The 227,627-nt window shown below is 67.4% G+C and carries 206 protein-coding genes, 4 tRNA genes, 1 pseudogene and 1 riboswitch (2 of these 212 only partly in view); of the genes and pseudogenes, 103 read left to right on the forward strand and 108 right to left on the reverse strand.

Translation table 11 applies throughout. The annotated features are described in order from the left end of the window. The 6 genes from astD to E4A53_RS00540 form a co-directional block, all read left to right on the forward strand. A protein-coding gene (gene astD, locus E4A53_RS00515; protein ID WP_136161157.1) for a succinylglutamate-semialdehyde dehydrogenase crosses the window boundary here: on the forward strand, positions 1 to 118 show its end. It extends 1,295 nt beyond the left edge of the window; 118 of the gene's 1,413 nt are visible here — the last part of the coding sequence; the start codon falls outside the window, past its left edge; its stop codon occupies positions 116 to 118. A 97-nt stretch (positions 119 to 215) separates the two neighbouring features. Then, entirely contained in the window at positions 216 to 974 is a 759-nt protein-coding gene (cobA, locus tag E4A53_RS00520) for a uroporphyrinogen-III C-methyltransferase (RefSeq protein WP_136161158.1), read from the forward strand. Beyond that, positions 971 to 1,267 carry a DUF2849 domain-containing protein gene (locus E4A53_RS00525; RefSeq protein WP_136161159.1) on the forward strand — a complete coding sequence of 99 codons (297 nt, stop codon included), beginning with the start codon at positions 971 to 973 and terminating at the stop codon, positions 1,265 to 1,267. The genes cobA and E4A53_RS00525 overlap by 4 nt, the downstream gene beginning before the upstream one ends. A gap of 24 nt (positions 1,268 to 1,291) precedes the next feature. Continuing rightward, the gene (locus tag E4A53_RS00530; RefSeq protein WP_136161160.1) at positions 1,292 to 2,935 is read left to right on the forward strand and encodes a nitrite/sulfite reductase; all 1,644 of its coding nucleotides are present in this window, start codon (positions 1,292 to 1,294) and stop codon (positions 2,933 to 2,935) included. Then, positions 2,928 to 3,353, forward strand: a complete 426-nt coding sequence (locus tag E4A53_RS00535) for a DUF934 domain-containing protein (RefSeq protein ID WP_136161161.1) — start codon at positions 2,928 to 2,930, stop codon at positions 3,351 to 3,353. The genes E4A53_RS00530 and E4A53_RS00535 overlap by 8 nt, the downstream gene beginning before the upstream one ends. Next, positions 3,346 to 4,101: a phosphoadenylyl-sulfate reductase gene (locus E4A53_RS00540; protein WP_136161162.1), complete on the forward strand. Its 756-nt coding sequence runs from the start codon at positions 3,346 to 3,348 to the stop codon at positions 4,099 to 4,101. Before E4A53_RS00535 ends, E4A53_RS00540 begins: the two co-directional genes overlap by 8 nt. A 232-nt stretch (positions 4,102 to 4,333) precedes the next feature. Here the strand turns inward: E4A53_RS00540 and E4A53_RS00545 are convergent, their stop codons facing one another. Beyond that, positions 4,334 to 5,845, reverse strand: a complete 1,512-nt coding sequence (locus tag E4A53_RS00545; protein WP_136161163.1) for a replicative DNA helicase — start codon at positions 5,843 to 5,845, stop codon at positions 4,334 to 4,336. Positions 5,846 to 5,981: 136 nt separating this feature from the next. Here E4A53_RS00545 and E4A53_RS00550 point away from each other — a divergent pair, with 136 nt between their 5' ends. Genes E4A53_RS00550 through dcd form a run of 3 tightly spaced genes read left to right on the forward strand, consistent with a single transcriptional unit; the run spans position 5,982 to position 7,520 of the window. Further along, a complete protein-coding gene (locus E4A53_RS00550) occupies positions 5,982 to 6,464 on the forward strand; it encodes a UPF0262 family protein (protein ID WP_136161164.1) in 483 nt (160 codons plus the stop codon). 1 nt (position 6,465) lies between these two features. Then, positions 6,466 to 6,966, forward strand: a complete 501-nt coding sequence (locus E4A53_RS00555; RefSeq protein ID WP_239018063.1) for a cytidine deaminase — start codon at positions 6,466 to 6,468, stop codon at positions 6,964 to 6,966. Next, entirely contained in the window at positions 6,966 to 7,520 is a 555-nt protein-coding gene (gene dcd, locus E4A53_RS00560; RefSeq protein ID WP_136161165.1) for a dCTP deaminase, read from the forward strand. The genes E4A53_RS00555 and dcd overlap by 1 nt, the downstream gene beginning before the upstream one ends. A gap of 13 nt (positions 7,521 to 7,533) precedes the next feature. Here the strand turns inward: dcd and E4A53_RS00565 are convergent, their stop codons facing one another. Next, positions 7,534 to 8,754: an LL-diaminopimelate aminotransferase gene (locus E4A53_RS00565; RefSeq protein WP_136161166.1), complete on the reverse strand. Its 1,221-nt coding sequence runs from the start codon at positions 8,752 to 8,754 to the stop codon at positions 7,534 to 7,536. A 274-nt stretch (positions 8,755 to 9,028) separates the two neighbouring features. Here E4A53_RS00565 and E4A53_RS00570 point away from each other — a divergent pair, with 274 nt between their 5' ends. Together E4A53_RS00570 and crcB are read left to right on the forward strand one after the other, a co-directional pair. After that, positions 9,029 to 10,777, forward strand: coding sequence for a PHA/PHB synthase family protein (locus tag E4A53_RS00570; protein WP_136161167.1), 1,749 nt, complete (start codon positions 9,029 to 9,031; stop codon positions 10,775 to 10,777). A 75-nt stretch (positions 10,778 to 10,852) separates the two neighbouring features. Further along, positions 10,853 to 10,926: riboswitch (Fluoride riboswitch) on the forward strand. 20 nt (positions 10,927 to 10,946) lie between these two features. Beyond that, positions 10,947 to 11,324, forward strand: coding sequence for a fluoride efflux transporter CrcB (gene crcB, locus E4A53_RS00575; protein WP_136161168.1), 378 nt, complete (start codon positions 10,947 to 10,949; stop codon positions 11,322 to 11,324). 280 nt (positions 11,325 to 11,604) lie between these two features. Here the strand turns inward: crcB and groL are convergent, their stop codons facing one another. From groL to E4A53_RS14825, 3 genes are all read right to left on the reverse strand, one after another. Continuing rightward, positions 11,605 to 13,248 (reverse strand): chaperonin GroEL, encoded by a 1,644-nt coding sequence (groL, locus tag E4A53_RS00580; RefSeq protein WP_136161169.1) that lies wholly within the window; start codon positions 13,246 to 13,248, stop codon positions 11,605 to 11,607. A 95-nt stretch (positions 13,249 to 13,343) separates the two neighbouring features. Next, a complete protein-coding gene (groES, locus tag E4A53_RS00585; RefSeq protein WP_275401783.1) occupies positions 13,344 to 13,640 on the reverse strand; it encodes a co-chaperone GroES in 297 nt (98 codons plus the stop codon). A 197-nt stretch (positions 13,641 to 13,837) separates the two neighbouring features. Beyond that, complete coding sequence (locus E4A53_RS14825) at positions 13,838 to 14,449, reverse strand: DVUA0089 family protein (protein ID WP_136161171.1); 612 nt, start codon at positions 14,447 to 14,449, stop codon at positions 13,838 to 13,840. 271 nt (positions 14,450 to 14,720) lie between these two features. Between E4A53_RS14825 and sppA the strand changes: the two genes are divergently transcribed. Both sppA and E4A53_RS00600 read left to right on the forward strand, forming a co-directional pair. Then, positions 14,721 to 16,607 carry a signal peptide peptidase SppA gene (gene sppA / locus E4A53_RS00595; protein WP_136161388.1) on the forward strand — a complete coding sequence of 629 codons (1,887 nt, stop codon included), beginning with the start codon at positions 14,721 to 14,723 and terminating at the stop codon, positions 16,605 to 16,607. Further along, entirely contained in the window at positions 16,604 to 17,164 is a 561-nt protein-coding gene (locus tag E4A53_RS00600; protein ID WP_136161172.1) for a GNAT family N-acetyltransferase, read from the forward strand. Before sppA ends, E4A53_RS00600 begins: the two co-directional genes overlap by 4 nt. Before the next feature lie 9 nt (positions 17,165 to 17,173). On the opposite strand, the gene E4A53_RS00605 is transcribed toward E4A53_RS00600, so the two are convergent. Beyond that, positions 17,174 to 17,794 (reverse strand): trimeric intracellular cation channel family protein, encoded by a 621-nt coding sequence (locus E4A53_RS00605; protein ID WP_136161173.1) that lies wholly within the window; start codon positions 17,792 to 17,794, stop codon positions 17,174 to 17,176. A 98-nt stretch (positions 17,795 to 17,892) separates the two neighbouring features. Between E4A53_RS00605 and E4A53_RS00610 the strand changes: the two genes are divergently transcribed. From E4A53_RS00610 to ada, 4 genes are all read left to right on the forward strand, one after another. Further along, a complete protein-coding gene (locus tag E4A53_RS00610) occupies positions 17,893 to 19,368 on the forward strand; it encodes a helicase HerA domain-containing protein (protein ID WP_136161174.1) in 1,476 nt (491 codons plus the stop codon). Positions 19,369 to 19,457: 89 nt separating this feature from the next. Further along, complete coding sequence (gene msrB, locus E4A53_RS00615; RefSeq protein WP_136161389.1) at positions 19,458 to 19,904, forward strand: peptide-methionine (R)-S-oxide reductase MsrB; 447 nt, start codon at positions 19,458 to 19,460, stop codon at positions 19,902 to 19,904. Further along, complete coding sequence (msrA, locus tag E4A53_RS00620) at positions 19,904 to 20,404, forward strand: peptide-methionine (S)-S-oxide reductase MsrA (RefSeq protein WP_136161175.1); 501 nt, start codon at positions 19,904 to 19,906, stop codon at positions 20,402 to 20,404. Before msrB ends, msrA begins: the two co-directional genes overlap by 1 nt. 87 nt (positions 20,405 to 20,491) lie before the next feature. Continuing rightward, positions 20,492 to 21,574 (forward strand): bifunctional DNA-binding transcriptional regulator/O6-methylguanine-DNA methyltransferase Ada, encoded by a 1,083-nt coding sequence (gene ada, locus E4A53_RS00625; protein WP_136161176.1) that lies wholly within the window; start codon positions 20,492 to 20,494, stop codon positions 21,572 to 21,574. 7 nt (positions 21,575 to 21,581) lie between these two features. On the opposite strand, the gene E4A53_RS00630 is transcribed toward ada, so the two are convergent. The 20 genes from E4A53_RS00630 to E4A53_RS00725 all read right to left on the reverse strand — a co-directional run bounded on the left by E4A53_RS00630 (position 21,582) and on the right by E4A53_RS00725 (position 44,209). Next, positions 21,582 to 22,748 carry a deoxyguanosinetriphosphate triphosphohydrolase gene (locus tag E4A53_RS00630; RefSeq protein WP_136161177.1) on the reverse strand — a complete coding sequence of 389 codons (1,167 nt, stop codon included), beginning with the start codon at positions 22,746 to 22,748 and terminating at the stop codon, positions 21,582 to 21,584. Next, entirely contained in the window at positions 22,745 to 24,187 is a 1,443-nt protein-coding gene (locus E4A53_RS00635; RefSeq protein WP_239018064.1) for an SPOR domain-containing protein, read from the reverse strand. The genes E4A53_RS00630 and E4A53_RS00635 overlap by 4 nt, the downstream gene beginning before the upstream one ends. 125 nt (positions 24,188 to 24,312) lie before the next feature. After that, positions 24,313 to 25,755 (reverse strand): cell division protein FtsZ, encoded by a 1,443-nt coding sequence (gene ftsZ, locus E4A53_RS00640; RefSeq protein ID WP_136161178.1) that lies wholly within the window; start codon positions 25,753 to 25,755, stop codon positions 24,313 to 24,315. 108 nt (positions 25,756 to 25,863) lie between these two features. Continuing rightward, the gene (ftsA, locus tag E4A53_RS00645; protein ID WP_136161179.1) at positions 25,864 to 27,147 is read right to left on the reverse strand and encodes a cell division protein FtsA; all 1,284 of its coding nucleotides are present in this window, start codon (positions 27,145 to 27,147) and stop codon (positions 25,864 to 25,866) included. Beyond that, positions 27,144 to 28,130, reverse strand: coding sequence for a cell division protein FtsQ/DivIB (locus tag E4A53_RS00650; protein ID WP_136161180.1), 987 nt, complete (start codon positions 28,128 to 28,130; stop codon positions 27,144 to 27,146). The genes ftsA and E4A53_RS00650 overlap by 4 nt, the downstream gene beginning before the upstream one ends. Then, complete coding sequence (locus tag E4A53_RS00655) at positions 28,127 to 29,047, reverse strand: D-alanine--D-alanine ligase (RefSeq protein ID WP_136161181.1); 921 nt, start codon at positions 29,045 to 29,047, stop codon at positions 28,127 to 28,129. The genes E4A53_RS00650 and E4A53_RS00655 overlap by 4 nt, the downstream gene beginning before the upstream one ends. Then, on the reverse strand, positions 29,040 to 29,978 hold the full coding sequence (gene murB / locus E4A53_RS00660) for a UDP-N-acetylmuramate dehydrogenase (RefSeq protein ID WP_136161182.1): 939 nt from the start codon (positions 29,976 to 29,978) through the stop codon (positions 29,040 to 29,042). Before murB ends, E4A53_RS00655 begins: the two co-directional genes overlap by 8 nt. Then, positions 29,975 to 31,375, reverse strand: coding sequence for a UDP-N-acetylmuramate--L-alanine ligase (gene murC, locus E4A53_RS00665; RefSeq protein ID WP_136161183.1), 1,401 nt, complete (start codon positions 31,373 to 31,375; stop codon positions 29,975 to 29,977). Before murC ends, murB begins: the two co-directional genes overlap by 4 nt. Next, the gene (gene murG / locus E4A53_RS00670; RefSeq protein WP_136161184.1) at positions 31,372 to 32,463 is read right to left on the reverse strand and encodes an undecaprenyldiphospho-muramoylpentapeptide beta-N-acetylglucosaminyltransferase; all 1,092 of its coding nucleotides are present in this window, start codon (positions 32,461 to 32,463) and stop codon (positions 31,372 to 31,374) included. Before murG ends, murC begins: the two co-directional genes overlap by 4 nt. Then, positions 32,460 to 33,671, reverse strand: a complete 1,212-nt coding sequence (locus tag E4A53_RS00675; protein ID WP_136161185.1) for a peptidoglycan glycosyltransferase FtsW — start codon at positions 33,669 to 33,671, stop codon at positions 32,460 to 32,462. The genes murG and E4A53_RS00675 overlap by 4 nt, the downstream gene beginning before the upstream one ends. Further along, on the reverse strand, positions 33,668 to 34,951 hold the full coding sequence (murD, locus tag E4A53_RS00680) for a UDP-N-acetylmuramoyl-L-alanine--D-glutamate ligase (protein WP_136161186.1): 1,284 nt from the start codon (positions 34,949 to 34,951) through the stop codon (positions 33,668 to 33,670). The genes E4A53_RS00675 and murD overlap by 4 nt, the downstream gene beginning before the upstream one ends. Beyond that, a complete protein-coding gene (gene mraY, locus E4A53_RS00685; RefSeq protein WP_136161187.1) occupies positions 34,948 to 36,018 on the reverse strand; it encodes a phospho-N-acetylmuramoyl-pentapeptide-transferase in 1,071 nt (356 codons plus the stop codon). Before mraY ends, murD begins: the two co-directional genes overlap by 4 nt. 6 nt (positions 36,019 to 36,024) lie before the next feature. Further along, entirely contained in the window at positions 36,025 to 37,395 is a 1,371-nt protein-coding gene (locus E4A53_RS00690; protein ID WP_136161188.1) for a UDP-N-acetylmuramoyl-tripeptide--D-alanyl-D-alanine ligase, read from the reverse strand. Then, a complete protein-coding gene (locus E4A53_RS00695) occupies positions 37,392 to 38,807 on the reverse strand; it encodes a UDP-N-acetylmuramoyl-L-alanyl-D-glutamate--2,6-diaminopimelate ligase (protein WP_136161189.1) in 1,416 nt (471 codons plus the stop codon). Before E4A53_RS00695 ends, E4A53_RS00690 begins: the two co-directional genes overlap by 4 nt. Positions 38,808 to 38,812: 5 nt before the next feature. Continuing rightward, complete coding sequence (locus tag E4A53_RS00700; RefSeq protein ID WP_239018065.1) at positions 38,813 to 40,504, reverse strand: peptidoglycan D,D-transpeptidase FtsI family protein; 1,692 nt, start codon at positions 40,502 to 40,504, stop codon at positions 38,813 to 38,815. Beyond that, positions 40,501 to 41,091 carry a colicin transporter gene (locus E4A53_RS00705; RefSeq protein WP_206366181.1) on the reverse strand — a complete coding sequence of 197 codons (591 nt, stop codon included), beginning with the start codon at positions 41,089 to 41,091 and terminating at the stop codon, positions 40,501 to 40,503. Before E4A53_RS00705 ends, E4A53_RS00700 begins: the two co-directional genes overlap by 4 nt. Further along, a complete protein-coding gene (gene rsmH / locus E4A53_RS00710; RefSeq protein ID WP_136161191.1) occupies positions 41,088 to 42,056 on the reverse strand; it encodes a 16S rRNA (cytosine(1402)-N(4))-methyltransferase RsmH in 969 nt (322 codons plus the stop codon). The genes E4A53_RS00705 and rsmH overlap by 4 nt, the downstream gene beginning before the upstream one ends. Continuing rightward, complete coding sequence (locus E4A53_RS00715; RefSeq protein ID WP_136161192.1) at positions 42,053 to 42,550, reverse strand: division/cell wall cluster transcriptional repressor MraZ; 498 nt, start codon at positions 42,548 to 42,550, stop codon at positions 42,053 to 42,055. Before E4A53_RS00715 ends, rsmH begins: the two co-directional genes overlap by 4 nt. A gap of 311 nt (positions 42,551 to 42,861) precedes the next feature. Next, on the reverse strand, positions 42,862 to 43,152 hold the full coding sequence (locus E4A53_RS00720) for a hypothetical protein (RefSeq protein WP_239018066.1): 291 nt from the start codon (positions 43,150 to 43,152) through the stop codon (positions 42,862 to 42,864). 67 nt (positions 43,153 to 43,219) lie between these two features. Beyond that, positions 43,220 to 44,209, reverse strand: a complete 990-nt coding sequence (locus tag E4A53_RS00725; RefSeq protein WP_136161193.1) for a cysteine synthase A — start codon at positions 44,207 to 44,209, stop codon at positions 43,220 to 43,222. Positions 44,210 to 44,340: 131 nt separating this feature from the next. Here E4A53_RS00725 and E4A53_RS00730 point away from each other — a divergent pair, with 131 nt between their 5' ends. Next, positions 44,341 to 44,715, forward strand: a complete 375-nt coding sequence (locus tag E4A53_RS00730) for a hypothetical protein (RefSeq protein ID WP_136161194.1) — start codon at positions 44,341 to 44,343, stop codon at positions 44,713 to 44,715. Positions 44,716 to 44,777: 62 nt separating this feature from the next. On the opposite strand, the gene E4A53_RS14565 is transcribed toward E4A53_RS00730, so the two are convergent. Then, positions 44,778 to 45,572 (reverse strand): acyl-homoserine-lactone synthase, encoded by a 795-nt coding sequence (locus E4A53_RS14565; RefSeq protein WP_168694264.1) that lies wholly within the window; start codon positions 45,570 to 45,572, stop codon positions 44,778 to 44,780. Between the two features lie 47 nt (positions 45,573 to 45,619). Next, on the reverse strand, positions 45,620 to 46,243 hold the full coding sequence (locus E4A53_RS14570) for a hypothetical protein (protein ID WP_168694265.1): 624 nt from the start codon (positions 46,241 to 46,243) through the stop codon (positions 45,620 to 45,622). A gap of 123 nt (positions 46,244 to 46,366) precedes the next feature. Between E4A53_RS14570 and E4A53_RS00740 the strand changes: the two genes are divergently transcribed. After that, a complete protein-coding gene (locus E4A53_RS00740) occupies positions 46,367 to 48,484 on the forward strand; it encodes a putative bifunctional diguanylate cyclase/phosphodiesterase (protein ID WP_136161196.1) in 2,118 nt (705 codons plus the stop codon). Between the two features lie 14 nt (positions 48,485 to 48,498). Here the strand turns inward: E4A53_RS00740 and E4A53_RS00745 are convergent, their stop codons facing one another. Beyond that, entirely contained in the window at positions 48,499 to 48,957 is a 459-nt protein-coding gene (locus E4A53_RS00745) for a VOC family protein (RefSeq protein ID WP_136161197.1), read from the reverse strand. A 103-nt stretch (positions 48,958 to 49,060) separates the two neighbouring features. On the opposite strand from E4A53_RS00745, the gene purL reads away from it, so the two are divergent. Further along, complete coding sequence (gene purL, locus E4A53_RS00750) at positions 49,061 to 51,262, forward strand: phosphoribosylformylglycinamidine synthase subunit PurL (RefSeq protein ID WP_136161198.1); 2,202 nt, start codon at positions 49,061 to 49,063, stop codon at positions 51,260 to 51,262. A gap of 168 nt (positions 51,263 to 51,430) precedes the next feature. Here purL and E4A53_RS00755 read toward each other — a convergent pair whose 3' ends face one another. From E4A53_RS00755 to lon, 4 genes are all read right to left on the reverse strand, one after another. Further along, entirely contained in the window at positions 51,431 to 52,960 is a 1,530-nt protein-coding gene (locus E4A53_RS00755) for a catalase (RefSeq protein WP_239018067.1), read from the reverse strand. 658 nt (positions 52,961 to 53,618) lie between these two features. After that, positions 53,619 to 53,693 (reverse strand) — tRNA-Val (locus E4A53_RS00760). A 193-nt stretch (positions 53,694 to 53,886) separates the two neighbouring features. Then, entirely contained in the window at positions 53,887 to 54,159 is a 273-nt protein-coding gene (locus E4A53_RS00765; RefSeq protein ID WP_136161200.1) for an HU family DNA-binding protein, read from the reverse strand. 152 nt (positions 54,160 to 54,311) lie between these two features. Continuing rightward, complete coding sequence (gene lon, locus E4A53_RS00770) at positions 54,312 to 56,717, reverse strand: endopeptidase La (RefSeq protein WP_136161201.1); 2,406 nt, start codon at positions 56,715 to 56,717, stop codon at positions 54,312 to 54,314. A 143-nt stretch (positions 56,718 to 56,860) separates the two neighbouring features. On the opposite strand from lon, the gene E4A53_RS00775 reads away from it, so the two are divergent. Both E4A53_RS00775 and E4A53_RS00780 read left to right on the forward strand, forming a co-directional pair. Beyond that, complete coding sequence (locus E4A53_RS00775; RefSeq protein WP_136161202.1) at positions 56,861 to 58,042, forward strand: glycosyltransferase family 4 protein; 1,182 nt, start codon at positions 56,861 to 56,863, stop codon at positions 58,040 to 58,042. Positions 58,043 to 58,240: 198 nt separating this feature from the next. Then, positions 58,241 to 58,651: a RidA family protein gene (locus E4A53_RS00780; protein WP_136161203.1), complete on the forward strand. Its 411-nt coding sequence runs from the start codon at positions 58,241 to 58,243 to the stop codon at positions 58,649 to 58,651. 39 nt (positions 58,652 to 58,690) lie between these two features. Here E4A53_RS00780 and E4A53_RS00785 read toward each other — a convergent pair whose 3' ends face one another. Beyond that, positions 58,691 to 59,314, reverse strand: a complete 624-nt coding sequence (locus E4A53_RS00785) for a TetR/AcrR family transcriptional regulator (protein ID WP_136161204.1) — start codon at positions 59,312 to 59,314, stop codon at positions 58,691 to 58,693. A gap of 118 nt (positions 59,315 to 59,432) precedes the next feature. Here E4A53_RS00785 and E4A53_RS00790 point away from each other — a divergent pair, with 118 nt between their 5' ends. Genes E4A53_RS00790 through E4A53_RS00800 form a run of 3 tightly spaced genes read left to right on the forward strand, consistent with a single transcriptional unit; the run spans position 59,433 to position 63,924 of the window. After that, positions 59,433 to 61,772 (forward strand): TonB-dependent receptor, encoded by a 2,340-nt coding sequence (locus E4A53_RS00790; protein ID WP_420822593.1) that lies wholly within the window; start codon positions 59,433 to 59,435, stop codon positions 61,770 to 61,772. Between the two features lie 33 nt (positions 61,773 to 61,805). After that, positions 61,806 to 62,669, forward strand: coding sequence for an alpha/beta fold hydrolase (locus tag E4A53_RS00795; RefSeq protein WP_136161206.1), 864 nt, complete (start codon positions 61,806 to 61,808; stop codon positions 62,667 to 62,669). Beyond that, positions 62,662 to 63,924 (forward strand): spinster family MFS transporter, encoded by a 1,263-nt coding sequence (locus E4A53_RS00800; protein ID WP_136161392.1) that lies wholly within the window; start codon positions 62,662 to 62,664, stop codon positions 63,922 to 63,924. Before E4A53_RS00795 ends, E4A53_RS00800 begins: the two co-directional genes overlap by 8 nt. A 116-nt stretch (positions 63,925 to 64,040) precedes the next feature. Here the strand turns inward: E4A53_RS00800 and E4A53_RS00805 are convergent, their stop codons facing one another. Continuing rightward, complete coding sequence (locus tag E4A53_RS00805) at positions 64,041 to 65,099, reverse strand: helix-turn-helix domain-containing protein (protein ID WP_168694266.1); 1,059 nt, start codon at positions 65,097 to 65,099, stop codon at positions 64,041 to 64,043. A gap of 167 nt (positions 65,100 to 65,266) precedes the next feature. Here E4A53_RS00805 and E4A53_RS00810 point away from each other — a divergent pair, with 167 nt between their 5' ends. The 3 genes from E4A53_RS00810 (at position 65,267) to E4A53_RS00820 (ending at position 70,256) form a co-directional block, all read left to right on the forward strand. Then, positions 65,267 to 66,337 (forward strand): carbon-nitrogen hydrolase family protein, encoded by a 1,071-nt coding sequence (locus E4A53_RS00810; RefSeq protein WP_136161208.1) that lies wholly within the window; start codon positions 65,267 to 65,269, stop codon positions 66,335 to 66,337. A gap of 130 nt (positions 66,338 to 66,467) precedes the next feature. Then, positions 66,468 to 67,376: a phenylacetaldoxime dehydratase family protein gene (locus tag E4A53_RS00815; protein ID WP_239018069.1), complete on the forward strand. Its 909-nt coding sequence runs from the start codon at positions 66,468 to 66,470 to the stop codon at positions 67,374 to 67,376. 168 nt (positions 67,377 to 67,544) lie between these two features. Further along, positions 67,545 to 70,256, forward strand: a complete 2,712-nt coding sequence (locus E4A53_RS00820; protein ID WP_168694267.1) for a TonB-dependent receptor plug domain-containing protein — start codon at positions 67,545 to 67,547, stop codon at positions 70,254 to 70,256. 69 nt (positions 70,257 to 70,325) lie between these two features. Here E4A53_RS00820 and E4A53_RS00825 read toward each other — a convergent pair whose 3' ends face one another. From E4A53_RS00825 to E4A53_RS00845, 5 genes are all read right to left on the reverse strand, one after another. Next, the gene (locus E4A53_RS00825; RefSeq protein ID WP_136161393.1) at positions 70,326 to 71,267 is read right to left on the reverse strand and encodes a formylglycine-generating enzyme family protein; all 942 of its coding nucleotides are present in this window, start codon (positions 71,265 to 71,267) and stop codon (positions 70,326 to 70,328) included. A 41-nt stretch (positions 71,268 to 71,308) separates the two neighbouring features. Beyond that, complete coding sequence (locus tag E4A53_RS00830) at positions 71,309 to 71,779, reverse strand: MarR family winged helix-turn-helix transcriptional regulator (protein WP_136161211.1); 471 nt, start codon at positions 71,777 to 71,779, stop codon at positions 71,309 to 71,311. An 88-nt stretch (positions 71,780 to 71,867) separates the two neighbouring features. Continuing rightward, on the reverse strand, positions 71,868 to 73,415 hold the full coding sequence (locus E4A53_RS00835; protein ID WP_168694268.1) for a sulfatase-like hydrolase/transferase: 1,548 nt from the start codon (positions 73,413 to 73,415) through the stop codon (positions 71,868 to 71,870). Positions 73,416 to 73,917: 502 nt separating this feature from the next. Then, positions 73,918 to 74,709: an SDR family oxidoreductase gene (locus tag E4A53_RS00840; protein ID WP_136161213.1), complete on the reverse strand. Its 792-nt coding sequence runs from the start codon at positions 74,707 to 74,709 to the stop codon at positions 73,918 to 73,920. 27 nt (positions 74,710 to 74,736) lie between these two features. Beyond that, positions 74,737 to 75,324, reverse strand: a complete 588-nt coding sequence (locus E4A53_RS00845; protein ID WP_136161214.1) for a TetR/AcrR family transcriptional regulator — start codon at positions 75,322 to 75,324, stop codon at positions 74,737 to 74,739. Positions 75,325 to 75,555: 231 nt separating this feature from the next. On the opposite strand from E4A53_RS00845, the gene E4A53_RS00850 reads away from it, so the two are divergent. The 6 genes from E4A53_RS00850 to E4A53_RS00875 are packed head-to-tail and all read left to right on the forward strand — an operon-like array spanning position 75,556 to position 81,564. Further along, the gene (locus E4A53_RS00850; protein ID WP_168694269.1) at positions 75,556 to 76,800 is read left to right on the forward strand and encodes an aromatic ring-hydroxylating oxygenase subunit alpha; all 1,245 of its coding nucleotides are present in this window, start codon (positions 75,556 to 75,558) and stop codon (positions 76,798 to 76,800) included. A 1-nt stretch (position 76,801) separates the two neighbouring features. Beyond that, on the forward strand, positions 76,802 to 77,128 hold the full coding sequence (locus E4A53_RS00855) for a hypothetical protein (protein WP_136161216.1): 327 nt from the start codon (positions 76,802 to 76,804) through the stop codon (positions 77,126 to 77,128). Positions 77,129 to 77,168: 40 nt separating this feature from the next. Further along, positions 77,169 to 79,451: a TonB-dependent receptor gene (locus tag E4A53_RS00860; RefSeq protein ID WP_136161217.1), complete on the forward strand. Its 2,283-nt coding sequence runs from the start codon at positions 77,169 to 77,171 to the stop codon at positions 79,449 to 79,451. A gap of 47 nt (positions 79,452 to 79,498) precedes the next feature. Beyond that, positions 79,499 to 80,041, forward strand: a complete 543-nt coding sequence (locus tag E4A53_RS00865) for an OsmC family protein (RefSeq protein WP_136161218.1) — start codon at positions 79,499 to 79,501, stop codon at positions 80,039 to 80,041. 26 nt (positions 80,042 to 80,067) lie between these two features. Beyond that, on the forward strand, positions 80,068 to 80,379 hold the full coding sequence (locus tag E4A53_RS00870) for a non-heme iron oxygenase ferredoxin subunit (protein ID WP_136161219.1): 312 nt from the start codon (positions 80,068 to 80,070) through the stop codon (positions 80,377 to 80,379). Positions 80,380 to 80,406: 27 nt separating this feature from the next. Continuing rightward, positions 80,407 to 81,564 (forward strand): MFS transporter, encoded by a 1,158-nt coding sequence (locus E4A53_RS00875; protein WP_168694270.1) that lies wholly within the window; start codon positions 80,407 to 80,409, stop codon positions 81,562 to 81,564. Between the two features lie 151 nt (positions 81,565 to 81,715). On the opposite strand, the gene E4A53_RS00880 is transcribed toward E4A53_RS00875, so the two are convergent. Together E4A53_RS00880 and E4A53_RS00885 are read right to left on the reverse strand one after the other, a co-directional pair. Then, a tRNA-Gln gene (locus tag E4A53_RS00880) sits at positions 81,716 to 81,790 on the reverse strand. 82 nt (positions 81,791 to 81,872) lie between these two features. After that, positions 81,873 to 82,967: a branched-chain amino acid aminotransferase gene (locus E4A53_RS00885; RefSeq protein WP_136161221.1), complete on the reverse strand. Its 1,095-nt coding sequence runs from the start codon at positions 82,965 to 82,967 to the stop codon at positions 81,873 to 81,875. A gap of 90 nt (positions 82,968 to 83,057) precedes the next feature. On the opposite strand from E4A53_RS00885, the gene E4A53_RS00890 reads away from it, so the two are divergent. Continuing rightward, entirely contained in the window at positions 83,058 to 83,540 is a 483-nt protein-coding gene (locus E4A53_RS00890) for a MarR family winged helix-turn-helix transcriptional regulator (RefSeq protein WP_136161222.1), read from the forward strand. Here the strand turns inward: E4A53_RS00890 and proC are convergent. Then, on the reverse strand, positions 83,530 to 84,357 hold the full coding sequence (gene proC / locus E4A53_RS00895; protein ID WP_239018070.1) for a pyrroline-5-carboxylate reductase: 828 nt from the start codon (positions 84,355 to 84,357) through the stop codon (positions 83,530 to 83,532). The two genes, E4A53_RS00890 and proC, sit on opposite strands and share 11 nt — an antisense overlap. Positions 84,358 to 84,549: 192 nt before the next feature. Between proC and E4A53_RS00900 the strand changes: the two genes are divergently transcribed. Next, positions 84,550 to 85,698, forward strand: coding sequence for a GGDEF domain-containing protein (locus E4A53_RS00900; protein ID WP_136161223.1), 1,149 nt, complete (start codon positions 84,550 to 84,552; stop codon positions 85,696 to 85,698). A 16-nt stretch (positions 85,699 to 85,714) separates the two neighbouring features. Here E4A53_RS00900 and E4A53_RS00905 read toward each other — a convergent pair whose 3' ends face one another. The 6 genes from E4A53_RS00905 to E4A53_RS00930 all read right to left on the reverse strand — a co-directional run bounded on the left by E4A53_RS00905 (position 85,715) and on the right by E4A53_RS00930 (position 89,011). Then, on the reverse strand, positions 85,715 to 86,227 hold the full coding sequence (locus E4A53_RS00905; RefSeq protein WP_136161224.1) for a type III secretion system chaperone family protein: 513 nt from the start codon (positions 86,225 to 86,227) through the stop codon (positions 85,715 to 85,717). Between the two features lie 151 nt (positions 86,228 to 86,378). Continuing rightward, entirely contained in the window at positions 86,379 to 86,666 is a 288-nt protein-coding gene (locus E4A53_RS00910) for an accessory factor UbiK family protein (protein WP_136161225.1), read from the reverse strand. A gap of 11 nt (positions 86,667 to 86,677) precedes the next feature. Continuing rightward, positions 86,678 to 87,232, reverse strand: coding sequence for a TspO/MBR family protein (locus E4A53_RS00915; RefSeq protein ID WP_136161226.1), 555 nt, complete (start codon positions 87,230 to 87,232; stop codon positions 86,678 to 86,680). A gap of 199 nt (positions 87,233 to 87,431) precedes the next feature. Next, complete coding sequence (locus tag E4A53_RS00920) at positions 87,432 to 87,917, reverse strand: TlpA disulfide reductase family protein (protein ID WP_136161227.1); 486 nt, start codon at positions 87,915 to 87,917, stop codon at positions 87,432 to 87,434. A gap of 28 nt (positions 87,918 to 87,945) precedes the next feature. Further along, the gene (locus E4A53_RS00925; protein ID WP_136161228.1) at positions 87,946 to 88,248 is read right to left on the reverse strand and encodes a hypothetical protein; all 303 of its coding nucleotides are present in this window, start codon (positions 88,246 to 88,248) and stop codon (positions 87,946 to 87,948) included. 106 nt (positions 88,249 to 88,354) lie between these two features. After that, complete coding sequence (locus E4A53_RS00930) at positions 88,355 to 89,011, reverse strand: epoxyqueuosine reductase QueH (RefSeq protein WP_136161229.1); 657 nt, start codon at positions 89,009 to 89,011, stop codon at positions 88,355 to 88,357. Between the two features lie 131 nt (positions 89,012 to 89,142). Here E4A53_RS00930 and E4A53_RS00935 point away from each other — a divergent pair. After that, positions 89,143 to 89,219 (forward strand) — tRNA-Met (locus E4A53_RS00935). A 59-nt stretch (positions 89,220 to 89,278) separates the two neighbouring features. Here the strand turns inward: E4A53_RS00935 and E4A53_RS00940 are convergent. Then, on the reverse strand, positions 89,279 to 90,007 hold the full coding sequence (locus E4A53_RS00940; RefSeq protein ID WP_136161230.1) for a Crp/Fnr family transcriptional regulator: 729 nt from the start codon (positions 90,005 to 90,007) through the stop codon (positions 89,279 to 89,281). 150 nt (positions 90,008 to 90,157) lie between these two features. Here E4A53_RS00940 and ccoN point away from each other — a divergent pair, with 150 nt between their 5' ends. From ccoN to ccoS, 8 genes are read left to right on the forward strand one after another with little or no spacing between them, the layout of a single operon-like run. Continuing rightward, positions 90,158 to 91,813 (forward strand): cytochrome-c oxidase, cbb3-type subunit I, encoded by a 1,656-nt coding sequence (gene ccoN / locus E4A53_RS00945; RefSeq protein ID WP_136161231.1) that lies wholly within the window; start codon positions 90,158 to 90,160, stop codon positions 91,811 to 91,813. A 6-nt stretch (positions 91,814 to 91,819) separates the two neighbouring features. Next, entirely contained in the window at positions 91,820 to 92,563 is a 744-nt protein-coding gene (gene ccoO / locus E4A53_RS00950; RefSeq protein WP_136161232.1) for a cytochrome-c oxidase, cbb3-type subunit II, read from the forward strand. Beyond that, complete coding sequence (locus E4A53_RS00955) at positions 92,560 to 92,733, forward strand: cbb3-type cytochrome c oxidase subunit 3 (RefSeq protein WP_136161233.1); 174 nt, start codon at positions 92,560 to 92,562, stop codon at positions 92,731 to 92,733. The genes ccoO and E4A53_RS00955 overlap by 4 nt, the downstream gene beginning before the upstream one ends. Further along, positions 92,724 to 93,599 carry a cytochrome-c oxidase, cbb3-type subunit III gene (ccoP, locus tag E4A53_RS00960; protein ID WP_136161234.1) on the forward strand — a complete coding sequence of 292 codons (876 nt, stop codon included), beginning with the start codon at positions 92,724 to 92,726 and terminating at the stop codon, positions 93,597 to 93,599. Before E4A53_RS00955 ends, ccoP begins: the two co-directional genes overlap by 10 nt. Continuing rightward, complete coding sequence (locus E4A53_RS00965; RefSeq protein ID WP_136161235.1) at positions 93,596 to 93,778, forward strand: hypothetical protein; 183 nt, start codon at positions 93,596 to 93,598, stop codon at positions 93,776 to 93,778. The genes ccoP and E4A53_RS00965 overlap by 4 nt, the downstream gene beginning before the upstream one ends. Positions 93,779 to 93,800: 22 nt before the next feature. Further along, entirely contained in the window at positions 93,801 to 94,586 is a 786-nt protein-coding gene (locus tag E4A53_RS00970) for a DUF2189 domain-containing protein (protein WP_239018071.1), read from the forward strand. Next, complete coding sequence (locus E4A53_RS00975) at positions 94,583 to 96,802, forward strand: cation-translocating P-type ATPase (protein ID WP_136161236.1); 2,220 nt, start codon at positions 94,583 to 94,585, stop codon at positions 96,800 to 96,802. The genes E4A53_RS00970 and E4A53_RS00975 overlap by 4 nt, the downstream gene beginning before the upstream one ends. Then, entirely contained in the window at positions 96,799 to 96,948 is a 150-nt protein-coding gene (gene ccoS / locus E4A53_RS00980) for a cbb3-type cytochrome oxidase assembly protein CcoS (protein ID WP_136161237.1), read from the forward strand. The genes E4A53_RS00975 and ccoS overlap by 4 nt, the downstream gene beginning before the upstream one ends. 6 nt (positions 96,949 to 96,954) lie before the next feature. On the opposite strand, the gene E4A53_RS00985 is transcribed toward ccoS, so the two are convergent. The 5 genes from E4A53_RS00985 to E4A53_RS01005 all read right to left on the reverse strand — a co-directional run bounded on the left by E4A53_RS00985 (position 96,955) and on the right by E4A53_RS01005 (position 105,017). Continuing rightward, the gene (locus tag E4A53_RS00985; RefSeq protein WP_136161396.1) at positions 96,955 to 99,132 is read right to left on the reverse strand and encodes a TonB-dependent receptor; all 2,178 of its coding nucleotides are present in this window, start codon (positions 99,130 to 99,132) and stop codon (positions 96,955 to 96,957) included. Positions 99,133 to 99,134: 2 nt separating this feature from the next. Beyond that, on the reverse strand, positions 99,135 to 99,368 hold the full coding sequence (locus E4A53_RS00990) for a hypothetical protein (protein ID WP_136161238.1): 234 nt from the start codon (positions 99,366 to 99,368) through the stop codon (positions 99,135 to 99,137). Then, complete coding sequence (locus E4A53_RS00995; RefSeq protein ID WP_136161239.1) at positions 99,365 to 100,525, reverse strand: PepSY-associated TM helix domain-containing protein; 1,161 nt, start codon at positions 100,523 to 100,525, stop codon at positions 99,365 to 99,367. Before E4A53_RS00995 ends, E4A53_RS00990 begins: the two co-directional genes overlap by 4 nt. Before the next feature lie 134 nt (positions 100,526 to 100,659). Continuing rightward, on the reverse strand, positions 100,660 to 102,210 hold the full coding sequence (locus tag E4A53_RS01000; protein WP_136161240.1) for a hypothetical protein: 1,551 nt from the start codon (positions 102,208 to 102,210) through the stop codon (positions 100,660 to 100,662). Between the two features lie 20 nt (positions 102,211 to 102,230). Then, entirely contained in the window at positions 102,231 to 105,017 is a 2,787-nt protein-coding gene (locus E4A53_RS01005; RefSeq protein ID WP_168694271.1) for a TonB-dependent receptor, read from the reverse strand. Positions 105,018 to 105,200: 183 nt separating this feature from the next. Between E4A53_RS01005 and agaR the strand changes: the two genes are divergently transcribed. Further along, complete coding sequence (gene agaR / locus E4A53_RS01010; RefSeq protein ID WP_136161242.1) at positions 105,201 to 105,986, forward strand: transcriptional repressor AgaR; 786 nt, start codon at positions 105,201 to 105,203, stop codon at positions 105,984 to 105,986. Between the two features lie 18 nt (positions 105,987 to 106,004). Here agaR and E4A53_RS01015 read toward each other — a convergent pair whose 3' ends face one another. After that, positions 106,005 to 107,123, reverse strand: coding sequence for an amidohydrolase family protein (locus tag E4A53_RS01015; RefSeq protein ID WP_136161243.1), 1,119 nt, complete (start codon positions 107,121 to 107,123; stop codon positions 106,005 to 106,007). A gap of 126 nt (positions 107,124 to 107,249) precedes the next feature. Here E4A53_RS01015 and E4A53_RS01020 point away from each other — a divergent pair, with 126 nt between their 5' ends. The 6 genes from E4A53_RS01020 (at position 107,250) to rpmB (ending at position 114,002) form a co-directional block, all read left to right on the forward strand. Continuing rightward, complete coding sequence (locus E4A53_RS01020; protein ID WP_136161244.1) at positions 107,250 to 109,358, forward strand: glycoside hydrolase family 36 protein; 2,109 nt, start codon at positions 107,250 to 107,252, stop codon at positions 109,356 to 109,358. After that, positions 109,355 to 110,287 (forward strand): DMT family transporter, encoded by a 933-nt coding sequence (locus tag E4A53_RS01025; protein WP_136161245.1) that lies wholly within the window; start codon positions 109,355 to 109,357, stop codon positions 110,285 to 110,287. Before E4A53_RS01020 ends, E4A53_RS01025 begins: the two co-directional genes overlap by 4 nt. Then, positions 110,284 to 111,570 carry a D-tagatose-bisphosphate aldolase, class II, non-catalytic subunit gene (locus tag E4A53_RS01030; protein ID WP_239018072.1) on the forward strand — a complete coding sequence of 429 codons (1,287 nt, stop codon included), beginning with the start codon at positions 110,284 to 110,286 and terminating at the stop codon, positions 111,568 to 111,570. Before E4A53_RS01025 ends, E4A53_RS01030 begins: the two co-directional genes overlap by 4 nt. Beyond that, on the forward strand, positions 111,563 to 112,705 hold the full coding sequence (locus E4A53_RS01035) for an SIS domain-containing protein (protein ID WP_136161246.1): 1,143 nt from the start codon (positions 111,563 to 111,565) through the stop codon (positions 112,703 to 112,705). Before E4A53_RS01030 ends, E4A53_RS01035 begins: the two co-directional genes overlap by 8 nt. Next, positions 112,702 to 113,652, forward strand: coding sequence for an N-acetylglucosamine kinase (locus E4A53_RS01040; RefSeq protein ID WP_136161247.1), 951 nt, complete (start codon positions 112,702 to 112,704; stop codon positions 113,650 to 113,652). The genes E4A53_RS01035 and E4A53_RS01040 overlap by 4 nt, the downstream gene beginning before the upstream one ends. Positions 113,653 to 113,717: 65 nt before the next feature. Further along, a complete protein-coding gene (gene rpmB, locus E4A53_RS01045) occupies positions 113,718 to 114,002 on the forward strand; it encodes a 50S ribosomal protein L28 (protein WP_136161248.1) in 285 nt (94 codons plus the stop codon). Here the strand turns inward: rpmB and E4A53_RS01050 are convergent. Next, entirely contained in the window at positions 113,947 to 115,035 is a 1,089-nt protein-coding gene (locus E4A53_RS01050) for an esterase-like activity of phytase family protein (RefSeq protein WP_136161249.1), read from the reverse strand. The two genes, rpmB and E4A53_RS01050, sit on opposite strands and share 56 nt — an antisense overlap. A 150-nt stretch (positions 115,036 to 115,185) precedes the next feature. Here E4A53_RS01050 and E4A53_RS01055 point away from each other — a divergent pair, with 150 nt between their 5' ends. Beyond that, positions 115,186 to 115,572, forward strand: coding sequence for a glycine zipper 2TM domain-containing protein (locus E4A53_RS01055; RefSeq protein WP_136161250.1), 387 nt, complete (start codon positions 115,186 to 115,188; stop codon positions 115,570 to 115,572). A gap of 143 nt (positions 115,573 to 115,715) precedes the next feature. Here the strand turns inward: E4A53_RS01055 and cobT are convergent, their stop codons facing one another. Together cobT and cobS are read right to left on the reverse strand one after the other, a co-directional pair. Further along, complete coding sequence (cobT, locus tag E4A53_RS01060) at positions 115,716 to 117,545, reverse strand: cobaltochelatase subunit CobT (protein ID WP_136161251.1); 1,830 nt, start codon at positions 117,543 to 117,545, stop codon at positions 115,716 to 115,718. Between the two features lie 8 nt (positions 117,546 to 117,553). Next, the gene (cobS, locus tag E4A53_RS01065; RefSeq protein WP_136161252.1) at positions 117,554 to 118,561 is read right to left on the reverse strand and encodes a cobaltochelatase subunit CobS; all 1,008 of its coding nucleotides are present in this window, start codon (positions 118,559 to 118,561) and stop codon (positions 117,554 to 117,556) included. A 168-nt stretch (positions 118,562 to 118,729) separates the two neighbouring features. Here cobS and E4A53_RS01070 point away from each other — a divergent pair, with 168 nt between their 5' ends. Together E4A53_RS01070 and E4A53_RS01075 are read left to right on the forward strand one after the other, a co-directional pair. Further along, the gene (locus E4A53_RS01070; RefSeq protein WP_136161253.1) at positions 118,730 to 119,092 is read left to right on the forward strand and encodes a DUF1428 domain-containing protein; all 363 of its coding nucleotides are present in this window, start codon (positions 118,730 to 118,732) and stop codon (positions 119,090 to 119,092) included. 27 nt (positions 119,093 to 119,119) lie between these two features. Further along, on the forward strand, positions 119,120 to 119,599 hold the full coding sequence (locus E4A53_RS01075) for a VOC family protein (RefSeq protein ID WP_136161254.1): 480 nt from the start codon (positions 119,120 to 119,122) through the stop codon (positions 119,597 to 119,599). 15 nt (positions 119,600 to 119,614) lie between these two features. On the opposite strand, the gene E4A53_RS01080 is transcribed toward E4A53_RS01075, so the two are convergent. Continuing rightward, complete coding sequence (locus E4A53_RS01080) at positions 119,615 to 120,217, reverse strand: J domain-containing protein (RefSeq protein ID WP_136161255.1); 603 nt, start codon at positions 120,215 to 120,217, stop codon at positions 119,615 to 119,617. Between the two features lie 40 nt (positions 120,218 to 120,257). Between E4A53_RS01080 and E4A53_RS01085 the strand changes: the two genes are divergently transcribed. The 10 genes from E4A53_RS01085 (at position 120,258) to E4A53_RS01130 (ending at position 130,650) form a co-directional block, all read left to right on the forward strand. Then, positions 120,258 to 120,551 carry a BolA family protein gene (locus E4A53_RS01085; RefSeq protein WP_136161256.1) on the forward strand — a complete coding sequence of 98 codons (294 nt, stop codon included), beginning with the start codon at positions 120,258 to 120,260 and terminating at the stop codon, positions 120,549 to 120,551. Further along, positions 120,548 to 121,030 carry an NUDIX hydrolase gene (locus E4A53_RS01090; protein ID WP_206366183.1) on the forward strand — a complete coding sequence of 161 codons (483 nt, stop codon included), beginning with the start codon at positions 120,548 to 120,550 and terminating at the stop codon, positions 121,028 to 121,030. Before E4A53_RS01085 ends, E4A53_RS01090 begins: the two co-directional genes overlap by 4 nt. Continuing rightward, a complete protein-coding gene (locus E4A53_RS01095; protein WP_136161257.1) occupies positions 121,023 to 121,922 on the forward strand; it encodes a pirin family protein in 900 nt (299 codons plus the stop codon). Before E4A53_RS01090 ends, E4A53_RS01095 begins: the two co-directional genes overlap by 8 nt. Positions 121,923 to 121,986: 64 nt before the next feature. Then, positions 121,987 to 122,889 carry an alpha/beta fold hydrolase gene (locus tag E4A53_RS01100; RefSeq protein WP_136161258.1) on the forward strand — a complete coding sequence of 301 codons (903 nt, stop codon included), beginning with the start codon at positions 121,987 to 121,989 and terminating at the stop codon, positions 122,887 to 122,889. A 57-nt stretch (positions 122,890 to 122,946) separates the two neighbouring features. After that, positions 122,947 to 123,594, forward strand: coding sequence for an ATP phosphoribosyltransferase (hisG, locus tag E4A53_RS01105; RefSeq protein ID WP_136161259.1), 648 nt, complete (start codon positions 122,947 to 122,949; stop codon positions 123,592 to 123,594). A gap of 289 nt (positions 123,595 to 123,883) precedes the next feature. Beyond that, entirely contained in the window at positions 123,884 to 125,176 is a 1,293-nt protein-coding gene (hisD, locus tag E4A53_RS01110) for a histidinol dehydrogenase (protein ID WP_136161260.1), read from the forward strand. A 109-nt stretch (positions 125,177 to 125,285) separates the two neighbouring features. Continuing rightward, positions 125,286 to 125,738, forward strand: a complete 453-nt coding sequence (gene nusB, locus E4A53_RS01115) for a transcription antitermination factor NusB (protein WP_136161261.1) — start codon at positions 125,286 to 125,288, stop codon at positions 125,736 to 125,738. Between the two features lie 16 nt (positions 125,739 to 125,754). Next, on the forward strand, positions 125,755 to 126,645 hold the full coding sequence (thiL, locus tag E4A53_RS01120; protein ID WP_136161262.1) for a thiamine-phosphate kinase: 891 nt from the start codon (positions 125,755 to 125,757) through the stop codon (positions 126,643 to 126,645). Positions 126,646 to 126,776: 131 nt separating this feature from the next. Next, entirely contained in the window at positions 126,777 to 128,948 is a 2,172-nt protein-coding gene (locus E4A53_RS01125) for a sodium-translocating pyrophosphatase (RefSeq protein WP_136161263.1), read from the forward strand. A 196-nt stretch (positions 128,949 to 129,144) separates the two neighbouring features. Next, complete coding sequence (locus tag E4A53_RS01130; protein ID WP_136161264.1) at positions 129,145 to 130,650, forward strand: M20/M25/M40 family metallo-hydrolase; 1,506 nt, start codon at positions 129,145 to 129,147, stop codon at positions 130,648 to 130,650. 17 nt (positions 130,651 to 130,667) lie between these two features. Here the strand turns inward: E4A53_RS01130 and E4A53_RS01135 are convergent, their stop codons facing one another. Further along, complete coding sequence (locus E4A53_RS01135; RefSeq protein WP_239018073.1) at positions 130,668 to 131,294, reverse strand: flavin reductase family protein; 627 nt, start codon at positions 131,292 to 131,294, stop codon at positions 130,668 to 130,670. 16 nt (positions 131,295 to 131,310) lie between these two features. Further along, positions 131,311 to 132,240, reverse strand: a complete 930-nt coding sequence (locus tag E4A53_RS01140; RefSeq protein ID WP_136161266.1) for a carbon-nitrogen hydrolase family protein — start codon at positions 132,238 to 132,240, stop codon at positions 131,311 to 131,313. 98 nt (positions 132,241 to 132,338) lie between these two features. Between E4A53_RS01140 and E4A53_RS01145 the strand changes: the two genes are divergently transcribed. Both E4A53_RS01145 and E4A53_RS01150 read left to right on the forward strand, forming a co-directional pair. Further along, positions 132,339 to 133,466 (forward strand): cupin domain-containing protein, encoded by a 1,128-nt coding sequence (locus tag E4A53_RS01145; protein WP_136161267.1) that lies wholly within the window; start codon positions 132,339 to 132,341, stop codon positions 133,464 to 133,466. Between the two features lie 26 nt (positions 133,467 to 133,492). Continuing rightward, positions 133,493 to 134,404, forward strand: a complete 912-nt coding sequence (locus tag E4A53_RS01150) for a fumarylacetoacetate hydrolase family protein (protein ID WP_136161268.1) — start codon at positions 133,493 to 133,495, stop codon at positions 134,402 to 134,404. Between the two features lie 23 nt (positions 134,405 to 134,427). On the opposite strand, the gene E4A53_RS01155 is transcribed toward E4A53_RS01150, so the two are convergent. The 21 genes and pseudogenes from E4A53_RS01155 to infA all read right to left on the reverse strand — a co-directional run bounded on the left by E4A53_RS01155 (position 134,428) and on the right by infA (position 157,136). Beyond that, positions 134,428 to 135,678, reverse strand: a complete 1,251-nt coding sequence (locus E4A53_RS01155; protein WP_136161269.1) for a TolC family protein — start codon at positions 135,676 to 135,678, stop codon at positions 134,428 to 134,430. After that, entirely contained in the window at positions 135,675 to 135,974 is a 300-nt protein-coding gene (locus E4A53_RS01160) for a DUF3240 family protein (protein ID WP_136161270.1), read from the reverse strand. The genes E4A53_RS01155 and E4A53_RS01160 overlap by 4 nt, the downstream gene beginning before the upstream one ends. Further along, a complete protein-coding gene (locus E4A53_RS01165) occupies positions 135,967 to 139,044 on the reverse strand; it encodes an efflux RND transporter permease subunit (RefSeq protein WP_136161271.1) in 3,078 nt (1,025 codons plus the stop codon). Before E4A53_RS01165 ends, E4A53_RS01160 begins: the two co-directional genes overlap by 8 nt. Positions 139,045 to 139,051: 7 nt before the next feature. Further along, on the reverse strand, positions 139,052 to 140,152 hold the full coding sequence (locus E4A53_RS01170) for an efflux RND transporter periplasmic adaptor subunit (protein WP_239018074.1): 1,101 nt from the start codon (positions 140,150 to 140,152) through the stop codon (positions 139,052 to 139,054). 69 nt (positions 140,153 to 140,221) lie between these two features. Continuing rightward, positions 140,222 to 141,235 carry a sensor histidine kinase gene (locus E4A53_RS01175; RefSeq protein ID WP_136161273.1) on the reverse strand — a complete coding sequence of 338 codons (1,014 nt, stop codon included), beginning with the start codon at positions 141,233 to 141,235 and terminating at the stop codon, positions 140,222 to 140,224. Then, positions 141,232 to 141,906 carry a winged helix-turn-helix domain-containing protein gene (locus tag E4A53_RS01180; RefSeq protein WP_136161274.1) on the reverse strand — a complete coding sequence of 225 codons (675 nt, stop codon included), beginning with the start codon at positions 141,904 to 141,906 and terminating at the stop codon, positions 141,232 to 141,234. The genes E4A53_RS01175 and E4A53_RS01180 overlap by 4 nt, the downstream gene beginning before the upstream one ends. 375 nt (positions 141,907 to 142,281) lie before the next feature. Continuing rightward, positions 142,282 to 143,616, reverse strand: coding sequence for a spinster family MFS transporter (locus E4A53_RS01185; protein ID WP_239018083.1), 1,335 nt, complete (start codon positions 143,614 to 143,616; stop codon positions 142,282 to 142,284). Then, complete coding sequence (locus E4A53_RS01190) at positions 143,616 to 144,764, reverse strand: M20 aminoacylase family protein (protein WP_136161276.1); 1,149 nt, start codon at positions 144,762 to 144,764, stop codon at positions 143,616 to 143,618. The genes E4A53_RS01185 and E4A53_RS01190 overlap by 1 nt, the downstream gene beginning before the upstream one ends. Before the next feature lie 77 nt (positions 144,765 to 144,841). Further along, on the reverse strand, positions 144,842 to 145,270 hold the full coding sequence (locus E4A53_RS01195; protein WP_168694272.1) for a PaaI family thioesterase: 429 nt from the start codon (positions 145,268 to 145,270) through the stop codon (positions 144,842 to 144,844). Between the two features lies 1 nt (position 145,271). Then, a complete protein-coding gene (locus tag E4A53_RS01200) occupies positions 145,272 to 146,192 on the reverse strand; it encodes a beta-keto acid cleavage family enzyme (RefSeq protein ID WP_136161278.1) in 921 nt (306 codons plus the stop codon). Between the two features lie 180 nt (positions 146,193 to 146,372). Next, complete coding sequence (locus E4A53_RS01205) at positions 146,373 to 147,344, reverse strand: helix-turn-helix transcriptional regulator (protein ID WP_136161279.1); 972 nt, start codon at positions 147,342 to 147,344, stop codon at positions 146,373 to 146,375. A 182-nt stretch (positions 147,345 to 147,526) separates the two neighbouring features. After that, the gene (locus E4A53_RS01210) at positions 147,527 to 150,436 is read right to left on the reverse strand and encodes a TonB-dependent receptor plug domain-containing protein (RefSeq protein WP_239018076.1); all 2,910 of its coding nucleotides are present in this window, start codon (positions 150,434 to 150,436) and stop codon (positions 147,527 to 147,529) included. A 262-nt stretch (positions 150,437 to 150,698) separates the two neighbouring features. Then, positions 150,699 to 152,333 carry a carboxylesterase/lipase family protein gene (locus tag E4A53_RS01215; RefSeq protein ID WP_136161280.1) on the reverse strand — a complete coding sequence of 545 codons (1,635 nt, stop codon included), beginning with the start codon at positions 152,331 to 152,333 and terminating at the stop codon, positions 150,699 to 150,701. A 104-nt stretch (positions 152,334 to 152,437) separates the two neighbouring features. Then, entirely contained in the window at positions 152,438 to 153,406 is a 969-nt protein-coding gene (locus E4A53_RS01220; RefSeq protein WP_136161281.1) for a 3-hydroxyacyl-CoA dehydrogenase NAD-binding domain-containing protein, read from the reverse strand. Between the two features lie 426 nt (positions 153,407 to 153,832). Continuing rightward, positions 153,833 to 154,470, reverse strand: a pseudogene (locus E4A53_RS01225) (IS5 family transposase); the annotation flags it as partial. Next, positions 154,353 to 154,895, reverse strand: coding sequence for an Arm DNA-binding domain-containing protein (locus tag E4A53_RS01230; RefSeq protein ID WP_136161282.1), 543 nt, complete (start codon positions 154,893 to 154,895; stop codon positions 154,353 to 154,355). The pseudogene E4A53_RS01225 and the gene E4A53_RS01230, both read right to left, overlap by 118 nt. Before the next feature lie 153 nt (positions 154,896 to 155,048). Beyond that, a tRNA-Phe gene (locus tag E4A53_RS01235) sits at positions 155,049 to 155,124 on the reverse strand. Positions 155,125 to 155,150: 26 nt separating this feature from the next. Then, the gene (locus E4A53_RS01240) at positions 155,151 to 155,339 is read right to left on the reverse strand and encodes a DNA gyrase inhibitor YacG (RefSeq protein WP_136161283.1); all 189 of its coding nucleotides are present in this window, start codon (positions 155,337 to 155,339) and stop codon (positions 155,151 to 155,153) included. Next, a complete protein-coding gene (locus E4A53_RS01245; protein ID WP_136161284.1) occupies positions 155,317 to 156,318 on the reverse strand; it encodes a ribonuclease in 1,002 nt (333 codons plus the stop codon). Before E4A53_RS01245 ends, E4A53_RS01240 begins: the two co-directional genes overlap by 23 nt. After that, positions 156,305 to 156,877: a Maf family protein gene (locus tag E4A53_RS01250; protein ID WP_136161285.1), complete on the reverse strand. Its 573-nt coding sequence runs from the start codon at positions 156,875 to 156,877 to the stop codon at positions 156,305 to 156,307. Before E4A53_RS01250 ends, E4A53_RS01245 begins: the two co-directional genes overlap by 14 nt. Before the next feature lie 40 nt (positions 156,878 to 156,917). Further along, complete coding sequence (gene infA, locus E4A53_RS01255) at positions 156,918 to 157,136, reverse strand: translation initiation factor IF-1 (RefSeq protein WP_010162480.1); 219 nt, start codon at positions 157,134 to 157,136, stop codon at positions 156,918 to 156,920. Positions 157,137 to 157,438: 302 nt separating this feature from the next. On the opposite strand from infA, the gene E4A53_RS01260 reads away from it, so the two are divergent. Beyond that, positions 157,439 to 158,779, forward strand: a complete 1,341-nt coding sequence (locus E4A53_RS01260; protein ID WP_136161286.1) for an MFS transporter — start codon at positions 157,439 to 157,441, stop codon at positions 158,777 to 158,779. Between the two features lie 211 nt (positions 158,780 to 158,990). Here E4A53_RS01260 and E4A53_RS01265 read toward each other — a convergent pair whose 3' ends face one another. From E4A53_RS01265 to E4A53_RS01285, 5 genes are read right to left on the reverse strand one after another with little or no spacing between them, the layout of a single operon-like run. After that, the gene (locus tag E4A53_RS01265) at positions 158,991 to 159,386 is read right to left on the reverse strand and encodes a RidA family protein (RefSeq protein ID WP_136161287.1); all 396 of its coding nucleotides are present in this window, start codon (positions 159,384 to 159,386) and stop codon (positions 158,991 to 158,993) included. Beyond that, the gene (locus E4A53_RS01270; RefSeq protein ID WP_136161288.1) at positions 159,386 to 160,567 is read right to left on the reverse strand and encodes an acyl-CoA dehydrogenase family protein; all 1,182 of its coding nucleotides are present in this window, start codon (positions 160,565 to 160,567) and stop codon (positions 159,386 to 159,388) included. Before E4A53_RS01270 ends, E4A53_RS01265 begins: the two co-directional genes overlap by 1 nt. Position 160,568: 1 nt before the next feature. After that, the gene (locus tag E4A53_RS01275; RefSeq protein WP_136161289.1) at positions 160,569 to 161,387 is read right to left on the reverse strand and encodes an enoyl-CoA hydratase family protein; all 819 of its coding nucleotides are present in this window, start codon (positions 161,385 to 161,387) and stop codon (positions 160,569 to 160,571) included. Between the two features lie 11 nt (positions 161,388 to 161,398). Beyond that, positions 161,399 to 162,154, reverse strand: coding sequence for an SDR family NAD(P)-dependent oxidoreductase (locus tag E4A53_RS01280; RefSeq protein WP_136161290.1), 756 nt, complete (start codon positions 162,152 to 162,154; stop codon positions 161,399 to 161,401). Continuing rightward, a complete protein-coding gene (locus tag E4A53_RS01285; protein WP_136161291.1) occupies positions 162,151 to 164,469 on the reverse strand; it encodes a bifunctional salicylyl-CoA 5-hydroxylase/oxidoreductase in 2,319 nt (772 codons plus the stop codon). The genes E4A53_RS01280 and E4A53_RS01285 overlap by 4 nt, the downstream gene beginning before the upstream one ends. A 98-nt stretch (positions 164,470 to 164,567) precedes the next feature. Between E4A53_RS01285 and E4A53_RS01290 the strand changes: the two genes are divergently transcribed. After that, positions 164,568 to 165,761, forward strand: a complete 1,194-nt coding sequence (locus E4A53_RS01290) for an acyl-CoA dehydrogenase (protein ID WP_136161292.1) — start codon at positions 164,568 to 164,570, stop codon at positions 165,759 to 165,761. On the opposite strand, the gene E4A53_RS01295 is transcribed toward E4A53_RS01290, so the two are convergent. Genes E4A53_RS01295 through E4A53_RS01305 form a run of 3 tightly spaced genes read right to left on the reverse strand, consistent with a single transcriptional unit; the run spans position 165,746 to position 170,197 of the window. Further along, positions 165,746 to 167,275, reverse strand: coding sequence for an indolepyruvate oxidoreductase subunit beta family protein (locus E4A53_RS01295; protein WP_136161293.1), 1,530 nt, complete (start codon positions 167,273 to 167,275; stop codon positions 165,746 to 165,748). The two genes, E4A53_RS01290 and E4A53_RS01295, sit on opposite strands and share 16 nt — an antisense overlap. After that, the gene (locus E4A53_RS01300) at positions 167,275 to 169,413 is read right to left on the reverse strand and encodes an indolepyruvate ferredoxin oxidoreductase subunit alpha (protein WP_136161294.1); all 2,139 of its coding nucleotides are present in this window, start codon (positions 169,411 to 169,413) and stop codon (positions 167,275 to 167,277) included. The genes E4A53_RS01295 and E4A53_RS01300 overlap by 1 nt, the downstream gene beginning before the upstream one ends. Before the next feature lie 4 nt (positions 169,414 to 169,417). Then, positions 169,418 to 170,197, reverse strand: coding sequence for a cyclase family protein (locus tag E4A53_RS01305; protein WP_136161295.1), 780 nt, complete (start codon positions 170,195 to 170,197; stop codon positions 169,418 to 169,420). A gap of 188 nt (positions 170,198 to 170,385) precedes the next feature. On the opposite strand from E4A53_RS01305, the gene E4A53_RS01310 reads away from it, so the two are divergent. From E4A53_RS01310 to E4A53_RS14975, 4 genes are all read left to right on the forward strand, one after another. Beyond that, positions 170,386 to 170,853 (forward strand): MarR family winged helix-turn-helix transcriptional regulator, encoded by a 468-nt coding sequence (locus E4A53_RS01310; protein ID WP_239018078.1) that lies wholly within the window; start codon positions 170,386 to 170,388, stop codon positions 170,851 to 170,853. Between the two features lie 96 nt (positions 170,854 to 170,949). Beyond that, the gene (locus E4A53_RS01315) at positions 170,950 to 172,332 is read left to right on the forward strand and encodes a TroA family protein (RefSeq protein WP_136161297.1); all 1,383 of its coding nucleotides are present in this window, start codon (positions 170,950 to 170,952) and stop codon (positions 172,330 to 172,332) included. 37 nt (positions 172,333 to 172,369) lie between these two features. Further along, on the forward strand, positions 172,370 to 173,227 hold the full coding sequence (locus E4A53_RS01320) for a DNA adenine methylase (RefSeq protein ID WP_136161298.1): 858 nt from the start codon (positions 172,370 to 172,372) through the stop codon (positions 173,225 to 173,227). Between the two features lie 9 nt (positions 173,228 to 173,236). Then, positions 173,237 to 173,365: a hypothetical protein gene (locus E4A53_RS14975; protein WP_275401785.1), complete on the forward strand. Its 129-nt coding sequence runs from the start codon at positions 173,237 to 173,239 to the stop codon at positions 173,363 to 173,365. 11 nt (positions 173,366 to 173,376) lie between these two features. On the opposite strand, the gene E4A53_RS01325 is transcribed toward E4A53_RS14975, so the two are convergent. Continuing rightward, entirely contained in the window at positions 173,377 to 174,312 is a 936-nt protein-coding gene (locus E4A53_RS01325; RefSeq protein WP_136161299.1) for an IS1595 family transposase, read from the reverse strand. 158 nt (positions 174,313 to 174,470) lie between these two features. Between E4A53_RS01325 and E4A53_RS01330 the strand changes: the two genes are divergently transcribed. Continuing rightward, positions 174,471 to 174,965 (forward strand): MarR family winged helix-turn-helix transcriptional regulator, encoded by a 495-nt coding sequence (locus tag E4A53_RS01330; RefSeq protein WP_239018079.1) that lies wholly within the window; start codon positions 174,471 to 174,473, stop codon positions 174,963 to 174,965. After that, the gene (locus tag E4A53_RS01335; protein WP_136161300.1) at positions 174,962 to 175,354 is read left to right on the forward strand and encodes an acyl-CoA thioesterase; all 393 of its coding nucleotides are present in this window, start codon (positions 174,962 to 174,964) and stop codon (positions 175,352 to 175,354) included. Before E4A53_RS01330 ends, E4A53_RS01335 begins: the two co-directional genes overlap by 4 nt. A 186-nt stretch (positions 175,355 to 175,540) precedes the next feature. Here the strand turns inward: E4A53_RS01335 and E4A53_RS01340 are convergent, their stop codons facing one another. The 5 genes from E4A53_RS01340 to E4A53_RS01360 all read right to left on the reverse strand — a co-directional run bounded on the left by E4A53_RS01340 (position 175,541) and on the right by E4A53_RS01360 (position 183,719). Continuing rightward, positions 175,541 to 176,014, reverse strand: coding sequence for a VOC family protein (locus E4A53_RS01340; RefSeq protein WP_239018080.1), 474 nt, complete (start codon positions 176,012 to 176,014; stop codon positions 175,541 to 175,543). A 66-nt stretch (positions 176,015 to 176,080) separates the two neighbouring features. Continuing rightward, entirely contained in the window at positions 176,081 to 176,602 is a 522-nt protein-coding gene (locus E4A53_RS01345) for a VOC family protein (protein WP_136161301.1), read from the reverse strand. 227 nt (positions 176,603 to 176,829) lie between these two features. Continuing rightward, the gene (locus tag E4A53_RS01350) at positions 176,830 to 178,242 is read right to left on the reverse strand and encodes a spinster family MFS transporter (RefSeq protein ID WP_136161302.1); all 1,413 of its coding nucleotides are present in this window, start codon (positions 178,240 to 178,242) and stop codon (positions 176,830 to 176,832) included. 25 nt (positions 178,243 to 178,267) lie between these two features. Then, positions 178,268 to 180,496, reverse strand: coding sequence for a S9 family peptidase (locus tag E4A53_RS01355; RefSeq protein WP_206366185.1), 2,229 nt, complete (start codon positions 180,494 to 180,496; stop codon positions 178,268 to 178,270). Between the two features lie 133 nt (positions 180,497 to 180,629). Further along, positions 180,630 to 183,719 carry a TonB-dependent receptor domain-containing protein gene (locus tag E4A53_RS01360; RefSeq protein WP_168694274.1) on the reverse strand — a complete coding sequence of 1,030 codons (3,090 nt, stop codon included), beginning with the start codon at positions 183,717 to 183,719 and terminating at the stop codon, positions 180,630 to 180,632. Between the two features lie 447 nt (positions 183,720 to 184,166). Here E4A53_RS01360 and E4A53_RS01365 point away from each other — a divergent pair, with 447 nt between their 5' ends. The 5 genes from E4A53_RS01365 to E4A53_RS01385 all read left to right on the forward strand — a co-directional run bounded on the left by E4A53_RS01365 (position 184,167) and on the right by E4A53_RS01385 (position 189,118). Next, the gene (locus E4A53_RS01365; protein ID WP_168694275.1) at positions 184,167 to 185,465 is read left to right on the forward strand and encodes an NAD(P)/FAD-dependent oxidoreductase; all 1,299 of its coding nucleotides are present in this window, start codon (positions 184,167 to 184,169) and stop codon (positions 185,463 to 185,465) included. A gap of 11 nt (positions 185,466 to 185,476) precedes the next feature. After that, positions 185,477 to 186,364, forward strand: a complete 888-nt coding sequence (locus E4A53_RS01370) for a bile acid:sodium symporter family protein (RefSeq protein WP_168694276.1) — start codon at positions 185,477 to 185,479, stop codon at positions 186,362 to 186,364. Between the two features lie 229 nt (positions 186,365 to 186,593). Further along, on the forward strand, positions 186,594 to 187,781 hold the full coding sequence (locus E4A53_RS01375; RefSeq protein ID WP_136161307.1) for a pyridoxal phosphate-dependent aminotransferase: 1,188 nt from the start codon (positions 186,594 to 186,596) through the stop codon (positions 187,779 to 187,781). Beyond that, on the forward strand, positions 187,778 to 188,269 hold the full coding sequence (locus tag E4A53_RS01380; protein WP_168694277.1) for a DUF3830 family protein: 492 nt from the start codon (positions 187,778 to 187,780) through the stop codon (positions 188,267 to 188,269). Before E4A53_RS01375 ends, E4A53_RS01380 begins: the two co-directional genes overlap by 4 nt. A 141-nt stretch (positions 188,270 to 188,410) precedes the next feature. Next, positions 188,411 to 189,118 carry a GntR family transcriptional regulator gene (locus tag E4A53_RS01385; RefSeq protein ID WP_136161309.1) on the forward strand — a complete coding sequence of 236 codons (708 nt, stop codon included), beginning with the start codon at positions 188,411 to 188,413 and terminating at the stop codon, positions 189,116 to 189,118. A 168-nt stretch (positions 189,119 to 189,286) separates the two neighbouring features. Here E4A53_RS01385 and E4A53_RS01390 read toward each other — a convergent pair whose 3' ends face one another. Further along, complete coding sequence (locus tag E4A53_RS01390) at positions 189,287 to 190,714, reverse strand: amidohydrolase family protein (RefSeq protein ID WP_136161310.1); 1,428 nt, start codon at positions 190,712 to 190,714, stop codon at positions 189,287 to 189,289. Positions 190,715 to 190,999: 285 nt separating this feature from the next. Between E4A53_RS01390 and E4A53_RS01395 the strand changes: the two genes are divergently transcribed. Together E4A53_RS01395 and E4A53_RS01400 are read left to right on the forward strand one after the other, a co-directional pair. After that, on the forward strand, positions 191,000 to 192,523 hold the full coding sequence (locus E4A53_RS01395; protein WP_136161311.1) for an amidohydrolase family protein: 1,524 nt from the start codon (positions 191,000 to 191,002) through the stop codon (positions 192,521 to 192,523). Then, the gene (locus E4A53_RS01400; protein WP_136161312.1) at positions 192,520 to 193,875 is read left to right on the forward strand and encodes an amidohydrolase family protein; all 1,356 of its coding nucleotides are present in this window, start codon (positions 192,520 to 192,522) and stop codon (positions 193,873 to 193,875) included. Before E4A53_RS01395 ends, E4A53_RS01400 begins: the two co-directional genes overlap by 4 nt. 13 nt (positions 193,876 to 193,888) lie before the next feature. Here the strand turns inward: E4A53_RS01400 and E4A53_RS01405 are convergent, their stop codons facing one another. Beyond that, positions 193,889 to 194,200, reverse strand: coding sequence for a putative quinol monooxygenase (locus tag E4A53_RS01405; RefSeq protein WP_136161313.1), 312 nt, complete (start codon positions 194,198 to 194,200; stop codon positions 193,889 to 193,891). 269 nt (positions 194,201 to 194,469) lie between these two features. Here E4A53_RS01405 and E4A53_RS01410 point away from each other — a divergent pair, with 269 nt between their 5' ends. Genes E4A53_RS01410 through E4A53_RS01430 form a run of 5 tightly spaced genes read left to right on the forward strand, consistent with a single transcriptional unit; the run spans position 194,470 to position 198,579 of the window. Beyond that, positions 194,470 to 195,609, forward strand: coding sequence for an acyl-CoA dehydrogenase family protein (locus E4A53_RS01410; protein ID WP_136161314.1), 1,140 nt, complete (start codon positions 194,470 to 194,472; stop codon positions 195,607 to 195,609). Then, positions 195,606 to 196,649: an enoyl-CoA hydratase/isomerase family protein gene (locus tag E4A53_RS01415; RefSeq protein ID WP_136161315.1), complete on the forward strand. Its 1,044-nt coding sequence runs from the start codon at positions 195,606 to 195,608 to the stop codon at positions 196,647 to 196,649. The genes E4A53_RS01410 and E4A53_RS01415 overlap by 4 nt, the downstream gene beginning before the upstream one ends. Before the next feature lie 16 nt (positions 196,650 to 196,665). Further along, positions 196,666 to 197,442, forward strand: coding sequence for an enoyl-CoA hydratase-related protein (locus tag E4A53_RS01420; protein WP_136161316.1), 777 nt, complete (start codon positions 196,666 to 196,668; stop codon positions 197,440 to 197,442). A 38-nt stretch (positions 197,443 to 197,480) separates the two neighbouring features. Then, entirely contained in the window at positions 197,481 to 198,362 is an 882-nt protein-coding gene (gene mmsB, locus E4A53_RS01425; protein WP_136161317.1) for a 3-hydroxyisobutyrate dehydrogenase, read from the forward strand. A gap of 16 nt (positions 198,363 to 198,378) precedes the next feature. Next, complete coding sequence (locus E4A53_RS01430) at positions 198,379 to 198,579, forward strand: hypothetical protein (protein ID WP_136161318.1); 201 nt, start codon at positions 198,379 to 198,381, stop codon at positions 198,577 to 198,579. Between the two features lies 1 nt (position 198,580). Here the strand turns inward: E4A53_RS01430 and E4A53_RS01435 are convergent, their stop codons facing one another. Beyond that, complete coding sequence (locus E4A53_RS01435; protein ID WP_136161319.1) at positions 198,581 to 199,594, reverse strand: copper resistance protein B; 1,014 nt, start codon at positions 199,592 to 199,594, stop codon at positions 198,581 to 198,583. Further along, positions 199,591 to 201,393 carry a copper resistance system multicopper oxidase gene (locus tag E4A53_RS01440; protein ID WP_136161320.1) on the reverse strand — a complete coding sequence of 601 codons (1,803 nt, stop codon included), beginning with the start codon at positions 201,391 to 201,393 and terminating at the stop codon, positions 199,591 to 199,593. Before E4A53_RS01440 ends, E4A53_RS01435 begins: the two co-directional genes overlap by 4 nt. A gap of 103 nt (positions 201,394 to 201,496) precedes the next feature. On the opposite strand from E4A53_RS01440, the gene E4A53_RS01445 reads away from it, so the two are divergent. Further along, on the forward strand, positions 201,497 to 203,866 hold the full coding sequence (locus tag E4A53_RS01445) for a heavy metal translocating P-type ATPase (RefSeq protein ID WP_136161321.1): 2,370 nt from the start codon (positions 201,497 to 201,499) through the stop codon (positions 203,864 to 203,866). Then, positions 203,863 to 204,255 carry a Cu(I)-responsive transcriptional regulator gene (locus tag E4A53_RS01450; protein WP_136161322.1) on the forward strand — a complete coding sequence of 131 codons (393 nt, stop codon included), beginning with the start codon at positions 203,863 to 203,865 and terminating at the stop codon, positions 204,253 to 204,255. Before E4A53_RS01445 ends, E4A53_RS01450 begins: the two co-directional genes overlap by 4 nt. Before the next feature lie 126 nt (positions 204,256 to 204,381). On the opposite strand, the gene E4A53_RS01455 is transcribed toward E4A53_RS01450, so the two are convergent. After that, positions 204,382 to 205,971, reverse strand: coding sequence for an amidohydrolase family protein (locus E4A53_RS01455; protein ID WP_136161323.1), 1,590 nt, complete (start codon positions 205,969 to 205,971; stop codon positions 204,382 to 204,384). Between the two features lie 278 nt (positions 205,972 to 206,249). Between E4A53_RS01455 and E4A53_RS01460 the strand changes: the two genes are divergently transcribed. From E4A53_RS01460 to E4A53_RS01470, 3 genes are all read left to right on the forward strand, one after another. Beyond that, positions 206,250 to 207,581, forward strand: a complete 1,332-nt coding sequence (locus E4A53_RS01460) for a dicarboxylate/amino acid:cation symporter (RefSeq protein ID WP_136161324.1) — start codon at positions 206,250 to 206,252, stop codon at positions 207,579 to 207,581. Between the two features lie 125 nt (positions 207,582 to 207,706). After that, positions 207,707 to 207,982 carry an HU family DNA-binding protein gene (locus E4A53_RS01465; RefSeq protein WP_136161325.1) on the forward strand — a complete coding sequence of 92 codons (276 nt, stop codon included), beginning with the start codon at positions 207,707 to 207,709 and terminating at the stop codon, positions 207,980 to 207,982. Between the two features lie 3 nt (positions 207,983 to 207,985). Further along, the gene (locus tag E4A53_RS01470; protein WP_136161326.1) at positions 207,986 to 208,465 is read left to right on the forward strand and encodes a YbaK/EbsC family protein; all 480 of its coding nucleotides are present in this window, start codon (positions 207,986 to 207,988) and stop codon (positions 208,463 to 208,465) included. Between the two features lie 63 nt (positions 208,466 to 208,528). Here E4A53_RS01470 and E4A53_RS01475 read toward each other — a convergent pair whose 3' ends face one another. After that, positions 208,529 to 209,323 carry a DUF3011 domain-containing protein gene (locus tag E4A53_RS01475; protein ID WP_136161327.1) on the reverse strand — a complete coding sequence of 265 codons (795 nt, stop codon included), beginning with the start codon at positions 209,321 to 209,323 and terminating at the stop codon, positions 208,529 to 208,531. Between the two features lie 159 nt (positions 209,324 to 209,482). Here E4A53_RS01475 and E4A53_RS01480 point away from each other — a divergent pair, with 159 nt between their 5' ends. Further along, positions 209,483 to 210,976 (forward strand): pyridoxal phosphate-dependent decarboxylase family protein, encoded by a 1,494-nt coding sequence (locus tag E4A53_RS01480; RefSeq protein ID WP_136161328.1) that lies wholly within the window; start codon positions 209,483 to 209,485, stop codon positions 210,974 to 210,976. Here the strand turns inward: E4A53_RS01480 and E4A53_RS01485 are convergent. Beyond that, positions 210,953 to 211,894 carry a LysR substrate-binding domain-containing protein gene (locus E4A53_RS01485; RefSeq protein ID WP_136161329.1) on the reverse strand — a complete coding sequence of 314 codons (942 nt, stop codon included), beginning with the start codon at positions 211,892 to 211,894 and terminating at the stop codon, positions 210,953 to 210,955. The genes E4A53_RS01480 and E4A53_RS01485 overlap by 24 nt on opposite strands. Positions 211,895 to 212,007: 113 nt before the next feature. Here E4A53_RS01485 and E4A53_RS01490 point away from each other — a divergent pair, with 113 nt between their 5' ends. The 3 genes from E4A53_RS01490 to E4A53_RS14980 all read left to right on the forward strand — a co-directional run bounded on the left by E4A53_RS01490 (position 212,008) and on the right by E4A53_RS14980 (position 214,948). Then, on the forward strand, positions 212,008 to 212,874 hold the full coding sequence (locus E4A53_RS01490) for a pirin family protein (RefSeq protein WP_136161330.1): 867 nt from the start codon (positions 212,008 to 212,010) through the stop codon (positions 212,872 to 212,874). A 153-nt stretch (positions 212,875 to 213,027) separates the two neighbouring features. Then, the gene (locus tag E4A53_RS01495) at positions 213,028 to 214,692 is read left to right on the forward strand and encodes an alkaline phosphatase (RefSeq protein ID WP_239018081.1); all 1,665 of its coding nucleotides are present in this window, start codon (positions 213,028 to 213,030) and stop codon (positions 214,690 to 214,692) included. A 127-nt stretch (positions 214,693 to 214,819) separates the two neighbouring features. Continuing rightward, positions 214,820 to 214,948, forward strand: a complete 129-nt coding sequence (locus tag E4A53_RS14980) for a hypothetical protein (RefSeq protein WP_275401787.1) — start codon at positions 214,820 to 214,822, stop codon at positions 214,946 to 214,948. 35 nt (positions 214,949 to 214,983) lie between these two features. Here E4A53_RS14980 and iolG (E4A53_RS01500) read toward each other — a convergent pair whose 3' ends face one another. Together iolG (E4A53_RS01500) and iolG (E4A53_RS01505) are read right to left on the reverse strand one after the other, a co-directional pair. After that, the gene (iolG, locus tag E4A53_RS01500; RefSeq protein WP_136161331.1) at positions 214,984 to 215,967 is read right to left on the reverse strand and encodes an inositol 2-dehydrogenase; all 984 of its coding nucleotides are present in this window, start codon (positions 215,965 to 215,967) and stop codon (positions 214,984 to 214,986) included. A gap of 2 nt (positions 215,968 to 215,969) precedes the next feature. After that, positions 215,970 to 216,968 carry an inositol 2-dehydrogenase gene (iolG, locus tag E4A53_RS01505; protein ID WP_136161332.1) on the reverse strand — a complete coding sequence of 333 codons (999 nt, stop codon included), beginning with the start codon at positions 216,966 to 216,968 and terminating at the stop codon, positions 215,970 to 215,972. A 142-nt stretch (positions 216,969 to 217,110) separates the two neighbouring features. Between iolG (E4A53_RS01505) and E4A53_RS01510 the strand changes: the two genes are divergently transcribed. The 7 genes from E4A53_RS01510 (at position 217,111) to E4A53_RS01540 (ending at position 225,870) form a co-directional block, all read left to right on the forward strand. Then, complete coding sequence (locus E4A53_RS01510) at positions 217,111 to 217,959, forward strand: MurR/RpiR family transcriptional regulator (RefSeq protein WP_136161333.1); 849 nt, start codon at positions 217,111 to 217,113, stop codon at positions 217,957 to 217,959. Positions 217,960 to 218,065: 106 nt separating this feature from the next. Beyond that, entirely contained in the window at positions 218,066 to 219,991 is a 1,926-nt protein-coding gene (locus tag E4A53_RS01515; protein WP_206366189.1) for a bifunctional 5-dehydro-2-deoxygluconokinase/5-dehydro-2-deoxyphosphogluconate aldolase, read from the forward strand. Further along, on the forward strand, positions 219,988 to 221,832 hold the full coding sequence (gene iolD, locus E4A53_RS01520) for a 3D-(3,5/4)-trihydroxycyclohexane-1,2-dione acylhydrolase (decyclizing) (RefSeq protein WP_136161335.1): 1,845 nt from the start codon (positions 219,988 to 219,990) through the stop codon (positions 221,830 to 221,832). The genes E4A53_RS01515 and iolD overlap by 4 nt, the downstream gene beginning before the upstream one ends. A 7-nt stretch (positions 221,833 to 221,839) precedes the next feature. After that, positions 221,840 to 222,745 (forward strand): myo-inosose-2 dehydratase, encoded by a 906-nt coding sequence (gene iolE / locus E4A53_RS01525; protein ID WP_136161336.1) that lies wholly within the window; start codon positions 221,840 to 221,842, stop codon positions 222,743 to 222,745. After that, positions 222,742 to 223,545, forward strand: a complete 804-nt coding sequence (iolB, locus tag E4A53_RS01530; protein WP_136161337.1) for a 5-deoxy-glucuronate isomerase — start codon at positions 222,742 to 222,744, stop codon at positions 223,543 to 223,545. The genes iolE and iolB overlap by 4 nt, the downstream gene beginning before the upstream one ends. Positions 223,546 to 223,573: 28 nt before the next feature. Then, on the forward strand, positions 223,574 to 225,070 hold the full coding sequence (locus E4A53_RS01535) for a CoA-acylating methylmalonate-semialdehyde dehydrogenase (RefSeq protein ID WP_136161338.1): 1,497 nt from the start codon (positions 223,574 to 223,576) through the stop codon (positions 225,068 to 225,070). A gap of 5 nt (positions 225,071 to 225,075) precedes the next feature. Next, positions 225,076 to 225,870 carry an inositol monophosphatase family protein gene (locus E4A53_RS01540; protein WP_136161339.1) on the forward strand — a complete coding sequence of 265 codons (795 nt, stop codon included), beginning with the start codon at positions 225,076 to 225,078 and terminating at the stop codon, positions 225,868 to 225,870. 38 nt (positions 225,871 to 225,908) lie between these two features. Here E4A53_RS01540 and E4A53_RS01545 read toward each other — a convergent pair whose 3' ends face one another. Beyond that, complete coding sequence (locus tag E4A53_RS01545) at positions 225,909 to 227,237, reverse strand: sensor histidine kinase (RefSeq protein ID WP_206366191.1); 1,329 nt, start codon at positions 227,235 to 227,237, stop codon at positions 225,909 to 225,911. Next, positions 227,234 to 227,627 carry the 3' portion of a response regulator transcription factor gene (locus E4A53_RS01550; RefSeq protein WP_136161340.1) on the reverse strand. Its footprint extends 269 nt past the window's final position, so the window shows 394 of its 663 coding nt (coding positions 270-663); its start codon lies off the right edge, out of view — the gene reads right to left on this strand; its stop codon occupies positions 227,234 to 227,236. The genes E4A53_RS01545 and E4A53_RS01550 overlap by 4 nt, the downstream gene beginning before the upstream one ends.

The following is a 227,627-nucleotide window of genomic DNA, read 5'->3' on the forward strand; positions in this document are numbered from 1 at the left end:
GTCCGGCAACCACCGGCCAAGCGCCTATTACGCCGCCGATTATTGCGCCTATCCGGTCGTGTCGTCGGAGGCGGAACAGCCGCGCGCGTCGCTCGGCATCGGCCTGCGAGACGGCTGAGCCGCATTCTCTTTCTCTTGGCTTGAGAAAGAGCAGCTAAACCCCCCGCAAACAAATGCGGTTTGAGCTTTTGCGCCGGTCGCAGCATTGCCCGGCCATGAGTGGAACTGTTCATCTGGTCGGGGCCGGCCCCGGCGATCCGGACCTGCTGACGCTGCGGGCGGCGCGCCTGCTCGGCGAAGCGGATGTCGTCGTCCATGACGGGCTGGTCGATCCGCGCATCCTGGCGCTGAGCGCGGCGCAGCTGGTGTCGGTCGCCAAGGCGCGCAGTCGCCACACCATGACGCAGGAGGCGATCAACGCCCTGCTGGTGGCGGAGGCGCGGGCCGGGCGGCGTGTCGTCCGGCTGAAGGGCGGCGATCCGTTCATCTTCGGCCGCGGCGGCGAGGAGGTCGAGGCCTGCCGCGCCGCCGGCGTGCCGGTAGAGGTCGTCCCCGGCATCTCGGCGGCGCTCGGCTGCGCGGCGGAGGCGCTGCTGCCGCTGACCCACCGCGACGCGGCGAGCGCGGTCAGCTTCGTCGCCGGCCAGTGCAAGGGCCTGTCGGAACAGAACTGGGCGGGGCTTGCCGGCCGCGGCCGCACCCTGGTCATCTACATGGGGGTCGCCACCGCCGCCGCCATCGCCGACAAGCTGATGATGGACGGCGTGGCGCCGGCGATGCCGGTCGTCGTCCTCGAAAAGGGCGGCCGGCCGGATTTCCGGGCGCTGCGCACCCTGCTCGCCGACCTGGGCGGCATGGTCGCGCGCGAACGGGTGGTCAGCCCGGCGATCATCGTCGTCGGCCAGGTCGCGGCCCGCGCCGATGCCGATGATCGGCTGCGCTCGCTCGCCCGCCGGGCGGAGGCGCTGGCATGAAGCTGCTGACCGGCAACGACCTGAAAAGCGGCGCGGTCACCTGGTGGACCGGGCAGGACTGGTCGCTCCATGTCGAGGATGCGGTCGACGTCGGCGAGCACGGCGAACCGATCCTGGCGCGCGAGGAAGCGCTGCGCCGGGTCAACACGCCGGCGATCATCGACGCGGTGGCGACGCCGGACGGCCCGCGCCCCGCCCATATCAAACACCGTATCCGCGCGCTCGGCCCGACCGTGCGCCCCGACCTGACCCTGAAGCCAGCCGATCCCGACGCCGGCGGCTGGGTGATCTGATGGCCGCGTAGCAGGAGCCGTATCGTGTACAAATATGACCGCTTCGACCAGGAGATCGTCGATGCCCGCGTCGACGAGTTCCGCGACCAGACCCGCCGCCGCATCGCCGGCGAACTGAGCGAGGACCAGTTCAAGCCGCTCAGGCTGAAGAACGGCCTCTATCTGCAGCTCCACGCCTATATGCTGCGCGTCGCCGTGCCCTATGGCATGATGTCCGGGCGGCAGCTCCGCATGCTCGGCCATATCGCGCGCACCTACAGCCGCGACTACGGCCATTTCACCACCCGCCAGAACATGCAGTTCCACTGGATCAAGCTGGAACAGGCGCCGGACATCCTGGCGGAACTGGCGACGGTGGAAATGCACGCCATCCAGACCAGCGGCGAGAGCATCCGCAACATCTCGTCGGATCATTTCGCCGGTGCCGCCGCCGACGAGATCGCCGATCCCCGGCCCTGGGCGGAACTGATCCGCCAGTGGACGACCTTCCACCCGGAATTCAGCTACTTCCCGCGCAAGTTCAAGATCGCGCTGACCGCGTCGGACAACGACCGCGTCGCCGCGCTGTCGCACGACATCGCGCTGAAACTGGTGCCGGGGCCGGACGGCGAAATCGGCTTTTGCGTGCATGTCGGCGGCGGCATGGGCCGCACCCCGTTCATTGCCAAGCTGGTCCGCCCCTATCTGCCGCCGCAGCACCTGCTCAGCTACATCGCGGCGATCATGCGGGTGTGGAACCGCTACGGCCGGCGCGACAACATCCACAAGGCGCGGATCAAGATCCTCGTCCACGATCTCGGCGCGGAGGAATTCACCCGCCAGGTCGAGGAGGAATGGCAGTTGATGCTGCCGACCGAGCCGCCCTTCCCGCAGGCGGAGCTTGACCGTATCGCCGTCCAGTTCGCGCCGCCGCCGTTCGAAACCGGCCTTGCCGACACGATCGACCCGGCGGCGGCCGCCGATCCGGCCTTCGCCCGCTGGCTGACGCATAACGTCCACGCCCACCGCCAGCCCGGCTATGCGATCGTCACCGTCAGCCTGAAGCCGCCCGGCGGCATCCCCGGCGACATCACCGCCGACCAGCTCGAGCTGCTCGCCGACCTCGCCGAACGCTATGCGTTCGACGAACTGCGCTCGACCCACGCGCAGAATGTCGTGCTGCCGCATGTCCGCAAGGCCGATCTCCACGCGCTGTGGCAGGCGCTCGACGCGGCCGGCCTCGCCACCGCCAATGTCGATCTGGTCAGCGACATCATCGTCTGCCCCGGTCTCGACTATTGCAGCCTCGCCAACGCCCGCTCGATCCCGGTCGCGCAGAAGATCGCCGACCGCTTCGCCGACTATGACCGGCAAAAGGACCTGGGCGAGCTGAAGATCAAGATCAGCGGCTGCATCAACGCCTGCGGCCACCACCATGTCGGCCATATCGGCATTCTCGGCGTCGACCGGAAGGGGACGGAGAACTACCAGCTTCTGCTCGGCGGGTCGGGCGCGGAGGATGCGGCGCTCGCCAAGATCACCGGCCCCGGCTTCGACGAGGACGGTGTCGTCGATGCGGTCGAACGGACGATCGAGCGCTACCGCCAGTTGCGGACGGAGGGCGAACGCTTCCTCGACACCTACCGCCGCGTCGGCTTCGAACCGTTCAAGGAGGCGATCTATGGATAATCTCCTGCGCTTCCGCGACGACGAGCCGCACGAGGAGCCGGCGGTCACCCTCGACGCGTTCCTCGAGCAGAGCGACGCCACCGCCGTCCGGCTGGAGGCGGGGGAGGATGCGCGGCTGCTGATCCCGCATTTCGGCCGGCTGGCGCTGGTCGAGGTGTCCTTCCCCCGCTTCCGCGACGGGCGCGGCTATTCCTCCGCCCGCATCCTGCGCGAGGCCGGCTACACCGGCGAACTGCGCGCCGAAGGCGACGTGCTGGTCGACCAGCTACTGTTCATGCGCCGCTGCGGCTTCGACAGCTTCGCGCCGGCCCAGCCGCTCGACCTGGACGTGGTGAAGGCGTCGCTCGAACGCTATCCCAACGTCTACCAGACCGCCGCCGACCGCTCGGTGCCGGTGTGGAATCTGCGCCATGGGTGAGCCGGCCCGCCGGCTCGACACGATCGACGTCGCGCCCAGCTTCACTCAGGCTGACGCCGACCGGCTGAACGCGCGCTTCGCCGGCGTCGGCAGCGCGGCGATGCTGGCGGAGCTGCTGACCGGCGAACTGGCCGGGCAGGTGGCGCTGGTCTCGTCCTTCGGAGCGGAGTCGGCGGTGCTGCTCCACCTCGTCGCCCAGGTCGACCGGGCGGTGCCGCTGATCTTCGTCAACACCCAGAAGATCTTCGGCGAAACCCTCGCCTATCGCGACGAACTGGCCGAACGGCTGGGTTTCGTCGACCTGCGCGTCTACCGGCCGGACCCGCGCATCCTGGCGGCGCGCGACGAGACCGGCCTGCGCTGGTCCTACGACCCGGACGGCTGCTGCGGCATCCGCAAGGTCGAGCCGCTGCGCCGCGCGCTGCTGCCGTTCACCGCGTGGATTTCCGGCCGCAAGGGCTTCCAGAGCGGCACCCGTACCGCCCTGCCCCGCTTCGAGATCGACGAGGGCCGGCTGAAGCTCAACCCGCTCGCCGACTGGAGCAAGGCCGACCTCGACGCTTATTTCGCCGAACACGCCCTCCCCCGCCACCCGCTGGAGGCGCAGGGTTATCCGTCGATCGGCTGCGCCCCGTGCACCAGCAAGGTCCGCCCCGGCGAAGACCCCCGCGCCGGCCGCTGGCGCGGCTGGGACAAGGTCGAATGCGGCATCCACGGCGTCAACGACGGCGACGAACCGGTCTTCTGACCCCGGAGGCGGCGCCGCGCCACCCCCCACGCCCCATATCCGCCCATCCCGAGCGCAGTCGAGGGACGCACCAGCACCCCATGCCCCAACTCCGTCCATCCCGAGCGTAGTCAAGGGACGCGCCAGCCACCATGCGTCCCTCGACTACGCTCGGGATGGACGGGATCGGGCCGGGCTCGAGCGACGGGAGCGGTGGGACACGGACGCGGGGCCAGCACCCGGAAACCGCCCCTCAGCGGGTCTGCATCGCCGTATAGCCGTCATGCGCCAGGTCGGAGAATTTGGTGATCTCGCTCTCGAAGCGCAGGTTGACGTTGCCGGTGGCGCCGTGGCGCTGCTTGGCGACGAACACGGTCGCCCGGCCGACCACCTCCAGATGGCGGGCCTGCCAGTTGCTGTACTTGTCGCGGTCCTCGGCGGAACTGTGGTCGGTCGGTTCGTCCGGCCGCTTCATGTCGTGATAATATTCCTCGCGGTAGACGAACATCACGATGTCGGCGTCCTGCTCGATCGAGCCGGATTCGCGCAGGTCCGACAGCTGCGGGCGTCTGTCCTCGCGCTGCTCGACCGCGCGGCTGAGCTGCGACAGCGCCAGCACCGGCACGTTCAGCTCCTTGGCCAGCGTCTTCAGCCCGCGGCTGATCTCCGAAATCTCCTGCACCCGGTTCTCGTTCGAACTGCGGCCGGACCCTTGCAGCAGCTGGAGGTAGTCGACGACAACCAGGCCGATGTCGTGCCGTCGCTTCAGCCGCCGGGCGCGGGTGCGCAGCGCGGCGATGGTCAGGCCCGGCGTGTCGTCGATGAACAGCGGCAGTTCTTCCAGCGTTGCCGCCGCCCGCGCGAATTCGCGGAATTCCTGGGTGCTGAGCGCGCCGGACCGAATCTTGTGGGCGACCACACCGGATTCTTCCGCCAGAATGCGCGTCGCCAGCTGGTCGGCCGACATTTCCAGGCTGAAGAACGCCACCCGCGCGCCGAGCGAGCGTTCCGGCGGGATGCCGTCGGCGCGGTCGCGCACCCAGCGGGTGGCGGCGTTGAACGCGATATTGGTGGCGAGCGACGTCTTGCCCATGCCCGGCCGCCCGGCAAGGATCAGCAGGTCGCTGCGCTGCAGACCGCCGGTCTGCGCGTTCAGGTCGCTCAGCCCGGTGGTGATGCCGGAAATCTTGCCGCCGGCGTTCTGCGCCCGCTCCGCCGCCTCGACCGCAGAGCGCGCCGCCTGCAGGAAGCTCTTGACTCCGCCGCTCTCGTCGCCGCCCTCGGCGACCTTGTAGAGCGACACTTCCGCCGCCTCGATCTGCCCCTTGGGGTCGACCGCCTCGGACGTGTCCATCGCATTCTCGACCATCGTCCGGCCGACGTCGATCAGCGCCCGCAGCATCGCCAGGTCATAGATCTGCGCCGCGAAGTCGCGCGCGCCGATCAGAGCCGCGCCGCTGCCGGTCAGCTGGGCGAGATAGGCCGGCCCGCCGACCTCCCTCATGCCCTCGTCGCCGTCGAACAGCGGCTTCAGCGTCACCGGATTGGCAACCATGTTGCGGTCGAGCAGCTTCAGGATCGCTTCGTAGATGCGCCCGTGGATCGGTTCGAAGAAATGCTCGGGCCGCAGCTTCAGCTGCACGTCCTCGGCCAGCCGGTTGTCGATCATCAGCGCGCCGAGCAGCGCCGCTTCCGCCTCGATATTCTGCGGCAGGGCGGTGGCTTCACCCTCCACGGGCGGCATAATCGACACGATATTTCCCATCCCCGCCTTCTCCCCTTTTCCGCTTCCCCCGGCAAGACAGGATAAGTCGGCGCAGGCCCTGTTGGCGGCCTGTGGATAACCGCCGGGCGCCCCGCGGGGGCTTTGCTGCGCCGCACTTCCCTTCTACAGGCCGGGCATGGGCGATCCGCGGATCATCGACGTCGAACTGGACGAGCGCACGATTTTGTGGCGCAACGCCGATGTCGAGCAGGAACGGCGGATCGCGATCTTCGACCTGATCGAGGGCAATTACTTCAAGCCGCTGCGCGCCGCGACGGACGATTATGCCGGGCCGTACCGCCTCCGCCTCAGCGTCGAGGAAGGCCGGCTGGTCGTCGCCCTGTCGCGGGAAGACGGCACCCCGCTCGACACGCTGATCCTCGCCCTCGGCCGCTTCCAGCGCCCGATCCGCGAATATTTCGCGATCTGCGACAGCTATTATCAGGCGATCCGCCAGGCCAGCGCGCAGCAGATCGAAACGATCGACATGGCCCGGCGCGGCATCCACGACAGCGCGGCCGAATTGCTGATCGAACGGTTCGGCGGCAAGATCGAGGTCGACTTCCCCACCGCCCGGCGGCTGTTCACGCTGATCTGCGTGCTCCATATCAAGGGGTGAGATGACCATGCCCGCCGCTCCAGCCCCCGCCACCAGCCCCGCCGCGCTCGTCGCCGCCGCCCGCGCCGCGGCCGTCCATGCCCATGCCCCCTATTCGCGCTTCGGCGTCGGCGCGGCGGTGCTGCTCGCCGACGGCGGCATCGTCACCGGCGCCAATTTTGAAAACGCCAGCTACGGCCTGTCGCTCTGCGCCGAAACGGTGGCGCTGGCGACGGCGAACAGCGCCGGCCGGCTCGCCGATATCGTCGCGATCGCCGTCGCCGGCGGCGCGCTTGGCGACGGCGCGATCACCGGCACCGCGCCGGTCACCCCCTGCGGCCGCTGCCGTCAAGTGCTGAACGAGGCGGCGCAGACCGGCGGGCGCGACATCCTCGTCCACTGCGCGGCGGCACAGGGCGACGCCATCGTCACCCACGCGCTGTCGGCGCTGTTGCCGCATGCCTTCGGCCCGGCAGATCTGGGCCTGGGACCTGCCACCGACACACGAGAAGAGAGGCGCTGATGGCGATATTGTCCGACCGCTGGATCCGCGAACAGGCGCTGGCCCACGGCATGATCGAACCGTTCGTCGAAAGCCAGAAGCGCGACGGCTGCATCAGCTTCGGGCTCAGCTCCTACGGCTATGACGCGCGGGTGGCGGACGAATTCAAGATCTTCACCAATGTCGACAGCGCCATCGTCGACCCGAAGGATTTCGCCGCCAACAGCTTCGTCGACCGCAAGACCGACGTCTGCGTCATCCCACCGAACAGCTTCGCCCTCGCCCGCACCGTCGAATATTTCCGGGTGCCGCGTGACGTGCTGGTCATCTGCCTCGGCAAGTCGACCTATGCGCGCTGCGGCATCATCGTCAACGTCACCCCGCTGGAACCGGGCTGGGAAGGCCATGTGACCCTGGAATTCTCCAACACCACCCCGCTCCCGGCGCGGATCTACGCCAACGAAGGGGCGTGCCAGTTCCTGTTCCTGCAGGGCAACGAACCCTGCGAAGTCAGCTACGCCGACCGCGCCGGCAAATATATGGGCCAGCGCGGCGTTACCCTGCCGAAGCTGTAGGGCCGAGGGTGGCCTAGCACCGCTCAGCCCGCGCGCCGCGCGCCGGGGTGTTGACGCCCATGCTGCTCAGGTAGCGCTTCACGTTGCGCGCCGCCTGGCGGATCCGCTGCTCGTTCTCGACCATCGCGATGCGGACGAAGCCTTCGCCATCCTCGCCATAGCCGACGCCCGGCGCCACCGCGACGCCGGCATGGGTCAGCAACTGCTTCGAGAATTCAAGGCTGCCGAGATGGGCGAGCGCCGGCGGCAGCGGCGCCCACGCGAACATGCTGGCGCGGGGCGGTGGAATGTCCCAGCCCGCCCGGCCAAAGCTTTCGACCATCACGTCGCGCCGCCGCTTGTAGAGCTGGCGGTTGTTCTCGACGATGTCCTGCGGCCCGTTGATCGCGGCGACGGCGGCCGCCTGGATCGGGGTGAACGCGCCATAATCGAGGTAGGATTTGACCCGGGTCAGCGCCGCGATCAGCGTCTTGTTGCCGACGGCGAACCCCATCCGCCAGCCGGCCATGCTGTAGGTCTTGGACATCGAGGTGAATTCGACGGCGACGTCCCTGGCCCCCGGCGCCTGCAGGATCGACGGCGTCGGCTGGCCGTCGAAATAGATTTCCGAATAGGCGAGGTCGGACAGCACCCACAGGCCGTGTTCCTTCGCGAAGGCGACCAGCCGGGTGTAGAAGGCCAAGTCGACGACCTCCGCCGTCGGGTTGGACGGATAGCCGACGACCAGCACCGACGGCTTCGGCACGGTGAACCGCACCGCCCGCTCCAGCGCCTCGAAATAGCGCTCGTCCGGCGTCGTCGGCACCGAACGGATCGATGCGCCGGCGATGATGAAGCCGAAGGTGTGGATCGGGTAGCTGGGGTTGGGCGCCAGCACGACGTCGCCGGGCGCGGTGATCGCCTGCGCCAGGTTGGCCAGCCCTTCCTTCGAGCCAAGCGTGACGACAACTTCGCTGTCCGGGTCCAACTCGACGCCGAAACGGCGCTGATAGTAGTTGGCCTGGGCGCGACGCAGGCCGGGGATGCCCTTGGACGCGGAATAGCCGTGGGCGTCCGGTTTGCGCGCGACCTCGCACAGCTTGTCGATCACGTGCGGCGGCGGCGGCAGGTCCGGATTGCCCATGCCGAGATCGATGATGTCCTCGCCCGCCGCGCGTGCCGCTGCCCGCATCGCGTTGACTTCGGCGATGACATAGGGCGGCAGGCGGCGGATGCGATAGAACTCGTCGGTCATAACTCCGGTCCGATCATTGGGGTGGAGCCCCGTTGATACCGCGCGAACAGGTGCTTGTCGAAGCCTGTTTGGCGCCGGGCCAGCCGTGCATGGTCGCTATTCCGCTCCGCCCGCTTCCAGCCTAGAGTCGGTCCGCTTCAGGCGGCGCCAGCCCGCTCCCCCACCCGGCCTCCCACAAGATACTGCCGTTGGAAGGCCGGGTGGGGGAGCGGGTCGGTGCCGATTCCGCTTGAAGCGGACAAACCCTAGCTCTTGCCCCCGGAGGAGCCCGCCCATGACCGACACCGCCGCGCCGCCCCCGCCGCCCAGCCTGGAGGATATGCAGCGCTGGACCTGGGTGATCGGCCGCGCCCAGCAGATGCTGCTCGAACATGGTTTCGACCAGATGGCGAAAGCGGCGGAGATACCGGCGCCCGCCGGCCCGCCCGGCGTGCTTCCCGGTCTCGGCAGTGGCGCCTCGCTCGCCCAGGCCCAGGTCGATTTCTGGACCGAGAGCATGGCGCTTTGGCAGCGCTTCCTGAACCCGGCGGTCGCCCCGGCCGATCCGCCGACGGTCAAGGACCGCCGCTTCGCCTCGCCGCTGTGGCAGGAAAACCCGCTGTTCGACCTGATCCGCCAATCCTATCTGCTGATCGCCGACCATATGCTGCGCGGGGTCGAGGCGCTCGACGGCATCCCCGCCGAACAGAAGGACAAGCTGCGCTTCGCGACGAAGGCGGTGGTCGATGCGATGAGCCCGTCCAACTTCGCCTTCACCAATCCCGAGGTGATGGCAAAGACGGTGGAAACGCGCGGCGAGAACCTGCTCAAGGGGCTGGAGCATATGCTGCGCGACCTGGGCAAGGGCCAGCTGACCCACACCGACCCCGACGCGTTCGAGGTCGGGCGCAACATCGCGACGACGCCGGGCAAGGTCGTCCACGAAACCCCGCTCTACCAGCTGATCCACTACGCCCCGGCGACGGAAAGGGTGCTGGCGGTGCCGCTGCTGATCTTCCCGCCGTGGATCAACCGCTTCTACATCCTCGATCTGAACCCGGAGAAAAGCTTTATCCGCTGGGCGGTCGAACAGGGCGTGTCGGTGTTCGTCGTGTCGTGGAAATCGGCCGACGCATCAATGAAGGACGTCACCTGGGACGATTACATCGCCGCCCAGATCGACGCGATCGACACGGTGCGCGCGCTGCTCGACGTGCCCGCCGTCCACAGCATCGGCTATTGCGTCGCCGGCACCACGCTGGCGGCGACGCTGGCGGTGCTCGCCGCGCGCGGCGAGGCGACGAAGGTCGCCAGTGCCACCTTCTTCACCGCCCAGGTCGATTTCTCCCGCGCCGGGGAGCTGCGCCATTTCATCGACGACGAGCAGTTGAAACTGATCGAGAGCCTGTCGGGCGACGGCTATCTCGACGGGCGCTACATGGCGGTGACGTTCAACCTGCTGCGCGGGCGCGACCTGATCTGGAACTACGTCGTCAACAACTACCTGCTCGGGCAGGATTATCCGCCGTTCGACCTGCTCCACTGGAACGGCGACACCACCAACCTGCCGGCGAAATGGCACCGCGCCTATCTCTGCGACCTGTACCGCGACAACAAGCTCGTCCAGCCCGGCGCGCTCAGCGCCGCCGGCACGCCGATCGACCTGACCAGGGTGACCACGCCCGCCTATGTCCAGGCCGGCCGCGAGGACCATATCGCGCCGCCCGACAGCGTCTGGAAGATCACCGAGCATTTCGCCGGCCCGATCCGCTTCGTCCTTGCCGGCTCCGGCCATATCGCCGGCGTCGTCAACCCACCAAGCGCCGGCAAGTATCAGTACTGGACCAATGCCGGGCGCGCGCCCAGCCTTGACGCGTTCATCGCCGGCGCGACCGAGACGAAAGGCAGCTGGTGGCCCGATTGGCTCGCCTGGCTGCACGACCTGGATGCCGGCACCGTCAAGGCCAAGGGCGCCCGCATCCCCGGCAAGGGCAAGCTGAAAGCCATAGAAGACGCCCCCGGCCGCTACGTAAAAACCCGGTAGCTTTGCTTCGTCAGGGCGGGCCTCGGTCGGGCGGGTTCCAAGGCAGGTTGACCGCGCCGAAGCGCGTCCCCTATTGAGCGTCACGGCAATGGATTTCTGCCGGGCCTTCGGGCCGAACCGCCGAAAAGGCTGATGATTCCTGCCTGATGCCTCGCGGCAAGGAGGAATCGTGCGCTCGACCCTGATTGTTTTCATCGGCTCCGGGATCGGCGGGGCGCTCCGCCATCTGGTGGGACTCGCGTCGCTCCGGCTGCTAGGACCGAATTTTCCTTACGGCACGTTGGCGGTCAATATCTTCGGCTCGGCGCTGATGGGCCTCGTCGCCGGCCTGTTCGCCAGCTTCGCCCTGGGGAATTACGACCTGCGCCTGTTCCTCGCGACCGGGCTCATCGGCGGCTTCACCACCTGGTCGACCTTCACCCTCGACACGATGACGTTGTGGCAGCGCGGACAGCCGGCGGCGGCAGTCGGCTATGTCCTGGCAAGCTTCGTCATATCGCTGCTGGCCATGATCGCCGTGCTCCACATCACGCGGCGCTTGGGCTGAACTCCACGCGCACGCCCCGTCGCAACAAAGGGCCGGATGCGCAGGGGGCAGGGATGTACAGGGGCCGGCATCCCGCCGCCGCCCTCCCCACACCCGTCCATCCCGAGCGTAGTCGAGGGACGCACGGTGGCTGGGTGCGTCCCTCGACTACGCTCGGGATGGACGGGTAGGAGCCGCACCTTGGGCGTCCTTGCCCACCCGCTCCGCTCTCACAAAAGCAAAGGGCCGGGGATCGCTCCCCGGCCCTTCCTGTTCCAGCCGAGCGGCCGGGCGGGGGGACTTAGAAGTCCATGCCGCCCATGCCACCCATGCCGCCGCCGCCCATCGGCATGGCGGGCTTGTCTTCCGGCAGCTCGGACACGGCGGCTTCCGTCGTGATGAGCAGGCCGGCGACCGACGCCGCGTCCTGGAGGGCGGTGCGAACGACCTTGGTCGGGTCGATCACGCCGGCGCTGACCAGGTTCTCGTACTTGTCGGTCTGGGCGTTGAAGCCGACCGCGGTGTCGCTGCCTTCCAGCAGCTTGCCGGAAATCACCGCGCCGTCATGACCGGCGTTCTGCGCGATCTGGCGGACCGGCGCGTAGAGCGCCTTGCGGACGATGTCGATGCCGCGGGTCTGGTCGTCGTTGGCGCCCTTCAGCCCCTCGATCGCCTTGGTCGAATAGAGGAGAGCGGTGCCGCCGCCGGCGATGATGCCTTCCTCAACCGCCGCGCGGGTGGCGTGGAGGGCGTCGTCGACGCGGTCCTTGCGCTCCTTGACCTCGACCTCGGTCGAACCGCCGACCTTGATCACCGCGACGCCGCCGGCCAGCTTGGCCAGCCGCTCCTGCAGCTTCTCGCGGTCATAGTCGCTGGTCGTGAGCTCGATCTGCTGGCGGATCGCCTCGACGCGGCCCTTGATCGCCGCCTCGTCGCCGGCACCGTCGACGATGGTGGTGTTGTCCTTGTCGATGGTCACGCGCTTGGCCTGGCCGAGCATGCCGAGGGTGACGTTCTCCAGCTTGATGCCGAGATCCTCGGAGATCATCTCGCCCTTGGTCAGGATCGCGATGTCCTCCAGCATCGCCTTGCGGCGATCGCCGAAGCCCGGCGCCTTGACCGCGGCGACCTTCAGGCCGCCGCGCAGCTTGTTGACGACCAGCGTCGCCAGCGCCTCGCCTTCGATGTCCTCGGCGATGATCAGCAGCGGACGGCCGCTCTGCACCACGGATTCGAGGATCGGCAGCATCGCCTGCAGGTTCGACAGCTTCTTCTCGTGGATCAGGATGTAGGGGTCCTGAAGCTCGACCTGCATCTTTTCCGGGTTGGTGATGAAATAGGGCGACAGATAGCCGCGGTCGAACTGCATGCCTTCGACGACATCCAGCTCGAACTCCAGGCCCTTGGCCTCCTCGACGGTGATGACGCCTTCCTTGCCGACCTTCTCCATCGCCTCGGCGATCTTCTCGCCGACGACGGTGTCGCCATTGGCGGAAATCACGCCGACCTGGGCGATCTCGTTCGAGCCGGCGACCGGCTTCGAGCGCTTCTGGATGTCCTCGACCACCTTGGCGACGGCCAGGTCGATGCCGCGCTTCAGGTCCATCGGATTCATGCCGGCGGCGACCGACTTCATGCCCTCGCGGACGATCGCCTGGGCGAGCACGGTCGCGGTCGTGGTGCCGTCACCGGCCTTGTCGTTGGTCTTCGACGCCACCTCGCGCAGCATCTGCGCGCCCATGTTCTCGAACTTGTCCTTCAGCTCGATTTCCTTGGCGACGGTCACGCCGTCCTTGGTGATGCGCGGCGCGCCGAAGCTCTTGTCGATGACGACGTTGCGGCCCTTCGGCCCCAGGGTCACCTTCACCGCATCGGCGAGGATGTCCACGCCGCGGAGGATGCGCTCGCGCGCGTCACGCGAAAACTTGACGTCTTTCGCTGCCATGTTCGTTGTTCCTTCCTTTGCGGGCGCCCGGATGACCGGGGCCCATAGTCATGCGATCGCTCTTTGCCCCGCCGCCGGGCGGCAGGGCCGGGAAGTCAGCCGACGATCCCCAGGATGTCGCTTTCCTTCATGATGATCAGGTCCTCGCCGTCGACCTTGACCTCGGTGCCGGACCACTTGCCGAACAGGATGCGGTCGCCGGCCTTGACGTCGAGCGCGATGCGGTCGCCGTCATCGTCACGCGTGCCCTCGCCAACGGCCACGACCTCGCCTTCCTGCGGCTTTTCCTTGGCGGTGTCGGGAATGATGATCCCGCCGGCGGTCTTTTCCTCGGCCTCGACCCGGCGAACCAGCACACGGTCGTGAAGCGGACGAAATTTCATTTCGGCCATCCCTTTAGCTTGTCGAAGGCACAATGCCCCCGGTGTTGAACAGGATTAGCACTCACCCACGGAGAGTGCTAACAGCGGACCATATGTGGAGCGCCGCCCGGCCTGTCAACGGGGGCGAAGGAATATCGGACCGAAAAACGAAAGCCGCCGCCGGCACGGGCCAGCGGCGGCATCGATGGTGATCGACGAGGGTGGCCTCAGGCGAAGCGGACGGTGCCGCGACGGCGGCGGAACGCATAGCCGGCAAGGCCGAATCCGGCAATCATCAGCGCCCATGCCGCGGGTTCCGGCACCGCGACCGGCGCGGTATTGGCGCGGATCGCCGGCGCGACCAGCGTGTCGCCCGAAATATCGAGCGCCCAGTTGCCGGAACGCCCGAAGAACAGGCCGAAATCGGTGAAGCCATACGCCAGGTTCGGCCCCATCGAGAAATTGGTGAAGGACGACAGGGCGGCGGTATAGCTGCCGGCCGCGAGATTCAGCGTCAGCAACGGGTCATAGGCGATGGCGCCCCACCCGTTGCGGTCGTCGTTCTGGGCGATGCGCGCGCCGGTCGTCTTGTCGAACAGCGTCAGGATGCTGTCGAAACCGCCGGCAGCGATCGTCTGCCCCGCAGCATTGGTGCCGCCGGCATAGCCGTAGCTGGCAAGCGTCACCGAGCCCGCCGCGTTCAGCGAGAAATCGATGAACGCCACGCCGTTTTCGGCCGGCAGGGTGCCGACGAACGACAGGTCGACGGCGGCGGCCGGCGTGGCGGCGAAGGCGGCGGTGGCGAGCAGAGCGGCGAAACGAGCCTTGATACGCGACATGAACGGACCCCCTATCAACACGGCGTCCCCCGATCTCAAAACACCGGACGCCAACGAATTCCCGCACAGCAATCGCCGTGCCATTTATGCATTCCGGGCGAAACGACGGTAAAAACACGCGGTTAATGTCAGCTTTGCCGACACTGTCCGCTTTCGGCACAGCCGCCCCTGCCGGAATTTCGCCGCTTCCGAATCGGGCGGATTTCCCTTTTTACCGATCAAACCGTAAACAAACCTGGCCACCGCGTTCCGCGGCGGCGGAGATTGCATGATGAAATTGCTCAAGGGTGCGTGGACGGTGCTGGTCGGCGTCAAGGACGCGCTGGTGCTGGTGTTCATGCTGTTGTTCTTCGCGCTGCTCTACGCGGCGCTGTCGATGCGCCCCGCCGCCTCCACCACCGGCGACGGCGCCTTGCTGCTGGACCTGACCGGCACGATCGTCGAACAGCCGGCGGAGGTCAGCGGCCTGACCGCGCTCACCGGCCAGGAAAAGCGGCTGCGCGAGTTCCGGCTGCGCGATCTGGTCCGCGCGCTCGATACCGCCGCCACGGACGATCAGGTCAAGGCGGTGGTGCTCGATCTCGACGGCTTCGTCGGCGGCGGCGCGGTCGCGCTGGAAACGGTCGGCGACGCGCTCGGCCGCGTGCGCAAGGCCGGCAAGCCGGTGCTGGCCTATGCCACCGGCTATACCGACGACAGCTACACCCTTGCCGCCCATGCCTCCGAAATCTGGCTCAACCCGATGGGGCTGGCGGTGTTCACCGGCCCCGGCGGCTCGCGGCTCTACTACAAGGGGCTGATCGACCGGCTCGGTGTGACCACGCACGTCTACCGCGTCGGCGCGTTCAAGTCGGCGGTGGAGCCGTACACCCGCGCCGATCAGTCGCCGGAAGCGCGCGCGGCGAACCAGGCGCTGGCCAATGCGCTGTGGGAAGGCTGGCAGAAGCATGTCGCGACCGCCCGGCCGCAGGCGAAGCTCGCCGGTTTCGTCGGCGATCCGTCGGCGGCGCTCGCCGCGGCGGGCGGCGATATGGCGAAGGCCGTGCTCGCCGCCGGCATCGTCGATCGGCTCGGCGACCGCACCGCCTTTGGCGCCCGTGTCGCCGCCATCGCCGGCGGCGACACGACAAAGCCCGCCGGCTGGTTCAAGCGGATCGCCCTCGACGACTGGATCGCCGGCAACCCGCCGCCGTCCAGCGGCTCGATCGGCGTCGTCACCGTCGCCGGCACGATAGTCGATGGAGAGGCCGGTCCCGGCACCGCCGGCGGCGCCACCATCGCCCGCTTCATCCACAAGGGCCTGGCGGAGAAATCGCTGAAGGCGCTGGTGCTGCGCGTCGATTCGCCGGGCGGTTCCGCTCTCGCCTCCGAACAGATCCGTTCCGCCCTGCTCGACGCCAGGAAGCAGGGGCTGCCGGTCGTCGTGTCGATGGGCTCGGTCGCCGCATCGGGCGGCTATTGGGTGACCACCGCCGCCGACCGGATCTTTGCCGAGCCGACGACGATCACCGGCTCGATCGGCGTGTTCGGCGTGCTGCCGACGGCGGAGAACGCGCTCGCCAAGGTCGGGGTGACCAGCGACGGGGTGAAGACCACCCCGCTCAGCGGCCAGCCGGACCTGATCGGCGGCACGACCCCGGAATTCGACCGGATAATGCAGGTCGGGGTGGAGGACATCTACCGCCGCTTCCTGCGTCTCGTCGCCGACGCGCGCGGCCTGCCGGTCGAGCGGGTGAACGAGATCGGCCAGGGCCGGGTGTGGGACGGCGGCACCGCGCGCCAGCTTGGCCTGGTCGACGCGTTCGGCTCGCTCGACGACGCGGTCGCCGACGCCGCCCGCCGCGCACGGATCGATCCGGCAACGGCCAGGACCGTCTACCTCGAAAAAGCGCCGGACACCTGGTCGACGCTGGTTCAGGCCTGGGCGCGCAAGAATGACGACGATGCCGCCGGGCAGGACGGCGCATCCGACCTGCTGACCCAGTTGGCGCGGCGCAACCGGGCGCTGCTGCTCGGCGCGCTCACCGACGCGGCGGCCATGGTGCGCGGCCCGGCGCTGCAGGTGCGCTGCCTTGAATGCGCGCGCTACGCGGTTGCGCCACCCGTGACGGGGGACGCGACCCTGCTCGGCTGGCTGGCGGGGAGGCTGGCACGATGATCCTGATCCGCGCCGCGCGGCCGGAGGACGCCGCCCAGATCGCCGCCATCTATTCCACCCACGTGCTGGCCAGCGCGGTGTCGTTCGAAACCGAACCGCCGTCGACCCGGACAATGCGCAGCCGGATGGAAGGGGAAGACGGCCTCTACCCCTGGCTGGTCGCCACCGGCGAGGATACCGACGCGCTGCTCGGCTACGCCAGCGCGATGCGGTTCCGCGAACGCGCCGCCTACCGCTTCTGTGTCGAGACGTCGGTCTATGTCGCGAGCGGCGCGGCGCGGCAGGGCGTCGGCCGGCTGCTCTACGAAGCGCTGATCGATACGCTGCGCGCCCAGAATTTCACGCAGGCGATCGCGGTCATCACCCTGCCCAACGACGCATCGATCGGCCTGCACGAATCGGTCGGCTTCCGCCGCGCCGGGGTCTATCGCGAGGTCGGCTGGAAGCAGGGCCGCTGGCACGATGTCGGCATCTGGCAGGCCAGCCTGGCGGACCCGAACGGCCCGCCGGAGGAACCGCTGCGCTTCGCCGATGTCGGCGTCCGGCGCGACCCTTAACCGGCCCGCTCACCCCCTGTAGACGGGCAGCGCCAGCCCGCGCACGATCGCCAGCGCGCGCAGCAGGAACCCGGCCAGCGCGGCGAGGATCGCCGCGACCGGCACCGCCATCCCCGCCAGCACCAGCAGCACGAACAGCGCCGCCGCCAGCACCGCGGCGGTCACATAAAGTTCAGGCCGCAGGATGATCGACGGCTGGCCGGCGAGCACGTCGCGGATGATGCCGCCCATGCACGCCGTCACCACCCCCATCATCGCCGCCGGCAACGGCGCGATGCCGGCGCTCAGCGCCTTGGCCGCGCCATAGACCGCATAGGCGGCAAGGCCGATCGCGTCGAACCAGTCGAGCGCCCGGTCCTTCCACCAGGCGCGCGGCGTCATCCAGACGAGCAGCGCCGTCACCAGGCAGATCAGCGGATAGCGGCTGTCGACCACCCAGAACACCGGCGCGCCGATCAGCATGTCGCGCACGGTGCCGCCGCCGGTGCCGGTGACCAGCGCGAAAAAGGCGAAGGTGACCAGCGTTTGCCGCTGCTGCGCCGCCTGCAGCGCGCCAGATGCGGCGAACACGGCGATACCAAGCAGGTCGATTACCGACAGGATTGGTCCAAGATACTGCGTCGGCTCCATGCCCACGGCCTTAGCCGCCGATTCGAAAAAAGGGAATCACGCCGGCGCGCCGGATCGCGCCTTGCACCCGGTCGCGCGGATGGGGCACTGGCAGGCGCATGACGATCCGCATTCCGATGGGCCTTGATTCCGCCGGCGCCACGGCGAACCTCGATCTGGAAGAACTGCTCGCCACCCGCCTGCTGGTTCAGGGCAATTCCGGGTCGGGCAAGTCCCACCTGCTCCGTCGCCTGCTGGAAGCAAGCGCCGAATGGGTGCAGCATGTCGTCATCGACCCGGAAGGCGATTTCGTCGGGCTGGCCGACCGTTATGGCCACATGGTCGTCGAGGCGGCCGACTACAGCGAAGCGGAAGTCGCCGGCATCGCCGCCCGCGTCCGCGAACACCGCGTCTCCGTCGTCCTCAACCTGGAGGGGCTGGACGTCGACGCCCAGTTGCGCTGCGCCGGCACCTTCCTCAACCGGCTGTTCGACGCGCCGCGCGGCCATTGGTACCCGGTGCTGGTCGTCGTCGACGAAGCGCAGCTCTTCGCCCCGGCCGCCGCCGGCGATGTCGGGGAGGACGCGCGCAAGGCGGCGCTCGGCGCGATGACCAACCTGATGTGCCGGGGCCGCAAGCGCGGCCTCGCCGGGGTTATCGCCACCCAGCGGCTGGCCAAGCTGGCCAAGAATGTCGCGGCCGAGGCGTCGAATTTCCTGATGGGCCGCACCTTCCTCGACATCGACATGGCCCGCGCCGCCGACCTGCTCGGCATGGAACGGCGGCAAGCGGAGCAGATCCGCGATCTGGAGCGCGGGCAGTTCCTGGCGCTCGGCCCCGCCCTCGCCCGCCGCCCGCGCCTGATCCGCATCGGTGCGGTTGAGACGGCGGGGCGCGGCGGCGGCCCGGCGCTGGCGCCGCTGCCCACCCTGTCCGACGACGATCGCCGCGCCCTGCTGTTCGAAGCGGTCGAGGCGGAACCACCCGCCACGCCACCGCCGCCCGCGCCGGTGCCGGTGCCGGTGCCGGTCGAGGCGCTGTTCCGCGCAATCGACGACAAGGCGCAGCCGGCCGCGTCCGCCGCCGCGCCGGATGACGGCGAGGATGACACCGCCGCCATCGCCGAAGCAGTGCTGCGCGACATCGTCGCCGACGCCGACGCCGCCTACCGCGCGCCGCCCGAACTCTATCAGGATTTCATCGTCCGCTGCCGGATGCGCGGCTGCCCGCGCCCGGCGCTGGCGCCCATCGCCTTCACCCGGCGGCTGGCGATGGCCCGCGCCGGCCTGTTCGGCGAACCGGCGCCGGACGACGCGATGGCGCAGGCGCTGGCGATCGCCGACCGGCTGCCGGAGGACATGCTCAGCATCTTCCTGCTGATCGCCCGGGCCGCGCGGGACGGCGCCCCCTGCCCGTCGGACGAGGCGCTGGCGCGGGCCTACGGCACCCACTCGCTCAGCCGGATCCGCCGGCTGGTCGGCTTCATTGAGGGGCAGGACGTCGTCGTCTCGCGCACCGACCTGCGCGGCCGGCGGACCCTCACCATCCCCCAGCTCGGCTGGTCGACCGCCGCCGACAGCCCGGTCGAGGCGTGATCCGTCGCCGATTGCGGCGGATGGGCGACCCCCGGCCTCGACAAACCGCCGTCGAGCAACCACTTGAGGACGGACACGGAGAATCGATGATGGCCGATTATCGCAAGACGCCGGAGGCTCTGGCCCGGCTGACGCCAGAGCAGTTTCACATCACCCAGGAAAGCGGCACGGAGCGCCCCGGCAGCGGCGCCTATCTGCACAACAAGGCGCCGGGCATCTATGTCGACGTCGTGTCGGGTGAACCGCTGTTCGCTTCATCTGACAAGTTCGAATCCGGCTGCGGCTGGCCAAGCTTCACGAAGCCGATCGAACCCGCCCACGTCAACGAGTTGCGCGACGCAACCCACGGCATGGTCCGCACCGAGGTCCGCTCCGCCCATGGCGACAGCCATCTCGGCCATGTCTTTCCAGACGGGCCGCGCGACCGCGGCGGCCTGCGCTACTGCATCAATTCCGCCGCGCTGCGCTTCGTGCCCCGCGACGCGATGGCCGCCGAGGGCTACGGCGCCTATCTGGATCAGGTGGAGACACTGTAATGACCGAAGAACGCGCAATCCTCGCCGGCGGCTGCTTCTGGGGCATGCAGGACCTGATCCGGCGCTATGACGGCGTGATCCGCACCCGCGTCGGCTATTCGGGCGGCGACGTGCCGAACGCCACCTACCGCAACCACGGCACCCATGCCGAGGCGATCGAGATTATCTTCGATCCCGCCCGGATCAGCTATCGCAAGCTGCTGGAATTCTTCTTCCAGATCCACGATCCCTCGACGCTGAACCGCCAGGGCAACGACCGGGGGATGAGCTACCGCTCCGCCATTTTCTACACCAGCGACGAACAGAAACGGGTTGCCGAACAGACGATCGCCGATGTCGACGCCTCCGGCCTGTGGCCCGGCAAGGCGGTGACGGAAATCGCCCCCGCCGGCCCGTTCTGGGAAGCCGAGCCGGAACATCAGGATTATCTGGAACGGATTCCCGACGGCTACACCTGTCACTTCATCCGCCCCGGCTGGGTGCTGCCGGCGGCCGGCTGAAGCTTTTTCGGATTCGACAGCAAGGAACGGAGCGCGCGCCGTCCCGCCCCGTGCGACAGCACAGGCGAACGGACAAGGAAGCAGACGATGCGCACCGACAGGACCGAAACGCCGATCGCCACCGCCGAAGACCCGCGCTGGGCGCGGATCGTCGCGCGCGACCAAAGTGCCGATGGCGCTTTCTGGTATTCGGTTGCGACGACTGGCGTCTATTGCCGGCCGTCCTGCCCGTCGCGCGGCGCCCGGCCGGAAAACGTCACCATCCATGCGACGCTGGCCGCCGCGCGGGCGACCGGCGCCCGCCCCTGCCGCCGCTGCAATCCCGACGGCGCGTCGACGCGGGAACAGAGCGCCGCACGCGTCGCCGCCGCCTGCCGCACGATCGCGGCGGCGGAGCGACCGCCCAGCCTCGCCGCGCTGGCCGCCGCCGCCGGGCTCAGCCCCGGCTATTTCCACCGGCTGTTCAAGGCGGAGACCGGGCTGACCCCGCGCGCCTATGCCGCCGCCCACCGCGCCGGCCGGGTCCGCAACCAGTTGGCGGAAGGCGCCAGCGTGACCGAGGCGATCTACGGCGCCGGCTACGGCTCCAACGGCCGCTTCTATGCGGAGGCGACCGGCCTGCTCGGCATGACGCCCGGCCGCTACCGTGCCGGCGGCACCGACGAGACACTGCGCTTCGCGATCGCCCAATCCTCGCTCGGCGCCATCCTCGTCGCGTCGAGCGACACCGGCGTCGCCGCGATCCTGCTCGGCGACGATCCCGACGCGCTGGCCCGCGACCTGCAGGATCGCTTTCCCCGCGCCCGGCTGGTCGGCGGCGATGCCGCTTACGAAGCGCTGGTCGCCACCGTCGTCGGCTTCGTCGAGGCGCCGGGCACCGGCCTCGCCCTGCCGCTCGACATACGCGGCACCGCCTTCCAGCAGCGGGTTTGGCAGGCGTTGCGGGCGATCCCGGCCGGCCGGACCGCCAGCTATACCGAAATCGCCGCGCGGATCGGCGCGCCGAATGCGGTACGCGCCGTCGCCGGCGCCTGCGCCGCCAACGCGCTGGCGGTCGCCATCCCCTGCCACCGCGTCGTCCGCAACGACGGCGGCCTGTCCGGCTATCGCTGGGGCGTGGCGCGCAAGCGGGCGCTACTCGATCGCGAAGCGCAACAGGCCGAGGGTTGAGCCGGACTCAGAATCCGTCGGGCAGGGCGATCGGCCCGACGCATTCGCGGTAGCGGGCAATCGCGTAGCGGTCGGTCATCCCGGCGATGAAATCGGCGATATGCCGGCTGTGCGCGGGCTCGCCGTCGGGCAGCGTTTCGCGCCAGGATTCGGGCAGCAGCGCCGGATCGGCGGCATAGGCGCCGAACAGCCCGCCGATTACCGTCCGCGCCGCCGTCGCCGCCTCCATCTGGTGCGGGTGGTGGTAGAGGTTCGCGTACATGAACCGCTTCAGCTCGCGCTCCTCGGCGCACAGCGCCCGGCTGAAGCCGACAAGCTGCCGCCCCGCCGCCCGCGCGTCGTCGACCGTCTCGATCCGGCTGTCGCGCAGCCGCCTGCGGGTCTCGGCGATCAGGTCGTTGACCATCAGGCCGATCTGCGACCGGATCAGTTCGGGTAGCAGCCGCGTGTCGGCGGTGTCCGGGTAGCGCGCCTTCGCCGCCTTCCATCCGCGCGCGACCAGCGGCACGCCCATGATCTGGCGGATGTCGAGCAGCCCGGCACGCACCCCGTCGTCGATGTCGTGGTTGTCATAGGCGATGTCGTCGGCAATCGCCGCGACCTGCGCCTCCAGCGACGGCCATGTCGCCAGCTCCAGCGGGAAGGTTGCATCGGCCTCGGCCAGCGCCCAGGCAGGCGCGTCGATCGGCCCGTTATGCTTGGCCAGCCCCTCCAGCATCTCCCAGGTCAGGTTCAGCCCGTCCCACAGCGGATAGGGTTTGTCGATCCGCATCAGCGTGCGCAGCGTATGCGCGTTGTGGTCGAACCCGCCCGCCCCGGCCATCGCCGCGCGCAGCGCATCCTCGCCGGCATGGCCGAACGGCGGGTGGCCGATGTCGTGGGCCAGGCACAGCGCCTCGGTCAGGTCCTCGTTCAGGCCCAGCGTGCGGGCGATCGCCCGGCCGATCTGCGCCACTTCCAGGCTGTGGGTCAGCCGCACGCGGAAATGGTCGCCGTCCGGCGCCATGAACACCTGGGTCTTGTGGCGCAGCCGGCGGAACGCGATCGAGTGGATGATCCGGTCGCGGTCGCGCTGGAACGCGTCGCGCGGCCCGCGCAGCGCGCCGGCGGCCTCGTCGTGCAGGCGGCCGCGACTCTTCGCCGGGTCGGATGCCCAGGGTGCGACCGTCCTCATTTCGCGCCGATCTTCTCGACCTCCTGCCCGGCCGAGCTGGTAAAGACGAAGGTCTTGACCCCCTGCCGGTTCAGCTTGTTGACGAAGGCCTGCGCCTCGGCGGAGGTCTTGAACGGGCCGACCAGCAACCGGTTGGTCGCCCCCGCCTTCGCCGTATGCGCGCTGCGGTTCTTCAGCTCGGCGGCCTTGCCCTTCACCGCGTTCCACGCCTTCGGCAGGTCGCTGCGATTGGCGCCGCTCGCCACCTGCACCCAGACGCGCGACGGCGCCTTCTTCGCTGCCGCTTTCTGCGCCGCGGCCTTCTTCGCCGCCGCCTGCTTCGCCAGTTCGGCCTTGGTCGGCTTCGGCTTGGCCGGCGCCTTGGGCGGCGGTGCCTCCGCCCTGGCCGGGGCCGGCCGGGCCGGCGCCGGGCCGCTCGCCTTGGCGGCGGAGGCAATCACCTCATTCTCGGGAATGCGCAGGCCGCTGATGATCTCGGCCAGCGCGCCACGCCGCGCCTCCGCCGTCATCCGCACCGGCGCCTCCTGTGTCGGCGCCGGCTTCGGTGCCGGCGCGGCGACGGCTGGCTGCGCCCCGCCGGTCGCCGGCTGGTTGCGCCCCGCCCGCCGGGTGCGTGGTGGCGTCGATTCAGCGCGGTCCGCTGCGGCCAGCCGGGTCGGCTTGTCGGCCGGGAACTGGCCCAGGTGGACGGCAAGCGCCTTCTGCGTCGGCTTCAACCCACCCAACCGGACCAGGAACGGCTGCATCGCACCGGCCATCGGCGCCGGCATCATCGCCTCGACGATCTTGCCCGCCCCGGCCGGGTCGCCGGTCAGCGCCAGCACGAACGCCCGCGCCCGCCACGCCGCCTGATCGCGCTTGTGGAGCAGCGGGTCGAGCAGCGCCAGCGCCTGCTCGCGGTCGCCGGATATCGCCAGCGACAGCGCATAGCGCCGCGTCACCTCGTCGTCCGGCCCGCGGGTCAGCGCCAGCGCATAATCCTTCTGCGCCTTGCGCGGCTCACCGCGCAGGTCGTGCGCCAGCCCGCGATCGCCGGCGATCGCGGCGGCGGGCACGCCCAGGTCGGTGGCGTCATCGAACAGCCGCAGCGCGTCGCGCGGATTTTCCGCCTTCAGCATCGCGCGAGCGAGGCCGGCCTTGATCGCCCCGTCGCGCGGTGCCAGCCGCTCGGCCCGGGCATAGAAAGCCAGCGCGGCATTGGCATCGCCGATATCGAGCGCGGCGTCGCCTGCCCCTTTCAGCGCGACCAGATTTTCAGGGTCGCGCGCCAGCTCGCGCAAATGCGCGGTCAGCCGGTCGGCGCTGGACGGCGGCGGCGCCCCGGCGGGAAGCACGCCGCCCGGCGTTACGATCTGCGCGGCCAATGGCGATATGGCGGTGATCAGCAGGCCGACAGCGAATGTGCCGGCCGAGCGCCCGAAAGAAAATCGCGAATTCATCGTGCGCCACGCTTATCCGCAGAATGCGTCGCTCCGCAATGCGCGGGGGCCGGGCCGGCGCCGAAGCGGGCCGAACCCGCGTTCGCCCTTTCCCGGCCGTCGCCGGGAAAGGATAGAACACTGGATCAGGGGTTGTTCTGGCGGTTCAGGAAGCGCGGAATGTCGAGCGGGCTTTCGCGGTCGGCGTCGTCGCCCGGCGTCTTGGCGTTGCCGCGCGCAATGCTCGACATCCGCTCGAACAGCGTGCCGCCGGCAACCCGCGCCGGCTTCGCTTCCGGTTCTCCGCCGCTCAGCCAGCGCCGACCGGCCTCCAGATCGGCATCGCTCGGCTCGGCCGCCGGCTCGTCGAGCAGCAGCTCGTCGGCGCCACTGTCTTCGGCGACCGGCTGATCCAGGGTCAGCGGCGCTTCCTCGGCCGCCACCGCTTCCGCCACCGGCTCCTCGGCTGCTGGTTCCGGCGGGGTCAGGGTGATCTCCGCCGCCGGCGCCTCTTCGGCCCGCGCGACGAGCCCGGTCAGCCGCTCGACCGGAGACGGCGCCGTCTCTGCCTTGCGCCCGGCCGGGAAGGCGAGGACGCGGGCCGGTTCCGGCGCCGCGACCGCTTCCGCCTCTATGCCGGTGGCGACGACCGACACGCGGATCTTGCCGTCCAGATTGTCGTTGAACGCCGAACCCCAGATGATGTTGGCGTCCGGGTCGACCAGTTCCTTGATGTGGTTGGCGGCCTCGTCGACCTCCATCAGGCGCATGTCCTCGCCGCCGGTGATCGAGATGATGACGCCCTTGGCGCCCTTCATCGACACGCCGTCGAGCAGCGGGTTGGCGATCGCCTTCTCCGCCGCCTCGATCGCGCGATTGTCGCCGTCGGCCTCGCCGGTGCCCATCATCGCCTTGCCCATCTCGCCCATCACCGAACGGACGTCGGCGAAGTCGAGGTTGATCAGGCCGGGCATGACCATCAGGTCGGTAATGCCGCGCACGCCCTGCTGCAGCACCTCGTCCGCCATCTTGAACGCTTCCTTGAAGGTCGTGTTCGGGTTGGCGATCAGGAACAGGTTCTGGTTGGGGATGACGATCAGCGTGTCGACATGCTTCTGCAGTTCGGCGATGCCGGCTTCCGCCGCCTTCATCCGCCGGTTGCCCTCGAAGCTGAACGGCTTGGTCACCACGCCGACGGTCAGGATGCCGCGTTCGCGCGCCGCCTTGGCGATCACCGGCGCCGCGCCGGTGCCGGTGCCGCCGCCCATGCCGGCGGCGATGAAGCACATATGCGCGCCTTCCAGCGCCTTTTCGACCGTCTCCAGCGCTTCCTCGGCGGCGGCGCGGCCGATTTCCGGCCGGGCGCCAGCGCCCAGGCCCTGGGTGATCTTCAGGCCCAGCTGGATGCGCCGCTCCGCCGACGAGGCGTTCAGCGCCTGCGCGTCGGTGTTGCAGACGATGAAGTCAACGCCCTGCACGGCGCTGGCGATCATGTTGGCGATCGCGTTGCCGCCGGCGCCGCCGACGCCGATCACGCTGATCCGGGGCCGCAGCTCGTCGACTTCGGGCGGAATGAATTCGATGCTCATGCGTAAATCTCCCCTTGTCCCGCGCGGCGCGAAACACCTGTCCGCCGCCACTCTTGCACAATCCGATTCACCGTTTCATCCAAAAAGTTAATCCTGTGGACTTTTCTGTTAGTAACTTGTGCGGAACGCCGAGATCAGCCGCGACAGCAACGCAGAACCCGGTGCCTTTACAATGGTTTGGTCGGTAGACGACAGCGCGCGCAGGTCCACCGGGTCCGACGCGGCGAAATGGATCAGCCCGGCCAGCGTGGCAAAGGCCGGGCCGCTATGTGCGTCCGGTATGCCGGCCAGCCCGCGCGGCCGGCCGACCCGCACCGCGCGGCCCAGATTGCCCTGCGCATAGTCGGCGATGCCCTTCAACTCGGCGCCGCCGCCGGTCAGCACCACCTGCCGCCCGACCGGGCCGCCGAAACCCAGCTCCTTCAGCGCCTTGGCGATCTCGCCCATCAGGTGCTCCAGCCGCTGGCGGATGACGGCGATCAACTGCGCGCGGGTGATCCGCGTCGTCTCCGCCGCGTCCTCCTCGGCGGAAATCGGCGCGACCTCGATCATTTCGTGATTGTCGCGCGGGCTGGCGGTCGCCGAGCCGAAGAAGCACTTCATCCGCTCCGCCTGGCTGCGCCGCGTGCCGAAGGCAGAGGCGATGTCGTCGGTGATGTCCGCCGCCCCGAACGGGATCGACGCCAGGCCGACGAGCAGCCCGCCGCAGAACAGCGAGACATTGGTGACGCCGGCGCCCAGTTCCACCAGCGCGACGCCCAGTTCGCGCTCCTCGTCGGACAGGCAGGCCATGCCGGTCGCCACCGGCGAGGCGACGATCGACTTGACCTCCAGATGCGCGCTCCTGACGCATAGGTCGAGGTTGCGCACCGGCGATCCGTCAGCGGCGACGACATGGATGTCGACGCCCAACCGGTCGGCGTGCAGGCCGAGCGGCTTCTTCACCCCCTGTAGCCCGTCGAGCGTGTAGAGCGTCGGCTGGGCGTGGAGGACCATGCGGCCATGCGGGTCGATGGAGCTTTTGCCGGCGGCAAGCAGTTCGTCGATATCCTCCTGCTCGATCCGGTGGCCGCCCAGTTCGACCTCGACCGAGGCCAGGTCGCTGACCAGCCCGCCGGCGGAAAAGCTTACCCAGACGTCCTCGATGTTGGTGCCGGCGATCCGTTCCGCCTGTTCCACCGCCTCGCGCACCGCGATCTCGGTCGCCGCCATGTCGGCGATATAGCCGCGGCGCACCCCCCGGCTCTCGCGCTGGCCGGTGCCGAGCACGGTCATCTCGCCGCCCTCGCTCTGCGACGCGATCAGCGCGGACACTTTCCACGACCCGATGTCGAGCGCGGTGATCAGCTTCTCGCCGCGCGGCTGCACGCGCCTGTCCTGCCCTGCTCTCATGTCGTCTGGCTCGTCCTCAACAACTGGCCGCCGTCCGGCGGCGCTGGGGCTTCACGCGGCGCCTGCATCGGTGCCGGCACCGGCGCCGTCGTCCCGTCGGTCTGCACGGCGTCGATCGGCTTTGGGTTGCGGTCGACGCGGACGACCAGCCGCGTCGGATCGCGCATGTCGAAGCGCAGGAAACCGCGCCCCAGCAAACGGTCGCTGCCATCCAGCGTCGCGAAGCGGTCGAGCGCCTTCTTCGCCGCCAGGTCGCCCTCCGGCAGGGCCAGCGTCTCCCCGGACTGGAAACGCAGGTCCCAGCGCCGCCCGCCGATCCATGTCGCGCCGGCCAGCACCGGGCGGATGCGGGGCACCGCCTCCAGCAGCGATTCCAGCGACGCGACCTGCCCGTTCGCCCCCGGCCCGACGACCAGCGGCAGGTCGGGCAGTGCCGACAGCGACACGTCCTCCAGCACCACGCCGCCACGATCGATCAGCGCCAACCGCCCCTGGTTCTGCCACACCGCCGCCGGCGAGCGCTCGACCACGTCGACGACCAGCGTATCGGGCAGGCGGCGCGACACCCGCGCATCGGCGATCCAGCCATATTGCATCAATTCGCCGCGCACCCGCTGCAGGTCGACCAGCGGCATCGCCCGCGATTTCTGGTCGAGGGCGATCGCGTAGACGGTCAGCCGGTCCATCCGCTTGATACCGGTCACCTCGACCCGGTCGACCTCGAAGCCGGCCTTGCCGGTCGCCTCGGCCAGCGCGGTGCCGGCCATGCCCGGCAGGCCGAGCGCAAAGGCGGTGGCGATGCCGGCACATGTCACGGCGGTGACGACGATCCACGTCGTCGCCCGCTGCACCGTCTCCGGCGCGACCGGGACCAGCGCCGCCGTCCGGCTGAGCAGCGACGGCTTGCGCGCCTGCCGCCGCCGCTTCGGCTGCACCGAGCCGCGCGGCCGCTTGCCCCGGCGGATGGTCGCGTGGCCGCTCACAACGCCTCCCGCACGATGCGCTCGACAAGATCGTTATAGGACATGCCCAGGTATCTCGCCTGTTCCGGCACCAGGCTCAAGGGGGTCATCCCCGGCTGGGTATTGACCTCCAGCAGGTACAGCCCGTCCATGCCCCGCGTGTCGTCCCAGCGGTAATCGGCGCGCGACGTGCCCTTGCAGCCCAGGATGCGGTGGGCGGCCAGCGCCATCGCCTTCGCCGCCTCGGCGATGTCGGCCGGGATGTCGGCGGGGCAGATATGGTCGGTCATCCCGTCGGTGTACTTGGCGTCATAATCGTAGAAGCCGCTCTTGGGGCGCAACTCGGTGACCGCCAGCGCGCTGTCGCCAAGCACCGCCGTGGTCAGTTCGCGCCCGCGGATGAACGGCTCGGCCAGCAGTTCATCGAAATACCGCCACGGCCCCTCGGCGTCGCGGGCGATCGGGCTGCCGTAATTGCCGTCCGCGGTGACGATGGCAACGCCGACGGACGATCCCTCGTTGACCGGCTTCAGCACATAGGGGCGCGGCAGCGGGTCGCCGGCGTACAGGCTCTCGCTGGCGACGACGACGCCTTCGGGCATGCGGATGCCGTGGGGGACCAGCGCCGCCTTGGTCAGTTGCTTGTCGATCGCGATGACCGAGGTGACAAGGCCGCTATGGGTGTATTTCAGCCCCATGATGTCGAGCATGCCCTGCACCGCCCCGTCCTCGCCCGGCGTGCCGTGGAGGGCGTTGAACACGACGTCGGGCTTCGCCTCGGCCAGCCGCGCGGCGACATCGCGGTCCATGTCGATGCGGGTGACGCGGTGACCGTTCGCCTCCAGCGCGTCGGCCACCCCCTTGCCGGAGGTCAGCGACACCTCCCGCTCGGCCGACCAGCCGCCCATCAGCACCGCGATATGAAGACGCTCACCCACCGCTTACTCCGTTACCCTGGCCGATACGCTGGATTTCCCATTCGAGCATCACCCCCGAGTGCGCCTTGACCCGTTCGCGGACCATCTCGCCCAAAGCCTCGATATCGGCGGCGGTCGCGTCGCCCAGGTTGAGCAGGAAGTTGCAGTGCTTCTCCGACACCTGCGCGCCGCCGTGGCGCAGCCCGCGGCAGCCGGCGGCGTCGATCAGCCGCCACGCCTTGTCGCCGGGCGGGTTCTTGAACGTCGACCCGCCGGTGCGCGAACGCAGCGGCTGGGACGCCTCGCGCTCGGCGGCGATCCGGTCCATCTCCGCGCCGATCGCCGCCTTGTCCCCCGGCACCCCGGCGAACAGCGCCTCGACGACGACGGCGCCCTCCGGCACCGCCGAATGGCGGTAGCTGTAGCCCAGCCGCTCGGCCGGCCAGGTCTCGACCCGCCCGTCGCGCAGCACCAGCGTCGCCTCGACCAGGATGTCGGCCGTCTCGCGGCCGTAGGCGCCGGCGTTCATGCGGACCGCGCCGCCCGCCGTCCCCGGTATCCCGCGCAGGAATTCCAGCCCGGCGATACCGGCGTCGCGCGCCGCGCTGGCGACGGTGATGCCCATCGCCCCGCCGCCGGCCCGGACACGCTCGCCCGGCTCGATCGCGATCCGCGCGAAGCTCTTGGGCAGGCGGACGACGACGCCCGGCACCCCGCCGTCGCGAACGATCAGGTTCGATCCGACGCCGACCGGCAGCACCGGCACCGCCGGGTCGAGCGCGCCCAGAAAGGCGGACAGGTCGGCGACGTCCCTCGGCCTGACCAGCCATTCCGCCGGCCCGCCGGTGCGGAACCAGATGAAATCGGCCAGGCTGCCGCCCGGCGCGATCGTTCCGGCCAGCGCCGGCAGCACGGCGGTGATGGCGGGGGCGGGGGCAGCGGCGGCGGTCATGCCCGCTCCATCGCCCCGGCCAGCCCGGCCGCCCATTTGGTGATGTCCCCCGCCCCCAGGCAGACGACCAGATCGCCCGGCCGGACGGTATCGCGCAGCGCCCCGGCCAGCGCCCCGGCGTCGGCGATCGGCGCCGCCGCGCGGTGGCCGCGCCGCTTCAGCCCGGCGACCAGCGCCTCGGCATCGACCCCTTCGACCGGCGCCTCGCCGGCCGCATAGACCGGCGCGACATAGACCATGTCGGCATCGTTGAACGCTGACTCGAACTCCTCCATCAGCGCGCCGAGCCGCGAATAGCGGTGCGGCTGGACGACGGCGATCACCCGCCCTTCGGCGCTTTCCCGCGCGGCGGCGAGCACGGCGCGGATCTCGACCGGATGGTGGCCGTAATCGTCGATGATCGTCGCGCCCAGCGCCTCGCCAACCTTGGTGAAGCGCCGCTTGACCCCGCCGAACTGGGCGAAGCCGCCGATGATCCGTTCATCGGGAATGCCCATCTCGACCGCCACCGCCACCGCCGCCAGCGCGTTCTGGACGTTGTGGCGCCCCGGCATCGGCAGCGCGATGCCGGCGATCGTCCGCGTCTCGCCATCGCGATTGCGGACCAGCACGTCGAAACGGTTGCCGCCGGGGATCTGGACGACCTGCTCGCCGCGCACGTCGGCCTGCGCCGAAAAACCATAAGTGACGATCCGCCGGTCGCGCACCCGGGGCAGGATGCCCTGCACCTCGGCATGGTCGAGGCACAACACGGCCGCGCCATAGAAAGGCACATTCTCGACGAACTCCACATAGGCGTCCTTCACCCGCTCGAACGAGCCGTAATGGTCGAGATGCTCCGGGTCGATGTTGGTGACGACGGCGATCGTCCCGTCCAGCCGCAGGAAGCTGCCGTCGCTCTCGTCGGCCTCGACGACCATCCAGTCGCTGGCGCCCAGCCGGGCGTTGGAGCCATAGCGGTTGATGATCCCGCCGTTGATGACGGTCGCGTCGACCCCGCCGGCGTCGAGCATCGCCGCGATCATCGACGTCGTCGTCGTCTTGCCGTGGGTGCCGGCGACGGCGATCGTCGACTTCAGCCGCATCAGTTCGGCCAGCATCTCGGCGCGGCGGACCACCGGCACGCGGTGTTCCAGCGCATAGTCGACTTCCGGGTTGCCGCGCTTGATCGCGGTCGAGGTGACGACCACCGCCGCGTCGACGACATTGGCCGCGTCGTGGCCGATCATCACCGTGATGCCGCGCTTGCGCAGCCCTTCGACGACATAGCTTTCGGCGATGTCCGATCCCTGCACCTTGTAGCCCAGGTTGTGCATCACCTCGGCGATGCCGGACATGCCGATGCCGCCGATGCCGATGAAGTGGATGACGCCGATGTCGAGCGCGACGCCCTTCATGCCAGGCTCTCCACCAGGTCGGCCAGGTCGCTCGCCGCCTGCGGCCGGCCGCAGGCATGGGCGCGGCGCGCGGCATTCTCCAGCGCGCCGGGCTCCAGCGCCAGCTTCTGCATCTGCTTGGCCAGCTCGACCGCGGTGAAGCGCGGCTGGGGGATCGCCCGCGCACCGCCCGCCTTCGCCATTTCCCGCGCGTTGTAGGTCTGATGGTCGTCGGTCGCCGACGGCAGCGGCACCAGGATCGCCGGCCGCCCGGCGGCGGTCAGCTCGGCGATCGTCGATGCCCCCGCCCGCGCGATCACCAGATGCGCCAGCGCCAGCCGCCCCGGCATGTCCGCGATATAGGTTGCCAGTTCCGCCGGGATGCCGAGCGCGGCGTAATCGGCGCGGACCTGTTCGATATCCTCGACCCGGCATTGCTGCACCACCTGCAGCCGCCGGCGCAGGTTCAGCGGCAACATGCCGAGCGCCGCCGGCACCACCTGCGACAGCACCGACGCGCCCTGGCTGCCACCGGTGACGAGCAGCCGGAACACTCCGACATGGTCGAGCGCGGGATAGGGCAGGTCGCGCAGCGCCAGCACGCTGTCGCGCACCGGGTTGCCGACCAGATGGGTCTTGCCGAACCACGCCGGCTTCAGCCGCCTGACCTCGGGATAGGCGGTGGCGATCGCGTCGACCCGCCGGCCGAGCAGGCGGTTGACCCGGCCGAGCACGGCATTCTGTTCGTGGACGACGGTCGGCACCTTGTCCTTCAGCGCGGCGAGCAGCGCCGGCAGCGCCGGATAGCCGCCGAAGCCGACGACCGCCGCCGGCGCGAACGCCTCGTACAGCCGCCCGGCCATCGCCCGCCCTTCCAGGATCGCGCGGCCGCCGCGCAGCCAGCCCAGCGGCCCGCCGGCCAGCCGCCCGGCCGGCAGGACATGGGTCTGCACCCCGTCGAACAGGCCGGGGATGCGCGCGCCGCGCTCGTCGGTGATCAGCGCGACATGGTGGCCGCGCCGGCCCAGTTCCTCGGCCAGCGCATGGGCCGGGATCATGTGCCCGCCGGTCCCGCCGGCGGCGAGGACGAAATGACGCGCCTCGGTCATTTGCCGCTCCATTTCACGACATAGGGCGAACGCGTCAGATACGGGTTGCGCCGGGTGAAGGCGAGCAGCAGCCCCATGCCGATCGCCAGCGCCAGCATCGACGATCCGCCATAGCTGATGAACGGCAATGTCATGCCCTTGGACGGCGCCAGGTGCAGGTTGACCGCCATGTTGATCAGCGCCTGCACGCCAAACTGGGTGACCAGCCCGGCGGCGGCGAGCAGGGTGAAGCTGTCCTCCTCGTCGAGCAGGCGGACGAAGACGCGGACGACGATCGCCAGATAGAGCAGCGCGATCACCGCGCAGGCGACCAGCCCGAACTCCTCGCCGATCACCGAGAAGATATAGTCGGTATGCGCTTCCGGCAGCCGGTATTTGGCGACGCCGCCGCCCGGCCCGGTGCCGAACAGCCCGCCGCCGGTCAACGTCGCATAGGCGCTGTCGACCTGATAGGTATCGCCCTCGGAAAACAGGAAATTGTTGATCCGCTGGGTCGCGACCGGATAAAAGAGATAGGCGCCGACGATCGCGGCGAAGCCGCCGCCGACCAGCCCGCCGATCCACCGCACCGACACGCCGGACAGCATCAGCAGCGCCATCCAGATCGCGCCGAACATCACCGTCTGGCCGAAATCCGGCTGCTTCATCAGCAGCCCGGCGATCAGCAGCAGCGCGGCGGCGGAAATCGGCACCACCGGCAGCGTGTCATCCTGCGCCTTCAGCGCCAGCAGCCAGGCGAGGGTGACGACGAAGAACGGCTTCAGGAATTCGGACGGCTGGAACTGCGCGACGCCGACGCCGATCCAGCGCATCGCGCCGTTCACCTCGATGCCGATCACCGGCACCAGCGCCAATGCCAGGGTGAACACACCCGCGCCGATCATCGCGAAGCGCCGCGCCGCCACCTTGGGCAGCATCGACACGCCGATCATCACCGGAAAGCTGATGACCACCCAGGCGAGCTGGCGCCAGAAATAATGCAGCGGCGCGAACACGGTGCCGCCGCCGGAATAGCGGTGGGCCGCCGCCGGCGATGCCGCCGCGACGGCGATCAGGCCGATCGAGATCAGCACCATCACCATCATCAGCAGCACGCGGTCCATTTCCCAGAACAGCGTGCCGATCGCCGACCGGTCGGACCGGCCGAGCCGGGCGGCCATGCGCGGGCGGCGCTTGCGTTCGGTCCTGATCGTCGCCTCCGCCGTCATGCCAGCGCCTCCACCGCCGCGCGGAACGCGGCGCCGCGCGCCTCATAGTCGCTATACTGGTCGAACGACGCGCAGGCCGGCGACAGCAGCACGACGTCGCCGCTCTCGGCATCGCTGGCCGCCGCCTCGACCGCCGCCTCCAACACCCCGCTTTCGACGACCGGCATGTGCGGCGCCAGCAGCCGGGCATACAGCGCCCCGGCCTCGCCGATGGTGTAGGCGGACCGGACATGGCCGAAATGCGGCGCGCAGGCGTCCAGCTCGTCCGTCTTGGGCTTGCCGCCGACGATCCAGCGGATCTTCGGATAAGCGGCCAGCGCCGGCGCCGTCGATGTCGGGTTGGTCGCCTTGCTGTCGTTGACGAACAGCACGCCGTGGCGCGTCGCCACCCGCTCCATCCGGTGCGGCAGGCCGGGATAGCTGGCCAGCCCCGCCTCGATCGCCGCCTTGTCCAGCCCCAGCGCGACGCAGGCGGCAATCGCCGCCGCGACGTTCTGGGCATTATGCGGCCCCTGCAACGCCGGCCAGCGGGACTGGTCGCCGACGGAAGTCGAAGACACGATAGTCGGCACCGGCAGCGTGGCGGCGATCTCCCGCGTCGGCTCGTCCTCCGTCGCGATCACCGCCGCCTGCCCCGGCCGCTGCATCGCGAACAGCCGCGCCTTCGACGCCGCATAGCCGGCAAAGCCGTCATAGCGGTCGAGATGATCGGGCGTGATGTTGAGCAGCACCGCGACGTCGCAGGCGAGCGAGAAAGTCAGGTCGATCTGGTAGCTCGACAGTTCCAGCACATAGACGCCGCCCGCCGGCAGCGGCTGCTGCGCCAGGATCGGCAGGCCGATATTGCCACCCATCAGGCTCGGCACCCCGGCGGCCGTCAGGATATGGTGGATCAGCGCCGTCGTCGTCGACTTGCCGTTGGTGCCGGTGATGCCGACGACCTTGTGCGCCGGCAACTCGGCGCGCGCCTGCGCGAACAATTCGATATCGCCGATCAGCGGCACCCCCGCATCGCGCGCCTTGGCGGCGATCGGGTGGCGATTGATCGGCACCCCCGGCGACACGACGACACCGGCAAAGCCGGTCAGGTCGATCGCCAGCGGATCGGCCAGCGTCACCTCCCCCGTATTTGCCGCCACCTTCGCCCGCGCATCCGCATTGCCGTCCCACGCGACCACCTCGGCCCCGCTCGCGAGCAACGCGTCGACCGTCGCCAGCCCGGAGCGGGCAAGGCCAAGCACCGCATAGCGCTTGCCGGCAAAGGCGCGCGCCGTAATCACCTGAGCTTCAACGTCGACAGGCCGGCCAGCGCCAGCACGAAGGCGATGATCCAGAACCGGATGACCACCGTCGGCTCGCTCCAGCCGAGCTGCTCGAAATGATGGTGGATCGGCGCCATCCTGAACACGCGCTTGCCCGTCCGCTTGAAGAAATAGACCTGGATGATGACCGACAGCGCCTCGACGACGAACAGCCCGCCGATGATCGCCAGCACGATCTCATGGTGCGCGGTGACCGCGATCGCGCCGAGCGCGCCGCCCAGCGCCAGGCTGCCGGTATCGCCCATGAACACCGCCGCCGGCGGCGCGTTGAACCACAGGAAGGCAAGGCCGGCGCCGACCATCGCCCCGCATAATATCGCCAGGTCGCCCGCCCCCGGCACGTGCGGGATGCCCAGATAGGTCGCGAATTTCGCGTTGCCGGCCAGATAGGCGATGATCATGAAGGCGACGGCGGCGATGATCACCGGCATCGTCGCCAGCCCGTCCAGCCCGTCGGTCAGGTTGACGGCGTTGCCGGCGCCGACGATCACGAAGGCGGCGAAGACGATGTAGAACCAGCCAAGGTCGATCGCGATATTGGAAAAGAACGGCACGTGCAGCAGCGTGCCGGTCTGGCGCAGGATGATCCAGCTCGCCACCGCCGCGATGGCGAATTCGAACAGCAGCCGGGTGCGCCCGGAAATGCCCTTGGCGCTCGATTTCCGCACCTTGTCCCAATCGTCCATGAAGCCGATCGCGCCGAACCCCAGCGTCACGCACAGGCAGGCCCAGACGAACGGGTTGCGCGGGTCCATCCAGATCAGCAGCGACACGCTGAGCGCGGTCAGGATCATCAGCCCGCCCATCGTCGGCGTGCCGCGCTTGGCGAGGTGGCTCTGCGGCCCATCGCTGCGGATCGGCTGGCCCTTGCCCTGCCGAACGCGCAGCCAGCCGATGAACCTCGGGCCGATCAGCAGCCCCAGGAACAGCGCCGTCGCCACCGCGCCGCCGGTGCGAAAGCTCAGATAGCGGATCAGGTTCAGGACGCCGGGGAAGCCCAGTTGCTCGGCAATCAGATACAGCATCAGTCCCTAATCCCCCGCCAACGCCGTCACGGTGCGGGCAAGCCCGATTGCGTTCGACCCCTTGATGAGCACCGCGTCGCCGGGCTTCAGGACATCGCGAAGGATGGCCAGCGCGGCGGCGGCATCGGGCGCCTGACAGATTTTCGTCCGCCCCTCAAGCGCCTGGGCGAGCGGCGCCATCTCCGTGCCGACGAGCAGCGCGAAATCCACGCCGGCCGCCATCACCGGCCCGGCCAGCCCGGCGTGGAGCGCGTCGCTTTCCGCGCCCAGTTCGCGCATCGCGCCGAGCACGGCGATCCGGCGCGCCGCCGGCTCGGCGCCGAGCACCGCCAGCGTCGCCGCCATCGACGCCGGGTTGGCGTTGTAGCTTTCGTCGATCAGCAGCGCCTCGCCGTCGCCGACCCGGATGCTGTGGCGCGCGCCCCGCCCGGCCAGCCCGCCAAGCCCGGCCAGCGCCAGCCCGGCCGCGGCGATGTCGCCGCCCGCCGCCTCGACCGCCGCCAGCACCGCCAGCGCGTTCGATACCCAGTGCGCGCCGGGCTGGCCGACGGTGAAGGTCAGCTGCGCGTCGGGCATCGTCATCGACACGGTGGTGCCGCCGTTCGCCGCCGGCGCGGTCGCCACCGCCCGCACGTCGGCGCCCTCGCCGAAGCCGAAGGTCCACACTCTGGCGGCATAGGGCCGGGCGGCGGCGGCCAGCCGGTCGCGGTGCGGGCTGTCATGGGGGACGATGGCGGTGCCGCCCGGCTCCAGCCCCTCGAAGATCTCCGCCTTGGCGTCGGCGATCGCTTCCTCGCTGGCGAAATGGGCGCGGTGCGCCGGGGCGATCGCGGTGATGACGGCAATGTCGGGGCGGACCAGCCGGGTCAGCGCCGCCAGCTCGCCTTCATGGTTCATGCCCATCTCGAACACGCCGTAGCGCGTCTCCGCCGGCATCCGCGCCAGGCTGAGCGGCACGCCGACATGGTTGTTGTAACTCTTGACGGACCGGTGGGCCTGGCCGGGCGCGATGCGGTCGAACGCCGCGAACAACGCCTCTTTCGTGCCGGTCTTGCCCACCGACCCTGTTACGCCGACGATTTTCCCCGTCGTGCGCGCCCTTGCTGCGACCCCAAGGGCATCCAGCGCGGCCGCCGTATCCGGAACCCGGACGTGCGGCCACGGAACCGTGCGATCGACGATGGCGCCGGCGGCCCCGGCCGCGAACGCCCCGTCGAGGAAATTATGGCCGTCGCTCTGCTCGCCGGCGAGCGCGACGAACAGGTCGCCGGGGCCAACCTCGCGGCTGTCATAGGCGACGTCGGCCGCCGCGAAGTCCGCGCTCGCCATGCCGCCGGTCGCCGCCGCGATCGCGTCTGCTGTCCACAGCGCGCTCATCCCGCGACCTCGCGCGCCACCGCGACGTCGTCGAACGGCAATACCCGGTCGCCGACCAGCTGACCCTGCTCGTGCCCCTTGCCGGCGATCAGCACGATGTCGTCCGGCCCGGCCTCGGCAATCGCGGCGGCGATGGCGGCGCGGCGATCGCCGATCTCGTCGGCGCCGACCGCGCCTTCCAGCACGTCGCGGCGGATCGCCGCCGGGTCCTCGGTGCGCGGATTGTCGTCGGTGACGATCGCATGGTCGGCCAGCGCCACCGCGATCTTGCCCATCTCCGCCCGCTTGCCGGTGTCGCGGTCGCCGCCGGCGCCGAACACCAGGATCAGCCGCCCCTTCGCGTGCGGCTTCAACGCCGCGATCGCCGCCTCCAGCGCGTCGGCGGTATGGGCATAGTCGACATAGACCGGCGCGCCGGCGCGGGTGATCAGCGCCCGTTCCAGCCGCCCGCGCACCGGCTGCAGCCGCGCCATATCGTCCAGCGTCGCCGCCGCATCCCCGCCGGTCGCGATCACCAGCCCGGCGGCGACCAACGCGTTCGCCGCCTGATAGGCACCGATCATCGGCAGCGTCACCTTGTGCTGCCGCCCGTCCACCTCGACGACCAGCGCCTGGCCCAGCCGCGTCGGTGTCCGGCTCAGCAGCCGCAGCTCCTCGCCATGCTCGCCGACGCGCAGCAGCTTCAGCCCGCGCTCGCGCGCCAGGTCGATCACCCGCGCCGCCTCCGGGTCGTCGGCCCAGATCACCGCGCTACCGTCGCCGTCGACCACTTCGGAGAACAGCCGCAGCTTGGCGGTGAAATAGGCCGCCATGTCGCCGTGATAGTCGAGGTGGTCGCGCGACAGGTTGGTGAACGCGGCGGCGCGGACCGGCAGCCCCTCGGTCCGGTACTGGTGCAGACCGTGGCTCGACGCCTCGAACGCCAGGTGGGTCACCCCCTCGCGCGCCAGCCCGGCGACGTTGGACAGGAAGGTGACGATGTCGGGCGTGGTCAACCCGGTCACCGCCCGGTCGACGGAGGTGGTGACGCCGAGCGTGCCGATCGAGGCGGCATGGTGGCCCTGCATCCGCCACAGCTGGCGGGTCATCTCGACGGTCGACGTCTTGCCGTTGGTGCCGGTCACCGCCACCGTCGTCGCCGGGAACGGCGCGAAGAATCTGGCGGCGAGCAGGGCGAAGTCGCGGCGCGGGTCGTCGGACGCGACATGGACGGCGCCGGTCACCTCCGCCTCCGGCCGGGCGACGACGGCGATCGCCCCGGCGGCCACCGCCTGGGGGATATAGTCCTCGCCGTTGACGCGGCTGCCGCGGAACGCGCCGAACACGGTGCCGGGGGCCACCTTGCGGTGGTCGATCGCGAATCCGGTCACCTCCGGCCCGCCTTGTCCTCCGATCAGCGCGCCGAGCTTCATCCCTCTCAATCTTCCTTTTTCGCGACGAGCGCGTTCATTTCGGCCGTGTCGATGTCGCGGCCGAAATCGGGGTTGACGCCCAGCATCGGCCCGGTGCGCTCGATCACCCGCTTGACCACCGGCGCCGCTGTCCAGGCGGCGGTGGTGAAGCCGAAGGTGTCGGCCGTGCCCCTGGGCGAGTCGAGCATCGCGATCACAACATAGCGCGGCGCGTCCATCGGAAACACCGCCGCGAAGGTGGATACGTTGTTGCGCCGGTTATAGCCGCCGTTCGACGGCTTCTCGGCCGTGCCGGTCTTGCCGCCGACGCGAAAGCCCGGCGCGTCGCCCTTGCGGCCGGTGCCGTCCTCGACGATCAGCCGCAGCAACTGGCGGAGGCGGAAACTGGTCGCCTCGCTGTAGACGCGGTGGCCGGCGGGGATCTTGTCCGCATCGCGGCGCAGCAGCGTCGTCGGCCGCCAGATGCCGCCGTTGACCAGCGTCGCATAGGCATTGGCGAGCTGCAGCGGGGTCACGGCGATGCCGTGGCCATAGGCGGTGGTCATCACCGTCGTCCGCGCCCAGAAGGACGGGACGATCGACGCGCCCTTCTCACGCAGCTCGATGTCGGGCGGGCCGTAGAAGCCGAGCGCGCGGAAATTCTTCTCCATCATCGCCGCGCCCATTTCGTCGGCGATGCGGGCGGTGCCGATGTTGGACGAATGGACGAGGATCTCGGGCACGGTGAAAGAGCCCTTGGCCGGGTGGTCGTCGCGGATGCGGAACCGGCCGACCTGCAACGGCGCCGACACGTCGTAACGCTGGGCCATCGACGTGATGACGCCATTGTCCATCGCCGCGGCGATGGTCAGCGGCTTGAAGGTCGAGCCAAGCTCGTAGACGCTCTGGGTCACGCCGTTGCGGCGGGCGTCCTCCGGTGACGCGCCGACCCGGTTGGGGTTGAACACCGGCAGCGACGCCATCGCGATCACCTCGCCGGTTTCCACGTCCAGCACGACGCCGGTGCCGCCCAGCGCGCTGTGCTTGACCATCGCGGCGTACAGCTCGCTTTCCATCGCCGCCTGCACCCGGCTGTCGATCGACAGCGCCACCGGCTTGCCGCGGGTCAGCGGGTCGGTCAGCCGCTTGTCGAGCACCCGCTCCATGCCCTGCCGGCCATGCCCGTCGATGTCGAGATAGCCAAGGACATGCGCCGCCAGCGTCGCCTGCGGATAGACGCGCTCCGGCTCGCGCGCGAAGGCGATGCCCGGCTCGCCCAGCGCGTTGACCGCCGCCACCAGCTCAGGCAGCGCGCGGCGGCGCAGATAGGTGAAGGTCAGGTCGGATCGCAGCAGCCGGTAATAGGCGTCGGCGTCGCGTTCCGGCATCAGCCGCGCCAGCGTCGCCGCCAGCTTGCGCTTGTCGCCGATCACCTTCGCCGGGTGGATGCCGATCGACCAGGCGTCGATCATCCGCGCCAGCGGCACGCCGTTGCGGTCGACGATGTCGCCGCGCGGCGGAATGCCGGCGACAATGCCGCTGCGCGCGGCGGCGCCGTCGCTGAACACCGCCAGCCACGCCAGCCGGGTCGCGACCGCGACCGTGCCGCCGATGAACAGCAGCATCAGCAGCATCAGCCGGAAATGCGAAAGCGCGACACTCTGGCCGCGCTGACTTGCCTGGCGGAATCGGCGCGGTGACGCGACCAGCGCGGTCACCGCCCCCCCGCCTCATGCGCTTCACGCGCGGCGCGGCGCGACAGGTCGTCCAGCGTGCCGGCATCCAGCATCGCGACGCGCTGGAGCCGCGCCTGCGGCACCGCATCCGGCCGGGCGGGGACGACCTGCGCGGCGGCGCGCAGCATGTCGGGGCGGCCGCCGGACGGATCGGCCGGCCCGGCATTGCCGGCCCTGCGCGTCTCGACCGCATGGGCGACGACCGGCATTGCCGCGCGCACCGCCGGCTCGGCGCTGACCAGCGCGACCTGCACGACATTCGGCGTCTTGGCGGCGGGGCCGATCTGCAGCGAAGCGAGCTGGACCTCGTTGCGATACTGGTCGGCGCTCGGCGCCGACAGCGCCAGCACCTCGCCGTTCCACCGCTCGAGCTGGCGCAGGCTGCCGCGCGCCGCCAGTTCGGTCTGCAAATGGCGGATATCGCTGTTCACCCGGCTGATCTCGGCGTTGACCGCATCCAGCCGCCCGCGCTCCGCCGCGACCCGCGACGAGATCAGGTAGAGGACCAACGCCGCGACGGCGACGGCCAGGATCCAGCCGATCGGGCGAAGGCGGTGGGCGATCATCATGCGTCTCCTGCGGTGGGCCAGGCGGGGGCGGCGGTGCGGCTGGCGACGCGCAACGTCGCCGAGCGCGCGCGCGGATTGGCGGCCAGCTCGGCCGCATTCGGGCGGACCGGCTTGGCGACCGCGTCGAAGGTCGGGGCGCGGCCGGCGGGCGCCGCCGGCAGATGGCGCGAGCCGGCCGGGGTGGCGCCGCTGCGGATCCGCAGGAAGCTTTTCACCATCCGGTCCTCAAGGCTGTGGAAGGTGATGACCGCCAGCCGGCCGCCGGGCTTCAGCACCCGTTCCGCCGCCGCCAGCCCGTCCTCAAGCTCGCCCAACTCGCGGTTGACGTGGATGCGGATCGCCTGGAAGGCGCGGGTCGCCGGGTCCTTCTTCTCGCCGGGGCGGTGGCCGACCGCGCGGCGCACCACCGCCGCCAGTTCGCCGGTGCGCGCGATCGGCCGCGCCGCGACGATCGCGCGGGCGATGCGGCGGGCGCGCGGCTCCTCGCCGTAGCGATAGAGGATGTCGGCGATCAGGCTCTCGTCGGCCTCGTTGACGAAATCGGCGGCGCTCGGCCCGGCCTGGTCCATCCGCATGTCGAGCGGTCCGTCGGCCTGGAACGAAAAGCCGCGCGGCGCCTGGTCGATCTGCATCGACGATACGCCGATATCCAGGCCGACGCCGTCGACCGGGCCGTCGACGGCCGCGTCCATCCGCGAGAAACGCTCGTGGACCAGGGTCAGCGCGCCGCCGGCCTCGGCGACCAGCGCCTGCCCGGCGGCGACGGCGTCCGGGTCGCGGTCGAGCGCGATCACCGTCGCCCCGCGCGCCAGCAGCGCGCGGCTGTGGCCGCCGGCGCCGAACGTGCCGTCGACGACGCGCTTGCCGGGGGCGGGCGCAAGGGCGTCGACGAACGGGTCGCGCATCACCGGGACGTGCGGCTGGCCGGCGCCGGCCTGAAGGGCGGCGGGCTGCGGGGCGGTCATCCCTTGCCTCCCTTCTTCCACTGGCTGAGGCAGAACAGCGCGCGTTCCTTGAACGCCGGGTGGACGTTGGCGTCCGCCTCCAGCAGGTCCGGGTTCCAGATCTCGAACGTGTCGCCCAGCCCGGCGAACAGCACCGGGCCGGTCTTGTCGAGGCCGGCCTTCATCGCCGGGAACGGCGGCAGCACGAAGCGGCCGCTCGAATCGTAGCTGGCGATATCGTTCAGCGCGAAGGCGAGACGGGCGATGTTGGTGTCGACGGCTTCGCCGGCGTCCAGCCGGGCGTCGGCGCGGCTGCCGTATTTGGCGCGATTGGCTTCGAGGTAGGCGGGGTCGAAGCCGATCAGGCACGGCGCATTGGCGCTTTCGGCGATGATGACGCGGGATTCCGCGCCATTGCGGTCAAGCGCGGCACGCAGGAAGGCGGGGATGGCGGCGCGACCCTTCGCGTCGATCCCGGTCACCGCCATGCCTGAATATGCCTGCCTGTCGCTCACCTGCTGCCCTTCGCGGGCGGGTGCACAGCTCTCCCGATCCGAAAAGCGGCGAATGCCGGCTTTTCGGTGTCGTGCATGACACAGGGAAATCTCCCGCCCTGCTCCAATTCATACTTGGAGCAGGTGCGGGATACAACGGGATTTTACGGGATTTTACGGGAATCTATGGAGACGCTTCTCCAACCCGTTGGAATCCGGGCGGTTTCACGGGCGCCAAAATCGGCGTTCGCGGGATGTTCCGCCCGATTTTAACCATGGTTACAGGCGCTTGGCGCGGAAAGCTGAGGCGCTGGCGCGGCGAATCGGTCATCTCAGCGTTCCGGCGCGTTGGCGGGGGGGGCGAGCTTGCGGTCGCTGTTGGTCGCCTCGGCCGCCTTTTCGACGTCGGTCATCCCGGCACCCGGCGCGACGCCGATCTCGGCGAGCGGCTCCTTCGGCGCGTCGGCGACGTTGGCGGCGCCGCCCGGCACGGCCGCCGCGATCGCCGCATTGCCGCTCGCCGCGCCCTCGTCCGTGTTCGCCGATTGCAGAATAGCCGCCGTTGCCGCCGCGATCAGCAGGACGACGGCAAGGCCGGTGAGGCCGACCCGCACACGCTGCATCCGGAACTGCCTTTCGTCCACGCGCATCGCGCCTAGGCTAGCGTGTTCCGCCGCCGCTGTCGAACGCTCAGCGCGCCGCCAGCCAGCCCGGCACCGGCAGCCCCTTCGCCGCCAGCCATTCCGGGTTGTAAAGCGTTGACAGGTAACGGAAACCGGTATCGCACAGGATCGTCGCGATCCGCTTGCCCGGCCCAAGCTGGCGGGCCAGCGCCATCGCCCCGGCGACGTTGATCCCGCTCGACAGGCCGACGCACAGCCCCTCGTCGCGGAGCAGCGCGAACACCTGCGCCAGCCCGTCCTCGTCGGAAATGCGGAACTGGGTGTCGATCGGCGCGCCGTCCAGATTGCCGGTGATCCGCCCCTGGCCGATCCCTTCCGCCACCGAATTGCCCTCGGCCTTCAGCTCGCCGCAGGCGAAATAGCTGTAGAGCGCGGCGCCGTGCGGGTCGGTCAGCGCGATGGTGACGTCCGGGTCCTTCGCCTTCAGGCCCAGGCCGACGCCGGCGATGGTGCCGCCGGTCCCCGCCGCGCAGGTGAAGCCGTCGACCCGCCCGTCCATCTGCGTCCAGATTTCCTCGGCGGTGCCGCGGATATGGGCGCGGCGATTGGCGATATTGTCGAACTGGTCGGCCCAGAGCGCGTTTTCCGTCTCCTCCGCGATCCGGCGGGAGGTGTGGACGAAATGGCCGGGGTTCGAATAGGGCGCCGCCGGCACCAGCACCAGTTCGGCGCCGAGCGCGCGCAGCGTGTCCATCTTCTCCCGGCTCTGCGTCTCCGGCATGACGATGATCGTGCGATAGCCCTTGGCGTTGGCGACCAGCGCCAGGCCGATGCCGGTATTGCCCGCCGTCCCCTCGACGATGGTGCCGCCGGGGGCGAGGACGCCGCGCGCCTCGGCATCCTCGACGATGTACAGCGCGGCGCGGTCCTTCACCGATGCGCCGGGGTTGGCATATTCGCATTTAGCGAAGATTTCGCAGCCGGTTGCCGCACTTGGGCCGTTGAGGCGAACGAGCGGTGTGTTACCGATCAGCGCGAGCGTGTCGGAAGCGATCATGCTTGGTCGATAGCCGAGCGGGCGCCGGTCCGGCAAGCAGGCAGTGCTTGCAATCCGCAAAGGAAAAATGCGGGCGGACGGCCATCAACCCTTGACGGATACCCATACGCCCGCGAAAGGGTGCCCCCGCCATGAAGCATACCCTCCCCCTCGCCGCCGTAGCGGCCCTCCTCACCCTCGCCGCCTGTGACAGCAAGCCCGAGGTCCTCGACACCAACCCCGATCCGATGGCGACCGAACTCGCCAACGCGCCGCCCGTCGAGCTGCCGCCGTCAGTCCAGCACAGCGTCAGCTATCGCTGCAAGGACAACCGCGTCGTTTATGTCGACTTCATGTCGGACGACAAATCGGCCAACCTGCGCCTGAACCGCAACGACCTGCCCGCGCACGTCACCGCGGAGGCCAAGGGCGAGCTGATGTCCGGCAACGGCTGGTCGCTTTCCGGCACCGGAGAGACGGTTCAGATCGGCATCGACGGCGGCGCCCCGCAGAGCTGCAAGAGCTGAGCTTAGCCAGCCTTTCCAGACCGACGGCCGGCGGAGCGATCCGCCGGCCTTTTTCATGGCGTTCAGCCGGCGGCGTACTGGTTCTGGCGGGTCCAGGCGACGGCGCGGCGGCGCAGCACCGCCTCGTCGATCGGCCGGGTGCCGTTATGGGCGACATAGGGCCGGTCGTCGGGCTGCGGCATCATCCGCGCATAGGCCGGGTTGCGCTCGGCGATCTCGCGCGCCCGCTCGTGGACGCTGCGTGTATCGCTCGGGTCGGGCAGCAGGTGGATGTGCGCCGGCGCCGGCAGGCCATAGCTTTCGCGCATCTCGCGCACCGCTTCCTCCGACACCTCGACGCGATAGCCGATGCCCTCGCCCTCGCCGTAGGACACCGGGTCGCCGAGCAGTTGCACCCGCCAGCCCATGCTGATGAACAGCGGCAGCAGCCGCACCTCCGAAAAGGCAACATAGCTCTTGATGCCACGGGCCAGCGCCACCTCCAGCGGCGTCAGCATCAACATCGCGCGCCGCCGGCGGTTATGGTCGCGCCCACCGGTCTCCAGGCAGAATCCGCGGCTGAATTCCCACACGTCCGGGCCGTTCAGCCCGTCCGGCCCCTCGGCCAGCGCCTCGGGAAACACGTCGACCAGCATCGATCGGTCGGCGGTCGGGCGATAGCGGCCGGACATCGTCACCCGGCCGGCATTGTCGAAACCGATGCCGTAGATCGCCTGGTCGTCGTCATATTCGTCGATTTCGCGGCCGTCGGCGGTGACCGAAAGGTGCCAGCCCAGCTCATCGACGAAAACCGTCTTGCGGCGACGAAACAGATCGTCCAGTTCGCGCTCGTAGAGCGAGCGGTTCTCCCTCGTCACCAAATGCAGCACTAGACCCGCCCTCCAACCGCCTATGCGTGGCGGCTTCAGGAATAATAGCCAATATTTCGGGGGGATAAAGCGGGAAATCCAGTCTCTGTGGTAAGAAGCAGCCCGCGTCGGGCCGCGATCGCCACCGCCTGCTGGTGGGTTTCGGCGCCCAGAATCGCCGCCGCGCGGCGCATTGCGTCGCGGATGCCGGCAACGCTCGCCCCGCTTGCCGCGGCGATTTCGTCGGGGCAGTCGCCCAACAGCAACCGTCCCAGAATGAAACGCTGGCGCGTCGTCAGGCCGCACGCCGTCGCCGGCTGCGACGCGATCGCGTGCAGTTCCACGCCCCGCGCGGCGTAGAGCACGGCATAGCCGCGCACCCGTGCCCGCGCTGCGGCGGAGGGGCGCGCGGACAGGCGCAGGATCAACCCGTCGTCGTCGCAGGCGATGTCGGCATCGTCATTCAAAAGGATGAGTTCGGGCATGTCGCCGAACAGCGCCTCCGCCAACCCGTCGTCGACGCCGACACGCGCGCAAACATGGCCGGCGATGCCGTCCTCACGCAGCGCAGCGGCAAAGGCGCCGACCAGCGCCTCTAGGCTGTTTTCCGTGATAACCGCCGTGCGCAGGCGGGAATATCCCGATGGCGGCGAACCGCCGACCGCGGCGTGTACGGCCATCTGCCAGGCCTCCCAGAAGCAATGGCGTTCCGGGATAAACGCGCCGGGTTAACAGCCGGTTTGCACCCCGCCGGTAAGCCTCCCTTAAATCTTGTTCACTAAACCGCCCGGACGAGCGCACCATTGAACAACGATCCGCCCTCCTCGGCCGACTGGCTCGGCTCCGGCACTGCCGTCCCGGCGGCGCAAGACGCCTTGGCAACCGCGCTGGCGCTGGCCGGCGTCGGGCAATGCCGGCTGGCCGGCATCGACGGTCCGGCGCGGCTCGATCCGGTCGCCGCCGCCCTGCTGAGGACCGGGCAGGCGCCACCGCTGCGGGCGCTGCTCCGGCTGGTCGCGCCGGCCGGCCGCGCCGCGCTGTTCGCCGCCGTTCGCCAGGCGCTGGCCGGGAAGGGCGGGCGGCTGGACGTCGACTGGCGGGTCGACGATGCCGTCGTCCACAGCGACATCACCTTGAGCCTTGGCGGCGATGCTGGCAGCCGGGCGCTGCTTGCGACGATCGTCGACCGCACCGCCGAGCGCGAGGAAATCGCCCAGTTGCGCCGCCGCAACAAGCATCTGTGGCAGACGGTCGACCTGAACCCGCAGTTGCCCTGGCTCGCCGAACAGGACAAGGGCGTCACCGCCGTCACCGAACGCTATCTGAAGCTGGTCGGGCTGAAGGAGGAAGAGGCGCTCGGCTTCCTCGGCTGGATGAAGGTCATCCACCCCGACGACCTCGAAAAGATGCAGGCGACGGTCGGCCGCGCGATGATGCTCGGCGAGGCGACCGACGTGCGCCTGCGCTTCCGCGTCGCCAGCGGCGAATATCGCTGGATGCGCTCGCAATGCTTCCCGCTGCGCGACGAAAGCGGCACCGTCCTCCAGTGGTACGGCTATACGGAGGACATCCACGAGATCGTCCTGCAGGAAATCGAGACGCGCTGGGCGGCGGAGCACGACTCGCTGACCGCGCTGCCCAACCGCTCGCTGTTCAACCGCCGGCTGGACGAGGTGATCGCCCATGCCGCGCTCGACATGAGCCGGGTCGGGCTGATGGTCCTCGACCTCGACCATTTCAAGGACGTCAACGACCTGTTCGGCCATGACGCCGGCGACCGGCTGCTGATGCAGTTCGCCAAGGTGCTGCAGAACAGCGTGTTCGTCGAAGGAACGATCGCGCGGCTCGGCGGCGACGAATTCGCGGTGCTGCTGCCCAACCTCGAAAGCCCGAAGGTCATGGAGGACCTGATCGAGGCGATCTTCGCCGGGCTGAAGACCCCGATCAAGCTCGACGGCCGCGACTTCGACTGCCGGGCCAGCGCCGGCTGGGCGATCTTCCCGACCCAGGCGAACAACGCCTCGGAACTGTTCAAGCACGCCGACATCGCGCTCTACGAGGCGAAGAACACCGGCCGCGGCCGCTACCTCGCCTTCGAACCGAAGATGAAGAACGCGATGCAGCGCCGGGTCGCGATGATCAACCTCGGCCGCGAAGCCGTCGAGAACGGCCGGCTGCTACCCTATTACCAGCCGCAATATTCGCTGGAGACCGGCGCCGTCCTCGGCTTCGAGGCGCTACTGCGCCGGCGCGACCGCAGCGGCGCGATCTGCCTGCCCGGCACGATCTACGAGGCGTTTCAGGATTTCGAGGTCGCCGAGGCGATCGGCATCGAAATGCTGAACATGATCGTCCGCGACATGACGATCTGGCGCGACCAGGGCCTCGATTTCGGCGTGATGTCGATCAACGCCTCGACCGCCGAGTTCCGCAACCGCGATTTCATCCAGCGGCTGATCGGCCATGCCGACGGCGCCGGCATCCCGCGCGACCGCTTCTGCATCGAGGTCAACGAGGACGTGTTCGTCGGCCGCACCGCGCCGCTGGTCAGCCAGATGATCCTCGAATTGAAGCAGGAAGGCTTCGGCATCTCGCTGGACGATTTCGGCACCGGCTACGCCTCGCTCACCCACCTGCGCGAGATTCCGGTCGATGCGCTGAAGATCGACCGCAGCTTCATCATGGACCTGTTCGGCGAAACCGGCAGCGGCACCGACAGCGGCGCGATCGTCTCGGCGATCATCAAGCTCGGCCACTCGCTCGGCATGACCGTCGTCGCCGAAGGGGTGGAGACGCGCCGCCAGGCCGCGTTCCTGAAACGCCACGGCTGCACCGTCGGCCAGGGCTTCCTGTTCGGCTATCCGTCGCCGGCGGAGGTGGTGACCGAACTGCTCACCGGCGCGCGGCGCATCGCCTCCTGATCAGCCCGCCGCGATCAGCACTCCGGCGCCATGCCCGCCATGCGCCGCTCCATTTCCTCCGGCGACACGTCCTCGACATGGGTGGCGAGCATCCATTCATGGCCGAACGGGTCGCGCAGGCGGCCGGCGCGGTCGCCGTAGAACTGGTCCTCGACCGGCCGCAACGCGGTCGCCCCGGCGGCGATCGCCCGGGCGAACACCGCATCGACATCCTCGACATACAGCAGCAGCGCGCCCGTCGTCGCGCCCAGCCCCCGCGGGCTGCGCGTGTCGCTCTCCGGCGACTCGTCGGCCAGCATCACGTGCGAATCGCCGATACGGATCTCGGCATGGCCGACCTTGTCGCCCCACGGCAGCCGGAACAGTTCGACCGCGCCGAACGTCTCGCCGTACCAGCGGATCGCGCCGTCGGCGTCGTCAACGGTCAGATAGGGGGTGACGTTGTGGAAGCCCTCGGGGATCGGCCGCGCCATCGTCGTTCTCCAGCGATTCGGGACAGGCCGGATCATCGCCGCTTTTCGCCACGGCCGCAATTCAGGCTGACACGGCGGTCGCAGCAGGCTACCGGATCGCCGCATGACCGAGATCACGCCAGACATCGTCGCCGAACACGGGCTTTCGCCGGAAGAATATGATCGCGTCCTTGCCGCGCTGGGCCGCACGCCCAACCTGACCGAGCTGGGCATCTTCTCGGTGATGTGGTCGGAACATTGTTCCTACAAGTCGTCGCGCCTGCACCTGAAGAAGCTGCCGACCACCGGTCCGCAGGTCATCTGCGGCCCCGGCGAGAATGCCGGCGTCGTCGACATCGGCGACGGGCAGGCGGCGATCTTCAAGATGGAGAGCCACAACCACCCGTCCTACATCGAGCCGTATCAGGGCGCGGCGACCGGTGTCGGCGGCATCCTGCGCGACGTGTTCACGATGGGCGCGCGCCCGGTCGCCAACATGAACGCGCTGCGCTTCGGCCGCCCGGATCACCCGAAGATGCGCCATCTGATCGCCGGCGTCGTCCACGGCATCGGTGGCTACGGCAATTGCGTCGGGGTGCCGACGGTCGGCGGCGAGGTCAATTTCCACCGCGCCTATGACGGCAACATCCTGGTCAACGCGATGACCGTCGGCGTCGCCGAAACCGCGAAGATCTTCTATTCCGCCGCCTCCGGCCCCGGCAACCCGATCGTCTATGTCGGCTCAAAGACCGGCCGCGACGGCATCCACGGCGCGACGATGGCGTCGGCCGAATTTTCCGAGGATTCGGAGGAAAAACGCCCGACCGTGCAGGTCGGCGACCCGTTCACCGAAAAGCTGCTGATTGAGGCGTGCCTGGAGCTGATGGCCTCCGACGCGATCGTCGCGATCCAGGACATGGGCGCCGCCGGCCTGACCTCGTCCAGCGTCGAGATGGCGTCGAAGGGCGGCGTCGGCATCGTCCTCGACATGGACGCCGTCCCCTGCCGCGAAGAGGGGATGACGCCTTACGAGATGATGTTGTCCGAATCGCAGGAACGGATGCTGATGGTCCTACAGCCCGGCCGCGAGGCAGAGGCGGAAGCGATCTTTCGTAAGTGGGAACTTGATTTTGCCGTGATAGGCCAGGTGACAACCTCCGGCCGCATGGTCCTCAACTGGCGGGGCGAGACCGTCTGCGACATCCCGCTCGCCCCGCTCGCCGATTCCGCCCCGCTCTACGACCGCCCCCACGTCCCGACGCCGAAGCCGGCGCCGCTCGCCGACGTGCCGGCCTCGGCCGACATCGCCGCCGACCTGCTGAAACTGATGGGCTCCCCCGACCTCGCCAGCCGCCGCTGGATCTGGGAGCAGTACGATCACATGGTCGGCGCCGACACCGTCCAGCGCCCCGGCGGCGACGCGGCGGTCGTCCGCGTCCACGGCACGCAAAAAGGGCTGGCGATCAGCACCGACTGTACCCCGCGCTATTGCTACGCCGACCCCTATGAAGGCGGCAAGCAGGCGATCGCCGAATGCTGGCGCAACCTGACCGCGGTCGGCGCGACCCCGCTCGCCACCACCGACTGCATGAATTTCGGCAACCCGCAGCGGCCGGAGGTGATGGGCCAGTTCGTCGGCTGCATCGAGGGCATGGCCGAAGCGTGCGCCGCCCTCGCCTTTCCGATCGTCAGCGGCAATGTCAGCCTCTACAACGAGACGCGCAACGACGACGGCACGACCAGCGCCATCCTGCCGACCCCGGCGATCGGCGGCGTCGGCCTGCTCGCCGACTGGACCCGCTCGGCCACCATCGCGTTCAAGGCGGAAGGGGAGGCGATCGTGCTGATCGGCGCCACCGCCGGCCATCTCGGTCAGTCGCTGTGGCTGCGCGAGATCGCCGGGCGGGAGGATGGCCCCCCGCCGCCGGTCGACCTGACCGCCGAGCGGCGCAACGGCGATTTTGTCCGCGACCGCATCGCCGATGGTACGCTTACCGCCGTGCATGACCTGTCGGATGGCGGCCTGCTCGTCGCGCTCGCCGAAATGGCGCTCGCTGGCAATCTCGGCGCCAAGCTCACCGCCCCGCCCGCCGGCATCGCTCCCCGCGACTGGTATTTCGGTGAGGATCAGGCCCGCTATCTGGTGACGACCGCCGACGCCGACGCGCTCGTCGGCGCGGCCGGCGCCGCCGGCATGGAAGCACGGCCGATCGGCCAGGTCGCTGCCGACGCCATCATCACCGACCCGATAAATGCCATCACCCTGCCCCTCACCACCCTCCGTACCGCCCATGAAAGCTTCTTCACGGATCTGATGGGCAATTGAGAGTCTTGAGGCTGTCGCTGCTCGGCAGCCCGGCACCCAGCGCGCAGTACGCGCAACGCTTCGCCAGCCCCCTGAGGATGATGGGCGCGGGTACAGCTTCGACCGCGCGGCATCCGGTTCCGTTTCGCGCGAACCGCGCCCCTCCCTCGAAAGGGAGGGGCGCATGGATCAGCGCCGCGAATTCTGCGGCGGCGTTTCCGGCTCGGCGGGCAGATCGGCCGCGGGGCGGGCGCTCATCCCAAGCGCGGCGGCGACCCCGGCGCCATAAGCGGAGTCGCAGCGGGTACAATTGTCAATATGCCGCTGCTTGATGAAGGCCGGCGCATCGCCCATCGCCCGTGCGGTATTGTCGAACAGCACCTGCTGCTGCTCCGGGCGCATCTGCTGGAACAGCTTGCGCGGCTGGGTGAAATAATCGTCGTCATCCTCGCGATAGTTCCAGTGCTTGGCATCGCCCGAAATTCGCAACGGCGGCTCGCCATAGTCGGGCTGCTGCTGCCACTGGCCGAAGCTGTTCGGCTCGTAATGCGGGCGGCTGCCGTAATTGCCGTCGGCCCGCCCCGCGCCGTCACGATGGTTGCTCATCACCGGGCAGCGCGCGGCGTTGACCGGAATCTGGTGATAGTTGACCCCGAGCCGGTAGCGCTGGGCGTCGGCATAGTTGAACAGGCGCGCCTGGAGCATGCGGTCGGGCGACACGCCGATCCCAGGCACCAGGTTCGACGGCGCGAAGGCGCTCTGCTCGACATCCGCGAAGAAATTGTCCGGGTTGCGGTTGAGCTCGAACTCGCCGACCTCGATCAGCGGATAGTCCGCCTTGTACCACACCTTGGTCAGGTCGAAGGGGTGGAAACGATAAGTCTCGGCGTCCGCCTCCGGCATGATCTGGACATACATCGTCCATTTCGGGAAGTCGCCGCGCTCGATCGCCTCATACAGGTCGCGCTGGTGCGATTCGCGGTCGCCGCCGACCAGCGCCGCCGCCTCCGCATCGCTCAGATTGTCGATGCCCTGCTGCGTCCTGAAGTGGAACTTGACCCAGAAGCGCTCACCCGCCTCGTTCCAGAAGCTGTAGGTGTGGCTGCCGAAACCATGCATGTGGCGATAGCTTTTGGGCAGGCCGCGATCGGACATCACGATCGTTACCTGATGAAAGGCTTCGGGCAGCAGCGTCCAGAAATCCCAGTTGTTGGTGGCGCTGCGCATATTGGTGCGCGGGTCGCGCTTCACCGCCTTGTTGAGGTCGGGGAATTTGCGCGGGTCGCGCAGGAAAAAGACCGGGGTGTTGTTCCCCACCATGTCCCAATTGCCTTCGTCGGTGTAGAATTTCAGCGCAAAGCCGCGAATGTCGCGCTCGGCATCGGCCGCGCCGCGCTCGCCGGCGACGGTGGTAAAGCGCGCGAACATCTCGGTCTTCTTGCCCACTTCGCTGAAGATTTTCGCGCGGGTGTAGCGACTGATGTCATGGGTCACGGTGAAGGTACCGAAAGCGCCCGAACCCTTGGCGTGCATGCGTCGCTCCGGGATCACCTCGCGCACGAAATTGGCGAGTTTCTCGTTGAGCCACACGTCCTGGGCCAGCAATGGCCCGCGCGCGCCGGCGGTCAGGCTGTCCTGATTATCAGGCACGGGCGCACCGAATGCCGTCGTCAGATGGGAAACCGGACACTGGCCGGCGTCGGGATGCGTCTTGGTCACGGCAGCTTCTCCTTCCGAAATGATGACGGTCTTTGTTAGCCGCATGGCGCCAATTCGCCAGCGTCATAAAAACTGTCACTCTCATCGAAAAAGCCGATGACTATTCGGTGGTGCGCGGTTTCGGGCAGGTTTCTATCCCGCCTAAGGCCTGTGGGGATTCACCTGGGTTGTTCCCGGATGTTCGCCAACGTTCGACCGGATGCGGCGAAGCAGTTCGACCCGGCGACGCAGTATGATGATCGGTTCGGGCTAATCAATCTACAGCCCGGCGCGCACCTCGGACAAAGAAGCGCGATGCCACACAATTCCGGCGATCCGACCGCTGCGCGCCGTGCTCCGCGCGGGGGCGCGAGACGGCTATCACCCGGTCAGATCCAACACGACCGCGTGGCGTCCGCGCCGCAATGCATTGGGGCTGTCGGACGACGTTTTTCCGAAAACGATCCGAGCGTTCCCGAGCGCCAGATTGCCGAGGTATTGAGCCACGAGGGCAACCCGAACCGCACGACCAAATGCCATGCCAAGTACGTCCCCCAAGAGGCGCTGTCCAAATTCTGGATGCGGATCAGCCGCCTTGCACGGACATATAGCGCTGACCATTTGCTGACCATTGATGACAAATGGCCGCCGAGAAAGGACTTGCAAAAGCGCAAGAAAGTGGTGGGCGCGGCAAGGATTGAACTTGCGACCCCACCCGTGTGAAGGGTGTGCTCTACCACTGAGCTACGCGCCCACATATCGGGTCTGGAGGCGGGGGAACCCGCATCTGGCGCGTGGTGGCGCCCTCCGCACCCGGAAAGGCCAGACAAGGCCGACCGCTCCGGTCGCGGCGAAATAGCATCCGCCGCGTGATTGTCCAGCCCGTATCGCGCGGGAGGAACGGTGCCGGCGCGAAGGCAGGGATTGCCCCCGCGCCGGCCTGTTGATCAGTTGACCGAGTCTTTCAGGCCCTTGCCCGCCTTGAACTTCGGCTGGCTCGACGCCTTGATGGTCATCGGCTCGCCGGTCCGCGGATTGCGGCCGGTGGATGCCTTGCGCTTGCTGACCGAGAAGGTCCCGAAGCCGACGAGGCGCACTTCGTCACCTTTCTTCAGAGCGGCGGCGATCGAGTCGAACACGGCCTCGACGGCCTTGCCGGCATCCGCCTTGCTCAGGCCCGAACCGTCCGCGACGGCACCGATCAGCTCTTGCTTATTCATGCCCTGGGAACCCCCTAAATTGAGCTAAATATTGGATCATGGCTTACAGCCGGGCGGCAGTAAGGCGCGTGTTGCCGTGCCTGTCAAAGCAAAAGCGGCAAAAAACACCGTATGGCGGGCGGCAACCTTATTTTTTCCGCCGCCGCCCTCCCTCAATGCGTGCGCCCGGCCGTGCCGTCACCGACCACGGGAGACAACGCGCTGGGCGGCTGGGCGGCCAGCTCATCCGCCTCGGTCCAATCGATCGGGGTCAACGGTTCGGTCAGCGCCAGCTTCAACACCTCATCGACATGGGCGACCGGTACGATGGTCAGTCCATCGAGGATATTCGCAGGAATCTCGACCAAGTCCTTTTCATTGTCTTTCGGAATCAACACGGTAGTTATCCCACCGCGCAGCGCCGCGAGCAGCTTTTCCTTCAACCCACCGATCGGCAGGACCCGGCCGCGCAGGGTGACCTCCCCGGTCATCGCCACGTCGCGGCGCACCGCGACGCCGGTCAGCGTCGACACGATCGAGGTCACGATGCCGATACCGGCCGACGGCCCATCCTTGGGCACCGCCCCTTCGGGCAGATGGATGTGGATGTCCTTGCGGGCGAACAGGCTGGGCTTGATGCCATAGCTCGGGCTGCGCGCCTTGACGAAACTCAGCGCCGCCTGGATCGACTCGGTCATCACCTCGCCCAGCTTGCCGGTGGTGCGGGCGCCACCCTTGCCCGGCACCGTCACCGACTCGATGGTCAGCAACTCGCCGCCGACCTCGGTCCACGCCAGGCCGGTCACCGCGCCGATCTGATGCTCCTCCTCGCCGATGCCGTGGCGGAATTTGCGCACGCCGGCATAGTCGGCAAGATTGTCCGGGCCGATCTCGACTTTCTCGATCTTGCCTTCCAGGATACGCCGGAGCGCCTTGCGGGCCAGCCGGGCGATCTCGCGCTCCAGCGTACGCACGCCCGCCTCGCGGGTATAATAGCGGATCAGGTCGCGCAGCCCGGCATTGGTCAGCACGAACTCGCCCGGCTTCAACCCGCTCGCCTCAATCTGCTTGGCGATAAGGTGCCGTTCGGCGATCTCGACCTTCTCGTCCTCGGTATAGCCTTCGAGCCGAATGATCTCCATCCGGTCGAGCAGCGGCTGCGGCAGGTTCAGCGAGTTGGCGGTGGTAACGAACATCACGTCCGACAGGTCGATGTCGATTTCCAGATAGTGGTCCTGGAACTTGTTGTTTTGTTCCGGGTCGAGCACTTCGAGCAGCGCCGACGCCGGATCGCCGCGGAAATCCTGCCCGAGCTTGTCGATCTCGTCGAGCAGGAACAGCGGGTTGGACGTGCCCGCCTTCTTCAGGTTGGTGACGATCTTGCCGGGCAGCGAACCGATATAGGTGCGCCGGTGACCGCGGATTTCCGCTTCATCACGCACACCGCCCAGAGATTGGCGGACAAATTCGCGCCCGGTCGCCTTGGCGATGCTGCGGCCAAGCGAAGTCTTGCCCACGCCCGGCGGGCCGACAAGGCACAGGATCGGCCCCTTCAGCTTGTTGGTCCGCGCCTGCACCGCCAGATATTCGATGATCCGGTCCTTGACCTTCTCCAGCGCATAATGATCCTCGTCGAGCGTGCGCTGCGCCTCGGCGATGTCGCGCTTCAGCTTCGATTTTTTGCCCCAGGGCAGGCCGAGCAGCACGTCGAGATAGTTGCGGACGACCGTCGCCTCGGCCGACATCGGCGCCATCGTCTTCAGCTTCTTCAGCTCCGACGTCGCCTTGGCCCGCGCCTCCTTGGACAGTTTCAGCTTGGCGATCCGGGCAGCCAGCTCGGCAACCTCATTACCGTCGTCGTCGCCTTCGCTGCCCAGTTCGCGCTGGATCGCCTTCAACTGCTCGTTCAGATAATATTCGCGCTGGGTTTTCTCCATCTGCCGCTTGACGCGGCTGCGGATCTTCTTCTCGACCTGCAGCACGCCAAGCTCGCCCTCCATGAAGGCGAAGCTCATCTCCAGCCGCCGGGCCGGATCTCTTTCCGCCAGCAGCGCCTGCTTGTCGGACACCTTGATCGAGATATTGGCGGCAACCGCGTCGGCCAGCTTCGAGGCGTCCTCGATCTCGGCAAGCTGAACGGCGGTTTCGGCCGGCAGCTTCTTGTTGAGCTTGGCGTAATTCTCGAACTGCTCGACGACCGAGCGCATCAGCGCCTTGATCTCGTTGCCCTCGACCGTCGCTTCCTCGACCTCGGCGATCGTCGCGACCAGATAGGCGCCTTCCTCCTCCAGGCTCTGCAGGGTCGCGCGGTGGCGCCCCTCGACCAGCACGCGCACCGTACCGTCGGGCAGCTTCAGCAACTGCAGCACCGTCGCCAGCACGCCGAGATCGTACAGGTCCTCGCGGCGCGGGTCGTCCTCCGCCGGGTCGAGTTGCGAGACGAGGAAAATCTCCTTGTCGGTCGCCATCGCCTGCTCAAGCGCGGCAACCGACTTCTCGCGGCCGACGAACAGCGGCACGATCATCTGCGGGAACACCACGATGTCGCGAAGCGGAAGGATCGGATAAACTGTTTTCATGCAAACTCCGGCGGCACCTGCGCGGTGCGGTTCGGGCCTTATATGGTGCGCGGGCGCGCGGCATCAATCACGCGGATGATTGGTGGAGATAAAGGCATGGCGGCAGTGGCGTTTTGCGCACGATCCGCCTAACAAGCCGGCAGATGGACGTCACCCACCTTCGCGTCGCGCTGTTCAGCGGCAACTACAACTATGTGCGCGACGGTGCGAACCAGGCCCTCAACCGGCTGGTCGGCTATCTGCTCGGGCAGGGGGCGGCTGTCCGTATCTATTCGCCGGTCGTGTCCAACCCGGCTTTTCCCCCGACCGGCGACGTGGTCGCCGTACCCGCCCTGCCTTTTCCCGGCCGCGCGGAATACCGGGCGCCGCTACTGATTCCGCCCAGCGTCCGGCGCGACATCGTCGCCTTCGCTCCCAACCTGGTCCACGTCGCCAGCCCGGAAATACTCGGCCATCGCGCGGTCAGCCTGGGACGACGACGCAACATTCCGGTCGTCGCATCGGTCCACACCCGGTTCGAGACCTATCCGCGCTATTACGGCCTCGCCTTCATGGAGCCGCTGGTCGAGGCGATGCTGCGGCGCTTCTACCGGCGCTGCGACGCAATCGTCGCCCCGTCGGAATCGATGGCGCAGCTGCTGCGCGAACAGCGGATGAGCTTCGACGTCGGCATCTGGAGCCGGGGCGTAGACCGCAGCGTCTTCAACTCCGGCCGCCGCGATCTGGACTGGCGTCGGTCGCTCGGCATCGCCGACGATGCGGTAACGATCGGCTTTGTCGGGCGGCTGGTGATGGAAAAGGGGCTGGACGTGTTCTCCGACGCGATCGACCAACTGGAGCGGCGCGGCGTCGCCCACCGGGTCCTCGTCGTCGGCGACGGGCCGGCGCGGGACTGGTTCCAGCGCCGGCTGCCGCAGGCGGTGTTCGCCGGCTTCCAGGGTGGCAGCGACCTTGGCCGCGCGGTCGCGTCCATGGATATGCTGTTCAACCCGTCGGTCACCGAGACGTTCGGTAACGTGACGCTGGAGGCGATGGCCGCCGGGCTGCCGGTCGTCGCCGCCGTCGCCACCGGCAGCCAAAGCCTGGTGCTCGACGGGGTCAATGGGCGGCTAATCCGCCCCGGCGCGATCGAGGCCTTTGCCGAAGCACTGCAATATTATTGCGAGAAGCCGCAGGCCCGCGCTGCATCCGGCCATGCCGGCGAGCGGATCAGCGAGCGTTTCGGCTGGGATCAGGTCAACCAGACGCTGGTCGACACCTATCTGCGCCTGGTCCGCCAGCGCGCCGCCGGCGGCACCCCGCCCCGCGCCAGCCCGGTGCCTTGACGGCGCAGAGCGGGATGACTGGCTGAACAGCGTTACGGCGAGCGGCGTGCCCGGCCACTCTTGCGGGAGGGAGCGGTATCGGCTTCACTATGAGAAGCGTGTCTGCGCCGATCGGGCGGCTGGCGTGACCAAACTGAGCGACGCAAGGCGGGGCCGCGATGCTCGCCTGGGACACACCAACAGGATGGGGAGGCAGATATGGAAGACCGTCGGGCACAGCGGATAAAGACTAGCCCCGATCCGTTCGAACCCTTCTGCCTGTCGCAGGGGTTCCGGATCGGCGACCTGATCGTCCTGTCGGGTCAGGCGGCGATGACGGACGAGGGCGGCATCGTCGGCATCGGCGATTTCGACGCGCAGGCGGAGCAGGTGTTCCGCAACATCGAGCGGCTGTTGGCGACGGCTGGCGCCAGCCTGGCCGACGTCGTCAAGGTCACGATCTTCCTGACCGATATGCAGTATTTTCCGAAGGTGGTCGATCTGCGCCGCAAATGGTTCACCGCGCCCTACCCGGCCGACAGCATCGTCGAGGTCCGGGCGCTGGCGCTGCCCGAACTGATGATCGAGATCGAGGCGACCGCGATCGCCGGCGTCCGCAAGATCGATTGAAGCGCGGCGGGGCCTCGCACCGCGCCGCCACGCCAACCGTCAGTCCCGCCGGGTAAGACCGTCGCGCAGCACCGCGTTGGCGATCCGGGCGATGTCTTCGACCGCGCGTTCGTCCGACCAGATGCTGTAGCGCAGGCCGAGAAACACGTTCATGCCCATGATCGCCCAGGCATGGGCTTCGTCGATGTCGGGGCGAATCTCTCCCTTCTCCGCGCCACTGCGGAGACGCTGGAGGATGCGCGCCGCAGCACTTTCGTAATGGGTGCGATAGCTTTGCGGATCAACGAACTCGGCTTCGTCGATGATCCGGTAGATTTCTTTGTGGTCGCGCGCGAAGGCGAGAAAGGCGGCCAACGCCTCGCGCTCAGTATCGACGGCGTTGCATTCGGGCGCGACGACGTCGGCGGCACGCTCCCTGACCCGATCGCTCAGGTCGTGGACCAGCGCGCTGAAAATCTCATCCTTCGAGGTGAAATAGGTGTAGAAACTGCCGAGCGCGGTGCCGGCGCGCTTGGTAATACCGCTGATCGACGCGTCGTGAAACCCCTTCTCACCGAACTCCGCCGCCGCCGCGTCGATCAGCCGGCGGCGCGTTTGCCGACCCCGTTCGGTGCGGGGTTTCCGGGCGGCCGGCGATTGGGAAGCGGTAAACGGCGTGTCCATTCGGCAACAGCTAACGGCACATCGCACCCCGCGCAATCATTCAAACTTGAAAGGTGATTCATGTTTCATTAAAGGCAGCAATCATCGAAGCCGCATAATGCGTTCGGGAGAGGACATGATGACCGTTTTCCGCCTTGCCATGCCCGGTGCCAGCACGTTCGCCCTCGGCCTTGCCCTTGCGACGGGCATGCCGGCGACGACTCCGCTCCACGCCCAGGCGGTGCCGGCCGCGAACGAGGCGGGCGGCGGCGACGAGATCATCGTCACCGCACGTCGCCGCGACGAGCGGCTGATCGACGTGCCGATCGCGGTCACCGCGCTTTCGGGCGACGCGCTGGCCAAAGCGGGCGCGATCGACATCACCGACGTCGCCAACATGGCGCCGAACACGACGCTCGAAAATTCGCGCGGCACCAATTCGACGCTAACCGCCTTCATCCGCGGCGTCGGCCAGCAGGATCCGGTTCCGGGGTTCGAGGCGGGGATCGGCATCTATCTCGACGACGTCTATCTGAACCGGCCACAGGCGGCGGTGCTCGACATCTACGACGTCGAGCGGATCGAGGTGCTCCGCGGCCCGCAGGGCACGCTCTATGGCCGCAACACGATCGGCGGCGCCGTCAAATATGTGACGCGCGCGCTCAACCCTGATTCACCCGAACTGCGCATCCGCGGCACGCTGGGCACCTACAAGCAGGCCGACCTCGTCGTCACCGCGAGCGCGCCGATCAGCGACATCGTCCGCGTCGGCGCCTCGGTCGCGCGCCTGTCGCGCGGCGGCTTCGGCGACAATCTGAACATCAAGGGGCTGGAAAACTACAACAAGGACGTCTGGGCCGGCCGCGCGACGGTCGAAATGGGCGGCAACGGCGCGCCGGTGTTCATCCGCATCTCGGGCGACTACACGCGCGACAAGTCCGATCCGCGCAACGGCCACCGCCTGATTCCCGGGCTCGCCTCGGGCGCGCCGGTGCTCGACAATGTCTACGACACGCGCGCCGGGCTCAACGATCCCAAGCAGGACGTGAAGGCCTATGGCCTCGCCATGAACATCTCGGCCGAACTCAGCAATTCGTTGACGTTGCGCTCGATCAGCGCCTGGCGCAAGGACACCAGCTTCACGCCGATCGACTTCGACGCGCTGCCTTCGGTCGACGTCGACGTTCCCGCCGTCTATCGCAACGAGCAGCTCAGCCAGGAGCTCCAGCTTCTCTATGAAAGCAACCGGCTGCACGGCCTCGTCGGTTTCTACTATCTCGACGCCAAGGCGGCGACCTCGTTCGACGTGCTGCTGGGGCTGTCGGGCAACCGCCTCTATGGGCTTCCCGGCCTCAACGGCTACACCGCAGGCGACGTGCGGACGAACACCTGGTCGGTGTTCGGCGACGCCACCATCGACTTCACCGACCAGCTCAGCCTGTCGGTCGGCGGCCGCTATACGAACGACAAGCGCAACGCCTTCATCTACAAGGCGAACCGGATCACCGGCCTGTCGCCCGAATTCGGCGGCACGCTCGACCCGATCGCGATCGCGGTCGCGACCGATTTCCGGGGCGAGCGCACGTTCAAGGAATTCACCCCGCGCGCCTCGCTGAGCTTCAAGCCCAATGCCGACAACCTGATCTACGCCTCCTATTCGAAGGGCTTCAAGGGCGGCGGCTTCGACCCGCGCGGATCGGGCACGTCGGCGCCTATCAGCAATGTTTCGGCGGGCCGCACCTATGAGGATATCTACAACTTCCTCGCCTTCGATCCCGAAAAGGTCGACAGCTACGAAATCGGCTACAAGGGCTCGCTGCTCGACCGCCGCCTGACGCTCAGCCTTGCCGGATTCTACATGGATTACAAGGATGTGCAGATTCCCGGCTCGGTAGGCTGCACCGTCGGCGGGGTACAGACCTTCTGCGGCATCACCACCAATGCCGCGAAGGCGCGGCTTCAGGGCATCGAGGCCGAAGCGAACGCCATCCTTGCGCGCGATTTCGCGGGTGCCGGCTCGACCTTCCGCTTCAACGGCGGGTTCGGCTATATTGACGCCAAGTACAAGCGCTTCATCGGCCCCACCGGCGACGATGTCGCCAACCAGCGCACGTTCCAGAACACGCCCAAATGGACGGCGATGGGCTCGCTCGCGGCGGGCATCCCCGCGATGGGCGGCATGGTCGATGCCTCGACCGGCCTCACCTATCGCAGCAAGACGCATCAGTTCGAGGTACCGATCGCGGCGCTCGACCAGCCCGGTTATGTGCTGTGGGACGCGAGCCTGGTGTGGACCGCCGACAGCGGCGATTATTCGATCGGGCTGCACGGCAAGAACCTGACCAACAAACGTTATATCACCTCGGGCTACAATTATCAGAACGCCGCCGGCGTCTCGACGCTGGGCGACGAAGGCGTGCTGACCGCTTTCTACGGCAACCCGCGTCAGGTCTTCGTCACCGGCACGCTGAAATTCTGAGGCGTGGCCGGCCCGGCGCGGCGGCGACCAGCGATGACCCCGTCCTATCGAAGCCACCGCTACCGCAGCGCCGACGGGCGGCTGACCCTGTTCGCCCGCGACTACCCGGGCGACGGAGCGCCGCTGCTGCTGATGCACGGCCTGACCCGCAACAGCGCGGATTTCGAACCGCTGGCGCGGCGGCTGGCCGGCCCCCACCGTCTGATTGTGCCCGACCAGCGCGGGCGCGGCCTGTCCGACCCCGATCCGCAGCCGGCCAACTACCGGCCGGATATCTACACGCTCGACATGTGGGCGCTGCTCGACGGGCTCGGCATCGACCGCGTCGGGCTGATCGGCACGTCGATGGGCGGGCTGATGGCGATGATCATGACTGCCGTCCATAGCGACCGCGTATCGCTGATCGTCCTGAACGATATCGGCCCCGAATTGATGCCGGAGGGGCTGGAACGCATCCGCGGCTATGCCGGCGGCAGCGATCCGGCCGCCGACTGGGACGAAGCAGCCGGCCGCTGCGCCGCGATCAACGGCGCAGCCTTTCCCGATTTCACCGCGGCGGACTGGGCCGCCTTTGCCCGACGCGCCTGCACGGAGCTACCGGACGGGCGGGTCGCCCTCGCCTACGACCCGGCGATCGGCGAAGCGATACAGGGCGAGACGCCTGCGGTGGCGCCGCCCAATCTGTGGCCGCTGTGGGACAGCCTGAGCATCGTCCCGATCCTGCTGCTGCGCGGCGCGCTGAGCGACGTGCTGTCCACCGCCACCGCCGAGAACATGGGCAGGCGCCATGCGGGGGTATTCAGCCGGGTCGACATCGCCGGGCGCGGTCATGCGCCGATCCTCGACGAACCGGACGCCGTCGCCGCGATCGAGGCCTTCCTTGACCGCCATGCCTGACGTCACCGGCCGGCATAGGCAGCGGCGCGGCATCGTGCTGGCGATGCTGCTCCTCGTCTACATCTTCAATTTCGTCGACCGGCAGATCCTCGCCATTCTCGCCGCGCCGATCCAGGCCGATCTCGGCCTTGACGACGCGCAGATGGGGCTGCTCGGCGGCCTTGCCTTCGCGCTGCTCTATTCAACGCTGGCGGTGCCGCTCGCCTGGCTGGCCGACCGGACCAGCCGAAGCTGGGTGATCGCCACCTCGCTGCTGCTGTGGAGCGGCTTTACCGCGCTGTGCGGGCTGGCGCACAGTTTCTGGCACATCTTTCTCGCGCGGCTTGGCGTCGGCATCGGCGAGGCGGGCGGCGTCGCCCCTTCCTACGCGCTGATCGGCGACTATTTCCCCAGCGAGCGGCGCGCCTTCGCGCTGTCGATCTACTCGCTCGGCATTCCGCTCGGCTCGGCGGCCGGGGCGCTGACCGGCGGCTATATCGCGGCGACGGTCGACTGGCGGCTGGCCTTCTTCGCCGTCGGCCTCGCCGGCGTCGCGATCGCGCCACTGTTCAAATGGCTCGTCCGCGACCCGCCGAAGCCAACGGCCGCCCGGCCGGACACCCAGGGGCTGCTCGCCGCGACCGCGCGCAGTCTGGCCGGCAAGCGGGCGTTCTGGCTGCTGGCGTTCGGCGCCGCCTCCAGCTCGATGCTCGGCTATGGCATCGCTTTCTGGCTGCCCAGCCTGCTGCAGCGCAGTTTTGGGCTGGGCCTGGTGCAAACTTCGCAGTTCTTCGGCGCCGTGCTGTTGATCGGCGGCACCGCCGGTGTGCTCGCCGGCGGCTGGCTGGGCGATTGGCTGGGGCGGCGCGACCGCGCCTATTACGGCTATCTGCCCGGTCTCGCCTTCATCATCGGCGCCCCACTGTTTGCCGGCGGCGTGCTGAGCAGCAGCGCCACCGCCGCCTTCCTGCTGTTCCTGATTCCGCAGGCGCTGGCTTATATCTGGCTTGGCCCGGTGCTGTCCGCGGTGCAGCATCTGGTCCGCCCGGCGGCGCGGTCGATGGCGTCGGCGCTGTTCCTGCTGATCAACAACCTGATCGGGTTGGGCGGCGGCATCTATGCACTCGGCGCCCTGTCCCGCCTGCTGACACCGATCCACGGACCCGAGGCGCTGCGCTATTCGATGCTCTACGCCCTTTCCCTCTACGCCCTCGCCGCCGTGCTGATGGCGGCGGCCGGCCCCGCGCTGCGCCGGGAATGGGTCGAGGAACGCTGATCCCGATGCGAACCGCCCGACACGTGGCCGTTCTATGCACTTGCCAAGTATGTCCATGTCGGCAGCCGGCGTACGGCGCTGTCCGCCCATCTCTGCGAAGATTATCGGTCCAACGGTTACGCCGGGATCGCGCCCCTCGCCATTTTATAGCGCCTTGGCGACACGCCGAATTTCTGTCGGAAGACCCGCGAAAAGTGGGACGCATCGGTGAAACCAGAATCATAACCGACGGCACTGACGCGATCACACGACGAGGCGGTAGCCAACGCCTGCGCCGCGGCCTTCAAACGCGTATCCATCAGCAAGCGACCAAAGGTCGTTGCATTACTGTTGCATACCTTATGAACGTAGCGCACCGAGCAACCGAGTGCCTGCGCCGCCAAAGCAGGGGTAAGCGTCTCGTCCCGAAAATTCTCGCTGACGAACTGACGCAGCCGTGCAAAAAACGCCTGTTCCATCTGCCTTAAAGGCTGTCGTTGCTCTGTCTGCGCGGTAATACGCAACATTCGCGCCATCGCGTCGCCGAACAATTCGACGAGTTCGAGACTGGCCCCGGCGCCATCACCGGGTAGATCAATGATCGCTTCAAGCGCGGCGCGCAGCACGGCGCCCCCCTCGCGCTGCATGCTGATCGGCATCCCCATGACCTGCGCCGGCGCCATGCGCAGCCTTTCACACAGCCACCAGTCGGGTAGCTGGATGCAAAGCTGCCGAAAGCGGGATTCGAATTCCAGCACATAGGATTCGTTCGGGTCGACCAGAACGCACTCGCCAACCGATATCCGGGTCTCGCCCCGGTCGCTATGGACCGCACCGGTGCCTTCCAGCTGTACGTTCAGGAAGAAACGTTCCAGCGTTTCGGTATCGCCCTCGACATGGCGGACGCGCTGCGCGTCCGCCGCGATATGCGAAACCAGCAGGTCGCCGCGATGGATCGTCTCGATCATGCCGCCGAAAGTGTCCGGCTCCAGCGCTTCGAACTTCAGATCGGTGAACAGCTCCGAAATGCCGCGGCTCCATTCATGGACGCGGTGATCCGCCCTGGCCGGCGACAGCGCAAGAAGCGTTCCCGGCGTTTGCGGCGTGACGACTGGTGCGCTGTCAGACCAGGATTTGTGCACGGGCAGCCAGGACCCTGGCAGATATTCCCTATATGCCCGATCCCTGACGATCATTGCGACAGATCCCACGCTTGTGCCACGGATCACCGCAGCATCGGTGCAATATAATGCGCTGAATATCGCAGGCGTTTCCAGCGAAATTTGGCCACAAAACAGGTTTCGTGTTCCTCGGCCGACCAACATCGATCGATGAATGCATTCAGGAGGCGATAGAGAAGCCAATGCGTGAGGCGAATTCAGCGACCCAGCAAGTATTTACCGCCGCTGCCGTGCAGGCGGCGCCGGAATATCTCGATCTCGGCAAGGGCGTCGATAAGGCGATCGCCCTGATCGAGGAGGCGGCGCTAAAGGGCGCCCGGCTGATCGGCTTCCCCGAATGCTGGATCCCAGGATACCCGTTCTGGGCGTGGCTGGATTCCCCGGCCGCTACCATGCGCTATGTCGGCATTCACGCCGCCAACTGCATGACCGTCGACGGGCCGGAGGTGCAGCGGATCGCCGCGGCGGCGAAGGCGAACCGGATATGGGTGGTGCTCGGCTTCAGCGAGCGCAGCGGTGGGTCGCTCTATATCGCCCAGCTCGTCATTGCCGACGACGGTACCGTCGTCGCCGCGCGCCGGAAGCTGAAAGCGACGCTGATCGAGCGCACTATCTTCGGCGAAGGCGACGGCAGCGACATCAAGGTGCACGATACTGCGCTCGGCAAGCTTGGCGCACTGTGCTGCTGGGAACATGTCAACCCGCTGACCAAATATGCGATGTTCGCCCAGCACGAACAGGTGCATGTCGGCTCATGGCCCAGTTTCTCGCTTTATCCCGGCCAGGCCTACGCCCTTGGCCCGGAAGTCAACAGCGCGCTCAGCCGCGTCTACGCCGTCGAAGGCCAGTGCTTCGTGATCGCGCCCTGCGCGGTGATCTCCCCTGCCATGATCGAGCAGCTGTGCGACACGCCGGCCAAGGCCGAACTGCTCCGCGCCGGCGGCGGTCACGCGATGATCTGGGGGCCAGACGGACAGCCGCTCGCCACGCCGCTGGCGCCCGACAAGGAAGGGCTGGTACTGGCGGAGATCGACCTCAGTATGATTCCGTTCGCCAAGGCCGGCGGCGACCCCGTCGGACATTATTCGCGCCCCGACGTCATGCGGCTTCTGTTCAATCCGGCGCCGACCGCCTGCGTGGAATGGACCGAGACGGCGGGTCCGGCCGGGCGGACACCGAACCGGCAGACCGATACCGGCGCGTCCGAGCAGCCGGTATTCCCCGCGCCCGAAATGCTGGAAGGGAGCGAATAGCGCGATGAAATCTGCCATCCCTCTCGAGATGCAAAGGCCACGGTCCTGTCCGCGTCGCTGCCCCGAAGGGTTCACCCCGCCCTATGGCGCCTGGGTGGCGCGGGACCATGCGGCGCGGGCGCAGCTGGTGATGGCCTATTTCGGCGTGCAGTATGACGGACCGGCGATGCGCGCGCCCGCCGAAGCCGCGTTCGACAGAATATGCACGATGCTGGGCGGCGACCACGCCGCCGGCCATGTCGACCGGGCCGGTTTCCGGGATACCGCCGGCTGCGACACACTGGTCGCCATCGCCTATTGGAACGACCCGGCCCTGTTCGACCGCTGGCGCCAGCGCGCCGATGTCGTCGGCTGGTGGGAAAGCGACGCGCGCCTTGCCGACGGCCCCGGCTATTTCCGAGAAGTGTTCCTGCCCTCCAACGACCGGTTTGAGACATTGTTTTCCAGCCTCGACCAGCCGGAGGGCGTGGCGATCGTCATGGGCGGGCTGGACCCGGAGGACGTCCAGGAACATTCCTATTGGGGGTCGATGCGGGACCGGATTCCCGCCGCGCAGGGCGATCCGCTCGCCGGAGCCTTAACCCGGCCCGCGCCGCCCGCCGAAACCCTGGGGCGGCGTGTCCGGGTGGAGGGCATCCACAATCTTGCCGTCATCCGGTCGGGGCAGGACTGGGGCGCCACCCGCGACGCGGAACGGGCGATGTATCTGAACGACATCGAGCCGGTGCTTGATGCCGGGATGCGGTTCCTGACCACCGAAGGGGCAAGCATCGGTTGCTGGTCCAACCGCTACATGCGGCATCGCGACCAGGAGAAAAGTTTCGGGCTCAGCTACTGGCGTTCGTTAGGCGACATGGAAGCGTGGGCAGAAAGTCACGCGACCCACATCGCGATTTTTGACGGTTTTCTCCAGATGGCCGGAAAGCTGAATTTTCAGTTGGATCTTCGATTATACCACGAAGTGTTGGTAGTCAGAAGTGACCAGCAATTCCTGGAATATATAAACTGCCATCGAAAAACGGGGCTTATCCCGGAATAATATAAGAAATAATTCTATATTATTATCAAAATCAAAGCGCCTGCCGCATGATTGATATTGTGCGGATGTGCGGTGGCCTATGCGCCTTTGGGAGGGAAAATGACAAGCAATATTGGCGTCCTTAAATTGTCCGCAGCGTTAGCCGCGATATTTAGCGTCTCGCCGGCAATGGCCCAGATCAATGATGCACCGGCTGAGGCGCGGAGCGCCGATCTGCCGGAAGGCGGCGACGGGGCTGAAATCGTCGTCACGGCAACGCGGACGAACCGCACCGGCTATACCGCGCCGACGCCGACAACGGTACTCTCGATCGAGCAGATGAACCAGGCGGCGCCCGCCAATCTGGCGGATTTCGTCAACCAGTTGCCGGTCCTGTCCGGGTCGGTCAGCCCGCGCAACAACAACGGAACGACCAACGGCGGCACCGCCGGTGCCAACCTGCTCAACCTGCGCAACCTTGGCGTCAACCGCACCCTGGCACTACTCGATGGCCGCCGCGTCGTCGCATCGACCTTGACCGGCGCGGTCGACGTCAACCTGCTGCCGAGCGCGCTGGTCAGCCGGGTCGATGTGGTCACCGGCGGCGCATCCGCCGCCTGGGGCTCGGACGCGGTCGCCGGCGTGGTCAATTTCGTGCTCGACGACCGCTACGAAGGCGTGAAGGGCAAGATTTCTCGCGGCATCACGCAGGAAGGGGACGGGGATACATTCCAGGCCGAACTGAGCGGTGGCGTTGCCTTCGCCGGCGGGCGCGGGCACATTGTCGTTTCCGGCCAGTACAGCGATTCCGGCCGTACCCGCGCGCAGGACCGCAGCTGGTATGACGGATCGAAACTGATCCTCAACCCCGACTACACGCCGACCAACGGCGCCCCGCAATATATGGTGGCGAGGCATGTCGGCCTGGCCAGCGCGACGGATAACGGATTGATCACGGCAGGGCCGCTGCGCGGTACGCAATTCGGCGCCGACGGCCTTGCCCTGCCGACGCTGTTCGATTTCGGCTATGTCGCCGGCCTGCAGTCGCTCGGCGGATCCGCCGAGGACCAGGGCGGGCGCATCGAGGTGTCGATACCGACGAAGAATTACAGCTTGTTCGGCCATATCTCTTACGACCTGACCGATGCGCTGCAGATTTTCGCCGAAGCCGGGTACGGCCGGTCGGAAGCCAATTACCTGTCGGTGTCGTATAACCGTTTCGGCAATCTCGTCCTGTCCACGGAAAACGCCTATCTGGACCCGTCCGTGCGCAGCGCGCTGGTCGCGGCCGGCGAAACCAGTTTCCGTTACGGCACCAGCAACATCAAGTTCGGCCAGCTCGCCGCGCGCAACATCCGCGATATGCAGCGCTATCTGGCCGGCATCAAGGGCGACATCGGCGGGTGGACGCTGAACGCCTATTACCAGCACGGCATGTCCCGCATCGTCTCGGAAGTCGGCAACAACCCTATTGCGGCGCGGTATGAAAAGGCGGCCAATGCCACCAGGCTGGGTGACGGGACGATCGTCTGTTCGGTCAACGCGGATGCGACGGCTGCGAACGACGATGCAGCATGTTCGCCATTCAATCCGTTCGGCGCGGCCCCCGCGTCCGACCAGTCGCGCGCTTATGTGTTCGGCACGGCGAAACAGGTGATAGACATCAAGCAGGATGTGGTCGCGGCGACCATTTCGGGCGAGCCGGGTTCCACCTGGGCGGGGCCGATTTCGTTCGTTGCCGGCGCCGAGTACCGGCGTGAGACCTTCAAGGCGGTGGCCGATGCCGTTTCGCTGACCAACGGCTTCTTCACCGGCAATTTCAAGCCGTCATCGGGTCAGATATCGGTCAAGGAGGTGTTTGGCGAAATCGTCCTGCCGCTGTTGAAAGATGCGCCTTTTGCCAAGGACGTCAGTTTCAACGGCGCCGTGCGCTATACCGACTACAGCATGAGCGGCAGCGTCACGACGTGGAAAGCGGGTCTGACCTGGGAAGCGAGCCACGAATGGCGCCTGCGCGGCGTGCGTTCACGTGACATCCGCGCACCCAATCTGAACGACCTGTTTCAGGGCGGTCAGGCCTTTCCGCTGGCGATAGCCGATCCGGTCACCAGTTCGTCCTACACCACCTTCGTGACCGTGGTCGGCAACAGTTCGCTCCGCCCGGAACGCGCCGACACCCTGTCGGTCGGGATCGGTTATCGCCCGGACTGGCTGCCTGGCCTTGCCCTGTCGGTGGATTATTATGACATCAAGATCAAACAGGCGATCGTCAGCCTGCCGGCGCAGAATTTGATCGACGGCTGCTATGGCGCCAGTCCGGGGCTGTGCCAGTATATCACTCGATCTGCGGCCACGAACCTGATCACCGAAGTGCTCACGCCGGGCATCAATTTCAGCCGCGAGCGCGCTACGGGGATTGATTTTGAAGTCAATTACCGCACCCGCCTCGGCGCCGGCACGCTGGACCTGTCCGCGCTGGCCAACCATGTCCGCCGCCGGACGGTGGACACCGGATTCCGGGTTTATGAATATGCCGGGACGATGTCGGAAAATACCGCGGTGCCGAAATGGCGTGGCGTGGCCAACATCAGCTACCGTCAGGGCGGAACGACACTGAATCTGCGGGAACGCTTTATCAGTGCGGGCAAGTATACCAAGGAAATCACCGTCAAGGATAATCATGTAAAGGCGGCTTATTATACCGACCTGACGCTGACCCAGGATTTCCACGATTTCGCCGGCAAGCCGTCGCTGTTCTTCGCTGTCGACAATGTGTTCAACCAGTCGCCGCGGGTCAGCCCGCTCATTCTGGGGCCCGTGCATATCAATGTCGGGACCAACGGCTCGCTGTACGACGTGCTTGGCCGCACCTTCCGCGCGGGGCTTCGCTTTAATCTGTGACATGCGGCGGCCGGGTGCCGGCCCCGCGCGCCCGGCTGGCGCGCGGGGCTTTGGCGTAAAGGTCGCGCCTTACCGGTCGGCGTCGCGGACGATGCAGCGAAACCCGATATGCGAGGTCGATGTGTCGATCATCTGGGGGTGCCGGGCGGCGGGGCGATAGCGCTGGCAGTAATTCTCCGCGCAGAGGTGGGAGCCGCCCTTGAGCACTTTGCGCCCGATCGGGATGTCCGGCATCAGCGGATCCAAGCTGCCGCGCAACGTGCCGCCGCGCGGGTCCGGCAACGCGCAGCATGCCCCCGGCTTCTTCTTCCGGCTGCCGCCACCAGCCCGCTTATGGGGAAGCGACCACCAGTCGTCGGTCCATTCCCAGACATTGCCGATCATGTCGTACAGGCCATAATCATTGGCGGGATAGTTGCGCACCGGCGAGGTCCGTTCCCAGCCGTCCTCGCGGGTGTTCGAGAACGGAAATATGCCCTGCCAGTAATTCGCGAGCATCGCGCCGCCCGGGCTGAGGCTGTCGCCCCAGGCATAGGCGCGTCCGTCATGCCCGCCGCGTGCGGCGAATTCCCATTCCGCCTCCGACGGCAATTGCTTGCCCGCCCATTCGGCATAGGCCGCCGCGTCGCCATGGCTGACATGGACGACGGGGTGATCCTCCAGCCCGGCCAGGCTGCTCTCCGGGCCAAGCGGGTGCCGCCAATCGGCACCGTGGCAGAAACGCCACCACTGCGCCGGGTCGTCGAGATCGACCGGGCCGCGCGCCTTGCGGAAAACCAGGGAGCCGGGCTGGAGCAATGCGGCGTCCGCACCGGGATAGTCCCCTGCCTCCGGCGGGATCTCGGCAGTGGTATGATAGCCTGTGGCGGCAACGAAGCGCGCGAATTCGCGATTGGTGACCGGCGTGGTGTCTATCCAGAACGGCCCGACCCTGACCCGGCGCACCGGCGCCTCTTCGGGGTAGAAACTGTCCGCGCCCATCAGGAAGGCGCCGCCTTCGACCCGCACCATGCCGGCCAGATCGGCGGAACCGCCCACAGGCAATGCGCGCGTCACGCCGGCCGGTGGGCCTGACGAACGACCAGGGCGTCGATGATGCGGTTGATGTCGAGGATCAGGGCGTCCTGCTCCGCGCCGGTCAGCGGGAAGGTCTGGCGCAATCGCGTCGTCACCACGTCGATCGCTTCCGACAGCCTGGCCAGCCCGTTCGCCGTGATCAGGATATGAAGGTGCCGCCGGTCGCTGGCGAAACGCTCGATCGAAACCAGGCCCATCCGGCCAAGCTTCGCGACGGAGCGGCTGAGCGTCGATTGCTGAAGCACGGTAAACGTCGCGATCGAGCTGAGATCGCTTGGCCCCAACTGGGTCAGGCAGTGCAGGACACGCCAGTGCGCCACGGTCAGGCCGAGATCGTTCAGCGCCCCGGCCAGCACATCCTGGGTCAGATCGTTCAGGCGCGCGATACGGTGCGGCAGGAACCGCTCAAGATTGAATTGCGAAGGGTCCGGCGATTCGCGAGTCATGGCGCCTGCTTACCCTCGATCGGCCTGACGAAGCATGTAAAATGGCGCAGCACGCCGGCGCCCGGCCGGGCGCCGGGGCGGCGCGCGCCTATTCGCCCGAGCGTGTGGTCCGTGCCGCCTTTGCTTTGGGCGCCGGATACTGATTCAGGTCCGCCCAGGCCGGCGGCGGCAGGGTGGCGTTCCATGTTGCATACCGCGCCTGCATGTCGGACTTCACCTGCGGGAATTGATCGCTCAGGTCGCGAGTTTCCGCCACGTCGGCGTCAAGATCATAGAGCGCGCTTTCGCCGGTGGCGTTGTTCAGCCACAGCTTCCACTTGCCCATGCGCACCGCGGATTCGCCAACCAGTTTCCAGAACAATATTTCATGCGGCGTGCCCGCATTCTGCGTTTCGATATAGGGCAGCAGGTTTACGCCATCGAGGGGCAGGGCGGCCTTTGTCGAAACCCCGGCGGCGGCGGCGACGGTCGGCAGGATGTCGAGGCTGATCACCGGCTGCTCATAAACCGAACCCGCCGGAATGCGGCCCGGCCAACGGATCATGAACGGAACCCGGATGCCCCCCTCATAAGTCGAATTCTTGCCGCCGGAATAGGGGGCGTTGTTCGCCGGGCGGCTCATCGCCCCGCCATTGTCGCTGAGAAAGACGACGATCGTGTTCTTGTCCAGGCCGGTGCTCTTCAGCTTGTCCAGCACCGCGCCTACTGCCTGATCCTGCGCCAGCAGCAGCGCGTTGTAGGCGCGGGCATTGATGTTCGGCACGGTTTTGCGCAGGGCCTCGAAATAGCCGATCGGCACCTGTAGCGGCGGCACCGGCGCATTCATCGGCAGATAGAGCATGAACGGCCGGTCCTTGTTCCGTTCGATGAATTCGATCGCCCGATCGCGGAAGTGGTCCAGCAGATATTCGTCGACGTGAATCAGGCGCCCATTTTCGCGCACGCCGTTGAGGCCGCCACGTGTCCAGGCGGTCAGCGGCGATTCGTCGTGAAAATCGATCTTCTGGCTAATGTAGTCCGGGTCGGACAGGTTCGCGTACTGGATGCTGGTGTTCCCGTAGAACACGTTCGAATAATCGAAGCCGCGGTTCTGCGGCGTGAATTGCGCCCCGTGCCCCAGGTGCCACTTGCCGACGACACCGGTCGCATAGCCCGCGGCCTTGAACAGTTCGCCAATGTTGCGTTCACTGGTCGGCACCCCGCGGCGGACGAATTCGGCATCGCCTTGCAACGCAGCCAGGCTGCCGTCCGGCATGCGGACCTCGCTCAGTTCCGGGAAGGCACCGGTCGAGACCTGATATTCGAACCCGAAGCGCTGCTGATACCGCCCGGTGACCAGCCCGGCGCGTGACGGGCTGCACAGCGGCGCGCTGACATAGCCACTGGTAAATTTCACCCCATCCCGGCCAATGCTGTCGATATTACTGGTTTCGATCCACGGGTTGCCGTTGGACGAAACGTCGCGATTACCCATGTCGTCGGCAAGGATGACGATAACATTGGGCCGGGCGCCGGCCTGCGTCCGTGCCGGCGTCGCCCGGTCCGGGGCGGCCTGCACCGCAAAGGCTGGCAGCGATGCCGAAAAGGCCAGAGCCGATGTTAGAAGAAGCGCGGATCGGCGCAGCAAATTTTCCATGAGCTCTCTCCCCTTCTGAGCGGCCCGCCCGCCAGGCACCCCCCGCGCCCACCGCCGCATTTCGCGCGACTCCGGACATTTGGATCATGCGCGGCAAATTATATGCACATGCATCTGCATGTGCAATCGATAAATTCGAGCAGGCGCTCTTACGGCCGCCGATGGGGTGATATCCGCGCCAAGAGGGGCTTCGGCCGTAGCTTGTCCGGGGCAAAGATTGGGCGGCGATGAGACACGCGCCAACCGGCGCACAGGTCAACGGAGAAAGCACATGCGCTTGTAGAACAGGCGTCTGCGGCTACGCTGGGCGGCGCGAGCGGTGAGAAAATACATGCAACAAGTGCGTACTCGCTGACTTGCTCGTTGCGAGCCCAATCTGCAGCAAATCGTCCACTCTATAAATTGTCCTTGGCAGCGGAGGCACCTCTATCTGACCGCCGCCGCCCGCGCAGCCCGATAGCGCGTCGCTGCCGCGGTCAAGCGGTGCAGGCAGTGCGGTCCATCAATCCCCTTCAGCCAGCTTCGAGACCGCGTCGGTCTGCTGCTCCGGTCCGATCGCGGTATAGCCGCCGTCGACCGCCAGATCGGTGCCGGTGATGAACGAGGCGTCGTCAGAGCACAGGAACAGCACGGCGCGGGCCACTTCCTCCGGGTCGCCGACGCGGCCGAGCAGGTGGAACGGGGCGGCGACGCGGTCGGCCTTCTCGCGCCGGTCGCCGGTCAGTTCGACCATCACGTTGGACCATGTCCAGCCGGGCGACACCGAATTGACCCGGATATGGTCGCCGGCCAGTGCCATCGCCGCGGCGCGGGTCATGTGGAGGATGCCGGCCTTCGACGTGGCATAGAGCATGCGGTCCGGCTGGGCGCGCTTGCCGCTGATGCTGGCGATGTTGACGACGGCGCCACGCGCCGCCTTCAGATGCGGCCGCGCCTTCTGGATTAACAGCGCGCCGCTGACCAGATTGACGTCGAGCGCGCGCAGCCACTGCGTCCGCGTCGAATCGATGCCGTTGTCGTCATAGGTGCAGGCCAGGTTGACCAGCATGTCGACGCCGCCGAACCGTTCGGCTGCCGTCGCGAGGCAGTGGTCGATCACCGCATCGTCGGTCACGTCACCGTGCAGGAACACGGCGCGCGACCCGAGTTCGACGGCAAGCGCGGCGCCGGCGGCGGCGGCGATGTCGAGCATCACCACGTTGGCGCCGGCGGCGTGGAACGCCTCGACGATTTTGCGCCCCATCAATGTCGAGGCGCCGGTGACGATCGCGGTTTTTTCGGTGAAGTTCGGCATCCGCTTCTCCCTTGTCCAGTTATACGATTATTTTGAAAAATCGATGATATTCAGTAGGTTGTTCATAACCGCCTTATATCCGCCAAGGTCACGGTTGGCGCGGGATATGATCATTGCACCCTCGATCGCCGAGAAGATCATGTGCGCGGTTTCCGACGCCGCCGTGTCGCCGATGGCGTCGTCGTCAGTGTCCGGGGCGGCGAGGATCGTGCGGATCGACTGGATGTTGCGGCTGTAAAAATCGCGGACGATGTCGCAGGTCTGATCGTCGAGGCTGTGGATTTCGGCGCCGAGCATGCCGAACAGGCAGATCGAGCCGCCCTTGCCGTCGTTGAACGCCTTTTCGAACAGACCAAAATAGCGGTGCATCTTTGTCCGCGCGTCGGCGCCGCCGTCCTCGACGATGGCGTGGACCTCATCAAGGAAGATCTGGCTCTGATAGGCGACGAGTTCCCGGATCAGGTCGTCCTTGGTCGGGAAATAGTAGTGGATGCTGGCCTTGCGGATGTTCACCCGGGAGCTGATGTGCGCGTAACTGATTCCGTTCATGCCAAGCTCGCGAATCAGGCTGTTCGCCTCATCCAGAATCCTGACCTTCGTCACGTTGTCCGTCATCGTCCGCCGTTTCCGTTGGTGGGCCGCCGGCGGGCCGGCTGCCGCCTATCCTGCTGATACCCGTACAGGAGCGGCGGGTTTTTTCAATCTATCATTTAGTAGGTAGACAGATATTTTTTTACTGATACTCTTGCAGGCGATCCGGCGGCAGACCGGGATTCGGTGACCGTTTTCGCCACGGCGGGAGCAGGCGCCGCGCCTTTTATGAATGGCAATGCAGGGAGAGACGTGGTGGGAGACGACCGCGCGTTCCGCCTGGGGGCGGGACTGGACAGTGTGGCCGGCGGGCCGATCAGCGTCGCGCCGTTCGTGTCGGACGCGTATTTCGAACGCGAGAAGGCGCTATGGCGCCAGTCCTGGCTGGCCGTCGGCCGCGAGGCGGACGTCGCCAAGCCGAACAGCTATTTCACCGCCGACATCGATGTCGTCCATGCTTCGGTCATCGTCGTGCGCGGCAAGGACGGCGCGTTGCGCGCGTTCCACAATGTCTGCACCCACCGCGCCGGCCGCATCCTGTGCGACACCGCGAAGAAGGGGCGGGCGGCCTTCCTGACCTGCCCGTTCCACGGCTGGGTGTTCGACACCGACGGGGAATTGCGCAACATCCCGAAGGAAGGGATCTTCACCCAGGGCTGCGACAAGGCGGCGCTGGCGCTGAAACCGGTGCATGTCGCGACCTGGGGCGGTTTCGTCTTCATCAACCTGGCGGAAACGCCGGCGCATTCGCTGGAACAGCACATGGCGGGGGTGCCCGCCAATCTGGAGCCCTATCTGCGCGACCGGCCGTGGACCTGGTACGCCGGGTACCGGCATGTGTTCGATGCCAACTGGAAGGACCTGATGAACATCCAGCACGAAGGCTATCATGCCAGCGTGCTGCATGCCGATACGCTCGCGGTCGACTTCGCGCCGCAGGATTGCGCCAACACCCTGTTCCCCGACAGCCCCGGCGTCAGCTCGCTGCTGACCGTGTCACGCCCGGTGCCGCCGCCCGGCGTCACCTGGACGCCGACGCCGATCCAGGACGTGGCGCAGCGTAACGGCCGCACCTCCAATTGGGTGGACAACGACACCTCGGTCGCGTCGCGCGACTTCCCCGGTGCGGTCAACCACGAACAGTCGGACCGCTGGGTATTCGATTGCTATACGATCTTTCCCAACCTGCTGATCTTCGCCGGTGCGTCGGTGGTCAGCGTGATGCGGGTGCTGCCGATTTCGGCGCACCAGACCATCTGGGACTGGGACTGGTATTTCGATCATGCGCCGGAGACATTCGGCGAGAAATTCAACCTGGAACACGGCCGGATCGCGACCCGCAACGCGCTGGCGCAGGACTGGGGGATCATCGACCTCGTCCACGCCAACATGCGGGCCGGCGTCGTCGACACCATCCACATCGCCAACGAGATGGAAGCGACGGTGGCGGCGCTCTACGAACGCGTCGTCAAGGCGGTTCCGCTACAGGAGGGCCGCTGACATGGCGCCGGAAGATTTCGACGCGATCGCCGATCTGGTTGCCGAATGGGGGCTGCCGACCCCGCACGAACGCTTCGTCAAGCGGGCCCGCAGTTCAATGGCGGAGATACAGGCATTCCACCGGCGCATCGAGCCGCAGGTCGGCGCGATCGTCGCATTCCTCAATCAGTATCCGCTCGACCGGATACCGGACGAGCATCTACCGCTGGCTTACACGGCCCTGGCGGCGATCGAAGTCGATGATGCGGTGAATATCTGGAAGAACACGTCGCCGAGATACGCTGACGACATCGCGAAGTGGGAAACGAAGTCCAGTTTTTACGCGTAGAAAACACAGAAACTATTCGGTCAATATCAGGGAGGATGTGGTGCGCCATTATACCGATGGCGGCAAACGGTGCCGCTTTGCCTATTTCCTTGCCTCCTGCGCGCTGGTCGCCGCCGGGGGTCTCACAACCGAAGGCGCGCTGGCGCAGGGCGGGGCGCCGGTGGCCGATGCCCCCGCCATCGCGTCGGACGACATCGTCGTCACCGCGCGCAAGCGGGCGGAATCGCTGCAGGACGTGCCGATCTCGATCTCGGCTTTCAGCGGGCAGGACCTGGAGGACCGGCAGGTCGGCTCGATCGACCGCATCGCCGCCTTCACGCCCAACCTGTCGTTCAACCCGTCGGCGTCCGTTTCGGGCAGCAACTCGGCGGCGGCGATCTTCATTCGCGGGATCGGACAGGGGGACTTCTCGTTGAACGCGGACCCCGGCGTTGGCGTCTATGTCGACGGCGTGTTCTATGCGCGCTCGATCGGGTCGGTCATCGATGCGCTCGATCTGGAACGGGTGGAGGTGCTGCGCGGGCCGCAGGGCACCTTGTTCGGCCGCAACACCATCGGCGGCGCGATCAACCTGACCACCCAGCGCCCCGGCACCAGCTTCGGCGGCAAGGTGGAAGCGGCGACCGGCACCGATAATCTGGTCCGGCTGCGCGGGTCGGTCGACCTGCCGCTGGGCGAGGGGCTGCTGACCCGCATTTCCGCCATGTATGCCAATCAGGACGGCTATGTCCGCAAGGTGCTGACCGGCGACCGGCTTGGCGATACCAATTCGTTCAACATCCGCGGCCGGCTGGTCGCGACGCTGTCCGACAATGTCGAACTCGACATTTCCGCCGATTACGCGCGCGAACGGGAAAATGGCGCGCCGCTGACGCTGGTCGACAATAACGAGAATGGCAGCTTCCCGGCCTTCCACAACGCCGGGGTCGGCGCGCCCTGCTTCCCGGCGCCGGGCAGCCTGCAGGACCCGCGCTGCTACAACGGCCAGTGGCTGCCGTCGAACCCGTTCGTCACCTACGCGACCGGCCGCACCAAGTCCGACCTCGACGCGTTCGGGATCAGCGGCACGCTGAGCGTCGACCTGGGCGACTATCTGATCAAGGCGATCACCGCCTACCGCAAGATCGATGCGCAGTTCGGCCGCGACGAGGACCATTCGCCGATCATGATCGCGGAAACGTTCAATTCGCCGTTCAAGCACCGCCAGTTCTCGCAGGAAATCCAGTTCAACGGCTCCGCCTTCGACGATGCGCTGAGCTGGGTCACCGGCCTCTATTATTTCGAGGAGAGCGGCCGCGATAACGACAATGTGACGTTCAACCTCGTCGCGCTGCAAAGCGGCGGGCGGATCGACAACAAGAGCTATGCGGCGTTCGGCGAGTTCGACTATCGCCTCGCGCCGGGCCTGACCGCGACCCTCGGTCTGCGCTATTCCAAGGACATCAAGCGCTGGGCGCCGGACCAGTTCGTCAAGACCTCGGCGATCGGCATTCCGTCCGGCACTCTGGTCCAGCCACTGACCGTCGCGCGGATCTCGACCGGGGAAGCGACGCCGCATGCGGTGCTGAAATACGAGGCGGCGAGCAATTTCACCACCTATGTCAGCTATGCGCGCGGCTTCAAGAGCGGCGGATTCTCGCAGCGCATCTTCCCGCCGCGCCCCGATATTCCGTCGTTCCAGCCGGAATATGCGACCGTCTATGAAGGCGGGCTCAAATTCCACACCCTCGACAATGTGTTCCGGCTGAACGCGGCGCTGTTCCACACCGACTACAAGGACATGCAGGTGTTCGTCAGCCCGCCGGGCACGCCGGGCACGATCACCGCCAACGCCGCGCGCGCGACGATCGACGGGGCGGAGGTGGAGCTGTTCCTGCGCCCGACGCCGGGCCTGACGTTGCAGGGCGGCATCGGCTATCTCGATGCCGGCTACAAGACGCTCGGTGCGTTCGTCATCGGTATCACCCCCGACTCGCGGTTGCCTTATACGCCGGAATGGGCGCTGAATGCCGCGCTGTCCTATGAGCATGACGCCTGGTCGGCGGGTAGCCTCAACGCCCGTATCGACTGGTCCTATACCAGCGCAACCTACACCGACGCGGCCAACACCGCGGCGCTGCGCCAGGCCGGCTATCATGTCGTCAACGCCAATATCGCCTTCCGCCCGGCGGGCAGCACCGTCGAACTCTACGCCGCCGTGCAGAACCTGTTCGACCAGACCTATTTCACCGGCGGCTATGCCGACCTGAACGATCTGGGCATCGCCGAAGCCGCCTTCGCGCGCCCGCGCAACTGGACGGTCGGTGTCAAGATGCAGTTCTGAACCCGCCGCCCCATGCATTCCATTGTAGAAGAGAGAGATTTCAGGACATGATCAACGGTATCAACGTCGCCGCGCTGCACAAGATGGTCGGCGACGTCGCCGCCGACCCGGCAAGGGGCGAGGTGGAGTTCGAGGTATGCTCGCGCTGGGCGGGCGGCACCCGGTCGGAGGCGCGGGTCGACCGCTGGCGGCTGGGCGGAACGGAGGGCGCCCGCGACTTCACCATCGTCGTCGACGAGCCGGCGGAACTGCTCGGCGAGAACAACGCGCCGAACCCGCAGGAAATGCTGATGGCGGCGTTCAACGCCTGCATGATGGTCGGCTATGTCGCCGGCTGCTCAATCCGCGGCATCGCGCTGGAGAAGGTGGAGATCCACACCCGCGGCATGCTCGACCTGCGCGGCTTCCTCGGCCTCGATAAGACGGTGAAGCCGGGGTATGACGAGATCGAATATACCGTGGTGATCAAGGGCGACGGCACACAAGACCAGTTCGAGGACGTGCACCGCACGGTGATCGAGACATCGCCAAACCGGTGGAACATCGCCAACCCGATCCGGCTGGTCTCCAGCCTGGTGGTCGAAGGCTGAGGGCAGGAAAAAGGGGGCAGCGGGCGATGCGAACGGAAAGGCTGTTTGCGGCCGAAAGCCTTGAGGACGGCGAAATCCGCCGCCACGAGATCGACGGCTACGGCCCGGTATCGGTCTGTCGCATCGGGGCGGAGTATTTCTGCTTCGACGACACCTGCACGCACGAGGACGCGTCGCTGGCCGACGGCGAGATCGACGGAGACGAGGTGGTCTGCCCGTTTCACATGGGCTCGTTCAACATCCGCACCGGCGATGCCGTCCGCGCCCCCTGTTTCCACCCGCTGAAGGTCCACGAAACCGCCGTCGTCGGCGGCGACCTCGTCATCACCCTGCGCTGACGCCGGACACCAATGATGCGCAAAGCCATGGCGGTCACGCGCATTGCGCTGGCGCTGACGCTGGTCATGGCGTTGTGGTTCAGCGCCGCCGCCGGCCGTGTCTCGCTGGAACGCGATTATGGCTGGACCGGCGCACAGGCCGCACTGACGGCCAGCGCCATCGCGCTCGGCTTCGTCGCCGGCTGCCTGATCAGCGCTCTGCTCGGCCTGGCAGATCGTCATGTTCCGCAACGGACATTCCTGGCCTGTGCCTGGGCGGCGGCAGCGGCGAACCTGCTGCTGCTTGCCATGCCTCCCGGCGGAGCCGGCTGGTTCGCCTGCCTGTTCTTCGTCGGCCTGTTCCTTGCCGGGGTCTATCCGGTGGCGATCGCGCTGGTCGCGTCGTGGGACGAAGGCGATATCGGCCTGCTGCTCGGCCTGATCATTGCGGCGTTGACACTGGGTTCAGCCAGCCCGCACCTGGTCGGCAGCTTCGTCGCGCTCGATTGGCGGCTGATCATCGGGGTGACCAGCGTGCTGGCATTGATGGGCGGCGCGGTCGCAGCGACCGCCGCCAGCGGCCCGGCAGCGGTGCCGCCACGGACGATCGACCGGCGGTACCTGCGCCTTGCCTTCACCGACCGCCGCATCCGCTACGCCAACCTCGGCTATCTCGGCCATATGTGGGAACTCTACCCGATGTGGGCGTGGGTGCCCGCCTATCTGGCGGCAAGCGTGGCGGCGTCCGGCGCCGGGCCTCTGACGCCGGCGACGCTGGGCGTGTCAGCCTTCGCGGTGATCGGCGCGGGCGCGGTGGGGTGCATCCTCGCCGGCTGGGCCGCCGGGCGCGTCGGTAGCGGCCGCGCCGCGCTGTGGGCGCTGGCGGGGAGCGGCAGTTGTGCGCTGCTCGCCGCGCTGGCCTATGGTGGGCCGCCAGCGCTGGTCCTCGGCATCGCGCTGCTGTGGGGCGTGACGATCATCGCGGATTCCGCCCAGTTTTCCGCCTGCGTCGTCCGCCTCGCGCCGCCGGAAGCGCGCGGCACGCTGGTCACGCTTCAAGTCTGCATCGGCTTCCTGCTGACCACCGCCAACATTGCGCTGATGCCGCTGGTGATCGATGCCGCCGGCTGGCGTGTCGCGTGTCTCTACCTGGCGATCGGCCCATGGTTCGGCGCCTGGGCAATGCGTCGACTTCAACAAAGCTAAAGAATGGGTCGTTGCCCCGCGCCTGTCACGGATTGCATTCGACCAGACCCCACCCGCGCCGGCCGGGCTGGCTGGCAATTGTTCCCGATAATCCGCAGAGCCGAGCCGCTTTCCACGTGGTCCGCGAATTGGCGCGCGCTCACGGACTTACTGGCTGGGGCGGCAGGATTCGAACCTGCGCATGGCGGTACCAAAAACCGCTGCCTTACCGCTTGGCTACGCCCCAGCAGGGCCGGGCGCATCGGCCCGGGCGAACGCGTCTAGCCGCGCCGGCGCCCGGTGAAAAGGGCGCGCGTCGCAAAAGCGCGTCAGAACAGCCGGCGGGTCCAGCCGTGCGGGTCGGGCGCGGTGCCGCGCTGGATCGACACCAGGGCGTCATGCAGCTTGCCGGTGACCATGCCCGGCCCGCCATTGCCGATGACGAAGCCGAAATCCGGCCCCTTCACCTGGCCGATCGGGGTGACGACAGCGGCGGTCCCGCAGGCGAAGCATTCGCGCAGCCGCCCGCTCTCCGCATCAGCGCGCCACTGGTCGATGCCGTACAGCTCCTCGCGCACACTCAGTCCCTCCGCCCGCGCCAGCGTGATCAACGAGTCGCGGGTGATACCGGCAAGGATGGTGCCGCCGAGCGGCGGGGTCAGCAGCGATCCGTCGTCGAAGACGAAGAAGATGTTCATGCCGCCCAGTTCCTCAACCCAGCGATGCTCCTTGGTATCAAGGAACACCACCTGGTCGCAGCCGTTGCGGGTGGCCTCCGCCTGAGCAATCAGGCTGGACGCGTAATTGCCGCCGCACTTGGCGTCGCCGGTGCCGCCCGGCCCAGCCCGACTGTAGGTTGGCGTCGCCCACAGGCTGATCGCCTTGGCACCGCCCTTGAAATAGGCGCCGACGGCGGAGGCGATGACCATGTAGAGATAGTCGGAGGACGGCTTCACCCCCAGGAACACCTCGCTCGCGATCATGAACGGGCGCAGATAGAGCGCGGCGCCGTCGGCCTGCGGAATCCATTCACGGTCGACATCGATCAGTCGCTCGATCGATTCGACGAACAGCGCTTCCGGCATTTCCGGCATCGCCAGCCGCCGCGCCGAATGGCGGAAGCGGCGGGCATTTGCCTCCGGGCGGAACAGCTGAGCGCCGCCGTCGGGCAGACGATAGGCTTTCAGCCCCTCGAAAATCTCCTGCGCATAATGGAGCACGGATGAGGCCGGATCCATTTCCAGCGGCGCGCGCGCGGTGACCCGGGCGTCGTGCCAGCCCTTCGCGTCGGAATAGCGGACGATCGCCATATGGTCGGTGAAGACCCGGCCGAAACCGGGATCGGCGATCAGGCGGGCGCGCTCCTCCGCCGACGCCGCACCGGCATTGGGTTCGAAAGTGAATTGCGGCGGCGTATCGCCCATCTGCTGCTCCCGGCTGGCCTGTCGCCGACGCCCGGCTGCGGCCAGGTCGCGGCTTGCCCGGACCTAGGCGCGGCCGCTAGAGGCGTCAACATGGTCAGCCAGAGTCCCGCGGCGTCGGCGCTGTTCCTCCGCGAGGCGGAGGTCAGGCGCGGCATCGAACTGATGCATTTCGGGCAGGCAGCGCTGCACCGCGCGCTGGAGCCGGCGCTCGCCGCTGCCGGGCTAGGCCGGGCGCACCAGCGCGCGCTCTATTTCATCGCCCGCCAGCCGGACCTGAGCGTCACCGACCTGCTGCGCCTGCTGGCGATCACCAAGCAATCCCTCGGCCGGGTCCTGGGCGACCTGTCCGCGCAGGGACTGGTCGAGACGCGCCAGGGCCGCAACGACCGGCGCCAGCGGCTGCTCAGGCTGACCGATGCCGGCCGGACGCTGGAAGCGCAACTGTACGAGGCGATGCGCAGCCGCCTTGCCGCCGCCTATGCGGAAGCGGGGCAGGATGCGGTGACCGGCTACTGGCGGGTTCTGGAAGGGCTGATCCCGGAGAGCGAGCGCGCCCGGCTGCTCAGGCCCTGACCGCTTCCGCCGCCATTTCGGCATTGCGGCGGGTGGCGGCAGCCAGCGTTTCGCGCAGCAACAGCAACAGCCCGCCTTCGGCGTCGAGCACCTCAAGCCCCTTACGGGTCGACCCGCCGGGGCTGGCGACCCGTTCGGCCAGCTTACCCGGCGTCTCGTCCGACGCGGCGGCGAGCAGGGCGGCGCCCTCGACCGTGGCGAGCGCCAGCCGGGCGGCCTGGTCCGCCGGCAGGCCCAGATCCGCACCGGCGGTGGCGAGCGCGTCGACGAAGCGGAACAGGAAAGCCGGCCCGCTGCCGGACAACGCCGTGATCAGGTCGAACTGATCCTCGTCGGCGATCCATTCGACCAGCCCGAGCGGCGCCATCAGCGCCACTGCTGCATCACGCGCGTCGGCATCTGCTTCGTCGCCCGCATGCAGCCCGACCACGCCCTTGCCGATCGCGACCGGCGTATTGGGCAATGCGCGGACGATCGCCCCCGCATTCGGGAAATAACCGCGCAGCCCCGCGACGCGCACACCGGCGAGGATCGACACAATCAGGCTGTCCGGCCCCAGCACCGATGCGACGTCGGCGGCGACGCTGGCCAGCTTCTGTGGTTTGACCGCCAGGATCAGCGTGCGCGGCGGCGTTTCGTCGGCGGGGATCGCGGAGACTACCCGTATTCCCGGCGCGACCGGTCGGCCGCTCGGCCGCACAACTGTCACCGCCGCCGGGTCCAGTCCGGCCGCGATCCAGCGCGTCAGCATCGCGCCGCCCATGTTGCCGCAGCCGATCATCCACAACGGCGTCATCGATTCATCCAGTGTCGTCATACCATCCCCTTAGAAGCTGTCGGCCGGGATTTCACCGAGAATTCGGCTTGCCGCGCTGAACGGATGACGGTGCGTCCGGCGGCCGCGCAAAAAAATTCCGTCCGAAGCGGCGCAATCTCGGCCCGCCATCGGCAGCGCCTAGCAAAATATTACGAAATTCGCCGTTAAACATGTCGAGACGGAGATACAGTGATGGCGATGCGCGAGAGAGGCGACACCGTGACGACAGGCGTGCCCGGCGACCGACGTACCAACAGGCTGATCCACGCGGTCCGCTCCATGCTGGGTGGCGAGGACACCGACGCGGCAGCGCCGCCGGACCGCAGCGGTCGCGATCTGTTCGAACGGATCGGCGTGTTCCTGTTCACCAATCAGCTGGAGCCGCTGCCCAGCCACTATGAGCTTGCCCATGCCTATTGCCTCGGCTCCAACAGCCGGCTGCGCTTTGCCGTTGACCGGGCGATCGAGCGTGATGGCCGGCTGACCGACGAGGTCGCCGAGGCGATCCTGGCCGAAACTCGCAGCGAATTGTCGGCCGAGGCGCTGTCGAAGCTGATCGACGAAGCGCAGCTCGGCCTTGCCAGCATCGCGGGCGTGGTCAAACAGTCGGGTGCCGACGCCCAGGCCTATGGCGAAGCGTTGGAGGACAAGGTCGCCGGCCTGGCCCGCCGGGATGGCGAGGAAGGCAGTGACCAGAGCCTCGCCGCGCTCGTCTTCCTGACCCGTGCGATGATCGAGAAGACGCGCGAGGCGGAGCGCCAGTTGCGCCAGACCGGCAAGCGAATTTCCACCCTGCGCAGCAGCCTGGTCGAAGCCAAGCGCGTCGCCGAGAGCGACCCGCTGACCGGCCTCGCCAACCGGCGCGCGTTCGAAAGCCAGCTTGCCCGCGCCGTCCACGAAGCGCGCGGCAACGGCAGTCCTCTGGCGCTGGCGTTCTGCGACATCGACAATTTCAAGAAGCTCAACGACACCCACGGCCACGAGGTCGGCGACCGGGTGCTGAAATATGTCGCACGACTGCTGTCGGACATCTCGAACGACGCCTGTCACGTCTCGCGCCACGGCGGCGAGGAGTTCGTTATCCTGTTCGAAGGCAAGACCGCCGACCAGGCATTCGAGATAATCGACGATGCCCGCCGCACCCTCGCCGCGCGCCGCCTGGGCCTCAAGGATTCGGGCGATCCGATTGGCCAGGTTACCTTCTCCGCCGGCGTCGCCGAACTCCATGACGACGAGAACGGCCGCACCATGTTGCGAAACGCCGACACCGCGCTCTACCGCGCCAAGCGCCACGGCCGGAATCAGGTGCTGATGGCGGAAGGGTCCGGCACCGGCAGATGACGGCGCCGGCGCTAGTTCAGGCTTCGCCCTGCGTCTCGATCAGCGCGGCGTCGATCGCCTCGCGCGGGCTCTTGCCGCCCCACAGCACGAACTGGAACACCGGGTAGAAGCGCTCGCATTCGTCGATCGCCGCCTCGACCAGTGTTTCCGCTTGGTCGAGACCAAGCGTCGCGCCGTCATTGCCAGCGAGCAGGGCGGCATGGCGGAACAGCAGGATGCCGCTGTTCACCCACAGCTCGAAATGGCCCAGCCACAGCTGCTCGTTGACCAGCCCGATCGCTTCGTACAGCGTCGCGCGCTTGTCGTCGGGGACGCGGATGTCGGGCATCGCCAGGAACTGGAGGACATGGTCCTCCTCCCGCCACACGCCGCGCAGCTCGTACTTGCCCCAGCTGCCCTGGACATGGGCGACGATCTCGTCGTCGCCGCCGCGCTCGCAGCTCCAGCCACGCGCGTCGAAATAATCCTCGAGCATGTCGATCGGGGCGGCTTCGTCGCCCGGCGTGTCCTCGAATTCGTCCAGTGTCATCCGGCGTCAGCCGCCTCATTTCGCGCCTGCCGCATAGCTGGCCCGATCGCCGCCGCCGGGCAAGCCTGCCGCAGAAAAAGCTGTGGATAAACGGTGGGGCGTCTGTGCATGAACAGGTGCCGGCCCGCGCCTGCCGTGGCAGGCGGGACGGTCAGCTTGCCTTGCGCGGTGCCCGCTTCGACGCCGGTTTCCTCCCGTCTGCCGCCGCTTCCAACGCGTCAAGCCGCACGCGAAGCGCATCCGCCTCGTCGCGGGCAGCGGCGGCCATCGCCTTCACCGCCTCGAACTCGTCGCGGCTGACGAAATCCAACCCGCCGATCCATTCGCGCGCGCGCTCGCGCGCCGCCGCCTCAGCCTCACGGCCGACGCCGGCGATCGTCCCGGCGAAACCGTTCACAACTTTGCTCAGGTCGTCGAACAAGCGATTCTCGGATTGCATCGCGATCTCCTTCAGACCCGTATGTTGGTAGAGGCGGCCGGCTCGACAAGCTCTCCCGCCCCCGGATTCATCCGATCGATGCTGAAATTCAGCGCGGCAGCGAAGGCCAGCCAGGCGACATAGGGCAGGAACAGCCAGCCGGCGAGCGCCCGCACCCGGCTGAACTGAGCACCGGTGGCAATGGCGGCGGCGAGCAGCGCAACGATCAGCCAGAAGGCGGCGCCTACCTGATGCAGACGGAAGAACAGCGGCGACCAGGCCAGATTCAGCGCCAGCTGGACGACGAACAGCGCGATCGCCAGCCCGCGCCCGGCCGCGCCCCGCGCGTTCAGCACCACCGCCAGCGCGACACCGATCAGCGCGTAAAGGATGGTCCAGGCGACCGGGAACAGCCAGTCCGGCGGCATGAACGCCGGCAGCGCCAGTTGCTGGAACCAGTAGCTGCTGGTGCCCGATCCGGAGAATTGCGCCGATGCGAAGCCAAGCAGCACCACCCCCGGCACCGTCACCAGTGCCCGGCGCAGCAACGCCATGCGTATCTGCGACTGTGACGCGATTTCCCCCATATGGCCCCTCCGCTTGCACAACTGCTGCACAAATGCGCGACGCCAAGGCGCCACCCCTGCCGACGGGGCTACCGGCGGCAAACGGCCTTGGCAAGCAGTGAGCGCGCGCCGGGCTGTCCCGTTTTTACGACGGGGGCGGGGACTAAATCTGATCGGCCCAAGCTGAATCAAGCGCGGCGCCGACTCCACGGCATGCGGTTCAGCCGGCGTCGCGCTCGGCGATCAGCGCCATGATCTCGGCGCCCAACTGCAGATCTGGCATGTGGCCAAACGCCTGGCGGCGCAGCCGGCCCTGCCGATCGACCAGAATCAGCGTCGGCGTCCCTTCCATGCGATAGGCTGCCATCGTCACCGGCATGCCGCGCCCCTGCGGCGACGGCCGGTCGATGCCGACCGGGAAAGTATAGCGATATTCGCGCAGGAACGCCTCCAGCGCCGAACGCGGGCCCTGCGTCTCGTGATGCTCGAACACCGTGTGCAGGCCAAGCACCGCCACACCCGTCCGGCCGAACTGCTCCTGCACCCGCGCCAGTTGCGGCAGCGCCATCTGGGCACAGCCGGGACACAGCATCTGGAACGCCTCGATCACCACCACCCGGCCGCGCAGCTTGGAAAGGCTAAGCGGCTCCGGTGTATTCAGCCATTCGGTGACGTCCAGTTCCGGCGCGGGGCGAAAATCCGCCATGTCCCTCTCCCTGCCCGGCAGCGGGCGTTCACGGCTCGACGGCGAACACCGTGGTCTCGACATAACGCTCGGCAGCCGGGTCGAATAGCGCCTCCGGCTGGAATGTCTGGGCGGTCAGCGCCAGTTCGCTCAACCCGGCGAGTTTGAATGCGCCAAGCTTTATCTCGCGCGGGCGACGCCCGTCACGCTCCAGCGTCACCGCGTCGACGAACAGGTCGTCGTGGCGAGTATAGAGGATGTGCGGCGCCAGCTTGAAGGCGGTGCGGTTGTACGTCGCCATAATGCATTTGCGCAGCGCTATCGCCTCGAGCAGGAGCTTGTTCGGTTGCATGAGTCGAGAATGGCCGATCGCCGCCGCCGGATCAACGGTTTTTGTGCATCGCAACATTGCGCCGCGATGGGTTGCGGGTTGGCAAAGGGGATGGTGCCGGTGCCGCTCAGGCGCCATCGTCCCCGTAATACAGCTCGCCGATGCGGATTTCGTCGCGGCCCTGCGCCACCCGGTGGGCGTTGGTGTCGCGCAGCGAATAGACGCAGCCGCAATATTCCTGCTGGTAGAAATGCTCGCGCTTGGAAATCTCGATCATTCGGCTGGCGCCGCCGCCCTTGCGCCAGTTGAATGTCCAGTAGGTGATGCCGGGGTAGTGCGCCGCCGCCCGCTCGCCGCAGTCGTTGATCTGCGCCATGTTCTTCCAGCGTGAGATGCCGAGCGAACTGGTGATGACCGGAAAGCCGTGCTCGTGCGCGTAAAGCGCGGTGCGCTCGAACCGCATGTCGAAGCACATCGTGCAGCGGGCGCCGCGTTCCGGCTCCCACTCCATGCCCTTGGCGCGCTTGAACCAGTTGGCGGTATCGTAATCGGCGTCGACGAACGGGATGCCGTGCTTCTCGGCGAAGCGGACATTCTCCTCCTTGCGGAGGATATATTCCTCCTTCGGGTGGATGTTCGGATTGTAGAAGAAGATCGTGTAGTCGATGCCGCTTGCCGTCATCGCCTCCATCACCTCGCCGGAACAAGGTGCGCAGCAGCTGTGTAGCAGCACCTTGGCGGCGCCGTCTGGCGGGGTCAGGACCGGGCGCTGGATGTCGTTCATCGCGCCGCTTTAGCGGCGGCGGCGAGCAGGCGAAAGCCCCGGCGGCAACCCCGCCGCAGACCGACTGCGCCGGACGCTGTTGACCGTCGTTGGCGCGGTGCCTATAGGCCGCCTCCGCACAAGCCCGACGGGGCGGAGTAGCTCAGCTGGTTAGAGCAGCGGAATCATAATCCGCGTGTCGGGGGTTCAAGTCCCTCCTCCGCTACCAACGTCCTCATTGACAGGCATATCGCCCCCGGGGGCAGCCCTCTCGCATCCAGCGCGGGTTCAGGCGCCGGCGGTGCTGGCGAGGCGTTTGAGGCGGGCTGGTTCGCGGATGGCGACGGTGCGCCGGCCGCTCAGGGCAATCACGCCGCTGGTCCTCAGCCGGGTCAACTGGCGGCTGACGGTTTCGATGGTCAGGCCAAGCACGTCAGCGATCTGGGCGCGGCCGAGCGGCAGGTCGAAGACATAGCCGGCAGCGGGGCCGCTGCCCGGACGGCGTGGCAGGCGGTGCCCCAACTCCAGCAGGAAGCCGGCGACTTTTTCGCTCGCGCTGCGTCGGCCGAGCGTCAACATCCGCGAACGCGCATCGTCGAGCGCGGCCATCGTCCGCTGGAGCAGCAGCCGTTCCAGTGCCGGGTGATCGGCCAGCACCTCCACGAAGCCCTCACGCGGGTAGACGCACAGACTGGCATCGGTCAGCGCGGCGAAGGTCAGGCTTGCTTCTTCGGCAAAGGGCTGCCCGACGAAATCGCCGGGGAACAGCAGGCCGACGATCTGCTCGCGTCCGTCGGCGGTAGCGGTCGCCATCTTCAGCACCCCGGAGACCAGGTTGGCGCAGACGGAACTGCTGTCGCCGGCCCAGATCAGCGTCTGGCCGCGCGCTAGCGGCCGGGTCCGGCCGATCGCGCTAAGCGCCGACAATTCGTCGTCAGCCAGGCTGGCACACAACGCCTGATCCCGCACCAGGCAGGCCGCGCAACGCTCGTCCAGATGAGGTTCGACATAGACCATACCGCTTCATGCCAGATCGCCTATGGCTTGTCAGCGCCCGCCCGGCTAATGATTTGACCTAGGTCAAATACACCGCTGTTGGCTTGGGCTAGGCGTCGGCCGCCCAGCCACCTGAAACGATGCGCAATTGGGCACCGGAGCGATGACGAGATGGTCTCTGAACTGACAGTCGCCGAGCGCGAGCGCGCGATGGGGATAACGGGTCTGCTTGCCCTGTGCGGCATGATCATGGCCATTGGCGGCAGCAATGACCCGCTCGGTGTCCACGGCTTCATCGTGCTGCTGTTCGCGGTCGCGATGCTGTTCGTGGTCGCGTCCGGCTATTTCGCGCCGGAGCCGCCCGAATCGCGGCTGCAATCCTATTACGACAGCCCGACCAAGGCCGGCATCGTAATCGCCATGGTCTGGGCGGTGTTCGGCATGTTCATCGGCGACTGGGTCGCCTGGCTGCTCGCCTATCCCGAACTGACCTTCGACGCGGCCTGGGCCAGTTTCGGCCGCCTGCGCCCGGTCCACACCACAGGCGTCATCTTCGCGTTCGGCGGCAATGCGCTGATCGCCACATCTTTCCACGTCATGCAGCGCACCTCGCGGGCGCGGATGCCGGATCAGTTCAGCCCCTGGTTCGTGCTGATGGGCTATAACCTGTTCTGCATTCTTGCTATTTCCGGCTACTTCATCGGCATCACCCAGTCGAAGGAATACGCCGAGCCGGAATGGTACGCCGACGTCTGGCTGGTCATCGTCTGGGTCACCTATTTCATCCTCTACATCCGCACGCTGATGCGTCGCAAAGAGCCGCATATCTACGTCGCCAACTGGTATTATCTGGCGTTCATCCTGGTCGTCGCCATCCTCCACATCGTCAACGGGCTGGCGGTGCCGGTGTCGTTCCTCAGCGCCAAGAGTTATTCGCTGTTCTCCGGCGTGCAGGATGCGATGACCCAGTGGTGGTACGGCCACAACGCCGTCGCCTTCTTCCTGACCGCCGGCTTCCTCGGCATGCTCTATTACTACCTGCCAAAGCGGGCGGAGCGGCCGATCTACTCCTATCGCATGTCGATCGTCGGCTTTTGGGGCATTACCTTCTTCTACATGTGGGCCGGATCGCACCACCTGCACTTCACCGCACTGCCGCAATGGGTGCAGACGCTGGGCATGACCTTCTCGCTTACCCTGCTGGTCCCATCGTGGATCGCGGCGGCGAACGCGCTGCTCACCCTGAACGGCGCGTGGGACAAGGTGCGTGACGACGCAACGCTGCGTTTCATGATGATCGCGGCGGTGTTCTATGGCCTGTCGACTTTCGAAGGGTCGTTCATGGCGATCCGCGCCGTCAATTCGCTGTCGCACTATACCGACTGGACGGTCGGTCACGTCCATGCCGGCGCGCTCGGCTGGGTGGCGATGATCATCTTCGGCGCCTTCTACGCGACGGTTCCGTCGCTGTGGAAACGCAAGCGGATGTATTCGCCGGCGCTGGTCGAGGTCCACTTCTGGCTCGCGCTGGCCGGGACGCTGGTCTACGTCTTCGCGATGTGGAACTCAGGCATCATCCAGGGCCTGATGTGGCGCACCTATACCGAAAGCGGGACCCTCGCCTATTCGTTCACCGACACGCTGGTCGCGATGCATCCATACTATATCGCGCGCGCGGTCGGCGGCCTGCTGTTCCTGCTCGGCGCGATCGTCGGCTGCTACAATATCTGGATGACGATCCGCCACGACGCCGAGGCGCCCCGCGCCACCGGGCAGGAAACCCCATTGCCGGCGGCGCCGGCGCCCAGCCTCCAGCCGGCGGAATAAGGCCCCATGTTCTCCACCCACTACAAGCTCGAACGCAAGTCGATCGGCCTCGCCCTCGGCATCATGCTGGTCGCCAGCATCGGCGGCCTGGTCGAAATCGCGCCGCTGTTCACCATCGACGAAACGGTCGAGGCGGCACCGGACATGCGAACCTACACGCCGCTCGAACTGGCCGGCCGTAACATCTACATCCGTGAAGGCTGCTATGCCTGCCACTCGCAGATGATCCGCACGCTGCAAGACGATGTCGAGCGCTACGGCCCCTATTCGCTGGCGGTCGAATCCAAATACGACCATCCAATGCTGTGGGGGTCGAAGCGGACGGGGCCGGACCTCGCCCGTCTCGGCGGCAAATATTCGGATGCCTGGCAGGTCGCTCACCTGATCAATCCGCGCGATGTCGTGCCGGAATCGGTGATGCCGGCCTATGGCTGGCTGGCCCGCAACCGGCTGCGCACCGACGATCTCGGCAAGCATCTGGCAACCCAGCGCACGGTCGGCGTGCCCTATACCGACGCCCAGATCGCCAATGCCGAGGCCGATGCGCTGGCTCAAGCCAATCCGGACGGCGACGGCGTTGACGGCCTGACCGAGCGTTACGGCAAGGCGACCAACGTCCGCAGCTTCGACGGCGACAAGCAGGTGGTGACCGAAATGGACGCGCTGGTCGCCTATCTCCAAATCCTCGGCAAACTGACCGACGCCGCGCACAAGCCGGCGCCGGCAACAGCGGAGGCGTCCACGAAATGATCTTCGACCACCATACCCTGGTCGGCTTCGCCAAGTCGGTCGGCCTGTTCTACCTGATCGGCCTGTCGCTGGCGGCGCTGGCCTATGCGCTGTGGCCGTCGAACCGGGAAAGGTTCGACCGCGCCGCCAAGGCCATTCTCGAGGATAGTGAGGACACACCGTGTCTGTAGGCGAGCGCGATCCGCTGACTGGCCATATGACCACCGGTCACGAATGGAACGGCATCAAGGAACTGAACACCCCGGTGCCCTGGCCGGTCTGGTTCTTCCTGATCGCGACGGCGCTGTTCGGCATCGTCTACTGGGTGTTGATGCCAGCCTGGCCGACGGGGCGCAGCTATACCAAGGGGCTGCTCGGCGCCGACGCGCGCAGCGCCGTCACCGAAAAGGTCAAGCAGGCCCAGCTCGAACGCTCCGAATGGACGCGCCGGATCGCCGGGCTGGATTATGCCGCGATCCAGGCCGATCCGCAGCTGATGCAGGCGGTGCGCGAGCGCGGCCACGTGCTGTTCGGCGACAATTGCGCCGCCTGTCACGGCGCCAACGCGAAAGGCGGGCCGGGCTATCCCGACCTGGCTGACACGGACTGGCTGTGGGGCGGCACGCCGGACGCTATCGCGCACACTATCGCCTACGGCGTCAACAGCGGCCATCCGGAAGGCCGGGTCAGCCAGATGCTGGCCTTCGGCCGCGATCAGATCCTGACCAATGATCAGGTACTCGCGGTCACCGACTATGTCCGTTCACTGTCCGATCCGGCGGTAGCCAAGCGCGCAGCCCGCTCGGTTGCAGCGGGCAAGGCGGTGTTCGACGCCAACTGCACCGTCTGCCACGGCGACGACGGTCGCGGCAGCCAGGCGCTCGGTGCGCCGAATCTGACCGACAAGGCGTGGATCTTCGGTGGCGACATCAGCGCCATCTACACCAGCATCCACAACGGTCGTCAGGGCCAGATGCCGGCATGGAACGAGCGGCTGAGCGACACCGATCGCAAGATCCTGACGCTCTATGTGCTAGACCGGGCGGTGGCCAAATGAGCCTGTCACGGCCCGTGGTGCTAGCCGTGCTGGCTGTAGCGGGTCTGGTCCTGCTCGCCGCCAACGGTCATCTGATCTATGTTGCACTGACCACGCAGCCGGATTGCGTCGCCCATGTTCGCGCCGACAGCGCGGGGCCGACGCCGGGCCGCTTCGCCGCGGCCAAGCCGTCCTGCTGAGGGCCGGTCAGAACGGGAGAGCATGATGGTTGTTATTCCGCCTACCGTCCCCCCGCTGCCGCGGGAACGCAGCCACGACCGCAATCTGCGGCCGGGCGATGCATTCGGCTGGCTTGGTGCCGGCTGGCGGGATCTATGGGCCAATCCGGGGCCCAGCCTCGCCTACGGCCTGTTCGTTTTCCTGCTGTCGCTGGCGATCACCCTCGGCCTGGTGTTGCTGCAATGGGATTACATCCTGTTCCCGGCGCTGGCCGGCTTCATGGTGGTCGGTCCGTTCCTCGCGCTCGGCCTGTACGACAAGAGCCGGCGGCTGGCACGCGACGAACCGGTGTCGCTGGCTGGCATGATCACGCCGCAGATCGCGTCCGGCGGGCAGATCCTGTTCACCGGCGCGCTGCTCTGCCTGCTGATGATGCTGTGGATGCGGGCGGCGGTGCTGCTGTACGCGCTGTTCTTCGGCGTCCGGCCCTTCCCCGGTCTCGATCATATCGCCCAGATGCTGTTCACCACGCCGGTGGGCGGGGCGATGTTGATCGTCGGCAGCCTGATCGGCGGCCTGTTCGCGGCCTTCTCCTTCGCAATCTCCGCCTTTTCGATCCCGATGATGCTTGACCGGCAGATCGACGCGCTGACCGCGATGGGCACCAGTTGGATGATGGTGTGGCACAATCTGCCGGTGATGCTGGCTTGGGGCGCGATCGTCCTCGCGCTGTTCCTGTTCAGCCTCGCTACCGGCCTGGTCGGGCTGGTTCTGGTGTTCCCGCTGCTCGGGCACGCGACATGGCATGCCTATGAAGCGGTGCGATGAGCCGCGGCGGCGATGAGCTGCTGCTCGCCAGCCGCACCCTTTCCGACGGTCTGCGGCAGAACGAGTTGGCCGTCCCCGGCATTCATTGCGGCGGCTGCATCCAGCGGATCGAGCGGGCGCTGACCGCCCTACCCGGTGTCGCCCACGCCCGCGTCAACCTGTCGACCAAGCGCGTCACCGTGCGCTGGCGCGCCGCCGACGGCCCGCCGGCCGTGCGCGAGACGCTGGAGGGGATGGGGTATGATGCCCACCTCCAGCACAGCGCGGAGGACCGGCCCGACGCAACGCTCGCCGCACTGATCCGCGCCCTCGCCGTCGCCGGATTTGCGGCGATGAACATCATGGGGCTGTCGGTGTCGGTCTGGTCGGGCGCCGCTGGCGAGACGCGCGACCTGTTCCATTGGATATCGGCGGCGATCGCGCTGCCCGCCCTCGCCTATTCCGGTCGGATTTTCTTCGCCTCCGCCTGGCGCGCCCTGCGCCGGGGGCAGACCAACATGGACGTGCCGATCTCGATCGGCGTGCTGCTCGCCTTCGGGATGAGCCTGTACGATACGCTGCACCACCAGCCGCACGCCTATTTCGACGCGTCGATCTCGCTGTTGTTCTTCCTGCTGATCGGCCGCACGCTCGACCACGTAATGCGAGAACGGGCGCGCACCGCGGTCAAGGGGCTGAGCCGGCTCGCCGCCTATGGCGCGATGGTCGTGGGAGAGGACGGCAGCCAGCGCTACACCCCGACCGAAGACATCGCGCCGGGCATGACGATCCTGCTCGCCGCCGGAGAACGGGTGCCTGTCGACGCGACGGTGCTGTCCGGCCGGTCCGACCTCGACTGCGCGCTGCTGACCGGCGAAAGCGCGCCGCAAGCGGTCACCGCCGGATCAGTGCTGCGCGCCGGCACCCTCAACCTGACCGGGCCGCTGACCATCCGCGCCGACGCGATCGCTGACGATTCCTTCCTGGCGGAAATGATGCGGCTGATGGAAGCGGCGGAATCGGGCCGGTCCGGCTATCGCCGGCTGGCCGACCGGGCAGCGCGGCTCTACGCGCCGGTGGTGCACAGCGCAGCGCTGCTCAGCTTCATCGGCTGGATGCTGGCGACCGGCGACGTCCACCGCGCCATCACCGTCGCCGTCGCGGTGCTGATCATCACCTGCCCATGCGCGCTTGGCCTGGCCGTGCCGATGGTCCAGGTCATCGCAGCGCGGCGCCTCTACGAACGCGGGATCATGATGAAGGACGGTTCGGCGCTGGAACGGCTGAGCGAGGTCGACACCGTGCTGTTCGACAAGACCGGCACGCTGACGCTCGGCAAACCGACCTTGCGCCACGACGGCGTCGCGCCGGAGCACCTGGCGGTCGCCGCCGCGCTGGGCGCCCATTCGCGCCACCCCTATTCGCGCGCGCTCGCCGCCTTCGCCGGCGGCCTGTCCCCCGGCTTCCACAGCATCGTCGAGAAACCCGGCCTCGGCCTGGAAGCGATGGCCGACGGCGGCGCATGGCGGCTCGGCCGGGCCGGATGGGCAGTAGGCGGCGAAGGCGAAGGCCATGACGCCGGCGACGCAGCTGAAACGCTGCTGACCCTGAACGGTCGTTTCGTCGCCGCCTTCCGCTTCGACGACGATAGCCGCCCCGGCGCCGCCGACGCGGTGGCGGCGCTGCGCGACGCCGGCCTGTCGCTGGCGGTGCTGTCCGGCGACCGCGCGGCACCGGTCGCGCGGCTGGCCGGGTCGCTCGGCATCGCCACCGTCCACGCGGAGATGCTGCCCGGCGAGAAGACCGCCCATATCCAGGCGCTCGCCGGGCGGGGCCATAAGGCGCTGATGGTCGGCGACGGGCTGAACGATGCGCCCGCCCTCGCCGCCGCCCACGTCTCGATGACTCCGGCGACCGCCGCCGATGTCGGGCGGCAAGCCGCCGATTTCGTGTTCCTGCGCCCGGATCTGGATGCAGTGCCTTTCGCCTTCGCCGTATCCGTCGCCGCGCGGCGGCTGGTGCGGGAGAATTTCGCGCTGGCGGTGGCCTACAACCTGATCGCGCTGCCGGTCGCGATCGCCGGCTTCGTCACGCCGCTGATCGCCGCGCTGGCGATGTCCGGCTCCTCGATCCTGGTCGTCGCCAACGCGCTGCGCCTGCGGCCGCGCGCGCCGCGCGCCGGTCGGGCGCGACCCGAAACCGCCGGACAGCATCGCTTTGCGGCGGCCGCGCGATGAACATGCTGTGGCTGCTGCTGCCGATCTCGATCGGCCTCGGCGGCCTCGGCCTCGCCGCTTTCTTCTGGTCGCTGCGCTCCGGCCAGTACGACGACCTGGACGGCGCGGCCGAGCGCATTTTGTTCGACGACAGTGATCCGGAATAGCCGGGATCAGAAGTCGATCGACGCCGACGCCTTGAAGGTGCGCGGCGCGCCCTGCAGCAGGTCGGGCCGGAACGTATCGAACGCCGACGCCCAATAACGCTTGTTCGCGACGTTATCGACGCTGAACCGCAAGGTCAGCGGCTTGTCGGCAACCAGCGCGACATAGCGGGCGCCAAGGTCGAACCGCGTCCACGACGGCAGCGTCAGCGTATTCGCCTCATTCGCCGCCTGCTCGCCGGTATGGACGACGCGGCCGGTCAAGGTGAAGCCGCGGGCGAAGGGCAGGTCCCATTCGACGTTGGCGTTGACCAGATATTCGGGCACGCCCGGCGCGTCATTGCCTTGATTGACGCCGCCGAGGGTCCGGCGCAGCTTGGCATCGACCAGCGACGCGCCGGCGATCAGGCGTAGCCCCTCCGCCAGTTCGCCGTCCAGGCTGAGTTCGATGCCCTTGTTCCGCTGTTCGCCGAACAGGCCGTAGATCGCCCTGGTCGGATCGGCCAGGTCGGTCACCGCCGACGGGCGCGGCCGGTCGATCTGGAACAGCGCGATCGATGCGTTGAACCGGCCGGTGCCGTATTTGGCGCCCAGTTCATATTGCTTGGTCTTGACCGGGGCGAACAGCGCGCCGGAATTGCTGACCGCCAGGCCGCCAATGCTGGCGGGCGCGGCATCCGGCTTCTCAAAGCCCTGCATCCGGTTGGCGTAGAAGGACAGACCGTCGACCGGCTTGACGACCAGGCCGAAGGCCGGAGTTACCGCATCCTCGTTATATTCGCTGATCAGGTCGCCGGCGCTGAACGGCACCGGATCGAAGATCGTGCTGTCGTTGGCCGCATAGCCCTTCGCCCGGATCGCCTGCAGACGCAGGCCGACGGTGATCAGGATACGGCCGTCCCACAGGCCGATCGTGTCCGACGCGAACAGGCTGGTCAGGCGGGTGCGACTGATCGGGAACGGATCGTCGAGATCGCCGCCGACCAGCGCGGAACTCGGGATCGCGACCGGCGTCGCATTATAGAGGTTGGTGTCGAAGCCCGCAAAGCCGGGACCATACAGGAAATCATAGGCGTTGCGATTGACCTGCCAGTTGATCGCCCCGCCGAAATTGATCTCATGGGTGATCCGTTCGCCCAGCTTGACGCGCAGCCCGGCCTGCGCCGCTTCGTTATTGTCCGTCCGCGGCACATACAGGGCATTGCCGTTGGCCGCGCCGGTCACCGCGTCCAATATGGTGATCCCGCCGTAAATGCCGTCTTCCGCCCCGTCCCGCGCGCCGAACGAAGCATAGAGCATCGCATTGTCGGCGATGTCATATTCCGCCTTCGCGATGCCGAAGACGTCGCGCAGCGTCGTGTAGGTCCACGGCTGCGCGTAATTGCTGTCGGCGCCGGGCACGCGGGGAATGACCGTCGTGCCGAGGGTGACTTTGGGCCGTAACCCCCTGACCTTCACCCGCTGATAGCCCAGGTCGAGCGACAGCCGCAGCGGGCCGCCGTCGTAATCGAGCGCCCCGCCCAGCGTGTAGACGCTGCGGAATTCATCATCAACCGAGACGTCGCCGGACCGCGCCACGCCGTTCACCCGTACGCCGACGGCGCCCGCCCGGCGCGCGACGTCGAAACTGCCGCCGATATGCGCGTCCGAGGCGTAGTTGGCGGTCAGGCGGGTCAGCGGCCGCACGCCGGCGCGCTTGGGCATCAGGTTGACGCTGCCGCCAAGCCCGGAGCCGGACGGCGCGGCACCGTTCAGAAAGGCGCTGGCGCCGTTCAGCACCTGCACCGAGTCATAGAGTTCAGGCGCGATCAGCTGGCGTGGCGCGATACCGTAAAGGCCGTCGAGGCCGACATCGTCGCCGAACAAGGCGAAACCACGAATGATGAACTGCTCCGCCGCGTTGCCGAAGCCGTAGGACGTGCGGATCGACGGGTCGTTCTCCAGCACCTGGCCCAATGTCTGCGGCTGCTGGTTCAGAATCAGCGCGCTGTTGTAGCTCTTGACCGCGAACGGCACGTCCTCCGCCGCCTTGTCGCCCAGTATGCCGAGGCTGCCGCCGCGCACGACCTCCGTCTGATTGCCACGTTGCGCGGTGACGATGATGTCGTCCTGCGCGACGGCGGGGGCGACGAGCGCCAGCGCTCCGGCGGCGGCGGTCAGCCCGGTCACGGCGTGTCGGCGAAACATGGTCACGATAGAGTCCCCTTTTTTCTGGTTGCGCGGCGTTGCGCGCTGTCTGGTTCCGATGGTCCGGCCCGGTGACGTGCCCAGGCGACGGCCGCGGCCGGCACGGCCAGCCCGACCCACGACGCCATGTCGCGCAGGCCGTCGCCGGTCAGCGCCGCGACCAGCCCAAACAGGCTGACCGCCGCGATGACGGTCGGCACGGCGAAGATCGCGCGTTTGGACTGGCGCCGCTTCATTCGGCCGGCACCGCCAGGCCGCCGGTCTCGACTTCCAGCACCCGCGTCTCCAGCGGCGCACGATGGCGGCCGAGCCAGAGGTAAAGGCCGGAGCCGAGCACGACGATCGTGAACAGGGTCAGCGCCGCCCACAGCATCTTCAGCGGCAGGCCGCCGTAATCGCCGAAATGCAGCGGCTGCGAATAGGTCAGCGCCAGCGTGTACCAGGGCATCGGCCGCACGTCGGTCAGCTGTCCGGTCTCCGCGTCGATCAGCGCCGGGGTCAGCGCGCGCTCGGTCAGCGGCGTCGTCCCCTGGAAGAAGACGGCGTAATGATGCTTGCTGCTGAACGCGCCGCCGGGAAAGGCGATGAATTGCGGGTTGTTGCCGGGAATGGCCTTGCGCGCCGACGCCATCGCGGTGTCAAGCGAGCCGTAGCGCGCCGGCGGCAACGCCGAGCGCCCTTGATAGGCGCGGGTCATCTCGGCCAGTTCGTTCATCTGCCAGAGCTGGATGATCGGCGTCGCCAGCGCGTTGATCACGCCGGTCAGTCCGACGACGGTCATCCACGCCAACGCAACGATGCCGAGCAGGTTATGATAGTCGAGCCATTTGAGCCGGGTGCTGCGCGTCCGCCGCAATGTACCGAAGCGGAGCTTGCGCATGAACGGCGCGTAGAGGACGACACCGGAAACGATCGCCGCGACAAACAGGAGCCCCATCGCGCCCAGGAACAGCATGCCCGGCAGGCCCAGGAACATGTCGGTATGAAGCTGCAGCAGGAACGGCATCACGCCCTGTTCGTCGACCTTCCCCGCCGGCGTCCCGGTTGCCCGGTTGAAAAGCTGGATGGTCATGTCGCTGGCCGGCGAATCCGGGCGCGGCGCGGTGGTGACGGTCAGCACCGGCGATTCATTGTCGAACGCCATGAACACCGGTACCTCGCCGGGCCGGGCGGTGAGTGCCTTCGCCAGCATCGTGTCGAGCGGCAACAGCCCCGGCCCCTCGCCCGACGAGGGGAGGCCGGCCATCTTTACCTGCTCGCCGGTCAGCGCATCGATCTCGTCGTGGAAGATCAGCGGCAGGCCGGTGACGCACAGCATCAGCAGGAACAGCGTGCAGACCAGGCTGGTCCATTTATGGACCAGGTACCAGGCACGGATCGAACGCGTGTTCACGGGGGTGGAGCATCTCTGCTATTGCGAGTAATTCTCACCGCGCTCTATACCCCCGCGCCGGGGTTGGCAATGACGCTGCACTGCGAAGCAGAATTCGTGCACCGCCGACGGTCACACGGCGCCGGGCGTCGGCGTCAGCCGCGGATATTGCGGCGCAGGCTAAGCGTGCCGTCGGGGTTCAGCGCCTGCCGGCACGCCCAGGCAAGCGGATGACGGACGCCCTTCACCTCAAGCTCCGCCTTCAGCCGCAGGCCCTGCCAGTCCCTGCCTTCAGGCAGCATCAACAGCGCCTGCCGGATACCGGTCGGCCGCGGATAGCCGGGGTCGACGCAGCCGCTTATCAGCACCGCTCCGGTGCCGTCGAGCACACTCAGCCGGACGATGCCGGGCACCGCCGCGACCCCGTCATTCGCCAGGCCGACGACCAGCCCGGTTGCCCCGCTCCAGTCGAAGGTCCAGACGAAGGCGGGATAGACCCGATAGCCGATCCGCCGGGCCATTCGGTCGATCGGCTCGGGATAGGCCTCGTAATAGCTGAGCACGTTCGCCGCCGCGATGTCGTGCCAGTTCCAGACTGACCAGTAATTGGCACCGACGGCAAGGACATGGGCGATGATCTGCTCGTTGAGCGCAACCCCCTCGTCGATACCTAACCGGTCCGGCGTGCCCCGCGTCATGCCGACTTCGCTGACCGCGGCGATCCACGGCGGGCGGTTGCTCAGCGCCTCGATCTGCGTGTTCTCGATGAAGATCGTGTCGCTGCGAATCCAGTCGTGGCCGCGAACGGTGCGATCGAGCATCCCCGCATTGCCGACATGGTTGAAGTCCGGCTGGGTGTTGGTGACGAGCGGTGTCCGGGTCCAGCAAGCGCGCTGGACTTCCAGCATCGCCAGCCACGTCTGCTCGGCCACCCGGTCGCTGGGGAAAACATGGCCCTCATACGGCCAGCTATGCCCTTCACCCCAGAAGCCGTACATCATCGTGTCCATGTATTCGACGTCAGGGCTGCCGTTCAGTTCGTCGGCGAGCAGTGCGTTCAGCTCCCGGAACGCCGTCTGATAGGCGGGGTGGTCGTAGCGCGGCAGCGCGTGGCGCTTGCGGTGGCGGATCTGCGACCGGTCACCTGGCCAACGTCCGGCCAGCGGCACATAGGGCACCTTGTCCATCAGAAAGGCCGGCATCCCCGGCTCGGCGAAATCCGGGTTCTCCAGCATGATCCGGAAACCGATGCGCTTGCCGTACTGGCGGGCGAGCGCGAAGGTGATCCGCCACCAGTCGGGAAAGTCGAGCCGGCCGGGCCGCTGCTGGATGTCGCGCCAGTTGGGGCGAATATAGACCTTCTGGGTGAAGGGCAGGCGGATGATGTCCTCGATTGCCCGTTCCAGCGACTGGCCGGGCAGGCGCGGCGGCCCGATGTCGCCGGAGACATAGGCGGTCAGCCCCATGCCGAAATTGGGTACGGCGCCACGCGCCGGGGTGGTCGCCATCACCACCTCGCCGCCCGGCGCGACCGCATCGGCGCCGTAGTTGGAGAACGGCCCCTGATAGAGACGGTCGGCCACCGCCGGCGCCGCTCCCCAGTCGTAGCTTTCCCACAGATGCTCCGGTATCGCGGCGCGGCCGGGCGCGGTGAGTGCCACCCCGGCCGCTCCGGCGCCGGCGCGAAAGAAGCCCCTGCGGTCCATCGCGCCGGGCCGCCCGCCGATCAGAACCGGCCGCGCACGCCGAAGAAGATGGTGCGGCCCGAATATTCGTACAGATCCGGGACGTTCCGGTAGGTATTGAAGCGCTTGATCGCCGAGCCGAGCAGATTCGATCCTTCGACATAGACCTGGAAATGCTCGGTCAGATCGTAAGCCAGGCTGGCCGACATTTCATGATACGGATCTTCCTTGATCGGCAGGTAATCGATCAGGTTCGCCTGCGCCTGGGTATAGCGCGACGCGTAGTTGTACGAGACCTGGGCGTGGACGCCGTGATTTTCGTAGAACAGCTTCAGGTTGGCGGAAAACGGGATGGCGCCGGGCAGGTCGGTGGTGATCGTTCCACTCTTTGCGCGCGACCGGTTGTAGGTCGCGTTGGCCTGGATGCCGAAGCCATTGTCGAGGAAATACTGGCCGCCGACCTCGACGCCGAACACGTTTGCCGAATCGCCGTTCATCACCTCCACCCGGGTAAAGTCGAAAGTCGGCGGTGCGCCCGCCGGCTGATTGGTCGGCGTGATCGTCACGGCAACCGGCGCGCTGGTCACGAAATCCCGGATCTTCTTGTAGAAGACCGCACCGGTCAGTGCGAAGCGGCTGCCGGCGTAATATTCGAGCGACAGGTCGAGCTGATCGGCGGTAGTCGGTTTCAGATTGGGGTTACCGGCGTCGAAGATGATGAAGGTGCCAGACGACGCGTTGGTCGCGTCGCTGGCCGGGGACAGCTCGCCGAAGGTCGGGCGGGCGATCGCCTTCGACGCGGCGAAGCGCAGGCGCAGCCTGTCGGTCAGGTCATAGGCGAAGTTCAGCGCCGGCAGCAGCTTGGTGTAGTTGCCGCCGCCGTCGACCAGCACCGAATCGTTGAACTCGACGGCATAGTCGGCGGTATTGCCGGGGCGCTTGACGATGCTCTTCAGTGTCGTCGACCAGCCTTGCGAGCTGACATGGGTGTTGACGATGCGCAGGCCGATGTCGCCGCGCCAGCGCTCGCCGCTCAGGTTCATCTGCAGGTAACCCGCCCAGGTCCGCTCCGAAATACGGAAGGATTGCGGCAAGTCCGGCGCGATGATCTGCTCGGAATAACCGGGCGGGTAAGGCAGGCCGGTATTGATGTCGATCACCGCCGGGTTGGCGTCGGCGCGGGGCAGTGCGGCCAGATAGGTGTCGATATCGAAAATCGCAAAGTTGCGCGGGAAGTTTCCGGCCCGCTTGCTGAGCAGCCGGCGGACCGGAAACGGCCGGACGACCTGGGCGCCGATATCGCCGAAACTGAACGGATAGCCGCAATAGTTGCACTCGGTCGCCAGGTTGTCGATCACCGTGTCGTTCTTCTTGCGATCGGTCCACGACCCGCCGAACGCGATCGACTGCAGGATCCCGGCGTCGGTGGTCCAGGTCGCGTCGAACTTGGCGCCGCTGGTCCTGTCCTTCAGATTGTCCCCGCTGATCCCGATATAATGGGTGCGGTAATCGTCGTCGGTCGCCTGATCGAGGCTGCGGTCGCCCGGAATGGTGATCGCCAGGTCGGGCAGCCCGCCGCTGCGGGTAGCGAACACGCCGCGCGAATCGAGGATACCGGCGACGACGAAGCGGCTCTTGCCGCCCGAATTGCGCGTTGCCTCGCCAGTATAGCCGTCGATCGCCACCTTCAGCCGGTCGGTCGCCTCCCAGTCGATATGCCCGCCGAACTGGTACGTATTGACGGTGCGCGGTTCGTCGGTGGTCAGCACCTCCGCCACCAGGTCGTGCAGCGCAAAGTCGGTGACGACATTGTTGGCGTCGACCTTCACCGACCCCGCTTCCCATTTGACCGGCGAATCGGGGTCGTTGCGCGGCGCCAGGAAGTTCGACTGGCGGTAATTGTGCTCGATGTCGGAATAACGGCTGTACAACCCGTCCAGCGTCACCGTGATCCGCTCGCTCGGCCGCCATTGGTAGGAGCCGGAAACGCCCAGCCGTTTGCGTTCGCCGAGCACGACGCCGTTCGAATAGAAATCCGGCCGGATATACTGGGTGCCGTCGGTGTCGATGACGCCGTTGTCGTTATAGTCGAAATCGGCGTCCTCCTCAGTCTCGCTCGCCGGGGAGTATTCACCCAGATTGTCGGTGCGCAGCTTGTAGCGCGAATAGGTGACGGACAGCAGCAGGCCCATCGTGTCGTCGGCGAAGGTGGTGCTGATCACGCCGCTCGCCTTGTAGCCGGCCTTACGCGACAGGTCGTTATACTGCCCCTCGATCGAACCGGACATGTGCAGCCCCGGCCGGTCGAGCGGCCGGGCAGTGCGCAGGTCGACATTGCCGCCGATGCTGCCCTCCAGCGATGCCGCCTGCACCGCCTTGATCACCTCCGCCCCGGAAATCATCTCGGACGGCAAAACGTCGAACGCGAAGGAGCGGTCGGTCGAATCGGTCGGCAGGATGCGGCCGTTCAGGGTCGTGATGGCAAACCCTTCGCCCAGCCCGCGCACCGTGATGTTGCGTCCCTCGCCGCGCCCGTCGCGGCCGACGGTGACGCCGGGGATGTTGCCCAGCGCCTCGGCGACATTGCGGTCGGGGAACTTGCCCAGTTCCTCGGCGGAGATCGCATCGACGATCGTTGCGGCATTGCGCTTCGCCTCGATCGAGCGCAGCAGGCTGCCGCGCACGCCACGCACGACGATATCCGGCTCGTCCGCGCCAGGCGGCGTGTCGGGCGGAGCGGCCTGGGCCATCGCGGTCGACGACAGCAGCAGTGCAACACCGCTGATTCCCGTCAGCATGGAGATATGCTTCAAGCCAGCCAGGTTCATGCCCCACTCCCTCTGTCCTTGCGACAAGCGGCGCATCGCAAGGCATTGTTTCGATTTACATCTATATTGCTAATACGTCGATTTACCTGATGTCAAATCGAAATTAAACGAAACTTATGACTGTAGATTGATTGCGGTTTGGCGAACTGATAGGGCTTGGCGCCAGCCGGAGGATGAATGCGCGTGCCGAGAACACGGGATACCAGCGAGAGACGTCAGCAGATCAGCGCCATGGTCCGCCAGCGCGGCAGCGTGCAGGTTGCGCCGCTCGCCCGCCAGTTCGGCGTGTCGATGCAGACCATCCGCAAGGACCTGCTGTTCCTTGGCCAGCTCGGCATCACCGAGCGCTCCTACGGTGGCGCGATCCTCGCCAGCGCGGTCAACGTGACCAGCGAACCGGCGCTCGACGCGAAACGCGCCGTTCACACTGATGAAAAGGCGCGGATCGGCGCGCTGGCGGCGGCGATGGTGGCGTCGGGGGATTCGATCGTGCTCGATTCCGGTACCACCGCCCTGCAGATCGCCCGCCACCTGCCCGATGACGAGGAGATCACCGTCGTCACCAACGATTTCGACATACTGGCGGCACTGACCCAGAAGAACCGGCTGAACGTCGTCATGCTCGGCGGGGCACTGCGGCGCAAGAACATGGCCTTCTACGGCGCACAGACGATGCGCGCACTCGACGACCTGCATGTCGACAAGCTGTTCCTCGGCGTCGACGGTTTCGACGTCGAACGCGGGATCACCACCCATTACGAGCCGGAGGCTATGTTGAACCGCAAGATGGTGGAGGCGGCGCGCCAGGTTATCGTCGTCACCGATGGGTCGAAATTCGGCCAGGTCTGCCTGCATCGGATCATCAACCTCGACGGTGTCGACGATCTGGTGACCGACGGCGATACCCTGCCCGAAGGGATCCGCGCCGCCGCCGATCGTTTCGGCTTCCGCATCCACTGCCCGAACTGAGGCCGGCGCGCCCCGCGCCTATTTGCGGCTGAGGAAGATGCGGCGTGCATTGCCGTAATAGATCTTGTCGATCACCGCGCGCGGCAACGCCAGCCCCTTCACCTCCGCGTCGATGTCGGCGATCCGCTGGGTGAGCGGCGTCGCCAGATAGCGCCAGTCGGACCGCCAGGCATGATCCGCCTCGCCGGCCAGGCCGTCGTCGCCGATCGGCGGATTCTGCGCCGGCGCGCCTGGCTCCGGCGGGTTGTCGGCGATGTCGGTGCCGTAGAGCAGCCGGTCCTGATATTTGACGAAGAAGGCGCGGACCTTCTCGTAATCGGCATTGGATTGATACTGCACCTGCGTCATTCGCGCCGCGAGGTCGACATTGGCGTTGGGAAAGCGGTCGAGGAACTGGGCCAGCCGGTCGACGCTCCATTCCAGGCTCGCCATATGCGCGCCGACGAACGACAGCTTCGGGTGGAAGGCGACAAAGCGGTCGCGCGCCGCCATCAGCATCTCGTATCCCGGCTCCTCCGGGTGCAGGTACATGTAATATTGCGGGTGATCGCGGAAATAGCTGCGGTCGTTGTCGGTCGTCATCTGGTCCAACGGCAGCCAGCAATTCTTCGGCTCGCCCTGGTGGGCGATCAGCGGCAGACCGATCTTCTCCAGGTGGGCGATCACTCCGTCGAAGCGCGGATCGTCGAGAAAGATCGGCCGGCCTTCGTCATCCTTCGCGACCATGCCGATATTCTTCCAGACCTTGACCGCCACCGCGCCCTTGGCGACGGCGGCGTCGATCGTCGCGATCGCCCGCTCCGTCCAGCCCGGCTCGCCGAAACCGGCCATCGAGAAGGCGGTGGCGAAATGGAAATGCGCCGGGTCGGCGGCATGATGCCCCTCGACCGCCTGCGCCTGCACCGACAACGGCGGAAAATCGGGGTAGTCGACGTTGATCGACAGCAGTTCGAACCCGTCCTTGCGCGCGACGTTGCGAAACGTCGTCCGTGCGACATTGTCGTGAACATGGGCATCGAGCTTGGCGACCCGCACGAAATCCGCCTCGGTATAGCTGCTCTGCGCCTGTGCCGTCGCCCCCGACAGCATCAGCACCGCCGCGGCCGACAACATGACGGAAACCGATAGGTGCGCCATCACCATCCTCCCCTGTTATAAAACGCAACTTAACGCGCTATGATTTCGAAAACTATCTTGCGTTAGTGCGCTATTTCATGCAACTGGATTCTCGTCGGGCTCTCAGCGCCCGTGGAAAGGATTGGGATGCCGGCTCTGCCCCACCATCGCCTGACACGACGCGGCGCACTCAGCCGCCTGCTCGCCAGCGGCGCGGCGGTGACGGTCGGCGCCGGTCCGCTGCGCGCGATGGCCGCAGAACCGCCGCTGGTCGAGGCGGCCGATTCCGTCCTGACCATCGCCTTCGATTCCGGCATGGCATCGCGGCTCACCCGCGCCGGCACCGTCCTGACCGGCTTCGACGCGGCCGACGCGCTGTGGCTGGGCGGCGGCGAGATCATTGACCGCTTCCTGCTGCTCGACCACGACCGGGCGCCGCTGCCGAGTGGCCCGCACGGTCCCGGCACCCGCCACACCCTGCGCGGCGTCGCCAACGACCGGATCGAAAAGACCGTCACGATCGCCTTCCACGATCGCTATCCCGGCGTCGCGCTGATCGACATCCGTTTCCGCAACATCGGCAAGCAGCCGCTGACCGTCGCCGGCTGGCGGGCGGCGGCCCATGACCTGCTCGCCCATCCCGCCGGGGCCTGGTCCTATGCCGGCGCCTCCTATCCCGATCGGCGTGACTGGGTGCAGCCGGTCGCCCCCGGTTTCGATCAACGCAACTTCATGGGCATGAACGGGTCCGACTATGGCGGCGGCACGCCGGTCGCCGCCGTCTGGCGGCCGGACGCCGGGCTGGCCGTGGGCCATGTCGAAACGGCACCGAAATTGATCGCGTTGCCCGTATCGCACCAGCCCGGCGGCACCCGCATCGGCATGGAGGGCGACACCGCGGCGCTGCTCGGCCCCGGCGAGACGCTGGAGCTGCCGCGCCTGTTCCTGATGGCGCATCGCGGCGACCATTTCGCCCCGCTAGACGCCTATCGTCGGATCATGGCCGAGCGCGGCATCGCCGCGCCGCCGATCCCCGATTCGAGCTACGCGCCAATCTGGTGCGGCTGGGGCTACGGCCATGATTTTACCGTCGACCAGATCATCGGCACCCTGCCCAAGGCGAAAGCGCTCGGGCTGGACTGGGTGGTGCTCGACGACGGCTGGCAGACATCGGAAGGCGACTGGAAGGTCGACCGCACGAAATTCCCCCGCGACGGCGCCGACATGAAGGCGTTCGCCGATCGGGTGAAGGCCGCCGGTATGCGCCCGCGCCTGTGGTTCGCCCCGCTCACCGTCGACCCGGGCACCGACCTGATGCGCGACCATCCGGAGATGCTGCTGCTCGACCGGAGCGGCGCGGCGCAGAACGTCACCTGGTGGGACGGCTTCACCCTCTGTCCGGCTCATCCGCCGGTCGTTGCCTATTTCCAAGAGCATATCCGCCGGATTATCGGCGACTGGGGCTTCGAGGGGATCAAGTTCGACGGCCAGCATTTGAACGGCGTCGCCCCCTGCTACAACCCCGCCCACCACCATGCGCGGCCGGAAGAATCGGTCGAGAAGCTGCAGGATTTCTGGAAGGCGCTCTACGACACGGCGATGGCGATCAACCCGCAGGCGGTGATCGAGCTGTGCCCGTGCGGCGACGCCTTCGCCTTCTACAACATTCCGGCGATGAACCACACCCCGGCGTCCGACCCGGAATCGTCCTGGCAGGTCCGGTTGAAGGGCAAGAGCCTGAAGGCGCTGATCGGGCCGTCCGCGCCCTTTGCCGGCGATCATGTCGAATTAAGCGACGGCCACGCCGATTTCGCCTCCAGCTACGGCGTCGGTGCGGTGCCTTCGACCAAATTCACCTGGCCCAAGGATTCCGCCAGCCCGTCCGACAATCCGCCGCTCGGCGGCTATGTGCTGACCCCGCAGAAGGAGGCGGTGTGGCGCCAGTGGATCGCGCTCTACCGGCAAACGATGCCGGCGCGCGGTATCTATCGCGGCGAGCTTTACGACATCGGCTTCGACAAGCCGGAAGGCCACGCGATCGCCACCGCCGATGGCACGATGCACTACGCCTTCTTCGCCAAGGCATGGGACGGGCCGGTGCGGCTACGCGGTCTCGGCCCCGGCCGCTACCGGCTGACCGATCCGTTGTCGGGCCGAGCCCTCGGCACCGCCACCGCCGCCGAAAACAGCCTTCAGGCCAGTTTCACCCATGCGCTGATCGTCGCGGCGACGCCGATGGACACGGGCGCCGCATGACCGCCGCGCCCGCAGGCCGCGCCTGGCTGCTCTATGCGCTGACCACCGTCCTGCTCTGGGGAGTGTGGGGCGCCTTTTCCAGCGTGTCGCCCGAACGCGGTTTTCCCGAAACGCTGGTCTATTGCGTCTGGGCGCTGACAATGATCCCGCCGGCGCTGATCGTCCTCGCCCAAAGCGGCTGGCGGCTGGACCGCAGCCCCCGCGCGATGCTCTATGGCCTCGCGATCGGCCTGCTCGGCGCCGGCGGGCAACTGGTGCTGTTCTACGCGATCACCCGCGGCCCGGCCTGGCTGATCTTCCCGATCATCTCGCTGTCGCCGGTCGTCACCATCGCCCTGTCCTTCTTCCTGCTCGGCGAACGGACCGGGCGGCTCGGCGCCGTCGGCATCGCCCTTGCGCTGTTGGCGCTGCCGTTGTTCGATTTTCTGCCGCAGGCCGGTGGCGGTGACCATGGCGCAAGCTGGTTCCTGCTGGCGCTGATCGTCATGGCCTGCTGGGGCGTACAGGCCTATTTCATGAAGGCGGCCAACCACGTCATGGCCGCCGAAAGCATCTTCTTCTACATGATGCTGACCGGGCTGGCACTCGCCCCGGTCGCCTATGCGATGACCGACTTCTCGCGGCCGATCAACATGGGCGCCGACGGTCCGCTGCTCGCCGCCGGCATCCAGTTGCTGAACGCGATCGGCGCGCTGACTCTGGTCTTTGCCTTCCGCCACGGCAAGGCGATCGTCGTCGCGCCGCTCAGCAACGCCGGCGCCCCCCTCGTCACCGCGGTTATCGCGCTGGCGGTTGCCGGCATCGTGCCCGGGCCGTTGAAAGCGACCGGCCTCGTCCTGGCGCTGGTCGCCTCCGTCCTGCTGGCGATCGAGCCGGACGCCGCCGACACCGAAGCCGAAGCCGACACTCCCCGGCCGGAGACGGCATGATGCATCCGATCCAGCAACTGATCCGCCGCCACAAGGCGGGCGAGCCGGTCGGCGTTACCTCCGTGTGCTCCGCCCATCCGCTGGTGATCGAGGCGGTCTTCGCCCACGCGCTCCGCCATGGCGCACCGTTCGTGCTGATTGAGGCGACGTCGAACCAGGTCAACCAGGACGGTGGCTACACCGGCATGACCCCGGATGCTTTCCGCACCTTCGTCCACGCCATCGCCGACCGCGCCGGCTTCGCTCACGACCGGATCGTGCTCGGCGGCGACCATCTCGGCCCCAATGCATGGACCGCCCTGCCCGCCGCCGACGCGCTGGCGAAAGCGGAGGTGATGGTCGCCGCCTATGTCCGCGCCGGCTTCCGCAAGATCCACCTCGACTGCTCGATGAGCTGCGCCGACGACCCGTCGCCACTGCCGGAACGGACGATCGCGGAGCGTGCCGCCCGCCTGTGTCACGCCGCCGAGGCCGCCTTCGCTGGCACGCCGGGCGACGCGCCGGTCTATGTCATCGGCACCGAGGTGCCGGTGCCCGGCGGCGCGGCGGAGGATCTGGACGATCTGGCGGTAACTGCGCCGGACGCGGCGCTGGCGACGATCGCGATGCACCGCACGCTTTTCGCCGAACAGGGGCTGGCCGACGCCTGGACGCGAGTGATCGCCACCGTCGTCCAGCCCGGCGTCGAGTTCGACCACGACAAGGTGGTCGATTACCGGCCGGAACGCGCCCGCGCGCTGAGTGCCGCGATCGAGCCGGTCGACGGCGTCGTGTTCGAGGCGCATTCGACCGATTACCAGACGGCCGCGGCACTCGCCGCGCTGGTCCGCGACCATTTCGCGATCCTGAAAGTCGGCCCCGGAGTCACCTTCGCGCTGCGCGAGGCGCTGTGGGGGCTGGACGCGATCGAGCGGGAATGGATCGCGCCGGACCAGCAGGCGCGGCTGCGCGTGACGGCAATGGACAGGCTGCGCGCCGAGCCGGCGCACTGGCGCAAATATTACCACGCAACCGGCCACGCCCTCGATATCCAACTGCAATACAGCCTCAGCGACCGTATCCGCTATTATTGGCCCGGTCCGGCGATCGGCGCGGCGCAGGCGCGGCTGTTCGCCAATCTGCGGGCCGCGCCGCCGCCGCCGGGGCTGGTCAGCCAGTATCTGCCCGTCGCTTTCGCCGCCCTCCGCCGCGACCATCGGAGCATCGACCCAGCCGCTCTCACCCTCGCCCATATCGGCGCCGTGCTCGACGCCTATCACGGAGCCTGCCACCCCGATGCCTGATCTGCCCCTCCCCTCTTCCAGTGCCAACGGGGCGGATTGCTGGACGCGGCGCGAAATCGCGCAGCAGCCGCAAACCCTGCGCGAGACGCAACGCCTGCTCACGGCCGGCCGGCTGGCGATCGAGCGCTTCCTGGCGCCGCTGCTCGCCCGGCCGGACCTGCGGGTGGTGATGACCGGGGCCGGCACCTCCGCTTTCATCGGCCAGTGCCTGGCCCCCTGGCTCAGCCGCATCCTCGCCCGCCGGGTCGACGCGGTCGCAACCACCGACATCGTCAGCGCGCCCGATCTGCATTTCGAACGCGACACGCCGACTCTGCTCGTCTCGTTCGGCCGCTCCGGTAGCAGCCCGGAAAGCGTCGCCGCCGTCGCGATCGCCGATGCCCGCGTCGTCGACGTCCATCATCTGATCATCACCTGCAACACGAACGGTGCGCTGGCGACCCGCGCCACAGCCAACACCCACGTCGTCGTGCTGCCGGAGGCGACGCACGATCGCGGCTTCGCCATGACGTCCAGCTTCACCGCAATGATGCTGGCGGCGCTGTCGGTCTTCTCCGGCATCGGCAGGATGGATGCCCGCGTCGCCGCCATCAGCGCTGCGGTCGCGGATACCTTGGCCGTCGCCGACGGCACGATGCACGCGCTCGCCGCGCGCGGCTTCACTCGCACCGTCTATCTCGGCAGCGGGGTGTTCAAGGGGCTGGCCTGCGAAGCGGCGCTGAAGCTGCTGGAGCTGACCGACGGGCGGATGGTGACGGCGTTCGACACGCCGATGGGTTTCCGCCATGGTCCCAAGACCATCGTCAACGCCGAAACGCTGGTGGTGATCTTCGTGTCCAACGATCCGCTGACCGCCCGCTACGACCGCGACCTGATCGCGGAACTGCGCGCCGACCAGGTTGCCGGTGGGGTCGTCACCATCGCCGCGGGCAATGCGGCGGATGACGACACGATCGGGGTGCCCGGTCTCACCGCCGCGAGCGACGTCGACCTGCTGTTCCCCTATATCGTCCCGGCCCAGTTGTTCGCGCTGTACGCGTCGCTGGCGCACGGGGTGACGCCCGACGCGCCCAATGCCGCCGGCACGGTCAACCGCGTCGTCCAGGGGGTCCGCATCCACGACGGCGCCATATGAGCGGCCCGCTCTATTATCTCGGCGTCGACGGCGGCGGTACCAAGACCGAATTTCTGTGCATCGACGCTACCGGCGCGATCGTCGCCCGCCACCGGGGGCCGACCGCCTATCACCTTCAGGTCGGCGTCGACGGCGCGACTGCGGCGATCGGTGCCGGCGTCACCGCCATCTGCCAGACGCTGGCCATCACCCCGGCCGATATCGCTTTCGCCTTCTTCGGACTGCCTGCCTATGGCGAGGACAGCGTGATCGACCCGACGCTGGAACGCGCATGCGGCGTCGCCCTCGGCCATCAGCGCTATCATTGCGGCAACGACATGGTCTGCGGCTGGGCCGGCTCGCTCGATTGCGCCGACGGCCTCAACCTCGTCGCCGGCACCGGCTCGATCGGCTATGGCGAGCGCCAGGGGAAAAGCGCCCGCATCGGCGGCTGGGGAGAGGTATTCAGCGACGAAGGCTCCGCCTACTGGATCGCGGTGCAGGGCCTGAACGCCTTCACCCGGATGAGCGATGGCCGCCTGCCCGGGGGGCCGCTCCACGCCGGTTTCGTCGCTGCGCTCAGCCTGCGCAGCGACCTCGACATCTGCGCGCGGATCATGGGGCCGAACGGCCTGCCGCGCGATGCGATCGCGGCGCTGGCGCCAGTCGTCGCCCAAGCTGCGGCGGACGGCGACCGGGTGGCGATCGCCATTCACCAGCGCGCCGCGGACGAGTTGGCGGCGATGGCCGACGCTTTGCGTAACACGCTCGGTTTCGCGCCTGGCGAGGAGGCGTTGATTTCCTGGTCCGGCGGCGTACTGACCAATGTCGCGGCGGTCAGGGACGCACTGGAAGAGCGACTGGCGGCGCGCGGCGGCTATCGGATGGTGGCGCCGCGCCATTCCCCGGCCTATGGCGCGGCACGCTATGCTGCCCGCCTTGCCGGCCCGGCCCCACCATCCGGTTGACCGCGCGGCCCTTCTCCGGTATCGGCCAGCGCTTTCCGGGCAACCCGAAATTCAGGACGAATGACATGGCGCGTATCTGCGAACTGACCGGCAAGGGCCGGCAGGTGGGGCACAATGTTTCCCACGCCAACAACAAGACCAAGCGGACTTTCCTGCCGAATCTGCAGAATGTGACGCTGATGTCGGACACGCTGTCGCGCAGCGTGCGGCTGCGCGTGTCGACGCACGGCCTGCGTTCGGTCGAGCATGTCGGCGGCCTCGACAACTGGCTGCTCAAGACCAACGACGAAAAGCTCAGCCCCCGCGCCCGGAAGCTGAAGCGCGAAGTGGCGAAGGCGAAGGCCGCCTGACCCGCGCCGCCCGGCCCGGCACCGCCGGGTCGAGCGCGAATTGCATCAGCAAGGTTCGCTGGTACCAGGCGAAATTGTCGTCCGAGGCGATCCACAGCATCGTTCGGCCGCCTTCCTGCGTCACCGCCATCGCCTCGTAATTCTCCGCATTGAGCGGCGGGCCGATTCGCGCCACCTCCGTCGGCACCACCCGGGCGCCCGGCGCGATCGCGTCCGCGTCGATCGCCGTCACCAGCGTCGATATCCCGGCGACCAGCTTCAGCCGTCCGTCCCGCCAGCCGAAACGGGCGCGACGCGGGTTGACGTTGCGGTGGAGGATCAGCAGCCGCCCGTCGGGCAGTTCCGCCATGTCGGTCACCCGGAACCAGCGTGGCGCGGCATAGCGGAAGCGAACCGGCCGCTCTCCCCGGGTCGGGTCGCCGGCGAACAACAGCCCGGCATGGGTGCCGTCCGCCCCCGGCGCCTCCGCGATGACGACGAATCGGCCGGAGCGCAGCCGCACCATCGCCTCCGCGCCGGAATTGGTCGGCCAGTCCGCCATCGCGGGCGGGGCCGCCGTCGCCTCCGCTCGTGCGAAGCCGGGGGCGTAGCGCCAGATCTGGTTGAATCTCTCATAGCCGATCCAGGCGCGGCCGCTGGCCGGGTCCATCGCCAGCGATTCAGTGTCCCTGTCGTCCTTCGACCAGCCGACCCCCGGCCCGTCCCGCAGGTCGACAAAGCGGATGCGCCCGGCCCGCCCCTTCTCGTCCAGGTCGAACTGCATGACCCCGCCGGCATCGCTGAGCAAGGTGAAGCGGCGCCCGGCGACCGCAATGCCGGACACGCTGCCGAACGCCGGGTCGGCGCTGGTCAACTGCCAGCCGGCGACGAAGGTCAGCGCCCCCACCCGTCTGACCGTCGGGTCGCTGGGGGCAAGCGGCACCGCGACCGAGCGGATCGGCGCGCCGGAGGTGATCAGCGGCCGCGCTGGCTCCCCGGCGTAGTCGCCGATGCCGACGAGCAGCAGCAGGATCGAGGGCAGGAAACGGGCCACGCCCGCTTCTAGCGCCGACGGCCCGGCGGGGAAGTGCGTTTACCAAGCTGAACGGCAGCTAACACCCATGTTCAGGACCCACTCAAGCGAATCGGTCCATCAAGGCCCTGTCGACGGGCAGTCGTCGACGCAGACTGGAGGAGTTGGAAGATGATCAAGCAGCTGAGCATGATCGGCGCGGCCATCGCGATGACGGCCGGCGCTGTGATCCCCACCTCCGCGGAGGCTCGTCCCCAGTATCGCGGTTACGACCGGGGTTATGACCGCGGCTACTACAACGGGAATTACTACAACAGCGGCAACCACTACCGCGGTTACCGCTATCAGGACCGCCGCCCGTATCGCGGCTACCGCAACAACTATCGTTGCGACAGCGGCACCGGCGGCACGATCATCGGCGCGATCGCCGGCGGCCTGCTCGGCAACGAGGTGGTCGGGCGGCATGGCGACAAGACCGCGGGCGCGATCATTGGCGCTGGCGTCGGCGCCCTGGCGGGCCGCGCCATCGACCGGGCGGACAGCCCGCGCCGCTGCTGAACCGCCGCATTTCATCCCTCGGGTCGCGTATCGAGGGTAGCTTTCCTCCCAGTTGCGTAGCCGGGGGAAAGGGGGCCGGGGTCTTCGGACCTCGGCCCTTTGTTTGTTGGGAAACGGCAGGAGCCGATAGCGCGCAGGAACCCTTAGCGCGGCTCGGCGTCAAACAGCGCTGCCAACTGCTCAACCATCGTCCCACCCAGTTGCTCGGCATCCATGATCGTCACCGCCCGCGCGTAATAGCGGGTGACGTCGTGGCCAATGCCGATCGCGCACAGCTCCACCGGCGACCGGTTCTCGATCCAGTGGATCACCTGGCGCAGATGCTTTTCCAGATAGGTGCCGGAATTGACCGACAGCGTCGAATCGTCGACCGGCGCGCCGTCGGAGATCACCATCAGGATTCGCCGCTCCTCCGGCCGGGCGATCAGCCGGCTGTGCGCCCATAGCAGCGCCTCACCGTCGATATTTTCCTTCAGCAAACCTTCGCGCATCATAAGGCCCAGCGCCTTGCGCGCCCGCCGCCACGGCTCCTCCGCCTTCTTGTATATGATGTGGCGCAGGTCGTTCAGCCGGCCCGGCTGCGGCGGCCGCCCGGCGGCCAGCCATTCCTCGCGCGATTGCCCGCCCTTCCACGCGCGGGTGGTGAAGCCCAGAATCTCGGTGCGGACGCCGCACCGCTCCAGCGTGCGCGCCAATATGTCGGCGCTGATCGCGGCGATCGAGATCGGCCGGCCGCGCATCGACCCGCTGTTGTCGATCAGCAGCGTCACCACCGTATCGCGGAAATCGGTATCCCGCTCCATCTTGTAGCTTAGCGAATGCGTGGGGTTGACGACGACTCGGGCCAGCCTGGCGGCATCCAGCAGACCTTCCTCCTGGTCGAAATCCCAGCTACGGTTCTGCTGCGCCATCAGCCGCCGTTGCAGCCGGTTGGCCAGCTTGGTCACCGCGCCCTGCAAATGGACCAGCTGCTGGTCGAGATAGGCACGCAGCCGCACCAGCTCATCCTCGTCGCACAGGTCGGTGGCGACGACAATCTCGTCGAAACGCGTGGTGTAGGGCCGGTAGTCGAAATCGGGGGTGAAGTCGGCCGGCGGGCGGTTCGGCCGCACCGGCAACATCCCTTCCTCGCCGTCCCCGCCCAGGTCGCCTTCTTCGCCGCCTTCCTCGCCGGGGTCGTCGCCCTCCGCATCGCTGTCGGCGGTATCGTCGGTGTCGGCGCGGGCGTCGACGTCGCCGGCGGCTGCGTTGGCGGATTCGTCGCCCTCGTCGCCCTCCTCGCCTTCGTCCTGATCCTCGCCGTCGCTTTCGTCATTCTCGTCGGTCGTGTCGTCGGGCGAAATCTCACCGTCGACCAGTTCGAGGTCCTGCAGCAATTGGTTGGCCAGCGTTGCGAATGCGCGCTGATCATCCAGCGCCAGCGCCAGCGAATCGAGTCCCTTGCCCGCCTTTTCCTCGATCCAGTCGCGCACCATCGCCAGGCCGGATGCCGCCGCCGCCGGCACCGGCCGCCCGGTCAGCCGCTCGCGGACCAGCAGGCTGACGGCGGTCGACAACGGCACTTCGTCCCGGCTGCGGGCGCGGGTAATCGGGTCGGCGCGCAGCCGCACCGCCAGCGCCGAATCGAGATTATCCGCCACCCCCGCCATCGCGCGGGTGCCGAGTGCCTCGACCCGCGCCGTTTCCGCCGCATCGAACACCGCGCGCGCCACCGCTTCGGCCGGCAGCGCGCGGGCGTGCAGCGCCGGGTCATGGTGCTTCAGCCGCAGCGCGAAGCCGTCGGCAAAGCCACGCGCCTCCGCCACCTGCTCCGGCGGCAGGCCGCGCGCGGGCATCGGCACCTTGATATGCTTGCCCGCGGCGCTCGGCGCGTCGGCGGTGAAGGCCAGCTCGACCTCCGGCTCGCCGGATACAGCGCGGGCGGCGCCGCCCAGCACCTGGCGGAACTGATCAAGGGGGGTCTGCTCCGCCATCGGCGCGGTCAGCTCGCCTTCTTCACCACGCTTTCGGGCAGATCCTCGCCGAACACGCGCTGGTAATATTCGGCGACCAGCGGCCGCTCCGCCTCGTCGCACTTGTTGAGGAAGGACAGACGGAAGGCGAAGCCGACATCCTTGAAGATCAGCGCGTTCTGCGCCCAGGTGATGACCGTGCGCGGGCTCATCACCGTCGATATGTCACCGGCGATGAAGCCGGCACGGCTCAGCTCGGCGACCTTCACCATGTCCTCGACCAGCTTTTTGCCGTCGGGCGAATCATACTCGCCGGACTTGGCGAGGACGATCTGCGACTCGACCGCCGCCGGCAGATAGTTCAGCGTGACGACGATGTTCCAGCGGTCCATCTGGCCCTGGTTGATCTGCTGGGTGCCATGATACAGGCCGGTGGTGTCGCCCAGCCCGACGGTGTTGGACGTGGCGAACAGGCGGAACCACGGGTTCGGCCGGATTACCCGGTTCTGGTCGAGCAGGGTCAGCTTGCCCTCGGCTTCCAGCACCCGCTGGATGACGAACATCACGTCCGGGCGCCCGGCGTCATATTCGTCGAATACCAGCGCGGTCGGCGTCTGCAGCGCCCAGGGCAGCAGCCCCTCGCGGAATTCCGTCACCTGCTGGCCGTCTTTCAGCACGATCGCGTCGCGCCCGACCAGGTCGATGCGGCTGATATGGGCGTCCAGGTTGATGCGGATGCACGGCCAGTTCAGCCGCGCCGCCACCTGTTCGATATGGGTCGACTTGCCGGTGCCGTGATAGCCCTGGATCATCACCCGCCGGTTGAAGGCGAAGCCGGCAAGCACCGCCAGCGTCGTATCGGGATCAAAGACATAAGCGGGGTCCAGGTCCGGCACCCGCTCGTCCGCCTCGCTGAACGCCGGCACCGTCATGTCGATGTCGATGCCGAACATCTCGCGCACGTCGATGGTCTTGTCCGGGGCGGCAAGCACCGTCTCGGCGCGGCTGTCGGGCTGGGTGTTGGAAATCTCGGTCATGCTCGGTCTTTCTTCCGCCCGCGCCGCGGGCCAGTCGATTGCCCTTTCACCCCAAACGCCACAAAAATGAAGGGGGTTGCGCACGAACGGCGACAATAGTCGCTAAAATCCCGGATCGCGGCGGGCATCCGCGCGTTAGGCGGCGACATAACCTGCAGGAGAGATGCCATGAGTTATATCGACGGCTTCGTCATACCCGTGCCGGAAGACAAACGCGACGCCTATCGCGAGATGGCGGCGATGGCGGCACCAATCTTCATCGAACACGGCGCCACGCGCGTCGTCGAATGCTGGGGCGACGACGTACCGGACGGCAAGGTCACCGATTTCCGGCGCGCGGTGCAGGCGGAAGCGGGGGAGAATGTCGTTTTTTCGTGGATCGTCTGGCCGTCGAAGGCGGCGCGCGACGCCGGCAACGCCAAGGTGATGGCCGACCCGCGCCTGAAGGACGGGCCGCAGGAGATGCCGTTCGACGGCAAGCGCCTGGTGTTCGGCGGCTTCTCGCTCCTGCTTGACACCGGCGCCGACTGAGCGATCACCCGACGGGAGACACGAGTCATGTCCGACAAGATCACCCCCTGCCTGTGGTTCGACGGCAATGCGGAGGAAGCGGCCGAATTCTATGCCGGGCTGCTGCCCGATTCGCATATCGGCCGGATCACCCGTTCCCCGGCGGACAATCCGTCCGGAAAGGCCGGATCGGTGCTGACCGTCGAATTCACCGTCGCCGGGCAGTCGTTCGTCGGCCTGAACGGCGGGCCGCTTTTCAAGTTCAACGAGTCGGTTTCGTTCCAGATCCATTGCGAAGACCAGGCGGAGGCCGACCGGCTGGCCGATGCGCTGTCGGCGGTGCCGGAGGCGGAACAGTGCGGCTGGGTCAAGGACCGCTTCGGCCTGTCCTGGCAGATCGTGCCGCGCCGGATGATCGCGCTGCTCGCCGACCCCGATCCTGGCCGCGCCCGCCGAGCGATGGAGGCAATGATGCAGATGAAACGGATCGACATCGCCGCGGTCGAGCGGGCGGCCGACGGCGGCTGAACGCCGCCGCTCCGTTCACGCGAACGCCGGCGCCGCCTTCAACCGGTCATAGGCGGCGATCACCTCGCGCAGCTTGTGCTCGTGGCTGCGGTCGCCGCCGTTACGGTCCGGGTGATAGAGCCGGACCAGCTCGGTGTAACGGCGGCGCAGCGCCTGCCGGTCGGCGTCGGTTGCAAGGCCGAGCACCTTCATCGCCCGGCGGTCGTCACCGGACAGCGGCCGGCCGTCCTTGCGTCCTGCTGCTGCCGGCTGGCCGAATCGCGCGCCGATCGCATCGAGGGGGTCGGCGAAATCGGCCCAGCGCGGGCCGGGTGAGCCGTTGGCGGCAAAGGCGCGCGTCTCGCGCTCCCACCCGGCATAGGGCCGCTGCTCCGCCTCGATCTCGTCGGGGCTCATTCCGGCGAAATAGTTATATTTCGCATTGAACGCGCGGACATGCTCCAGGCACAGCCAGCGCCATGCGCGCGGCGCATCGCCACCCGCCGCGCCCCCCTCCGGCGGCGCGCGGAACTCGCCGGGTGCCTCGCACCCCGGTACCGCGCAATGGGGGGCGGCGCCCTCCACCCGGCCGTGGAAGCGCGTCGCCGTCCTGTCCCTGCTGTCGCCGCTGCGCGCCAAACCGGCTCCCCGTATTCGAAAAACCTCCTATATATGGCCGATGCCCGATCAATCGAGAGGGCCGGTCGCGACCGAGATCGTCGCCCGGCTGACCACGGCCTTTGCTCCCGTCCGCCTCGTCGTCACCGACGACAGCGCCAGGCATCACGGCCATGCCGGGCACGACCCGCGTGGCGAATCGCATTTCTCGGTAGAACTGGTCAGCACCGCCTTCGCCGGCCTCGGCCGGGTCGAACGGCAGCGCATGGTCAATCGCGCCCTTGCCGACCTGCTCGCCGATCGCGTCCACGCGCTGACCATGACCGTCCGCACCCCGGCGGAAGCGGGATTGTGACCGCGCCGCTGCGCGAACGGCCGGCGGCCCGGATCCTGATGATCGATCCGGCCGGGTCGGTGCTGCTGTTCCGTTTCGTGCCGGAAATCGCGATGGCACCGTTCTGGGCGACGCCGGGCGGCGCGCTCGATCCGGGCGAGGACCACGCCACCGCCGCCCGCCGCGAACTGTTCGAGGAAACCGGCCTCAGCCTCGATCCGGGGCCGGAAGTGGCGCGCCGCCGCGCCCGCTTCACCACCGTCGAAGGCGAACCGGTGGTCGCCGACGAACGCTACTATCTGCTGCACGTGGCTGACCGGGCGATCAGCCGGGCGGCGTTGACGCCGCTGGAGCTTCGGGTGATGACCGGACTTCACTGGTGGACCCGCGCCGAACTGGCCGCCCCCGCCGAGCCGGTCTTCCCGGCCGACATCGTCGCCATGCTCGACGCCGTGGCGCCGGGATGGGACGCACGACAATGGAGTTCCGATCGTGGCTGAAGACATCGTCATCCAGACCATCACGCCTTCCACCCACGACCTGGGCGGGTTCAAGGTCCACCGCACCTTGCCGTCGCGGCCGCGCACGATGGTCGGCCCGTTCGTGTTCTTCGACCAGATGGGTCCGGCCAGCTTCCCGGTCGGCGAGGGCATCGACGTCCGCCCCCATCCGCACATCAACCTTGCGACCGTCACCTATCTGTTCGACGGCGCGATCGACCACCGCGATTCGCTCGGTACCTTCGCGACGATCACGCCGGGCGCGGTCAACCTGATGACCGCCGGCACCGGCATCGTCCATTCCGAGCGCTCGCCGTCCGCCGAGCGCGCCGCCGGGTCGCGGCTTTCGGGCATCCAGACCTGGCTCGCCCTGCCCGACGGCAAGGAAGAGATCGCTCCTGCCTTCGAGCATGTCGCGGCGGAGGAGCTGCCGCTGATCGAGGATGACGGCGTCTCGGCGCGGGTCATCATGGGCACGCTATGGGGGGAAACGGCGGCGACCACCTGCCATGCGGAGACGATCTACGCCGACATTCTGCTCGCCGCCGGCGGCACGATGCCGATCGACGCCGGGGCCGACGAGCGCGCCGTCTACGTCGCACTAGGCGACGCCAGCCTCGACGGCCAGCCGCTGGAGCCGCAGACGATGTACGTGCTGCGCCCCGGCACCCCCGCGACGCTGCGCTCCGAGCAGGGCGGCCGGGTCATGCTGTGCGGCGGCGAGGCGTTCACCACCTCGCGCCACGTCTGGTGGAATTTCGTCTCGTCGGATCGCGACCGCATCAACCAGGCGAAGGACGACTGGAAAGCCGGCCGATTCCCGAAGGTGCCGGGCGACGACAAGGAATTCATCCCGATCCCGGAAGTGCCGAAAACCGTCAGCTATCCCTGACTTGCCGTTTGCGTAAGCCGGTAGCATGATCGGGCAGGCCAGCCGCCGGGGAAGGACCGTCCGCATGATCGACCTCGAACGCAGGCGCATCCCCCTCCCCACCGGCGTGACGCTGGACGTCACCCTCGGCGGGCCGGAGGACGGCGACGCGCTGATCTTCCTGCACGGCTTTCCCGAATCCGCGCGCACCTGGCGCCACCAGCTGACGGAGCTGGCGCGCGACCATTTCGTCGTCGCGCCGGACCAGCGCGGCTTCGCCGGCTCGTCGAAGCCCGAAGGCGTCGACGCCTATCGCACCGCCCAGCCGATCGCCGACCTGCTTGCCCTCGCCGACACGCTCGATGTCGACCGCTTCACCCTCATCGGCCATGACTGGGGCGGTGCGGTCGCATGGGCGGCGGCGCTCGCCCGGCCGGACCGGGTCGCCCGCCTCGTCATCCTCAATGCTCCGCACCCGCTGATCTTCCAGCGCACGCTGATCGACGATCCGGCCCAGCGCGCCGCCAGCCAGTACATCCGCGCCTTCCGCGATCCCGGCATGGAAGCGGCGATCACCGCGATGGGCCTCGGCACCTTCTTCGACGCCAGCTTCCGCAACCATGCCGACCTCAGCCGCATCCCCGCCGACGAACGCGCCGCCTACCTCGCCGAATGGGGCCAACCGGGGGCGTTGACCGGCATGCTCAACTGGTACCGCGCGGCCAGCGTCGTCGTGCCGGCGCCAAACGAAATGGTCGAGCGCCCGGCGTTCATCGACGCGCCGTTCCCGCCGGTGACAGTGCCGACGCTGGTCGTCTGGGGCACCCGCGACGCCGCGCTGCTGCCCTGCCAGCTGGAGGGGCTGGACGGGCTGATCGACGACCTGACGCTGGTCCGCGTCGACGCCGGCCATTTCCTGACCTGGGAAGCGCCGGAGCCGGTCAACCGCGCGATCCGCGCCTTCCTTGCGGCCCGCCCCGCCGCCTGACCCGGCTGCGCGCGCCCGGTTGCCCTCGCCCCACGCTACCCGTAAAGCCGCGCAGCCATGTCCGCGCCACTCATCATCGCCGTGCCGAAGGGCCGCATCCTCGACGAGGCGCTGCCGCTGCTCGCCCAGGTCGGAATAGAGCCGGAGGCCGCTTTCGCCGACCCGGACAGCCGGGCCCTGCGCTTTTCCACCAATCATCCAGCGATCTCGCTGATCCGCGTCCGCGCGTTCGACGTCGCAACCTTCGTCGCCCATGGCGCGGCGCAGATCGGCATCGTCGGCTCGGACGTGCTGCTGGAATTCGACTATTCGGAACTCTACGCCCCGGTCGACCTCGGCATCGGCCGCTGCCGCATTTCGATCGCCGAGCCGGTCGGTCTCGCCGCCGGGGAGCAGCGCGAACGCAGCCACGTCCGCATCGCCACCAAATACCCGCACCTGACCGCCCGCCACTTCGAGGCGCAGGGCATCCAGGCCGAATGTGTCAAGCTGAACGGCGCGATGGAACTCGCCCCCACCCTCGGCCTCGCCAGCCGCATCGTCGACCTCGTCTCGTCCGGCCGGACGCTGAAGGAAAACGGACTGGTCGAAGTGGAAGTGATCGCCCAAGTCTCCGCCCGCCTGATCGTCAACCGCGCCGCGTTCAAGCTGCGCGCGGCCGAGGTGGCCCCGCTGGTCGAAGCTTTCCGCAAGGCAGCGGCATGAACCGCTCCGCGCGCCCCTCGACCACGTACGGGATGGACGCGAACGGCGTTGCCGAACAACGCGGCCCAGCCGCCGTGCGTCCCTCGACTGCGCTCGGGATGGACGGGTTGGCGGGTGCCCCTGTCCCTTCCGACGCCGGGAATAGTCATCCCGTCTTCCAAACCCGCCCATCCCGAGCGCAGTCGAGGGACCCGCAAGCCCTCCGCACACCCGCAAACACCCCAACATCCCCGCCTATCCCGAGCACAGCCAAGGGACGCACCAACCCCCAACCCATCCACCCCCACCCATGACCCAGCGCCTCACCGCCACCGCCCCGGATTTCGCGGCCGCCTTCGCGGCGCTGGTCAACGCCCGGCGCGAGGCGGATGCCGATGTCTCGCGCGATGTCGCCGCGATCATCGCCGCGGTCCGCGAACAGGGCGACGCGGCCGTCGCCGACTATACCCGCCGCTTCGACCGGTTCGATCCGGATGCGGAAGGCTGGACCGTCCCCGCCGTCGCGCGCCGCGCCGCGCTCGACGGGCTGGCGCCGGACCTGCGCCGCGCACTCGACCTCGCCGCCAGCCGTATCGCTGCCTATCACGCCGCCCAGAAGCCGGCGGACAGCGACTCGGTCGATACCGCCGGCGTCCGCCTCGGCGCGCGCTGGCGGCCGGTCGATGCCGCCGGGCTGTATGTGCCGGGCGGGCGCGCCGCCTATCCCAGTTCGCTGCTGATGAACGCCATACCGGCGCGGGTCGCCGGGGTCCCGCGGCTGGCGATGGTCACGCCAGCGCCGGACGGCCTGCTCAATCCGCTGGTCCTCGCCGCGGCGGAGATCGCCGGCATCGACGAGATCTGGCGGATCGGCGGCGCGCAGGCGATCGCCGCTCTCGCCTACGGCACCGCGCGCATCGCCCCGGTCGACGTCATCACCGGCCCCGGCAACGCCTGGGTGGCGGAAGCGAAGCGCCAGTTGTTCGGCGTCGTCGGCATCGACATGGTCGCCGGGCCGAGCGAGATCGTCGTCGTCGCCGATGCGGCCAACGACCCGGACTGGATCGCTGCCGACCTGCTGAGCCAGGCCGAGCACGATCCGACCAGCCAGTCGATCCTCTTCACGGACAACACCGCCTTCGCCGATGCGGTGGCGGCGGCGGTCGAGCGCCGCCTGCCCACCCTCGCCACCGAAGCGACGGCGCGGGCAAGCTGGCAGGCCAACGGCGCGATCATCGTCGTCGAACGGCTGATCGACACGGCGCCACTGGTCGACCGGCTGGCGCCGGAGCATCTGGAACTGGCCGTCGCCGACCCGGCGCCGCTGTTCGACGCCGTCCGCCATGCCGGGTCGATCTTCCTCGGCCGCTACACGCCAGAGGCTGTCGGCGACTATGTCGGCGGACCGAACCATGTGCTGCCGACCGGGCGGCGCGCGCGCTTCTCTTCCGGCCTGTCGGTCACCGATTTCATGAAGCGGACCAGCTTCCTGTCCTGCGATGCCGCCGCGCTCGCCGCGATCGGCCCGGCGGCGGTGGCGCTGGCCGAAGCGGAAGGGTTGCCGGCGCACGCCGCCTCGGTTGCCGCGCGGCTGGGCGGCTGACCCCGCCGCACTCTTACGCGCTCGCACGCTATCTGTTTCCCACCCTGCCCGCGCGAAAGCAGGGCATGCAATTCCATCTGCCGTGAAAAGGCTCTAGGGGACGCGCAGCATGACCAAAGCCATTCGTTCCCAGTCCCGATCGGCGGCGCGCCTCGCTGCCGTCCAGGCCCTTTACCAGCATGAGATGGAGGGGACCGCGCCGCCGCGTCTGCTTCACGAATTCCACCAGCACCGGCTGGGCGCGACGATAGAGGAGGTCGAATATGCCGAGGCGGAGGTCGATTTCTTCGACGATGTGGTGAAGGGCGCGATCGCCCGCCGCGAAGAGATCGACGCGCTGATCGGCACCCATCTTGCCGCCGGCTGGACGCTCGACCGGCTCGACCGGCCGATGCGGCAGATCCTGCGCGCGGGCACCTATGAACTGCTCGCCCGCGCCGACATTCCCGTCGCCGCGGTGATCAGCGAATATGTCGATGTCGCCCACGCCTTTTACGACAAGCGCGAGACCAGCTTCGTCAACGGCCTGCTCGACGCGGTCGCGAAGCAGGCGCGACCGTGACCGCGCGCGGCGGGCGATGAACGAAGCCGCCTTCATCGCCGCGCTGCGCGCCTTCGCCACCGATCCGGCCGCGCGCGGGCTGGCCGACGACGCAGCGGTGCTCGGCGATCTGGTGCTGACCCACGACATGATCGTCGCCGGCGTGCATTTCCTCGCCGACGACCCGCCCGCGGACGTCGCGTGGAAACTGGTCGCGGTCAACCTGTCGGACCTGGCCGCCAAGGGCGCCACGCCGGTCGGCTGCCTGCTCGGCGCCGGGCTGGGCGGAGATCCCGGCTGGGATGCCGCCTTCGTCGAAGGGCTGGGCGCGGCGCTGGCGTATTTCGCCCTGCCGCTGCTCGGCGGCGACACGGTGGCGATGCCGGCTGGGGCCCCGCGCAGCTTCGGGCTGACCGCGCTCGGCCGCGCCGCAGTCGCTCCGTCGCGCGCCGGGGCGCAGGCGGGCGACGCTCTCTACGTTACCGGCACGATCGGCGACGCCGGACTTGGCCTTGCCCTGCTCCGCGCCGGGCGCACCGAACCGGCGCCGCCGATCGCCGCCTATCGCCGCCCAGTTCCCCGCCTTGCCGACGGTCGCACGCTCGCGCCGCAGGTCAGTGCGATGATGGACGTGTCCGACGGGCTGTTGCTCGACGCGGCGCGGATGGCGGCGGCAAGCGGTCTCGCCCTCACCGTCGCCCTCGACGCGGTGCCGCTGTCGGACGCGGCGCGGGCGGAGGAGCTGGCCGTGCTCGACGCCGCCACCGCCGGCGACGACTACCAGTTGCTGTTCGCCCTTGCGCCGGATCGCGCGCCGCCGATCGCGGCCACCCGGATCGGCCGTTTCGCTGCCGGCAGCGGTCTCGCGCTCACCGCCGCCGGCGCATCGGTACCGCTTCCTGCCCGCCTCGGCTACCTGCACCGCTGAGGTACGTCGTCGCCTCGGTTACGCCATTCGCTTGTCAAACCGAAAATGGGCCCTCTATACGGAACGGCGGCATAAAAGACGCGGATGCCGCCCTCGGGCCGACGCGTCGAGAGCAGGGGAAGGGTTTACAGATGACAGTGGTCATGCTCGCCATGATTTGTGGCGTGATCGCGGTGCTTTACGGCATCGTCACCAGCCGGCAGATCCTCGCCGCATCGGCAGGCAACGAAAAGATGCAGCAGATCGCCGGCGCGATCCAGGAAGGCGCCAAGGCGTATCTGGGCCGTCAATACCGTACCATCGCGATCGTCGGCGTCGGCGTCGCGGTCATCGTCGCCGTCTTTCTCGGCCCGATCTCGGCCACGGGCTTCGTGATCGGCGCGCTGCTCTCCGGTGTCGCCGGCTATATCGGCATGAACATCTCGGTGCGCGCCAACGTCCGCACTGCGGAGGCGGCGCGCGGCTCGCTGCAGGGCGGCCTCACCCTCGCCTTCCGCTCCGGCGCGGTCACCGGCATGCTCGTCGCCGGGCTCGGCCTGCTCGCCATCGCCGGTTTCTACTGGTATCTCACTGATATAGCAGGAAATTCTTCAAATGACCGAATCGTCATCGACGCGCTCGTCGCCCTCGCCTTCGGCGCTTCGCTGATCTCGATCTTCGCTCGTCTCGGCGGCGGAATCTTCACCAAGGCCGCCGATGTCGGCGCCGATCTCGTCGGCAAGGTCGAGGCTGGGATTCCAGAGGACGATCCCCGCAACCCGGCAGTTATCGCCGATAACGTCGGCGATAACGTCGGCGATTGCGCCGGCATGGCTGCCGACCTGTTCGAAACCTATGTCGTGACGCTCGGCGTCACCATGGTGTCGGTCGCGCTGCTGGTGCAGACCTCCGCCGCCCAGCTCGCCGCGCTGATGGCGCTGCCGCTGCTCGTCGGCGGCGTCTGCATCATCACCTCGATTATCGGCACCTATTTCGTCCGCCTCGGCGGCAACCAGTCGATCATGGGCGCGCTCTACAAGGGCTTCTGGGCAACCGTGATCCTCGCCATCCCGGCGATCTACTTCGCCACCCAGTACGCACTCGGCGACATGCATCAGGTGATCGGCGGCGCCGAGTTCCTGCAGAGCGCGACCGAAGGCTTCCCCGACGGCCTGGTCGATACGGCCAGCGCCACCGGCATCGCCGGCGGCGTCACCGGCATGGGCCTGTTCTGGTGCATGATGATCGGCCTCGCCGTCACCGGCCTGCTGGTCTGGATCACCGAATATTACACCGGGACCGGCTACCGCCCTGTCCGCTCGATCGCCAAGGCGTCCGAAACCGGCCACGGCACCAATGTGATCCAGGGCCTGGCGATCAGCCTGGAATCGACGGCGTTGCCGACGCTGGTCATCGTCGTCGCGGTTGTCGCCGCCTACCAGGTCGCCGGCGTCATCGGCATCGCCTTCGCTGCCACTTCGATGCTGGCGCTTGCCGGCATGGTCGTCGCTCTGGATGCCTACGGCCCCGTCACCGACAATGCCGGCGGCATCGCCGAAATGGCCGGGCTGGAGGATGAGGTCCGCCACCGCACCGATGCCCTCGACGCGGTCGGCAACACCACCAAGGCGGTGACCAAGGGCTATGCGATCGGCTCGGCCGGCCTGGCCGCACTGGTGCTGTTTGGCGCCTACACCACCGATCTCGGCATCTTCTTCCCGGATCTGGCGGTCGATTTCACCTTGTCCAACCCCTATGTGATCGTCGGCCTGCTGCTCGGCGCGCTGCTGCCCTATCTGTTCGGTGGGATGGGGATGACCGCGGTCGGCCGCGCCGCCGGATCGGTGGTCGAGGAGGTTCGCGCCCAGTTCCGCGACAATCCGGGAATCATGGAAGGGACCAGCCGGCCCAACTACGCCCGCACCGTCGACCTCGTCACAAAGGCGGCGATCCGCGAGATGATCGTGCCGTCGCTGCTGCCGGTGCTGGCGCCGCTGGTCGTGTTCTTCGCGGTCAGCGCCGTCGCCGGTCGGGCGGAAGGCTTCGCGGCGCTCGGCGCGCTGCTGCTTGGCGTCATCGTCTCCGGCCTGTTCGTGGCCGTGTCGATGACCTCGGGCGGCGGTGCGTGGGACAACGCCAAGAAGTATATCGAGGACGGCAACCACGGCGGCAAGGGCAGCGAAGCCCATAAGGCTGCCGTCACCGGCGACACCGTCGGCGATCCGTACAAGGACACCGCCGGGCCCGCCGTCAACCCGATGATCAAGATCACCAACATCGTTGCGCTGCTGCTGCTCGCGGCGCTGGCCCACGCGGCGATCTGATCCCGATCACCCGAACGCTGCCCCGGCATCCGCGCCTTTTCCGGAAGGCCGGATGCCGAGGCTTCTTTTTTTGCGGCCCGCGCCCCTGTTCAGCCCGGCAACCCGGCGATAAGCTGACGTATCAATATGTTGCGCAGGGGAGGCGGGGATGATCAACGACAGCCAAAACGACGCCGGAGCGATAGACCGCCGGACGATGATGAAAGCGGGCGGAGCGGCGGCGGCGCTGCTGGCACCGGGCGTGGCCCAGGCGGCGCGCGGCGGCGCTGATCAGGCGGCGGTGCTGAAAGCGATCGACTCCAATCAGGGCGCCGCAATTCAGCGCCTCGCCGACTGGATCAAGCTGCCGTCGATCGCCGCTGAAAAGCGCAATATCGACGAAGGCGTCGCCCACATGATCGCGCTGGTGCAAGATGCCGGCTTTCAGACCGCGAAGCCGGTCCCGACCGGCGGCGTACCGTCGGTACTGGCAACGCTGGACAGCGGCGCCAAGCACTGGATCGGCGTCTACTTCATGTACGACGTCAAGCAGTTCGACCCGGCAGAGTGGTCGTCGCCGCCGCTGGAGGCGCGGCTGGTCGACCGGCCCGGCCTCGGCAAGGTAATGGTCGGGCGCGGCGCGGTGAACCAGAAGGGGCCGGAGATGAGTTTCCTCGCCGCCGTCCGCGCCTTCAAGGACAGCGGCCGCAAGCTGCCGGTCAATATCGCCCTGATCGCCGAAGGCGAGGAGGAGATCGCCTCTCCCAACTTTCCGAAGGCGATCAGCCATCCCGACGTGCTGCCGACCCTGCAGAAATGCGTGGGCGTGTTCATTCCGTCTGCCAGCCAGGCGATGGATGGCACCAGCACACTGACGCTGGGCGCGAAAGGCGCGGTCGAACTGCAATTGATCTCCAGCGGCGAACGCTGGGGACGCGGGCCGACCAAGGACATCCATTCGAGCAACTTCGCTCGGGTCGATAGTCCAGCCTGGCGGCTCGTCCAGGCGCTCGACACGCTGATGAAGCCCGATGGCCATACCATCGCGGTCGACGGTTGGTACGACAATGTCCTGCCGCTTTCGGCGCGCGAAAAGGCGCTGATCGCGGAAACCGCGAAGCGGACGAGCGAGGAAGAGGTGAAACGCCAGCTCGGCGTCAGCCGCTGGATCAACGACGAGTCCTGGGTTCAGGCGCTGGAACGGCTCGCTTCACAGCCGACGATCAACATCCAGGGCCTGGTCGCCGGTTATACCGGCCCCGGCGGCAAGACCATCCTGCCGCATCGCGCCGTCGCCAAGATGGAGTTCCGCCTGACGCCGGCGATGACCAAGGAAGAGGCGATCGCCAAATTCAACGCCCATCTGAAGAAGCACGGCTTCGACGATCTGGAGGTACAGGTCACTGGCGGCTACGGCCCGACGATCACCAATGAGGACAGCGCACTGGTCCGCTCCGAAAAGGCGGTGATGGAGCGGCTGGGCGTCGCCTACACGATCATCCCGCGCAGCGCCGGATCATGGCCGGGCGTCGTCTTTTCCGGGCCGCCGCTCAACCTGCCTGCCGCGCAATGGGGCATGGGTCACGGCAGCGGCGCGCACGGACCGGACGAATATTTCCTGATCGAGAGCGCCAACCCGAAGGTGATGGGCATGGCGGAAGCGAGCAAGGCCTATGTCGCCCTGCTCTACGAGATCGCGAAACAGGCGGCGATCCGCGCCTGATCGCGGCGGGCGCGCCGTCAGGCCTTGTCCGGCCCGGCGCGCTCCGCCCAGCGCGGGCGCTCCATTTGGAACAGGTCGGTCTGGCGCGCATACCATCCGGCGCCGTGCATCCGCGCGATCAGGTCCATAGCCGGCGTATCGATGTGCAGCCGTTCCCGGTCGAGCAGCAGCGCGTCGTCGATATGGGCGTGGACGACCTCGGCGATCACCGCCGTCTGATGCGGGCCGGTCTCGATCGCGTACAGTACCCGGCATTCGAAACTGGCCGGGGCAGTCGCGATGCGGGGGGGTGCGACCTGCGCCGCAGGCGCCAGCGCCAATCCGGCCAGTTCCGCCTCGCTCATTTCCGGGGGGGCGTCGATGCAGGTCAGGTTCATCGCCGCGCCATGCGCCGCGTCGACCAGGTTGACGACGAACTCACCGGTCGCGCGGATATTGACGGCGGTATCCTTCAACCGGCCCTCGCCATGCGCAAGCAAGCCAAGCGCGATCGTCGGCGGTGCGTCGCCCAGCACGTTGAAGAAGCTGTAAGGCGCGGCATTGACCGGCCCACCCGGCAGGCACGAGGTTACCCAGGCGATCGGCCGCGGCGTCACACATGCGGTCAGGATCTTGTAGCGGCCCTCCCGCGGCAGGGCACGCATGTCGACATCCACTGCCCTAGTCCTGGCGGACGACGGCGGCCTTCGGCGCCTCGTCGACGATCAGCCGGAACACGTCGGGCCGCGCATAATGGCCGACGACGTCGAAATCATATTTGCCGCGCACCACCTCGCCCAGGTCGATGTCGGCATAAAGGATGGCCTCACCGCTGAAATCCGGGCCGGCGAGCAGTTCGCCGTGCGGGCTGACGATCAGGCTGCCGCCACGCATCAATACCGTGTCCGGCGCATCGCCCAGCGCGCATTCATAGTCGGCCGGGAAGGCGCCGCGCGTGATGTGCTGGCAGGCGGAGAGCACATAGCAGCGCCCTTCCAGCGCGATATGTCGCATCGTCGCCGCCCAGCTGTCGCGGTCGTCGGCGGTCGGCGCGCAATAGATGCTGATTCCCTTGTCGTACATCGCCAGGCGCAATGCCGGCATATAGTTTTCCCAGCAGATCACCGCGCCGATCCGGCCCAGACTGGTCTCGAATACCGGCAGGGTCGAACCGTCGCCGAACCCCCAGATCAGCCGCTCGGCAGCGGTCGGCATCAACTTGCGGTGCTTGCCGACCAGCCCCTTGGCACCGTCGATAAACAGGGCGGAGCAATAAAGCGTGCCGCCGTCCCGCTCCAGCGCGCCGATCACCACGAACAGGCCGGTTTCGGCGGCCGCCTCGGCGAGCAACGCCAGTTCTGGTCCGTCCAGGTCGACCGCACCGTCATAGTAGCGGCGGAAGGCATCGCGCCCCTCCGGCTTGCGCAGGCCGACCGGTGTGCCGAACGACGCTCCCTTGGGATAGCCGCCAAGAAACACTTCCGGAAATACCGCCAGCCACGCCCCCGCCTCCGCTGCTTCGCGGATCAGCCGGGCGGCCTTCTCCGCCGAGGCAAGCGGATCGAACGGAATCGACGCGGATTGGACCACCGCCGCCTTGTACTGGGTCATCTGAAGCCTCCGTCCGCTTGCGATAGCCGGTAGACCGTCGCGTTGACAGTCAGACCGAATATATTTTAGGCCTATAATAGCTGCAAGGGAGCGCACCGGTGGCGACCGAAAGCTACGACCAGTATCGCGAAGAGGTGATCGGCCGCGCCAACGTGGCGGACACGGACGAGCTGGTCGATTTCTATCGCGACCTGCAACAGCAACACGCCGGCGCGCTGTGGACCGTCGCCAACAAGATCGAGCCGTGGGAGCCGGCCTCCCCCTCCGTCCCCATCGTCTGGCATTACGACCGGCTGCGCGCCCATGTGCTGCGCGCGCTCGACCTGGTGACGCCGGAACAGGCCGGCCGGCGCGTCGTCTATCTCGCCAATCCGGGGCGGGCGGACGTGACCGCTGCGGTCGGCTGGCTCTATTCCGGCATCCAGGTCATGGCGCCGGGCGAGCTGGCGTCCAGCCACCGCCATTCCGCCTCGGCGCTCCGCTTCATCATGGAAGGGTCCGGCGCCTTCACCAATGTCGACGGCCACAAAATGACGCTCGGCCGCAATGATTTCGTGCTGACCCCGAACGGGACCTGGCACGAACATGGCGTCGCCGAGGACGGCACGATCTGCACCTGGCAGGACGGGCTGGATATTCCCCTGATGAATGCGCTCGACGCCAATTTCTACGAGGTCCATCCAGACCTGCAACAGGCGGTGACGTTCCCGATCGACGATTCGACCGCGAGCTGGGGCAACCCGGCGCTGAAGCCGGCGGGCGAAACCTGGTCGAAACGCTATTCACCGCTGCTCAAATATGAATGGGCGCCGACCTACGAGGCACTGCTGCGCTACAGTCGGGTAACCGACGGCTCGCCCTATGACGGCATCCACATGGACTTTGTAAACCCGTTCACCGGCGATCCGCCGATGCTGACGATGGGCGCGTCGATGCAGTTGCTACGCCCCGGCGAGCGCACCAAGGCGCACCGTGAGGTCGGCTCGTTCGTCTATCAATGCGCCAAGGGTGCCGGCCATTCGATCGTCAACGGCAAGCGGCTCGACTGGAAGGAGCGTGACATCTTTGTCGTCCCGTCCTGGATGTGGCACGAACACGCCAATGCCTCCGCCAGCGAGGATGCCTGCCTGTTCTCGTTCCACGACCTGCCGGTGATGCACGCACTCGGCCTGTACCGGGCCGAAGGCCTGGCCGAGAATAGCGGCCACCAGCCGGTTCTTCCCTGATTTCCCGCTTCCCCGAAAGGATTGCCATGCGTCTCGTCACCTATCGCGCCACCATCGAAGCGGAGAGCCGACTCGGCGTACTGGTCGACGATCTGGTCGTCGATGTCGCTGCGCTCGGCGCCCGCGCCGACGTACCGATGCCGTCGCGGATGCTGGATTTCATCGATCTCGGCCCGGTCGCCCTTGCCGAGTTGAAGGCCCTGCTGGCGGCGGCGAACGGCCGCTGGCCGGTTGGCGGCGCGTTGCCGATCGACAATGTGATGCTGCTCGCGCCGATCCCGCGCCCGCGCAAGAACCTGTTCGGTATCGGCCTCAACTATGTCGAGCATGTCGACGAAAGCGCCCGCTCGCTCGACACCGCCAAGGAGTTGCCGAAGCAGCCGATCATCTTCTCCAAGCCGCCGACCTGCGTCGTCGGCCCCGGCGACCCCGTGGTCCACAACGGCGCAATCACCCAGCAGCTCGACTGGGAGGTGGAACTGGCCTGCGTGATCGGGCGCAGCGCAAGGCGCGTGTCGGCCAACGCGGCGCTGAACCACGTGTTCGGCTACACCGTGTGCATCGACATCAGCGCCCGCGACAACCGCCGCGCCGGCCAGTGGATCTATTCGAAGGGCATGGACAGCTACGCGCCGCTCGGGCCGTGCATCGTTACCGCCGATGACATCCCCGATCCGCAGACGCTTGACTTGTGGCTGACCGTCAACGGGGTGGAGAAGCAGCGGTCGAACACCCACCACATGCTGTTCGACGTCGCCACCCTGATCGCCGACATCAGCCAGGGCATTGCGCTCGAACCCGGCGACATCATCGCCACCGGCACGCCGGCCGGCGTCGGCGCCGGGCGCGATCCGCAGGAATGGTTGTGGCCCGGTGACGTGATCGAGGCCGGCGTCGACGGCATCGGCAGGTTGCGCCACCCCGTCGTCGCCGGCTGAGCGCGACAGCCCGCGCACAGACGTCATCCCGCCTGCGCTGCCCAGAGCATATGCGCGTCGACTTCCAGCCGTAGCATCGCGCGCAATGCCTCGCCACGGGCGGTGATCTCCGCGCGGCGCGCCTCGCGCGCCTGCCTTTCCGCATAGAGCTGATCGGCAAGGTCAATCGCGCCCAGCGCGCGGCCGCGCACCGTACGGTCGGCAACCGCCTGTGCCTGCGCGGCCGCCTCGGCGATGTCTCTCCAGACATCGAGCAGCATTCGGGCGTTCGACAAGGCCGCGCTGGCCGCCGCCTCCACTTCTCGCTCGGTGGCCGTCAGTTCGAGCGCGACCGATCGCGCTGCAGCAGCGGCATCGTCGACAGCGGCGGCGCGGTGTCGCCCGCCAATCGGGATCGACGCGACCAGGCCGGCACCCTTTTCCATGCCGCCGCGCTCGCTGAACAGGCGAATGCCGAGCGAGGGGTCGGCAACCCGGTCCGCCCGCGCGCGATCGGCAAGCACGGCATGCCGGCCGGCTTCCGCTCGAGCTGCCGCGATCGCGTGGCTTTCCGTGACGGCCCGGTCGCGCAGTGCCGGCAAGCCATCTGCAAAGGCTGCCGGCTCGGCCAGCACCGGCGGGTCCACCGGCAGCGGCAGCTCCGGAAAGCTGGCCGCCAGGACCGCCCGTGCCGCTGCCGCCCGCGCCCGTGACTCCGCCATTTGCGCCCTCGCCAGCGCCAATGCCGATCGCGCGCGTTCCCCGTCGAGGGCAGCGGCGTCACGCAGGGCGATCTGTCGGCTCACCGCGGCCAGTGCCTGCTCCAGATTGGCGACCGCCTCCGCATCCGTCCGGGCCAGCGCCGTCGCGGTCAGCCAGTCGTACCACTGGCGTCCCAGCGTCAACGCCATCGCATGGCGAACGTCGGCAAGGCGATTGCGCGCTACATCGACGATGAGACCGCCCGCCCGGCGGTCGAGCGCCGCCTTGCCTGGCAGGCGGATCGGTCTGCTGATCGTCGCATCGAATTCACCGAACCGCCCCTCCATTTCAATCGACCGGCGGGCGTAACCACCCTCGACAGTGATCTCGTGCGGGCCGGCGCGCAGCATGTCGGCCTGCGCGCGCGCCGCATCGAGCCGGGCGGCGGCGGCAAGGACCGTCGGGTGATTGTCGAGCGCAGCGGCGACGAGTTCCGGCACCGGCAGGTCGGTGCGCTGACCATGGGCGGCCGCGCTGGCCAACAATACCGCGCTGAGCGCGCCAACCCATCCCAGGCGGGCAGATCCCCTCATGCTATCCGCCCCGCCGCCAGCACCGGCGTGACCTGCCAGCGCACGGGCCCGCTACGCTGAAGTGCCGCTACCCGGGCAACAAGTGCGTCGACCGCATTTCCCGGAACGATCAGGGCAACTGCCGCGCGATCGAGCTGTCCGGCGACCTGCTCAGCGGTGCAGGCATCACTGAAATCACGCCCGAAGACGGTTTCGGGGCGGAGATGAACGATCCCGCCGGATTCATCCCGCATCGCCTGGGCGAGCGGCGCGCCGTCAGCGGCGACACAGTAGAAGGTGAGCATCATATCAGGCATGGCCAGCCTCCTCGGCGGCTTCGCCGAATCGTTCGAACAGCATCGGCAGCAGGACGAGCGTCAGCAGCGTCGAGGTGACGAGGCCGCCGATCACCACGATCGCCAGCGGCCGCTGGATTTCCGAGCCGGGACCGGTGGCAAACAGTAACGGGACAAGACCGAATGCGGCGATGCTCGCCGTCATCATCACCGGCCGAAGGCGGCGCTCGGCCCCCAGCCGCACGGTCTGTGCCATCGGCATGCCTTGCGCCCGCAACTGCCGGAAATAGGTGACCAGCACCAATCCGTTCAGCACTGCGATGCCGAGCAGGGCGATGAAGCCGACCGACGCCGGCACCGATAGATATTCCCCCGACACCCAGAGGGTCAGAATGCCACCGACCAGTGCGAACGGGATATTGGCGATGATCAAGGCGGAAGCGCGCAGCGAACGGAGCGTGGCGACCAGCACGAGGAAGATCAGTAGCAGCGCGACCGGCACGACCAGCATCAGCCGGGCCGACGCCCGCTGCTGATTCTCGAACTGCCCGCCCCAGACAAGACGGTAGCCCTGCGGCAAAGTGATCTGCTCCGCAACGGCCGCCTTCGCTTCATCGACATAGCCGACCAGATCGCGGCCGGAGACGAAGGCCTGAACCAGCGCGTAACGCGCACCGTCCTCATGGTCGACCTTCACCGGACCGGCGACGCGGGACACGTGCGCCAGGTCGCTGACCCGGGCCAGGCTGCCGTCCGGCGAGCGCAGCATCAGGTCGGCAAAGCGCGCTGGGTCGTTGCGCAGCGTGTCGTCGCCACGGACGATGATCGGCGTCCTGCGCTGGCCTTCGGCGACGATGCCTGCATCCATTCCCTCAAGCTGGGCGCGCATCGCGTCCTGCAGCGTATCGATCGGCATGCCGGCGCGCCCGGCCGCCAGACGGTCGATATCGATCTGCAGATAGTCGACCGTGTCGTTGGCAACGGTCAACACCTCCGACGCGCCACGCACCCGCGACAACACTGCCTGCACGCGCCCGGCAAGATCGGCGAGCGTGCCCAGATCCGGGCCGAAGATCTTGATCGCCAAGTCCCCGCGCGCACCGGTCAGCATTTCCGATACCCGCATCTCGATTGGCTGGGTGAAACTGACATCAGTGCCAGGCAGGGCATGCATCGCCTCGCGCATGCCGGCGACGATGTCGTCCTTGTCGCCACGCCATTCGGCGCGCGGCTTCAGCATGACGAAGCTGTCCGCCTCACCCAACCCCATCGGGTCGAGGCCGATCTCGTCGGTGCCGACGCGGGTGATCACCGCCGTCACCTCCGGTACCTTTGCCAGGATCGCCCGCTGTGCGGCCTTGTCCATCTCGATCGACCGGTCGAGGCCGATGCTCGGAAGCTTTGCGGTCTGCATGACGACGGACCCCTCGTCCATGGTCGGCATGAAGGTCTTGCCGACCGCACCATAGGCAGCCACCGCCGCCAGCAAGCCGCCGCCGGCCAGCACGTAGACCACCGGCTTGTTGGCGAAGGCTGCGTCGAGCAGAGCGCGATAGCGCGGCATCAACACTCGCATGATCCATGGTTCGCCGTGCCGGCCCGAACGCAGGCCGAACGACGCCAGCACCGGCACCAGTGTCAACGCGATCAGCAGCGACGCGATCAGCGCGATGATGATCGTCAGCGCGACCGGGCCGAACAGCTTGCCCTCCAGCCCTTCGAGCGACAGCAGCGGCAGAAACACCAGCGCGATGATCAGGATGCCGGCCGCGACCGGCACGATGACGTCGCTGGTCGCCCGGAACACCTGGTTGAGGCGTGGGCGGTGATCGGCGGGATCGGCGCCGTTCAGGCGCTCCACGACATTTTCGACAACCACGACCGCGCCGTCGACCAGTATGCCGATGGCGATCGCCAGGCCACCGAGACTCATCAGGTTTGCCGTCAGCCCGACCCCACGCATGACGAGGAAGGTGATCAGCGCGGCAAGCGGCAAGGTGGCGGCGACGATGGCGGCGGCACGCCAGTCGGCAAGGAACAGGATCAGCAGGATGGCGACGAGCACCGTCGCCTCGAGCAGCGCCTTCTCCACGGTGCCGACTGCCCGGTCGATCAGGTCGGACCGATCGTAAAAGACATGAATGTCGGTGTCGGCCGGCAGGGTCGCCTGCACTTCGGCAAGCCGGATCTTGACCCCGTCCACAACGCGTCGCGCATCGGCGCCGCGCAGGGCAATCACCAGCCCCTGCACTGCTTCGCCCTGCCCGTCCTTGCTGACCGCGCCGTAACGGGTGACGCTGCCGATGCCGACCTCGGCGACATCGCCCAGTCGAACGACCTTGCCGTCATGCGTCCGCAGTACCTGCGCCTGCAGATCGGCTACCGTTCGTATGGCGCCGACCGCGCGGACGATCAATACATCCTCGCCGTCGCCAAGGCGCCCTGCGCCGTCGTTGCGGTTGCCCGCTTCGATCGCTTCACGCAGCTCAGCCATGCCCAGCCCGGCGGCAGCCAGCGCCACCGGGTCCGGCCGCACCTCGAACGCCTTCGCATGTCCGCCCAGCACGTTCACATCGGCAACGCCCGGAACGGTGCGCAGCGCAGGGCGGATCGTCCAGTCGAGCAGGCTGCGCTTGGCCTCCAGCGACAACGGTCCCTCGATCGTGAACATGAACAGTTCGGACAGCGGCGTCGAAATCGGCGCGAGGCCGCCGGTGACCGCCGGCGGCAGTTCGGCCATCACACCGGACAACCGCTCCGTCACCTGCTGGCGCGCCCAGTAGATGTCCGCGCCGTCCTCGAAATCGATGGTAATGTCGGCAAGGGCATATTTGGCGAGCGACCGCAGCACGACTTGTCGCGGAATGCCCAGCATCTCCATCTCGATCGGCGTAATGACGCGGGTCTCGACCTCCTCCGGCGTCATGCCCGGCGCCTTCAGGATGATCTTCACCTGTGTCGGCGCGATATCGGGGTAGGCATCCACCGGCAGCTTGACGAAAGCCCAGGCACCAAGCGCCGCGACGATCCCCGCGACCAGCAGGACGAGCAGCCGGTAGGATAGCGAATGGGCAACGAGCGCACGCAGCATCTGCGAATCAATCCGCCGCCGCGAGCGATTTTAGCTCACTCACCGCACTTACGGCCACCTGCTCACCGGGTTTCAGGCCAGACAGCACCACCTGCGCCCCATCCGCACCACTGCCGCCCTCACCAAGACGGACCGGGCGTGCCACCACCCCCGCCTTCGTCCTGACGAAGGCAAGAGTGCTATCACCCAATCGGGCGATCGCCGCCGCTGGCACCCGCACCGCGCTATCCGGCGCCGGTCCCAACACCGACAGGGTCAGCGACTGGCCGGATCGCAGCTCGGCGGAAGCCGGGAAGCGGGCGGTCAGCGTTGCCGACCGCGTCTGCGGGTCGAGCGCGGTGCCGACCGCGACAACCTGCCCTTCCAAGCCGGGGCCCGCGATGACCCGCATGCCGGGGTGAACACGGCCAATCAGGCGCTGCGGCAATTGCGCTCGTGCCTGTAGCGGTCCGGCCCCGTCGATCACGAACGGCGCAGCCCCAAGATCGAGCGCCTTGCCGGTTTCGATCGTCATCGCGCTGATTCGTCCGCCGATCGGCGCGGTCAGCGAATAGCTGCCAGCGGGCGATCCGTTAGCCATGCCGACCAGCCGTGTGCGTTCCTGAACGTCGATTTCCGCCTCGCGCAGGGTGGCGCGCGCCTCATCCAGGCGGGCAGCAGCGACGATGCCCTCTCGGTTCAACTGCCCGATCCGGTCGGCGCTGGCCCGCGCCACGGCGAGACGCGCCCGCGCCCGCGCCAGATCGGAGCCGAGCGACACCATGTCGCGGCTCGATACCGTCGCCAGCGTCTGCCCGGTGCGTACCACGTCGCCCTCCACGACATGGATCCGCGTGACGATGCCGGGCAATTGCGCGGTGACGGCAACCCGGGCGTTCGGTGGCGGCGCAATCTGTGCCGGCAGGGCGGCGATCGGTTCGGTCAGCGCCGGCTCCGCCGTGGCGAAGCGCAGCGACAGGGCAGTGATCTGATCCCCCGTCAGGGCGATGTCGCCGGACGTCGCGGTACGCGCCGCGGACGGCGCGCTGTTCCCGACGCCGTCACTCCCTCGATCGGAGAGCAGCAGCCAGCCAGTGCATGCCAGCGCAACGGTGCCGACGGCAGCCACCCAACGCCCTTTAGTCCTGATCATGGCGGGCAGCTAGGCGCGGAAAACTGACGGCCCCCTGACGAAGGGTCAGCTTTTTGCGAAGATCAGCCGCAGTTCGCGCTTGCCTTCGTCGGCGGCAAGGCGCCCGCCATGCGCGGCCATAATCCGCGACACGATCGCCAGACCAAGGCCGGCGCCGTTCGCACTCGCATGGTCGGCACGACTGAGGCGCTGGGTCATTTCGTGCAGGCGCGCGGCGGACAGACCGGGGCCGCCATCGCGGACCGCCAGTTCGGCCGCGCGATCGGCCAGGATGACGACCGGCGCGCCGGCATCGGTCACCCGCAGCGCATTTTCAACCAGGTTCCGCAGCGCGGCGGCAACGCTTTCCCGGCGCCCCCGGATGGTGCCTGCCCGTTCTCCGCGCAGCTCCAGCACCTTACCGTCGGCGAGCGCCGCCGGCGCCATCCGCGCAACCACGTCGCCGGCCACCTCGACCAGATCCACATCGTCGGGCGGCAGGTGCGCCGCCGCTTCAGCATCGATCTGGGCAAGCAGCATCAACTGGTCGATCAGCCGGCGCATCGCCGCCACGTCGGCACGCATCGCTTCGGCGCGCGGATCATCCAGCCCGTCAAGCTCCAGCGAAAGCAGGGTCAGCGGCGTGCGCAATTCATGGGCGATATCGGCGGCGAAGGCTTCATGAGCGGCGGCGGCTCGGTCGACCCGGTCGAGCAAGCGGTTGACGGCGTCGGCGAAGGGCACCGTTTCGACCGGCAATGTCGATGCGTCGACCCGCACGCCGCGCGCTTCGCCGCTTGCGGCGTTGATCCGCGCGGCCGCCTCCTCCAACGGCTGCACCCCGCGCCGGATGGCCCACCGCCCCGCGAGCACCGTCGGGATCGCAAGCAGCACCATCGGCAGGCCGATATGTTCGAGCAATTCATAGGCCGATCGCCGCAGCCGAGCGAGATCGGCGAAATGCAGGATCGAGATCTGATATTCGACCCAAATGAAGACGAGCAGCAGGAACAACCCGGTAGCAGACACCAGCGCAAGGCTGCGCATCAGCCGACCAAGGATCGACTCCTGACGCTTCACGGTACATCCTTCAGCAGGTAGCCGACGCCGCGAACGGTGTGGAGTTGGCCGTGCGCGCCGGCCTCGTCCAGCTTGCGGCGCAGGCGGGAAACGCTCGCCTCGATTGCGTTGGGGGTGACCGCCTCGTCGAAACGATAGAGCGCGCTTTCCATCGCGCGGCGACGCACCACCTGCCCCGCCTGGCGCAGCAGCAGCTCCAGCAGGTCGGCCTCTCGCCGGGTCAGGTCCAGCGCCCGCCCACCGACATGGGCGGTACGCCGGCTGCTGTCGTAGAAGATCTCGCCGACCTGCAGCACGGTGCCGGCGCGGCGGCCCGGCCGGCGCAGCATTGCGCGCAGCCGCGCCGCCAGTTCGTCCAATGCGAAAGGCTTGACCAGATAATCGTCGGCGCCGGCGTCAAGACCGTTGATCCGGTCCTCCAGCCCATCCCGCGCGGTCAGGATCAGCGCCGGCGGTTCTCCGCCCGGCGGACGGGCGCGGAGCCACGCCAAACCATCGCCGTCGGGCAGGCCCAGGTCGACGATCATCGCGTCGAACATGTCGGTGCCGAGCGCCGCATCGGCGTCGGCTAGCGACGCGACATGGTCACAGCGATAGCCGCGCTGATCCAGCCCCTCGGCGATCCGCTTCGCCAGCCGCGTATTGTCTTCGATGATCAGCAGCCGTGCCATGATCCATCTTCACCCGATATGGTCCCCTGCATGCAAGCCACGGGGCTGGCAAGCACCGGTACGACGCGTCAGGCCTGGCAGTGTGGCCCCCACAGCGGCAGGATGGTGGAAGGCGGTGGTGCCAGGGACGGAATCAAAATAACAAAATTTCTGCATACATTTGAACGAGATGACCATGCAGGGCCGGTGTGTCATACCGTCAAATGTACCGTCAGATGCTGCCCAATCAATGTGATTCCCAAACGACGAACCTTTTTGGCTCTGCGTGTTCGTCTGGAGGCGGTCCGTTCGCGCTACGCTACCTCGAGTCCAGAGATACGTGATTCCTCTAAGCTGGTAGGCATACCATGCGAGCACGGTGAAGATGACGCGGTTTTAGCGTTTTGCCCTTCGTGCACCCTGTCGGGCGAGTAAGAACATGCCGATTGCGAAAGGCAAAGCCGAACCTGCAACGATAGCCATGGATAACCCCAGCCGGTTCGGATCCTCAAAACCGAAGTCCGTAACTGCGGCGATGGCGGCGGGCCCGAACAGGGAGCCGACGATATTCGAAGCGAACACGTAGATCGCCACGATCTGACCGCGCATCGAGGTGGGAACCATAAGCTGGGTCAGGGCAGGAAGCAGTGTTCCATACGCCGTCTTCGCAAAGATGCCGACCGTAATGAACGCCAGCGCGAAGGCCGGGCTTTCCATCAATGGCGCGATGGCGAGGCAGCTTGCCACGATGACGATAATCACGAGAACAGAAAGCGCCCTCGCGACATCCGTGCCCTTCGAAGCGCGGTCGAGCAGATATCCACCGACGAACGGACCAATGGCGGCTGCCGCGAGATTGAGCGTGCCGTAATTTGCCGCGACGGTCTGCGGGTCCCATCCGAAGGTCCGCATGAAGAACGCCGGCGCCCAGGCGGCTGATCCATAGGTCACGAATGCACAAAGCGACGTTCCCAGCATCAACGGCAGGAAGACCCGCCACTCCTGCCGCAGAAAACCCAACGTGTCCCGGAAGCTCACACGCTCAACGACGGCCTCGCCCTCTGCCATCGCCCCGCGAAGGGGCTCCCTGAAGGTCAGCAGAATCAGCAGCGACAGCACAACACCGGGAAGGCCAAGCGCGATGAGGGTCAGTCGCCACGGCGCCCAATCCCCGATCCAGGGAAGCCCCGATGCGCCGCCGTTCTCGAAGAAGGCGAGTGCGAGGCCAACCGCAATGAGGCCGCCGCCGCCACCGACATACGCCCCGAAGGTGAATATACTGGTCGCGCGCCCGAGTTGACGTTTCGGGAACATGTCCGACGCCACGGAATAGGCAGCAGGCGTCAGCCCGGCCTCACCCACCCCCACGCCGATGCGGCAGAGGAACATCCAGATGAAGGATTGCGCCATGCCGCATCCAGCGGTGAATAGGCTCCACAGGCTGATACAGGCGGCAAGCAGCTTTTTCCGATTGGCGGAATCGGCAAGCTTGCCGAGGGGAATACCCATGACTGCGTAAAAGAGAGAAAAGGCCAGACCCTGCAGAAGGCTGAACTGGAAATCGGTGATATCGAGGTCTGCCTTGATGTCCTCCACGAGGAGCGACAGCGCCATTCGGTCCACGTAGGACAGAAAGAATCCGACGGCTATGAGCGCGGTGGCATACCAGCGATAAAACTGCCTGAGAACACGGCGGGCCTTCGCGTATCGGCCATCTGCTGCAGCATCCATCACGACCGACCTCCCTGAATCAGCTCGCGCCAGAGAGCGATGCCGTGAGGAAGGGCTTCGTCGTTGAAGTCATAGCGCGGATGATGAAGCGGCGCTGTCTGACCGTTGCCCATGAATATGAACGCGCCGGGCTTTTTCTCCAGGAAAAACGAAAAGTCTTCGGATGCCGCCAGCGCTTTCATGTTTCTCTCGACGGCCTCTTCCCCCACTAGTCTTGCTGCAGCATCAGCGAGCGTTTTCGCCTGCTTCGCGTGATTGATCGTGGGTGGATAGCCCCGAACATACGAGACCTCCCCGATCGCTCCGAAGGCTTGCGGGAGCTTTTCGGCCAGCTCTTCAACCCGGGACTGGCAGAGATCGCGCGCATGGGGAGACAAGGTTCTAACGGTTCCGCGAAGCCGGATAGACCCGGGCAGAACGTTGAACGCATCACCACCGTGAATCGACGTGACGGAAAGAACCGCCTGCTCGGAGGCATCCAGGTTGCGTGGAATGATGGTATGAAGCGCGCTGACCAGTTGGCTGGACGCAAGGACAACATCAACGCACTCGTGCGGACGCGCGGCATGTCCGCCGGGGCCTTTCAACTCGATGGTAAAGCGGTCCGACGCCATCAACACCGGGCCCGGCGAAAGCATGAAGCGGCCGATTTCGAGCGATGGCCAGTTGTGGAGACCGTAAATTTCGTCAATCTCGAAGCGGTCGAAAAGGCCATCCTCGATCATCGCGCGGGCGCCGCCACCGCCCTCCTCAGCCGGCTGGAAAATCAGCACCAGTGTGCCATCGAAATGCCGTTCAGCCGCCAACGCCTTTGCGGCACCGAGGAGCATGGCCGTATGTCCGTCATGGCCGCAGGCGTGCATCATGCCTTGTCGTGTCGAGGCATGGGCAACGCCGCTTTCCTCGACGATTGGCAAGGCATCCATATCCGCACGGATTGCGATGTTAGGGCCTTTCTGAGGGTTGCGACCATGGACCACACCCACCACGCCACTTTTCCCGATCCCCGTTTCCACGCGGTCGCAGCCGAATTCCACGAGCAAGGACGTAACCTTGTCGGCAGTGCGAAGGACATCGTAGTCGAGCTCGGGATGTTGGTGGATGTCCCGCCGCCATTCCCCGGCGCTTTGGATCAGTTCATCGTGCATCGGCTCGCCCTCGCAACACGTGCTTCTTCCCCGCAGTCGCGCCAGGGCTTTCGGACTCTGGCTGGCCGGAGCTCTGATTAGTCATTCGTGAAATGCAGCTGGGTCTGCGTCGTTACCGAAATTGTTCGGCCCGTTTCATCGCAGATCACTGTCGACCAGACGGATGTCCGTCGACCAACGTGGAGGGCATGCGTCCGCACCGTCAGGAAATCCCCCTTCGGCGCGGCGAGAAAGTTCGTTTTTGATTCCAGGGTGGATGTAAACTGGGCGGGACCAAGGTTTTGAACCGCCCCCATGCCTCCCATACTGTCTGCGATCGCCATGAGCGCACCGCCGTGGATACCGCCACGCGAATTCAGGAGGCGCTCGCCAAGTTCCACCCGCGCTTCTATGCGGGCTTTCTCCACCTCGAGCAGTTCGATGCCAAGCTGCTTCTGGAAGCCGAGCGTCGGCATCCTGCGAACCTCTTCCTCGGACCAGGAGCCGGGCCCCACACGCACCGCCATATTACGGGCGCTCTTTCGCGGCGCGGAGTCCAAGTGTCTGACGCGCATCTTCGGCCGTGCTGACTTCGAGCGACATCAGTTCAAGGATCTGCCGCATCTGCGCGACCTGCTCAGCATTGGACTTCGCCAGTTCCCCCTTTCGAAGATACAGATTGTCCTCCATGCCAACGCGTACGTTCGCGCCCATCGCCGCACCCATGGCGCAAAGCCGCGTCTGGTGCTTGCCGGCTGCAAGTATGGACCAGTGCCACTGATCGCCGAACAGTTGATTGGCAATTGTGCGCATGTGAACGACGTTGGCCGGATCGACGCCGATCCCCCCGCTGAAGCCGAACACCGTCTGAATGGTAACCGGCAGTTTCAGAACGCCCTGGGCGACAAAGTACGCCACATTATAGAGATGACCGATATCGTAGCATTCACACTCGAGTTTGGTCCCGCGCTGCCCAAGTTCGCGCGCGATTGCTTCAATCGTCCCTTCCGTATTGCGGTAGATCTTCTCCTTGTCGCTTGTGAAGAACGATTTTTCCCACTCGAATTTAAAGTCCTTGATCTTGCTGCCCATGGATGAGCGCCCCATGGGGGACATCGTCCCCATATTGAGCGAGGCCATTTCAGCCCCGCATTCAATGGCGCCTTCCATCCTCTGGGCCGGATCGCTCGGCCCGCTCGTCGTAATATTGATGATGACATCGGATTGGTCGCGGATCCTGTCCACGATCTCCTTGTAGACCTTCCCGCTCGAGGTCGGCCTGCCGTCCTCCGGATCGCGTGCATGAAGATGCACGATCGCGGCGCCGGCCCGCGCGGCGTCTACGGCCTGCCGCGCAATGTCCGCTGGCGTATACGGCAAATAGGGTGACATGGATGGTGCGTGCGCCGACCCGGTAACTGCGCATGTAATTATTGTTTTTCGCCCCATGCCACCCACCTATCAAACCAGTTCATACGAATACGATCGACCGGGCAGGCCAGGGTAAGCTTCACAGTGGACGCTGACCGTTCAATCGCTGACACCATAAGGGAAGCGCGTGTGCGCCCGGAACCTGCCTCAGTTATGGTGACGCCAATTGCGTTATGCGGCCCCTCGGGTACCGAACCGCTAGCAGAGACGCATGTAGTTCTTTGGCGGCCTCCCGAAGTGCCGCTTGAAAGCCGTGCAGAAGTTGGACGCATGGCAATAGCCGACCTTATATGCCACCTGCTTCAGCGGCATGTTTTCCGACTCAAGGAGTGTCCTCGCGCGTTCCATCCGGCGACTTGTGATATATTGATTGAGGCTCACGCCGAGACCTTCGCGGATCTCGACCGATAAATCCTGCGGCTGCATACCGAATGTCGCGGCGAGATCGCACAGGGATGGCGGATTGGGGAGGCTCGCCTCGATCAGCGTTCTTATGCGCTCGAGGCGGTCAACCGCTACGTCCCTGCGCACCAGGAAGCTGCCATCCGTGAGCAGTGTATCAAGGCTGAGACAGGCGATTTCCGTAGACTTGGCGGTGATGAAGGCTTTCGCGACCCGCCGGTCAACGGAATGATGAAACAGATTTTCTGTGGCAGACATCAATGTGTACGGAAGGGGGCGTGCGTACCAAAAGACATCACTTCTGTCGCCGCTGATCGAAGAGATGCCCGGCAGATCCATCGCGCTGAAGTCGCATAGCGACGACAATCCGTGCGGCCACATCCCAATCGTCAATGAAATCTCGTCTGCGTCATCACTCCAGACGCTGCGCTTTTTCAATCCCGGAGGATGATAGAAGATAGCCAAGGTTGGCTCGGCCAACTCGTAACTATGCGCGCCGAGTTCGATACGACGTTTCCCGGAAAGGTGAAGCAGGAATATGATCCGGCCAAGACCAACCTGGTCATCGCTGAAGCCGCACTTCGGCCGCAGGTTTCGTATCGTGAGGCCGAGGTTTTGGTCCTGGCAGTAGACATCGAACTGGCCGGCCGCCTTCTCGGGTGGAGGCAGCATGCTGAAACTATCAAGCGCCGCAGCCGGGTCAGCCTTCAGGATACGGAAACTACTGCCCTGGCTGATCCGCGCAAGAAATTCATCATCCGCGATCATCTGACGTCGCTATGACCGGACCTGATGAAAGCGGCGAGCACGCCAAATTGAAAACAACGTCCACCTCCCATGATATCCCGTCCCGTGGAGCAGATTACGCGATGCATCCGCCGGAGCCAAGCCGTGAAACCGACACTTGCCAGCTCCGGGGATGCCTTCGTCAGGGCCGAGAGTTCCGCCGCTCAGAATTCAGCTGTCAGCGAGACACGGAAGACCCTGCCCATGGTATCAAAGAGGCCGTGCCTCGTCTGAAGATTCTGAATGGCCCCGCCCGAAATCGACGTTCCGAGCAGTGTCGGGTCCCGATTCAGAATATTATTGACGATAAAGCTCAGCTTTGACTTCACGTTGCCAGCCTGGATTCCAAACGCCACGGTCCCGTCAAAGTATATTGCCCCATTTATATTATTATTGTTGATCGTCCTGTTTTCCAATGTCGAGGCCGGGCAGGCGCTCTCACATTCCACATAGCTTTTCGAGTACACAAGATCGCTGACGCCTCTCGCGCTGAGCGACAGCGATACGGGATCAGCGTTGTAGTAAGCGGTAACGCGGTACGTCCATTTGGGCGTTTCGAGTTCACCGACCCTGTTATAGGGCGTCAGCACAAGATCATCGACGATGTTCTTCATGTTGCGGACGAATGACGCGTGCACCCGGAACGTTCCCGGCACATTTTCGGCTATGTCCGACAGACGCAGGGCATAGCTGGCCTGGATATCGAGACCACTTGCCCGCCTGCTTCCGAAATTGACGGGAGTGACGAGGACTGTATCCAGCTGATTTCCATCAAAAACCAGACGATCACAGAATTGCGTGATTCCGGAGTAACACCGGTCAATGATGGACTGATAACCTACGCTGCCGATAACGTCATTTATGTCGATGTTCCAGTAATCGAGCGATGCGGTGAAGCCGCTCATGAAACTGGGTCTCAGCACGGTGCCAGCGGTCCATGTCTTCGCCTTCTCAGGCTGAAGATCGACGTTTCCGAGCGTTGCGATACGCGCAAGAATGTATCCCGGCACGGGCGCGTTCCCGGGAAGCGTCACGCCCTGCAGCACGCCGGACGGGTTGGCAAACAGCTCCTCGAGGTTCGGCGCGCGAATGTCGCGGCTATACGATCCGCGGAACTCGATATCCGGTATCGGGGAGTATGTCGCACCGACTTTCCATGTCTGCACCGAGCCGGAGGTCGAATAATCCGTGAAACGTCCGGCGAGGTTGAGGTCGAACCCCTTGAAGAAAGGAAGAGACGTCTCGACGAACGCCTCCTTGACATTTCGTTCACCACGGTTCACCCGGTAGTTGCCGAACCGCCATCCACTGCTGGAGGTTTCGCCAACCGTACCGCGCGCCTTTTCCTCGCGCCATTCCGCACCGAGAGCGACAGATGCCGCGCCACCGGGCAGTTCGAAGATTTCGCCGCTGAGCGCTACTGCGGCAACATCCTGCGTGAAGCGCTGCTTTCTCCAAGGCTGCTCGGGACCGAAAACGTAATCGAGCGAAGCCTGGGATGGCTGATTGCGTCCCAGCAGGTCGATGGGCACGCAGCCGTTTGCGGGATCCGCGATGGACGAGCGGCAGACGACCTCGCCGCCGACTTCAACCGAATCCAACGCGAGATTGAACCGCGCATTATTCAGTGAATTTACGGCGCGCTCATGCGTCTTGGTCACACCATGTTGATAATAAGCGTCCCAAGACCAATCGCGTCCAAAGAGGCTGAAATCACCGGTTGTGCCGAGCACATAGCGGAAGGCATCGCGAGAATTGCGACTTCCGTTCTTGTACTCGGTCCAGAGACCCACATTGATCGTTTCGAGGCCGTTGGCGTTCATCGCCGCCGCGACGTCAGGGTACTGCGTCGTGAGGAAACCGTTGTTGGCCCCCACGGTGATATTCAGAAGGTCGGACGAGTTGTAACCGAGATTGTTATATCCGCTCCAGGAGAACTGACCGTAAACCTTTGCGGAAGGCGACAGCGCATAGGATACACGGCCGAAAACGCTGGAGCGTTCCTGGCCGGGATACAGGGACGAAGAACCGACACCGATCTGATCCGTCAATCGCCAATCACCGCCGATCATGAACGGAGACGACGTCGCACTAAGCACGCCGTAATTGAGCTGCTTTGTAACGCCATCGTCGGTGAAGTATGTCCCCCGCAATGGGCCGCTGGTAATCAATCCACCCCAGATCCGGTTGGAGAGGCCAATGCCGGGCCCGACATAATACTGGGGCAGGCCATTGCCCGCTACATAGGCTGGATTGTTCATGATGTTATAGCCGTGCCGCTGCCAGTCGCGATCGATCGAATGGATCCCGTCCTGGTGCGCATATTCGGCGTTGAGGAGGATCTTCACACGGTCTTCGAGAAGCGAAAATCCCGCGGTGCCGCTCAGACGATAGTTGTGACCGTCACCGTAGGTCGAGATGCCGCTATCGACCCCGAGCTTAACGCCTTCGAAATTCTCGTTGAGGATGAAGTTGATCACGCCGCCGACGGCGTCAGAGCCATATTGAGCGGACGCGCCTCCGGTGACCACTTCAACGCGCTCGACAAGGCCTTGCGGGAAGGTGTTGACGTCGACCAGACCAGAAAACGAGCTGGGCGCAACACGCTGCCCGTTGAGAAGAATCAGTGTTCGAGACGTCCCGAGGCCACGAAGGTTGACCGCATTGATACCGGCATTGCCCGTCGAAATCTGCCGCGAACTGTCGGCTGAGCTGTGGCTGCCGGCGGCACTGACGGACGGGAGGACAAACACGATGTCGGCAATGTTTGCAGGCTTCCGCGCTTCGATATCTTCGGCACCGATCACACTCACGGGAACGGGAGAATCATATCCCTCCCGCATGATCCGCGATCCGGTAACAACGATCTCGGGGCTATCGAGCGTCGCGACCGCCCCTTGCGGCTCTGCACCGCCTTCTGGGTCGGAAGACTGCGCAAATGCCGCCGGGCTCAGCGTGACTGCCAGCGCCAATGCTGCGCCGCCGCACACGTGCCTTGCGGCGAGCGGGTAGAGCAATGAAGATCCGAGAAGTTGGGCCTTGCCATCTTTTGCAAGCATTTGGCTCAGAAACATCGATAACGCCCCTTTGTAAGTTGTTGTCGCCTTAGTCCGACTCTTCCTGTGCCCATTCAGCATAGGAGGCGTCGACTTGCGCCGCATCGAACCATGATTATGGACGGCTGCATTTCATTATTCCCTCGCGCACGTGCTGCGATCCCGGCCCAAACGGGGCATCGGGATCACAGTGCCACGGTGCGCGTTTCGCACCTGCCAGCAGCCGCAGACGTGCTTGTGGGCTCTTTTTCCGGGAGCCCGATACCGGCTTCAAACGGACTTATTTTGGTGCGTAGACGCCAATCCCTGTCACGGTCCAGGGAGACTTCCCTTCCGACAACCGCTCGTGAAACCGCGCGTCCCAGAACTCGAGCATTCCCGGCAAAGGATTCCGGCCGGGCACAGCCATGCCATCACGAAACGTCATGAAAGCTCGGTCGCTGCTGCTGTAACGGGGCCAGAATGGCTGATCCAGCGTATTGGGATTGCCCGCTTTTGCAAATGAAGCCCAGTAAGTCTGCATGATATCGGAGACACGCAGATCTTCCTCGGTGGGCGTAATACCTGCCCAGTTGGCGAACAGGTGACGCTTATCGGCGCCATGATAAGCGCCCGCCTTGCCCTGCCACGGAGAGCGTTGATCGAAATAATAGAGATAGACGTCCGGCGTCACGCGCGAACTGTCTGCTGCGATCCTGTGCGCCGCATAAGTATAGAAACTGTCACGCATGGACGCCAGCCAGCGCCAATCGTCGCTCTTTTCATAGTCGCCGGCTGGATAGAGCGCGAGATATTCATCGGCATTCTTGCCGTAGAGCGTCTCTGTTCTTTTGCGGTAATCTGAGGCATCCTTCGGCACGACGGTTTTCCAGTCATCGCGCCCGGTGAGCAGGTTGTACTGCTCGTTGCTTGTCGAGCCGATCAGGATCGGAACATTATTGTGCTCCCCGCGCGCGAACGTCTCGGCAAGCTGCGAACGGAACACCCACCCGTCGAGCACGACTTCGGGGATGGCATCATAAACATCCTTATAGCCGTTCACCACGTCGATCACCTTCTGCGCGGGCAGAGCGCGCAACTGGGCAAGCGATTTGGCACCTGCCGCCCGCGCGAAAGCGACGCCTGCATCTTCAGCGGACGGCCGACCGTGGGCCGCCTGCTTCAGCGGCTGGAGGAATTTCAGGTAACCGCTGTGAGAAATCGCACGGTGGAACAGCCCTTTCGCGAGAGGGGAGGCGAGAAGATGCATCGTGCTGTACGCGCCCGCCGACAGCCCGAAAATTGTGACATTGCGGGGATCACCGCCAAAAGATGAAATATTGGACTGCACCCATTTGAGGGCTTCGACCTGATCGGTCGTACCGTAGTTGCCCGAGGCACGGTGAGGCGACTCCCGCGTCAGTTCGGGATGCGCATAATAGCCAAAAACACCGACGCGGTACGCAATGCTGACGACGACGACGCCTTTGCTTGCAAGGCTGGCGCCGTTCATGCGCGACGACCCCTCGAGCAGGCTGCCACCGTGGATCCACACCATCACCGGAAGCGATGCAAGCTTGTCCGCGCTCAGATTCGCAGGGGTCCAGACGTTGAGATAGAGGCAATCCTCGCTCATGTTGGCAGTGTCATCGCGACCAGCGTGGCGTGACGGCTGCATGCAACTTGGCGCAAAAGCAGTCGCCTGTCGCACGCCCTGCCAGGATTGAGTCCAGCTCTCCGCCGGCTTCCATCGAAGGCCGTTGATCGGTGGACGTGCGAAAGGAATGCCGCGGAAATCATAGACGGTGCTGTCGCCAGCCTGCACGGCCACGCCCTCGAGGCGCCCGAATGGGGTGCTCGCCGTCACGCCCTTCGCGATTGCCGGCGCCGACATGATGCACGCCAGGATGAAAAAGACCCCGAACAATCGCGCCATAGCCACTCCCCTTATATGACGTTTTCTTTGGGCATAATCTGGCCCTTACGAATTCATGAGACGTCCGCTGATGGTTTTCCAGCGGATCGGCTTATTTCGCACCCCTAATCGTTATGCACATCCCGCGTGCTCGCGAGTGCGCGGTCGCGCAGCTTGATGAGTTCGATGAGATAGACGTCCCGCGCCTTTTCCAGATCTTCCAGCGCGCGGCCATCGACCTGCGCGGCCATCTGTTCAACCAGCCGATCGATCACCTCGTCGGTCATCTCGGGATTGTCACGCTCGCAGGGGAAGGTGATCTTGTGAGACCTTTGCCACTCGAATGCCGCGCGTAGCCCTGCATCGTTCATGGCCATTGCGCGCGTCATGAACGGGCCGAACAGCGCGAGCCTCAGCCCGGCCGCATCCGTCATCGCACGATCGACCTCTTCGGTTGTGGCCACGCCTTCGGCAACGAGCTTGTAAGCCTCTGCGAACAGAGCCCGCTGGAGGCGGTTGCCAAGATGACCCAGTATCTCATTACGGCAGTGAAGCGGACGGTGACCCCATGCGCTGTAAAATGCGAGCGCCCAATCGATCACGTCCGTCGTGGTTTTCGCGCTGCCGACGACTTCGACCAGAGGGACCAGGTAGACCGGGTGAAACGGATGCCCGACGATAAATCGTTCCGGGACGACACAATCGACGCCGATTTCGCTCGGTGTGAGGTAAGAGCTTGACGACGCGATCACCACGTTCTCGCCGACACATTGGCTGATTTCACTTATGATGCGCCGCTTGCCATCGACGGATTCCGGAGCGGACTCCTGCACAAAATCGACGTCTGCAAATGACGAGTCGATGCGCGACCGAAATGCGATGCGGTCCGGCGACGCGGACGGCGCCAGACCCTTCGCTTCCATTGCCGGCCAGGCCTGCGTAATCTTGCGACGCATTCGGTCTTCAGCGCCGCTCCCCGGATCAACAGCGATCACATCGAGTCCGCGCGCCAGAAAATGCGCGGCCCATCCCGCGCCCATTGTCCCTGCGCCAACGAGGCCCACCGTCTTCACATCCTTTGGCGCTACACGCATAAGCCCAGTTCCATCACTCCTCACCGACACACGATCTCCTCATCCTCGGCTAACTGCGGGCGCTATCCCGAACGTATCGTTCAGCGGGTGGCACGCATCCAGATCATGTCAGCGTTGACCATCCGCCAAATCCTGCATTCCCGTCCCAAGGTGGGCTCGAGCACTCATCCACTTAAACCTAATGACCGAGCTGGCCCTCGCATCTAGGATAACGTTATGATGGCGGCTCATTTCATTATTTGCGGCTATCGGGAGTGTCGGCACCCCTGATAGCGCGCAGCAGAATGCCGATCTTGGTGGCCGAGCTGCTGGGCGCGCGAATTTCCCGCCGGGCGCATCCCAAGCTAATAACATAGCGAAGCACGCTGCCTCAGTCGCGGCGCCGATTCGTGCTGACCGCAGGCATTAATTACAATCCCAAACACGCTAGGTCGCGTTGACAAAAGACTTCAGCCATAGCCGTGCTGCGGCGAGATTGAGGAAGCTCTCGAACGACAGGACGGTTTTGTCGTAGCGAGTGGCGATGCGGCGTTGTTGCTTCAGTTTGCCGAACATCCGCTCGATGCGGTTGCGGTCCTTGTAGCGCCGATAGTCTGGATGGGCTGGGGCCTTCCGGTTCGATCGAGGCGGGATGATCGGCAGAATGCCGCGCATGAGCAGGTTTTCGCGGAACCGGTCGCCATCGTAGCCCTTATCGGCCAGCAGCGCCTTCGGCTTCGGTAGCGGCAGGGCCATCAGGTCATCGACGGCAGCGTAGTCCGATGCCTCGCCGCCGGTCAGGATGAACCCGATAGGCAGTCCTTGATTGTCGCAGCGGGCGTGGACTTTGCTCGTAAAGCCGCCGCGTGATCGACCAAAAGCCTGCGCAAGAGCCCCCCTTTTCCACCTATTGCCGAGACATGGCCGCGAACCGTGGTGCTGTCGATCATGTGCTGCCAGTCGTCGGTCAGCCCCAGATCGACCAGCGTTTGCAGCAGGGCATCCCAAACGCCCTGTTCGGCCCAGCGCCGGAACCGCACATAGACCGAGTTCCACTTGCCGTAGCGCTCATGCATGTCCCGCCAAGCTTTCCAATCCGGCACGTCCCGATAAGCGGTTCTGCAAAGCTGAGAAGCCAGCGCAACTTCTCCATGGTCGCCGTCGCGCGTCCTTCCGCCTCGATTTTCGCGAGCCACTCATCGGCCACCGCCTTGAACGAATCACCGCCCTCGAGGGACGCGATGCCGCTGGTCAGCTTCTTGTAGGCAGACGGGTTCAAGCCCTTATCGAGCATCTTGCCCGCATTCGCGCGCTTTTCCCGCGCTTCTTTGAGGGAGACCTCTGGATAGATGCCCAGCGCCAACGTGCCTCGCTTGCCTGCATGGCGGTAATCGAAACGCCAGTAACGCGCACCGTTCGGATGCATCAGTAGGTACAGCCCGTACATGTCGGCGACCTTGTAGGGCTTGTCGCGACACCTCAGTCTGCGGATGACGGCATCAGTCAGCATGACGGTACATTTCCCAAAAAATGTACCGTCAATGTACCGTCAGCAGCGAAAATTGACAACAAACTGGGACGGTCACGAGCGGACGATGTACCGTCAAAAGGCGCAGAATTCTGCTGTTTTTTGGACGCCTGCGGATGTGTGCGGAAGAGGCGATGGTGCCCAGGGACGGAATCGAACCGCCGACACTGCGATTTTCAGTCGCATGCTCTACCAACTGAGCTACCTGGGCATGCCCGCACGGGCGGGAAAGGCGGCCTATAGAGGCGGAGGCGGCGGGCTGTCCAGCCCATCTTCGCCGGTTTCGCGCGCGGGGATGCGATAGGACTCGCCGAGCCAGGCGAGCAGGTCGCGATCGCGGCAGCCCTGGCCGCAGAACGGGGCGTGGGGGGCGGCGGGGGGCTTGCCGCAGATCGGGCAGCGATCAGGCCTGGCGGAATTCGACATGGCCGGCGGATATGGCGAGCGAAGGGTCGGTGCGCAAGGCGACCGGGGCGCCGATGCGGCGGGCGAGGGTTTCCTGCCGGGTTATCAGGTGAAACACGACGGCGGAACTGGCAACCAGCGTGCAAAGCCCGGTGCCGGGCGTGCGTTCCGCGCGGCGGAGGAGAGCGAGGGCGGCGGCGAGGGCCGGGTCGTCGCGCAGCATTTCCAACAGCGAGGCGCGGGCGCGGCGGCGGACGACCTGCAGGAAACCGAAGCCGTTGACGGCGGTGCGTTCGAACGGCTGCGGCAGCGCGGCGTCGAGCGCGGCGGCCGCGGCGAGGCGGGCGGCGCGGTCCGGCACGGTCGGCAGGTCGATGCCGATCGAGCCGGCGATGCCGAAGCGGCGGATCGCCTCCCCCGCCGCCCGCGCGCCGGCGACGGCGAGCGCCGGGGCATCGAGCGTGCCGTCGACGTCGATCAGCGTCATCGCCGGGGTCAGCGCGATGCGCAGCCCGCCGCCGGGGAACGCGACATCGCCGGTCATCGCCGCGTCGAGCAGCTCGCTCCACCCGGCGGCTTCCAGCAGGTCCGGCTGGTGCGCGGCGAGGCGGCGGACCGGCAGGCCGGTGGCGGCAACCCGTTCGGCGAGCGCCGGGCCGGGCGCCGGGGCCGCACCGGCGGGGGCGGCGCGCAGGCGCAGGCGCTTCGGATGGCCCGGCTCGGCCAGCGCCTCGCGCGTCACCTCCGCCAGAAAAGTGCCGCCTTCGCTCAGCCCGGCGGGGACCGGTTCAAGCCAGGCTTCGAGATCGCCGCCGTCCAGCCGGGCGATGCCGCGCCGCCCGGGGACGAGCAGGCGGACGAGGCGGGCGGAGACGATCGCGCCGGCGCGCGGCGCCGGATCGTCCCGCTCGATCAGCGCCTCGACGATCGCGCCGTCTTCGACCAGCGCGGCGCGGGTTTCGCCGACGCCGTCCTCGACCAGCCACTCAGCCGGCGGCATGGCCGGCGACGGCGAGCAGCGCGCGGGTTTCGAACAGCGGCAGGCCGACGACGCCGGAATGGCTGCCCGACAGGAAGCGGACGAACGCCTCGGCGCTGCCCTGGATCGCGTAGCCGCCGGCCTTGCCGCGCCATTCGTCGCCGGCGAGATAGGCGGCGACCTCCGCATCGGTCAGCCGTTTGAACGCGACGACGCTGGTCGACAGGCGGTGGCGCGCGGCGCCGGCGGCGTCGACGAGGGTGACGGCGCTCAACACCCGGTGGCGGCGGCCGGAGAGCAGCGCCAGGCAGGCGGCGGCGGTCGGAGCATCCTCCGCCTTGGGCAGGATGCGGCGGCCGACCGCGACGACGGTGTCGGCGGCGAGGACGGTGGCGCCGGGGTGACGCGCGGCGACCGCCGCCGCCTTCGCCGCCGCCAGCCGGCGGGCATGGGCGGCGGGGAGTTCCGCCTTCAACGGCGTTTCGTCGATGGCGGCCGGATCAATGGCGTCGGGGATGATGCCGATGCGGGCGAGCAGATCGCGGCGGCGCGGGCTGGCGGAGGCGAGGATCAGCGGCATCGGCCGCCCCTGCCCGGCATGCGCCCGGCGGCGCCCGGCATTACTTGAAGCGGTATGTGATGCGGCCCTTGGTCAGGTCGTACGGGGTCAGTTCCACCAGCACCTCGTCGCCGACGAGAACGCGGATGCGGTTCTTGCGCATCTTGCCGGCGGTGTGGCCGAGAATTTCATGGTCATTCTCAAGCTTCACGCGAAACATCGCGTTCGGGAGCAGCTCGACCACCTGGCCGCGCATTTCGAGCAGTTCTTCTTTCGCCAAATTCGTGCCTCTGGACCTTGGAGGAATCAGGAAAAATCGCGCCGCCTTACCGCCGAAGCAGGAAAAAGGGAAGCAGGGGCGCGGGATGAGAGACTTGCCCCGGCGTAGGCGGGGATCTTGCGGCGGCGGGCTTTGCGGGGGAGATGCCGGCCTGCGCCGGCATGACGGGTGGCGGGCGGTTGGGCGGATGGATTGCTTCGCTGCGCTCGCAATGACGGTGGGGTTTGGGGGGCGGGGTGGCTTTTCTTTGGAGAGGCAGGGGCATAGGCAGGGGGAACTGAGAAGCAGGGGAGCGGGCGAGGATGCGGCATGAACAGCAGGCGGACCTGCCCTATCTGCGCAAGGTGGTCGGCGCGTCGATGGCCGGGACGGTTGTCGAGTGGTATGAGTTCTTCCTGTACGGCACCGCCGCCACGCTGGTGTTCGGCAAGCTGTTCTTTCCCGATACCGGCAACGAGCTGGACGGGATCATCGCCGCCTTTGCCACCTATGCCGTAGGTTTCATCGCGCGGCCGCTGGGCGGGGTGGTGTTCGGCCATATAGGCGACCGGATCGGCCGCAAGTCGCTGCTGCAATTCAGCCTGGTGCTGATCGGTGTCTCGACCTTCCTGATGGGCTGCCTGCCCAGTTTCCACACCGTCGGCTATTGGGCGCCGGTGATGCTGGTGACGCTGCGTTTCATCCAGGGCTTTGCGCTGGGCGGGGAATGGGGCGGCGCGGTGCTGCTGGTCACCGAGCATTGCCCGAACCGCAGCCGCGGCTTCTGGGGCAGCTTTCCGCAGGCAGGCGTGCCGCTGGGCAACCTGCTGGCGACGGTGGTGCTGCTGGTGCTGTCCGCCGCCCTGTCCGACGAGGCGTTCCTTGCCTGGGGCTGGCGGGTCGGTTTCTGGCTGTCGGTGGTGATCGTCGTCATCGGTTATTACATCCGCACCCAGGTGAGCGATTCCCCGATCTTCGAGGCGGCGAAGGCGAAGGCGGAACAGGCGGCGGAGGCGGGGTACGGGCTGGTCGAGGTCGTCCGCCGCTACCCGCGCGGGGTGTTCACGGCGATGGCGCTGCGCTTTGGCGAGAACATCGTCTATTACATGGTCGTCACCTTCTCGATCACCTACCTGCACCATCGCGGGGTCGACACGACGCGCATCCTGGCGTTGCTGTTCGCGGCGCATCTGCTGCACGTCGTCGTCATCCCGCTGGTCGGGACGCTGGCCGACCGGATCGGGCGGCGGCCGGTCTATGCGGCGGGGGCGGCGCTGACCATGGCGTGGCCGTTCCTGGCCTTTCCGTTGTTCGACAGCGGGGCGACGGCGATGATCCTTCTCGCGATCATGCTGGGGCTGGCGGTCCACGCGCTGATGTACGCGCCGCAGCCGGCGATCATGGCGGAGATGTTCCCGACGCGGATGCGCTATTCGGGCGTGTCGATCGGCTATCAGGCGACGGCGATCGTCGCCGGCTCCTGGGCACCGCTGATCGGCACGGCGTTGCTGCGCGCCTATGACGCGTGGCTGCCGATCGCGCTCTACATCCTGTTCGCCGGGGCGGTGAGCCTGGGCGCGGCGCTGTGCATGCGCGAGACGCGCGGCGCGTCGCTGGTCGCGATCGACGCGGAGGACCGGCGGCGGCTGGCAGCGGAGGGGTAGCGCGCGGGGTGCGGGCTTTAGAGTCTGTCCGTTTTAGGCGGCACCAGCCCGCTCCCCCACCCGGCCTCCCACATGATACTGCCGTTGGGAGGCCGGGTGGGGGAGCGGGCTGGTGCCGATTCCGTTTCAAACGGACAGACTCTAGGCTCCTGCTTTCGCAGGAGCGCGGTTTGGGGACGGGGGCGGCTGGCGGGCCGCCCCCGCTGCCCGATCAGTCGGGGACGACGGCTGTGGCCTCGATCTCGATCAGCGCCTCGTCCTCGATCAGGGCGACGACCTGGACGACGGCCATGACCGGGAAACTCTTGCCCATGATCTCACGATAGATCTCGCCGATGCGGCGGGCGTTGCGGAGATAGGCCTGCTTGTCGGTGATATACCAGGTCATCCGCACAACATGTTCGGGGCCGGCGTCATCCTCCGCCAGCAGGGCGACGAGGTTGCGCAAAAGCTGTTCGAACTGGCCGGGCAGGTCCTTCGCCTCGAACACCTCCTCCGCCGTCCAGCCGATCAGCCCGGCGACGTAGATCGTGCGCCCGCGCACCGAGATGGCGTTGGAGTAGCCCTTGGGACGCGGCCAGCCGGCCGGCAACAATACTCGCTTCATCACTTTTCCCTTGCTTGCGCGGCGGCGAGTGCCGCGCGCGCGATAACGACCTTCTGAACCTCGCTGGCGCCTTCGTAGATGCGCAGCGCGCGGATTTCGCGGTAGAGCCGCTCGACCATGTTGCCGCTGACCACGCCGGCGCCGCCGAATAGCTGAACCGCCTTGTCGATGGTCTGCTGCGCGGTGTCGGTGGCGTGGAGCTTGGCCATCGCCGCTTCGCGGGTGACGCGCGGCTGGCCGCTGTCCTTGGCCCAGGCGGCGCGGTAGATCAGCAGCGCGCTGGCATCGTTGCCCAGCGCCATGTCGGCGATCGCCGCCTGCGTCAGTTGCAGGTCGCCGAGCGGGGCTCCGAACAGCTTGCGGTTGACCGCGCGGTCGAGCGCTTCGTCCGTCGCCCGGCGGGCGAAACCGAGCGCGGCGGCGCCGACCGTCGAGCGGAACACGTCGAGCGTCGCCATCGCGATCTTGAAGCCCTGCCCCGCTTCGCCGATCAGATGATCGTCGGGGACGAAGCAATCCTCGAAGCGGATCGTCGCCAGCGGGTGCGGCGCGATCACGTCGATGCGCTCGACGACGGAGAAACCCTCGGTCGCGGTCGGCAGCACGAAGGCGGAGATACCGCGCGCGCCGGGCGCCTCTCCGCTATGCGCGAACACGGTCAGCACGTCGGCGATGGTGCCGTTGGAGATCCAGGTCTTTTCGCCGTTGATCACCCAGCCGCCGGCGACGCGGCGCGCCGTCGTCTCCATCGCCGCGACGTCCGAACCGGCCTTCGCCTCCGACAGGGCGAAGCCGGCGATCATCTCTCCGGCGGCGACGCGGGGCAGGTAGTTTTGCTTGACCGCTTCGGTGCCGAACAGGCTGATCGCACCGGTGCCGAGGCCCTGCATCGCGAAGGCGAAATCGGCGAGGCCGGCGTGATAGGCGAGCGACTGGCGGGTCAGGCAGAGGTTGCGCACGTCGAGCGCCTCGCTCGCCCCGCCATAGGCGGCGGGGACGGCGTGGCGCAGCCAGCCGGCGTCGCCGAGCAGGCGGACGAGGCGGCGGCAGTCGGCGTCGACATCGCCGCTCTCGGCATGGAGGGCGGCATCGTTTTCGCCGCACCACGCCTTCAGCGCGGCGAAATGGTCGCGGTTGTGGGGCGCGAAGAACGGCCAGTCGATGAAGCTCTGGTCAGCCATATCAATCGCCCTCGAACACCGGCTTCTGCTTGGCGACGAAGGCGTGATAGGCGCGTTCGAAATCCTTCGTCTGCATGCAGATCGCCTGAGCCTGCGCCTCCGCCTCGATCGCGGTTTCGATCGGCAGCGCCCATTCCATGTTGAGCTGGTTCTTGGTCATGCCGTGGGCGAAGGTCGGGCCGGAGGCGAGCATCTTCGCATAGGCGGCGGCTTCGCCGGCGAGCGCGTCGGCGGCGCAGACGCGGTTGTAGAAGCCCCAGCGTTCGCCTTCCTCGGCGGAGAAGGAGCGGCCGGAATAGAGCAGCTCCGCCGCCCGGCCCTGCCCGATGATCCGGGGCAGGATGGCGCAGGCGCCCATGTCCGCGCCGGCCAGGCCGACACGGGTGAACAGGAAGGCGGTCTTGGCGGCGGGCGTCGCGAAGCGGATGTCGGAGGCCATCGCCATGATCGCCCCGGCGCCGGCGCAGACGCCGTCGACGGCGGCGACGACCGGCTGCGGGCAGCCGCGCATCGCCTTGACCAGATCGCCGGTCATGCGGGTGAAGGCGAGCAGTTCCGGCATCGTCATCTTGGTCAACGGGCCGATGATTTCGTGCACGTCGCCGCCCGAGCAGAAATTGCCGCCGGCGCCGGTCACCACCACCGCGCGGACGGCGGGGGCGTAGACCAGCGCGCGGAACAGGTCGCGCAGTTCCGCATAGGACTCGAAGGTCAGCGGGTTCTTGCGCTCCGGCCGGTTGAGGGTGATTGTCGCCACCCTGTCGGCGAAGGCGAACGCGAAATGGTCTGGCGCATAGGTCGCCGGATCGAAACCGCTCATCATCTCTCCCTTTACATAACCTCGCCGCCGGCGACGACGATCGCCTGGCCGGTGACCGAGCGCGCGGCATCCGCCGCCAGCCATAGCACGGTCGCCGCCACCTCGTCCGGGTCGATCAGCCGGCCCTGCGGGTTGGTGCCGGTGAAAGTCGCCAGCGCCTCCGCCTCGGTGCGGCCGGTGCGCGCGACGATCGTCGCGATCGACTGGCGGATGATCTCGGTATCAGCATAGCCGGGGCAGACGGCGTTGACGGTGATCGCGGTGCCGGCCAGTTCAAGCGCCAGCGACCGGGTCAGGCCGAGCAGCGCGTGCTTGGTCGCGGCATAGGCGCTGACATAGGCATAGCCCTTCAGCGAAGCGGTGCTGGCGATGTTGACGATCCGCGCCGACGGCAGCGCGCGCATGCCCGGCAGCACCGCCCGGCAGGTGTTGACGCAGCCGATGACGTTGGTCCGCCACAAATCCGCCCACAGCGCGTCGTCGCCCTTTTCGAACGGCGCGGTGCGGACGACGCCGGCGCAGTTGACCAGCAGGCCGACCGGCCCCGCCGCCGCTGCTTCGGTGAAGGCCGCGGCGACGGCATCGCCGTCGCCGACGTCGCAGGCAAACGCCCGCGCGCCGGGCAGATCGGCGAGCGCCGCGTCGAGCCGGGCGCGGTTGCGCCCCATGATCGTCAGCGGGTGACCGGCGCCGGCCAGCGCGCGGGCAATGGCGAGGCCGATGCCGCTGCCGCCGCCGGTCACCACCGCATGGGGCAGAACCGTCATTTCAGCGGCGTCATCTGCGCCGCGCGCTGCAGGTTGAGCTTCAACTGGAAATAGCCGCTCAGATACTGCTTCGGCACAGGTGCGGCCGGATATTGCTGCTGCGCCGCGGCGCGGATCACCCAGTTGGGGTCCATCTGGTGCGGGCGGGCGAGCGCGCACAGATCGGCCCGGCCGGCGGCGATGATGCTGTTGACGTGGTCGATCTCGTAGATGTTGCCGACCGCCATCGTCGTCACGCCGAGCTCGTTGCGGATCTGGTCGGAGAATGGCGTCTGGAACATGCGGCCGTATACCGGCTTTTCCGCCTTGGTCACCTGCCCCGACGACACGTCGATCAGGTCGACGCCCGCCTCGACGAAGGCGCGGCTGATCTCGACCGCCTCGTCCGGGGTGACGCCGTCGTCGCCGACCCAGTCATGGGCGGAGATACGCACCGACATCGGCTTGTCGACCGGCCAGACCGCGCGCATCGCCCGGAACACCTCCAGCGGGTAGCGCAGCCGGTTCTCCAGGCTGCCGCCATATTCGTCGGTCCGCTTGTTCTGCGTCGGGCTGATGAAGCCGGAGAGCAGATAGCCATGGGCGCAGTGCAGCTCGATCATGTCGAACCCGGCGTCTTCGGCGCGCCGCGCGGCGGCGACGAACTGGTCGCGGATCTCGTCCATCGCCGCCCGGTCGAGCGGGACGGGCGCCTGGCTTTCCGGCAGATATTTGACGTCGGATGGCGCGACCACCTGCCAGTTTCCGCTTTCCAGCGGCTTGTCGATGCCGTCCCATGCCAGCCGCGTCGACCCCTTCGACCCGCTATGGCCGATCTGCATGCAGATATGGGCGTCGGGCGTGCGGTGGACGAAATCGGTGATCCGGCGCCAGGCGGCGGCCTGTTCGTCGTTCCAGATGCCGGTGCAGCCGGGCGTGATCCGCCCTTCCGGCGACGGACAGGTCATTTCGGTGAAGATGATGCCGGCGCCGCCGAGCGCGCGGGCGCCGTAATGGACGAGGTGGAAATCGTCCGGCATGCCGTCGACCGCCGAATACATCGCCATCGGCGACATGACGACACGGTTGCGCACCGTCATCCCGCGCAGCTTCAGCGGCAGGAACATCGGCGGCGACGGGCCTTCGGCCGGTTTGCCGGTTGCGGCTTCGACCAGCTTCGCTTCCAGCGCGGCCAGCCATTCGGGGTCGCGCAGGCGCAGATTCTCGTGGCTGACACGCTGGCTGCGGGTGAGCAGCGTGTAGGCGAACTGCATCGGCTCCATCTTCAGATAGCGGTCGAGATTCTCGAACCATTCGGTCGAGTTGCGCGCCGCGTTCTGGAGCTTCACCACCTCCAATTGCCGCTCGTCCCGGTAATCGTCGAGCGCGGTGTCGAGGGCGCCGGCCTTGTCGATGCCGGGGCGGTTCATCACCTCCGCCAGCTTGATCGCGTCTTCAAGCGCCAGCTTGGTGCCCGAGCCGATCGAGAAGTGGGCGGTATGCGCGGCGTCGCCGAGCAGGATGATGTTCTTGTAGTGCCAGGTGTTGCAGATGATGCGCGGGAAGTTGATCCACGCCGAGCCGCGGATATGCGCCGAATTGGTCATCAGCGGATGGCCGCCGAGATGCTCCGCGAAGATCTTCTCGCACAGGCGGCAGGTTTCTTCCTGGCTCATCTCCCCGAAGCCGGCACGCTCGAAGGTTTCCGGCCCGCATTCGACGATGAAGGTCGCGGTGTCCTTGTCAAACTGGTAGGCGTGCGCCCAGATCCAGCCCCATTCGGTGTTGACGAACAGGAATTTGAACGCGTCGAAGCGCTGGTGGGTGCCGAGCCAGACGAACTTGTTCAGCCGGACGTCGATGTCGGTTTCGAAATGCTCGTCGTAGCGGCGGCGCAGCTTGCTGTTGAGGCCGTCGGCGGCGATGATCAGGTCATAGTCGGCGAGGAACGCGCTGTCCGGTTCGACCTCGACCTCGAAATGCAGGTCGATATCCAGATCGCGGGCACGGTCCTGCAGGATGTTGAGCAGCCGCTTGCGGCCGATGCCGATGAAGCCGTGGCCGCCGGAGCGGATCGCCGTCTTCTTCTCGCCATCCTCGATGCGAATGTCGATGTCGTCCCAATGCGCCAGTTCGTCGAGCATCGCCTGGGCGCTGACCGGGTCGTTGGCGTAGAGATTCTCCATCGTCTGGTCGGAAAACACCACGCCCCAGCCGAAGGTGTCGCCGCTTCGGTTGCGTTCGAAAACCGCGATCTCGTGCGAGGGATCGCGCAGCTTCATCGAGATGGCGAAGTAGAGTCCGGCGGCGCCGCCGCCCACGCATGCAATCTTCATTGACCGCCTTCCGCTTTGGATGAAACGAATCCTAAAACGCCTTGAAATTATTTCAAGCATAAAATAATTATGCGGCGAAACCACCGGAGAAAACCCGTATGTCGTCTGCCGATTCCACGCGCTGGCCCAGCTTTTCCCCCGACGACCCGCTGCTGCTCGACGAGCTGCTGACCGACGAAGAGCGGCTGGTGCGCGACACCGCCCGCGCCTTCGCCGACGAGCATCTGGCGCCGATCGTTCTCGAGTCGAACCGGCACGAAACCTGCCAGCGCGAACTGATGCAGGCGTTCGGTTCGGTCGGGCTGCTCGGCCCGACGATCAACGGCTACGGCTGCCCCGGCGTCAGCTATGTCGCCTACGGGCTGATCGCGCGCGAGACCGAGCGGGTCGATTCGTCCTATCGCTCCGCCCTGTCGGTGCAGTCGAGCCTCGCCATGTACCCGATCTATGCCTACGGCACCGAGGCGCAGCGCGAGCGCTACCTGCCGAAGATGGCGACAGGCGAATGGATCGGCTGTTTCGGCCTGACCGAGCCGGATGCCGGGTCCGACCCCGGCGGCATGAAGACCCGCGCCCGCAAGGTGGCCGACGGCTATGTCCTGAACGGCGCCAAGATGTGGATCACCTCCTCCCCCTTCGCCGACGTGCTGGTCGTCTGGGCCAAGTGCGACGACGACAAGATCAGGGGCTTTATCCTGGAGCGCGGCGACGCCGGCCTGTCGACGCCGAAGATCGAGGGCAAGTTCTCGCTGCGCGCCTGGGTGACCGGCGAGATCGTGCTGAACGACGTGCATGTCCCCGAGGACCGGCTGCTGCCCGGCGTCGAGGGGCTGAAGGGGCCGTTCGGCTGCCTGAACAACGCGCGCTACGGCATCGCCTGGGGCGTGATGGGCGCGGCCGAGTTCTGCTGGCACGCGGCGCGGCGCTATGGCCTGGACCGCAAACAGTTCGGCCGGCCGCTGGCCCAGACCCAGCTTTTCCAGAAGAAGCTGGCCGACATGCAGACCGAGATTACCCTTGGTCTGTCCGCCTGCCTGCACGCCGGGCGGCTGATGGACGATCACCGGCTGGCGCCGGAGGCGATCAGCCTGATCAAGCGCAACAACTGCGGCAAGGCGCTCGACATCGCCCGCGTCGCGCGCGACATGCACGGCGGCAACGGCATTTCAGACGAGTTCGGCGTGATCCGCCATGTGATGAACCTGGAGGCCGTCAACACTTATGAAGGGACGCACGACGTCCACGCGCTGATCCTGGGCCGCGCCCAGACCGGGCTTCAGGCGTTTTCCTGAACCCGGGCCGGGGGCAGTTGCTCCATAGCGCCGGCGAGAGCGGCACCGCTCTCGTCGGCCAGCGCGGCATCGCGTAGCCGGCGGATCCGCTCGACCGCGTCGGGCGCGCCGGCGAGCGGCACGGCGGCGTCGACCACCGCGTTAAACCGGCTGAGGCCGCGTTCGAACGTGTCGCCATAGCCCTTGATCAGCCGCTGGGTGGCGACAATTTCCGCCGCCAGGGCGACGTCGGTCGCGGCGACGCGGCGGACCTTGTCCAGCCAGCCCTCGATCCGTTCCTGCTCGTGGATGTAGCGCAAGGTCGAGCGGCGCCAGCGCCGCATGCCGGCGAGCATGCACAGCATCAGGAACCAGCGCAGGCTGGTCGTCTGGACATGGCGGCCCTTCTCGAAAAAGGGCTGCAACCGCCGGCAGAGGCCGGGGCGCGACAGGATGGCGTTGCCGAGCCAGGCCGGCATCGTCTCGCACACTTCCTGAAGGCGCGGGTGCATATACTCGGTCAGCGTCATCAACTGGTCCTCGCCGAGCAGCACGTCCTTCTCGACCCGGTCCATGCGGGTGGCGCGCACCTTCAGGTCGGCGACGCGGATCGTGTCCTCGTAGCTCATCCAGAGAGCGAGGTGGCGCGCCGCCTCCCGCGTCAGGCGGAAATCGTCCTGACCGTTGTCGAGCGCGCGGATCGCGTCGAGCCGGTCGAGGTAGAACGCGGCATAGGCGCGGTCCTGATAGTCCATCAGCCGGCGGACGCCCTCGATCGCGAAGCGGTGGGCGGCGGGCGGCAGCGTCGCCGCGATGCGGGCGGAGAGCTCCGCCCCGGCCGCGGTCGTCGGCTCCGGCGGCTGCAGCGCCGCTTCGACCTCGTCCACCCGACTGCGGGCCCGCGCGGCGCCTTCCTCGAAACCCTTGAGGTTGGCGGCGACCGCCTTGCCGCCGTGGCGGATCGCCGCCTCGAACGCATCGCGTTCGAACGGCAGCACGTCACTGCCCGCCAGCGCGCCGAGCATGATCGCGCTGATCGCCGCGCCCGAGCGGGCCGAGGCGGCGTCCATGTCGAAGCCGATGAACCGCTTCGCCCGCCGCTCCGCCGCGTCGAGGATGCGTTCGCTGCTGCCCAGGCCGTTGCCCATCGCCGCTTTCTCGGAGATCGCGTAGATGCGGTGGGTCGAGCCGATCAGCGTCGTCCGTTCCGCCGAGACGAAGCCGCGCAGGATCGCCCGGCCCGCCTCCATCAGTTCCGACGCGACGACGACGTCGACGTCGCCGGGCACCGGCATCATCGCCAGCACCGGATCGGTGCGGTTGGCGCCGGCGGCGCCCTTGCGGACCATTTCGATGTAATAGACCGTCGAGCCGGTGCGCTGCGCGACGCCCGGCACCGACGTGCCCTGCGCCGTCCAGCCATTGGCGTTGGCGGTATCGAGGATCCAGTCGGCGAGCACACCGCCGCCCTGCCCGCCCAGCGCCAGGATGGCGATGGTGATGCGGTCGCGGTCCTGCGGGAAGGGGCCGCTCATCAGAACGCCCGCGCGGCGATGCCGCGCGCCTGCCGCCGCTGGAACCAGCCGATCACCGCGCCGCGCACCCGGTGCAGCGTGCGGTCCCAGCCGGTGGGATTGGAAATGATGCTGGCACGATAGAAACTGGGACAGAGCACCGCCGCATGCGCGACCTCCCCGCAATTGCCGCAGCCGACGCAGCTGTTGTCGATATGGGTGACCGGATCCTGCCGCAGCGGATCTGGATTGGCCTTGACGCTGAGCGACGGGCAGCCGGACAGGCGGATGCAGGCATGGTCGCCGGTGCAGGTATCCGGATCGACGCCGAAGCGGTCGCGGACGACGCGCTTGCCCTCCTTCACCGCCTTCGCCATCAGCGGCCGCTCGCGGCGCTGGCGGTTCAGCATGCACTCGGACTGGGCGACGATGACCTTCGGCCCCTTTTCCGGGCTGGTCAGCGCTTCCAGCATCGCGTCGCGCATCGCCGCGACATCGTAGGTGCGGGTCAGCGTGCGCGCCCAGCGGACACCCATGCCGCGCACCGCCTTTTCGATCGGGTTATTGGTCTTGCGCGTCGGGTTGTTGGCCTTGGACGACAGGATATCCTGGCCGCCGGTCGCCGCCGAATAGCCGTTGTCGACGATGATCGTCAGATTGTCGTCCTGGTTGAAAACGGCGTTGCCGATGCCCGAGGTCAGGCCGTTGTGCCAGAAGCCGCCGTCGCCCATCATCGCGATCGCGCGCCGCCCGCCCGGCCCCTCGCTCGGCTTGAACGCCGAGGCGGCGGCGGTGCCGAGGCCATAGCCCATCGTCGTGTTGCCGATGTGGAACGGCGGCAGGATCGAGAACAAATGGCAGCCGATGTCCGCCGAGACGTGGAATTCACCCAGTTCGCGCTGGACCAGCTTCATCGCCGCGAAGATCGGCCGTTCCGGGCAGCCGGTGCAGAAGCCGGCCGGGCGCGGCGGCACCACCTTCGCCAGTTCCGGCTCCGGCGGGACCGGGACCGGGACCTGCGGAGCCCGCTCCGGCGCCCATTTCCGGAGGAAGCCGACGATGCCGTCGTAGAGCACCTGGCCGGAATATTCGCCGGCGCGCGGCAGCAGTTCCTTGCCGATGATGCGGGTCTGGAGATCGGCCTGGCGGAGCAGCGTGTTCAGTTCGTGCTCGATGAATTCGGGCTGGCCTTCCTCGACCAGCAGCACCGCCGTCTTGCCGGCGCAAAAGGCGCGAAGCTCGTCCGGGATCAGCGGATAGGTGACGTTCATGCAATAGATCGGCACCTGCGCCGCGCCGTAGGCGTCGGACAGGCCGGCCAGTTCCAGCGCCCGGTTCAGCGTGTTGAACAGCCCGCCCTGGACGATGATGCCGATCGAATCCTGCTCCGGCCCGAAATGCTCGTTCAGCCGCTGTTCGGCGACGAAACGCACCGCCGCCGGCCAGCGCGTTTCGATCTTCTCGATCTCGTGCAGGAAATTGGCGGGGGGCAGCACGATGCGGTTGACGTCGCGGCGCGGGCTGGCCGCCGCCTCGCCCACCGTCAGCGGCGGGCGCTTGTTGTCGCGGGCGACGAAGCTGCCGGTGACGTGGCAGGCACGCACCCGCAGTTCCAGCATCACCGGGGTGTGCGATGCCTCCGACAGCTCGAAGCCCTTTTCGACCATGTCGACGATGCTGGTCAGGTTCGGGCGCGGATCGAGCAGCCACATCTGCGATTTCATCGCGAAGGCGTGGGTGCGCTCCTGCATGATCGAGGAGCCTTCGCCGTAATCCTCGCCGACGATGACCAGCGCGCCGCCGGTGATGCCGCCCGAGGAGACATTGGACAGCGCGTCGGAGGCGACGTTGGTGCCGACCACCGATTTCCACGCGACCGCGCCGCGCAGCGGATAGTTGACGGAGGCGGCGAGCATCGCCGCCGCCGCCGCTTCCGACGCCGAGGATTCGAAATGGACGCCGAGTTCGCGCAGCAGCGGATCGGCGTCGGCGAAAACGTCCATCAAGTGGCTGATCGGCGAGCCCTGATAGCCGCCGACATAGGCGACGCCCGCCTGGAGAAGCGCCTTGGTGACGGCGAGGATGCCTTCACCCTCGAACACCTCGCCGGCGCCGAGCCGGAGCTTCTCGACTTCCTTCTTGAAGGACCTTTCCGCCATTGCCTTACTCCGCGACCAGCGCGATCACGCGCAATGGGCTGCCCGAGCCGCCCTTGATCTTGAGCGGCGTCGCCACCACGACCGAGCCGGTCGCCGGCAACTGATCGAGATTCTGCAGGCACTGCAGGCCGTAGCGGCCGGCGCCGTGGAACAGCGCATGGGCCGGATAGGGCGGGTTGAGCAGATGCGCCTGGCCAGCGTCGGTGCCGATCGTTTCGACGCCGAAGCCGTGGGCATCGCGCTCGTCGATCAGGAAGCGCACCGCCTCCACCGACGGCCCGGGAGTGTGGGCGCCGTCCTCGCGCCGGTTGGTGTAGGCGTCGACCGGCAGTTTCGACCAGTCGGTGCGCAGCAGCACCCAGGCGCGCGGCGGAATGCGGCCGTGCTCGGCCTCCCACGCCTCGATGTCGGCGACGGTCAGCAGATAGTCGGGGTCGGCGGCGGCCTTGGCCGAGACGTCGATCACCACCGCCTGGGCGACGAACGCCTTCGGATCGATCGTGTCGAGGGTGTTGTCGGGCAGATCCTTGCCGGTCACCCAATGGACCGGCGCGTCGAAATGGGTGCCGGTATGTTCGCCGACGGTGAAGTTGTTCCAGTACCAGGCGACGCCGCGCTCGTCATAATGCGAGATCTCTTCCATCGAGAAGGGCGCGCACTGGCCGAACGGCGGCGGCAGGACCAGCGTCGGCGTGTCCGGCGACAGCGTCTGGGTCAGATCGACGGTGCGGATGGCGCCGGTGGCGACGGCGGCGGCGAACTCGGTCAGCGTGGCAAGCGACATGATGATCCTCCCGGGCGATGTTATCGATTCGAAGACTGCCTCAAAAAACGTGCAGATGCAACTTTTATGGTTGCATACCCCCGGCGATGTCGGGCAGCGTCCGCGCAGGACGGCGACTCCGCGGCCGCCGCCGCCCGTTGCCGCCGCGCGCCCGGCCGATTATGGCGTCACCCAAACAGGGAGTGCCCGTGGACAATCGTATTCTCGGCGATCCGAGCACCGAGGCGTTTCATGTCGAGAAATACCCGTTCTACCTGCTGAACCGGCTGGTCGGGCGCTATAACGGCGTGATCGACGGACGGCTGCGCGCGATCGGCCTCGACATCCCTTACTGGCGGGTGCTGATGATCCTGGGCGAGCGGGCGCCGCGCGGGGTGCGCGACATCGCCGACGCCGCCGTCATTCCGCTGTCGACGATGACCCGGATCATCCAGCGCATGGCCGCCGCCGGGCTGGTAACGCTGGCGAGCTGCGCCGAGGACGCGCGCGTCACCCATGTTTCGCTGCTGCCGCTGGGCGAGGCGAAGCTGGCCGAGGCGCGGCGCGCGACCGCGCCGGTCTATGCCCGGATCATCCGCGGCCTGTCGGCCCGCGATTTCGACAAGCTGATCGACCTGCTCGCGCGCCTCTATGCCAATCTCGACATGGACGAATGACCGGCATGGCCATTCTTAGGCGATTGTGCCTTTGACATACCCATGGACAAGATGATGTCCATCTCATAGCCTCTGCCCAAATGGGGGCTGGGACAGATGGCAATCTTTGAGACCTTCAAGCTGTCGGAATTGCGGCTTGATGAAGAGAATTTCCGCACTGGCTCCACCGCCAGTCAGCGGGATGCTATCCACGCCGTTATCGCGGACCAAAAGGAAAAGTTGGTCAATCTGGCGAAGGACATTTTGGTCGAGGGTGGTTTAAGTCCAGGCGAGCCGATTTGGGTTTTCCGTGACCCGGTTTCAAATTTCTACGTCTCTGTCGAAGGGAATCGGCGCGTCACTGCCCTCAAGTTGCTAGAGAACCCTAGCTTGGCTGATGGCACCGAGATCGAAAAGCCCTTTCGTGAACTGGCTAAGCGCTTTGCGGCGAGCCCCATTCGGGATCTTCAGGCGTGTGTTTTTTCATCCCGCGAGGAAGCAGCGCCGTGGGTCCGCAAACGGCACCTACGATCCGGCTCTGGCGTTGGCCTAGAGCCGTGGAAGCCGATGGCGAAGAACCGCGCGAATCGCGCGCATGGGGAGGATGCTGATAAGTCCTTGGCAGTTGTCGAGTTCCTGCAAGACGGGTCGGCCGATTGGGAAACGATTGCTGACGCGCTGGACCCTAAATGGACAACTGTCGACCGTGTGCTGAACACCGCGGCCATGAAAGATACACTAGGCATTCATATCGAGAAGAACGGCACCATCATTTTCGAAAATGGCGACGTTTCCGCTGGGCGGAAACTGCTTCGGCAGATCCTCGGAGAAATGACGCGCGCCGAGGTTGATTCTCGCAGCCTCGACAAAGTTGAAGATCGGGTCGCCTTCATAAAGCGGTTCGAGCATCTGGCAGTGAAAGCGAAGCCAGCAGCATCCAAGCCCGGCACTGGCAAGCCCGTCACGCCGTCGCCGCCACTGCCGAAGAGCAAGCCGGCGCAGCCGACGAAGCGGACCAAGCTGGACACTACAGCGCGAAAGACGCTGGCGCCGAAAACGGGAGCCCGCACGTTTCAAGTCGATGGTGTGCGACTGAACGGGCTCTATGCTGAATGCCGCAAGCTAGTGGTGGAGACGAACGAGAATGGGGCTGCGCTCTTGTTACGGGTTTTCATCGAGCTCAGCAGCGAGGCGCTGTTGAGCGAGAAGGGTATAGCGATCCCGCCGAGGTTCGCCGCGAAAGCGGCGAACTGGGATGACATCGGAATCCCCCTTTCGGTGAAAGTCAGCTGTGTGCTGGGTGTTCTCGACTCAACCGGGAAGGCAAAAAGCTACCAGCCTATTCGGGTGGCCATCGACCCTCAGAGCAATTCCATCGCCTCCATCAACACTCTGCATGCCTATTTCCATAACCGCGCTTTCAATCCGCTGGCCGGGGATTTGATGAAGGCCTGGGACGTGTGGGAAGGCTACCTGTCGGCGCTCCACGGTGCGCGATAATTCGCTGGCCATCACGCCAATCGGGCGATAACTGGCTATGTTCGACACCCCACTGAGATACCCCGGCGGAAAAGGTCGCCTTACCCAGCACGTCATTGATGTGATGGAAATGAACGACCTTGTAGGAGGTCACTATGCGGAACCCTACGCGGGCGGCGCGGGTATCGCGATCACGCTTCTCTATCTCGAATACGCCGACCACATTCACCTCAACGACCTAGACCTCGCGGTCTATTCATTCTGGCGATCGATAATCGACAACACCGAGGAGTTTGTGCGCCTAGTGCGCGACACCCCTCTCACCGTCGAGGAATGGCGCAAGCAACGCGCCCTGCAATACGCCAAGGCCGAAGCGGGCACGTTGGAGTTGGGTTTCTCGACCTTCTACATGAACCGGACGAGTCGGTCAGGCATCCTGCGCGGCGGCGTCATCGGCGGGGTCGAGCAAACCGGAAAATGGAAGATGGACGCCCGGTATAACCGAGACGAACTGATCAGGCGCATCGAGAAGGTCGCCAGCTACTCGAGCCGAATCAGCCTCTACAACCGAGACGCGTCGGTGCTGATTTCCGAGGTGCTACCGAACCTACCAGCCCGTTCGTTAGTCTACCTTGATCCGCCCTACTATCACCACGGCAGCAGACTCTACCACGCCAGCTACAAGCATGACGATCACGCGCGCATCGCCGGCCAGGTGAAAGACATTGGGCAGCGGTGGATCGTCTCTTACGACAACGTCGAACCCATCAGGGAACTCTACGCTGACTACCGGCAACAGACGTTCGGCCTTCGATGGACAGCGCAGCGCCGATATGACGGGGTTGAGGTCATGGTGTATTGTGACGATCTGGCGATGCCGGACGAGGTGCGTCCGTTCCGCGGCATGGCCGCATAGGAGAGCGCAATGACGGACAAAATCGAGGACGAGACGCTGTCCGAGGAAGAGATAGCGAGGCGGCGTGACGAGGTAGTCAAGCGGATGCTTGCCACCCCGCCACAGCCCAAGAAGCCCCCAAAGCCTAAGAAGAAGTAGGCCGCTTGCGGCTACGCGGCCGCGCTTCGATCAGGTCGCGCGTAGGTCAGACGCTTGCCCACCGTGCCCTGCACGGCAATTGTGGCCCGCTCCTGATCGCTAACCCCTAGTGTGCCGCGGTTACTGTAGCGGAAATCGAACTCGCGCAGATAGCGGTGAAGGTGCTGCTCGCCGCAGTGCTGATAGACGCCCTTCATCCCACGCTTGAAGATGCTGAAATAGCCTTCGACCGTGTTGCTGTGGATGCTGCGATCTTCGAGGTTCACATATTCGCCGCGCCCGTGGCTGGTCGTGCCGTGCGCCGCAAAGACGCTCGATACGTAGCGATAGCCGCTGTGTTCGTCGGTCATTACCTTGGCTTCGCGGGCGACGTTGGCTACCACTAACGGCATCAGCGTTGAAGCGTTCACGTTGTCGATCACGATGGTGCGGGCCTGTCCGCTGTCGCGGTCGACCAAAGCCAGAACCTTCATCTTGTGATGGAAGGCGCGCTTCTTCGGAGCGCCCTTCACGCGCCCGATAAACGTCTCGTCCACCTCGACCGTGCCGCCACCCGAACCCATCGGAGTTACATCGTCCGAGCGCATCGCCTCGCGAATGCGATGGGCCATGAACCAAGCCGTGCGGTAGGAACCGAAGCCGAGCATCCGAAAGAGCTGGTGAGCGCTGATGCCCTTCTTGCTCGATACCATCAGGTGCGTAGCAAGCAGCCACTTGTGCAGCGGAATATGCGAGCGCTCATAAACCGTCCCCATCGTGGCGGTGAACGGCTTGCGGCAGTCCTTGCACTTGTAGAGCCCGGCGCGGGTCGTCTTGCCCTGCATGAGGGTCGAATTACCGATGGTCCCGCAGTGCGGACACACGCGACCATCCGGCCAGCGGATTGCCTCGAAATGCGCCCTAGCGGCTTCCTCGTTCGTGTAGATCGGATCGGTGATATTAGTCATAGGCAGACACTACCCCTAGGGCATGGTATGTCAAGTGCACAATCGCCCATTCTTAAGGCTGGTTCCGACGGGCGGGGCAGGTTGCGGCTTGCAAGGTCGGCGCCCCATTTTATAGCTGAAATATATCGCGGCCTTGCCGCACCGGCGGGGGAAGGGACGTGGCGCGGCCGATCAGGGAAAAGCATGACGGCGCACTGACCGGACGGATGGACGTGCGGGTGTGGTTGCGCATGCTGAGTTGCACGACGACGATCGAGAAGCGGCTGCGCCGGCGTTTTTCCGAACGATTCGGCACGACGTTGCCGCGTTTCGACGTGCTCGCCGCGCTGGAACGCGAGGCCGACGGGCTGTCGATGGGCGAATTGTCCAAGCGACTGCTGGTGTCGAACGGCAACGTCACCGCGCTGGTCCGCCAGCTTGAGAAGGCGGGTTACATCACCAGCCGGCCGGCGCCCGATGACCGCCGGTCGTGGATCGTCTCGCTGACCGAAACGGGCCGGGCGCATTTCACCGAGATGGCCGCCGCCCACCACGCGTCGATCAAGAGCATGCTGGCCGGCGTGTCGCGCGAGGAGCTGGCCGCGCTCTACCGCCTGCTCGCGGTGATGAAGGCATCGATCGGCGCGGAACACGCCAACGGAGAGTTCGAATGAGCTTCGTCGCGCGGCGGCGGGTACGCTTCGCCCATGTCGATGCGGCCGGCATCGTCTTCTATCCGCGCTATTTCGAGATGCTGAACGCGTCGGTCGAGGATTTCTTCGCCAAGCATGTCGGCGTCGATTTCGCGACGCTGCACCTGAAGCGGGGCCTTGCCGTCCCGACGGTGAAGCTGGACGTCGATTTCGTGACGCCGAGCCGGCTGGGCGACTTTCTCGCCTTTCACCTGACCGTCGAGCGGGTCGGCGGCAGCTCGCTCCACCTGGCGGTCGAGGTGCGCTGCGACGAGGAGGTCCGGCTGCGCGCGGCCGTGGTCATCGTCTGCATGGCGATGGCGACCGGGCGGTCCCGGCCCTGGCCGGACGACGTGCGCCAGGCGTTCTGAACGAACCGGCATGTGTCCGCTTCGGGCGGCACCGCCCTCCAGCGCCATTCCAACGATGCCACGCATCGCCGGAACCTTGGGCGCTTCCGCCCGCACCCCCACCCGGCCTCTCATTTCAGAATATTGTCGTTGGGAGGCCGGGTGGGGGTGCGGGCCGATGCCGTTTCCGCCTGAAGCGGACAAGCTCTATTTGCCGGCGCCAGGGCGATATTCCGGCTTCCAGCGGTAGAACTCGATCAGGTAGCCGCCCGGATCGAGGACGCGGAATTCCTGGATATCCTTGTGGTCGTTGATCCGACCGAGCGGCCCGCCGCCCTCCGGCTTCACCCATCGGACGCCGTCGATCGCGCTGAACCGCCGATGCCAGTCCTCCAGCGCGTCGGTCTCGATGCTGAGCATCATGCCCTTGTCCTCGACCGGGCGCATCAGCCCCTTGCTGCCGTCGACCAGCGCCAGCTGCATGCCGTCGCCGATCGCGAGGATGACCACCCAGCCATCGTCGTACAGCGGCTTGAAGCCGACCTGGCCGACATACCAGCGGCGTGCCGCCGCCAGGTCCTTGTAGTAGAAATTGGGAACGATGGCGTTGACCGCCGGCAGGGCGCCCGGCGGCGCGGCCGGGAGTGCCGCCGGCACCACCAGCAAGGCGGCTGCCGCCAACAGGATTCCATGCGCGGCGCGCGTCTTCACCCTATCGTCCTCCCGCCGGCGGCACCCGGCCGACCATCAGCAGGCCGGTTCCAGTTCCTTCTTCTGCGACATGTCGTCCGGGTTCATGTTCCAGACCGACAGCTCCACCTCGATGCCGTTCGGATCGAGCGCCGAGATGCTGGTCAGGATCTCGTGGGCGATGGTGTTGTACGGGATCCCGCGCGCCTCCGCCCGCTGCCGGAAACCTTCATATTGCTCGTGGGTGATCGTCACCGCGAAATGATGGATGCCGCCGACCCCCTTCGCCGCCTTGTCCTTCGTATCGGCGAGGCAGAGGAAGGCGAGCAGCTCATTGCGGCCAAGATCGAAGAAGATCATCGTCGATTGCGGCTCGTGATCGAGCGGGCGGATGCGCAGCAGCTTCAACCCGACGACCTTGGTGTAGAAATCGATCGTTTCCTCGATCCGGTCGGTGACGAAGGCGATGTGGTTGATGCCGGCGGCCTGCGTCTCGATATCGCTGTATTCGGCGCTCTTGATATACTTCTCGATCAGCCTTTCGCGATTTCTCTCGGCTTCTTCGGCAGTAACGGGCATTTTCAATCCTTCCCCACAGTCACGAGATTGCAAGACATCCTATCGCGCAAGAAGGGGCGCAGCCCTCCCCGCACGAGGAGCACCATTTCCTGTCCCCGTCGATCCTACGATACTCGCCGCCGAACAAGACATCCGGCCCGGGGGCCTGGCAATATTTGCCGGCAACGAATCGGTATGCGATCACATCGTCGCTAATACGTCATTTCTAAAATTGGATCCAATTTTTGTCAAGCCCGTTCCTGCGCTTCCGCACCCGGCGCGGACGGGGCGGCGGCAGCGGGCAGCGCAACCAGATCCGTGCGGATCGTGCGAGCAGCCAGGCAATAATGGATGCCGGCCCAGACGTGCATCAGCACCGTCGCGATCAGCGCATAGCGCAGGCCGATGAAGGAGGAGAGCCGGCAGGCGGGATCGTCGCTGAGCGCCGCGCCGACGCAGCGCAGCGCGAAATCGCCCGGATCGACATGGCTGGCGACCGCGTCGCTCAGCACGCCGGTGACGACCGGGCCGATGCCGGCGCCGGCGATCGCGACGAGGATCGAAAGCGTCGCCACCGCCGAGGCGCGCATCCGCGCGTCGACCAGATTGTGCAGCGTACCCCAGCTTGGCCCGGTATAGACCAGCATGCAGATATTGCCGACCGCGAAGCAGACGATGAACGGGACGACGCCGGCCTGTAGCAGCCCGACCGCGAAAGCGGGGCCGGCAACGAACATCGAGGCGGCCGGCACCCACATGTAGAAGCGGGCGTCGTTGCGCGCGAGCCGATCGCTGATGAAGCCGCCGGCGAGCGTGCCGACCAGCGCGCCTGCCCCCGCCAATATGCCGAGGATCCAGCCGACCTCGCCGATCGTCAGGCCAAACGCGCCGCGCAGCAGATACGGCGCGGTGAAGGATCCGGCGCCGGCCCAGGCCGCCGTGGTCAGGCTCCAGCCGATCGCCATGTGGACGAATGTCGGGCGGGCAAGCAGGTGACGCAGAACGGCCGAATAGGCCGGGAGCCCGCCGGAGGACGGCGGATCGAACCGGCCGCGCGGCGGCTCCGGCACGGTAAAGCGCGCGATCAGGGCAACGAGAATGCCGGGCGCGCCGACCGCGACGAACGCCCATCGCCAGCCGACCTGCTGCGCCAGATAGGCGCCGCCGAGCAGGCCGAACAGCGTGCCGATCGGGATGGCGAGGCTGTAGAGCGAGGCGGCGGTGGCGCGGCGGTTCGGCGGGAAGCTGTCCGCGATCAGCGAATGGGCGCAGGGGTGGCAGGCCGCCTCTCCGCCGCCGACGCTGGCGCGGGCGACCACCATCTGCGCGAAGTTGGAGACGGCGCCGGACAGGGCGGTGGCGCCGGACCAGAAGATCAGCGCGCCGGACAGGATCTTGACGCGGCTGAACCGTTCCGCGAGCCGGGCGGCGGGCAACGAGAAGCCGCCATAGAAGAAGGCGAAGGCGGCACCGCCGAGCAGGCCGAGCTGAAAGTCGTTCAGGTGCAGATCCTGCCGGATCGCCTGCGACAGGATGGCGAAAATGCCGCGATCGACCATCGCCAGGAAGTAGATGGCGGTCAGGATGGCGACGAGATATTTCGCCCGCGCGTCCGGCCGCCAGTCCGCCGTATCGCCCGCCGGCGCGCCGACCGCGCTCACCGCCGCTGATCCGAGGCGTCGCGCATCACTGCCCCGGCGTCAGGTAGCGGTCGAAGAACTCGACCATCTTGTTGAACGAAAACAGGGTGTAATCCTGGCTCTGCGTGTCCCAGCTATGATCGCTGCCCGGCAGCGCGACCAGCTCGAACGTCTTTCCGTCCTTGATCAGCCGCTGCATCATCGCCTGGGTGTCGGCATAGAGGACGATGCGGTCCTTGGTGCCGTGGATGATCATCAGCGGCGCCTTCAGCCCCTTGGTATGGTAGAGCGGCGACTGCTGCTCGTAGCGGCCGGGGAAGTCGGCGCCGGTCGGTTCCCCCATCACCCGCATCTGTTCCGGCTCGGCGTGCCACACGTTTGTGGCGGGGGCGCCGGCGATGCCGACGGCGTACAGGTCCGGCTTTCGGTAGAGCGACATCAGCGTCATCAGGCCGCCATAGCTGGACCCCCAGATGCCGACCCGTTTCGGGTCGGCCATGCCCTGCGCGACCAGATGGCGGACGCCGCTTTCCAGATCCTCGACGTCGAGCGAGCCGTAGGCGTCCAGGCCCTGGGAATGCGCCCGCCCCTGCCCCCAGCTGCCGCGGATATTGACGTTCAGCAGCATGTAGCCGCGCGCCGCGAGAGTCTGGTCGAGGCCCCAGGTCGGGTGCGCGGTGCGCCCGCCCCACTGGTTGCGGACCGCGTCGCGATAGACCGAGCCAACGATCAGCGGATAGCGCTTCGCCGGATCATAGTTGCGCGGCAGGGTCAGCCGGGCGACCAGCGGCGCGCCGTCGACATGGCTGGGAAAGGTGATGTAGCGCACCGTCGCCCATTGCTGCTGGTCGAAGGCGGGCAGCGGCGAACGGGTCACCCGCGTCGGCTCTGCCACCCGCCGCAGATCCGCCAGATAGAGTTCGGGCGGCGCGTTGTCGTTGGAGAAGCGATCGGCGGCACGGCTGAAGTCGGGCGCGTAGACCGGCTGGTGCGTACCGGCGCCGCTGCTCAGCCGCTCGACCTTTCCGCCGCCCACCGGGACGCGGTAGAATTGCCGGTCGGCGACGTGGGATTCGTTGGCGATAAAGTAGAGCCTGCCATGCGCGGCATCGACGGTGAAGGACGCGATATCCCATTTGCCCGTCGTCAGCCGGCGCGGCTTCTCCCCGGCCCGGCCCTGCAGATAAAGCTGAGAATAGCCGTCGACGTCGGTCAGGATGACCAGCCCCTTGTCGCCCGGCGCCCATTCGACCTGCCAGTTCTGGTCGCTGCGATCGGGGTCGTGGTGGCTGTAGAAGGACTGCCCCTTTCCACTGGCGACGTCGTAGACCAGCACGGCGTGATGCTTGAGCAGGAAATCGCTGGTGTTGGCGAATAGTGCGCGGCCATTCGACGACAGGCCGAAATTCCAGATCGGGTCGAACGGGTTGGCGCGGTCCATCCACCGTGTCGCACCGTCCGCCACGGTAACGACACCGAGCCGGTATTTGGGCGTCGGATCGCCGGGGAACGGGCGGGTCATCCGCTCCATCCGCTCCTCGTCGTCCAACTGGTAATGGAGGTCGTAGAGCCGGACGGCGCTGCTATCCATCTCGACGAAAGCGATCGAGCGGCCGTCCGCCGCCCACCGATATCGATCGACGTTGATGCGGTCGCCGCCGGCCGCGACCTGCCGCGCGACCACGGGCCCGCGCGCCGCCAGGTCGATCACCCACAGCCCGCCGCCGGGGTTGTACATGTGGCCGCTGGGATCGGTCGGGCCGCCGTCGACGAAGGCCAGGTAGCGGCCGTCAGGCGAGCGGCGGAGATCGTGCACGTGGCGGTGCGCATCGGCGATCGGGGTCGACGCACCGTCGGCGCCAACGGTGTAGAGCCGCCCGCCAAGGACATAGGCGAGACGCCCGCCCGGCAGCCATTCGACCTGGGCGATGCCCTGACGCCAGTTGTCGGCAGGCAGCTTCGCCGCCTCGTCGGTCAATCGGCGCTTTTCCCCGGTGACGGTGGAATAGACCCAAAGGTCGCGGAAGCGCAGCCCCTTGTCGTTCCAGACGAAGGCGACCTCCTTGCCGTCGGGCGACCAGACATAGGCTTCGGGCGACGTGCCGGCGATGCTCGGCAGCGCGTAGAGCATGTCGATCGGCAGCGGATCGGACGCCGCCGGGGCGGCGGCGGCCGGCACCTGGGCAAATGCCGCGCCCGGCGCCGACATCAGCGGGACAAGACCGGCGGCGCACGCCGTCACCACCGGCAGACGCCATCCGCGCAACATCTTCATCACCCGCTCCCCTCCATACGACACCGCCGGCCGGTGGCGGCGGGCCGGGGCGGCGCCGGTACGATGGCGCATTCCCCTGCCCGGAACAATGGCGGGCCGGCGTCCCCGCGCGAGAAAGCCGGCCTGCCGACCATCAGAAGTCGATCTGGGCGCTGACGAACAGGAAGCGACCCAGCGCGTCGTAGTATGCGGGGAAGGTGTTGAGGTTACCGCCGAATTCGCTGGTTGCCTGCGAAGTGAGCGGCGGAGAACGGTCAAGCAGGTTGTTGATGCCGGCGCGCAGCGTCATCTTCTCCGTCGCGTACCAGGCGGCGGACAGATCGAAGTAGCTCTGCGCCGGCAGCTTGTAGTCGACCTGGGCGAAGCTGCCCTGCAGCGCGGCCTGCCCGCTGCTGCGCGCGATCTTGACCGTGTCGATGTAGCGCCAGGTCAGGGTGAAGCCCAGATCCCACGGCGTGTCCCAGGTAGTGGCGAAGACGTGGCGCCACTTGGGATGCGGCGATCCGCACAGGAAGGCATAGTAGCCGGCGCAATTGTAGGTTTCGGCAGCGCTCGACGACGGCAGCGGCTTGGTCGTGAACTTGTCGACATAGGTGCCGTTCAGGCTGAACGACAGCCGGCCGAGGTCGTTGCCGAACACCCTTTCGGTCTCAAGCCGATAATTGAGGGCGACGTCGACGCCCGCCGTCCGCAGCGACCCGGTATTGACGTTGACCGTCTTGAAATAGGAGTCGTCAGTGGCGTGGAGCGTGCCGCCCTGGCCACGGTGGATCAGGCTGCAGAAATACGGATCGCCGGTGTTGAGGCACTGGGCAAGCGCCAGGACCGGCGCGACGCGGCCGATCAGGTTGGTCACCTTGATGTCGAAATAGTCGAGCGACGCGGTGAAGCCGGGGATGAACGACGGTTCGAACACGGCGCCGAGCGACTTGGTCTTGCCGGTTTCCGGCTGCAGATCGGGGTTGCCGCCGTTCAGCGCGCCGAAGAAGTTATAGTCGGCGATATTGCCGTATTGCGCGGCGGTCACCCCGGTGCGGGCGCACTGTTCGAACGTGGCGAACGGCGTCGGGCCGGAGCACGGATCGTAGGTGCCATTGGCGTTGATCGGCAGCTGGATGCTGTTTTGCGGCCGGATCTGCGGCGCGTAGAGTTCGATCAGGTTCGGGGCGCGGACGGCTCGCTGATAGCTGGCGCGGAAGCGCAGGTCGCGCACCGGCGACCAGTTGACGCCCAGCTTGTAGGTGTCGGTGCTGATCCCGCCCTTGTACTTCGAATAGCGGTAGGCGCCTTCCACCGACAGCAGCTTGAACAGCGGCGCGTCCTCGACCAGCGGCAGCGTCACTTCGCCGAAGAATTCCTTGACGATCGCCTTGCCGGAAATCGGGAAATCCTCCTTGCCGTCGATATATTCCTTGTCCGGATTGGAGTTCAGCGTGTTCTTGCGATATTCGCCGCCGAAGGCGATCGCCATCGCGTTGTTGGCAAGCGGCGACTTGATACCGTATTCGCCGAGATCACCGTTGACCGCGAACACCAGGTCGAGCTGGCCGGCGTCGCCGGTCGCGGTCATGATCGCGTTGACATACTTCGCCGCCGCCGCCGACGGGCCGGCGTCGGAGAAATAATCGAGCGGCTGGCAGGCGGGATCGTCGTTCTGCGACAGCGAGTCGGCATTGATCGCGCAGACCGGCTGCCCGAACGTCGCCGCGAGCGGCGCGCCGAGCGCATCGACCCGGCGGTCAACGACGGCGAACAGCGCGGTCGAGATGCGCTGTTGCGACGGCATGCCGAGCAGCACGCGCGACTGATGGACGTTCGCATAGCTGGCCGAGAAATCATATTCGAACGGGCCAAACAGCTTGCCGCGCAAGCCGCCGACCATGCGGAACGAAGTGAGCGTGACCTGCTCGTCGCGGAAATTATTCTCCGGCGTGCGCTTGTTGAGGAAGACTCCGGTCGCGATCGACGCCGGCCCGAGATAGGCGCCGGTCACCGGATCGTAGTTGCTGGCGGTGCTCAGCCCGCGGCTGGTGCACAGGAAATCCGCCTCCTGCGCGCTGAAGAACGGGTTGTCGCAATTGAAGCCGCCGTCAGTCAGGCTGATCGCGTTGCGTTGCGCCGCACCCGGCGCCTCCAGCCCGCCGGAATGATCGCGGGTAAAGCCGAATTCGATATACGGGGTGAAATGTTCGTTGACCTCGAAATGGGCGAGGCCGCCGAACATGTAGCGCTCGTCGGGCCGCTGCAGCCGGCCGCCGTTGACGTCGTTATAGGTGTCGACCAGCGAATTGCGCGGCACGAATTCGTTGTTGAGCACGCGGAACTGCGACAGCAGATTCGGCGCGCCCGTGTTGACGAAGCTGGCCGGCGTGTCGACCGGCGAGGGGTTGCAGGTATATTCCTGGCCGCCCGACGCGGCGCCGATACGGCACGAGGCATAGTCGCGCCGTTGCGCGTAGACGCCGTTGATCTTGCGATAGCTGCCGTACAGGGTGACGTTGCCCCGGCCGTCGTCGAAATTGGCGCCGGCGACCAGCGAGTAGGTCTGGCTCAGCCCGTCCATCGTGCTGCCGGTCGGCGTCGGGAACTCGCCGGGGTTGGCGGTCTCGAACCGGTCGAGGATCGAGCGCATCATCTTGTTGCGGTTGTTGTGCTGGAAGCCGCTGATCGTGGCGTTGACGCGCAGCCCCTCGAAATCGTCGATCAGGTTGAAGTTGACGACGCCGGCGAGCGCGTCGGACCCGTAGACCGCCGAGGCGCCGCCGGTCAGCACCTCGATGTTCTTGATCAGCGGATTGGGGACGAGATTGACGTCGGCCGGCACGTCCTTGACCGAACCGTAAGGCAGGCGGCGGCCGTTTATCAGCACCAGCGTGCGGTCGGCGCCAAGGCCGCGCAGATCAATCTGGGCAGTGCCGACGCGGCCGCGATTGGTAAAGTTGCCGCCCTTTGCCGCCTGCACCTGCGGCAGGCGGTTGACCACGTCCTCGACGCGCTCGACACCGCGCGCCTGGATCGCGCCGATGTCGACCTGGGTGACCGGGCTGATGCTTTCGAGATTGGCCTGGCGAATGCGCGAGCCGGTGACGATGATGTCGCCGCCTTCGCTGGCAGCCGCGGCCCCGGAGGGCGCCGTACCCTGCGCGAACGCAGCCGGAGCCATCAGGCAGCCGAGTGCCGTGGTCGACAGAATGAAGGCCGAATGGATTCTGACATTCTTCATTTCGATCCCCCTCCTCAGGAAGTGCGCGGTCGTACCGAGGCGGCTGCGCCGCCGGAGTCGACCATCTTGTCCCAGCCTTAAGTCCGCACCCGCATACGGCCGAAGCCGTGCGGGCCCGTTCGAAAACCTGATCCGGCGGCAGCATTTGCGCGATGTGATCCCGCGCCATGCCATGACGGATGAATATTGAATATCGGATCCTATTTATTCTGTCAAGCATATGCCGATACGGATGGAAATGCCCGCCACGCAGGCCAGCCAAGCGGCGGCGCGCGGGAATAATTTCTTATTTTATAAAATGTTGGTTGGCCTATAGGTCGGCATCGTGACAGCCGCCGGCCGGCAATTCCGCCATATGACTTGACAAAGGAGGCAGATCGAATATTGGATCCGGTATTCAGATTTAATCGTACAGCCGGGTGGTCCGTGGGGCAATCGCTGATTTCAGTGTCGCAAGTTTCGCTCTGGCAGGCCCGGTGCCCCTCGACCGATCGCGAAGCTCTGGAAGGGCATGTATCCGCGGACATCGCCATCGTCGGCGGCGGCCTGGACGGGCTGGCGCTTGCCCTTCACCTCGCCGAGAGCGGCCGGGCGCCGGTACTGCTCGAAGCCGACACCCTGTGCGCCGGCGCGTCGTCCGCCAGCGCGGGCATCGTCGCGCCGCAGCTTGTCCGCAACCTGCCGAACCAGGTCGCCCGCAAGCTGGGCCAGGCGCCGGCGGAGCGGTTCCTGCGGATGCTGGCGGATGCCGGGCGCTATTGCTTCGCGCTGATCAGCGACCGAAACGGCGGATGCGACGCGATGGCCAACGGCTTCCTCGCCCCGTCATCCGGCGCCGCCGGCCGCGCGCAGGCGGCGGCGGCCATCGAGCAATGGCGCCCGTTCCGCACCGACCTTGCCCTGCTCGACGCGGAAGCGGTCGCGGCGCTGACCGGAACCCGGCGCTACAGCTCCGCCTTGCTCGACCCGACCGGCGGCGCGCTCAACCCCGTCGCCTACGGCCAGTTCATCGCCCGCGAGGCCGAACGGCTGGGCGCGGCGATCCACACCGGCAGCCCGGTTCGGACGATCGAGCGGCATAACGGGCGCTGGCGCGTCACCACCGCCGGCGGATCGATCGAGGCGCGCACCGTGGTGCTGTGCGCCAATGGCGGCAACCGCCTGCTGAACCGCGAGCTGCGCAGCACGATATTGCCGCTGGAGGTATGCCAGGTCGCGACGCAGCCGTTGTCGGCCGCCCAGCGCGCCGCGATCCTGCCGCAGGGGCATGCGCTGACCGATACCGAGGCCAACGTCTTTTCAATCCGCTTCGACGTCGACGGCCGGCTGATCACCGCTCACCCGATGAGCCGCGACCTGCTGTCGCCGGAGTATCTGCACCGCGTCATCAACGACCGGCTGGCGGCGTCGCTGCCAGCCTACGAACCGGTGCCGCTGGAGTTCGCCTGGTCGGGCACCGCCTGGCTGAACAGCAGCCTGCTGCCGCGCGCCGTCCGGCTGGAGGACGACCTGTTCGCGCTGCAGGCGTGCAACGGGCGCGGCATCGCGCTGAGTGGCGTCATTGGCCGCGAGTTCGGCCGCTGGCTGGCATCCGACAGGCGGGAAGCCTGTGCGCTGCCGATCGAGCCGCCCAAGCCGATCCGCGGCTATTTCATCGCGCGGAACGCCCCTAAGCTGATCATGAAGACCAGTCTGGCGGCCCAGCGGCTGCGCCGCGCGCTGGGGGGCGACCAAAGCCACGCCTAGGGAGAATGCCGATGCAGACCGTGATGGCGATCGTCGAAGGCTACCTCCTGCCGCTGTCGCTGTGGATGGTGATGTTCGCGATGGGGCTGTCGCTGCGCGTCGCGGATTTCGCCAAGATCATCATGAACCGCAAGGCGTTCGTGCTCGGCGCCGGCAGCATGCTGCTGCTGGTGCCGGCGGTCGGCGCCGCGATCGCCATTGGCTTCATGCCCACCCCGGCATTGACCATGGGCTTCATCCTGCTGGCGACATGCCCCGGCGGCCTGCTGTCCAACCTGCTGACCGACCTGTCGAAGGGCGACCTGGCGCTTTCGGTGTCGATGAGCCTGTTCACCAGCGTCGTCTACATCTTCACCCTGCCGTTCATCTGCCATTTCGCGCTGATCCTGGTCTATGGCGAGAGCCGGGCGGTCGACGTGCCGTTGCTGTCCTCCTTCTGGCACATCGTCCGGGTGACGGTGATCCCGATCGCCTGCGGGATGGCGGTCAACGCGTGGCGCACCAATTTCGCCACCCGCATCGTGCCGGCGGTGAAGCTGGCCGGCACGACGATGCTGGTGGTGATCTTCGGCCTCATCATAGTCGACAATCTCGACACGCTGCGCGAGGCGCTCGGCCTGGTCCTGACCATGGTCATCGCGATGAACCTCATCAATTTCCTGATCGCGCTCACCGTCTCGACATTGGGCCGGCTGCGGCGCGAGGAACGGATCGCGGTGGTGATCGAGCATCTGATCCGCCAGGAGACGACGGCCATCTACGTCGCGGTCGCCATCCTCGGCCGGTCGGACATGTCCCTGCCGATGATCGTCAACACCTTCGTCGGCATGTTCTTCTGCGTCGGCTTCGTCGCCTACATGAAGCGCCGGGCCGCGCGCGCCGCCGCCCTCGCCGCGTGATCCGGCCGCGGTCATGGCAGCCCGTCCCGCCCGGAGAAGCACGGGCGCGATGGTCCGGCCGGACGCAATATATAACGATCATCATATGATTTGACAAATATATGCCAAGCCATATGGGATCGGGCGTTCAGGTTTTTCGGCCCGAGGGGACGAAAGACCTGCCTGGGCGATGGCCCGCCTTGCCGGCGCCATCCCAACCGCCCGCCCGCCGACCCGGAGGAACACAGAGATGAAATGGCCTGCCAACCGCATCACCAACACGTCGAAGAAGTCGTTCGGCATGTTCGAGAAGGCCCTCGCGATCGAAGCGGCCGGCCATGACCTGATCCACCTGGAATTCGGCAAGCCGCACCACGACACGCCGCAGCATATCAAGGACGGCGCGATCGCCGCGCTGCAGGCGGGCAAGGTCCACTACAGCGACCTGCGCGGCGAGCCGGCGCTTCGCGCGGCGCTGGCCGCCAAGCTGGCGGCGGACAACGCCATCCATGTCGGGCCGGAAGGCATATTGGTCACCAACGGCCTGACCCATGCCGCCTATCTGGCGTTCATGGCGGCGCTCGACGAGGGCGACGAGGTGATCCTGCTCGACCCCTATTACCCGCAGCACATCAACAAGATCGAGCTGGCCGGGGGCGTGCCGGTGATCGCGCCGCTCGACCGCGCCCACGGCTTCGCCATCCGCGCCGACTGGATCGAGCACAAGATCACCGCGCGGACCCGGATGATCGTGCTGGTCAATCCGTCCAACCCGACCGGACGGGTCTACACCCGCGCCGAGCTGGAAGCGGTGGCGGAACTCGCCATCCAGCACGACCTGCTCGTCCTGACCGACGAGGTGTACGAGCACGTCCTCTATGACGGCGCCCACATCAGCATCGCGTCGCTGCCCGGCATGGCCGAGCGCACCCTGTCGCTGTTCGCGTTCACCAAGGCCTACGCAATGGACGGCTGGCGGCTGGGCTATATCGCCGCGCAGCCGGCGATGATCCCGGCGATGCTGAAGATCGCGATGAACGACGTGACCCACGTCAACACCTTCATCCAGTATGGCGCGCTGGCGGCGGTCACCGCCGAACAGGACAGCCGCGACGCGATGGTCGCCGACGATCGGCGCAAGCGCGACTTCGTCGTCCAGCGGATGAACCAGATGCCCGGCGTCACCTGCGCGTCCCCGGAAGCGACGATCTACGCCTTCGCCAACATCGAGGGCACCGGAAAGGATTCGACCAGCATCGCCCTCGATCTGCTCGAGAAGGCGCATGTCGTGGTCGAGGACGGATCCTTCTACGGCGTCGGCGGGCGCGGGCACATCCGTATCTGCTTCGGGTCCGAGCCGATGCCGCGTATAGAACAGGCGATGGACCGGCTGAGCACCTATTTCAACGCCCTGCCCAACGCGGGGGACAAGGCGTGAGCACCGCCGAGCGGGCGATCCGGTTCACCGAAGGCCGGTCCGGCCTGAACGCGCGCTGCCGCCTGCTCGACACGCTGGCGCCGCGGTCCGCCGCCTTCCTGTGGGACCTTGCCGGGACCGGCGCGACCTTTCCGGCGATGCACGCGATCTGGACCGGGCCGGAACTGTCCTGCCCGCTGCCGGCGCCGTCCCTGCCCGCCGGCGTCGACACCAGCCCGGTGCCGCCGGAGAACGCGACGGCGTTCCCCGCCGCCGGCGACGTCGGCATCGCCTGGCTGGCCGAGGGCAGCACCAAGGGGCTGCCGCCGGGCGCGTTCTTCGACATCGGCATCTTCTACGACCAGGGCGGCCGGCTGCTGATGCCGTTCGGCTGGATCCAGGTGAACGTCGCGGCGACGATCCTGCCCGAGGACCTGGCCGAAGCGCGCGCGGCGATCCAGCAAATCCGCCGCAACGGCGCGTGCGATCTGGGCATCGAAAGGCTGTGAGGATGCAAGCCACTGGCTAAGCCGGCGGTTTTTCGTTAGCGTCGCGCCCAGGGCAACGACGCTTCGATTCCGCGCACTATCGGGAGTTTCGTCGAACCAGCCTGTGATTTCCACCACGGTTCCTGTACGGAGCAAACTTGAATGCATGACGCGGGCGAAGGCGACTCAGGGCGAATTCAGACGACCGAAAAGCTCGAGCGCTCGACGACTTCCGCGGACGTCGCGCGTGTCCTGCGACGCCGGATCCTGGAAGGGCGCTATGGCGAGGAGCAGTTCATCCGCCAGGACGTGATCGCCACCGAACTTGGCGTCAGCCGCATTCCGGTTCGCGAGGCGCTGGCCCAACTGGAAAGCGAGGGGCTGGTGATCCGCGAGAAATATCGCGGCGCGATCGTCCCCAAGCTGTCGCTGTCGGAGATCGAGGAGATCTACGAGTTGCGCGGGATGATCGAGCCGTATCTGCTCGCTCATGCGATCAGCAACATCACCCCCCGCCAGGTCCGGCAACTGCGCGAGATCATCACCCGATCGATGGCGACCGACCTCGTCGCCGACTGGGCGGGCCTGAACGTCGACTTCCACCGCAAGCTGTACGAGGTCGCGGGCAAGCCGCTGACCCTGCAGGTGCTGGACAACCTGCTGATCCGCGCCGACCGCTACCTGAAGCTGCAGAACTTCAACTCGCTTGCCACCAAGAACGAGAGCGACGCCGAGCACGCCCGCATCCTCGACCTGGTCGAGAAGCGCGACGTCAAGGCGGCGACGGCGGCGCTGCGCACCCACATCCGCTGGAATGCGGAAGACGTGCGCCAGAGCATCGCGCCGGGCCGGGCCACCAAGACGGGATAAAGCCGTCGGCGGCGGGCGCACCGCTTAGGACGGATCGCCATTTAGCCCTGACGGCCTGCAAATGGTGGCCCTCCGCGCTTCCGGTGCTCACGGACTATAAGTCCGCTGCGCTCCGGGTCACGGAAAACCACCATTTTCGGCTCGTCATCTTCTGAATGCCAATCCGTCCTAGACGATGTTGAATATCCGCCGGGCGTTCTTGTGGAGGATGTTTTCCGCCATCGCGGCAATGTCGCTCTGCAGCCAGCCGAAGCTGTCGCGATATTCGCTGAGCACCTTGGCGAGGACGGCGCGGCTGTTCCACGCGCAATAGCCGATCTCTTCGGGCACGGTGTTGGCGTCGCTGCCGTGCATGATCTTTTCCGACGGCCCGAGGGACAGCAGCGTCCGATAGACGTCGAGCAGCGCGCCCGGATATTTGGAGAAGAAGGACACGTCGACGAAGACGTTGGCGAACTGGCTGACGAACGCGCCGACGATGTGATGGGCGGGGTAGCCGGCATGGATCAGGACAAACTCGGTCCGCGCCTTCTGAATGTCGGGATCGACGAACACGGCATAGAGCGGCCGCGGATCGTTGTAGTCGACGCGCAGCGACGGATGGAGCGCGACGGCGAGGTGAATGATCATCGGCCGTTCGAGCGCGCCCGCCTTCATGTAGATGCGCTTCAGCAGGAAATCTTCGTAGGCGGTCAGCGCCGCCGCCGCCGTGGCGTCGCGCGGACGGGCGGCATCGCTGGTGGTGCCGCCGAGCAAGGGCGGCGGACTGCGATCGTCGCGCGGGCCCCCGGCGTTCGCCGCGGGCGCGCGGAGAAGCTGGAACGCCGCGTCGGCGGCGCGAATGTCGACCTGGCTCAGCGCCTGCGAGCGCTGGTAGGACAGCATGCTCTTGAATCCCCGGCAGCCGTTGGCGACGGCCTGCTCCATCGCCTGCTCGATGGCGGCGGCGACATCGGCGATGCTGGTCAACCCGCGCTCGATGGCCCAGGCCGGCTTGATCATGTCGGTGGCCAGCGTCGTCCACACGTACCGGCCCGCCGGGATCAGCGTGTCGGGCGCGGCCGGCGTCGGTTCCGCCGCCTGGAGAACCACGGTCGACACCCGTTCCCGGTCGAGCACGGACTGGATGTAGCGGCGGAAATCGGCGTCGCTGCCGATATGCTTCGACGTGACCGAATCGAAGCCGGCCATCGTCGGCGGCACGCCGTAGGTGCGCGCGATATAGTCGAAATAGCCGATACGGCGCGGCGCGGTCCACACCTGCCGCTCGCCACCGGCCTGAGTGTAGGCGGCCAGCGCATCGCGGCCAGGATAGTCTCCGGGTGGAACGGCAAGGCCACCGAACTCCGCCGCCTGGCGCGCATAGGATTGTGAAATCAGCGCCCGCTTCAGCGGATGCATATGGGTGTCGACGACGTCGATCTGCGACAGGTCGAGGCTGCCGGCCATCGGCTTGAGCTTCGCAGGCGCCTCGGCGCCACGCGCAACCCCGGCCATGGCGAGCAGCGCGGCCCCGCCGGCCGCGCCGATGAAGCGGCGGCGGGAAGCCCGCCCCGTCGCCTCGGCAAGCGTCGCTGGGGGCAATCGGCTGGTCATGGCTATCCCTTCCTGTCGATCCTCGAACGGCTATCCGTCCTCGTGCTACAAGTCAATATTGGATCCAATATATAATGTTCTTGACGATTGAAGCTGTCCGGGCGATCATTCCGTTGCCGCTCTCTCCAATTTTGGACGGGTCATGCGATTCTTTCTGGCCAGCCTGCTGACGCCGTTGCGTACCCGCCCGGCAGGCGCCGCGGCGGCCCGCCCTTTGCGTTCCGACGTGCCCATCCTGCTTTCCGGCGGCGAGACAATTACAGATCACCCAAGGGAGACTCTGCAATGGCAACCTTAACCGCAACGGCGCTTGCCCTGCTGGCCGGCATCGGCCTGGCTACCGGCGCCGCCGCCCAGGCGCCCGCCAACTTCGGGCCGGACGCCCCGCCCTTTGCCCCGAAGGCGCCGATCGCGATCGTCGGCGGCACCCTGATCGACGCGACCGGCGCCCCGCCTAAGACCGGCTATACGGTGCTGATCGAGGGCAACAAGATCGTCAAGGTCGCGCCAAGCGCCGAGGTCGCCGTTCCCGCCGGCGCGCGCACGATCGACGCCAGCGGCATGACGGTGATGCCCGGCCTTATAAGCTCCAACCAGCACATCCAGCTCAACCCGCTGCACCCGGCGCCGGCCGCCGACCTGCCGCTCGACGAGATCAAGGCGCGCTGGGAGGGCAATTTCGCGCAGATGCCGTACAAGTCGTACGTCTACCTGATGCAGGGCGTGACCAGCATGCGCCAGACCAGCGGGCCGTGGAAGCGGATCCTGCCGGTCAAGAAGCGCATCGACGCCGGCGAGATTCCGGGCCCGCGCATCTTCCTGGGCGGCGCGCTGCTGATGAGCCCGCAATTCTTCAAGCACTACATCACCAAGAACCGCACCCCGGCCGACGCCGTCGACTGGATGCGCAACGACTTCGCCTATTTCGTTCTCGATGATATCGAGAAGGACACCGATCAACTGCTCGGCGCGGATTTCAACTACTGGAAGCTGCTGCTGAGCGACGAGGAGTTCGACGGCAAGAACGACTTCACCGACGCGCAGATCCGGCGGATCATCGACAAGGGCCATGCCGCCGGCAAGAAGATCGACATCCATGCGAATTCGACGCCGAAGGGCTTCGAGCGACTGCTGAAATTCAATTTCGACACGCTGGAGCACCCGTTCGAATCGAGCTTCCTGCTCGACGAGAAGACGATCGAAGGCTTCGCCAAGAAGGGGGTGATCGTCGACACGCTGCTGCGCGTCCGCGTCGCCGGACCGGAACACGCGATGAATCCGAACCGGTTCAACGAGACCGATTACATCATGTCGTCGACGCCGGAGGATTACCGCACCCTGATGACCTACCGCGACCGGATGCTCTACAACAAGCGCAATCCGGACCATCGCGGCCTGGCGATCTACCAGCCGCGTGCCTCGCAGAGCGACATGTTCGGTCAGGACGGCCCGTCGCTGAACGACCAGATGAAGGCGCGTGAGACCGCCCGTCAGAACATGCGCAACTTCATCAAGCACAAGGTGAAGTTCTCGATGGGCACCGACGCCACCGCCTTCCTGAACTTCCAGCAGGACGACCCCAACGCCACCGAGATGGAATATATGGTGGAAATGGGCATGACGCCGATGGACAGCATCATCGCCTCCACCCGGATCGGCGCCGAGGCGCTCGGCCTGCTCGACCAGCTCGGCACGATCGAGGCCGGCAAGCTGGCCGACGTCATCGTCGTCGCCGGCGACCCGCTGAAGTCGATGGACGCGATGAAGCGCGTCGCCGTCGTCATCAAGGACGGAGTGCGTTACAAGTGAAGGGGATAGGGCCGGCCGTCGCGCTGGCTCTCGCCGCCGCCATTACGGCGCCGGCGGCGGGCCAGACCGCGACCTACGAGACGTCCGACGACATCCGCCGCGTGCTGGTGCCGCCGGTCGACCGGGAGCATATGCCGGCCCTGGTCATTACCGGCGCGACCCTGCTCGACGGCCGGGGCGGCGCCCCGGTCGCCGACGCGGTGATCGTGATGCGCGGCGACCGGATCTTCGCCGCGGGGCCGACGGCGTCGATCCCGGTCCCGGCCGATGTCGCCCGGACGGTCGACGCGCGCGGCCTGTACGTCATGCCCGGCCTGATCGACCTGCACCTGCACGTGACGTCGCAGCGGGGCGACGATTTCGGCCGCTATCCGGACAGCGACGCCGCCGCCGCGATCCGGGCGACAGTGCTCGCCGCGTCGGCGATCAAGGCCGGGATCACCGCGATCCGCGACCCGGCGACGATCGGCGACGTCGCGCTGCGGATGAAGGAGGCGGTCCAGCGCGGCATCGTCGTCGGCCCGCGCATCCTGTGGTCGGGGGCGATGATCGCCACGACCGGCGGCCATGGCGACGAGATCACCGGCACCGCCACCGGCCGCTTCAAGCCCGACGTGCCAAACAGCCGCACCGTTACCGCCAACGGGCCGTGGGAATGGCGCCAGGCCGTGCGCAGCCAGGTCCGCCGCCAGGTCGACTGGGTGAAGGTATCGGCGCCGTTCGAGCGCGAGGAGATCGCCGCCGCCGTCGACGAGGCCCATCGCGAGGGGCTGCGCGTCGCGATCGACAGCTTCGGCGAATATAGCGAGTGGGCGGTCGCGGCCGGCGTCGACAGCCTGGAGCATACGCTCGACATGTCGGACGCGACGGTGACGCTGATGGCGAAGCACAAGACCGGTTTCGTCCCGACGCTGACCGCGTTCCGCAACCTGCTGACCCGCGGCTATCCGCCGGCGGGCATTCCGGCGGGCGCCTTCTACTACACCTTCTCGCGCCGCTATCCGATCGACTTCCAGGCCAACCTGCGTCACGTCCGCGACGCATACAAGGCGGGCGTCCGCATCGGCGTCGGTACCGACATTCCGTTCGAGAACGAGCGGCTGTATCCCGCCTCCTATCACGAGGAGCTGGGCTATCTGCACGAGGCGGGGCTGTCCAACAAGGACGTGCTGGCATCGGCCACCCGGATCGGCGCCGACATATTGGGCATGGGCGACAAGCTCGGCACGATCGAGGCCGGCAAGATCGCCGACCTGATCGTCCTCGGCGGCAACCCGGAGCAGGACCTGTCCGCGCTCAAGGACGTCCGCTACGTCGTCGCCGGCGGCAAGGTGGCAGTGTCGCCGGACTGAGCGCCGGCCCGCGTCAATCCTCCAGCGTTCCGAAGCCAGCGACGGCGGGAACCAGATGCTCAACCTGGGGCGGCGCGGCGAAATGGCTCGCCACCAGTTCGCGCCACCGCGCGAAGGCGGGCGAGGCGCGGAAGGCCATATGGTCGGCGACCTCGTCCCAGCGGGCGAGCAGCACGTAGGTGCGATGTTCGACCGATCGGTCGAGCCGGACCGCCTGGCAGCCCGGCACCGTGCGGAACAGCGGCACCGCCTGCGCGAAGGCGGCTTCGAACGCGGCCTCCGCACCGGGCCTTATCGTAATCAACGCATGCTCCAGAACGCTCATCGTGCCACCCCATCTTACGCCGGCGCGCGGCAGCGCCTGCTTCGGCCGATCCTAAAGGCCGATCCGCGCAAGTGGAAGCGGTATCAGGCTTTTCCCGCGCCGCCGCCCCACGGAAACCGGCATTTTTCGGGACGGAGTTGCCTGGCCGTCGGGCCGGATGCGCGGTTCGGCGATGGACAAAGCGGGCCCGGTACCGGAAATGGGGGGCAAGGGCGAAGGGGAGTCGCGTCGCGCCGCGACGACCGGCCCGGGCAAAGACAAGGGCGACGATGCAATTTGACCTGACTGACGAGCAGCGCGCGATCCAGGACATGGCACGCAAGTTCACCGCCGACGCGATCACCCCGCACGCGGCGGAATGGGACGAGAAGCACATCTTCCCGCGCGAGACGGTGAAGGCGGCGGCGGAGCTTGGCTTCGGCGCGATCTACGTATCGGAGGCGAGCGGCGGCATCGGCCTCGGCCGACTGGAGGCGGCGCTGATCATGGAGGCGATGGCCCATGGCTGCCCGGCAACCAGCGCGTTCATCTCGATCCATAACATGGCGTCGTGGATGATCGACCGTTACGGATCGCAGGCGGTGAAGGACGCCTATCTGCCCTCGCTGGTCGGTTGCGAGCGGATCGCGTCCTATTGCCTGACCGAGCCGTCGTCCGGTTCGGATGCCGCGGCGCTGCGGACACGGGCCGAACGCGACGGCGACCATTATGTCGTCAGCGGATCGAAAGCCTTCATTTCCGGCGGCGGGGTCAACGACATCTATGTGACGATGGTCCGCACCGGCGAGGACGGGCCGAAGGGCATAAGCTGCCTGGTCATCGAGAAGGACATGCCGGGCGTCAGCTTCGGCGCGCAGGAGCGGAAGCTCGGCTGGCACGCCCAGCCGACCGCGCAGGTCAATTTCGACGGCGTGCGCGTGCCCGTCGCCAACCGGATCGGCGGCGAAGGCGAAGGCTTCCGCATCGCGATGGCCGGGCTGGACGGCGGCCGGCTGAACATCGGCGCCTGCTCGCTGGGCGGGGCGCAACGCGCCCTGGACGACGCGATCGCCTATACCCGCGAGCGCCGCCAGTTCGGCAAGGCAATCGCCGATTTCCAGAACACCCAGTTCACCCTGGCCGACATGGAGACCGAATTGCAGGCGGCGCGCACCCTGCTTTACGCCGCCGCGGCGCGGGTGACAGAGAATGCGCCGGACAAGACCAAGTTCGCGGCGATGGCCAAGCGGCTGGCGACCGACACCGGATCGGCGGTGGTCGACCGGGCGCTGCAACTGCACGGCGGCTACGGCTATCTGCAGGATTATCCGGTCGAGCGCTTCTGGCGCGACCTGCGCGTCCACCGCATTCTGGAGGGGACCAACGAGATCATGCGGATGATCGTCGCCCGGGAGTTGCTGCGCCAATGACCGCCGACGTGCTGATCGAGAAGGACGGCGGCGTCGGCCGCATCCGGCTGAACCGGCCGAAGGCGATCCACGCGCTGAACCTGGCGATGTGCGAGACGATGATTGCCGCGCTGCTGCGCTGGCGCGACGACCCGGCGGTGCGGCTGGTGACCATCGACCATGCCGAGGGGCGCGGATTCTGCGCCGGCGGCGACATTCGCATGATCGCCGAGAGCGGCAGCGGCGACGGCGCGGAAGCGGCGCGGTTCTTCCGCACAGAATACCGGCTGAACCATCTGCTGTTCACTTACGGCAAGCCGATCATCGCGTTCATGGACGGGATAACGATGGGCGGCGGCGTCGGCCTGTCGCAGCCGGCGCGCTACCGCGTCGCCACCGAGCAGACACGCTATGCGATGCCGGAAAGCGGCATCGGCCTGTTCCCCGACGTCGGCGGCGGCTGGTACCTGTCGCGGCTGCCGGGGCGAACCGGCGTGTTCCTGGCGCTGACCGGCGCGCGGCTCGACGGTGCCGAGTGCATGGCGCTGGGCCTCGCCACCCACTACATCCCGTCCACCGCACTGGCGGCAGTCAAGCAGCGGCTGGCTGCCGCGCCGGACGATGCCGCCGCGATCCTAGCCGAGGCGACGGTGGCGCCACCGCCGGCGCGCATCGCCGACCGGCGCGAAACAATCGACCGGCTGTTCGCCGCAGAGCGGTACGAGGATATTCTGGCGGCGCTGAAGGCGGACGGGTCCGAATGGGCCAGAACCGAGCTGGCGACACTGGCGACCAAGAGCCCGCAAACCTGCAAGGTATCGCTGCGGCTGCTCGCCGAGGCGCGCGAACGCCACAACTTCGCCGAGGAGATGACGGTCGAGTACCGCATCGCCACCCGCATCTGCCGCCGGCCCGATTTTCTGGAAGGGGTGCGCGCACTGATCATCGACAAGGACAATGCGCCGCGCTGGAACCCGGCAACCCCGGAAGGGGTGACCGACGCGCTGGTCGATTCGTTTTTCGCACCATTGCCGGCCGACCAGGAATGGACGCCGCTGTAGGACAGGAGTGACGGGCATGGCGAGTTACGAGACGATACTGGTCGAGACGCGGGGGGCGGTGACGCTGATCACCCTGAACCGCCCGCAGGCGCTGAACGCGCTGAACGCGCAGGTGTTGGCCGATCTGATCGCCGCCTTCGCCGCCTATGACGCCGACCCGGAGCAGCGCTGCGCGGTGCTGACCGGCAGCGAGAAAGCGTTCGCCGCCGGCGCCGACATCAAGGAAATGCAGCCGATGGGCTTCGCCCGCGTCTATGGCGAGAACCTGTTTGCCGGCTGGGAACGGGTGACGGCGACGCGCAAGCCGTGGATCGCCGCCGTCGCCGGCTTTGCGCTGGGCGGCGGCTGCGAGTTGGCGATGATGGCCGATTTCATCATCGCGGCGGACAGCGCGAAATTCGGCCAGCCGGAGATCAAGCTTGGCGTCGCGCCGGGCATGGGCGGATCGCAGCGCCTGACCCGCGCCGTCGGCAAGGCGAAGGCGATGGAGATGTGCCTGACCGGCCGGTTCATGGACGCCGCCGAGGCGGAGCGCGCCAGCCTGGTGTCGCGCGTCGTCCCCGCCGCCGAACTGATCGCCGAGGCGCTGAAGACAGCCGAGGCGATCGCGGCGATGCCGCCGCTCGCCGCGATCGCCAACAAGGAAATGGTCAACGCCGCGTTCGAAACCGGGCTTGGCATGGGCATTCAGTTCGAACGGCGGCTGTTCGCCGGGCTGGCGGCGACCGAGGACAAGGCGGAAGGGATGACAGCCTTTGTCGAGAAGCGCAAAGGCGAGTGGCGCGGGCGATAGACCCGGCATCATATGGGTTGACGGTACAGGACAGGACAATGGCACGCATCGCTTTCATCGGACTGGGCAATATGGGCGGCGGTATGGCCGCGAACCTGGCGAAGAAGGGCCATGAGGTGCGCGCGTTCGACCTGGCGGAGGCGGCGCTGGCCCGTGCCGCGGAAGCCGGATGCCTGCCGGCGGCGTCCGCCACCGACGCCGTCGACGGCGCCGATTGCGTCGTGACGATGTTGCCCGCCGGCAAGCATGTCCGCGCCGTCTACGAAGGCGAGATCTTCGGCGCGGCCGCGCCCGGCGCGCTGCTGCTCGATTGCTCGACGATCGACGTCGACACCGCGCGGGCGGTGGGCGCGGCGGCAAGCGAGCGCGGGCTGGGCATGGTCGACGCGCCGGTATCCGGCGGCATCGCTGCTGCCAATGCGGGTACGCTGACCTTCATGGTCGGCGGGTCCGCCGCCGACTTCGCCCGCGCCGAGCCGGTGCTGGCGGCGATGGGCAAGGCGGTGATCCATGCCGGCCCGTCCGGCAGCGGCCAGGCGGCGAAGATCTGCAACAACATGCTGCTCGGCGCGTCGATGATCGCGACCTGCGAGACGTTCGTGCTGGCGAGGAAGCTGGGGCTGGACCTGCAGACTTTCTACGACATCTCGTCCAAGGCGAGCGGCCAGAACTGGTCGATGACCAGTTATTGCCCGGTACCCGGCGTTGGCCCGGAAAGCCCGGCCGACCGCGACTACCAAGGCGGCTTCGCCGCCGCGCTGCAACTGAAGGACCTGAAACTGGCGATGGCGGCGGCACAGAGCGTCGACGCCAGCGTGCCGATGGGCGCGACCGCCGAGGCGCTGTACCAGGCGTTCGCCAATGCCGGGCACGGCGGATTGGATTTCTCCGCGATCATCAGGCTGCTCGACGGCCGATAGGCACGGAGCGGCGGCGATGCGGACGATATCCAGCGACGTGCCGGTCAGGCTCTATCTGCTCGACGACGCGGTCGGCGGGACCGCCGAGACAGTGCTTTACGGTACGCTGGCCGAGGCGCTGGCCGAAGCGGCGACCCTGCCCGCCGAGGTGCAGGACGCGCTCTATATCCAGACCAGCAACGACGTGATCGCCTATCGCGCCTATATAGACGGCTGAATCAGAACCAGGCGCGAACGCCGAACACGACGCTGGTGGCAGAAACATCCTCCCCGGCGGCGCGGGCGAGGCGGGCGGTAGCGCCGGCCTTGCGGTGCCAGGACAAGCCGACATAGGGCGCCCATTCGCGCACCACCTCGTACCGCAGCCGCAGGCCCAGATCGACATCGGACAGGCCGGCGCCGACGTCGCTTTTCGGCACCGCCTGCGCGGAGAGGTTCAGCTCGGCGCGCGGCTGAAGGATCAGGCGCTGGGTGATCCGCTGGTCGTAGCTGCCGCCGAGCCGGGCGAACAGGTCGCCCCGGTCGGACAGGAACAGCGCCGCTTCCACCTCGAACCAGTAGGGGGCGAGCCCCTCGACCCCGATTGTCGCATAGCTGCGCCCCCGGCCCCGCGCGAAATCCTGCCGGGCGCCGGCCTGCAGGTTGAAATAGGGATCGATCGCGCGGCTGTAGAGTAGCTGCCCCTCGGCATGGTCGACGCCGCCGCCGAAGCCGCCCTCCCCCTCCGTCTTGACGACAAGGCGGTTGATGTCGCCGCCGAACCAGCCCTCCGCCGCCCAGCGATAGCCGTCGCGGCCGCGCTGCGCCTGATATTCGGCAAGGTTGATCATCAACTGGGAAAAGCGGCCGCCGCCATGGTCGCGGCGCAGCGCGGCGCGCGACGCGGCCATCGCCGCGCTGCCCCAGGCCCGGTCGGCATAGTCCGCCGGCGGCGCGGGCGGCGGCGGCGCCGACCCCACTGGCAGGGCGGTGCCAGCGGCGGCCGGTTCCGGCATCGCGTGCCCGGCATGGGGATCGGGTGCGGGGGCGGGCGCCGCCGGCATGGTGCAGTGGCCCATCGCCGCATGTTCGGCCGTGCAGGCGGAGGGAGCGGGGGGCGCCATGGTGCAATGGCCCATCGCCGCGTGCTCGGCCGTGCAGCCGGGCGCGGCGGGCGGTGGCGGCGGGGCGGCATGCGCCGGGCCATGGGCCTGCGTCGCGGCGAAGGCGGCGAAAGCGAGCATCATGCTCATGCCGCATCCCCCGCCGGGCGAACGGTGACGACCTGCATCATCCCGGCATGCATGTGGTAGAGCATGTGGCAGTGGAAAGCCCAGTCGCCGGGCGCGTCCATCGTCACGTCGAAGGTCACCATGCCGCCCGGCTGGACCTGCACCGTGTGCTTTCGCGGGGCATGATCGCCATGGCCGGTCACCAGTTCGAAGAAATGGCCGTGCAGGTGGATCGGGTGACCCATCATGGTGTCGTTGACCAGGGTGATGCGGACGCGTTCGTCCTGCCGGAAAGGAATGGGTGCGGTGACCGCATTCAGCGTCTTGCCGTCGAACGCCCACATATAGCGTTCCATGTTGCCGGTCAGGTGGATGCGCATCGCCCGTGCCGGGGCGCGGACATCCGGATTGCGCCGGGCGGCGACAAGATCGCGATAGACGAGCACGCGGTGGCCGGCGTCGGCCAGCCCCTGCCCCGGCTCTCCGGTGCGGTCGGCCGGCATCGGCGATATCGACTGGACGACCGGCGTGCGCTTCACCTCCGGCGCGTTGGCGAAATCGCGCATGCCGTGGTCCATCGCCGCGCCATGGGGTGCGCCGTCCGCCGCCGGGGTGCAATGGCCCATCGCGGCATGTTCGGCGGTGCAGGCATCGCCACCATGCGCCATGCCGCCCATGTCGCCCATGCCCATATCCGCCATCGTCGCGGTCGGGCGCGGGCGCAGCGGCGGCACCGGCGCGACCACGCCGGCGCGCGGGGCAAGCGTGGCGCGGGCCATGCCGGAACGGTCGACGCTTTCGCCGACCAGCGTATAGGCGCGGTCCTCCGCGGGGGTGACGATCACGTCATAGGTTTCGGCGATCGCGATCTGCAGTTCGTCGACGGTCACCGGGCGGACATCCTGCCCGTCGGCCTGCACCACCGTCATCGCCAGGCCGGGGATACGGAGGTTGAACGTGGTCATCGCCGAGGCGTTGACCAGCCGCAGCCGCACCCGTTCCCCCGGCGTGAACAGCGCGGTCCAGTTGTCGGCCGGGCCGTGACCGTTGACCAGATAGGTATAGGCGGCGCCGGTGACGTCGGAAATGTCGGTCGGGTCCATCCGCATCGCGCCCCAGGCGAAACGCTCGGCCGCCGACTGCCCCTCGCCGCGCAGTTGATCGGCCAGCGTCTGCTTCTGGCGGTTGAAGTAACCGCCCTGCAGCTTCAGCCGCCGGAAGATCGCGTGCGGATGGAGCGGGCTGTGGTCCGACAGCACCACCACATGTTCGCGGTCGGAACGGATCGGGTCGGCGCCGGCGGGATCGATGACGATCGGGCCGTAATGCCCCATCTGCTCCTGCAGGCCGGAATGGCTGTGGTACCAGTAGGTCCCCGCCTGGCGGACCGGGAATTCGTAGACGAAGGTCGAGCGCGGCGCGATGCCGGGGAAACTGACGCCGGGCACCCCGTCCATATGGGCAGGCAGCAGCAGCCCGTGCCAGTGGATCGAGCTGTCCTCGTCCAGCGCATTTTCGACATGCAGGCGTACGGCCTGCCCCTCGCGCAGGCGCAGCAGCGGCCCGGGCACGGTGCCGTTGAGGCCGATCGCGTGGCGGGGCTTGCCGTCAACGCTGAGCGTCTGATGGGCGATGCGCAGGTGGATGTCGGTGCCCGACAGCACAGTCGGCGGGCGAACGATGCCGGCCGAGACCGGCTGCGCCCAGGCAGGAAACCATGGCGCAAAGGCAGCGGTGCCGCCGAGCGCGGCCACCCCGCGCAGCAGCTTTCGCCGGTCAAGAGGGACGGTGCTGATCGGGGCCGCGTGCGGGAGCGTCATGGCCGGCGAATCACGCCTGACACTGTGACAGGGTCAACCCCCTTTTCGCGATGTCGCCACCCGGCTTGACCCTGACATGATGTCAGGCCCTATCTGGAACGGCATGAAAGGATCGACTCACATAGGCCATGCCGACGCGCATAAGGATTCCTGTTGCGGCGGCGTGACAGTGGCGCCAGCGGGCGCGACCGCGATCGACCCGGTCTGCGGGATGACCGTCGACCCGGCCACCACGCCGCATCACGCCGAGCAGGACGGCCGTGCCTATCATTTCTGCAGCGCCGGCTGCCGCACGAAGTTCGTCGCCGACCCGGCTGCCTATATGGACGGCCGGCCGCGCCCGGCAGTGGAAGCGCCGGCGGGGGCGATCTGGATCTGCCCGATGCACCCCGAAATCCGCCGCGACGGACCGGCAAGCTGCCCGCTGTGCGGCATGGCGCTGGAGCCGGAGGCGCCGTCGCTGGACGACGCGCCCAACCCCGAGCTGGTCGATTTCACCCGCCGGCTGTGGGTGGCGGGCACGCTGGCGGTGCCGCTGCTGTTCGTATCGATGCTGGGCGACATGGCCGGCATCCATCTGGTCAGCCCGAAGGCGTCGCCCTGGGTCCAGCTGGTGCTGGCCGCGCCGATCGTGCTGTGGGCGGGCGCGCCGTTCTTTGCGCGCGGCTGGGCATCGCTGCGCACCCGCCATCTGAACATGTTCACACTGATCGCGATCGGGGTCGGCGCCGCCTTCGCCTACAGCCTGGTCGCGACGGTGGCACCCGGCCTGCTGCCCGATGCGGCACGCGGGCATGGCGGCATGGTCCCGGTCTATTACGAGGCGGCGGGCGTCGTCGTCGCGCTGGTCCTGCTGGGCCAGGTGCTGGAACTGCGCGCCCGCGCCGCGACCGGCCGGGCGATCCGCGCGCTGATGCGGCTGGCGCCCGACACTGCCCTGCGGCTGCGGAGCGATGGGACGGAAGAAGAGGTGCCGCTGGACAGCGTCACCGTCGGCGACCGGTTGCGCATCCGCCCCGGCGCGGCGGTGCCGGTCGACGGCACGGTGATCGACGGACGCTCCGCCGTCGACGAGGCGATGCTGACCGGGGAGCCCGCGCCAGTCGCCAAGGCAGCCGGGGACACCGTTACCGGCGGCACGGTCAACGGCACCGGCAGCCTGGTGATCGAGGCGAAGGCCGTCGGCGCCGACACCGTGCTGTCGCGCATCGTCCGCATGGTCGCCGAGGCGCAGCGCAGCCGCGCGCCGATCCAGGCCGTCGCCGATCGGGTCGCGGGCTGGTTCGTGCCGCTGGTCGTCGCGATTTCGGCGCTGACCTTCATCGTCTGGGCGCTGATCGGCCCGGAGCCACGGCTGGGCCATGCGCTGCTCAACGCGATCGCGGTGCTGATCATCGCCTGCCCGTGCGCGCTTGGTCTGGCGGCGCCGATGGCGGTGATGGTCGGCACCGGCCGGGGCGCGCGCGCAGGCGTGCTGGTCAAGCATGCCGAGGCGCTGCAGGCGCTGGAGCGCGTCGACACGCTGGTCGTCGACAAGACCGGCACGCTGACCGAGGGCAAGCCCAAGCTGATCGCGATCGAGGCGCAGGACGGCATGGCGGAGGACCGGCTGCTGGCAGTTGCGGCGGCGGTCGAGGCGCGGTCCGAACACCCGCTGGCCCACGCCATCGTCAGCGCCGCCGGCGAGCGCGGGCTGAGCGCCGGCGCGGTGACCGATTTCCAGTCGCATACCGGCAGCGGCGTCAGCGCCATCGTCGACGGCCAGCGCGTCGCCATCGGCAACGCCGCGCAGATGCGGCAGGCCGGCGCCGACCCGGCGGCGCTGGAAGCGCGGGCAGAAATCCACCGCCGTGCCGGGGCCGGGGTGATGCTGATCGCCGTGGACGGCCGGGCGGCCGGGCTGCTTGTCGTCGCCGACCCGCTGCGCCCGTCCGCCGCCGGGGCGCTGGCGGCGCTGCGCCGCGACGGGTTACGGCTGGTGATGCTGACCGGCGACAGCCGGGCGACGGCGGAAGCGGTCGCCGCCGCTGCCGGCGGGCTGGATGCCGTCCATGCCGGGCTGCGGCCCGACGACAAGGCACGGATCATCGCCGAGCTGCGCGCCGGCGGGGCAAAGGTGGCGATGGCCGGCGACGGCATCAACGATGCGCCGGCGCTGGCCGCCGCCGATGTCGGGCTGGCGATGGGCGGCGGCACCGATGTCGCGATCGAAAGCGCCGGCATTACGCTGGTGCGCGGCGATCTGGGTGCTATCGTGCAGGCCCGCCGGCTGGCCGAGGCAACCATGCTGAACATTCGCCAGAACCTGTTCTTCTCCTTCCTGTTCAACGGCATCGGCGTGCCGGTAGCGGCGGGCGTGCTCTACCCGGCCGCCGGCATCCTGATGTCGCCGATGTTCGCCGGCGCGGCGATGGCGCTGTCGTCCTTCGCGGTGGTGATGAACGCGCTGCGCCTGAACCGGGTAGCGTTGTGAAGATCGGTCCGGCGGCGACGGCGAGCGGCGTTTCGGCGCGGATGATCCGCCATTACGAAAAGATGGGGCTGGTGCCGGCGCCGCCCCGGCGCGACAGCGGCTATCGCGATTATTCGGAGGCCGACGTCCATCGGCTGCGCTTCATCGCCAATGCGCGCGACCTGGGCTTTCCGATCGAGGAGATCCGCACCCTGCTCGGCCTGTGGAGCGACGCCGGCCGATCCTCCGCCGACGTCAAGGCGCTGGCCACCGCCCGCGCCGGGGCGCTCGGCCGCAAGGCGCTGGCGCTGGAGGAAATGCGCCGCGTCCTCCTCGACCTGGCCGCGCGCTGCCACGGCGACGACCGGCCCGACTGCCCGATCCTCGACACGCTCGAACGGCAGCCCTGACCGGCGCTAGAGTTTGCCCTGAGCTGCACCGGCCCGCTCCCCCACCCGGCCTCCCCTATGATACTGCCGTTGGGAGGCCGGGTGGGGGAGCGGGCCGGTGCCGTTTCCGCTTCAAGCGGACAAACTCTATTTATACCGGATACCGTCCTTGATGACGACGGCGACGTTGCGCATCGCGCGGATGTCAGCCAGCGGATCCCCGGCGACGACGATGACGTCCGCCACCTTGCCGGCCTCGATCGTGCCGAGATCGGCCTGCCGGCCCAGCGCCTCGGCGCCGTTGCGGGTGGAGGCGATGATGCTCTGCATCGGCGTCATGCCCATCTGCACCATATATTCCATCTCCAGCGCATTGGGGTCGTCCTGCTGGAAGTTGAGGAACGAGGTGCTGTCGGTGCCCATCGAGAACTTGACGCCGGCCTTGATGAAGCGGCGCATGTTCTCGCGCGAGTTCTCCCGCGCCTTCAGCTGGTCGTTGAGCGACGGGCCGGACTGGCCGAACATCGCGCTCCTGGACGCGCGCGGCTGGTAGATCGCCAGGCCGCGATGGTCCGGATTGCGCTTGTTGTAGAGCATCCGGTCGCGGTAGGTCATCAGCGTGCGGTAGTCGTCCGGCGTCGACGACATGATGTAGTCGGTCTCGTTGAACCGGTTCGGATCGTCGGCGTGTTCCGCCCCCGCTACCCGCACGCGCAGCAGCGTGGCGACGATGACGTCGTTCTTCGCAAAGCCGTCGATCGTCTTTTCGTCAAGCAGGAAGCCGCCCTCGAACGGGTGCTCCAGCGTGTCGATCTTGAATTTGAGAAGACGGTTGAAGCCTTCCGGGGTGGCATTGGCATGGACGTCGATCTTCTTGCCGGCGGCATGCCCCATCTCGATGATCCGCTGAATCTGCGCGTCGGAGAAGTCGAGCGTCCCGTCGGCGCTGCCGCCGGAGATTTCGTCGGTCAGGTACAATTTCCAGTACGAGAATTCCGGCCCCATCAGCGGCTGCAGATCCTTCTCGACATCGTCGACGACGAAATAGGCGAAATCGTTGCGGAGCCAGTCCATCGCTTCGGCGGGAGTCCGGTTCTTCTCGGTATAGGATTTGAAATGCTGCGGGCTCATGATCAGCGCGCCGCCCAGCTCGATGCGCGGTCCCGCGATCTCGCCCGCGTCGATCCGGCGCTTGACCGGCAACAGTTGCTTGGCCGGGCCGCTGGTCTGGCGCATCGTCGTCACGCCCTGCATCAGGTAGACGAACGCCTTCTTTTCCATGTTGGAGAAATTATTCTGCCAGCGCGCCCGCAGCTCGTCGATCGGCAGGTCCGCCGCCGGCGCCGGGTAGAGCGGGTTGAGCTGGACGTGCTGGTTGGAGTTGATCAGGCCCGGCATCACCGTCATGCCGCGTGCGTCGAACCGGCGGGCATTGGCGGGAATGGCAACGCTGCCGTCCGGCCCCACCGCCTTGATCCGGCCGCCGTCGATCAGCACGGTATGGCCCGGCTTAGCCGCCGCCCCGGTCGCGTCGATCACCGTGCCGCCGACCAGGGCGATCGGCGTCTCCACCTTGTAAGGCGGCCGCTGCGGGCCGAACCAGCTTGCCGGCGGCTGGCCGGCAGCAGTCGCCGCGGCCGGCGGAGGCGTATCCTCCGCATGCGCCAGCGCCGGTACCGGCCCCAGCGCGCCAACCGACAGCGCCAGTGCGATCAAATAGCGATCCAAGGTCATCATGGCCTCCCCAAACCGGCGTTGCCGCCCGAATATCCACGCCCGAGGGGCGACGTCCCCGCCGCTTCCAGTTGCTATATCGAAGATGATATATTGGATCCAATACTAATACAATCCGCCGATGTCGGCTACCGCACTGGTGCCGCCCAGGTGAACGGATGTGAGGACCTCCAGCGGCCGATCGTCGCAACGGTGCGTTTTCATCATGGCGTTGATGGCGCCTCCTGCCCTAATGAAGCGGCACGGCACGCGAGAGGCCGGAGCAGAGAGGACCGTCGACGATTTCCGCTATCGCCAGCGACACCGCCGCCCCGCCCGGCCGCCGGCCGCTGTACCGGCACCTGTATGTGCAGGTGCTGGCCGCGATCCTGCTCGGTACCGTCATCGGCCATTTCTGGCCGCACCTCGGCGAGGCGCTGAAGCCGGTCGGCGACGGCTTCATCAAGCTGGTCAAGATGATCATCGCGCCGGTCATCTTCCTGACCGTGGCGACCGGCATCGCGGGCATGAAGGAAATGGCGTCGGTCGGCCGAGTGGCAGGCAAGGCCTTCGTCTATTTCCTCGTCTTTTCGACGCTGGCCCTGATCGTCGGGATGGTCGTCGCCAATGTCGTCCAGCCCGGCGCCGGGCTGAACATCGACCCGGCGACGCTCGACACCGACGCGGTCGCGACGTTCAGCGAGAAAGCGCACGAAGCGTCGCTGACCGCCTTCCTGCTCGACATCATCCCGACGACGGCGCTGTCGGCGCTGACCGACGGATCGATCCTGCAGGTGCTGCTGATCGCCATCCTGTTCGGCGTTTCGCTGTCGCTGGTCGGCGAGCCGGCAGCGCCGGTGCTCGACCTGCTGGAGCGGACCGGGCTGGTCGTGTTCCGGCTGGTCGCGATCCTGATGGCGGCGGCGCCGATCGGCGCGCTCGGCGCCATCGCCTTCACCATCGGCCGCTACGGCCTTGGCGCGCTGGTCAACCTGGGCGCCCTGGTCGCGACATTCTATCTGACGTCGCTGCTGTTCGTGCTGGTCGTGCTCGGCGCCGTCGCGCGGCTGACCGGCTTTTCGATCCTCGCCCTCTGCCGCTACCTGAAGGCGGAGCTGTTGCTGGTCCTCGGCACGTCGTCGTCGGAAGCCGCGCTGCCCAGCCTGATCGACAAGATGCAGGCGGCGGGGTGCAGCAAGCCGGTGGTCGGGCTGGTCGTGCCGACCGGCTATTCGTTCAACCTCGACGGCACCAACATCTACATGTCGCTGGCAGCGCTGTTCATCGCCCAGGCGTGCAACGTCGATCTGTCGCTGGGCGATCAGATCGCGCTGCTGCTGGTCGCGATGATCAGTTCCAAGGGCGCCGCCGGGGTGACCGGCGCCGGCTTCATCACCCTGGCGGCGACGCTGTCGATCGTCCCGTCGGTGCCGGTCGCCGGCATGGCGCTGATCCTTGGGGTCGACCGGTTCATGAGCGAATGCCGGTCGCTGACCAACTTCATCGGCAACGCGGTGGCGACGGTGGTCGTCGCCCGCTGGGAGGGCGCGCTGGACCGGGTGCAACTGGACCGCGCGCTGGCCGGGGCGCCGCAGCCGCTGGCCCGCCCGTCGATCGAACAGGACCCGGACTGAGGGCGTTTCGGGCGACGGGCCGACGATTGGCTGCGATACATCGCCCAAACCCTGCTCAGGCCGTCTGGACCAGTGCCTATTCCCGCGTCTAGGAGGCAAGCGCGACCACAAGGAAGGATTTGCACATGAACAACGCCGATATCGCCGACACGCTTGCCGCCGGCCAGGGCCTTTCCAAGGCCGACGCGCGCAAGGCGGTCGACGCGGTTTTCGCCGCGATCGCCGATGCCGCCGCCCGGGGCGAGGAAGTCTCCCTCAACGGTTTCGGCAAGTTCAAGATCAAGGACAGCCCCGCGCGCGAAGGCCGCAACCCGGCGACCGGCGCGACCATCCAGATCGCAGCGTCGAAGAAGCTGTCCTTCACCGCCGCCAAGGCGGTCAAGGACCGGCTGAACGGCTGAGCCGTGAGCCTGGCGTCCGTCCGGGCCTTCTTTGCGGAGAAGGCCCCCGACATCGCCATCATCGCCCAGGCGGCGAGCACGGCCACCGTGGCCGAAGCCGCCGCCACGCTGGGCGTCGCCCCGGCCCGGATCGCCAAGACATTGTCGATCCGGGTCGACGGGCAGCCGATGCTGGTCGTCACCCGCGGCGATTCGCGGCTCGACAACCGCAAGACCAAGGCAGCGTTCGGCGACCGCCCGCGCATGCTGGGCGCCGAAGAGGTCGAGACACTGACCGGCCATCCGCCGGGCGGCGTCTGCCCGTTCGGGCTGGCGACGGCGATCCCCGTCTACTGCGACGTATCGCTGCAGGCATTCGACACCGTCTACCCGGCGGCGGGAACGCGCACCGCCTCCGTCTGCATTGCCCCGGAACGGATGGTCGCGCTGACCGGCGCCGCTTGGGTCGACATCTGCACCATCCCCGAGCCCGAAAACGGGTAGCGCCTGCCGCTACGCCGCCGCGCATGCGAGGATGGCGTGGGAGAGCCCGGTTGTGCCGGCGCCCTATTCCGCTTCGGTGAAATCGAACTGGACGATCTTGGTCGGCGTCGCCCGGCAATAGATCGGCAGGGTGCGCGGCCCGTCCGGATAAGTGCCGGTCAGCACCGCGCCGAACCGCCAGCCGCCGTTGCCCGGCTCCAGCGAGGTCAGCCTGTCGTAGGACAGGCGGGTGCCGCCGGTCGCGCCAATCTGGCGCGCCGCTTCGTTCAGGCATGTCTGGATCGACGGCCGCGACGCGGTCGGCAACGGCGACAGGTCGGCGGTGATCACCGCCGGCGGGCCGGGCGGGAAACTGGCGGGCACCTGCGGTTCTGGCGTCGCCGCAGTAGTCTGGTCCGCCTTCTTTTTGTTGGCGTTGCTGGCGAGCAGGGCAAGCAGGCCGCCGGCGACGGCAACACCGGCGATGATCGCACCGGTGCTCGGCCCCTTGTCGCGGTCGGCACCCGGATCGGGGCGTGGATAGTGCCCGCTGCCGGTATAGCGGCCATAGGCGAATTCGGCGCGGCAGCCGCGATCGACCCAGATCGCCTGGCGGTCATAGCCCCAGCTCCGCCCTTCGGTGCAGGTGCCGCCGAGACGGCGGATCAACTGGACGCGGTTGCCGGTATCGGCGACGCAGCGCTGCCGCCGGTTCTTGCGCGATTCGCAGCGCAGCGTCTGGGCATAGTCACTCGCCGGCGGCCGGATGTGCGACCGGTCCGGATAAGGCGCCGGCCGGGTCTGCGCGGCGAGCGGCGCCGGCGCCGAACCGGCCAGCAAGGCGGCGATCGCCAACGCGGCCGCGGGTGAATCTGTCATCCCCTGTCTCCCCCCTCCCCACGCGACGGACGGCAAAATCCTTGTACTTTCAAGTCGTGTAGGCCATCGCAACGCCGGTGCGCCGCCAGTCTACCGGCGCGCGCGGAAACGACAAAACGAAATCGAATTCACGACGGACGGAAAGGACGAAGGGGGATCATGGCGACGGAGCAGGAGCCGCTGACGCTTCCGGCGGAGGCGATGCGCGCGCTCGGCTATCGCGTGGTCGACATGCTGATCGACCATCGCGCCGGGCTGGCCGACAAGCCGGTCGGGCGCAAGGCGGGGCGCGCAACGCTGGAGGCGCTGCTGCGCGAGCCGGTGCCGGAGCGGCCGGGCGACCCGGCGGCGCTGCTCGACCGGCTGGAGCGCGATGTGCTTCCCAACATGCTGCACGTCGACCATCCACGCTTCTTCGCCTTCGTACCCGGCGCCAGCAACTTCGTCAGCGTGATGGCGGAAACGCTGTCCGCCGGCCTCAACTGCTTTGCCGGCACCTGGTATGCCGGGTCCGGCCCGGCGCAGGTCGAGCTGGTGGTGATCGACTGGCTGCGCGCGCTTTGCGGCTTGCCGGAGGGCGCGGGCGGCCTGTTCGTCAGCGGCGGATCGATGGCGAACCTGACCGCGCTGGCGGTGGCGCGCAGCGCGATCCTTGCCGACCGCACCGACGGCGCCGTCGCCTATACCAGCGACCAGACCCATTCGTCGGTCGCGCGGGCACTGCGCGTGCTTGGCCTGACCGACGACCGCATCCGCATCCTGCCGAGCGACGAGCAGTTCCGCCTGCCGGTCGACCGGCTTCAACAGGCGATCGCCGCCGATCGTGCCGCCGGGCGCAAACCGTTCTGCGTGATCGCCAATGCGGGCACCACCAACACCGGCGCGATCGATCCGCTGCCGGCGCTGGCCGCACTGTGCCGGGCGCAGGGCATGTGGTTGCACGCCGACGGCGCCTATGGCGCGCCGGCGGTGCTGACCGAGAGCGGCCGCACCCTGCTCACCGGGCTGGGCGGCGTCGATTCGCTGTCGCTCGACCCGCATAAATGGCTGTTCCAGCCGTTCGAGACCGGCTGCGTGCTGGTGCGCGACCGAACCCTGCTGCGCGACACCTTCCAGGTGATGCCGGAATATCTGCGCGACACGCTGGGCACAGCGGAGGAAGTGAATTTCGGCAATTACGGCATCCAGTTGACCCGTGGCTTCCGCGCGCTGAAGCTCTGGCTGTCGCTCCAAACGTTCGGGCTGGACGCGTTCCGCACCGCGATCGCGCGCGGCATCGCACTCGCCGAGCTGGCGGAGGCGGTGCTGCGCGCCGGCGACCCGGCCTGGCAGGTGGCGACTCCGGCGCAGATCGGCGTCACTACCTTCCGCTACCGCCCGGCCGGGATGGCCGACGCGGCGGTCGACGCGCTGCAGGGCCGGATCGTCGAGGCGCTGATGGCGGAAGGGCGGGCGCTGGTCACGTCGACGGTGCTGAACGGGCGTTCGGTGCTGCGGCTGTGCACGATCAACCCGCGGACGAGCGACGCCGACATTCGCGATACGGTGGCTGACCTGGCCCGCATCGGCGCCGCGCTGGCGGCCGAGGCGGCCGGGGACGCGCCCGCCGTCCACCCGGCCGACCCGCATTCAGCCGCGATCGGCGGCGCCTGAGGCCGGCGGATCGAGCCGGACGCGCCGCCGCTCCTCTGCACAGGCGACGGCAAGGAAGTCGAGCAGCGTGCGGACGGACGGCAGCAGGCCGCGCCGCGACGGGAACACCGCGTGGATGATTCCGGCGGGCGGGCGCCAGTCGGGCAGGACATGGACCAGCCGACCGGCCGCGACATCGCGCCAGATCATCATCGTCGGTAGCTGGACGACGCCGATGCCGGCGACCGCCGCTTCGCGCAGCATCGCCATATCGTCCGTCACCAGCCGCGGCGTATGAGGGACGGCGGCCGTCTGCCCGTCGGCGCGTTCGAGCTGCCACTGATGGGTACCGCGCGGCGCCGACAGCGACAGGCTGGGCAGGCCCGGCAGGTCCGCCGGCGAGCGCGGCGGCACGGCGAGCAGCGTCGGGCTGGCGACCAGGCACTGGGTGCTGCTGTCCAGCCGGCGCATGACCAGATCGCTCGGCGGGATCGGCGGGAAGCGGACACGGATAGCCATGTCGAACCCTTCCGCGATCAGGTCGACGCGGCGATTGGTGCTTCCAAGGTGAAGCTCCACCGCCGGGTGGTGGGCCATGAACCGCGCGAACAGCGCGGCGAACTGGAAATCGAGCAGCGCCATCGGACAACTGACCCGGACCACCCCGCGCGGTTCCGCCCGCAGTTCGGCGACGATCTGCTCGGCCGCCTCCGCCTCGACCAGCATCGCGACGCAGCGCTCGTAATATTCACGCCCGACCTCCGTCACCGAGAAGCGCCGCGACGAGCGGTTGAGCAGCCGCACCCCAAGCCGCGCCTCCAGTTGGGCAACGCGGCGGCTGAGCTTCGACTTCTGCAGCCCGATCGCCCGCCCAGCCGCCGCGAAGCCGCCGTGATCGACGACCTGGACGAAATAATAGAGGTCGTTCAGATCCTGCATCGTCCTGTTCATAGGACGCAGGGTCCGCCATCTCAATCTTTCCGATTGTTCGTCCTGCGTTTATCTCTGCTGGCGAAGGGGTGACGGCAACCCGCCACCCCAGGAGACAAACGATGACCAGGAAGATTCTCGGCCGCTACGGCAATACCCCCGGCCACTGGGTCGGCGACGGCTTCCCCGTCCGCTCGCTGTTTTCGTACAACATGCTGGGCGCGCATATCAGCCCGTTCCTGCTGCTCGATTATGCCGGGCCGCATGTGTTCGAGCCGACGGAGGCGCGGCGCGGCGTCGGCCAGCATCCGCACCGGGGCTTCGAGACGGTGACCATCGTCTATGACGGCGAGGTCGAGCACCGCGATTCCGCCGGCAATGGCGGCATCATCGGGCCGGGCGACGTCCAGTGGATGACGGCGGCGGGCGGCATCCTGCACGAGGAATATCACTCGGCCGCCTTTGCCAGGACCGGCGGGCCGTTCCGCATGGTGCAGCTGTGGGTCAACCTGCCGGCGAAGGACAAGATGACGCCGGGTGCCTATCAGGCGATCACCGCGGCGGACATCCCGACCGTCACCCTGCCCGGCGGCGCCGGGACGGCGCGGATCATCGCCGGCACGTTCGGCGATGCGCGGGGGCCGGCGCGGACCTTCACGCCAATCAACGTCTGGGACGTGCGGCTGAACCGCGACGCCGACGTGACGCTCGACCTGCCGGAAGGCCACACCGCGATGCTGGTCGTGCTTGGCGGCCACGTCACGGTCAACGGCACCCAGGCGGCGAGCGAAGCGGAAGTCGTGCTGCTCGACCGGACCGGCGGCGGCGTGGCCGTCCACGCCGACGGCGACGCCAAGCTGCTGGTGCTGACCGGCGAGCCGATCGACGAGCCGATTGTCGGCTACGGCCCGTTCGTGATGAACAGCGAGGCGGAGATCCGCCAGGCGATCGACGACTTCAACGCCGGTCGCTTCGCCGTCGCCGCCTGACCCGGTGCGGCCCGGTCCTTCGGGATCGGGCCGCATTTTTTCGAGCCCGACCCACCACCGGGCGAGGCGGCGAAGATGCACGTTGTCGAATACCTGTAACATCGCGAAGGCAGGCGGAAGCGAAGCGAAAGGAATAGCAGCGGGCGCGATGTCGTGAAGAACTACCCGACCGGCACCTCGAACACGATGGCGGCGGTGATCTATGGTGGGCGGCCGGGCGAAAGCCGGACGCCGTTCAGCGCCGCCGCCTGCCACCACCATTGGTATGACTCCGGCGTTTCGGCCGACGACGGCAGTTTCGACCGGGGCTATGCGGGCCGAGCCGACGCCGGCTTGACCGGCGACCGATCCCACCATCGCCGGCCCGGCGGGCCGACTGAACATATCGTTGCCAACAGGAGAAACCGGATGACCAGGCCCGGAATCGTCGCCGCGCTGACCGCGCTGCTGTTGCCGCTGACCGCGGCATGCACCACCGTCCAGGGCACGCCGCCGGCGGTCACAAGCGCCAGCTTCGACGGGCGGGCGCGCAACGTCATCCTGTTCATCGGCGACGGCATGGGCGTATCGACGGTGACCGCCGGGCGCATCTACGACGGCCAGTCGCGCGGCGGCACCGGCGAGGAGAACCTGCTGGCGTTCGAGCATTTCCCGCAGCTTGCGCTGGTCAAGACCTACAACACCAACCAGCAGGTGCCCGACAGCGCCGGCACCGCTTCCGCGATCAACACCGGAGTCAAGACACGCGCCGGGGTGATCGGCGTCGGGCCGGAAAGCCTGCGCGGCGACTGCGCCGGGGCGCTGGCTCACCGCCTGCCGACGCTGGCGGAAACGCTGGCGGGGCGCGGCAAGGCGATCGGCATCGTGTCGACCGCGCGGATCACCCACGCTACCCCGGCGGCAGTGTTCGCCCATGTCCCGGAACGCGGCTGGGAGGACGACGCCGCCATCCCCGACGCGGAGCGCACCAAGGGGTGCCAGGACATCGCGCGCCAGCTTGTCGACTTCCCGTTCACCCTGGCGATGGGCGGCGGCCGGGCGCATTTCTTCGGCAAGAACGCGGGCGGGGCGCGGCGCGACGGCGCGGCCGATCTGCCGGCCGAATGGGCGGCGCGGACCGGCGGCGTCTATGTGCAGGGCCGGGCCGAGATGGAGGCCGCGCTGGCCGACGACCGCCCCGTGCTCGGCCTGTTTACCGATTCGCACATGACCTACACGCTCGACCGCGCGCCGGACTCGGCGGAGCCGACGCTCGCCGAGATGACGCAGGCGGCGATCGCCCGGCTGGCGCGCCACCCGGGCGGCTATTTCCTGATGATCGAGGGCGGCCGCATCGATCACGGCCATCATGACGGCAAGGCCGCCTATGCGCTGCGCGAGGTGCAGGAACTGTCGAAGGCGGTCGCCGTCGCCCGCGCCAGCGTCGACCTGTCCGACACGCTGGTGCTGGTGACCGCCGACCACAGCCATGTCTTCACCCTCGGCGGCTATGCGACGCGCGGCAACCCGATCCTGGGGCTGGTGACCGGCAACGACGCGCGCGGCGTGGCGAACGACCAGCCGAGCCTGGCCAGCGACGGCCAGCCCTATACCACGCTCGGCTATCGCAACGGCCCCGGCGCGGTGACCACCAGCCCCCGCCCCGCCCCATCGGCCGATCCGATGACGCGGCAGCAGGCGCTCGTCCCGCTCGGCGCCGAGACTCATGGGGGCGAGGATGTTCCGCTCTACGCGATCGGCGCCGGGTCCGCGCAGGTACGCGGCGTGATCGAGCAGAACCGCATTCACGACATCATCCTGAACGCGCTTGCCGAGTGAGCACCCCGCAGCGTCTGGGCAGGCAGGCGCGTTCGTCCCGGCCAACTCACCATGCGTCGCAAAATTAATTTTTCGGTAACCCGCCCGCACCGTACACCCGTCTGACGGGGGCGCGGGAGAATGACGCATGCCTGAGCCACGACACCTGATCGCCTATGCGCTGATCGCGCTGATGCTACTGGCGGGGGCCGGCGCGATCTGGCGCGCCATCATCCAGCGCCGCCGGCGGCGCGAGATGCGGCGGCGGCGTGGCTGACCCGCCTGCATGGGAACGGCACCAGCCCATTCCCCTTACAGGTTGACGACAGCGCCCTCGGCGGCGGAGCGGCCGGCCGCTTCGGCCAGCACCAGCGCCGCGATACCGTCGGCATAGCCGACAGCGGCGGGGGCGCCGGCCAGCATGTCGGCGAAATGCGTCATTTCCGCGCGATAGGCGGCAGCATAGCGGTCGAGGAAGAAATTCTGCAGCGGGTCGGCGGCGGCCCCCGCCTCCCCCCAGCATTCGACCGTCGTTTCACGGACATTGCCGGCGCGGATCAGGCCGCCGGAGCAAAATGCCTCGATCCGCTGGTCATAACCATAGCCGGAACGGCGGGTGTTCGAGATGACGCAGAGCTTGCCCGAGGCGGTGCGCAGGAAGATGCGCGCGGTATCGACATCGCCAGCAGCGCCGATCGCCGGATCGACCAGGCAACTGGCGGAGGCGAACACCGACACCGGCTCTTCCCCCAGCAGCCAGCGCGCCATGTCGAAATCGTGGATCGCCATATCCTTGAACAACCCGCCCGATACCCGGACATAGGCGATCGGCGGCGGCGCCGGATCATGGCTGATGATATGCAGCGTTTCGAGGCTGCCCATCGCCCCGGCGCCGAGCCGCGCCTGCAGCGCGCGGAAATGCGGGTCGAAGCGGCGGTTGAAGCCGAGCAGCAACGGCACCCCGGCCCCGCCGAGCCGGTCTGCCGCCGAGCGGGCACGGGCGAGATCGAGGTCGATCGGCTTTTCGCAGAACACCGCCTTGCCGGCGGCGATCGCCCGCGTCGCACAATCGAGATGGGTGTCGGTCGCGCTGGCGATGATCACGCCGTGCACCGCAGGATCGGCGAGAACGGCGTCGAGCGTCGCGACGCTGGCGCCGGTCGCCGCCGCGACGTCCCGCGCCGCAGCGTCAACCGGGTCGACGACATGGGCAAGGCGCAGGCGCGGTTCGGCGGCGACGTTGCCGGCATGGATGCGGCCGATGCGGCCGGCGCCGATCAGGGCGATGTCGTACATGGTCATTCCTTGTCCAAAGCGACCGGGCGCCCCTCGCGCGCCGAAAGCGCCGCCGCCTCCGCCATGGCCAGCGCGGCGCGGCTGGCGGCATAGCCGGTTTCCGGCGCGGCGCCCCCGGCGAGAATGTCGGCAAAATGGTCCATTTCCGCCTGATAGGCGCCCGCATAGCGCTGGATGAACGCATAAGGAAAGGCGTCGGCCTGGGCGCCGGCGGCGCGCCAGACGCTGACCGCGCTGTTGGTGACGTTGTCGACGCGCAACGCCCCGGCGGCGCCGAATGCCTCGATCCGCTGGTCATAGCCGTAGCCGGACCGGCGGCTGTTCGAAATGACGCAGAGCTGGCCCGAAGCAGTGCGCAGCAGCAGCTTGGCGGTATCGACATCGCCGAGCGCGGCGATTTCGGGATCGATCAGACAACTGGCCCAGGCGAAGACCTGCACCACCGGTTCGCCGACCAGCCAGCGGACCAGATCGAAATCATGGATGGTGAAATCCTTGAACAGCCCGCCGCTGCCGGGAATGAAGGCGGGCGGCGGGGTTTCCGGATCGTGATTGACGATCTGCAACGATTCGAGCGCGCCGATCTCGCCGGCATCGAGCCGCTGCTTCAACAGCCGGTAATGCGGATCGAAACGGCGGTTGAAACCGACGAACAGCGGCGGCAGGCCGGGGCGGGTGAAATCGGCGGCGGCCGCGTCCAGCCTTTCCAGCGACAGGTCGAGCGGCTTTTCACAGAACACCGCCTTGCCGGCGGCGAGGCAGGCGCGGGCGTCGTCGAGATGCGCGTCGGTCGAGCTGGCGACGACGACGCCGCGCACCGCCGGATCGGCCAGCACCGCGGCGAACGTCGTCACCTGGGCGCCGGTTTCCTCCCCAAGAGCATTGGCCAGCTCGGCGCGCGGGTCGACGATCCACGCCAGGTCGAGCCGGGGGTTGGCGGCGGCGTTGCGGGCATGGACGCTGCCCATGCGCCCGGCGCCGAGTTGTGCGATGCGGATGATGGCGCCGTCTCCTTGCCCCTGGGGATCATCTTATAGAATGTGATTTCCGTTTCCAAATAGAATGGAATTTACATCGCAGCAATGATATTTTGCGTTTGCCGTCGGAACAGATATTCTAATCCGGCCAGTATCGAGGACGCCCATGACCGACCAGCCGCAGGTGCCGACGACAGCAGAGGAATTCCGCGCCCTGGTGCTGGAGCGCTATGACGGCCTGAGCCGGCGGCTGCAGCAGATCGCGCGCTACGTGCTCGACCAGCCCAACGAACTGGCGCTGGAGACGCTGGCGGTCATCGCCGAGCGATCCGGCGTGCAGCCGTCCGCCATCGTCCGCTTCGCCAAAAGCTTCGGCTTTTCCGGGGCGACACAGATGCAGCGGCTGTTCCGCGACGGACTGCTGTCCGGCAACGCCGCGCTCGGCTATGGCGACCGGGTCCGCCAGTTCAACGACGTCGTCAGCCGCCGCAAGGCCGGCGAAGAAGTGCTGAACGAGTTCGTCGAGGGCAATGTCCTGGCCCTGCAGAATCTCGCGCAGACGATCAGCGACGCGGAGATGCGCCAGGCGATCGCGATGATCGCCAAGGCCGAGACCGTGCATGTCGCCGGATTCCGCCGCTCCTTTCCGGTCGCCGCCTATCTGGCCTATTCGCTGCAGCAGACCGGCAAGCGGGTGCTGTTCATGGACGGCGTCGCCGGGCTGGCGAAGCAGCAGGCGAGCGCGATGCACCCGCGCGACCTGCTGATCGCGATCAGCTATCACCCCTATGCCGAGGAAACGGTGCAGCTGGTCGACATTGCCACGCAGCAGGGCGCGGCGGTGCTGTCGCTGAGCGACAGCCTGGTCAGCCCGATCGCCAAGCCGGCATCGCTGGTCCTGCAGGTGCGCGAATCGGAAGTGCGCGGTTTCCGCTCTCTGGCGACATCGATGTGCCTGGCGCAGGCGCTGGTCATCCGTTTCGCGTTCGAGACGGCGCCGGGCAAGCGCGGTTGAGATATTTTGCCGCGGGCCAATTATAGAATTTCTATTGCATAAGTGAAATCGATGGAATAGGCGTTACATGTCGCCCGATGCTGCGGGCGGCGGGAACGGGACCGCTATGGCGCATTCGGACAAGATGCTCGATCTCATCACCCTCGGACGATCGAGCGTCGACCTCTATGGCCAGCAGACCGGCGGGCGGCTGGAGGACACCGCGTCCTTCGCCAAATATGTCGGCGGCAGCCCGACCAACACCGCCGTCGGCGGCGCCCGGCTGGGCCTGCGCACCGGGCTGGTGACGCGGGTCGGCACCGACCATATGGGCCGGTTTCTTCACGAGCAGCTCGGGCGCGAGGGGGTGGACACGCGCGGCGTCGTCTTCGACCCCGATCGGCTGACCGCGCTGGTCATCCTGGGCCTGCGCGACCGCGAGAATTTTCCGCTGATCTTCTACCGCGAGAATTGCGCCGACATGGCGCTGACCCGCGACGACCTCGACCGCGCCTGGATCCAGTCCGCCGGAGCGGTGCTGATCAACGGCACCCACCTGTCGCAGCCGGACGTCTATGCCGCCAGCGTCGCCGCCGCGACCTGGGTGCGCGAGGCGGGCGGCAAGGTGCTGTTCGACATCGATTATCGCCCGGTGCTCTGGGGCCTGACCGGGCGCGACATGGGCGAGAACCGCTTCGTCGCCGACCCGGCCGTGACCGAGCGGCTGCAGCAGGTGCTGCCGCTGTGCGACCTGATCGTCGGGACGGAGGAGGAGATCCACATCCTCGGCGGCAGCACCGACACCATCGCCGCGCTGCGCGCGATCCGTGCCGGGAGCGACGCGCTGATCGTGTGCAAGCGCGGTGCACTGGGCTGCGCCGCCTTCGACGGTGCCATTCCCGACCGGCTGGACGACGGGATCAGCGGCCGCAGCTTCCGTATCGAGGTGTTCAACGTGCTTGGTGCCGGCGATGCGTTCATGGCCGGGTTCGCGCGCGGCTGGCTGCGTGGTGAGGCGATCGCCGACTGCTGCACCTTCGGCAACGCCTGCGGCGCAATCGTCGTGTCGCGCCACGGCTGCGCGCCGGCGATGCCGAGCTGGACCGAGCTGGAAGCCTTCCTGGCCAGCGACACCCACCCGTTCCGCCTGCGCGACGACACCGCGCTGGAGCAGATCCACTGGGCGACGACGCGGCGGCGCGCCTATCCGTCGCTGACCGTGCTCGCCGTCGACCACCGCAGCCAGTTCGAGGAACTGGTGGAGGAATTGGGTGTCGACGCCGGGCTGATTGGCCGGTTCAAGGGCTTCGCGCTCGCCGCGCTCGACAGGGTGGCGCAGGGCGATCCCGGCTTCGGCCTGCTGGTCGACGGGCGCTACGGCTTCGACACGCTCGCCGCCGCCGCCGACCACCCCTATTGGATCGGCCGGCCGATCGAGCGGCCCAAGTCGCGGCCGCTGGCGTTCGAGGGATCGGCCGATGTCGCAACCGAACTGGCGCAATGGCCGGTCGACCACGTCGTCAAATGCCTGGTCTTCTACCACCCCGACGACACACCGGAGATGCGCGATCGGCAGGAGCGGCAGTTGCTGCGCCTGTTCGACGCCTGCCGCAAGACGCGCCACGAACTGTTGGTCGAGGTCATCGTTCCCGCCGACATGCCGGGCGACGCGATGACCGTCGCCCGCGCGATCCGCCGGCTCTACGCGATCGGCATCTACCCGGACTGGTGGAAACTGGAACCGGTCGACGACCCGGCCGCCTGGCGCAATATCGCGGCGGCGATCACCGAGAACGATCCGCATTGCCGGGGGGTGGTGCTGCTTGGCCTGTCGACGCCGATGCAGCAGCTTATCGCCTCGTTCGACGCGGCCGCCGCGGTCGACATCGTCAAGGGATTCGCCGTCGGGCGTACGATCTTCTACGATGTCGCGCGCGAATGGATGCGCGGCGCGATCAGCGATGCCGACGCGGTGGACGCGCTGGCCGAGCGGTTCTCGCTGCTCGTCGAGGCGTGGCGCAACGCCCGCGCCGGCGTGGGGAAGGCGGCATGACCGACAGGCGGATGACGGCCGCGCAGGCGGCGGTGGCGTGGCTGGCCAACCAGTATGTGACGCTGCCCGGCGGACCGGCGCGCTTCTTCGCCGGCGCCTGGGCGATCTTCGGCCACGGCAATGTCGCCGGGATCGGCGAGGCGCTCTATGCCGCCCGCGACACGCTACCAACCTGGCGTGCGCACAACGAGCAGGCGATGGCCCATGCCGCCATCGCCTTCGCCAAGCAGAGCCGGCGGCGGCGGGCGATGCTGTGCACGACATCGATCGGGCCGGGGGCGACCAACATGGTGACCGCCGCCGCCCTCGCCCATGTCGACCGCCTGCCGGTGTTGCTGCTGCCTGGCGACGTCTATGCCAGCCGCCGCCCCGACCCGGTATTGCAGCAGATCGAGGATTTCGGCGACGGCACTGTTTCCGCCAACGACTGTTTCCGGCCGGTGTCGCGCTATTTCGACCGGATCACCCGGCCGGAGCAGTTGCTCGACGCCCTGCCGCGCGCGATGGCGACGCTGACCGACCCGGCCGATTGCGGGCCGGTGACCCTCGCCTTCTGCCAGGACGTGCAGGCGGAGGCCTTCGCCTATCCCGAAGCTTTCTTCGCGCCACGCACCTGGCGGCAGCGGGTGGCGATGCCAGACCCCGCCGACATCGCCGCGCTGGCCGAACGGCTGCGCACGGCGGCGCGGCCGCTGCTGATCGTCGGCGGCGGCGTCGGCTATGCCGGGGGCGAGGCGGCACTGGTCGCTTTCGTCGCGGCGACCGGCATCCCCTTTGCCGAGACGCAGGCGGGTAAGGGCACCCTGCCCCACGACCACCCGCATAATCTGGGCAGCATCGGCGTGACCGGAAGCAGCGCGGCCAACCGCGCGGCGGCGGAGGCCGACCTGATCGTCGGGCTCGGCACCCGGTTGCAGGATTTCACCACCGGGTCACGCGCGCTGATCGACGGTGCGCCGCGGCTGGTGCAGGTGAATGTCGCGGCGTTCGACGCGTACAAGCATGGCGCGATGCCGGTGATCGGCGATGCGCGGGCGGTGCTGCTGGCGCTGGCGGATGCCGCACAGGGCGTTGCGGCAAGCGCGGACTGGCAGGCGGCGACACGGGCAGCGCGGGCCGAATGGGATCGCGCCGCCGCGGCGGTGATGGCAGCGCCGGCCGGCAACACCCTGCCGTCCGACGCGCAGGTGATCGGCGCCGTGGCGCGCGGGGCGGCGCAGGACGCGATCGTCGTCTGCGCCGCCGGCGGCCTGCCCGGCGAGCTGCACAAGCTGTGGCCGACCGGCGCGACCGGCGGCTACCATGTCGAATACGGTTATTCCTGCATGGGCTACGAGATCGCCGGCGGGCTGGGCGCGAAGATGGCGGCGCCGGATCGCGACGTCTATGTGCTGGTCGGCGACGGCAGCTATCTGATGCTGAATTCGGAGCTGGCGACCGCCGTCGCGATGGGCGTCAAGCTGATCGTCGTGCTGCTCGACAACCGCGGCTTCGGCTGCATCAACCGGCTGCAGGCGGCGACCGGCGGCGCGCCGTTCAACAACCTGCTGGCCGACACCCGCCACGCACAGCTGCCCGACATCGACTTCGCCGGCCATGCCCGCAGCCTTGGCGCCCATGCCGAGAAGGTCGGGTCGATCGCCGAGCTGGAAGCGGCGCTGGGCCGGGCGCGGGCGGCCGGGCACAGCAGCGTCATCGTCATCGACACCGATCCGGCGGCGAGCACGGAGGCCGGCGGCGCCTGGTGGGACGTCGCGGTGCCGGAGGTGTCGGAGCGCCCGGCGGTCAATGCCGCGCGCGCGGCATATGAGCGGCAACTGCGCCGGGGCGAGAGGAAGTGAGACGGTCATGGCGATAAGATTCGGGGTCAGCCCGATCGCATGGATCAACGACGACATGCCGGAGCTGGGCGGTGACACGCCGCTGGAGTCGGTGCTGGCCGACGCGCAGGCGATCGGCTTCACCGGCGTCGAGCTGGGCGGCAAGTTCCCGCGCGACCCGGTGGTGCTGAAGCCGCTGCTTGGCCGGCACGGGCTGACGCTGGTCGGCGGCTGGTACAGCGCCAGCCTGCTGACCCGGTCGGCCGAGGAGGAGGTCGCGGCGCTGCAACCGCATCTGGCGCTGCTGAAGGCGATGGGCTGCACCGTGTTCATCATCGCCGAGACGAGCAACGCGATCCACGGCGACCGCGGCCAGCCGCTGGCAGCGACACCGCGGCTGGCGGAGGACGACTGGGAACGGTTCGGGGCGCGGCTGACGGCGGTGGCGGACCATGTCGCGGCGGCAGGTTTGCATCTGGCTTATCACCATCATCTCGGCACCGTCGTCGAGCGGCAGCGCGACCTGGAGCATTTCCTACAGGCGACAGGCGCCAGCGTCGGGCTGACCGTCGACACCGGCCACGCCGCGCTGGGCGGGATCGACCCGTTCCGGCTGATCCGCGACCACCCCGAACGCGTCGCCCATGTCCATTGCAAGGACATCCGGCCGGAGGTGTTCGGCGCGCTGGGCCGGCGCGGCGGCAGCTTCCTGGACGGGGTGCTGGCCGGGATGTTCACCGTGCCGGGCGACGGTTACCTCGACTATGGCGACGCGATGCGGGCGCTGGCCGACATCGGCTATGACGGCTGGGTGATCGTCGAGGCGGAACAGGACCCGGCGGTCGCCGACCCGCGCCGCTACGGCGAGATCGGGCTGCGCACGCTGGAACGCTGCGCCGACCAGGCCGGGCTGGCATGGCGGGCGGCGGCATGACCCTGCGCGTTCGCCCCCATGCCCCCGACTCCACCGGCTGCGTGCTGGAGGTGACGCCGGAGAGCGCCGGCTGGGACCGGGTCGGCTTCAAGGTCCACCGGCTGGCGCCGGGGCAGATGCTGGCCGGCGGCGCGGTCGACCGCGAGGCGTGCCTGGTCGTGCTGTCCGGCACCGCCGATATCGCCGCCGGCGACGCCGCCTTCCCCGGCATCGGCGGGCGGGCGAGTGTGTTCGAGGATGTGGCGCCGGCCGCCGTCTACGTCCCGGCGGAAGCCCGCTATCGGGTGACGGCGCGCGACGCGGTCGAGTTGGCGGTGTGCACCGCGCCGGGCGGGCCTGGCCGCGCGCCCCGGCTGATCGCACCGGCGACGATGACCCGCGAAGTGCGCGGCGAAGGCACCAACCAGCGTTTCGTCCGCAATATCCTGCCGCAGGACGAACCGGCCGACAGCCTGCTGGTCGTCGAAGTGATCACGCCGGGCGGCCACTGGTCGAGCTACCCGCCGCACAAGCACGACCGCGACGTGCCCGGCGAGGAAACCGCGCTGGAGGAGACCTATTATCATCGGCTGAACCCGCCGCAGGGCTTCGCCTTTCAGCGGGTGTACACGGACGACCGCAGCATTGACGAGACGATCACCGTGGAGGATGGGGATGTTGTGATGGCACCGCGCGGCTATCATCCGGTCGGCGCACCGCACGGCTATGACTTGTATTATCTGAACGTCATGGCCGGGCCGAAACGCGAATGGATCTTCAAGAACGATCCCGCGCACGCATGGATCGTCGCCCGGAATTGACCCCACTGGTGTTTAACAAGGACCTGTCATGACCATCGTTCAGCATTTCGTCGGCGGCGCGCATTCTTCGGACGGCAGCGGCCAGAGCAACGTGTTCGACCCCAACACCGGCCAGATCGCGCGGCAGGTGCCGCTGGGCGACGCCGCGCTGCTCGACAAGGCGGTCGCCGCCGCCCTCGCCGCCCAGCCCGGCTGGGCGCACACCAACCCGCAGCGCCGCGCGCGCGTGATGTTCCGGTTCAAGGAACTGGTCGAGGCGCATATGGAGGAGCTGGCGCTGCTCCTGTCGTCCGAGCACGGCAAGGTGGTGGCCGACGCGCGCGGCGACGTGCAGCGCGGGCTGGACGTGATCGAATATGCCTGCGGTATCCCGCAGGCGATGAAGGGCGAATATACCGAAGGCGCCGGCCCCGGCATCGACGTCTATTCGATGCGCCAGCCGCTGGGCGTGGTCGCCGGCATCACCCCGTTCAACTTCCCGGCGATGATCCCGATGTGGATGTTCGGCATCGCCGTCGCGGTCGGCAACGCCTTCATCCTGAAGCCGTCCGAGCGCGACCCGTCGGTGCCGCTGCGCCTGGCCGAGCTGATGCTGGAGGCCGGGGCGCCCGAGGGCATCCTGCAGGTCGTCCACGGCGACAAGGAAATGGTCGACGCGATCCTCGACCACCCGGACATCGCGGCGGTAAGCTTCGTCGGGTCGTCCGACATCGCGCATTACGTCTACAATCGCGGCGTCGCCGCCGGCAAGCGGGTGCAGGCGATGGGCGGCGCCAAGAACCACGGCATCGTCATGCCCGACGCCGACCTGGACCAGGTGATCCACGACCTGTGCGGCGCGGCGTTCGGTTCGGCCGGCGAGCGCTGCATGGCGCTGCCGGTGGTGGTGCCGGTGGGCGAGGACATCGCCGACCGGCTGCGCGAGCGGCTGATCCCGGCGATCGCCGCGCTGAAGGTCGGCATTTCGACCGACGCCGACGCCCATTACGGCCCGGTGGTGAACGCCGCCCACAAGGCACGGATCGAGAACTGGATCCAGACCGCGGTCGACGAGGGCGCCGAGCTGGTCGTCGACGGGCGCGGCTTCACCCTGCAGGGGCACGAGGACGGCTTCTTCGTCGGCCCGACCCTGCTCGACCGGGTGACGCCGGAGATGAAAAGCTATCGCGAGGAGATTTTCGGGCCGGTGCTGCAGATCGTCCGCGCCCCCGATTTCGAGACCGCGGTCAGGTTGCCGAGCGACCATCAATACGGCAACGGCGTCGCGATCTTCACCCGCAACGGCCATGCCGCGCGTGAGTTCGCGGCGCGGGTCAATGTCGGCATGGTCGGCGTCAACGTGCCGATCCCGGTGCCGGTATCCTACCACAGCTTCGGCGGGTGGAAGCGTTCGGCGTTCGGCGACACCAACCAGTACGGCATGGACGGCGTGCGTTTCTGGACCAAGGTCAAGACGGTGACGCAGCGCTGGCCGGACGGCACGCCCGACGGCTCCAATGCCTTCGTCATCCCGACGATGGCGTGACGGACATGGCCGGTCGATCCGACCTGATCGCGACGATGGTCGCCGCCGCCAAGGCGGCCGGTGACGGCCTGATGCGCGATTTCGCCGCGATCGACCGGCTGGACGTACGCCACAAGAACGGTCCGGCCGACCCGTTTTCCGAGGCCGACCTGCGCGCCGAGGAAACGGTGCGGTCGATGCTGGAAAAGGCAGCGCCCGATTACGGCTTCCTGGGCGAGGAAGGCGGGCTGCGCGAGGGCCGCGACAAGCGCCATGTCTGGATCGTCGACCCGCTGGACGGCACCGCGAATTTCCTGATCGGCCTGCCGATCTTCGCGGTCAACATCGCGCTCGCCCGCGACGGCGAGGTGATCGCCGGCGTCACCCATGTGCCGGCGCAGAACGAGACCTTCCGCGCCGAGGCGGGCGGCGGCGCCTGGCTGAACGACCAGCGCATTCAGGTGTCGCGGCGCAGCGAGATGGTGAAGGCGATCCTGTCCGTCGGCATCCCGTTCGCCGGCAAGCCGCGCCACCGGCAGTTCGTGACCGAGATGGAACGCCTGACCCCGCGCGTCGCCGGCATCCGCCGGCTGGGCGCCGGCGCGGTCGACATGGCCTATGTCGCCTGCGGCCGGTTCGACGCCTATTGGGAACAGAGCGTCAGCGCCTGGGACATGGCGGCCGGGGTGGTGATCGTCCGCGAGGCGGGCGGTGTCGTCACCAACACCAGCGGCGGCGCGCTCGACTTGTCCGGCGGCACCGTGCTGGCGACGACGCCGCAGATTCAGGCTGAACTGCTCGACGCGCTGAGGGCGGACTAACGGAACCGTCGCGCCGGGGCGGCGCCTCGGCATGCGCGCTATGCCGGCCAGGTAATCGTCACGCACAGGCCGCCGAGGGCGGCGCGGGACAGAGCAATGGCGCCGCCGGTCGCCGCCGCGACATCGCGGACGATGGCGAGGCCGAGGCCCTGCCCGCCGCTCTCGTCGAGGCGGGCGCCGCGTTCCAGCGCCGTCTGCGCCGCCGTCTCGTCCAGCCCGGGGCCGTCATCCTCGACCGTCAGATGGCGTTCGGCGCCGGCGATCCGCACCCGCCGCCGCGCGTAGCGCACCGCATTCTCCGCCGCCGCGCCGAGCAGTTCGGTCAGGTCCTCCGCCGCGAGCGGCAGGCGCAGCGCGTCTGGCACCGCGACGTCGAAGGCCAGCCCTTCGCCCTTCTCCGTCCGTTCGAGCACCGCGACCACCTGTTCGGCAATCGCGCGCGCCGGGCAGGACAGGCCGGGGCCGCGCCGGACACCGGCGACGCGGGTGCGGGCCAGTTCGTTCTCGACCGCCGCGCGAACCGCGGCGATCGCCCGGTCGAGCCCGTCTGCAGCGGCGACGGCGCCGGATCCGCGCGCGCGGCGGCTTTGCGCGGCGAGCGCGGCGAGCGGGGTCTTCAACCCATGGGCGAGATCGGCGGCGCGGCGGCGGGCGCGTTCCACATCGTCTTCGCGCGCATCGGCGAGGGCGTTGATCGCGTCGACCAGCGGCTGGACCTCCGGCGGCCCCTCCGCCGCCAGCCGCTCCGCCGGGCTTTGGCGCAGCCGGTCGAGCGCATGGCGGATGCGGGCGAGCGGGCGCAGGCCGAGCGTGACCTGCACCCAGGCGGCACCGGACAGCGCCAGCCACAGAACGGCGAGGAAGATCGCCAGTTCGCGACCGAATTCCCGCCCGGCGGTGGCCAGCGCATCGGCGTTCTGGCCAATCTGGACCAGCACCGGATCGCTGCCCGCATCGAGCACCACCCGCCGTTCGAGCATGACCAGCCGGGGTTCGAACGGGCCGGGGGCGAGGCGCTCGCTCCATTGCTCACGCGAGGCGGAGGAGGAGGTGGGCAGCGCCTGATCCCACAGCGAGCGCGAACGGACGATGCCGGCGGCGTTCGACGCCTGCCAGTAAAGGCCGCTGGCCGGGGTGGCGAAGCGGTCGTCGGTCGGCATGTCCTGCGCCCGAAGCGCGCTACCGGGGGCGAGCGACAGGCCGGCGATGACCTTCAGTCCGTCGCGCTGCAATTCGTCGGCGAGGCGGCGTTCGAGATGGTGTTCGAACAGCACGGTCATGAACAGCCAGGCGGCGACTAGCGCCGCGGCGATGGCGACGGTACCGACGGCGAGCAGCCGCCAGCGCAGCGAGGCGAGCAGCCTCACCCGCTGTCGCCGAGCATGTAGCCGAAGCCGCGCCGGGTGGTGATCAGCCCGGCGCCGACCTTGCGGCGCAGCCGGGCGACCAGCGCCTCGATCGCGTTGGAATCCGTCGTGTCGGCGGCGCCGTAGAGATGGTCGGCCAGTTCCATCGCGGAAACCGCCCGCGCCGGGCTGTGCGCCAGATAATCGAGTAGGCGGAATTCGAGCGGCGACAGGCGGACCGGCACGCCGTTCAGTTCCGCCGTCATCCGCTGGCTGTCGATGCGCAGCGGGCCGACGGCGAGCACGCTCGACCCGCGCCCGGCGGCGCGGCGCAGCAGGCCGCGAACCCTGGCGATCAGTTCGCCCATCTCGAACGGCTTGCCGAGATAATCGTCGGCGCCGGCGTTGATC

This window comes from Sphingomonas flavalba, assembly GCF_004796535.1.
Lineage (GTDB): Bacteria > Pseudomonadota > Alphaproteobacteria > Sphingomonadales > Sphingomonadaceae > Sphingomonas_L > Sphingomonas_L flavalba.

Bases quoted from the DNA above. Each gene is read 5' to 3' on its own strand.
- E4A53_RS00785 (WP_136161204.1), bottom strand. From the start codon at position 59,314: ATGGACACGCCGTTTACCGCTTCCCAATCGCCGGCCGCCCGGAAACCC.
- ftsA (WP_136161179.1), bottom strand. From the start codon at position 27,147: ATGAGAGCAGGGCAGGACAGGCGCGTGCAGCCGCGCGGCGAGAAGCTG.
- iolB (WP_136161337.1), top strand. From the start codon at position 222,742: ATGACCCTGCGCGTTCGCCCCCATGCCCCCGACTCCACCGGCTGCGTG.
- E4A53_RS00975 (WP_136161236.1), top strand. From the start codon at position 94,583: ATGAGCCGCGGCGGCGATGAGCTGCTGCTCGCCAGCCGCACCCTTTCC.
- E4A53_RS01540 (WP_136161339.1), top strand. From the start codon at position 225,076: ATGGCCGGTCGATCCGACCTGATCGCGACGATGGTCGCCGCCGCCAAG.
- iolG (WP_136161331.1), bottom strand. From the start codon at position 215,967: ATGTACGACATCGCCCTGATCGGCGCCGGCCGCATCGGCCGCATCCAT.
- E4A53_RS00730 (WP_136161194.1), top strand. From the start codon at position 44,341: ATGAAGCATACCCTCCCCCTCGCCGCCGTAGCGGCCCTCCTCACCCTC.
- E4A53_RS00725 (WP_136161193.1), bottom strand. From the start codon at position 44,209: ATGATCGCTTCCGACACGCTCGCGCTGATCGGTAACACACCGCTCGTT.
- E4A53_RS01160 (WP_136161270.1), bottom strand. From the start codon at position 135,974: ATGCCTGATATGATGCTCACCTTCTACTGTGTCGCCGCTGACGGCGCG.
- E4A53_RS01475 (WP_136161327.1), bottom strand. From the start codon at position 209,323: ATGACAGATTCACCCGCGGCCGCGTTGGCGATCGCCGCCTTGCTGGCC.
- E4A53_RS01420 (WP_136161316.1), top strand. From the start codon at position 196,666: ATGGCGAGTTACGAGACGATACTGGTCGAGACGCGGGGGGCGGTGACG.
- ccoO (WP_136161232.1), top strand. From the start codon at position 91,820: ATGTTCTCCACCCACTACAAGCTCGAACGCAAGTCGATCGGCCTCGCC.
- E4A53_RS01220 (WP_136161281.1), bottom strand. From the start codon at position 153,406: ATGCGTGTAGCGCCAAAGGATGTGAAGACGGTGGGCCTCGTTGGCGCA.
- E4A53_RS01385 (WP_136161309.1), top strand. From the start codon at position 188,411: ATGCATGACGCGGGCGAAGGCGACTCAGGGCGAATTCAGACGACCGAA.
- E4A53_RS01465 (WP_136161325.1), top strand. From the start codon at position 207,707: ATGAACAACGCCGATATCGCCGACACGCTTGCCGCCGGCCAGGGCCTT.
- E4A53_RS00790 (WP_420822593.1), top strand. From the start codon at position 59,433: ATGACCGTTTTCCGCCTTGCCATGCCCGGTGCCAGCACGTTCGCCCTC.
- E4A53_RS00555 (WP_239018063.1), top strand. From the start codon at position 6,466: ATGACCATGCCCGCCGCTCCAGCCCCCGCCACCAGCCCCGCCGCGCTC.
- lon (WP_136161201.1), bottom strand. From the start codon at position 56,717: ATGAAAACAGTTTATCCGATCCTTCCGCTTCGCGACATCGTGGTGTTC.
- purL (WP_136161198.1), top strand. From the start codon at position 49,061: ATGACCGAGATCACGCCAGACATCGTCGCCGAACACGGGCTTTCGCCG.
- murB (WP_136161182.1), bottom strand. From the start codon at position 29,978: ATGACCGCCGCCGCTGCCCCCGCCCCCGCCATCACCGCCGTGCTGCCG.
- proC (WP_239018070.1), bottom strand. From the start codon at position 84,357: ATGACGACACTGGATGAATCGATGACGCCGTTGTGGATGATCGGCTGC.
- E4A53_RS01320 (WP_136161298.1), top strand. From the start codon at position 172,370: ATGTTCGACACCCCACTGAGATACCCCGGCGGAAAAGGTCGCCTTACC.
- E4A53_RS01270 (WP_136161288.1), bottom strand. From the start codon at position 160,567: ATGGCTGACCAGAGCTTCATCGACTGGCCGTTCTTCGCGCCCCACAAC.
- E4A53_RS01020 (WP_136161244.1), top strand. From the start codon at position 107,250: ATGCCGGCTCTGCCCCACCATCGCCTGACACGACGCGGCGCACTCAGC.
- rpmB (WP_136161248.1), top strand. From the start codon at position 113,718: ATGGCGCGTATCTGCGAACTGACCGGCAAGGGCCGGCAGGTGGGGCAC.
- E4A53_RS01025 (WP_136161245.1), top strand. From the start codon at position 109,355: ATGACCGCCGCGCCCGCAGGCCGCGCCTGGCTGCTCTATGCGCTGACC.
- E4A53_RS01445 (WP_136161321.1), top strand. From the start codon at position 201,497: ATGAAAGGATCGACTCACATAGGCCATGCCGACGCGCATAAGGATTCC.
- E4A53_RS00820 (WP_168694267.1), top strand. From the start codon at position 67,545: ATGGCCCAGATCAATGATGCACCGGCTGAGGCGCGGAGCGCCGATCTG.
- E4A53_RS00570 (WP_136161167.1), top strand. From the start codon at position 9,029: ATGACCGACACCGCCGCGCCGCCCCCGCCGCCCAGCCTGGAGGATATG.
- E4A53_RS01185 (WP_239018083.1), bottom strand. From the start codon at position 143,616: ATGGATGCTGCAGCAGATGGCCGATACGCGAAGGCCCGCCGTGTTCTC.
- dcd (WP_136161165.1), top strand. From the start codon at position 6,966: ATGGCGATATTGTCCGACCGCTGGATCCGCGAACAGGCGCTGGCCCAC.
- nusB (WP_136161261.1), top strand. From the start codon at position 125,286: ATGACCAAAGCCATTCGTTCCCAGTCCCGATCGGCGGCGCGCCTCGCT.
- E4A53_RS00835 (WP_168694268.1), bottom strand. From the start codon at position 73,415: ATGGAAAATTTGCTGCGCCGATCCGCGCTTCTTCTAACATCGGCTCTG.
- E4A53_RS01035 (WP_136161246.1), top strand. From the start codon at position 111,563: ATGCCTGATCTGCCCCTCCCCTCTTCCAGTGCCAACGGGGCGGATTGC.
- rsmH (WP_136161191.1), bottom strand. From the start codon at position 42,056: ATGACCGCCCCGCAGCCCGCCGCCCTTCAGGCCGGCGCCGGCCAGCCG.
- E4A53_RS01125 (WP_136161263.1), top strand. From the start codon at position 126,777: ATGACAGTGGTCATGCTCGCCATGATTTGTGGCGTGATCGCGGTGCTT.
- E4A53_RS00775 (WP_136161202.1), top strand. From the start codon at position 56,861: ATGGACGTCACCCACCTTCGCGTCGCGCTGTTCAGCGGCAACTACAAC.
- E4A53_RS00875 (WP_168694270.1), top strand. From the start codon at position 80,407: ATGGCGGTCACGCGCATTGCGCTGGCGCTGACGCTGGTCATGGCGTTG.
- E4A53_RS00940 (WP_136161230.1), bottom strand. From the start codon at position 90,007: ATGGTCTATGTCGAACCTCATCTGGACGAGCGTTGCGCGGCCTGCCTG.
- E4A53_RS00925 (WP_136161228.1), bottom strand. From the start codon at position 88,248: ATGCAACCGAACAAGCTCCTGCTCGAGGCGATAGCGCTGCGCAAATGC.
- E4A53_RS00540 (WP_136161162.1), top strand. From the start codon at position 3,346: ATGGGTGAGCCGGCCCGCCGGCTCGACACGATCGACGTCGCGCCCAGC.
- cobS (WP_136161252.1), bottom strand. From the start codon at position 118,561: ATGACCGAGATTTCCAACACCCAGCCCGACAGCCGCGCCGAGACGGTG.
- E4A53_RS14825 (WP_136161171.1), bottom strand. From the start codon at position 14,449: ATGTCGCGTATCAAGGCTCGTTTCGCCGCTCTGCTCGCCACCGCCGCC.
- E4A53_RS01260 (WP_136161286.1), top strand. From the start codon at position 157,439: ATGCGGCATGAACAGCAGGCGGACCTGCCCTATCTGCGCAAGGTGGTC.
- E4A53_RS01130 (WP_136161264.1), top strand. From the start codon at position 129,145: ATGATGAAAGCGGGCGGAGCGGCGGCGGCGCTGCTGGCACCGGGCGTG.
- E4A53_RS01265 (WP_136161287.1), bottom strand. From the start codon at position 159,386: ATGAAGCGAGTATTGTTGCCGGCCGGCTGGCCGCGTCCCAAGGGCTAC.
- E4A53_RS00535 (WP_136161161.1), top strand. From the start codon at position 2,928: ATGGATAATCTCCTGCGCTTCCGCGACGACGAGCCGCACGAGGAGCCG.
- E4A53_RS01535 (WP_136161338.1), top strand. From the start codon at position 223,574: ATGACCATCGTTCAGCATTTCGTCGGCGGCGCGCATTCTTCGGACGGC.
- E4A53_RS00705 (WP_206366181.1), bottom strand. From the start codon at position 41,091: ATGATGATCGCCCACCGCCTTCGCCCGATCGGCTGGATCCTGGCCGTC.
- E4A53_RS00550 (WP_136161164.1), top strand. From the start codon at position 5,982: ATGGGCGATCCGCGGATCATCGACGTCGAACTGGACGAGCGCACGATT.
- E4A53_RS00605 (WP_136161173.1), bottom strand. From the start codon at position 17,794: ATGGAGCCGACGCAGTATCTTGGACCAATCCTGTCGGTAATCGACCTG.
- groL (WP_136161169.1), bottom strand. From the start codon at position 13,248: ATGGCAGCGAAAGACGTCAAGTTTTCGCGTGACGCGCGCGAGCGCATC.
- E4A53_RS01485 (WP_136161329.1), bottom strand. From the start codon at position 211,894: ATGCAGGATCTGAACGACCTCTATTATTTCGTCCAGGTCGTCGATCAC.
- ada (WP_136161176.1), top strand. From the start codon at position 20,492: ATGCGCACCGACAGGACCGAAACGCCGATCGCCACCGCCGAAGACCCG.
- E4A53_RS00675 (WP_136161185.1), bottom strand. From the start codon at position 33,671: ATGACGGCGGAGGCGACGATCAGGACCGAACGCAAGCGCCGCCCGCGC.
- E4A53_RS00795 (WP_136161206.1), top strand. From the start codon at position 61,806: ATGACCCCGTCCTATCGAAGCCACCGCTACCGCAGCGCCGACGGGCGG.
- E4A53_RS01085 (WP_136161256.1), top strand. From the start codon at position 120,258: ATGCCCGATCAATCGAGAGGGCCGGTCGCGACCGAGATCGTCGCCCGG.
- E4A53_RS01030 (WP_239018072.1), top strand. From the start codon at position 110,284: ATGATGCATCCGATCCAGCAACTGATCCGCCGCCACAAGGCGGGCGAG.
- E4A53_RS01245 (WP_136161284.1), bottom strand. From the start codon at position 156,318: ATGCCGCCGGCTGAGTGGCTGGTCGAGGACGGCGTCGGCGAAACCCGC.
- E4A53_RS00845 (WP_136161214.1), bottom strand. From the start codon at position 75,324: ATGACGGACAACGTGACGAAGGTCAGGATTCTGGATGAGGCGAACAGC.
- E4A53_RS01440 (WP_136161320.1), bottom strand. From the start codon at position 201,393: ATGACGCTCCCGCACGCGGCCCCGATCAGCACCGTCCCTCTTGACCGG.
- E4A53_RS00865 (WP_136161218.1), top strand. From the start codon at position 79,499: ATGATCAACGGTATCAACGTCGCCGCGCTGCACAAGATGGTCGGCGAC.
- E4A53_RS01240 (WP_136161283.1), bottom strand. From the start codon at position 155,339: ATGTCGAATTCCGCCAGGCCTGATCGCTGCCCGATCTGCGGCAAGCCC.
- E4A53_RS00800 (WP_136161392.1), top strand. From the start codon at position 62,662: ATGCCTGACGTCACCGGCCGGCATAGGCAGCGGCGCGGCATCGTGCTG.
- thiL (WP_136161262.1), top strand. From the start codon at position 125,755: ATGAACGAAGCCGCCTTCATCGCCGCGCTGCGCGCCTTCGCCACCGAT.
- E4A53_RS01290 (WP_136161292.1), top strand. From the start codon at position 164,568: ATGTCGTCTGCCGATTCCACGCGCTGGCCCAGCTTTTCCCCCGACGAC.
- E4A53_RS00920 (WP_136161227.1), bottom strand. From the start codon at position 87,917: ATGGCGGATTTTCGCCCCGCGCCGGAACTGGACGTCACCGAATGGCTG.
- E4A53_RS00525 (WP_136161159.1), top strand. From the start codon at position 971: ATGAAGCTGCTGACCGGCAACGACCTGAAAAGCGGCGCGGTCACCTGG.
- E4A53_RS14975 (WP_275401785.1), top strand. From the start codon at position 173,237: ATGACGGACAAAATCGAGGACGAGACGCTGTCCGAGGAAGAGATAGCG.
- cobT (WP_136161251.1), bottom strand. From the start codon at position 117,545: ATGGCGGAGCAGACCCCCCTTGATCAGTTCCGCCAGGTGCTGGGCGGC.
- E4A53_RS01210 (WP_239018076.1), bottom strand. From the start codon at position 150,436: ATGTTTCTGAGCCAAATGCTTGCAAAAGATGGCAAGGCCCAACTTCTC.
- E4A53_RS01315 (WP_136161297.1), top strand. From the start codon at position 170,950: ATGGCAATCTTTGAGACCTTCAAGCTGTCGGAATTGCGGCTTGATGAA.
- E4A53_RS01325 (WP_136161299.1), bottom strand. From the start codon at position 174,312: ATGACTAATATCACCGATCCGATCTACACGAACGAGGAAGCCGCTAGG.
- E4A53_RS01390 (WP_136161310.1), bottom strand. From the start codon at position 190,714: ATGACCAGCCGATTGCCCCCAGCGACGCTTGCCGAGGCGACGGGGCGG.
- E4A53_RS01480 (WP_136161328.1), top strand. From the start codon at position 209,483: ATGGCGACGGAGCAGGAGCCGCTGACGCTTCCGGCGGAGGCGATGCGC.
- E4A53_RS01490 (WP_136161330.1), top strand. From the start codon at position 212,008: ATGACCAGGAAGATTCTCGGCCGCTACGGCAATACCCCCGGCCACTGG.
- murC (WP_136161183.1), bottom strand. From the start codon at position 31,375: ATGAAGGGCGTCGCGCTCGACATCGGCGTCATCCACTTCATCGGCATC.
- E4A53_RS01180 (WP_136161274.1), bottom strand. From the start codon at position 141,906: ATGGCACGGCTGCTGATCATCGAAGACAATACGCGGCTGGCGAAGCGG.
- cobA (WP_136161158.1), top strand. From the start codon at position 216: ATGAGTGGAACTGTTCATCTGGTCGGGGCCGGCCCCGGCGATCCGGAC.
- E4A53_RS01155 (WP_136161269.1), bottom strand. From the start codon at position 135,678: ATGAGGGGATCTGCCCGCCTGGGATGGGTTGGCGCGCTCAGCGCGGTA.
- E4A53_RS01205 (WP_136161279.1), bottom strand. From the start codon at position 147,344: ATGATCGCGGATGATGAATTTCTTGCGCGGATCAGCCAGGGCAGTAGT.
- E4A53_RS00985 (WP_136161396.1), bottom strand. From the start codon at position 99,132: ATGTTTCGCCGACACGCCGTGACCGGGCTGACCGCCGCCGCCGGAGCG.
- E4A53_RS01140 (WP_136161266.1), bottom strand. From the start codon at position 132,240: ATGACCCAGTACAAGGCGGCGGTGGTCCAATCCGCGTCGATTCCGTTC.
- E4A53_RS00610 (WP_136161174.1), top strand. From the start codon at position 17,893: ATGACGATCCGCATTCCGATGGGCCTTGATTCCGCCGGCGCCACGGCG.
- E4A53_RS01355 (WP_206366185.1), bottom strand. From the start codon at position 180,496: ATGAAGATGTTGCGCGGATGGCGTCTGCCGGTGGTGACGGCGTGCGCC.
- E4A53_RS01135 (WP_239018073.1), bottom strand. From the start codon at position 131,294: ATGCGTGCCCTGCCGCGGGAGGGCCGCTACAAGATCCTGACCGCATGT.
- E4A53_RS01075 (WP_136161254.1), top strand. From the start codon at position 119,120: ATGTCCGACAAGATCACCCCCTGCCTGTGGTTCGACGGCAATGCGGAG.
- sppA (WP_136161388.1), top strand. From the start codon at position 14,721: ATGAAATTGCTCAAGGGTGCGTGGACGGTGCTGGTCGGCGTCAAGGAC.
- E4A53_RS01415 (WP_136161315.1), top strand. From the start codon at position 195,606: ATGACCGCCGACGTGCTGATCGAGAAGGACGGCGGCGTCGGCCGCATC.
- E4A53_RS01430 (WP_136161318.1), top strand. From the start codon at position 198,379: ATGCGGACGATATCCAGCGACGTGCCGGTCAGGCTCTATCTGCTCGAC.
- E4A53_RS01165 (WP_136161271.1), bottom strand. From the start codon at position 139,044: ATGCTGCGTGCGCTCGTTGCCCATTCGCTATCCTACCGGCTGCTCGTC.
- E4A53_RS00815 (WP_239018069.1), top strand. From the start codon at position 66,468: ATGGCCTATTTCGGCGTGCAGTATGACGGACCGGCGATGCGCGCGCCC.
- E4A53_RS00915 (WP_136161226.1), bottom strand. From the start codon at position 87,232: ATGGGGGAAATCGCGTCACAGTCGCAGATACGCATGGCGTTGCTGCGC.
- E4A53_RS01280 (WP_136161290.1), bottom strand. From the start codon at position 162,154: ATGACGGTTCTGCCCCATGCGGTGGTGACCGGCGGCGGCAGCGGCATC.
- E4A53_RS01055 (WP_136161250.1), top strand. From the start codon at position 115,186: ATGATCAAGCAGCTGAGCATGATCGGCGCGGCCATCGCGATGACGGCC.
- E4A53_RS00745 (WP_136161197.1), bottom strand. From the start codon at position 48,957: ATGGCGCGGCCGATCCCCGAGGGCTTCCACAACGTCACCCCCTATCTG.
- E4A53_RS01250 (WP_136161285.1), bottom strand. From the start codon at position 156,877: ATGCCGCTGATCCTCGCCTCCGCCAGCCCGCGCCGCCGCGATCTGCTC.
- E4A53_RS00565 (WP_136161166.1), bottom strand. From the start codon at position 8,754: ATGACCGACGAGTTCTATCGCATCCGCCGCCTGCCGCCCTATGTCATC.
- E4A53_RS00840 (WP_136161213.1), bottom strand. From the start codon at position 74,709: ATGCCGAACTTCACCGAAAAAACCGCGATCGTCACCGGCGCCTCGACA.
- E4A53_RS00630 (WP_136161177.1), bottom strand. From the start codon at position 22,748: ATGAGGACGGTCGCACCCTGGGCATCCGACCCGGCGAAGAGTCGCGGC.
- ftsZ (WP_136161178.1), bottom strand. From the start codon at position 25,755: ATGAGCATCGAATTCATTCCGCCCGAAGTCGACGAGCTGCGGCCCCGG.
- E4A53_RS00810 (WP_136161208.1), top strand. From the start codon at position 65,267: ATGCGTGAGGCGAATTCAGCGACCCAGCAAGTATTTACCGCCGCTGCC.
- E4A53_RS01335 (WP_136161300.1), top strand. From the start codon at position 174,962: ATGAGCTTCGTCGCGCGGCGGCGGGTACGCTTCGCCCATGTCGATGCG.
- E4A53_RS00870 (WP_136161219.1), top strand. From the start codon at position 80,068: ATGCGAACGGAAAGGCTGTTTGCGGCCGAAAGCCTTGAGGACGGCGAA.
- ccoN (WP_136161231.1), top strand. From the start codon at position 90,158: ATGGTCTCTGAACTGACAGTCGCCGAGCGCGAGCGCGCGATGGGGATA.
- ccoS (WP_136161237.1), top strand. From the start codon at position 96,799: ATGAACATGCTGTGGCTGCTGCTGCCGATCTCGATCGGCCTCGGCGGC.
- E4A53_RS14570 (WP_168694265.1), bottom strand. From the start codon at position 46,243: ATGGCCGTACACGCCGCGGTCGGCGGTTCGCCGCCATCGGGATATTCC.
- E4A53_RS00910 (WP_136161225.1), bottom strand. From the start codon at position 86,666: ATGCAATCCGAGAATCGCTTGTTCGACGACCTGAGCAAAGTTGTGAAC.
- E4A53_RS00765 (WP_136161200.1), bottom strand. From the start codon at position 54,159: ATGAATAAGCAAGAGCTGATCGGTGCCGTCGCGGACGGTTCGGGCCTG.
- E4A53_RS01150 (WP_136161268.1), top strand. From the start codon at position 133,493: ATGCGTCTCGTCACCTATCGCGCCACCATCGAAGCGGAGAGCCGACTC.
- E4A53_RS00830 (WP_136161211.1), bottom strand. From the start codon at position 71,779: ATGACTCGCGAATCGCCGGACCCTTCGCAATTCAATCTTGAGCGGTTC.
- E4A53_RS01360 (WP_168694274.1), bottom strand. From the start codon at position 183,719: ATGAAGAATGTCAGAATCCATTCGGCCTTCATTCTGTCGACCACGGCA.
- hisG (WP_136161259.1), top strand. From the start codon at position 122,947: ATGTCCGCGCCACTCATCATCGCCGTGCCGAAGGGCCGCATCCTCGAC.
- E4A53_RS00780 (WP_136161203.1), top strand. From the start codon at position 58,241: ATGGAAGACCGTCGGGCACAGCGGATAAAGACTAGCCCCGATCCGTTC.
- E4A53_RS01005 (WP_168694271.1), bottom strand. From the start codon at position 105,017: ATGAACCTGGCTGGCTTGAAGCATATCTCCATGCTGACGGGAATCAGC.
- E4A53_RS00720 (WP_239018066.1), bottom strand. From the start codon at position 43,152: ATGCAGCGTGTGCGGGTCGGCCTCACCGGCCTTGCCGTCGTCCTGCTG.
- groES (WP_275401783.1), bottom strand. From the start codon at position 13,640: ATGGCCGAAATGAAATTTCGTCCGCTTCACGACCGTGTGCTGGTTCGC.
- E4A53_RS00635 (WP_239018064.1), bottom strand. From the start codon at position 24,187: ATGAATTCGCGATTTTCTTTCGGGCGCTCGGCCGGCACATTCGCTGTC.
- E4A53_RS01405 (WP_136161313.1), bottom strand. From the start codon at position 194,200: ATGAGCGTTCTGGAGCATGCGTTGATTACGATAAGGCCCGGTGCGGAG.
- E4A53_RS01455 (WP_136161323.1), bottom strand. From the start codon at position 205,971: ATGATGACCTTGGATCGCTATTTGATCGCACTGGCGCTGTCGGTTGGC.
- E4A53_RS01275 (WP_136161289.1), bottom strand. From the start codon at position 161,387: ATGAGCGGTTTCGATCCGGCGACCTATGCGCCAGACCATTTCGCGTTC.
- E4A53_RS00970 (WP_239018071.1), top strand. From the start codon at position 93,801: ATGATGGTTGTTATTCCGCCTACCGTCCCCCCGCTGCCGCGGGAACGC.
- E4A53_RS00955 (WP_136161233.1), top strand. From the start codon at position 92,560: ATGATCTTCGACCACCATACCCTGGTCGGCTTCGCCAAGTCGGTCGGC.
- E4A53_RS01515 (WP_206366189.1), top strand. From the start codon at position 218,066: ATGGCGCATTCGGACAAGATGCTCGATCTCATCACCCTCGGACGATCG.
- iolD (WP_136161335.1), top strand. From the start codon at position 219,988: ATGACCGACAGGCGGATGACGGCCGCGCAGGCGGCGGTGGCGTGGCTG.
- E4A53_RS00695 (WP_136161189.1), bottom strand. From the start codon at position 38,807: ATGAAGCTCGGCGCGCTGATCGGAGGACAAGGCGGGCCGGAGGTGACC.
- E4A53_RS00905 (WP_136161224.1), bottom strand. From the start codon at position 86,227: ATGACACTGGACGAATTCGAGGACACGCCGGGCGACGAAGCCGCCCCG.
- mmsB (WP_136161317.1), top strand. From the start codon at position 197,481: ATGGCACGCATCGCTTTCATCGGACTGGGCAATATGGGCGGCGGTATG.
- E4A53_RS01305 (WP_136161295.1), bottom strand. From the start codon at position 170,197: ATGTCGCTTGCCACGCTGACCGAGTTCGCCGCCGCCGTCGCCACCGGC.
- E4A53_RS00990 (WP_136161238.1), bottom strand. From the start codon at position 99,368: ATGAAGCGGCGCCAGTCCAAACGCGCGATCTTCGCCGTGCCGACCGTC.
- E4A53_RS01215 (WP_136161280.1), bottom strand. From the start codon at position 152,333: ATGGCGCGATTGTTCGGGGTCTTTTTCATCCTGGCGTGCATCATGTCG.
- E4A53_RS01070 (WP_136161253.1), top strand. From the start codon at position 118,730: ATGAGTTATATCGACGGCTTCGTCATACCCGTGCCGGAAGACAAACGC.
- E4A53_RS01375 (WP_136161307.1), top strand. From the start codon at position 186,594: ATGAAATGGCCTGCCAACCGCATCACCAACACGTCGAAGAAGTCGTTC.
- E4A53_RS01200 (WP_136161278.1), bottom strand. From the start codon at position 146,192: ATGGGGCGAAAAACAATAATTACATGCGCAGTTACCGGGTCGGCGCAC.
- E4A53_RS00690 (WP_136161188.1), bottom strand. From the start codon at position 37,395: ATGAGCGCGCTGTGGACAGCAGACGCGATCGCGGCGGCGACCGGCGGC.
- E4A53_RS01300 (WP_136161294.1), bottom strand. From the start codon at position 169,413: ATGGCGGAAAGGTCCTTCAAGAAGGAAGTCGAGAAGCTCCGGCTCGGC.
- E4A53_RS01285 (WP_136161291.1), bottom strand. From the start codon at position 164,469: ATGAAGATTGCATGCGTGGGCGGCGGCGCCGCCGGACTCTACTTCGCC.
- E4A53_RS00900 (WP_136161223.1), top strand. From the start codon at position 84,550: ATGGCGATGCGCGAGAGAGGCGACACCGTGACGACAGGCGTGCCCGGC.
- E4A53_RS00600 (WP_136161172.1), top strand. From the start codon at position 16,604: ATGATCCTGATCCGCGCCGCGCGGCCGGAGGACGCCGCCCAGATCGCC.
- E4A53_RS01435 (WP_136161319.1), bottom strand. From the start codon at position 199,594: ATGAGCATGATGCTCGCTTTCGCCGCCTTCGCCGCGACGCAGGCCCAT.
- E4A53_RS00805 (WP_168694266.1), bottom strand. From the start codon at position 65,099: ATGATCGTCAGGGATCGGGCATATAGGGAATATCTGCCAGGGTCCTGG.
- E4A53_RS01395 (WP_136161311.1), top strand. From the start codon at position 191,000: ATGGCAACCTTAACCGCAACGGCGCTTGCCCTGCTGGCCGGCATCGGC.
- E4A53_RS01100 (WP_136161258.1), top strand. From the start codon at position 121,987: ATGATCGACCTCGAACGCAGGCGCATCCCCCTCCCCACCGGCGTGACG.
- iolE (WP_136161336.1), top strand. From the start codon at position 221,840: ATGGCGATAAGATTCGGGGTCAGCCCGATCGCATGGATCAACGACGAC.
- msrB (WP_136161389.1), top strand. From the start codon at position 19,458: ATGGCCGATTATCGCAAGACGCCGGAGGCTCTGGCCCGGCTGACGCCA.
- E4A53_RS00965 (WP_136161235.1), top strand. From the start codon at position 93,596: ATGAGCCTGTCACGGCCCGTGGTGCTAGCCGTGCTGGCTGTAGCGGGT.
- murG (WP_136161184.1), bottom strand. From the start codon at position 32,463: ATGACCGAGGCGCGTCATTTCGTCCTCGCCGCCGGCGGGACCGGCGGG.
- E4A53_RS01195 (WP_168694272.1), bottom strand. From the start codon at position 145,270: ATGGCGGTGCGTGTGGGGCCCGGCTCCTGGTCCGAGGAAGAGGTTCGC.
- E4A53_RS14980 (WP_275401787.1), top strand. From the start codon at position 214,820: ATGCCTGAGCCACGACACCTGATCGCCTATGCGCTGATCGCGCTGATG.
- E4A53_RS01370 (WP_168694276.1), top strand. From the start codon at position 185,477: ATGCAGACCGTGATGGCGATCGTCGAAGGCTACCTCCTGCCGCTGTCG.
- msrA (WP_136161175.1), top strand. From the start codon at position 19,904: ATGACCGAAGAACGCGCAATCCTCGCCGGCGGCTGCTTCTGGGGCATG.
- E4A53_RS01230 (WP_136161282.1), bottom strand. From the start codon at position 154,895: ATGCTGACTGATGCCGTCATCCGCAGACTGAGGTGTCGCGACAAGCCC.
- E4A53_RS01510 (WP_136161333.1), top strand. From the start codon at position 217,111: ATGACCGACCAGCCGCAGGTGCCGACGACAGCAGAGGAATTCCGCGCC.
- E4A53_RS00855 (WP_136161216.1), top strand. From the start codon at position 76,802: ATGGCGCCGGAAGATTTCGACGCGATCGCCGATCTGGTTGCCGAATGG.
- E4A53_RS01190 (WP_136161276.1), bottom strand. From the start codon at position 144,764: ATGCACGATGAACTGATCCAAAGCGCCGGGGAATGGCGGCGGGACATC.
- E4A53_RS01015 (WP_136161243.1), bottom strand. From the start codon at position 107,123: ATGGCGCACCTATCGGTTTCCGTCATGTTGTCGGCCGCGGCGGTGCTG.
- mraY (WP_136161187.1), bottom strand. From the start codon at position 36,018: ATGCTGTATCTGATTGCCGAGCAACTGGGCTTCCCCGGCGTCCTGAAC.
- E4A53_RS01410 (WP_136161314.1), top strand. From the start codon at position 194,470: ATGCAATTTGACCTGACTGACGAGCAGCGCGCGATCCAGGACATGGCA.
- E4A53_RS00885 (WP_136161221.1), bottom strand. From the start codon at position 82,967: ATGGGCGATACGCCGCCGCAATTCACTTTCGAACCCAATGCCGGTGCG.
- E4A53_RS01345 (WP_136161301.1), bottom strand. From the start codon at position 176,602: ATGCCCGTTACTGCCGAAGAAGCCGAGAGAAATCGCGAAAGGCTGATC.
- E4A53_RS01000 (WP_136161240.1), bottom strand. From the start codon at position 102,210: ATGGACCGCAGGGGCTTCTTTCGCGCCGGCGCCGGAGCGGCCGGGGTG.
- E4A53_RS00545 (WP_136161163.1), bottom strand. From the start codon at position 5,845: ATGGGAAATATCGTGTCGATTATGCCGCCCGTGGAGGGTGAAGCCACC.
- hisD (WP_136161260.1), top strand. From the start codon at position 123,884: ATGACCCAGCGCCTCACCGCCACCGCCCCGGATTTCGCGGCCGCCTTC.
- E4A53_RS01295 (WP_136161293.1), bottom strand. From the start codon at position 167,275: ATGAGCGGCCCCTTCCCGCAGGACCGCGACCGCATCACCATCGCCATC.
- E4A53_RS01040 (WP_136161247.1), top strand. From the start codon at position 112,702: ATGAGCGGCCCGCTCTATTATCTCGGCGTCGACGGCGGCGGTACCAAG.
- E4A53_RS00825 (WP_136161393.1), bottom strand. From the start codon at position 71,267: ATGGTGCGGGTCGAAGGCGGCGCCTTCCTGATGGGCGCGGACAGTTTC.
- E4A53_RS00930 (WP_136161229.1), bottom strand. From the start codon at position 89,011: ATGAACGACATCCAGCGCCCGGTCCTGACCCCGCCAGACGGCGCCGCC.
- E4A53_RS00890 (WP_136161222.1), top strand. From the start codon at position 83,058: ATGGTCAGCCAGAGTCCCGCGGCGTCGGCGCTGTTCCTCCGCGAGGCG.